Origin of the sequence: Comamonas sp. B21-038, assembly GCF_022387135.1 — a bacterium.
Lineage (GTDB): Bacteria > Pseudomonadota > Gammaproteobacteria > Burkholderiales > Burkholderiaceae_C > Comamonas > Comamonas sediminis.
In genome coordinates this window covers 1-230,686 of record NZ_CP092462.1, presented here as the reverse complement: position 1 = coordinate 230,686, position 230,686 = coordinate 1, and the positions used below count along the sequence as shown (strand labels likewise).

Sequence of the window (230,686 nt, the reverse complement as noted above, 5' to 3'; positions counted from 1 at the left end):
GAAAAAAACGGGCGATGAACCAGTCAAAGCCCGTTGTGGTGAAGCGATCCGGTAATTACGCGAGTTTACCGTGGCAGAGCTTGTATTTCTTGCCGCTGCCGCAGGGGCATGGATCATTGCGGGCCACGCGCACGCCTTCGGGCAGGGCCAGTGGCTCGCTGGCCTCGGCATCCCCCGATTCATCGGGGCCGCTGTAGGTCACGTGGGCCGTGCGGTCATTGCTTTGTTCCAGCTGCTCGGTGGCTTCGTCGAGCTGTTCGGGCGAGCGGATCTGCACCGACATCATCACCCGGGTGACCTGGGTCTTGACCTGGTCGATCAGCTGGCTGAACAGCTCGAATGCCTCGCGCTTGTATTCCTGCTTGGGCTGCTTTTGCGCGTAGCCACGCAGGTGGATGCCCTGGCGCAGATAGTCCAGCGCGGCCAGGTGGTCGCGCCAGCTGGAGTCGAGCGTCTGCAGCAGCACCGCACGCATGAACTGCATGAAGTTTTCCTTGCCTGCCTGCTCCAGCTTGTCATTGAACAGGCGTGCACCTTCGGCCACCACCTTCTCTTCGATTTCCTCGTCGGTGATCGATTCCGCGCCTTCGAGCAGTTGCTGCAGCGGCAGGTCGATATGCCATTCCTCACGCAACACCTTCTCCAGGCCGGGCAGGTCCCACTGCTCTTCCATCGACTGCTCAGGCACATACTGGCGCACGATGTCAGCCAGTGCACTGTCGCGCATGCCATCGATCATCGGTGCCAGATCGGCCGCATCGAGAATCTCGTTGCGCTGCTGGTAGATCACCTTGCGCTGGTCATTGGCGACATCGTCGTATTCGAGCAGCTGCTTGCGCATGTCGAAGTTGCGCGCCTCCACCTTGCGCTGGGCGCTCTCGATGGAGCGGGTCACGATGCCCGCTTCGATGGCTTCGCCATCGGGCATCTTCAGGCGTTCCATGATGGCCTTGACACGGTCGCCCGCGAAGATGCGCATCAGCTGGTCGTCCAGCGACAGGTAAAAACGCGAGGAGCCCCGGTCACCCTGGCGGCCGGCACGGCCACGCAGCTGGTTGTCGATACGGCGCGATTCATGGCGCTCAGTCGCGATGATGCGCAGACCGCCCAGCTCGGTCACCTTGTCATGCTCGACCTTCCACTCGGCGCGCAGGGCATCGATCTTGTTGCGGCGCTCGGTCTCGGACAGCGACTCGTCAGCCTCGATCGCAGCGACCTGCTTTTCGATATTGCCACCCAGCACGATGTCGGTACCACGACCGGCCATATTGGTCGCGATGGTGATGACGCCGGGGCGCCCTGCCTGGGCGATGATGTCGGCCTCGCGCTCGTGCTGCTTGGCGTTGAGCACCTGGTGAGGCAGGTTCTCCTTCTTCAGCATCTCGTCGATGATTTCGGAGTTCTCGATCGAGGTCGTGCCCACCAGCACCGGCTGGCCGCGCTCGTAGCACTCACGGATGTCCTGGATCGCCGCCGCATACTTCTCGGGCGTGGTCTTGTAGACGCGGTCGAGCTGGTCATCGCGCTTGCTGGGGCGGTTGGGCGGAATCACCACGGTCTCCAGACCGTAGATTTCCTGGAACTCATAGGCCTCGGTGTCTGCGGTACCCGTCATGCCACCGAGCTTGTTGTACAGGCGGAAGTAGTTCTGGAAGGTGATCGATGCCAGGGTCTGGTTCTCGGCCTGGATTTCCACGCCTTCCTTGGCTTCCACGGCCTGGTGCAGGCCTTCGCTCCAGCGGCGGCCCGACATCAGGCGGCCGGTGAACTCGTCGACAATCACGACCTCGCCGCCCTGCACCACATAGTGCTGGTCGCGGTGGTAGAGGTGCTGTGCGCGCAGTGCGGCGTACAGCTGGTGCACCAGGGTGATGTTGGCCGGGTCGTACAGCGATGCGCCTTCGGCCAGCATGCCCTTTTCGGCCAGAATGCGCTCTGCCGCTTCATAGCCTTGCTCGGTCAGGTGGATCTGGTGGCCCTTTTCGTCGACCGTGAAGTCGCCGGGCTTGGTCACGCCTTCACCGGTGCGGGGGTCGGCTTCGCCTTCCTGGCGGGTCAGCAGCGGCACCACTTCGCGCATCGCCAGGTAGGCGGCGGTATGGTCTTCGGCCTGGCCGGAGATGATCAGCGGCGTACGCGCCTCGTCGATCAGGATGGAGTCCACCTCGTCGACAATCGCGTAATTGAGCCGGCGCTGCACGCGCTCGCTCGCATCCTGCACCATGTTGTCGCGCAGGTAGTCAAAGCCGTATTCATTGTTCGTACCGTAGGTGATGTCGGAGTTGTAGGCTGCCTGCTTCTCATGCTTGGGCAGTTGCGACAGGTTGATGCCCACCGACAGACCCAGGAAGTTGTACAGGCGCCCCATCCAGGTCGCATCACGCGTGGCCAGGTAGTCATTGACCGTCACGACGTGCACACCATTGCCGCTCAGCGCGTTCAGGTACACCGGCAAGGTACCCGTCAAGGTCTTGCCTTCACCGGTGCGCATTTCGGCAATCTTGCCGTAATGCAGGGCCATGCCGCCCAGCATCTGCACGTCGAAGTGGCGCATCTTCATCACACGCTTGGAGCCCTCGCGCACCACGGCAAATGCCTCGGGCAGGATGTTGTCCAGCGACTCGCCGCCAGCAATGCGGTTCTTGAATTCCTGCGTCTTCTCGCGCAATTGTTCGTCGCTGAGCTTTTCGTACTCCGGCTCCATCGCATTGATGCGAGCGACGACCTTGCGGTATTGCTTGAGCAGGCGATCATTGCGACTGCCAAAAATTTTGGTGAAGAAATTGGTTGCCATGCGAACAGAACCACACAACCAGGGAGTGCACTCTTGTCCACCCCTGCCATGCGACCGGAATTCCTAGTGATTAGTGTTGTGTCAGATGGAGGCAATGACCCCGGCTTCAATACCGGGAACGAGGCCTGCCGAATAAAACATTCTACAACCCTGAATAGAATGCGTTGTGGCAGGTGCATTGCAATGTATGGCTATCGCCCCTGGCCCGCCCCTGACACCCCTTCCCAGCCATGATCCAGCCCCAACGCCGGCATTTCGCCGTCACCGTAGAACAAGCCGCGAGCGAAGCGCCCACGTTGGCCAGCCTCGTGGCATTGACGCGCGAGTCCGCCACCCGCTTCAAGCTGGTGGAGCCGCTGATTCCGCCGATGCTGCGCGCCTCGATCAAGCCCGGCCCCATCGACGGCGACCAGTGGTGCCTGCTGGTGGCCAACAATGCCTGCGCGGCCAAGATGAAGCAATTGCTGCCGGCCATGGCTGCCCATCTGCGCGTCAAAGGCTACCCAACGGCTGACATTCGCCTCAAAGTACTGCGCTGACTGACCCCATCCAGGCCAGGCCAGGCCAGGCGGCCAGTCTGGACGCAAAAAAGCCGTTCGCAGCACGGGGCTGAGAACGGCTCTGGAATCTGGTGCCGGTTATCGGAATCGAACTGATGACCTACCGCTTACAAGGCGGTTGCTCTACCAACTGAGCTAAACCGGCAACACTCGGCATTCTATACGGGATTGCCCGCAGCAAAGCCAAATGGGTCCTATTTGACCAGTTTGAGGGACGGCTTGCCGCCTTTGCCGCTGCGGCTGGGGGCATTGCCGTCGGGCGCGGGCGGTTCGTCACTGGAGGTCACAACCTGCATGACCGGCGGCGCAGCGTCCGCGGCGGTCTCCTCGCCCTTGTCGCTGCTTGCCTCCAACGCTGCCATCGCAATGTCGGCATCGTCATCGAGCAGGTCCTCGGGTGGCGGAAAGCCCATACCCTGCCCCGTTTCACGGGCAAAGATCGCGACCACACGGCTGACAGGCACCATGATGTCGCGCGGCACGCCGCCAAAACGGGCGGTGAACTCGATGTAGTCATTGCCCAGCTTGAGCGCACTGGTCGCGTCGTAGCTGATATTGAGCACGATTTCGCCGTCTTTGACGAATTCGCGCGGAACCAGCACCGTCTTGTCCACACGCACACTGAGGTACGGGGTCAGGCCATTGTCATTGCACCACTCCACCCAGGCGCGGATCAGGTACGGCTGGGTGGATGTTGTCTGGATTTCACTCATTGGACACTTTCTGCGCGCTCCCGCGCCACGGAGCAGGGCTCCGCAGACGCTGCCCGCGCTGCGGCAGGCACGGGGCCTTTTACTTGCGCATGACCTTTTCGGAAGGCGTCAGCGCCTCGATGTATGCAGGACGCGAGAAGATGCGCTCTGCATACTTGAGCAGCGGAGCGGCGTTCTTGGACAGCTCGATGCCGTAGTAATCCAGGCGCCAGAGCAGCGGCGCAATGGCCACGTCCAGCATCGAGAAGTTCTCGCCCAGGATGAACTTGTTCTTCAGGAACACCGGTGCCATCTGGGTCAGGCGGTCGCGGATCTGAGCACGGGCCTTTTCCAGCGCCTTCTCGTTGCCCTTGACGGCACGCTCTTCCAGGGTGTGCACGTGGGTGAACAGCTCTTTTTCGAAGTTCAGCAGGAACAGGCGCACGCGGGCGCGCTCGACCGGATCGCCGGGCATCAGCTGTGGATGGGGGAAGCGCTCGTCGATGTACTCGTTGATGATGTTCGATTCGTACAGGATCAAATCACGTTCGACCAGGATAGGCACTTGGCCGTAGGGATTCATCACACTGATGTCTTCGGGCTTGTTGAACAGGTCCACATCGCGGATCTCGAAATCCATCCCTTTTTCAAACAGCACAAAGCGGCAGCGGTGGGAGAAAGGGCAGGTCGTTCCCGAATAAAGCACCATCATGGTGAGAGGCTCCTCAAAATCAAAAAAGAGTGGACTGCAGTCAATGCCGCCCACTCTACACAAATCGGCTACCCAAATTCAAGCCCTGCTCACAGGGCCTGGACCGGCTGCACGCAAAATACGTTTACTTCACATCTTTCCAGAACGCCGCATTCAGACGCCAGGTGATGAGGATCAGGCCCAGCAAAAATATCAACACCCCGACGCCGACGCGCATGCGGGTGTTCTGGCTGGGATCACCCATCCATTGTAGATAGTTCACCAAATCACCCACACTCTTATCGAATTCGGTGGAACTCAGCTTGCCCGGCGTGACCTGTTGCCAGCCGCTGAACACCTGCGTCTTGTGCCCATGCTCCTCCACCTCTTTGTAGACCGGCACGCGCACACCTTGCAGTTCCCAGAGCACATGGGGCATGCCCACCGAGGGGAAGGCCATGTTGTTCCAGCCGGTGGCCTTGGTGTCATCCTTGTAGAAGCCACGCAGGAAGGTATAGAGGTAGTCCGCACCGCTGCCCTGGTGGCCGGCACGTGAGCGTGCCACCAAGGTCAGGTCCGGCGGATTGGCGCCAAACCACTCCTTGGCCTGCTTGGGATCGATGGCCGCCTTCATCGTCTCGCCCACCTTGTCGGTGGTGAACAGCAGGTTGTCCTTGATCTGCTGCTCGGTCAGGCCAATGTCCTGCAGCCGGTTGTAGCGCATGAAAGCGGCCGAATGGCAGCTGAGGCAGTAGTTCACAAACAGCTTGGCGCCGTTTTGCAAGGAGGTGGTGTTGGTGGTGTCGGGCTTGAACTTGTCCCAAGCGACACCGCCTTCGGCCGCCTGCACCGCGCCGGCCCCCAAAAGCACGCCCAGACCCAGGCATGCGGAGAGAATGATTTTTTTCATCGTGGGATGCTTTCTGGTTCAGTGCGCATGGAAGGTGACACGCTCAGGCACCGGCTTGGGGGTGCCCTTGCGGCTCCACCACGGCATCAGCAGAAAAAAGCCAAAGTAGAACAAGGTACCCACTTGCGAGACCTTTTCGCCAATCGGCGATGGCGGCTGCACCCCCAGATAGGCGAGCACCACGAAGTTCACGACAAACACCGCATACACATACTTGTGCCAGTGCGGGCGGTAGCGGATGGAGCGCACGGGGCTGTGGTCCAGCCAGGGCAGGAAGAACAGGATGATCACCGCCAGGCCCATCACCACCACACCCCAGAACTTGGCGTCGATACCGCCCAGCGCCGCAATGCCGGTGAACGCAAAAGCGCCAAACATGGCCAGCACCACCAGGCCTGCCAGCACCAGCAGCCCTTTGAGGATGGTCGCCAAGCGGGTCTTGATGCAGACATAGGCAACCGCCGCGACCAGGATCACCGACAGGGCCACCATCATCTCGCCGGTGATCGCACGCAGCATCGAGTAGAACGGCGTGAAGTACCAGACCGGCGCGATGTGGTTGGGCGTCTTGAGCGGGTCGGCCGGGATGAAGTTGTTGTACTCGAGGAAGTAGCCGCCCATCTCCGGCGCAAAGAACACGATGGCCGAGAAGATGAACAGGAACACCGCCACGCCAAACAGGTCATGCACCGTATAGTACGGGTGGAAGGGCACGCCATCGAGCGGCCGGCCCTGCGCATCCTTGGGCGCATTAGGCCCCTTGATCTCGATGCCATCGGGGTTGTTCGAGCCCACGTCATGCAAGGCCAGCAAGTGCGCCGCAACCAGGCCCAGCAGCACCAGCGGCACGGCAATCACGTGGAAGCTGAAGAAGCGGTTCAAGGTGGCATCGCCCACCACATAGTCGCCACGAATCAGCAGGGCCAGGTCAGGGCCGATGAAGGGAATGGCCGAGAACAGGTTGACGATCACCTGGGCGCCCCAGTACGACATCTGGCCCCAGGGCAGCAGGTAGCCCATGAAGGCCTCGGCCATCAGGCACAGGAAGATGGCGCAGCCAAACACCCAGACCAGCTCACGCGGCTTGCGGTAGCTGCCGTACAACAGGCCCCGGAACATGTGCAAATAGACCACGACAAAGAACGCCGACGCACCGGTGGAATGCATGGTCCGGATCAGCCAGCCCCAGGGCACATCACGCATGATGTACTCGACCGAGGCAAAGGCCTTCTCGGCATCGGGCTTGTAGTGCATCACCAAGAAGATGCCGGTGACGATCTGGATCACCAGCACCAGCAGCGCCAGCGAGCCAAAGATGTACCAGAAGTTGAAGTTCTTCGGTGCGTAGTACTCCGACATATGGACCCGGTAGGCCTCAAATGCCGTGGGAAAGCGGTTCTCCAGCCAGTTGCCGGCCTTGGCGCCCAAGGTGGCGTTCGGCGATATCTCCTTGAATTCGTGTGCCATCGCGCCTCCTTATGCTTTTTTGTCTTCGCCAATCAGCAGCTTGGTATCGCTCAGATACTGGTGCGCTGGCACTTCGAGGTTGTCGGGCGCGGGCTTGTTCTTGAATACGCGGCCGGCCAGGTCAAAGGTCGAGCCGTGGCAGGGGCAGAGAAAGCCGCCTTTCCAGTCGTCGGGCAGCGAAGGCTGGGGGCCGGGCTGCAGCTTGTCGGTGGGGGAGCAGCCCAGGTGGGTGCAGATGCCGATCACGACCAGCACCTCGGGCTTGATGGAGCGGGTTTCGTTTTTGGCGTAGGCCGGTGTCGGATAGGCGGTGCGCTCCGACTTGGGGTCGGCGAGCTGGCCATCGAGCTGGGGCAGCTCGGCGATCTGCTCAGGCGTGCGGCGCAGGATCCAGATCGGCTTGCCGCGCCATTCGGCGGTGATTTTCTCGCCAGGCTTGAGGTCCGAGATATCCACTTCAACGGCAGCGCCGGCGGCCTTGGCCTTTTCTGAAGGATTGAAGGAGCTGACAAACGGAACCGCAGTGGCGACTCCTCCGACAGCACCTGCGCATCCCGACGCTATCAGCCACGTCCTTTTACTGGAGTCGATGGAAGAATCACTCATGGGGCTCCTTGGTCAACGCTTATATCTCGGTTTTTGCGGATTGTATGAAGTGTCTTGCCCATCATGCAATGCGCCGAAACCCTTGAAGCTGAGCGATACTAGGCGTCATGTTTATTTGACAGGAGCAGCGCATGAGCTTCATGAAGGAATTCCGCGAGTTCGCGGTCAAGGGCAATGTGATGGATCTGGCCGTTGGTGTGATCATCGGCGCCGCTTTTGGCAAGATCGTCGATTCGGTCGTCAATGACCTGATCATGCCTATCGTCGGTTTGGTCTTTGGCAAGCTGGACTTCTCCAATCTCTTCGTGGTGCTGGGCACTATCCCTGATGGCGTACCGCGCACACTGGACGCACTGAAAAAAGCGGGCATTCCGGTGTTTGCTTATGGCAACTTCATCACCGTCGCGGTGAACTTCGCGATCCTGGCTTTCATTATTTTCATGATGGTCAAGCAGATCAACCGCCTCAAGCGCGACACGCCACCACCTGCGCCCGCCGCCACCCCGGAAGACGTGGTGCTGCTGCGCGAAATCCGCGACAGCCTGCAGCAAAAGCGTTGATTTTTTGCAACAAGGAAGCAAAAATTCTGCTTCTTTTGCACCTACACCACAGCAGCCTTTGGAGGCTGCTTTTTTATGCCTGCTGCTGCCCTGCGGCCAAGCGGCGTGCCATCTGCACTGCCGCAATCAGGCTGGCCGCATCGGCCAGGCCCTGGCCGGCAATGTCAAAGGCTGTGCCATGGTCTGGGCTGGTGCGCACCAGCGGCAGGCCCAGGGTCACGTTGACGCCCTCGTCCAGCCCCAGGTACTTCACGGGGATCAGGCCCTGGTCGTGGTACATGGCCACCACCACATCAAAGGCGCCGGGATGCTCGGCGCTGTGGCGGGCGCGCATGAAGACGGTATCGGGCGGCTCGGGGCCGACCACCTGCATGCCCAGCGCCTGCGCAGCGGCCACGGCGGGCGCTATGTGCTCCAGCTCCTCACGGCCCATCAGCCCTGCTTCACCGGCATGGGGATTGAGCCCCGCCACCGCTATCCGCGGGGGCCGCCCCAGCGCACGCAGCAAGGCCTCGTGCGTGATGCGGATGGTCTCCAGCACCTGCTCTTTGGTCACTGCGTCAATGGCATCGCGCAGCGATACATGGATGCTCACCAGCACGGTGCGCAGCGCTTCATTGGCCAGCATCATGCGCACCGGCATTTGTGCCAGTGCCACCCCGGCATGCTGGGCCGCTTCGGCCTGCAGCAATTCGGTATGGCCGGGGAACGGGAGCCCGGCCAGGTGCAGCGCCTCCTTGTTCAAGGGCGCCGTCACCAACCCGGCAATCCGGCCTTGCAAGGCCTGGCGCGCTGCCCAGCGCACGCACTCGGCAGCAGAGCGCCCGGCCTCGGCCTGCACCTGGCCAAAAGGCAAAGGCCCGGGCAAGCCTGGCAGTGACAGCACCGGCATGCAACGCGGCGGCACGCCCCAGGCCTCTTGCGGATCCGCAATCTCGGCCACCGGCAGCGCGCAGCGGCCCGGGCCCTGCAGCATCTGCGCTGCGCGGCGCAGGGTCTGCAGCTCGCCGACGACAAAGCAGCCCAGCATCTGCTCGGGCGTATCACGAAAGGCCTTGGCCACGATTTCCGGGCCAATGCCGGCGGGGTCGCCCTGGGTGATGGCGAGCAAGGGAGCGGAGTGCACGGGGATGTCCTTCGGAGAAACGTCAGGCGGGATTGTCGATGTCGATAAAGTGATGCGCCACGCCCAACTGCTGGGCCACGGCGGCCGCAGCGGCGGGCGCGCCGTAGCGCTCGGTCGCATGGTGGCCGGCCGCAAAAAAGCTCACGCCGGTCTCGCGCGCCAGGTGGGCCTGGGGCTCGGATATCTCGCCGGTCAGAAAACCATCAGCACCGGCAGCCATTGCGGCCTCGAAGAAGCCCTGCGCGCCCCCGGTGCACCAGGCCATGCGGCGGATGGGGCGTGGCGTCTCGCCCGTCACCACGGTGACGGAGCGGCCCAGGGTCTGTTGTATGTGCGCAGCCACTTGCGCAGGTGGCAGCGCATCCAGGCTGCCGATAAAGCCCAGTTCCTGGTCGCCAAAACGGGCGTCGGCCTGCCAGCCCAGCTGCACGCCCAGTTGGGCATTGTTGCCCAGCTCCGGGTGCGCATCCAGCGGCAGGTGGTAGGCGAACAGATTGATGTCGTGCTTGATCAGCAGTTCGATGCGCTGCTTCATCCAGCCGGTGATGCGGCCGTCGTAGCCGCGCCAGAACAAGCCATGGTGTACAAAGATCGCATCGGCCTGGGCGGCAATGGCCGCCTCGATCAGCGCCCGCGATGCCGTCACACCGCTGACCAGCTTGCAGATCTCCGCCTTGCCCTCCACCTGCAAACCATTGGGGCCATAGTCTTTGAAGCGGGCGGGCTGCAGCAGCGCATCAAAGGCCTGCAGCATGTCTTGGCGGGTCGTAGTCATGCCCGATTGTCTCAGACCTGTGCGGCACGCCACCCCGGAATCAAAAAACCCGCTGATGCCAGGCATGCAGCGGGTTCGAGGGGCGATTAGCCAGAAGCAGCTCTACTTCTTGGCGACCCAGCCCTTGACGGCCAGCGGCCAGAAGCCCATGGCCACGCCCAGCACGCCCATCGCGGCCACATAGTGGGCAGGCGCCATCACATCGGCCTGTTGCCAGACGGACACCAGCATCGGCGTCAAACCACCGAACACGGCATAGGCCATGTTGTACGAGAAGGACAGTCCCGTGAAGCGCACCTCGGGCGGGAAGGCGCGCACACCAACGACGGGCAGCAGCGAGATCGCACCCACAAAAAAGCCCACCAGCGCATAGGTCCAAACCAGCGAGACCTCGGTGCCAGGCAGGTTCAGGTAGAACAGATAGGCGGTAACGGCCATGCCGCCCCAGCCCAGCACCATCGCAGCACGCGTGCCCCATTGGTCCGACAGCCAGCCCCAGAACACGCAGCCGAGGGTCAAGGTCACAGTCGCTACGGCATTGGCCTTGAGGGCCACCGCTGGGGCGATATGGAACACCTTTTGCAGATAGGAAGGTGTGAACAGGATCACCACCACCACGGCGGTGGACAGGATCCAGGTCATCAGCGCCACGACCACGCTGGCTTCGCGGTGGTCGCGCAGAATGGTCTTCAGCGGCAGTTCGCGGTCCACCTGCTTGCGGGCCTGCATCTCCTGGAAGATGGGGGTCTCATGCAGGAACTTGCGCAGGTACACGGACACCAGGCCAAACACGCCGCCCAGGATGAACGGAATGCGCCAGGCCCAGTCGTGGATCTCGGCCGCGCTGTAGACGCTGTTGAGCCAGACGCCAATGATCGAGCCCAGGAAAATGCCGCCGGTGATGCCGGAGGTCAGCGAGCCAATCGCGAAGCCATAGCGTTTGGCCGGTGCGTGCTCGGCGACAAACACCCAGGCACCGGGCATCTCGCCGCCAATCGCAGCGCCTTGCAGCACGCGCATCGCCAGCAGCAGGATGGGCGCGGCCAAGCCAATGGTTTCATAGGTCGGCAGCAGGCCGATCACCAAGGTGGGCACGGCCATCAGGAACACCGACAAGGTGAACATCTGCTTGCGGCCCAGAATGTCGCCAAAGTGGGCGATCAAGATCCCGCCAATGGGGCGGGCCAGGTAGCCAGCCGCGAAGATGCCCAGCGTCTGCAGCTGGCGCATCCAGTCCGGCATCGAGGCCGGGAAGAACAGCGATCCCAGTACGTTGGCAAAGAATACAAACACCACAAAGTCATAAAACTCCAGGGTGCCGCCCAGGGCCGACAGGCCCAAGGTCTTGTAGTCGTCCCGGTTCAAGGGGCGGTTGGCAGGCGAAGCAGCGGAAGCCCCACCTTGGTCAGCAGTCAGCGAAGTCATGTGTCCTCTACATATCAGAGCAGGACAGCGCAAAACGCAGCGCATTGTGGGCGCGTATCAAGGGGTTCGGCGAGCCCCGGGATGGCGGGAGTCAGCGCAAGCGAGAGGAGAGATGGACCCCTTCGCAGGGAACCACGATGAGCGCAGGAGCGCAGTCAAAAGGTTGGGAGGCCATTCTAGGTACTTACCCTTTGGCCTCAGTCAGTGTCACGAAAAGTATCCCTCTCTGCTGGGGCTTGCAACGGCGCCATCCTATCTGTGCCGCAATGACATCGTTCCGCCAGCAACGGTTTTTAGAGGCATTCTTCGAGAATCTCTGGGATTGGTCCGATTTGGAGAACAATGTCGCGGCCATGACATCGTCAAATACGATGGATTGCATCGCAGATGGCCGCGAGATGCGCCAGAATACCCGTGGCCCTGCTGCGCCCGTCAACCGCCGGGCGGCGCCTGCGCCGCAGCGCATCAGACGGCACCGCAGCGGCTTGCTGCCAGGCCCGGTGCCATAATCAATAGCAATGCCCAACGCCGTTGCTGGCTGTCAGCCAGGCGCGGCCACCTTCACCCTATCCCAGGTTCTATGAAACGCCTCTGGCTTTTTTTCGCACAATCGGTCACCGTCTTGCTGGCCTTGTACTTTATCGTCGCCACCTTGCAGCCCGGCTGGCTGCAGCGCAACAACGCGGTACGCAGCAATGCCGGCATCGCGTTGATCGAGGCGCCGCAAAGCGAAGCCAACCGGGCCAGCGTCGCGACCAGCAGCTTCAGCCCCGCTGCTAAAAAAGCGTCGCCGGCGGTGGTCAGCATCAACACCAGCACGGCAGTGCGCCACCCGCGCGCCAATGACCCCTGGTTCCAGTTCTTCTTTGGCGACCAGGGCGTGCAGAACCAGGCGGGCCTGGGCAGCGGCGTGATCGTCAGCCCTGACGGCTATGTGCTCACCAACAACCATGTGGTCGAGGCCGCCGACGATATCGAAGTGACCTTGACCGATGGCCGCAAAGCCAAGGGCACGATCATCGGCACCGATCCGGAGACGGACCTCGCCATTCTCAAGATCAGCCTCGACAAATTGCCGGTCATCGTGCTGGGCAATTCGGATTCGGCCGAGGTCGGCGACCAGGTACTGGCGATTGGCAACCCCTTTGGCGTGGGCCAAACGGTGACCAGCGGCATCATCAGCGCGCTGGGCCGCAGTGAGCTGGGCATCAACACCTTCGAGAACTTCATCCAGACCGATGCGGCCATCAACCCCGGCAACTCGGGCGGCGCGCTGGTCGATGTCAACGGCAACCTGGTCGGCATCAACACGGCCATCTATTCGCGCTCGGGAGGCAGCATGGGCATTGGCTTTGCCATCCCCATCGCGCTGGCCAAGAACGTGCTCGACAGCATCGTGCGCGATGGCAAGGTCACCCGCGGCTGGATCGGCGTCGAGCCCAATGACCTGACACCCGAGCTGGCCGAAACCTTTGGCGTCAAGGCCGACACCGGTGTGATCATCACCGGCGTGCTGCAAAGCGGCCCTGCCGCCAATGCTGGCATCCGCCCCGGTGATGTGATTACCCAGATCGGCGCGATGCCGGTGCACCATGTGCAAAGCCTGCTGACGGCCGTGGCCGCGCTGGTGCCCGGCACCACGTCCGAAGTGCAGTTGCGCCGGGGGGACCAGAGCCTGACCCTGCCGATCACTCCCGGCACCCGCCCGGTCAACAACCGCGCGATGCCCCAAGGCCGGCGTTAAGCGCTGGCGGGGTGCGCTGGCTGCGCCTTCGCCAGGGTCATGCATCCCACCGATGTGGAACCAGGCCGCCGAGCACTACCGCTGCGGCCAAGCCGCTCCAGCCCCCGTACCCCACAAATACCAAAGCCCCGGCTGAACCCAGGTCAGCATGGGGCTTTGGTGTATCTGGCGGGCTGGCAGTAATCAGGCTGCTGCGTCAGCGTCGCTCTCTTCTTCCTTCTTGGGCTGGTTGCGCGAGAACCAGGTGGCGCCCAGGATGCCGACCTCGTACAGAATGCACATGGGCACGGCCAGCGAAATCTGCGACAGCACATCCGGCGGGGTCACCACCGCCGCGATGACAAACGACAGCACGATGAAGTAGCCGCGGAACGACTTGAGCTTGGCAATCTCCACCAGGCCCAGGCGCACCAGCAGAATCACCACAATCGGGACCTGGAAGGCCAGGCCAAAGGCCAGGTAGAGCGACAAGATGGCCTCGACATACGAGGCGATATCGGGCGTGGCAGCCACGCTTGACGGCGTGAAGTGCTGGATGAAGCCAAACATGCGGTCGAGCACGAACAGCTGCACAAAGGCAATGCCGGCGTATGCCAGCAGGCTGCCAAAGAAGATCAGCGGCAGCGCAAACTTGCGCTCATGCATGTACAGGCCCGGTGCCACAAAGGCCCACAGCTGGTACATGATCCAGGGCAGTGCCAGCAAGATCGCTGCCATGCCCAGCACTTTGAGCGGGACGATGAAAGGCGAGAACACGCCAACCGCGATCAGCTTGGCGTCGGGCGGCATGTGCATCTTGATCGGATGGGCAATGAAATTCATCAAGCCATCAGGCCCCGGCCAGATGGCCAGCAGCACCACGGCGACGAGCACACCGCCAATGCTGTAGAGCAGCCTATCGCGCAGCTCCATCAGGTGCTGCACAAAGGGCTGCTCGGTGCCGGCCAGCTCGTCTTCTTTGGAAGGGGTTTCGGACATGGGGATATCAGTTGCGGATCAAGGCATCACCGGCGTGCAGCACCTGGAGGCAGGCTGCACCATCGCGGACCGGTGGAATGCCAGGGAGAAAACATGCCAACGCCCTGCCCCTGGAGCCTGATGCGTTGCGTGCGCCATCACAGGCCGGACGATGGCTTTTTGGGCCGGAAACGTGCCACGCGTGCCGCGCCCGACTGCACATGGGTGCGCACACCCGCTTGGTGCTTGTACCACTGGGGCGTCGCGCCGCGCTTTACGCGCCAGTTCTTGCGCGGGTGGTGGTAGACCGGCGCCACCGCCGATGCCGAGCCACTGTCATAGCTCTCGGCATAGGGATCTGCGGTGTAGAAGCTGTCGTCGCTGGCCGATGAAGCCAGGCCATTGGCCTGGTCGTTGAGGTTTTTCTCGAAGTCTGCCGAATTGGTGCGGATGGTGTTTTCCACATCCCGCGCGGCCGACTCGACGTTCTCTTTCATCTTGCGCAGCTCGTCAAGCTCCATCGAGCGGTTGACCTCGGACTTGACGTCGTTGACATAGCGCTGCGCCTTGCCCAGCAAGGTGCCCACCGTGCGCGCAACGCGCGGCAGTTTTTCAGGGCCGATGACGATCAGTGCCACCGCACCGATCAAGGCCATTTTGGAGATACCGAGATCAAACATTCCAGTCCCATCGAATGCACAGCAACGGTTGCTGCGGCTGGCCCGCAGCCCCAGCGGCGCGCATATCAGCCCTTGTTCTTGGCTTCTACGTCGATGGTGGAGTTCTTGTCAGCGACGGGCGACTGGCCCACCTGCTGTGCCGTGGTCGTCGTGGGGGCAGCGGGCGAGGCCGAGTCACTGCCGTCCTTGATGCCATCCTTGAAGCCCTTGACCGCACCACCCAGATCGGTGCCGATGTTCTTGAGCTTCTTGGTGCCGAACACCAGCACCACGATGAGCAGAACAATCAGCCAATGCCAAACAGAAAAGGAACCCATGAAATTCTCCTAGCGAATATGCACATTTTAGACGCCTTGGGCATCTACCAGTTTCGTAATACTGTCACAGGGCGAGGTCATCGCCGTTGGGCGGAGCCAGCGCTCAGCCCTTTTTCCAGGGCCGGGGGCCGCCCAGCAGGTGGATGTGCAGGTGGTGCACTTCCTGGCCGCCCTCCTCGCCGGTGTTGACCATCAGCCGGAAACCCCCTTGCGGATAGGGGTTGCAGCCGTTGTCCAGCGCCAGTTGCGGTGCCTTGGCCAGCATGCGGCCCAGCAACGGAGCATCTTCGGCACCGACCTGCGCCATCGACGGGATGTGCCGCTTGGGCACCATCAGCAAATGCACGGGAGCGGCCGGGTGGATGTCCTTGAACACCAGCATGTCCTCGTCCTCATGAACCTTGCTCGACGGGATTTGGCCGGCGATGATTTTGCAAAAAAGGCAGTCGGGATCGTGCATAAAATTCTTATCTCTCAAAACAACGGCGGCGCCGCAGCGGGCAGCCACCAGCACTGGGCACGGTACAAGCAGCAACCGTGCCAACCATCAGTAAATTACACCTTGAAGCCAGAACGCACACCGACATCGGCGCGGTGCTGGGTCAGCCAGTTCTCGCCGGACACACGGCCCCGCTCAAACAGTTCGCGCACAAAGGGCGCATCGGAGCGGTTCTTGCTGGACGCGCCATAGCTCTTGAGCACGGCACCCCCATCCACATGGTGCATCAGCATGTACTTGTAGCGTTCACGGTCCAGCTTGCCTTCATCGAGCAGGCGGCGCACAAAGCCCATCGCCCGCAACTCGGCCAGCAAGCTGGCGTTGAAGGTGATTTCATTGATACGGTCCATGATTTCCTGGACGTTGGTGGGCACCTCGTTGTACTCAATCGGGTTGAGCTGCACCAGCAGCACATCGCTGTTGCCGGTCTGGTAGATCAGCGGGTAGAGCAAGGGATTGCCGGAGTAGCCGCCGTCCCAGTAGTGCTGGTCCTTGATCTCGACCGCCTTGTACATCATCGGCAGGCAGGCGGAGGCCATCACCGCATCGGCGGACAAGCGCTTGCCACTGAACACCTCGCCCTTGCCGGTACGCACATTGGTCGCGCAGACAAACACCCGGGGGGCATTGCGGCCTTGCTCGTGCTGCAAAAAGTCGAAATCCACCACTTTCTCAAGCAGACGGCGCAGCGGGTTGATATCGAGGGGATTGGTCTGGTAGGGCGAGAGCCACTGGCTCATCATGTCCCAGATGGCCTTGCCAGCCATCGGCACGCCCGCCATCAGGCTGCCCATGGTACCCACGCCTTCCCAGAACTGGGTCAGGCTCTCCCGGGCCGATTCGCAGCCGGCCTCATGGGCCTTGCGCCGGTCTGTCTGGGTCGCTGCCGCCTTGCCATAGCCATAGGCCATCACGACGGCATTCATCGCGCCGGCACTGGTGCCGCTGATGCCCTCGGCCCAGAGGCTGCGGTCAGCCAGCAAGGCATCGAGCACCCCCCAGGTGAAGGCACCATGCGAGCCGCCGCCTTGCAAGGCCAGGCTGATCGGGGGGGTGTTTTCGTCCACCCCCTTGGAGCGCGGCAGGCGTTTGGGCGCTTCGGCTTCGACGGGCACCGGCTCTCCCGGCAGCGCTGGCGCTTCGGGCTGCGGCTCGGCGCTAGCCATGGATGGCCTGGTCTTTGTTCATTGCCAGCATGCCGCGCACGATGCGATAGAGGAACCACAGCGAAATCAGCGTCCAGGCAATCCAGCCAGGGACGAGGAACAGGATCCACAGCGGCGCGGTGACCACATACAGGATGCCGGCCCAGATGACGCTGCGAATGCGCCAGGAGAAGTGGCTTTGCTGCCAGGTGCCTTGCGCATCGCTGCGCTTGACGAGGTCGATCACCAGTGCAATCAGCAGCAGCACGATGCTGGCCTGCGCGCTGGGCACCACCGCCGCCACTGCCACGATCAGGTGCAGCAGGTAGCTCACCCAGCCCCAGGTCTTGAGACTTTCCATTGCGGCCGAATCCACAGTCTTCACGTCAACGACATCATTCATGCGGAACTCCCTTCTTCAGCTTCACGGTTTTTTACCTTGCGCATCGCCTTCTCTTCCAGGCCACTGAGGCCTTCGCGGCGTACCAGTTCATTCACCACATCAGCGGGGCTCAGGCCATAGTGGGCCAGCGCGACCATCGTATGAAACCACAGATCGGCGACTTCGTACACCAGTTTGGAGGCGGGCGCCCCGTGGTCCACATCCTTGGCAGCCATCACCACCTCGGTCGCCTCCTCTCCCACCTTCTTCAAAAAGGCGTCGGGCCCCTTGTGCAGCAAACGGGCCACATAGCTGGCCTCGGGATCACCGCCATTGGCAGGTTTGCGCGACTCCAGCACTTCGGCCAGACGCATCAAGGCATCCGTCGAGGACATGGCAGCAGAGGGGGAGGTATCGGTCATATCGGAAATATAGCGAAGCAGCCGCAAAGGGCTGCAAAGGAAGGCGGATGCTGGACAGGGATTATTTGTAGATCGATTCCGGGTCTTTCAAGACCGGATCGACCGCTTGCCACTGGCCATCACGCAACACGCTGTAAAAACAGCTGTGGCGGCCTGTGTGGCAGGCAATGCCCGGCTCATGCCCCGTCTGGGTCACGCTCAGCAGCACCACATCATTGTCACAGTCAATGCGGATCTCGTGCACGGTCTGCACATGGCCGGACTCTTCGCCCTTGAACCACAGCTTGCCGCGCGAACGGCTGAAGTACACCGCCCGGCCCAGCTCGGCCGTGTGGGCCAGCGCCTCGCGGTTCATCCAGGCAAACATCAGCACATCCTTGGTGTGCTGCTCCTGCGCAATCACGGGCACCAGGCCCTGCGCATCCCATTTCACTTGATCGAGCCAGTTCATGCGGGGAATTGTCTCGCATTCAATGCAGTTGTGCGCACTGCAGGGAGAAAACAGCCCCCAATGCAACCGGCCCGGTGCAGCGAATGCAGCCGGGCCGGTGGGGTTGAGGGTCAAAAATGGTCAGTCCTGCCGACCACGGCCCTGGCGATGCGGCAGGGCCCTGCCTGCCAACAGCATCAGCAACAAGGCCACCAGACCCGTCGCCCATGCAGCATTCACAGGCACTGCCTTGACGGCAGCTGGCGGTGTGCTGGTGAACACGGCGGACGCGGAGGCCTCGCTATTGGCCGCGACAGGGTCGTACACATCGCTGCTGGCGCGCGTGTTGATCGTGATGGCAGCCGTCGAGCTCGGCGTGAACTTGGTGGTACAGGTGACCGACTCACCCACCGCCAGCGAAGCGATCGGCGGGGTCGGCGTACACACGGTGACCGCACCGGCCGGTGCGCCGCTCACATCGCAGCGGGCATTGCTTGCCGTGGCGGGGCCTGCGTTGCGGCAGACCGAGGTCAGCGTGAACTCCACGCCCACCTTGGCATCGATGGTCGCAGGCATGCTCACCTGCATATCGGCCGCTTGCGTCGGCGTGCTCACCGAGCAGGCTGCACTGCAACTGCCTGGTGCACTGCTGTCCACAATATTGACCACATTCGGGCTGCTGACCGTGTCCTCCACGCGCACCGTGTACTCGAAAGCCACCGTGCCCGGTGCCTGAGCGCTACCGCCGGGCACCGTCACGGAACGGTTGCAGGTGCTGCGCGATGCGCCGCAACCCGCCGTCCACCCTTCGTCGGTACCGGCATAGCGGGTGCCCACAGGCACCGTCTCCGTCAGCACCGTCGAGCCCGGCGTACCGCCCGTGTTGCTGACCAGGACCTGGTAGGTCAGCTTGTCACCGGGCTTGATCACATAGCCGGCAGGCACGGGCGCATCGTTGACCTTCACCAGCACATTGCGCACCGTCACTGCCGAAGGCGTATTGCCGTTGACAGCCTGGGTGGCCGTGTTGTTTGCGGTGTTGCTCTCATAACTATCGGTTGCCGCCGTCATGCTGGCGCTGATGGATCCTTCAGCGGCCGTGAAGGTCGCTGTGCAGCTGATGCTTTCGCCCACTGCAAGCTGGGTGTTGGCACCGCAAGTCGCTGCAATGCTGTTGCCGCCGTTGTTCACGGTCATCACGCAGCTGGCATTCACCGCCTCCACCGGGCCGTTGTTGGTGCATTGGCCGGTGATGGTCACGCTGTCGCCAACCACCACGGCGCCAGATGGAATCGTCGTGATCTGCGCTTGCATGTCCGCGACCGCATTGGCCGTTTCCGCCGTGCAGCCACCGGCCGCGCAAGCGGCTGGCACATCGCTGGTCACCGTATTGATGATCTTGCCGCTGCTGGTCGCTGGCGCCAGCACTTCCACCGTGAACTGCACGGTCTGCTCGCCCGGTGCGCCTGCGCTCTGCGCGGGAACGGTCACACTTTGCGTGCACGTGCTGGCTGCTGCGTCGCAGGCATGGGGTGCCAGGCTCCAACCCTGGTCAGGGTTAGCGGCAGCGCCACCGACAAACCTGGTACCTTCCGGCACGGTTTCGGTCAGCTCCAGGGTGCTGGCGGTACCGCCCGCATTGGTCACCCGCAGGTGGTAGGTCAGCGTGTCACCGATCTTGGCTGCATAGTTGTCAGGGACTGCAGCACCGTTGACTTGCGCCAGGGTCTTGGCGATGTTCAGCTCGGCCGGCGTATTGACCTTGACGGTCTTCGTTGCCGTGTTGTTACCTGCAGCCGGGTCGTACAAGGTGTTGCTGGTCGCAACGCTGACTGCGTAGTCACCCGCATCACTTGGCGTGAACTTGGTGGTGCAGGTGATGCTCTCACCAGACTCCAAAGTGGCGGCTGGGCTCACAGGCGCGCAAGTGGTAACCGCATTGGCTGGCGCAGTCACGATGCAAGATGCGTTGAGCGCGCTTTGTGGGCCCTGGTTCTTGCACACGCTGGTGTAGACCAGTTCCACACCGGTGGTGCTGGTCGGTCCTGGCGTCACAGCCACGGTGGCCTGCATGTCTGCACGTTGCGTGCCGGTCGTTACCTGGCAAGCGCTGCAGCTGCCAACGCTGCTGGTGGCCGTGTTGACAATGGTGGCAGTGCTGCCAGGGCCCGCCACGGTGACGGTGTAGGTCACCGAGCTCGTTTGGCCCGCGCCCACTGCTACCGTCTGGTTGCAGGTGCTCGATGCTGCTGCACAACCGCCGCCCCAGCCCTCGCCCGTTCCCGTGTAGCTCGTGCCTGCTGGCACCGTCTGGCCCACATCAGTGCTGCCTACGGTGCCGCCGGTATTCGCAACCGTCACCGTGTAGGTCAGCACATCGCCGGGCTTGGCCAGATAACCAGCAGGGACAGGGTTACCGTTCACTGCGGTCAACACATTGGTGGTTACCAGGCTAGCCGCAGTGTTTCCCACCGTGGACTTGGTGTCGGTGTTGTTCGCCGTGTTGCTCTCGTAGCTTTGCGTAGTCGTATGGATGGTGGCGCTGATCGCACCTTCTACAGCCGTGAAGCTGGCCGTGCAGCTGATGCTTTCGTTCAATGCCAGATTCACATTGACACCGCAGCTTGCCGGGATGCTGTTGCCGCCGTTGTTCACGGTCATCTCGCAGCTGGCATTTACAGCGTCGGCGGGGCCCTTGTTGGTACAGACGCCAGTGATGGTCACGCTTTGACCCACCACCACCGCCGTAGCTGGGATGTCGGTGATCTGCGCTTGCATGTCTGCCACTGCTTTGTTGGTCTCCACCGAGCAGCTGGTGCCGGTACAAGCAGCCGCCACATCGCTCAGCACGGTATTGGTGATCTTGCCGTTGCTGGTAGCTGGCGCAATCACTTCCACGGTGAACTCGACGGTCTTCTCACCAGCGGCACCTTCGGCGCTTTGCGCTGGCACCGTCACGCTTTGCGTGCAGGTGCTACCTGCTGCCTCACAAACCGGTGCTTGGCTCCAGCCCTGGCTTGGGTCGGCTGTAGTACCCACAAACTGGGTGCCCTCTGGCACGGTCTCGGTCAAGACCGTCGTGCCAGCAGTACCACCCGTGTTGGTCACCAGCATCGCATAGGTGAGCTTGTCCCCGATCTTGGCTGCATAGTTCGCTGGCACAGCCGCGCCATTGACTTGCGCCAAGGTCTTGGTGATGTGCAGGTCTGCTGGCGTTCTGACCTTGACAGTGGCATTGGCCGTGTTGTTGCCTGGTGCCGCGTCGTAAAGATCATTGCTGGTAGCCACGCTCACGGCATAGTCACCAGCCACGCTTGGCGTGAACTTGGTGGTGCAGGTGATGCTGGTGCCAGAAGCCAAGGTAGCCGCTGGGCTGGTTGGCGTGCAGGTGGTTTGAGCGCCAGCTGGAGCGGTCACTGCGCAAGCTGAGTTCAAAGCCGTTTGCGGACCATTGTTCTTACACACGCTGGTGTAGATCAGTTCCACACCGGTGGTGCTGATAGCGCCTGGCGTCACGGTCACAGTTGCCGCCATATCTGCCTGCTGCGTGCCGGTAGTCACCTGGCAAGCCGTGCAGGTGCCCACCGAGCTGCTAACCGTGTCCACGATAGTCGCAGTCGAGCCTGGGCTTGCTACCGTCACCGTGTACTGCAGCATGCTGGTCTGGCCTGCGGCAACAGTGACTGGCTGCGCACACTGCGTGCCCGCTGCCGTGCAACCTGCACCCCAACCTTGGCCGGTGCCCGTGTAGGTCGTGCCTGCTGGTACCGTCTGACCCACTTCGGTGGAGCCAGCGGTACCGCCGCTGTTGGTAACGCTGACGGTGTAGGTCAGCACATCACCGGGCTTGGCCAGGTAGCCAGCCGGCACTGGACTGCCATTGACCAAGGTCAGCACATTGGTGGTCGCCAGGCTCGCAGGCGTATTGCCCACCGTGGACTTGGTGTCCGTGTTATTGGCCGTGTTGCTCTCGTAGCTTTGCGTAGTCGTATGGATGGTGGCGCTGATCGCACCTTCGGCTGCGACAAAGGTCGCAGAGCAGCTCAGGTTCGCACCCATTGCCAGGTCGGCATTGGCAGCGCAGGTGCCGGCAATGCTGGTGCCGGCATTGTTCACGGCCATGGCGCAACTGGCGTTTACCGCATCGGCGGGGCCGTTGTTGGTACAGGTGCCGGTGATGGTGACGCTTTGACCCACGACCACCGCCGTAGCGGGGATGGAGCTGATCTGCGCTTGCATATCAGCCACTGCATTGGCCGTCTCGACCGCGCAAGTACCGGAAGCACAGGCGGCAGCCACGTCGCTCGCCACCGTGTTCGTGATCTTGCCGTTGCTGGTCGCTGGGGCCAGGACCTTCACGGTGAACTGCACCGTTTGCTGACCGGGAACACCGTCCGTGCTCTGTGCAGGGACCGACACGGTTTGCGTGCAGATGCTGGCTGCCGCGTCGCAAGCTTGCGGAGCCTGGCTCCAGCCTTGGCCCAGGTCTGGCGCGTTGCCGCCGACGAACTGGGTGCCCTCCGGCACGGTCTCGGTCAAGACCGTGGTGCCAGCGGTGCCGCCGGTGTTGGTCACCACCATCGCATAGGCCAGCGTATCGCCGATCTTGGCTGCGTAATTGGCAGGCACAGCCGCGCCGTTGACTTGCGCCAGGCTCTTGACGATGCGCAGGGCTGCTGGCGTGTTGACCTTGACGGTCGCCGTTGCGCTGTTGTTGCCGGTTGCGGGGTCGAACAAGGTGTTGCTGGTGGCAACGCTCACGGCGTAGTCACCCACCACACCCGGTGTGAGCTTGGTGGTGCAGGTGATGCTGGAGCCGGAAGCGAGCGTTGCAGCCGGACTGGCAGGTGTACAGCTCGTCGCGGCGCCAGCAGGAGCGCTCACCGTGCATGCGGCGTTCAGGGCCGTTTGCGGGCCATTGTTCTTGCAGATGCTGGTGTAGGTCAGCTCCACACCCGTCGCACTGGTGGTGCCTGGACTGACCGAGATGCTCGCCTGCATGTCTGCCCGCTGTGTATCGGTGCTGACCTGGCAAGCGGTGCAGGTGCCTACCGAGCTGGTGGCGGTATCAACAATCGTTGCCGTGCTGCCTGGGCTGGCGACGGTGACGGTGTACTGCACGGTGCTGGTTTGGTTTGCTCCGACTGGCACGGTTTGCGTGCACTGCGTGCCCGCATCCGTGCAGCCTGCGCTCCAGCCTTGGCCGCTGCCCGTATAGGTGGTACCGGCAGGTACGGTCTGGCCCACGTCGGTGGAGCCTGCCGTGCCACCGCTGTTGACGACGGTCACCGTGTAGGTCAGCACATCGCCGGGCTTGGCCAGGTAGCCGGCTGGCACCGGGCTGCCATTGACCGATGTCAGCACATTGGTGGTTGCCAGACTTGCCGGCGTGTTGACCGCGAGGCTATGGCTTGCGCAGAAGGTGGTGGCGCTGTTCACACAGGTGGCACCGGGATCCACGCCAGGGGCGCCTGAGCCCGTGGGGTTGGTCGCCGCGTTGTTGACCAAGGTTCCGCCGGCATTTGGCAAAGTGACGGTCAGTTGCACAGTGGCAGATGCACCAGCGGCTACCGGACCCGCCACGGTACAGGTCAGCAGGGCTGCGGCGCTGCTGGGCAGCGTGCCGCAGCTGGCACCGATGACCGAGGTAGCTACCACGCCTGCGGGCAGCTGGTCCTTGATGATCGGGTTGCTGCCGGTAGCGAGCTGGCCGCTGTTGCTCAGGGTCAGCGTGTAGACGTAGCTCGAGCCGGTCAGCGCGGTGGCCGCACCGGTCTTGCTCAGGCTGACATTGGCAGGGGTGCTGGATGCGGTGGTCGCACTGGCACACACCACATTGGCGGCATTGGTACAGGCCGGGCCAGGATCCACACCGGGGTTGCCGCTACCCGATGGATGGGTGGCCGCATAGTTGACGACATTGCCGCCGCCGCTGGGCATGGTCACCGTCAGCTGGATGCTGGCAGTTCCGCCATCGGCCGCAACCGGATCGGCCACGGTGCAGCTCAGCAACGCGCCAGCAGCGCTGGGCAAGGTGCCGCAGTTGGCACCGGTGACGGCGGTAGCCACCATGCCAGGGGCCAACTGGTCGCGCACCACCAGGTTGGAGGCGGTGGCGGTCTGGCCGCTGTTGCTCAGCGCCAGCGTGTAGACATAGCTGTTGCCAGCCACGGCGGTAGCAGCGCCGGATTTGACCAGGCCGACATTGGCGGGCGTCTTCACAGCCACCGCCCCTGTGGTCGGATCGCATGCGTCCGTCGTAGCGGCCGCAGTACAGCTGGGGTCACCACCACCGCCCAGGTTGGCGGTGTTGGCAGCGCCCGTGCTGGTGGCCGACGGTGCGACAGAGACGGGAATGGTCACGACATAGCTGCCGTTGGCCAAGCCGCTGGCCAGTTGGCACGCGCCAATGGTGCTGCCGCTGGTGCTGCAACCGCTCAATGTGGCACCGCCACTGACGGTGGGCACGCCGGACAGGGTCACACCGGTGGGCAGGCTGTCGGCAATGCTGATGGCTGCGGTGGTGGGGCCATTGGCCACACCGATGGTGATGCGGTAGCTTTGGCCGCTGGCACCGGCGACAAAGTTGCCCGGCAATGCGGCCTTGGTCACGCTGAGCTTGGGATAGACCGGCGTGTTGGTGAATGTGCAGCTGATGTCATCGCCGGCTTGGGGCACCACGGTGATGGAGGTACCGGTGCCCGATCCGACGCTGGTGCCACCCGCAGTGGCATTGGTGCAGCTGTAGGTCGTGGTGTAGCGGGCCAGATTGGTGGCAGGCGTGCCGGCAGCGGTTTCGGTCAGCAGGTAGCTGGTGCCTGCCGTCGCAGTGGTCGGGCCTGCCGAGGCCGTGGTTTGCGTACCGGTGGTCGTCGCACTGGGGCCACCGTTGCTGATGCCGACCGTGAACTGGTCGGTGCTGAGAAGGCGGCCGGCGACCACCGTATTGACCGTCAGTCTGGGCGCAATGGCGGTGTTGCTGAAGGTGCAGCTGATGTTGTCGCCCGCCTGGGGCGCCAGGCTGAAGCTGGTGCCCGTGCCCGACGGCATCACGGTACCTGCGACGCCGGAATTGCTACAGCTGTAGCTGCTGGTATAGCGCGACAGATTGGCACCCGCCAGCACGGATTCGCTCAGCGTGTAGCTGGTGCCGGCGGTCGCTGTGAACACCGTGGTGCTGGCCGTCGTGCTGGTGCCGGTGGTGGACGCCGAGGGGCCACCATTGCTGATGGCCACCGTGAATTGGTCGGACGCCAAGGCCCGCGAAACAATCGATTTGGCCAGCGTCAGACGGGGCGCAATCGGCGTGTTCGTGAACGTACAGGTAATGGCATCGCCCGCCTGCGGCGTCAGCGTCAGTGTCGTGCCAGTGCCTGGCGCTACCGCAGTGCCGCCGGCCGTGGCATTGGTACAGGCGTAGCTGGTGGTGTAGCGCGCCAGATTGGTCGTGCCCGCAGCGGTCTCGCTCAGGGCGTAGCTGGTGCCCGGCGTCACCGCAAAGCCGGCAGTGCTCACACTGGTGGCGGTGCCCGCCGTCGTCGCACTGGGGCCTCCATTGCTGATGCCTACGGTGAACTGGTCGGTGCTGGCAGCGCGGGCATTGACACTGGAGACCACCGTCAACGTGGCCGATGGCACCACCGGAACGGAGTCGGTGGCACAGCCTGCGGTAGGCGTGTTGAGCGCCGTACAGGCGGCGGCGGTGGTGCTGGTGGGGTAGCTGCTGGTGCTGGGGTCGGTATTGTCGGTACCCACCTGCGCCTTGTTGACCAAGGTGGTGCTGGTCGTAGCCGAGACCGTCGCCGTCACCGCGATGCTGGCCGACGCATTGGCGGCCAAGGCACCTGCCGTGTTGTTGCAGGTCAGCACATTGCTGTCGGCGCCGGAGCCCATTGCACAGCTAAAAATACCCTGCGTCGCAGCGACCGTGACATTGCTGAGCCCGGCAGGGAACACATCCACCACCCGCACGGTATTGGCCAGGGCTTCCGCGCCCGTGTTGGCAACCGTCAGCGTGAAGGCGACCGCCGCCCCCGGCGCCTTGGATTGCGGATCGGCATGGGTCTTGGTCAGCCGCAGCGTCGGCGGTGTCTGCGCCGTGTTCAGATCAATCGCGCAACCCGCCGGAATGCTGTTGTTGGTACAGGCATTGACCTGGTCCGCAGTGGGCGCAGCGGTGGCCAGCGTGGCATCACCACCGCCCCCGACGCGCGCCTTGTTCATGTACTGGGTGCCACTGGTCATCGCGCCCGCATTGGCGAGCAGGCTGAACTGGCTCACACCACCGGCCGCAATCGGCGCGGCAGATGTACAGCTCACTTCGGTGGCGCTCAGGCGCGTGCAGGTCCAGTCCGCCGCATTGGCGCCCGTCTTGGTCAACGTTGCGGGCCAGTTCATCGGGCCCGGCAGCACATCGCGGAAGTTGATCGTGCCCACCGAGGCGGTATCGCCGGTGTTGCTGACGCGGAATGCATACGTGGTCGTGCCTCCGACGTAGATGCCGAAACGGCCATCGTCCTTGGTCAAGGACAGCTGCACGCGCTTGACCGCATCGGTGTCGGCAGCGCAGCCCGTCGCGATTTCCGATGCGATCGCAGGAGAGCAGCTTTGCGTGGACGCGACCGTCGGCGCGTTGGGCTTGCTCGAATCGCTGCCACCGCCAACGCTGGCGAGATTGACCAAAGCGCTGGGCGCCGTGCTCGCAATCGACACCGGCAGCGATATGGCGGCACTGGCACCTGCGGCGATCACCGAACTGGTCGTGCAGCTGACACTGTTGCTCGACGAGGTATAGCTGCAGCTGAACACCCCGCTGGTAAAGCTCGCCGCGCCGGTGTAGGCCATGCCGGTGGGCAGTGCATTCACCACGGTGACGGTGCCGGCCGTGGGCGCATTGCCCACGTTGTTGACCGTCAGCGTATAGGTTGTGGTGCCGCCTGCCAGCACCACGTCGGTGTTGTCAGTGTTGGTCAGGCTCAGCAGCGGCGAATTCACCGCATCCACATCCAGCGCGCAGCCTGCGGGGGACTGGTTGCCGGTACAGGCATCCACGGCAGCTTCGGTGGGCGCCGTGCTGTTGAGGGGATCGCCTCCGCCGCCGATCTTGGCTTTGTTGGTAGCCGTGGGGCCCGTCGCCGAGAGCAGTCCGATATTGACGGTCACCCCGAACACGCTGCTGCCTGCAGCGGGAATCGCGGTAGCGCTGGTACAGGTGATCAGGCGCGATCCTGCAGCGCCAGAGCAGCTCCAGTTGGCGGCATTGGCGCCCGTCAACGGCAGGGAGCCAGCGGGAATGGTCACGCCTTGGGGCAGTTTGTCCACGATGGTGACCGTGCCTGTGGTGGGGGACGCGCCCACATTGCTGGCCGTCAGCGTGTACGTGGTTTGCCCGCCCGCATTGACGATGTTGACGCCATTGCTCTTGGTCAGGCGCAGGTCAACCGCACAGGAGGCACCCGGCAAGGTGCCAGGAACGTTCGGCGACTGGAACGAAGCGATGCCCCCTTGGTTGCCAAAGGCGCCGTAGTTGTCGGTGGTGCCATTGGTGGTGTAGCCGGGTGTACCGCCATTGATCGTGGTAGTGACCGACATGCTGGACGGAGAGAAGGCGATGAAGCCGCCACCGCCGCCGCCGCCAGGGCCATGGCGGTTGGCAGCATTGGTCTGGTTGCCCGCCCATGCGTTGCCGCCATCCCCGCCACTGGCATCGATCACCGCAGATCCGCCTTCGACCGAGTGGATGATGACCGAGCCACCCGCACCGCCGCCGCCGGCGGCATCGTTTTGCACGTTGTAGCCATTGGCACCACGCACGTCGATCACACCAGTGCCGGTAACGCTCTGCGCACGCAATATGACGATGCCGCCGCCCGAAGCACCGGAAGAGCAGCGCCCGCCCGTGTCCGCGCAAGCAATGCCGTTGTTGCCATAGGCATTGTTATCGGCAGTGCCGTCATTGGTGCCACCAGCGCCGCCGCCGCCGCCGAGGAAAATGCGGTTGAAAGCGGTGGTGCCCACATAGCCACCGCCGCCTCGGCCCCCGCTGTCGACCAGCGGGTAGTTCCAGGGCCGGCCGCCCACGCCACCGGCGGCATAGTTACCGCCGCCTCCGCCGCCGGAGTTGTACTGGTTGTTGTTGGTGCCAGCCGGAGCACCATCGGCTCCGCCACCACCGGCATTGCCGGGGGCGCCTCGTGCACGTGAACCGCCGGGATAGCCTTCGGCAGTGTTATCCACCGACCCAATCCCCCCGAAGCCACTGCGTTGACCAGCTTGGAGCCATAAGCCGTGACCTTGTTGGCCAGATACCGCGGAGTGCCGGCAATACCTTCCCCTTTGCCTCCACCACCGCCTGCGCTGCTGTAGTCACCCATCCAGTCATCGCGCGAGCCACGGCTGGCGCCATTGCTGCCTACGGCGCCGCGAAAGCCTTTGCCTGCAAGGAAGATCGCCCGGTTGGCCTGGTTCTCCACCGTTGCGCCGTTGAGCGTCAGCACATCACGGGCATCGATGGCCACGACCCCGCCGGTAGCGCCGTTCCATGGCGGCGCAGTCACCCCGCTGACGGACGCGCTGGTGTACTGCGGCACGCGCACGATCTGGTAGGTCTTCTGACCGGAGGTGGCGGTCGCCGCCGCATTGCGGTAGGTGTTAGTCAGTGCGGGCGAGAAGCTCACCACCCCGGACGACACCGAGACGACACGGACAAATTCATACAGGCCGGTGCTGCCGACACTGGTCGAGCCCTGGCCGCCGCTGCCACCACTGCCATAGGCACTGGAGTTGACCGCATTGATGCTCGCATCCTGCATCTGGATGACCAGCAACAAATCATTGGCGGCCAGGGTTTTGTTGGCGGCACCGGTTCGCTGGGTGCCCAAGGTCAGGCTGGTGCTGCCAGCAGCCAGTGTCGAAGCGCCCGCGCCCGGGAAGTAATCATTCACCACCCCGGTGGCCGCCCCTGCCCCATCGTTGCCAGGTGCTGCGCACATCTGCGCCCAGACGCCGAATGGCAGAAGCAGCGATGCCACCAGCAGCACCGCACGTGCGTGCAACCAACGAAAGTGAGACAGGCAGGACAATCCCTGCGCAACGCATATCCCAAACACCGACATAGCCGACAACTCCCCAACCCTTAGACAGCGCCGCTAGATACAGTTAGCGACACCTTTCATAGTTCCATTGCAATTGCCGACGGTCTTGATATACGAATCTTCCCAGACAACCGAAACAAACTGTGACCAAAATTAGATAGATCGGGTTTATAGCATCTTGCGTTTAATGAGTGTGTGTCAACTTTAGAAACATTGTCAAACATTGCAAATCAAGGTTTGTGATCGAGAAAATCAATCATTTTTATAGAATTGCAGATCATTAATGACGAACGGCCCTGCGCTGCGGGCAAGGGGCAATCACGGCGCAGGACCGGAAAAATGCAGGCATGGATCCGGCGTGCGGAGATGCCGGGCCCTGGCCCGACACTGCCGTCCCAGCACGCAGGAAAAAGCCGGGAGGATCTGATGGCGCAGCTGTCAGCCGCGCTTGACTGGTGAGCGTGGACGGGCGTGGAAAGGCGAAGCGCGGCCGATGGGCGCTCCGCTGCTACTGGGCTGCTGGCGAGTGCGTCTGCCGAAAAAGAGCCCGCTCTCAAGCATGGCTAGCGGGCCGGTGTACGCCAGGGATGCGGGCCGAAGAGCCTGGCGAGCACCCGAATCCGAGGCGGTGTGGCCCCGAGGCCGGTGCTGGCCGGCTGGACTTCCCCGGCCGGACCTTCCCGGCCGGACCTTCCCGGCCGGACCTTCCCGGCCAGATCTAACTACCTACCCTGGGGAACGCCATTCCCCAAGCGCGCCGAGGGCATTGCAACGCTGCGGGGACCGGCGTTGAAAGCAGAAAGGGCTTGTCAGCCTTACAGGCGCACGGGAATACCGCGCTCGCGCATGCGCTCCTTGGCCTGCCGCACGGTGAATTCGCCGTAGTGAAAGATGCTGGCCGCGAGGACGGCATCGGCGCCGCCTTGCTGCACGCCATCGGCCAGGTGGTCGAGATTGCCAACGCCGCCGGAAGCAATCACCGGCACACCGACGGCATCGGCGACTGCACGGGTCAAGGCCAGGTCAAAACCGGATTTGGTGCCATCACGGTCCATGCTGGTGAGCAAAATCTCCCCGGCACCGCGCGCGGCCATGTCACTGGCCCAGCGGATGGCGTCCAGACCCGTATTCTTGCGTCCGCCATGGCTGTAGACATCCCAGCCCTCGCCGCGTTCGATGACATCCTGGCCTTGGCGGCGCTTGGCATCGATGGCCACGACGATGCACTGCGAGCCGTAGCGGTCGCTGGCGGCATTGATGACGGCCGGGTCCGCAATGGCCGCCGAGTTGAAGCTGGTCTTGTCGGCGCCAGCGTTGAGCAGGCGCCGCACATCGGCCACGGTGCGCACACCACCGCCGACGGTCAGCGGAATGAAGACCTGGCTGGCCACCGCTTCGATGATCGGCAAGATCAGGTCACGCCCATCGCTGGTCGCGGTGATGTCGAGAAAGGTCAGCTCATCGGCGCCCTGCGTGTTGTAGCGCGCTGCGATCTCCACCGGGTCGCCGGCGTCGCGCAGTTCGACGAAATTGACACCTTTGACGACGCGGCCGCCAGTGACGTCCAGGCAGGGAATGATGCGTTTGGCAAGCATGGAGGATCTCGTTGCAGATGGAAGCGGTGGCGATGGCGCCAGACGGGCAAAACAATAACACGCCCAGCGCCGGGACGCAGCCTGCGGGCAAGAAAAAAGCCTGGCGCTGGGTGCGGCCAGGCTGGTCCTGCAGCGCCTGTCAATGCACGCTGCGGCCTACACCAATCTGCCAGCGCCAGACGTCTTCCATCATGCGGTCCAGCCCCAGCTGGGGCTGCCAGCCCAGCTCGGCGCGAGCGCGCGAAATATCGGCCCAGCAGTGGGCCGCATCGCCTGCCCGGCGTGCACCAATGCGGAAAGGTACCGCGCGGCCATTGGCATGCTCGAAAGCGCGCACCAGACCCAGCACCGACGTAGGCTGGCCCGATCCAATGTTGAAGCGCGACAGGCCCGGATGGCTGCGCAGGTACGGCAAGGTCGCCACATAGGCCCGGGCCAGGTCCATCACATGCAGATAGTCGCGTATGGGCGTGCCATCCGGTGTGGGGTAATCGCCGCCGTAGATGCGCAGACCATCGCGCTTGCCGGCAGCGACCTGGGCCAGGTAAGGCGCAACATGGGAGGACATGCGCGGCGGGTCTTCGGCGATCAGGCCGCTGTCATGGCAGCCCACTGCATTGAAACTGCGCAGCAAAGCCATGCGCCAGCGCTTGGGCGAGGCCTCATCGAGGCTGCTGAGCACCTGCTCGACCATCAATGCGGTCTGGCCATAGGCGGTGCTGACCGACAGCGGTGCATCCTCTCGCACAGCCACCGGCGCTGGATCGCCGTAGACCACCGACGACGACGAGACGATCAGGTTTCGCAGCCCTGCGGTCTGCATCGCGCGCAACAGACCGATCGTGCCCGAGACATTGTTGTCGTAGTAGCGCAGCGGCTCACGCGCGGCATCCGCTGATGCAGTGAGAAAGGCGCTGTGGATGACGGCATCGAAATGCTGCTCGTCGAACAGCTGCTCGAGCACGGTCACATCACGCACATCGGCATCGATGCACGGCGGTGTGAACCCCAGGATTTTGGCCAGCCGCGTAATGACCGAACGCCTGGCATTGCTGAAGTTATCCAGAATCAAGAACGGCATGCCGGCTTCGGCCAGCGCAATGCAGATATGAGAGCCAACATAGCCGGCTCCGCCAGTCACGAGTATCACAGGGGGCTTTCAAAGAGGTCTCGCAGAATGCGCTATCCAAGGCTCCTATAGCTGCAGGCATCCTGACCAAGCGTACATTGTCCAATAAGCCAAACTTATGTAAATCGCTTACCGGTCAACATAAGCTGCTGCCGGTAACAACTAGCATTTGTTGACATTCTTCAAATTTGTAGTCAACACATCGACTTAAAAGCGGGGTGTAGTCCAGGTCCCACAGCCCCAACACCAGCAAACCACTGAGGCAGTATACAAACTGTTTCAATTGACACAGCCATAAAAAAGGCCACCTGTCGGTGGCCTCGCAAAACAGCGCCGCTGACGCGGGGCCCGCCCCTGGTCAGAGGCTGTCGCTGAGCTCGTCAGCCCGCTCCTGTGCTGTTGCAAAGTCCAGATCGCCGGTATAGATCGCGCGGCCGCAAATGACGCCTTCCACCCCTTCGGGTTCGGCCTTGCACAGCGCTTCGATATCCGCCATGCCCGACAGACCTCCGGAGGCAATGACCGGAATCTTGATCGACTGGGCGAGCTTGATGGTGGCTTCCATGTTGATGCCGCTGAGCATGCCGTCACGGCCGATGTCGGTGTAGATGATGGATTCCACCCCCCAGTCCTCAAAGCGCTTGGCGGTCTCGATGACCGAATGCTGGGTGATCTTGCTCCAGCCGTCGGTCGCGACCATGCCGTCCTTGGCATCGAGGCCGACGATGATGTGGCCGGCGAAAGCCGTACAGGCGTTCTGCAGGAAGCCCGGGTCCTTCACGGCAGCGGTGCCGATGATCACGTACTGCATGCCGGCATCGATGTACTTCTCGATGGTGTCCAGATCGCGGATACCGCCGCCGAGCTGCACGGGCAGCTCGTCACCGAACTCCTTGAGGATGGCCTTGATGACCGGCAGGTTCTTCGGTTGACCGGCAAAGGCGCCATTGAGATCCACCAGATGCAGGCGGCGCGCGCCGGCATCGTACCAGCGGCGCGCGACCGCAACCGGGTCTTCACCAAAGGTGGTGGATTGGTCCATATCGCCTTGCTTGAGGCGCACGCAGTGACCGTCCTTGAGGTCAATCGCAGGAATGAGCAGCATGGTAGTGAGGCTGGCGGTTGTCGGTGAAAGGATTAAGGGTTCCAGTGCAGAAAGTTGCGGTAGAGCGCCAGGCCCTGGTCCGCACTTTTTTCCGGATGAAACTGGGTCGCGAAGAGGTTGTCGCGGCCGATGGCGCAGGCAAAGCGCTCGCCGTATTCAGCCCAGCCGTGGCACTGGGCATCACTGGCGGGGGCCGCATAAAAGCTGTGGACAAAATAGAAATAGGACTGGTCGGGCACGCCCTGCCAGACCGGATGCGGCTGGCCGCCATGGGCTTGTTGCTGCACCTGGTTCCAGCCCATCTGCGGCACCTTGTAACGGCTGCCATCGGCCTGGGTACGGCCCGCCAGCTGGAACTTGCGCACCTGGCCGGCAATCAGGCCCAGGCCCGGGGTGTCGCCCTCTTCACTGTGGTCCAGCAGCATCTGCATGCCCACGCAGACGCCGAACATCGGCTTGTTGCGGGCCGCTTCCAGCACGCTGTCCTGCAGGCCGGAGGCCTTGAGCTCGGCCATGCAGTCGCGCATGGCGCCCTGTCCTGGCAACACGATGCGAGTGGCAGCACGCACGACGTCGGGGTCGGCCGTCACCACCACGGCCACGGACGAGCCCGCAGCCGCCGCCTGCACGGCCTGTGACACCGAGCGCAGATTGCCCATGCCGTAGTCCACCACGGCAACGGTATTGGATGAAGTTGTCATAGCAAGAATGGAGTGTAGCAACTGCCGCCAACGGCAGCTTACAGCGAGCCCTTGGTCGACGGTATCACGCCGGCCATGCGGGGATCATGCTCCAATGCGAAACGCAGTGCGCGCGCAAAGGCCTTGAAGATGGTCTCGCACTGGTGGTGGGCGTTGAAACCCTTGAGGTTGTCGATGTGCAAGGTCACACCGGCATGGTTCACAAAACCCTGGAAGAACTCGTACACCAGCTGCGTGTCGAGCTGGCCAATGCTGCCGGCGGTGAATGTCACATCCATGTGCAGACCGGGGCGGCCGGAGAAATCGATCACCACGCGGCTCAGCGCCTCATCGAGCGGCACATAGGCATGGCCATAGCGGCGGATGCCTTTTTTATCACCGATCGCCTTGGCAAAGGCCTGGCCCAGCGTAATGCCGATGTCCTCGACGGTGTGGTGGCCGTCGATGTGCAGGTCCCCTGCGCATTCGATGTCCAGATCGATCAGGCCATGGCGCGCGATCTGGTCGAGCATATGGTCCAGAAAGCCGATGCCCGAGTTCAGACGGGCCTGGCCCGTGCCGTCGAGGTCGACACGCACCTGGATGCGGGTCTCGGCGGTGTTGCGCGCCACCTCGGCCGTGCGGTGCAGCGGCGTGGCGGACGATGGGGTGGGCACCAGATGGTTCATAGAGACTCCTTGAGCGCCGCCAGCATGCGGGCATTTTCTTCACGGGTACCGACGGTCAGCCGCAGGCACTGGGCCAGCAGCGGGTGCATGGCCGAGACATTCTTGACGAGTACGCCACGCGCCTTCATCGCCGCCTGGGTCTTGCCCGCATCGTCCACGCGCATCAGAACCATGTTCGCTTCCGACGGCCAGACCTTGCGCACGCCGCTGAGCGCCTGCAGCGCGTCGATCAGCGGCTGGCGTTCTGCCCGGATGGCGCGCGCCTGCTCGGCATAGAGCGCCTCGTTTTCCAGCGCAAAAATCGCCGTCTCGCAGTTGAGCACACTGATGTTGTAGGGCGGGCGCACCTTGTCGATCTCGTTGACGATGACCGCCGGCCCCACCAGGTAGCCCAGGCGCGCACCGGCCAGGCCGAACTTGGACAGGGTTCGCATCAGCAGCACATGGGCGTTGCGCACAGGATCGGCGCGCATCTGGTCGATCCAGCTGCGGCTGGCAAAGGGCTGGTAAGCCTCGTCCATCACCACCAGGCCGCCCACGTCAGCCACCGCATCGATGACAGCCTGCACCTTGTCGTCATCCCACAAGGTGGCAGTCGGGTTGTTGGGGTAGGCGATATAGGTGATGGCGGGCTGGTGCGCAGCAATGGCGGCCTGCATCGCAGGCACATCGAGGTCAAAGTCTGCCGTCAGGTTGACGCCGACAAAGTCCAGCCCCTGCAGTTGGGCCGACATCGGGTACATGACAAAACCTGGCATCGGCGCGAGCATCTTGGCGCGTCCGCCGGCATGGGGCTGGGCCGTGGCCAGCGCCAGCAACGTGATGATCTCGTCGGAGCCATTGCCGAGCAGCACGGCCATGCCCGTGGGCGCGCCCACATAGTCGGCCAGCATTTTCTTGAGCGTCTCCAGGCGCTCGCCCGGGTAGCGGTTGATCTCCAGCGCGCCCAGCCGCTCGCCCAGCTTGCGCTGCAGTGCATCTGGCAGACGGTAGGGGTTCTCCATGGTGTCCATCTTCAGCAGACCCTTGGAATCTTGCACATGGTAGGCCTGCATGGCGCGCACATCGGCGCGGATGCGTTGCAAGGCCTGCAGAGAATTGTCTTGAGACGTCATCGGATCACTCTTTCACATCAAGAATATTCAGGCTTTGGCCTGGGCCGGTGCAGCCTGCCGCAACGGGTGCACGATGGTGACCCCGCCAAACTCGGCGCCATGGGGCAGGTAGAGGCTGAGCATCTGCTGGCAGCCACTGTGCTGGGCGCAGGCCACCGCCAGACAATCGCCAAAGTCCAACGCATGGCGCGCCTGCACCGCCCACGCGGTCTCCAACGTGGCGGCATCGGTCTTCCACGGCGTCCAGCTTTGGTAGCGGCGGATGGCAGCACGTGCATCGCCTTGGGGCATGGGGCTGGCCGCCGTCGTGACCTGGTCGTAGAACTCGCTCAGCGCCTGGTTGCCGGTGCGGCCGGTACGGGTGCTCCACAGCACATCCAGCCAGTCCAAGGTGGCCTGGTAGAGCGCCGCGTCCGAGACATTCTCTGCGGCGACCAGCACCGAGGTATCGACAAACACAGTGCTCATGCGCCCTCCTGCCCAGTCTTGCGGCGGCCGCCGATGGTGCGTGCCGCTGCTGCGCCGGCCGGGGGCATGGCGCCGCCTTGCCAGCTGCGCTCGTCCGTGCGCCAGGCGAGATAGGCGCGTTCATAGGCGTCCTCGCGCTGCTGGAGCTCAGCCATAAAATCCCCTACCATGCGCGAGACGCTGGTGCCGCGCCGCGCGGCCTCGACCCGGGCCCATTCCAGCACGCTGTCTTCCACAGTGATGGTGAGATTTTTCATGGCGCCGATTTTACACGAAATTCGTGCAACACGAATTTCGTGTCGCTAATCCAGACTGCAGCAATCGGGCGCTGCGGCCACTATCATCAAGGTCTGAGCCATGCCACTTCTCACCGACCTCCTCCCGCAAGCCGCCGCATCGACCGATCTGGCGGCTTTGACGCAGTTGCTGCAGCAGCACCGCCCCTGGACCGTGCTGACCGGCGCTGGCGTCAGCACCGGCAGCGGCATCCCCGACTACCGCGATGCGCAGGGCGCCTGGAAGCGCCCCGCCCCGGTGCGCTTTCAGGATTTCATGGCCGATACGCTCACGCGCCAGCGCTACTGGGCGCGCAGCCTGATCGGCTGGCCGGTGTTCTCGCAGGCCCAGCCCAATGCCGCGCACCAGGCACTGGCCCAGCTGGAGCAAGCCGGTTATGTCCAGGCGCTCATCGCCCAGAATGTCGATGGGCTGCACCAGCGCGCGGGCAGCCAGCGGGTGGTGGACCTGCATGGCCGGCTGGACCAGGTGGTCTGCATGGGCTGCGGCCAGCACCTGGCGCGCGCGGACTTCCAGCACCAGCTGATCGCCGCCAACCCCGATTGGCAGCACCTGAGCGCCAGCGCCGCCCCCGATGGCGATGCCGATCTGGCCGGCGTGGACTTTGCCGCTTTCCAGGTGCCGGCTTGCCCCGCCTGCGGCGGCATTCTCAAGCCGGATGTCGTCTTCTATGGCGAAAATGTTCCGGCCGCGCGCAGGCAGGAGGCCATGGAGCATCTGGCCGCCAGCGGCGCGCTGCTGGTGGTGGGCAGCTCGTTGATGGTGTATTCCGGCCTGCGCTTTGTGCATGCCGCCAAACAGGCCGGCATGCCGGTGGCGGCCATCAACCTGGGCCAGATGCGCGATGACGCGCTGCTGGACCTGAAGCTGGCACAGCCCTGCGCGCCCGCGCTGCGCAGTCTGGCCGAATGGCTCGTGCCGGCCCGCAGCGGCTGATATTTTCAGTAACCAATACCTGCGGCGATGCACCCCCCACGGGAGATGCGGCCGATAGCCTGCAGCTACACTAGCGGGCTTTACATAGCTCTCGACCAGCCTCCGCGCTGTGAAGCCTTCTCTCGCTCCACTGCATGTCCCCTGCCGTTTCGCCCCCATCCCAGCCGCACGACCACCAGAAAACGCTGCGTCTCGTGCTGGCCTGTGCCTGCCTGTACGCCTTGGCCTGGACCCTCTTTCCACCGCTGCTGGCCCCCAGCTTTCCGCTCGATGTGGTCGAGAGCCTGGGCTGGGGCCGTGAATGGCAATGGGGCTACTACAAGCACCCGCCGCTGCCGCCCATTGCGCTGCATGTGTCCTTTCTGGCACTGGGCCGCTGGGGCCCGTTTGCACTGAGCCAACTCTGCGTGGCGCTGACCTTGTGGCTGGTCTGGCTCACGGCCTGCCGCCTCGTCGGGCGCGAGCGCGCCTTTATCGGCACCGTGCTGACGATGGGCGTGGTCTTCTACACCCGGCCCGCGCTGGAGTTCAACCACAACATTGCGCAAATGCCCTTTTGGGCCGGCATCTGCTACTTCTACCTGGCCGCCTGGCAGGACGACAAGCGCTGGCAGTGGCTGATGCTGGGCCTGATGGCGGGACTGGGGCTGCTGAGCAAGTATTCCATTGGCCTGCTGCTGCTCTGCCTGGGGCTGTTTACCGTGCTGAGCCCCGCACGCAGCCTGCTGCGCCGCCCAGGCCCCTGGCTGGCGCTGGCCGTGATGGGGCTGGTATTTGCACCGCATCTGCTTTGGCTGCACAACAACGACTGGCTGCCCTTCTCCTATGCCAAGGACCGCTCCTCCAACCACTATGGCGAATCCGCCCGCGCAGGCGCGCTGGGCTTTTTGCTGACCCAGTTGCTCAACCACCTGCCGCTGCTGCTGGTGCTGCTGTTTGGCTTTTTGCGGCTGCGCTGGTCCAGGCTGCGGCCTGCGGTGCGCGCCCCTTGGCAATGGCACAGCGCCAAGCCGGCTTACCTCTGCCTGATCGCGCTGGCCCCGGGTTTGCTGCTGGCCACCTTGGGCATGGCGCTGGGCTTGCGTTTGCGTGATATGTGGGGCGTGCCGATGTGGCCTTTCAGCGGCGTGCTGGCTGCAGCGCTGATTCCCAGCGCCTGGCTGGCGCCCATGCGCCCTTATCTGCTGCGCGGCATCATCGTGTGGCTCACGGTGATTTCCATGCTCTGTGGGTTGTACCTGTGGAAGATTTCGGACTTCCGCAGGAGCCCCGTGCGCAGCGACTGGCCCTCGGCTGCGCTGGCGCAACAGGCCGAAGCCACCTGGAACGCGCTGTCCAGCTGCCCGCTCGATACCGTGGCCAGCGATGCCTGGACGGGCGGCCTGGTCGCCATCGGCGCCAAGAGCCAACCGTCGGTGCTGATACCCGGTGATCCGCGCCACTCGCCCTGGGCCACGGCCAAGCGCCTGCAGCAGCATGGCGCGCTGCGGATCTGGCAATTGGAAGAGGATGCGGATCGGGATGCGCCTACCGGGCCGTATCCAGTGCTGGACGGTCTGCAAGGCATGCGCGTGCATGAGGGCGCGTGGAGCATTCCCTGGCCCCGGGGCCAAAGCCGTACCCAGCTGGTGGTGCAGTGGCGCGCCTACGTACCTGCCGCCTGCGAGCGCCGCTGATCAGCCCGTGCCCCGGCCATTGTGAGCCGGGGCAGCAGGCGTGCGGTACTCAGCGCTTGATGCGCATCTCGGCTGCGCGCGCGTGGCCTTGCAGGCCTTCGCCGTAGGCCAGTACCGCGGCGGTCCTGCCCAGCACCTGGGCACCGGCCTCGCTCACCTCGATCAGGCTGGAGCGCTTCTGGAAATCGTAGACACCCAGTGGCGACGAGAAACGGGCGGTGCCGCTGGTGGGCAGCACATGGTTGGGGCCGGCGCAGTAGTCGCCCAGGCTCTCGCTGGTGTAGGCGCCCAGGAAGATCGCGCCCGCGTGCTTGAGCAGCGGCTCCCACTGGTGCGGATCGCGGCTGGAGACCTCCAGATGCTCGGGCGCAATGCGGTTGCTCAGCGCGCAGGCCTCTTCCATGTCACGCGTGAGGATCAGCGCGCCCCGGTCCGACAGACTCTTGGCGATGATGGCCTTGCGCGGCATCTCGGGCAGCAGACGGTCGATCTCGCGCTGCACGGCATCCAGGTAGGCGGCATCCGGGCACAGCAGAATCGACTGCGCCAGCTCGTCGTGCTCGGCCTGCGAGAACAGGTCCATCGCGACCCAGTCGGGTGGCGTTGTGCCGTCGGCCAGCACCAGGATTTCGCTGGGGCCGGCAATCATGTCGATGCCGACCAGGCCGAACACCCGCTTTTTGGCGCTGGCCACATAGGCATTGCCCGGGCCGGTGATCTTGTCGACCTTGGGGATGGTCGCAGTGCCGTAGGCCAGCGCGGCCACGGCCTGCGCACCGCCAATGGTAAAGGCGCGGTGTACGCCAGCCACATAGGCAGCGGCCAGCACCAGCGGGTTCTTCACGCCCTGGGGCGTGGGCACCACCATGATGATGTCCTCCACACCGGCCACATGGGCCGGGATGGCATTCATCAGCACGCTGCTGGGATAGGCAGCCTTGCCACCGGGCACATAGATGCCCACGCGGTCCAGCGGCGTGACCTTCTGGCCCAGCAAGGTGCCGTCCTCGTCGCGGTAGCTCCAGCTCTCGCCATTGGCCTTTTTCTGGGCCTCGTGGTAGCTGCGCACGCGGCGCGCGGCGGATTCGAGTGCCTCGCGCTGGTCGGCGGGCAAGCCGTCGAATGCAGCCCGCAGCTCTTGCTTGCTCAGCTCCAGCGCCTGCATGCTGTCCGCTTGCAGGCCATCAAAGCGCGCGGTGTAGTCCAGCACGGCGGCATCGCCGCGCTTTTGTACATCCGCCAGGATGTCGGCCACCCGCTGCTCAATGGCAGCATCCGTGTCTGCCGACCAATGCAGGCGCTGCGCAAAGTCATGCGCAAACTGGGCATCGGTGGTTGACAGACGGGCGGGAGCGGCGACGAATTCCATAGTGATTACCTTCTGACTCAGACACTTTTCAAACAGGCAGGTGCCCGCCTGGGGATGGTGGGCGTGGCTCAGCTGTTCTGGCCCACACCGGCTGCAAACACATCGATGATATGGCGCAGGCGCTTTTGCTTGAGCTTGAGCGCCGCCTGGTTCACCACGAGGTGCGAGCTGATGTCGATAATGTGCTCGACTTCCTGCAGGTGGTTGGCGCGCAGCGTATTGCCGGTGCTCACCAGGTCAACGATGGCATCGGCCAGCCCGGTCAGCGGCGCCAGTTCCATGCTGCCGTAGAGTTTGATCAGGTCCACGTGCACGCCCTTGCGCGCAAAGAACTCGCGGGCAATCTGCGGGTACTTGGTGGCCACGCGCAGGCGCGCGCCGCGCTTGACGGCCTGGGCATAGTCAAAATCATTGCGCACCGCCACGCTCACGCGGCACTTGGCAATCTGCAGGTCCAGCGGCTGGAACAGGCCGTCACCGCCATGCTCCAGCAAGGTGTCCTTGCCGGTCACGCCCAGGTCGGCACCGCCGTATTGCACATAGGTGGGCACATCGGAGGCGCGCACCAGCACCACCTGCACATCGGGCTGGGTGGTGGCAAAAATCAGCTTGCGCGATTTTTCGGGGTCTTCCAGCACCTCGATGCCTGCGGCTGCCAGCAGTGGCAGGGTTTCGTCAAAAATGCGGCCTTTGGAGAGGGCCAAGGTGATCATGGTGGTGTTGTCCATGGGGCACTTTCGCCAGCGGCAGCCTGTGCATCCGCGCCGGATGGGGCTGGGCCAGCCTGGGTTGAAACAAGAAAAATCAGGCCTGCTGGGCAGCCCACTCGGCAGGGGTGTGCGTCTTCATCGACAGCGCATGCACTTCATCGGTATGCATCTTCTGGCCCAGCGTGGCATAGACCAGCTGGTGGCGCTGGATCAGGCGCTTGCCCTCGAAGGCAGGCGACACGATCGTCGCAAACCAGTGGCGGCCATCGCCTTCGAGCGCGATATGCTCGCAGGCCAGGCCGGCGGTGATGATGTCTTTGAGGTCCTCAGCAGTCATTGCATGCTCTCACTTGTTCGGTTCTAAATGCCTGCCAGCCGCGCCGTGGGGCGGGACGCTGGCCAGGCGGCTGCAGCCACGCGGGCTGCAGCAGGTAGTCATCAGTTGCGGATCTTGTAGCCGGTGCGCAGCAGCTGCACGGCCAGCGCACTCACCAGCAGCCAGGCGACGGCCACAATACCCAGACTCAGCCAGGGGGAGGTATCGCTCTGGCCAAAAAAGCCGTAGCGGAAGCCGTCGATCATGTAGAAGAACGGGTTCAGGTGGCTGACCTTTTGCCAGAACGGGGGCAGCGACTGGATCGAATAGAACACGCCCGACAGAAAGGTCATCGGCACGATCACGAAATTCTGGAATGCCGCCATCTGGTCAAACTTGTCCGCCCACAGGCCGGCGAGCAGGCCCAGGGTGCCCATCAGCCCGGCACCCAGCACCGCAAACATCAGCACCCAGGGCAGCGACGCAAAATGCGGCGGCGCAAAGAACAAGGTGATCACATAGACGCCCAGGCCCACGGCCAGACCGCGCACGATGGAGGCACCGACAAACGCGAAGAACCAGCCCCAGTGCGACAGCGGCGTCAGCAGCACAAACACCAGGCTGCCCATGATCTTGCTTTGCACCAGGCTCGACGAGCTGTTGGCAAAGGCGTTCTGCAGCAGGCTCATCATCACCAGGCCCGGCACCAGGAAGGCGGTGTAGCTGACATCGCCGAACACCGTCACCCGGCCTTGCAGCACATGGCCAAAAATCAGCAGATAGAGCACGGCGGTCAGCACCGGCGCGGCTACGGTCTGGAAGCTCACCTTCCAAAAACGCAGCACTTCTTTGTAAAACAGGGTTTGCCAGCCGCTCATCGTGCCACTCCCGCACCCAGCTGCGTCGTGGCATGGTCCACCACGGCATCGCGCGCCATCACTTGCAAGAACACATCCTCCAGATCCGCGCGGCGGATCTCCAGGTCTTCCACCACCACGCCGGCAGTGCGCAGTTGCGCAAGGATGCGCTCCACGTCCGCGGCGCTGCTGGCGGGCAGTTGCACAATGCGGCCGGTGATGCGCGCCTGGGTTGCCAGGTCCGCCGGCAGCAGGCCATCGGTCTTGAACTGCAGCACGTTCGAGGAGCTGCCCTGCAGCAGCTCGGCCATCGTCGACAGTGCCACCACATGGCCCGAGCGCAGCATCGCAATGCGGTTGCACAGCGCCTCGGCCTCTTCCAGGTAGTGGGTGGTGAGCAGCACCGTGTGGCCCTGCTTGTTGAGCTTGCTGACGAACTGCCACAAGGTCTGGCGCAGTTCCACATCGACGCCAGCCGTGGGTTCATCGAGCACGATGATCGGCGGCTTGTGCACCAGCGCCTGGGCCACCAGCACGCGGCGCTTCATGCCACCCGAGAGCTGGCGCATATTGGCGGTGGCCTTGTCGGCCAGCCCCAGGCTTTCGAGCAGCTCGTCGATCCAGGCATCGTTGTTCTTCACACCGAAATAGCCCGATTGGATGCGCAGCGACTCGCGCACATTGAAAAAGGGATCGAAGACCAGCTCCTGCGGCACGATACCGAGCTTGCGCCGCGCATTCGCATAGTCCTCGCGCACGTCGCTGCCCAGCACCTTGACCGAGCCACTGCTGGCGCGGGCCAGGCCGGCCAGAATACTGATCATGGTGGTCTTGCCCGCGCCGTTGGGGCCGAGCAGGCCAAAGAACTCCCCTTCCTCGATATCGAGGCTGACGTTGTTCAATGCCTGGAAGGGCCCCTTGGCGGTCTGGTAGACCTTGGAGACGGATTGGAATGCGATGGCGGACATGAGTCGGCCATTGTAGGCGCAGCGGCCAGATGGCGCTGTCCTGGGGATTCAGTGATCAGCCGGCGGTTTGCAGCAGGCCATCGACGCCATAGAGGCGCGCGAGCGACAGTACCGGCGCGGACAGACCGAGCATCTGCAAGGGCCGGCCCGCCGCCATTGCCGCGCGGCGGCAGCCCAGCAGCACGGCCAGCGCCGATGAGTCGAACACCGCCAACCCACTGGCGTCGATCTGCACCGCAGCGCCTGCGGGCAGCTGTGCCAGGCTTGCCTGCAACTGCTGCAGGCAGGCCTGGGCCTGGTCATGGGTCAGGGTCGACGGGAGGCTGAGCACGGCCATCGCTTATTTTTTGCCCGCATTGGCCTTGTTGCGGGCGGCGATGGAGTCGATCAAGGTCTGAGGACTGCCTCCGGGCTTGTTGAGCTCTTCCTGGAACTGGTTGCGGTAGGTTTCCACCATCCAGATACCCATCACGTTCAGGTTGTAGATCTTCCAGCCCATGCCCTGGCCAGGGGTTTTCTGCAGGCGGTAGTCCAGCTGGATCGGGTCGCCACGGCCCAGGATCTCCGAGCGCACCACCACCTCCTTGTCACCGGCCTGCATGCGCACGGGTTTGACGCTGATGGTCTGGTCGCTCACCTGGTGCAGCGCACCGGCATAGGTGTTGACCATCAGCTTCTTGAATTCATCCTGCAGTTGCTGCTGCTGCGCGGCCGTCGCGGTACGCCACTTGGGGCCCACGGCCGACGCCATCATGCGGCGAAAGTCCACATTCGGCATCACGACGCTGTCGACATACGAGGTGATCTTCGAGACATCGCCACTGCGGATCGCCTGGTCGGTCTTCAAGGTGTTGAGCACCTCGTCCGAGAGCTGCTTGATCATTGCGTCCGGTGCCATGTCTGCGGCGCTTGCCACCAAAGGGGCCGAAGCCATGCCGGCTACCAGCGCCCAGGCAGCGCAATACTGCCCCCATGCTCGACGATTCATCATAATGTGTCCTTTTCTACCCGCGTCTGCGCTGCAGACCTGAGCGTTTTTAGATACTGGGGACGGCACGCAGTTGCATGCACCATCCTGTTTGTTGTAAGGCTTTATAACGTTTCGCTTACTTCCCGTTGCCTTGAGCAGCAGGTTCAGCAGCCGATTCGTTCATCCACTGGGTTTCGTCCTCCTCGTCACCCGAACGGGTCGCGTTTTCACGCAACTGCAGATAGGCATCACGGGTAAAGCTGTACTTGTCCAGCGCAGCGGACTGCACCAGCGAGGTCGTGCCCAGCAGATTGGCGCGGGTATTGACGATGCGCAGACCGGTCAGCGAGTTGCGCACCGGCACATCGTTGATCGAGCTGACCACGTTGCCCTGCCAGTCCACCACCATGCCCGCTGAATCGCGGATGGTCGAGGGGCCGAGCAATGGCCAGACGATATAAGCGCCTGCAGGCATGCCATAGCGGGCCATCGTCAGGCCAAAGTCCTGCTTGTGGCGTTCGATGTCCATCTCGCTGGCGATATCGATCAGACCGCCCAGACCGAACACGGTGTTGGTCGTAAAGCGCACCACGCTGTTGTAGGTACCTTCACCCTTGAGCTGCAATGCATTGTTCACCGCCGACCACAGATCACCCAGGTTGGCGAAGAAGTTCGTCACGGCGGTACGCACGACGGTCGGCGTCACATCGCGGTAGCCGGTGGCCACGGGCTCGAGCACCGCACTGTCGACCGCATCGTTGAAGCTGAACATCGCGCGGTTGTAGGGCTCCAGCGGGTCGCGCGGGTTGGCGCCGGGCCCGCTGGCACAGCCGCTCAGCACCGCCGCCAGACCCAGGGAGGAGGCCAGCAGCCAGCTGCGGGCACGTGCATGGGGTTGCTTGGTTGGATAACGCATCATCGTTCTCTTTTTTGCTTGTGTTATTCGGTAGGTTTGGGAGCGGAACTCTCCGATGCCTTGCCATAGAGGAACTGGCCGATCAGATTTTCCAGCACGATAGCCGATTGTGTATTGGTGACGGTATCACCACTGACCAAGGGCTTTTCGTCGAAGCCGGCCTCCACCCCCACATACTGATCGCCCAGCAGTCCACTGGTCAGGATCTTGAAGGAGCTGTCCTTGGGGAAGGCATAGCCATTGGTCAGCTCGATATGGACATCGGCCTGAAAGGTCTGGTCGTTGAAGCCAATGCTCTTGACGCGTCCCACCTTGACCCCGGCGCTGCGCACTGCGGCCTGGGGTTTGAGACCGCCAATATTGTCAAAGCGGGCGGTCACTTCATAGCCTTTGTTGAAATCCAAGGTCAGCAGGTTGCCTGCGCGCAGCGCCAGGAACACCAGCGCGGCAGCGCCCAGCATGACAAACAGGCCAACCCAGATATCGGTTTTGGAGGGCTGCATATGCGAATCCGTTTCTCTTTTCTATCGATAGGTAGGCGTCAGATGCTGAACATCATCGCGGTGAGCATGAAATCCAGCGCCAGCACCGACAACGAGGCCATCACCACGGTGCGCGTGGTGGCACGCGAGACACCTTCAGGGGTGGGCTTGGCGACAAAGCCCTGGAGCAAGGCGACAAAGGTCACCGTGATGCCGAACACCACGCTCTTGATCACGCCATTGCCCAGATCCTTGAATACATCGACGCCGCTTTGCATCTGGCCCCAGAAGGCGCCACCATCAATGCCGAGCAGCAGCACGCCGACGATCCAGCCCCCCATGATGCCGATGGCGCTGAACACCGCAGCCAGCAATGGCATCGCAATCAGGCCCGCCCAAAAGCGGGGTGCCAGAATGCGTTCGACCGGATCGACGGCCATCATCTCCATCGCAGACAGCTGCTCGCCCGCCTTCATCAGGCCGATCTCGGCTGTCAATGCGGTGCCGGCCCGCCCGGCAAACAGCAGCGCCGTCACCACCGGGCCCAGCTCGCGCAGCAGGGTCAGGGCCACCATCATGCCCACCGCCTCGGCTGAGCCGTAGCGCTGCAGGATGTAGTAGCCCTGCAGACCCAGCACAAAGCCGACAAACAAGCCCGACACGCCAATGATGGCCAGCGAGTAGTTGCCCAGAAAATGGATCTGGTCGCGCAGCAGACCGGGGCGCTTGAGCACATAGCCCAGCCCGGCCAGCAGGCGCAGCAGCAAGCGTGTGGCCTGGCCCACTGCGGCCGCCTTGGAACGCAGCGCAAAACCAATATCAGCAGGGTGCCACCAACGCATCAGCGGCCTCCTTTCAGTGCATCCACGCCAAAATCCGCATCCAGACTGGGGCCCTGCACATGGAAAGGCACGGGGCCCTGCGGCAGCGCATGGACAAACTGGTGCACCAGCGGATCGCTGCTGGCACGCACCTCATCGGGCGTGCCCTGCGCCGCCACCACGCCGGGGCCGAGAATAATGACTTGGTCGGCCAGCTTGAACGTCTCTTCCAGATCGTGCGAGACGATGATGCTGGTGAGGCCCAATGCATCGTTGAGTTCGCGGATCAGCTGGGCCGATGTACCCAGCGAAATCGGGTCCAGACCGGCGAAAGGCTCGTCGTACATGATGAATTCGGGGTCCAGCGCCATCGCGCGGGCCAGTGCCACGCGCCGCGCCATGCCCCCGGAAATCTGCGAAGGCATCAGATCACGTGCACCGCGCAGGCCCACGGCCTGCAGCTTCATCAGCACGATGTCGCGCACCAGCCCGTCGGACAGATCGGTGTGCTCGCGCAGCGGAAAGGCCACGTTCTCGAACACCGTCATATCGGTGAACAGCGCGCCAAACTGGAACAGCATGCCCATGCGGCGCCGCGCGGCGTACAGCTGCGCCTGGCTCATCGCGCCCACATCCTGGCCATCGAGCAGCACCTGACCGGCCTGCGCACGGGCCTGGCCGCCGATCAGCCGCAGCACCGTGGTCTTGCCACCGCCGGACGCCCCCATCAGCGCCGTCACCTTGCCACGCGGGATGGTCAGCGACACATCGCGCAGGATGGTGCGGTCACCATAGCCAAAGGTGACATTGCGCAGTTCGACAAGAGGTGGTGAGGCAGAAGATTGCATAGAAAAGCCGGCAACATCCGGCATCGTCATCATAAGAGGGGGCAGGGCTCTTTTCTGTAGTCAGTTGCCGCAGCGCAGGAGAGCAGCTTACGGCTTGTAACAAACATTCATGAATGTATTTAAATCGTCCGATCGTAACCCGGACTGCCTAAGCCCCGCAAGGCCGCAGGCTATTGTTGCGGCCTGTGCCATCAAGCCAGCCTTCAGCATCGCACAGAAGGCGTTGACGCGGCTTGCCTGCAGCGTCAACAACGGTGAGAAGCGCCCGTAATTAGAGCATATTGTCCAGAAAGGAACGAATGCGCGGATGGCTGCAGTCTTCGAAAAATGCCCGCGCCGGCTTGGCCTCGATCAGCGCGCCCTGGTCCATGAAAACAACGGTTTGGGCCACCTCACGGGCAAAGCCCATTTCGTGCGTGACGACCAGCATGGTCATGTGCTCCTCGGCCAGCTGGCGCATCGTGCGCAGCACTTCGCCCGTCAGCTCCGGATCGAGCGCCGAGGTGGGCTCGTCAAACAGCATGATGTCGGGCTCCATCGCCAGCGCCCGGGCAATGGCCACGCGCTGCTTTTGGCCGCCCGACAGGCGCGCCGGATACGCATCGGCCTTCTCCAGCAGGCCCACCTTGCGCAGCAGCTCCTGGGCCTTGGGCATGATCTGCTCGCGCGTCAGGCCCTTGACGACCATCGGTGCCTCGGTGATGTTGTCAATCACCGACAGATGCGGGAACAGGTTGAAGCCCTGGAACACCATGCCCATGCGGCGCAGAATCGCCCGCATCTGGGCCTCCGGTGCGTACTGGGCATGGCCTTGCGCATCGGTGCTGACGAGGGTCTGGCCCTCGACCACCACCGCGCCCGAATCGATCACTTCAAGGTGGTTCAAGCAGCGCAAAAAGGTGCTCTTGCCCGAGCCCGATGGCCCGATCACCGCCATCACCTCACCCTTGTGGATATCCAGCGAGACACCCTTGAGCACCTCATTGCCATTGAAGGCCTTGCGGATGTCGCGCGCCTGCACCATTACCGGGGTGCCCATGTCATTGCCTGTCATTGCCATTCTCCTGCGCTGTTCGCTGCTACTGCTTCGTGCCGATTCATCGTTACGCACTGTTTAGGCGTCATATCTGGCATAGCGCTTTTCCAGGCGGTTGAAGCCCCAGGTCAACACCAGCGTCATCAGCAGGTAGAAGGCGGCCGCCACCACAAAGGGCGTGGTGGTGAAGTCGCGCTGCACAATGCCGCGCGCGGCGCGCAGCAGGTCGTTGAGAGCGAGCACATAGATCAGCGACGTGTCCTTGACCAGCGTGATGGTCTCGTTGCTGACCGGCGGCAGGATGGTGCGCACCATCTGGGGCAGCACAATGCGGCGCATGGTCTGGCTGTAGGACAGGCCCAGCACCTTGGCGCCTTCATACTGGCCCCGGTCCACGCTCTGGATACCGGCGCGGAAAATCTCCGCAAAATAGGCTGCGTAGTTGAGCGCGAATGCCACGACGGCCGACGGGAAGTCCGGCAGGCGCACGCCGATCACCGGCACAAAGGGCAGCGCGAAGTAGATGAACAGCAGCTGCAGCATCAGCGGTGTGCCGCGCATCAGCCAGATATAGGCCTCGACAAAGCGCGCCAGCGCCTTGAAGCGCGAGATGCGCGCCAACGCCAAGGCCAGACCCAGCGGCACCGACAGCGCCAGGGTGATGAAGAACAGCTTGAGAGTCACCAGGGCGCCGTTTGACAGCGGCCCCAGCATTGAAATTACATAATCCATCGATGGCCTTCAGGGTGGCACCGGCTCCGCGGGCCTGGTTGCCACAGGCACGAGTGCCTTGGAACGCGTTGGCGCTCCCGGTCTGGCACTCCTGTCATAAAAATCCGTTCTGGCCGCCGGGCAGCGCCCAGCGCTGCGGCGGCCATGGGCCGTGCCCAAAAGCACAAGACCGGCACGCTGTGCCGGCCCGGTGCGAAGTCACCTGCAGATCAGTGCTTGATCACGTCGGCGCCAAACCACTTCTTGGCGATTTCTTCGGCCTTGCCGTCCTTCTTCATCTCAGCCAGCACGTCGTTGATCTTGTTGCGCGTGGCTTCGTCGTCCTTGCGGAAGCCCACACCATAGTCCTCGGTGCCAAAGTCGTCGGCCAGCACCACGTAGTTGTCAGGCTTCTTGGAGACCAGGTAGCGGCCGACCACTTCGTCCACCACCACGACATCCAGGCGGCCGGCTTCCACATCCATCAGTGCAGCGATGTTGTCGCCAAACAGCTTGGTTTCCTTGAATTGGGAGGACAGTTCCTTGTCCTTTTCCATCGCGGTCACGGCGCTGGAGCCTTCCTGGGCGCCCACGATCTTGCCAGCCATGTCGGCCTTGGTCTTGATCGGCGAGCCCGCCTTCACGATGATGATCTGCTTGTTGACCATGTAGGGGTCGGTGAAGAGGATCTTTTCCTTGCGCTCTTCCAGAATGGTCAGGCCATTCCACAGGGCGTCGACGCGCTTGCCCAGCAGCTCGGCTTCCTTGGCGTTCCAGTCGATTGGCTTGAATTCCACTTCGATGCCAGCGCGCTTGGCCGCTTCGCGGGCCATGTCGATGTCAAAACCCACGATTTCGTTCTTCTCGTCACGGAAACCCATCGGCGGGAAGTTGTCGTCCAGACCGACCACCAGCTTGGTCACCGCTGCAGCAACAGGCGCAGGCGCGGGTGCTTCAGCCGCAGGCTTGGGCGCATCATTCTTGCCGCAAGCGGTGAGCAAGGCAGTCAGCGCCAGGGTGGCAACGAAAGAACGTTTTTTCATGTGTCTCAACCAAAGAGAAAGACAAAGTAAGAGCACTTGACTTGATTTTTACAAGCATCAGAGTGCGGGCGAATCGCGTATTGTCTCCGATCACACGAATTTCGTGTCGCTTATGGGGAAAACTCCGCCGGCCTAGTCGGACGTCAGCAAGCCGCTACGATGGCTGCCCTGGTCGCCATACAGAGACCAGGGCATCTACATTTCACGGCCTTCTATACCGCGAGTGAATGATTTACAACACTGGCGTCCCCTCATTTATGACCACCCTCTCGCCCGAACTGCGCAAGGCCTTTGAAGAAACCCGGTACCACGTGCTGATCCAGGCTCCGTTCCTGCTGCAGGTGGGCCAGGCCCAGGCGGCGCTCGGCGCACTGTACCGGCAGCACCAGACCGATTGCAGCTGCTTCATCACCGCCTTCAACCCCATGGGTGAGCTGCTGGACAAGGACGAAAATATCGAACGCCATGCCCAGTTGGGCCGCGCGCTGGGCGCCGCCGGCTTGGCCGCGCTGCCTGCGGTCGCCCAGCACCCCGCCAATGGCTGGCCGGCTGAACCGGGCTTTCTGGTCATTGGCCTGGGCCGCGACGATGCCCAGCGCTGGGCGGCGCAGTGGGAGCAGCTGGCGGTGGTGTGGACCAGCGCCGACATGGTGCCCCAGCTGCTGGAAACCAAGGTGCCTGGCTGGATGCGCTGACCCTAAAATGGCCCGCTGATAGGAGAAGCCATGCTGTTGATCGTTGGTACCGTTCGCCTGCCCGCCGCCAACCTGGAACGCGCGCTGCCCGCCATGCGGGCGATGGTGGAAGCCTCACGCGCCGAGGCAGGCTGCCTGGAATATGGCTATGCCCAGGATGTACTGGAGCCCGGGCTGATCCACGTCAAAGAGCTGTGGAGCGACCAGGCTGCGCTGGATGCGCATTTTGCGTCCAGCCATATCCAGGCCTGGCGCGCTGCATGGCCTGCGCTGGAGATAGGCGACCGCGCTCTGCGCGTCTATGATGTGGGAGCGCCACGCAGCACTTGATGCGCAGTCGGCGCCTCCTCTCCCGCCACCCTCTTGCACTGCGATTTGCGCCCGCCCCATGCCTGAACTCCACAACTGGCTCGCCTTTGGCCTCATTTCCCTGGGCATGGTCCTGACCCCCGGGCCCAACATGGTCTATCTGATCTCCCGCTCGATATGCCAGGGGCGCAGCGCAGGCTTGATCTCGCTGGGCGGTGTGGCGTTGGGCTTTGTCTTCTACATGCTGTGCGCGTCGCTGGGCATCACCGCGCTGGTGATGGCCATTCCCTACGCCTACGATGCACTGCGCATTGGCGGCGCGTTGTACCTGCTGTACCTGGCCTGGCAGGCGGTCAAGCCCGGCGGACGCGCGCCCTTCGAGCTGCGCCAGTTGCCGCAGGACAGCCCGCGCAAGCTGTTTGCGATGGGTTTTCTGACCAACCTGCTCAACCCCAAGATCGCGGTGATGTACCTGTCGCTGCTGCCGCAGTTCATCGATCCGGCGCATGGCAGCGTTTTTTCCCAGTCGATGGTGCTGGGTTTCACGCAGATCGTGGTCAGCATCAGCGTGAATGCCGCCATCGCGATGCTGGCCGGCTCGATCGCCGGGTTTCTGGCCAGCCGCCCCCGCTGGGTGCAGGTGCAGCGCTGGTTGATGGGCACCGTGCTCGCGGGCCTGGCACTGCGCATGCTGACCGAGGCGCGCAAATAAAACAGGCGCCCCAGCCCGGGGTGGGCGGCAGCGCCTGGCAGAAATCCGCGTATCGGCTTCTGTCTACAGCTGGCTCACATGAAAGCGCAGGTGCTCGTCGATAAAGCTCTGGATGAAGTAATAGCCGTGGTCATAACCGCCATGGCGGCGCAACGTCAAAGGCTGGCCGATCTGCGCACAGGCAGCTTCAAAGGCTTCGGGCAGCAGCTGCTTTTCGAGCAGGAACTTGTCGGCCAGGCCCTGGTCGATGAGGATGCCGGCCGGGTAAGGCGGCTGCTTTTGCGCGGCCATCAAGGCGGTGGCATCGTGCTGCGCCCATTCGGCCTGGTTGGCGCCCAGATAGCCAGCAAAGGCTTTCTGGCCCCAAGGGCAGTTAATGGGGTTGGCAATCGGCGCAAAGGCCGAGACCGACTTGAACACGCCGGGATGGCGCAGCGCCAGGGTCAGCGCGCCATGGCCGCCCATGCTGTGGCCAAAGATGCCCAGGCGCTGCAGGTCGATTGGCAGTTTGGCACCCAGCAGTGGCAGCAGGTCGTCGACGATGTAGCTTTCCATGCGCCAGTGCAGTGCCCAGGGCTTGGCCGTGGCATCCAGGTAGAAACCGGCACCCACGCCAAAATCCCAGCTCTGCGCTTCGCCAGGCAGGCCCGCGCCGCGCGGGCTGGTGTCGCAGGTGACCAGGGCCACGTTCAGCGAAGCCGCCAGGCGCTGCGCGCCGGCCTTGGTCATGAAAGTCTCTTCGGTACAGGTCAGGCCCGCCAGGTACAGCAGCGCCGGCACTTTCTCGCCCTCCACCGCCTTGGGCGGCAGAAACACCGAGAACTTCATCGCCAGGCCGATCTGGCTGGAGAAATGCTCATAAAAACGCTGGGCGCCGCCAAAGCAGGCATGGGCCGCCTGCAGCTTGAGGCTGGCTTGGGCATCAGACATCGGAATTTCCTTCGGTAGGGGCTTGCGGGGATGCGGCCTGGGCGGCCGCTGCACGCAGCTTGTCTTTCTTGCTCATGCGCTTGCCCTTGATGCCGCCATTGCCGGCATCTTCAGAGGGCGCATGCGCGGGCACGGCTTCGGTGACCGGGTACTGGTCCAGGGTCTGCAGCGCCACATCGAGCCCATTGCGCTTGGCAATCAGCTTCCAGTGCGCCAGGCTGGCGGGGGTCACCAGGCTGATGGCCAGGCCCGAGATACCGGCCCGGCCGGTACGGCCGATGCGGTGGGTGTAATCAGTGGGCGAGCGCGGCAGGTCGTAGTTGATGACCAGGGGCAGTGCCTCGACATGGATGCCGCGCGCGGCCAGATCGGTGGTCACCAGCACCTGCCACTGGCTGCTGCGGAACTCCTGCAGCACCTGCTGGCGTGCGCCCTGGCTCAGCTCGCCATGGAAGGCGGTGGCGCTGATGCCCTTGTCATAGAGCTTGTTGGCCACATGCTCGGCACTGTAGCGGCTGGCCACAAACACCAGCATGCGCTGGCCGGCGTACTGGGTCACCAGCTCGCGCAGCCAGGCGGTGCGCTTGGCGGCATCGAGGTAGTAGGCCTCCTGCACGATGGTGGCATCCTGCAGGTGGGTTGAGGCGATCTCCACCTTCTCATGCGTGGCACGCAGCAAGGTGGGCACCAGCGCCTGCACCGCTGGGGCAAAGGTGGCCGACAGCAGCAGGGTCTGGCGCTGCTCGCGCGGCGGCACCAGGGCCAGCACGCTTTGCAGTTCTTCGGCAAAGCCCAGGTCCATCAGCCGGTCGGCCTCGTCCAGCACCAGGGTGCTGATGGTGTCCAGCCGCAGCTTGCTATGCGCCACCACATCGAGCAAGCGCCCGGGCGTGGCAATCACCAGATCCACACCGCCGCGCAAGGCCAGCAGCTGGGGGTTGATGGACACGCCGCCGGTGAGCACGGCCACCTTGGGGCGGCGGCCCAGCGCCTCGCCGACAAAGTAGACCAACTCGGCCACCTGGGTGGCCAGCTCGCGGGTAGGCACCAGGATCAAGGCCTTCGTCTCATGGCGGCCCGCCTGGCCTGCTGCATCGCTGAGCATCCAGGCCTGCATCAAGGGCAGCACATAGGCCGCCGTCTTGCCAGAGCCGGTCGGCGCGCAGCCCAGCAGGTCACGCCCGTCCAGAATGGCCGGAATGGCTTGGGTCTGGATGGCCGTGGGTGCAATCAGGCCATGGGCCTGGGCAGCGTGGGCCAGCGACGGGGCAAGGCCGAGAGAGGTAAAAGACATGGATTTCAATGGTGCGGGCCGGCCCGCAGGGACAACAAGCCTCGCATTGTCGCCCCTGGCACCGCTGCCAGTGGCGTGCAGGACTATTGCGTCCCGTGCTGGCAGCCGACGCTGGCCATCACGGACCAGCGGCCTTCAGCGATGCTTAGCTGGCGTAATTGACCACCGAGCGGATCGACTTGCCTTCATGCATCAGGTCGAAAGCCTCGTTGATCTTGGCCAGACCCATGGTGTGGGTGACAAACGGTTCGAGCTGGATCTTGCCGGCCATCGCGTCTTCCACCATGCCGGGCAGCTCGCTGCGGCCCTTGACGCCGCCAAAGGCGGTGCCCAGCCATTTGCGGCCGGTCACCAGCTGGAAAGGACGGGTGGAGATCTCCTGGCCCGCGCCTGCGACGCCGATGATCACGCTCTGGCCCCAGCCACGGTGCGCGCATTCCAGCGCTGCACGCATCACCTGGGTGCTGCCGATGCATTCAAAGCTGTGGTCCACGCCCCAGCCGGTCATCTCGACGATCACCTGCTGGATCGGCTTGTCGAAGTCCTTGGGGTTGATGCAGTCGGTCGCGCCAAAGGTCTTGGCCAGCTCGAACTTGCCGGGGTTGGTATCGACGGCAATGATGCGGCCGGCCTTGGCCAGCTGCGCGCCCTGGATCACCGCCAGGCCGATGCCGCCCAGACCGAACACGGCCACGGTATCGCCCTCTTGCACCTTGGCGGTGTTCTTGACGGCACCCAGGCCGGTGGTCACGCCGCAGCCCAGCAGGCAGACCTGTTCGGGGTTGGCATCGGGGTTGACCTTGGCCAGCGACACGGCGGCCACCACGGTGTATTCGGAGAAGGTGGAGCAGCCCATGTAGTGGTAGATCGGCTCGCCGTTGTAGCTGAAGCGCGTGGTGCCGTCGGGCATCACACCCTTGCCCTGGGTGGCACGCACCGCCACGCAGAGGTTGGTTTTGCCGCTCTTGCAGAACAGGCATTCGCCGCACTCGGCCGTGTACAGCGGGATCACATGGTCGCCCGGCTGGACGCTGGTGACGCCCTCGCCCACTTCCACCACAATGCCGGCGCCTTCATGGCCCAGCACCGCCGGGAAGATGCCTTCCGGGTCATCACCGCTCAAGGTGAAGGCATCCGTGTGGCACACGCCCGTGTGGGTGATCTTGACCAGCACTTCGCCCTTCTGGGGTGGCGCGACGTCGATCTCGACAATCTGCAAAGGCTCTCCGGCTTTGAAGGCAACAGCGGCGCGGGATTTCATGGGGGACTCCTTGGGTCAAAAACGGGGGAAACAGTCAGGCGCGGATATGACCACACGCCTATTTGAGGTACGAGCGCAGCAGCGACAGCATTTCGTCAATGTCCGCCTGCGACGGCGCGGGCTGCCGGGCCATGGTCTCGCGCATATGGCCATCGAGCAAGTCGGCCATCAGCCCATGCACGGCACCGCGCATCGCTGCCAGCTGCTGCAGGATCGGCGCGCAATCACTGCCCGCCTCCACCGCCCGCTCCAAGGCCTCCGCCTGGCCTTTGATGCGGCGCAGGCGGGTGATGGCGCGGTGCTTGTCTTCGGCGTTATGGGGCATGGCAGGCGGTGTTCGCAACGGCGCAAAAGCACGCCAAATACAGGTACTGGGCCACAGTATAAATGCAATTGATAAAAATTACATATGAAAAATAGATGAAAACCCGAGGTACCCCCAGGGGGTATGCTGGGTATCTCGGATGCTCTCAGGCCGAGCGGGCACAAAAAAAGACCGCAGCCTCGGCTGCGGTCTTGGGTCGGTGAGTGGCTACCGGTTTTAGCGCGGCAGATCGCTCCAGCCCATCAGGTACTCGTCGACGGCGCGCGCGGCCTGGCGGCCTTCGCGGATGGCCCAGACCACCAGCGACTGGCCACGGCGCATGTCGCCAGCGGCAAACACCTTGTCCACATTGGTGGCGTAGCCGCCGGTGAAGTCGGTGGTCGCACGGGCGTTGCCACGGGCATCCTTGTCGACGCCAAAGGCTTCCAGCACCGGCGAGACGGGGTTCACAAAACCCATGGCCAGCAGCACCAGGTCGGCAGGCCATTCCTTTTCGGTGCCCTTGACTTCGCTCAGCTTGCCGTCCTTGAACTCGACCTGCACGGTGGTCAGGCTCTTGACCTTGCCCTTGTCGCCATTGAACGTCTTGGTCGAGATCGCGAACTCACGCACGGCGCCTTCTTCGTGGCTGGAGCTGGTGCGCAGCTTGATCGGCCAGTAAGGCCAGACCAGCGGCTTGTTTTCCTCTTCGGGCGGCATGGGCATCACCTCGAACTGGGTGACGCTTTTGGCGCCGTGGCGGTTGCTGGTGCCCACGCAGTCGCTGCCGGTGTCGCCACCGCCGATGACGATGACGTCCTTGCCATCCGCACGGATCTGGCCCTTGAGCTTGTCGCCGGCATTGATCTTGTTTTGCTGGGGCAGGAACTCCATCGCGTAGTGCACGCCGTCCAGGTCGCGGCCGGGCACCGGCAGATCGCGCGACTGCTCGGAGCCGCCGGTCAGCAGCACCGCGTCGAACTCCGCCTTGAGCTGCTCGGGCGAGACGGTTTCCTTGGCCCAGTTGGTGACCTTGCTGTCCTTGCCCAGGCCGTCCTTGCCAGCCACCAGCACGCCGGTGCGGATGGTCACGCCTTCGGCTTCCAGCTGAGCGGCACGGCGGTCGATGTGGACCTTGTCGAGCTTGAAGTCAGGGATGCCGTAGCGCAGCAGACCGCCGATGCGGTCGTTCTTTTCGAACAAGGTCACCGCATGGCCCGCACGGGCCAATTGCTGGGCTGCCGCCATGCCAGCAGGGCCGGAGCCGACCACCGCTACCTTCTTGCCCGTCTGGTGCTTGGGAGGACGCGCCTGCACCCAGCCCTCTTCCCAGGCACGGTCGATGATGGCATGTTCGATGGACTTGATGCCCACCGGATCGCTGTTGATGTTCAGCACGCAGGCTGCTTCGCAAGGCGCGGGGCAGATGCGGCCCGTGAACTCGGGGAAGTTGTTGGTCGAATCCAGCACATGAAAGGCTGCCGCCCAATCGGCGCGGTACACCAGATCGTTGAAATCCGGAATGATGTTGTTGACCGGGCAACCGCTGTTGCAGAACGGCGTGCCGCAATCCATGCAGCGGGCGCCTTGCTGCTTGGCCTGCTGCGAGTTCAGGCCAACAACAAATTCCTTGTAATGCTTGAGGCGGTCCTCAACGGGGGCATAGCCCTCGTCGATACGCGCATATTCCATAAAGCCTGTGACTTTTCCCATGATCGGATCTCTTGCTTGGCTGCTGCCCGCGCCGCGTTGGCGGGGACAGCAATCGTGGTCATTAATAAGGGTCGGGGTGCTTGGCGGCAGGGCCGCCAGCGGCCTCACTTCGCGGCGGCGTCCACACTCTTCTTGGCCGAGGTCTTGGCCTTGGCGACTTGCGCCTTGGCTTCGGCGCGGGCGTGGATCTCACCCAGCGCGCGCTTGTACTCGGTCGGGAAGACCTTGACGAACTTGCTGCGCACCTCCGCCCAGTTGTCCAGCAGGTCACGGGCACGCTTGCTGCCCGTCCAGCGCAGGTGGTCGGCAAGCAGGCGCTTGAGCTGTGCTTCGTCCGTCTGGCCGTTGTGCCAGATGCCCTTGTCGATGCTGGCCTCTTGCTCGGACTGGCTCAGCACCTTGTCCAACGTGACCATCGTGGTGTTGCAGCGGCTGGCGAACTGGCCGTCCTCGTCATAGACGTAGGCCACACCGCCACTCATGCCGGCTGCAAAGTTGCGCCCGGTCTTGCCCAGCACCAGCACGGTACCGCCAGTCATGTATTCGCAACCATGGTCACCGGTGCCCTCGACCACCGCCGTGGCGCCCGACAGGCGCACTGCAAAGCGCTCGCCGGCCACGCCGCTCAAGAAGGCCTCACCGGTGGTCGCGCCGTACATCACGGTGTTGCCCACGATGATGTTCTTGTGCGCTTCGCCACGGAAATCCAGGCTCGGGCGCACCACCACGCGGCCGCCGGACAGGCCCTTGCCGGTGTAGTCGTTCGCGTCACCGACCAGGTACAGGGTGATGCCGTTGCACAGGAAGGCGCCAAACGACTGGCCACCGGTGCCCTCGACACGGATGTGGATGGTGTCGTCAGGCAGGCCTTCGGGATGCACCTTGGTCACTGCGCCCGAGAGCATCGCGCCCACGGTGCGGTTCACATTGCGCACGGTCTCCAGGATCTTGACCCGCTCGCCCTTGTCGATGGCGGGGCGCGACTTCTCGATCAGGATGTTGTCGAAGGCCTTTTCCAGACCATGGTCCTGGTTCTGCGTGTGGTACAGCGGCACATCGCCCGCCACTTCGGCACGGGCCAGCAGGCGGCCAAAGTCCAGGCCCTTGGCCTTCCAGTGGGTGATACCGGCCTTCATGTCCAGCAGGTCGGCACGGCCCACCAGGTCGTCGAACTTGGCGATACCCAGCTGGGCCATGATCTGGCGCGCTTCTTCGGCGATGAAGAAGAAGAAGTTCACCACATGCTCGGGCTTGCCGCTGAATTTCTTGCGCAGCTCGGGGTCTTGCGTGGCCACACCCACCGGACAGGTGTTGAGGTGGCACTTGCGCATCATGATGCAGCCCTCGACCACCAGCGGTGCGGTGGCAAAGCCGAACTCATCGGCACCCAACAGCGCACCGATCACCACGTCGCGGCCGGTCTTCATCTGGCCGTCTGCCTGCACACGGATACGGCTGCGCAGGCCGTTGAGCACCAGGGTCTGCTGGGTTTCGGCCAGGCCGATCTCCCATGGCGAGCCCGCATGCTTGATCGACGACCACGGCGATGCGCCCGTGCCGCCATCATGGCCGGCGATCACCACGTGGTCGGCCTTGCACTTGGCCACGCCGGCGGCAATCGTGCCGACACCGACTTCGGACACCAGCTTGACGCTGATCGACGAATGCGTGGCGACGTTCTTCAGGTCGTGGATCAGCTGGGCCAGGTCCTCGATCGAGTAGATGTCGTGGTGCGGCGGGGGCGAGATCAGGCCCACACCGGGCACCGAGTAGCGCTGCTTGCCGATGTACTCGGTCACCTTGCCGCCTGGCAGCTGGCCGCCTTCACCGGGCTTGGCGCCCTGCGCCATCTTGATCTGGATCTGGTCCGCAGAGGCCAGGTACTCGGCCGTCACACCAAAGCGGCCCGATGCCACTTGCTTGATGCGCGAGCGCAGGCTGTCGCCGTCTTGCAGCACGTAGTCCGATTCGATCTGGTCCTTGCCGATGATCGACGCCAGCGATTCGCCCTGCTTGATCGGGATGCCCTTGAGCTCGTTGCGGTAACGGGCGGGGTCTTCACCGCCCTCACCGGTGTTGCTCTTGCCGCCGATGCGGTTCATCGCCACGGCCAGGGTCACATGGGCTTCGGTGCTGATCGAGCCCAGCGACATGGCGCCGGTGGCAAAGCGCTTGACGATCTCGGCCGCCGATTCGACCTGCTCGACCGGGATGGCCTTGGCAGGATCGATCTTGAACTCGAACAGGCCGCGCAAGGTCATGTGGCGCTTGCTCTGGTCGTTGATCAGCTGCGCATATTCCTTGTAGGTGTTGAAGCTGTTGGCGCGGGTCGAGTGCTGCAGCTTGGCAATCGCATCAGGGCTCCACATGTGCTCTTCACCACGGGCACGCCAGGCGTATTCGCCACCGGTGTCCAGCATGGTGGCCAGCACCGGGTCGTTGCCAAAGGCAGCCTTGTGGCGGCGGATGGCTTCTTCGCCAATTTCGAACACGCCCAGGCCTTCAACACGGCTGGACGTGCCGGTGAAGTACTTGTCGATGGTTTCGCTGTTGATGCCGACCGCTTCGAACAGCTGCGCACCGCAGTAGGACATATAGGTGGACACACCCATCTTCGACATGATCTTGGACAGACCCTTGCCGATGGCCTTGATGTAGTTGTAGATCGCCTTGTCTGCCGACAGATCGCCGGGCAGGTGCTTGTGGATCGAGGTGATCGTCTCCAGCGCCAGGTAGGGGTGCACGGCTTCGGCACCGTAGCCGGCCAGCACGCCAAAGTGGTGCACTTCGCGGGCGGTTCCGGTCTCCACCACCAGACCGCAGGCCGTACGCAGGCCTTCACGGATCAGGTGCTGGTGGATGGCAGAAAGCGCCAGCAGTGCCTGGATGGCCACGCGGTCCTTGCTGACACCCTTGTCGCTGATGATCAGGATGTTGTTGCCGGTCTTGATCGCATCAACCGCTTGTGCGCACAGCGATGCCAGGCGCGCTTCCACGCCTTCACTGCCCCATTCCAGCGGGTAGGTGATGTCGAGCACGGCCGAGCTGAACTTGCCAGCGGTGTGCGAGCGGATATTGCGCAGCTTCACCATGTCGCTGAAGTCCAGCACCGGCTGGGTCACTTCCAGACGCAGCGGCGGGTTGACCTGGTTGATATCCAGCAGGTTGGGCTTGGGGCCGATGAAGGACACCAGGCTCATCACAATCGCTTCACGGATCGGATCGATCGGCGGGTTGGTCACCTGCGCGAACATCTGGCGGAAGTAGTTGTACAGCGGCTTGTTCTTGTCGGACAGCACGGCCAGCGGGCTGTCATTGCCCATCGAGCCAATGCCCTCTTCGCCGTTCGCGGCCATCGGGCTCATCAGGAACTTGATGTCTTCCTGGGTGTAGCCAAAGGCCTGCTGCAGGTCCAGCAGCTCAGGGGACTTCTGCTCCTCGGCAATCGCACCGAACTCTTGCGAGGCCTTGGCCTGCTGGTCGATCTGCGACTCGCCGGCCACGGGCTTGACCACGTCATCCAGGCGGATGCGCAGGTCTTCAATCCAGCGCATGTAAGGCTTGGCATTGGTCAGCGAGGACTTGACTTCTTCGTCGTCGATCAGACGGCCCTGGTCCAGATCGATCAGGAACATCTTGCCGGGCTGCAGGCGCCACTTGCGCACGATCTTGTGCTCGGGCACGGGCAGCACGCCCGATTCGGAGCCCATGATGACGAAGTCATCGTCGGTCACGCAGTAACGGGCCGGACGCAGGCCATTGCGGTCCAGGGTAGCGCCGATCTGGCGGCCATCGGTGAACACGATCGACGCGGGGCCATCCCAGGGCTCGATCATCGCGGCATGGTATTCGTAGAAAGCGCGGCGGCGCGAATCCATCGTCGCGTGCTGCTCCCAAGGCTCGGGAATCATCATCATCACCGCCTGGGCCAGCGGGTAGCCCGCCATGGTCAGCAGCTCCAGGCAGTTGTCGAAAGTGGCCGTGTCGGACTGGTGCGCAAAGCTGATCGGGTAGAGCTTCTGCAGATCGTTGCCCAGAACGGGCGAGCTCATCACGCCTTCGCGGGCGCGCATCCAGTTGTAGTTGCCCTTGACGGTGTTGATTTCACCGTTGTGCGCCACATAGCGGTAAGGGTGGGCCAGTGGCCACTCGGGGAAGGTGTTGGTCGAGAAGCGCTGGTGCACCAGGCCCAGCGCCGAGACGCAGCGCTCATCTTCCAAATCGCGGAAGTAGGTACCTACTTGATCAGCCAGCAGCAGACCCTTGTAGATCACGGTGCGGCTGCTCATGCTGGGCACGTAGTACTCTTTGCTGTACTTGAGCTGCAGGTTCTGGATCGCCGCGCTGGCGGTCTTGCGGATAACATACAGCTTGCGCTCCAGCGCATCCTGCACGATCACATCGGCGCCACGGCCGATGAACACCTGGCGGATGACCGGCTCTTTCTCGCGCACCGTAGGCGACATCGGCATCTCGCGGTTGACCGGCACATCGCGCCAGCCCAGCAGCACCTGGCCTTCGGCCTTGATGGCGCGCTCCAACTCTTCCTCGCAAGCCAGACGCGATGCATGTTCCTTGGGCAGGAACACCATGCCCACGCCGTATTCACCAAACGGCGGCAGCTTGACGCCCTGGGCGGCCATCTCGTCGCGGTAGAGCGCGTCAGGCAGCTGGATCAGGATACCGGCGCCATCACCCATCAGCTTGTCGGCACCCACCGCACCCCGGTGGTCCAGGTTCTCCAGAATCTTCAGAGCCTGGGTCACGATGGCATGGCTCTTCTGGCCCTTGATGTGGGCCACAAAACCGACGCCGCAGGCATCGTGTTCCAGAGTCGGGTCATACAGACCCTGAGCTTGCATCTGCTCGCGTGCGGTAGCCGACATGGCGCAATCCTTCAAATAATCTATCGCGGGAAGGTCAATGTAGAGCAGCTGTCCATACCCGAGCAAGTATTTTATTTAGGGTCAGATACCAATTATTTTCAAATGATTTTTCTCAACAATTAATTGGGGTCATATTAAAAATAGCCAAATAATCGTTGATATATAAGAAATTTTTGCCTCACTCGCCGGAGGGAGTGGCTAAACGGGGACGGCCCGCACTCTTTTTGTGCAGCCTGCGCACCGTTTTGGACTGCAGGGATTGCACAAAGTCCTCGCTGCCCATCGCCCAGCCGCCCTGTACCGCAGCGGTCAGCGCACCTGACTCACGCTGCGACAGGCCATAGGCCAGCATCTGGGCATAGCGGGCCTCCCGCGCAAAGGGGGTGTTGCCCAAGGCCCAGAACGCCGCCGGATCGCGCAACCACGCCATTGGTTTTGCACCTAAATGGTGCGAACAGCTGGACCAGGGATAGTCTTCCGCCTTGGCGACGAGGCCTGCGCGCTGCGGGTTGGAATCGATATAGATGATGCATTGCAGCAACGGCTCGGCCGGCTCGACCACCGTCGAGCGGTAGCGCCCTTCCCACAAAGTACCGCTGCGCCCGTGGCGGGCATTGAAATAGCGCACATAGGCCCGGCCCAGCGCCTGCATCAACAGCGGCAGGCCCTGCTCGGTCTGGGGTGTGATCAACAGATGGAAGTGATTGGGCATCAGCACAAAGGCATGCACTGCCACCAGGTGGGTCTGCGCCAGCTGGCGCAGCAAATCGCTGAAGTGCTGGAAATCCTCATCATCGACAAAGACCGTCTGCCGGTTGTTGCCCCGGTGCAGCACATGGTGCGGCATGTCGGGAAGACTGAGTCGGGGAAGGCGGGCCATGGACGTACGGGGCGAGGACAGCGGGTGGAGAGGCGGCACCATTATCAACGCTTCCCTGACAGCTAGCTTGCACGCCTCTTCGCTATGATCTAACAGGCAACTATGACAATAACCCGGGAGATTGAATCACTATGCGCTTATCTTCTTTGATCGTGGCAAGCCTTCTGGCCTGCAGCGCCAACAGCTGGGCCGCACGCAATTTCACACCCCAAGCGGGCACCTGGATCGTCAGCAGCGAGCTGGATGGCAAACCTGGCCGTGGCCTGGCCATCGATGTGCAAGGCAACACTTTTTTCATGCAGGTGTTTGGCTACGAGAAAAATGGCGATGCCACTTTCTACACGGCCACCGGGCAACTGGACGGCAACAGCGTCACTGCCCCACTCGTCCGCTATACCGGCGGGCGCAGCTTTGGCAGCGCAGCGCGGGATGCCGTAGAAGACAGCTCACCCGGTGATGTGACGGTGTCCTTCAGCAATGGTTTGAAGGGTACGGTGCAGTTTCCCGGCGAAGCATCCGCGGCGATAGAGCGCTTTGCGATCAAAGAATTCACGCCGAGCATCAGCAATCCTCTCGCACAGCTGGGCCAACGCGTGCTGCGTCTGATGATATTGGACAAGAATTTGCAGTTCAAGCAATACCGCAGCGCGACACTTCAGCGCAATAGCAAGGACCAGCTTGAGCTTGCTGAGTATGTGGACGGGAACGTACCCAGCTACATTTCGCCCTGTTCCGTGGATGCCGAGAAAGCGCAGATCCTGTGCAACTCTGCCACCAGCGGAAGCAATATCAAAAGCCTGCGCTTTCAAATCTCGGGGGGCCAGATTGCAGGCCATGCCACGATGAAAGAGGCACCTGGGCAGGTGCTCCCCTTAATCGGGCAGAGTGATTCTGCAATGAACTTCGCCAACCAGCAGCTACAGCAGCAAAACTATTGGTCCATCGCGCTTCCCGGCTCAACCGTTACCGGCATTCCAACACGGCACACACATCAACTGATGCCCATCAACGGCACCTGGATTGTGCAAGATGAGCTCACCGGCAAGCCCGGTCGCGGACTGGCGCTGGACGTGCAGAACTCCACCATGGTGCTGCAGGTCTTCAACTACGGCGCCAATAGCCAACCCACCTTCCATATGGGCAGCGGCACCTACGGCAGCACTGGCCCAGATACCCAGGCATCGCGGGCCGAATTTGCGCTGAACCAGTATGCGGGTGGACGCAGCCTGGGCGGTGCGGCCCAGTCAGCACACCAGATTGCGGAAGCGGGCCCAGTGCGTATCGATTTGGCAGTCAACCGCGAGCAGCCCACGCCCCACTTTTCACAGCGAGGTACCGTGACTTTCCCGGGAGAAGCGCCCAAGACCATCGTACGCATGCGACTGGACGATCCGGCTTCGCTGGCCGACAAGCTGTTTGGCGAATGGTACTCACTGCCCATGCAAACGCATCTGGTATTCAACAAAGAGAAGGATGGCGCAGTGTTGTCATCTGATGGCGCCATCAGTTGCGAACAGAAATACCCAGACAACCCTGACCGCATCACCTGCACCAAGACTGCTGGCGAGACCGTTGCCGGCACAGCTACTTTTGACTTGCCCCTTCTGAACCAGGGCAGCACCTGGATCCAGATCCGCGACCGCTTCGGCAACCTGCAAGGCCTGGGCAATATTGACTAAGCCTCTCACCGCAGCACCCACAACGACAAAAGCCATCCGCCCCAGCAGATGGCCTTTCTCTATCCCCGCCTTGCAGCTTAGAAGCGGTAGCGCGCCACCAACTGCACCGAGCGCGGCGCACCCGGCAGGTTCAGGTTGGGCGAGGAGCCGTGGCCGGCCACGATGTAGCGCTTGTCCAGAAGGTTGTTGAGCTTGAGCTGCAGGTCCACCTGGTTCAGGCGGTAGTAGGCCATGGCATCCAAGGTGGCGTAGCCCGGCAGTACGACGGTGTTGCCAGGGTTGGCAAAACGCGCGCCGACATAGCTGATGCCGCCCCCGGCGCCAAAGCCATGGCCCAGGGCCTTGGTCACCCAGACATTGGCACTGTGCTTGGGCGTCAAGGTGGCGCGCTTGCCTTCCACGGGCTGGCCCGCATCGACAGCGGGCGACGAGGTCATCTCGCTCAACAGGTAGGCATAGCCTGACCAGATCTGCCAGCCCTGCGACAGGTCGCCGGCAAAGCTCAGCTCCAGGCCCCGGGTGCGCTGCACGCCCAGCGGCACCAAGGTGTTGCTGACGGGGTCCACGCTCTTGATGTTAGTGCGTTCGATCTCGAACAGCGCCGCATTGGCGCTGGCCTTGCCGTCGAGCAGATCCCACTTCACACCAACCTCACGGCTGGTGGTTTTCTCAGGCGCCAGCTGGGCATTGTTGGCTGCCAGCGCAAAGGTCTCGCCCGAGGGCTGGAAAGACTTGCTGAACGACACGTAGTACGACAGCGCGTTGCTGGGCTGGTAGACCAGGCCGACGCGCGGACTCCATGCCACATCGGTGCGGCCCAGGTTGACGCTGCCTGGCGTGTAGTTGTCGGTTTCCTGGCGGAAGCGGTCATAGCGCACGCCAGCCAGCAGCTTCCATTCGGGGGCCAGGGTGACCATGTCCTGCACATAGGCGCTGGCCACGCTGAAGACGCTGTCGTTGTTGGCCGAAGGTGCAGCCGTCAGCATCGGCGAGACGACCGGCAGCACCGGGTTGAACAGCGACACCGTCCCCACATTGCTCTGGCTGATGCTCAGCAAGCCCTTGTTCTGGCGGCCCAGCTCCAGCCCGTACAGCACCTGGTGCTGCATGCCCGCCAGCTCCAGCTTCTGCGTCAGCTCCAGCTGGTTGAAAAAGCCGTGCTCGTCGCGCTCCAGATGGCCGCGGTTGAGGGTCGCCGTCTGCGCCTTCTCGTTGACCGCGCCGACCAGGGTGTTGCTGCGGTCCAGGCTGTAGTCGTAGTAGCGCAGCACATTGCGCAGGCTCAGGCTGTCGTTGAAGCGGTGGCTCAGGGTGGCAGAGGCCGAGTACACCTCCGAGGTGCTCACATCGGTATCACGCGCATTGGCCGCACCATAGTAGGTGCGGGGCGGCACATTCACCGGGCGGCCCTGGAAGGCGGGAATACCAAAATCGGTGAGGCGGCTGTCCTTGAGGTAGTCGGCCTGCAGCAGCAGCTGCGTGTCCGCGCTGAACTTGAACTGTACCGACCCGGCCAGCGCCTTGCGGTCCAGAAACTGCTGGTCGCGGTAGCTGTCGGCGCGCTCGATGGCGCCGGTCAGGCGGTAGGAGACGATGCTGTCCTGCGGCGCACGCGCCAGGTCAAACTCGCCCCGGCGCTGGTTCCAGCTGCCCAGGGTCAGGCCCACTTCGCTGCGGTCGATGCCGGGCTTCTTGGTGATGCGGTTGATCAGACCGCCCGAAGACCCCCGGCCATACAGCACCGATGCCGGGCCCTTGAGCACTTCGACCTGCTCGACATTGGACAGGTCGCGGAAGTACAGCGCGTCATCGCGCACGCCATCGACGAACTGGTCCGCAATCGCCGTGAAGCCCCGGATCGTCACCTGGTCGCGCTGGCCATCGCCATGCGACAGGCCAATGCCGGGAACGGCCTTGAGCACGTCCTGCATCGACTGCACGGCCTGGTCGCGCATCAGCTGCTGGGGCACCACGTTGACGGTTTGCGGAATGTCGCGCAAAGGCGCTTCAATCTTGGTGGCGCTCTTGGCCGTGGGCGCTGCATAGCCCACGTCCGCCGCGGTATCTGCCTGCACGCGCACTTCCTGCAAGGTCGTCTCGGCCGGCGCTTGCTGCGCCGCTGCATAGCCCGCGCACAGCAGCGCCACTGCTGCCACCACAGGTTGGGTTTTGAAAGCCATTCCAGTTCCTTTTATTGCCTTGGTATGTGTTCGGTCTGGCTATACCGGATGGGAAATCCGCACTCTGGTTGGCTACCACCGTGAAAAAGCTCGCACATCTTAAAGAGGAAAATGGTTCTCATTTACATATCTTTAAGAATGGGATCCACAGAGGCGACAAAGCTACAGCAGGCGGTTTCTTAAGACTTCTTCAGGTTTTCTTAAGAAATGGCTGAAACACAGTACGCAGGCAGGCTGCGCGCTATCGAAACCCTAGAACGGCGCGGCGCAAAGCCATCGAATCCCGCCCTCAGGCGAGGGCTACCCGGACTGCAACAGGACGTACCCAAGCCGGCACCCGGCGGCGCCATGGAAGTCATGAAATGGAAATGCCGAGCCGCGTCTGCGGCTTAACGTGGCGCCAGCTTGCCGCCGATACCCCGGCCCGCCTGGTAGCCCAACAGGCCCGAAACGCGCCCCGCCGCCTGCAACAGCTGGGGCAGCAGCTCGCCCTGCATGATCTCGGGCGTGGTGCGGTTCGCCTGGCCGCTGATATTCATGGCCGCCACCACCTGGCCGCTGGCATTGCGGATGGGGGCAGCGACCGAGGTGAGCCCCTCTTCGAGCTCCTGGTTGAGCAGGCACCAGCCCTGTGCACGCACCTGGGCCAGCTCGGCCAGCAGCTGCGCATCGTCCTGGAGGGTGAAGCGGGTGAACATCGTGCGGTCACGGCCCTCGAGCAAGGGCTGCAGCTCCTGGGGAGGAAGCTCGGCCAGCAGCACCCGGCCCAGCGAAGTCCAGAAACTGGGCAGGCGCGAGCCCATGCCCAGGTTGGTGCTCATGATCTTGTGCGTGTGCACGCGCAAAACGTAGACGACATCCTGGCCATCGAGCACGGCGATGGAGCAGGACTCATGCGTCTGCTCGACCAGCGCATCCATCACCGGCTGGGCCAGGTTCCAGACCGGCATCGACGACAGATAGGCAAAGCCCAGATCCAGGATGCGCGGCGTGAGCGCAAACAAACGGCCCTCCACCCGCACATAGCCCAGGGTCTGCAAGGTCAGCAGGATGCGGCGCGCGCCGGCACGCGTCATGCCGGTGGCCTCGGCCACTTCCGTCAAGGTCTGGCGCGGCGCGGCAGCGCCAAAGCTGCGGATGACCTCCAGCCCGCGCGCGAAGGACTGCACATAGCTGTCACTGGGGCGGAGGGTCGGGTCTTCTTCTTTCATAGGCCGCAATCGTGGTCGTTGGCGTGGAGCGGATCCCTGGCAATACAAAAGCAAATCGCAGGGACATCGGGTAGCGGATTATCCGGCAGTCTATAATTCTTTTAGCGAACTAATGTTCTATATACGAACATTTTTACCAAGAGCCTCTGGGAGGTTCTGCAAAACCCTCGCCAAGCGGGATGGACGCGGATCGGGATGAGATGCAATGCGTCTTTTGCAGTCAATAGCCAGCTATTGACAAGAAAGACAACGCAGCAGATCGCCCGAGCCCCGCGTGAAGACCACGGCAGGGAGTTTTGCAGAAACTCCCTAAGGGCCGCCGATCCTCTCAAATGCATTCCCAAGTCTCGCGCAGGCAGCCTCGGCATTGCATTTGTCGCACGCGGTACAGGCACTGCCCCAGCGCAGCGCGACCATGCCGCAGCAGGATCAGCAGCCTGTTGCGACCCGTGTTCAGAACCAGGAGACAAGATGATCAACAAGATTTCGGACTCGATTGCCGAGTCCCTCAGCCGCGTCCAGGATGGCTCGACCGTGCTCATCGGCGGCTTTGGCACCGCCGGCATTCCAGCGGCCCTGATTGACGGCCTGATCGCACAGGGTGCACGCGATCTCACGGTGGTCAACAACAACGCCGGCAATGGCGACACCGGTCTGGCGGCCCTGCTCAAGACCGGTGCCGTGCGCAAGATCATTTGCAGCTTCCCGCGCCAGGTCGACAGCTATGTGTTTGACGAGCTCTACCGCAGCGGCAAGATCGATCTCGAAGTGGTGCCCCAGGGCAACCTGGCCGAGCGCATGCGCGCTGCCGGTGCCGGCATCGGCGCCTTCTTCTGCCCCACCGCCTACGGCACCGAGCTGGCCGCCGGCAAGGAAACGCGCGAGATCAATGGCAAGCACTATGTGCTGGAGTACCCCATCTATGGCGATGTGGCGCTGATCAAGGCCGAGCAAGGCGACCGCTGGGGCAACCTCACCTACCGCAAATCGGCACGCAACTTTGGCCCGGTAATGGCCACCGCTGCGAAGTACACCATTGCCACCGTGCATGAGATCGTGGAGCTGGGCCAGCTCGACCCCGAGGCCGTGGTCACCCCTGGCATCTATGTCAACCAGGTCATCAAGATCGAGCGCGTTGCCACGCAAGCCGGTGGCTTCAAAAAAACAGCCTGAAGCAGGAGACAAGACCATGAGCAGCTACCAAAAACGCACGAAAGACGAACTGGCCGCCCGCGTGGCGCAGGACATCCATGACGGCGCCTACGTGAACCTGGGCATTGGCCAGCCGACGGCTGTGGCCAACCACATCCCCCAGGACCGCGAAGTCATCCTGCAGTCGGAAAACGGCATCCTGGGCATGGGCCCGGCACCCGCCGCTGGCGAGGAAGACTATGACCTCACCAACGCCGGCAAGCAGCCCGTCACCTTGCTGGCAGGCGGCAGCTTTTTCCACCATGCCGACAGCTTTGCGATGATGCGCGGCGGTCACCTCGACATCTGTGTGCTCGGCGCATTCCAGGTGGCAGAGAACGGCGACCTGGCCAACTGGAGCACCGGCGAGGCCGGCGCCATTCCCGCCGTGGGCGGCGCGATGGACCTGGCCATCGGCGCCAAGCAGACCTGGGTGATGATGGACCTGCTGACCAAGAAGGGCGAGAGCAAGATCGTCAAGCAATGCAGCTATCCGCTGACCGGCATTGGCTGCGTCAAGCGCATCTACACCGATGTGGCCACCATCGAGGTCACCGACCAGGGCCTCAAGCTCATCGACACCGTTGACGGTCTGGACAAGGCCGAACTCGAAAAAATGATTGGCCTGCGCCTGCTGTAAGCGCAACGCCGATCGGTATTCATCCCAGGAGACCAACATGACCCATGCCTATATTTGCGACGCCGTGCGCACCCCCTTTGGCCGCTACGGCGGCGCGCTGGCCGGTGTGCGCACCGATGACCTGGGCGCCGTGCCCATCAAGGCGCTGATGGAGCGCAACCCCGGTGTGGACTGGACGGCCGTCACCGATGTGATCTACGGCTGTGCCAACCAGGCCGGCGAAGACAACCGCAATGTGGCCCGCATGTCCAGCCTGCTCGCGGGCCTGCCCATCGAGGTGCCTGGCGCCACGGTCAACCGCCTCTGCGGCTCGGGTCTGGATGCCGTGGGCTCCGCTGCCCGCGCCATCAAGTCCGGCGAAGCGCGCCTCATGATCGCCGGTGGTGTGGAATCGATGAGCCGCGCACCCTTTGTGATGCCCAAGGCCGAATCCGCCTTCAGCCGCAACAATGCCGTCTACGACACCACCATTGGCTGGCGCTTTGTCAACAAGCAGATGAAGGCGCTGTACGGCGTGGACTCCATGCCCGAGACGGCCGAGAACGTGGCCGACGACTTCAAGATCGAGCGTGACGCCCAGGACCGCATGGCCCTGGCCTCGCAGCAAAAGGCTGCAGCGGCCATCGCTGCCGGCCACCTGGCCCGCGAGATCGTGGCCGTGACCATTCCGCAGAAAAAGGGCGATGCGCTGGTGATCAGCCAGGACGAGCACCCCCGCGCCACCACGATCGAAGCGCTGGCCAAGCTCAAGGGCGTGGTGCGCGAAGGCGGTACCGTGACGGCCGGCAATGCCTCGGGTGTGAACGACGGTGCCTGCGCCTTGCTGCTGGCCAATGAAGAAGCTGCCCAGCAATACGGCCTGACCCCGCGCGCCCGTGTGGTGGCCATGGCGACTGCCGGTGTGGCACCGCGCATCATGGGCTTTGGCCCGGCACCTGCCGTGCGCAAGGTACTGGCACTGGCCGGCCTGACCTTGGCCGACATCGATGTCATCGAGCTGAACGAAGCCTTTGCCGCCCAAGGCCTGGCCGTGCTGCGCGACCTGGGCATTGCGGACGACGACCAGCGCGTCAACCAATGGGGCGGCGCGATTGCGCTGGGTCACCCGCTGGGCGCATCGGGCGCACGCCTCGCTACCACCGCCGTCAACCAGCTGCATGCACTGGGCGGCCGCTACGCGCTGTGCACCATGTGCATCGGCGTGGGCCAGGGCATTGCCGTGGTGCTCGAAAAAGTCTGACGTCTCACTGCGGCGGCAAGCGCAGGCCTGCTAGGGCCGCGCCTTGCCCCGCATCCCCCGACACCCTCCCCCCCAAACACCAGCGCTGCTGCCTCGGCCACCTTGGCGCAGCCTTGCCCGCGCAGCGATGCAGAGGCACTTTTTGAAGGACAGAACGCCATGGCAACACAACAAATCACCACTGCGACCGGCATGTTCAACATCGATCTGCAAGGCCCCGAGGGCGCGCCGGTGCTGGTTTTCTCCAACTCGCTGGGCACCACCCTGGATATGTGGGACGCCCAGGCCCGCACTTTCAGCAGCCAGTACCGCGTGCTGCGCTACGACATCCGTGGCCACGGCGCCAGCGTCGTGAGCCCTGGCCCCTACCAGTTCGCGCAACTGGGCGGCGATGTGCTGGCCATTCTGGACAGCCTGGGCATCGACCAGGCCCATTTCTGCGGCATCTCGATGGGCGGCCTCACCGGACTGTGGCTGGGCGTGCATGCTGGCGCGCGCATGCGCAGCATCACCGTGGCCAACAGCGCCGCCAAGATTGGCGCCGAAGCAGGCTGGCGTGACCGCGCGGCCCTGGTGCGTGCCAATGGCGCAGCAGCCATGCAGACCCTGGCCGATTCATCGCCCAGCCGCTGGTTCACCGAAGGCTTCATCGCCAGCCAGCCCCAGGTGGTGCAGACCGCCCAGGCCTGGATTGCCGGCATTGCCCCCGAAGGCTATGCCAGCTGCTGCGAGGCCCTGGCCGTGGAAGACCTGCGCGCCGATATCGCCCGCATCCAGACCCCCACCTTGCTGATTGGCGGCAGCGCCGACCCGGTGACCACGGTGGCCGATGCCGAAGCGATGCATGCCGCCATTGCCGGCTCGGAACTGGCGACGGTGCCGGCCTCGCACCTGTCCAACCTCGAAGTGCCCCAGGCCTTTGACCTGGCACTGGGCAGCTTTTTGCAGAAACACTGAGGCAGCCGCCTTGAACCAGGCAGACGGGCACCAAGAACAACAACCGCCCGCTGCAGCCCTTCCTCAACCAAGGAGACAAGCATGTCCGATGCCAATCCACGCTGGAAGCAGCGCCCTGCAGGATCGACCTGGGGCGACTTCGGCCCCGATGACCAACTCGGCCGCCTCAACCTGCTGACGGCCGCCAAGGTGCGCCAGGGTGTTGCCGAGGTGCAGGAAGGCCTGCGCTTTTCGCTCAGCCTGCCGCTGGACTACCCCGGCGGCAGCGCCCTCAACCCCAACCGCAAGCCGCCCGTGCTGCGCCCCTTGCAGCGCAAGGGCCTGGTCAACTTCAACTGCCTGCTCGGTGATCTGGAGCCCGGCCGCACCGATGTGCTGTCCGACGACATGGCCGTGCTGTCGCTGCAGTACTCCACCCAGTGGGATGGCCTGGCCCATGCCGGCCAGCTGTTCGACGCCAATGGCGATGGTGTACCCGAGCCGCTGTACTACAACGGTTTTGCCGCAGGCCGCGATGTACTGGGGCCGCTGCTGGTCAGCGACACCGGTATGCCCACGCCCGAGAGCAGCGGCAGCACCAGCTGCGCCAAGGCCTTGGGCATTGAGGGCATGGCCCAGAACGGCGTGCAAGGCCGGGGCGTGATGATGGACCTGCATGCGCACTACGGCGATGCCCGCAGCCTGATTGGCTACGACGAATGGATGCGCGTGATCGAGGCCGACCGGCTGGAGATCGAGCCCGGCGACATGCTGTGTCTGCACACCGGCTTTGCCCAGGCCGTGCTGGCAATGCAGAAGAACCCCGACCCGGTGGTGCTGAACAACCGCTGCGCGGTGCTCAATGGCCGTGACGAGAAGCTGCTGCAATGGATCAGCGACAGCCAGATCGCCGTGATCGCGGCCGACAACTATGCCGTCGAGGCGCACCCGGCCCAGCCTGGTGCTGACTGCTGCGCGGCGCTGCCCCTGCATGAGCACTGCCTGTTCAAGCTGGGCCTGCACCTGGGCGAGCTGTGGCATCTGACGCCGCTGGCGCAGTGGCTGCGTGCCCATGGGCGCAGCCGCTTTCTGCTGACCGCCCCACCGCTGAACCTGCCCGGCGCCATTGCCTCGCCGGTGACCCCGATTGCCACGGTCTGAGACCGGCCTTCAAAGAAATGCTTTACGGCGGCAGCAGCGCTAGCCTGGCCTGCCGCACCCTACCCCGGAGCCACCATGCCCTACATCATTGAGACTTTCGACAAGCCCGAACACCAGGCCGTACGCCAAGCCCACCGCCCGGCGCACCTGGACTTTCTGGCGCGCAACGCGGAGCTGCTGCTGGCCTGCGGCGCCAAGCTGCAGGACGACGGCAGCGACATGGGCGGTGGCCTCTATGTGGTGGACCTGGACACGCGCGAGGCGGCCCAGGCCTTTATCGAATCCGATCCCTTCTACCAGGCCGATCTGTTTGCCCAGGTGCGCATCACGCGCTGGCGCAAGGCCTATGTCGCCGGCCAGTGTTGCCTGTGACGCCATTCTTGGAAACCGCTATGTCCACTCCATCGACTCCATCGACCTCTGCACGCCCCCGCGTGCTCATCACCGGCGGCGGCGCCGGCATTGGTGCAGCCGCTGCGCTGCGCTGCCATGCCGATGGCTATGACCCGGTCATCATCGACCGCCAGATCGACCAGGTGCCCGCCGGTTTTGTCGCGATCCAGGCCGACCTCAGCAGTGCCGAAGACACGGCCCGCGCGCTGAACGAAGCGCTCGCTGGCGGCCCCATCACCCGCCTGGTGAACAACGTCGGCATCGTGGTGCCCAACGACGCTGCCAGCCAGACGCTGGCCGAGTTCGACCTCGCCGTATCGCTGAACCTGCGCTGCGCATTCCAGTGCATGCAGGCCTTGCTGCCCGGCATGCAAGCGGCGCAGTTTGGCCGCATCGTCAACATGTCCTCGCGCGCGGCGCTGGGCAAGGACTTGCGCACGGCTTACGCCGCCACCAAGGCAGGGCTGATCGGCATGACCCGTGTCTGGGCGCTGGAGCTGGGCCAATGGGGCATCACCGCCAATGCAATCGGCCCCGGCCCCATCCGCACCGAGCTGTTCGACAAGGCCAACCCACCGGGCGCCGAGCGCACGCAAAAGATCATCCAGTCCGTGCCCGTCAAGCGCGTGGGCACGCCCGACGACGTGGCCCATGCCGTGGCCTACATGCTCGACGAGCGCAGCGGTTTTGTCACCGGCCAGGCGCTCTATGTCTGCGGCGGCATGACCGTGGGCGTGGCACCGGTCTAGCCCTTTTTTCGTGGGCCTGTCCGCTGCAGGCCCCGCTTTGCTCCTTCCATTGATAACAAGAGACATCGATGTCAAAAATCACCGCTTTTTTCACCGAGCTGATGCGCAAGTATCTGCCCGACCCCTTCGTTTTCGCGATCCTGCTGACCTTGCTGACCATGGTGCTGGCCTTTGCTGTGGAGAGCCGGCCCATCAACCTGGTGGTGCAGGACTGGGGCAAGGGCTTTTGGAGCCTGCTGGCCTTCACCACCCAGATGGCGGTGATTCTGGTGATGGGCTATGTGCTGGCGGCCGCACCGGTGGTGGACCGCTTCCTCAACCGCATTGCCGGTATGGTGCATACGCCGCGTGGCGCCATCATCATGGCCACCGTCGTGGGCTGCGTGGGCAGCTACCTGAACTGGGGTTTTGGTCTGGTGATCGGCGGCATCATGGCCAAGAAGCTGGCGCTGCGCGTCAAGGGCGTGCACTACCCGCTGATCATCGCCTCGGCCTACACCGGCTTCACGATGTACAGCCTGGGGCTGTCGGCCACCATTCCGGTGCTGATCTCCACCAAGGGCCACAGCTTTGAAAAGCAGATGGGCATCATCCCGCTGAGCGAAACCATTTTCTCCCCCCACATCCTGCTGACCGCGCTGGCCGTGCTGATCGTGCTGCCGCTGATCAATGCGGCGATGCATCCGAAAGCCGGTGAAAAAGTCACCGAGATCAGTGCCGAGCTGGCCAGCAACGAAGAGTCCAAGGGCCCATCGGCCGCGAACCTGCTGGGCGACGAAAAGACCTTTGCCGGCCGCCTGAACAACAGCCGCATCCTGAGCTGGCTGATCGGCCTGACCGGCATGGCTTTTGTGGCCATGCACTTCATGCAGAACGGAAGCCTCGATCTGAACATGATCAACTTCTTCATCCTGTTCCTGGGCATCTTGCTGCTGGGCACGCCGATGAAGTATGTGGAAAAGGTCAATGAGGGCGTCAAGACCATTGGCGGCATCATTCTGCAGTTCCCGTTCTACGCCGGCATCATGGCCATCATGCATGCCTCGGGCCTGGTCGAATCGATCGCCCATGTGTTCGTCAGCTTCTCGACCGCCTATACCCTGCCGCTGTGGGGCCTGGTGAGCTCCTTCTTCATCAACTTCTTTGCGCCTTCGGGCGGCGGCCACTGGGTGCTGCAAGGCCCGTTCATGATCGAAGCGGCCAAGACCCTGGGCGCATCGCAGGCCCACACCGCCATGTCGGTGATGCTGGGCAATGGCTGGAATGACCTGGTGCAGCCTTTCTGGATCCTGCCTGCGCTGGCGCTGTCCAAGCTCAAGCTCAAGGACATCATGGGCTACACGGTGGTCTCGATGTTCGTCGTGGGGGCCATCTACATCGGCTCCTCCCTGTTCTGGCCATAAACCGGACCAGACCTTCCCTTCCTCCGGCTGTCACGCGAGACCCAACAAGCACTGACAAAACAAGTGGCAGCCTTTTTCACTTTGCTTTGGAGATACCCATGAACACCACCCGTTTCAACGCCCGCCGCACCGTGCTGCAAGCCATCGCCGCTGTCAGCCTGGGCGCCGCCCTGGTGCCTGCCGCTTTTGCGGCAGAGGCCTTCCCGAACAAGCCCATCACGATGGTCGTGCCCTTCGTGGCTGGTGGCACCACCGACATCCTGGCCCGCATCGTCGGCCAGTCGCTGGGCGAGGAGCTGGGCCAGCCGGTGATCATCGACAACCGCGCCGGTGCTGGTGGCAATATCGGCGGCCAGTTCGCCGCACGTGCGCCGGCCGACGGCTACACCATCTTCATGGGCACCGTGGGCACCCACGCGATCAATGAATGGCTCTACAAGAAGATGCCCTTCAGCCCCAACAAGGACTTTGCACCGCTGACCCGCGTGGCCAATGTGCCCAACCTGCTGGTGGCCAACCCGGCGCAGCCTTTCAAGAACGTCAAGGAACTGATCAGCTACGCCCAGGCCCATCCCGGCCAGGTGAACTTTGGCTCCTCGGGCAGCGGCAGCTCCATCCACCTGTCGGGTGAGCTGTTCAAGATGATGACCAAGGTCGACATGATCCACATCCCCTACAAGGGCAGCGCACCGGCCGTGACCGACCTGCTGGGCAACCAGATTGCGATCATGTTCGACAACATGCCCTCTGCGATCCAGCATGTGCGCTCGGGCAAGCTGCGCCCGCTGGCGGTGACCACCGCCAAGCGCTCGCCCGAGCTGCCCGATGTGCCAACCGTTGCCGAAGCAGGCGTGCCCGGCTACGAGGCCACCTCCTGGTTTGGCCTGTTCGCCCCCACGAAGACGCCCGCCGATGTGCAGGCCAAGTTGCATGCTGCGATCATCAAGGTGTTGCAAAAGCCTGACGTGATCAAAAAGATCGGCGACCAGGGCGGCGAAGTGGTGACTGAGTCCCAAGCGGAGTTTGGCAAGTTCATCGCCGCTGAAAACGAGAAGTGGAAGCAAGTGGTGAAGACCTCGGGCGCGACCGCAGGCTAATCCGTCCAAGCGCACAGAGCAAAGCCGCCGATCCTGGAAGTCCAGGACCGGCGGCTTTTTCTATGCAGCGCAGCTAGAGGATCAGACGCCGATCGGGCCGCCGTCCGCCTTCTGGATCACCACCGTCGACGAGCGTGGGCGCACCTTGCCATCGGGCGCGCGGGTGGCATCGGCCGTGCCATAGGCAGGCCAGTTCACTGGGTGCTGGATGTTGAGGAAGATGCTGGTGTGGTCCGGGGTATAGGCGAAGCCGGTGATCTCGGCCTCGTTCGGGCCGACAAAGAAGCGGCGCAGCTCGGCCTGGTTGCTGGCATTGATGACCGGGCCCGTGCCCTTGGCATCCTTCAGCGCGCCGGGCACGACGGCGAGCATCTGGTCGTTCGTGGCCTTAGCGACGGCGTTGTTGCGGCCGCCGTCGATGCCGTTGTCGGTCTGGATCCACAGAATGCCACGGTCATCAAACGCAATGCCATCGGGGCTGGCCAGCTGGTTGAGCTCGGTGAGGCCCGAGCGGTTGGTGTCGGCGTTGGAGGCGGCATCCGAGCCAAAAACAAAGATGTCCCAGCGGAAGGTGTTGGCACCGGCATCGTCGTGCCAGCGCACGATATGGCCGTTGACATTGTTCAGGCGCGGGTTGGCGGGGTTGGTGCCGCGTTCGGCATTGCGGCTGGTGTTGTTGGTCAAGGTCAGGTAGACATCGCCATTGCTGGGGTGCACGGCGGTCCACTCGGGGCGGTCCATCGGCGTGGCGCCCACAAAATCTGCCGCACCGCGCGTATTGATCAGGATGGCATCGATGGTGCCAAAGGCCTCACCGAGGCTGCGGCCGTCCTTGCCCTTGGTGGCGGGGGTCAGCGCCAGCCACTCGCCCTTGCCGTCGGCATCGAAGCGCGCGACGTACAGGGTGCCCTTGTCCAGGTACTTGTGGCCCACGGCAATGCGGTCGCTGCGCGCAGCATCCTTGGGGTCCCACAGCGCTTCGGACACAAAGCGGTAGATGTACTCAAAGCGCGAATCATCGCCGCTGTAGAAAGCCAGCGGCTTGCCCGCCACCGGGATGCCGTAGGCGGCGCCTTCGTGCGCAAAGCGGCCCATCGCCGTGCGCTTGGTGGCCGTGCTGCCGGGGTCATACGGATCGATCTCGACCAGGTAGCCAAAACCGTTGACCTCGTTGCGCCAGTCCTGCAGGCCATCGGCGCCGCTGGCGGTGATGTTGAAGCGGGCAAATTCGCCTTGCTGCTCGGTCGCATCGCCAGCAGCCGTCTCCCACTGGTAGCGGCCGGCCTTGGTCTGCACGCCGACACGCTTTTGGGCGGCCGTCACCTCACCGGTGTTGACAAAGCAGGCGGCCCAGTTTTCTTCGGCGGTGATGTAGGTGCCCCACGGGGTGGTGCCGTTGCCGCAGTTGTTGTTGGTGCCGCGCACCTGGGTGCCGGCCGTGGAGAACGGCGTCTTGACCCAGTCCGTGCCCGCCACAGGGCCGGACAGGTTCATCGGCGTGGCCGAGGTGAAGCGACGGTTGTAGCGCGAGTTCTGGATGATCTCCCACTGGCTGCCCTGCTTGCGCACATGCATGACGGCCACGCCATGGGCATTGACCTCTTTGCGCACCTCTTCTGCCGGGCGCTTGCCGTCCACCGAGGTGGGGCCGTTCGGGTGCAAGGCCTTCTCGTCGATGTATTCGTGATTGACCACCAGCAGGCCTTCGCTGGAACTGCCGGCGAGCGGGAAGTAATGCATGCCGTCATGGTGCATGCCGGTGGAGTGCAACAGGTCCTGCGAGCTGTTGCGGCCTTCATTGCTCCAGGGCGCTGCCTGGTCGTTGAGCGGCGTGCCCCAGGCTCCGATGACCGAGGCCACATAGCCGGCGGGCACCACGCAGGCATCCGTCATCGAGTTGGGCAGCGACGCAAAACCCAGCTTGACGGCCTGGTCGTCATCGCCATCGCTGCCGCCCCCGCAGGCGGAAATGCTGGCCCCGGCAAACAGCGCCAGCGCCGAGCCCAGGCTGCCGCGCATCACCAGGCGACGCGACATATGCGTCTCCAGGATGGTGCTGAATGGGGTGTTGCCTTCCGTGTTGCGGACGACTTTGTCGGAAATGGATTTGCTCATCGCTTCGACTCTCCTGATTGTGGGACCACCGTTGGGAAGTGCCCAGTCTAGGAAGCGGAAATGACGGCTCCATGAATATCCGATGACGTCACCGCATCGTCACGAATGCGATACCTTGGTGCGCTATAGGCGCATGCAAGGCCTTTTCAGGCAGCGACTGGGTCCAACCGGTAGCGGTGCTGCAGCGACTGCTCCAGACCGAACTCCGCCAACAGTTGCTGCAGCCGCTCGGCCGCCGCGCGCTTTTTGTGGCCGGTGTACCTGGCGAGGATCAGCTCGTTCTTCATGCTGTGTTCCCAGCCGACCAGCTCGGTCACGGTGACCTGGTAGCCCTGGCTTTCCAGGTAGAGGCAGCGCAGCACATTGGTGATCTGGCTGCCCATCTCACGGGTGTGGATGGGGTGGCGCCACAGCTCTGCCAGGGGGGTGCGCGCAAGGTTCATGGCCTTGTTCTGGCGCAGGCATGCCGCCACTTCGGCCTGGCAGCAAGGCACCAGCACCATCGCACGGGCCCGCTTTTCCAGACCAAAGGCGATGGCGTCATCGGTGGCGGTATCGCAGGCATGCAGCGCCGTGACCACATCAAAGCGCTCGGGCACCGCATCAGTGCGGGTGGAATCGGCGACCGACATGTTCAGGAACGACATGCGCTCAAAACCCAGATCGGCCGCCAGCTGCTGCGAGGCCTCGACCAGCGGCGCACGGGTTTCGATACCGTAGATATGGCCACGGCCCAGGTTCTTGAAGAACAGGTCGTAGAGGATGAAGCCCAGGTAGGACTTGCCGGCGCCATGGTCGGCGAGGCTGACCGGGTGATCCTGCGCCGAGAGCTCGGTCAGCAACGGCTCGATGAACTGGTAGAGGTGGTAGACCTGCTTGAGCTTGCGGCGCGAATCCTGGTTCAGCTTGCCATCGCGCGTGAGGATGTGCAGCGCCTTGAGCAGCTCGATCGACTGCCCGGGCTTGAGCTCCAGCTGCTGGGCAACGTCGGGGGCGGCGGGCTTGGTGGTGCTACGGCCTGCGGCGCGCGGTGCTTTCATCGTTTTCATTCCTTGGCCTTGTCGCTGGCAGCATCTTGGTGCGGGAAGGGGCAGCGCGGGCCCACGCCCAGGTCCAGCCAGCCTTCCAGGCCCAGCGCATCGAGCGTCTCCATGTTCTTTTCGTAAATCGCATCCGCCTCGGGGAAGGCCTCGACCGCCTTGTCAATGCTCTCTTCGCGCAGCAGGTGCAAGATGGGGTATGGCGAGCGATTCGTGCAGTTGGTCACGTCATCGACCGTCGTGCCCTCGAACTGGAACAAGGGGTGGAACGAGGCCACCTGCAGGATGCCGCCCAGATCCAGCTCTTCGATCATGTCGTCGGCGATCTCGAGGAAATCATTGAAATCCAGAAAATCATGCAGCGCATAAGGGAGGATCAGCAAGGTGGTATCGCGCTTGTCCGGATTGGCTTCGGCCAGCGCTTCGAGCTCGCGGTGCAGATCATGTGCCACCGCTTCGGCATCCTGCGCATCGCTCACCACATAGTGGATCTGGTCCTTGACATGCACACCCTTGGCAAACGGGCACAGGTTCAGACCGATGACGGCTTTTTCCAGCCAGTTCACGGTGTCGGCCATCACCACCTGGTGCAAGGCCTCATCTGCAGGCGCAGGTGCAGCATGGGTATCGGTCATCGTGGGGCTTTCTGGTGGAGTTATAGGTGGCCAGCGGGGGCTGTCTGCGGGCCATCACCCAGCAGAGGGGTGGGCGCTGGGCGCCATGGCGGCGCGGGGCCGAGGGCGGGCAGAGGCTGACGCTGGGGCTTCCATTGTAGCGAGGGTGGCTTGGCCAGTGCCTGCGCTAAGCCATGGCACCCCTGCAGAAGCCCGGTATTCAGGGAACGAGGACGCGTTGGCCCGTCAGGCGCTCATGCTCGCGCAGTGCATAGCGGTCCGTCATGCCGGCGATGAAATCGGCCACCACGCGGGCGCATGCGACCCGATCCAGACCGGCGGCACGGGCGGCGAAGCGCGGCTTCATCTGCGCGGGGTCGCCCAGGTAAATGTCAAACAGCTCGCGCACGACGGCCTTGGCCTGGCCGGTGGTCTGCACCACCTGCGGATGGCGGTACAGGTTTTTGAACAAAAACCGCTTGAGCTCGGCCGACTCGGCCGCCATCGTGCGGCTGAAACCGACCAGCGCGGGCAGCTGGCGCACGGCATCCACGTCGGCTGGCTGCGCGGCTTGCAGGCCGGCGCTGGTGTGGCGGATCACGTCGTAGATCTGCTCGCTGAGCATGCGGCGCGTGGCCTCGTACAGCCATTTGCGCTGCCAGCGCGGCTCCTGCAGCTGCGGGTACTCGGCCAGCGCCTCGTGGGCATAGCGGGCAAACAGCGGCACGCCCATCAGCTGCTCCAGACTGATCAGGCCGGAGCGTACGCCGTCGTCGGCATCATGGGCGTTGTAGGCGATCTCATCGGCCAGATTGGCCAGCTGGGCTTCCAGACCCGGCCGCTGGCCAAGCAGGAAGCGCTGGCCCACGCCGCCGGGCTCGCGGGCCTCCAGCTGCCGCGCATGCTTGGCGGAGCAGTGTTTCAGAATCCCTTCCCGGGTTTCAAAGCACAGGTTCAGCCCGCTGTAGTCGGGGTAACGCTCTTCGAGCGTATCGACCACGCGCAGGCTCTGCATATTGTGCTCAAAGCCGCCAAAGTCCTGCATGCAGTCATTGAGCACATCCTGGCCCGCATGGCCAAAAGGCGTGTGGCCGAGGTCATGGGCCAGGCAGATCGCCTCGGTCAGGTCTTCGTTGATGCGCAGTGCCCGCGCCACCGAGCGGCCCAGCTGCGCCACCTCGATCGAGTGCGTGAGGCGGGTGCGGAACAGGTCGCCCTCGTGGTTCAAAAAAACCTGGGTCTTGTAGACCAGACGGCGGAAAGCGGTGGAGTGCACGATCCGGTCGCGGTCACGCTGAAAAGCGCTGCGCGTGGGCGCCGCCTCTTGTGCATGCAGGCGGCCCTGGCTGCGGTGGGATAAGCAGGCATAAGGCGCCAGGCCCAGCTCGGTCCAGACTTGCTGGGGCTCGGCTGGGTGCATCAGCGGCGCGGGGCGGTCCATCCGGTCAGGCCTGCACTGCCTCGGCGCAGCACAGGTCAATGACTTCGCGCACCAGCGCGTCGGGCGCCTCGCGCACTACCGCCTTGCCAGGCCCATCGATCAGCACAAAGCGGATCGCGCCGGCCTGGGATTTCTTGTCGTGGCGCATCAGTTCCAGATAGCGGCCTGCATTGTCCTGGCTATCCAACATGGCACCGCGCACCGGCAAACCGGCACGGGCCACCAGCGCACGCAGGCGCTGCACAAAGGCAGCATCGACCAGGCCCAGACGCTGGGACAGCTCGGCGGCCATCACCATGCCGGCCCCCACGCCTTCGCCATGCAGCCAGACGCCATAGCCCATGCCGGCTTCCATCGCATGGCCAAAGGTGTGGCCAAAGTTCAGGATGGCGCGCAGGTCCGCCTCGCGCTCGTCCTTGGAGACCACATCGGCCTTGATCTCACAGCTGCGGCGCACGGCATGGGCCAGCGCCCGCTTGTCGCCGGCCATCAGCGCTGGCATTTCGGCCTCCAACCAATCCATAAAGGCCATGTCTGCAATCGGGCCGTACTTGATGACTTCGGCCAGGCCAGCGCTCAGCTCGCGCGCGGGCAAGGTGTCAAAGGTGTCCAGGTCGCAGACCACCAGCTGGGGCTGGTAGAAGGCGCCAATCATGTTCTTGCCCAGCGGATGGTTGATGCCGGTCTTGCCGCCGACAGACGAATCCACCTGCGACAGCAAGGTGGTGGGCACCTGCACAAAAGGCACGCCGCGCATGAAGCTGGCAGCGGCAAAGCCGGTCATATCACCCACCACACCGCCACCCAGTGCAAACAGCACCGTCTTGCGGTCGGCGCCGTTGTCCATCAGTGCATCAAAAATGCCTTGCAGGGTCGTCCAGTTCTTGTGCGCTTCGCCATCGGGCAGCACCACCAGCTCCACCTTGGGGTAGTGCGGCGCCAGTGCGGCCTGCAACTGGCGGGCGTAAAGCGGCGCGACTGTGTCGTTGCTGACGATCAGCGCCTGCGACGCCTTGGGGCAGTGTGCAAAGGTGTCCGCCTGGGCAAGCAAGCCCGAAGCAATCAGGATGGGGTAGGAGCGGTCGCCCAGGTCAATATGAACAGTATCGGTCACAGCGTTTGCGTCGGAAAGTTGTATGGATATCGCTCGTCCATTATCGGGGAGTTGCCAAAGTGGCGCCCGGCTGAGGCACCAGGCCCGCCAACTCGGCCTGCATGCTGACCTTGCGCATGACCTGGCCCGTGCCGCAGCGCAAGGTGTCGATCGTGTAGTGCGCTGTCTCTTCGTACAGCGGCGCGCGCTCGGCCAGCAGGTCCTTGAGGCGTTTGAGCGTGTCATCACCTTGCAGCAAGGGGCGCCCGGTATCGTTGCGCAGGCGCCGGGCAATGTCTTCGGGGCTGGAATGCAGGTAGAACACCGTTGTGTGGGCATGCAGCACGGTGCGGTTCTCGGGCCGCAGCACCGCACCGCCACCGGTGGACAGGATGCAGGCCCGCTCCCGTGTCGCCAATGCGGCAATCACCTGGGCCTCGACATCGCGGAAAGCCTGCTCGCCCTGGGCCGAGAAGTACTCCTTGATCGTGCAGCCCAGCTGCGCCTCGATCACATGGTCGGAATCGACAAAATCCACACCCCATAGGCGTGCCAGCTGCCGGCCAATGGTGGATTTCCCACTGCCGGGCAGCCCAATCAAACACACGGAAGGTGCCATTGCGCTACATCCTGAAAACGGACTGCACATGATAGCGGCAATGGCGGGCATAAAAAAACCTCCGGCGTGCCGGAGGTTTTTGGGCTAGACCTGAGAAATAGGTCTGTGCAGTTCAGTTACTACTCTTCTTTGACACACACGCCAGCCGTGTCGGTCACGCGGAAGGTGACTTCGCGGCTCACCGCGTTGGCCGAATTCTTCGCAGTCACGTACATGCGATAGGTTCCCACTTCGTCGCAGGTCAGCAGGGCACCGGAAGCAATGCGACCCGTCGTGCCTTGGCCAAACACTTGCATCCAGCTAGGTGCGCCTTCCAAAGTCCAAGTCACGTTATCACCCGTGGCAGAGAAGGTGTAGGTGTAGGAGCTTCCAACTTCCACCGAAGAAATCACGCATGGCGAAGCAGTGGAGCCAGTGCATCCGTTGATGGTAAAGGCCACAGGGCTGTCTGGCAGGTTGCCAGCCACTGTCAGTACCAGCGTATTGCGTGCAGTCGCGCCATTGGCATCACGCACGTTGAGCACCACGTTGTAATCACCAGGGGTTTTTACGTTAGGGGTACCAGAAATCAAACCGTCGGAGCTCAGGCTCAAACCGGCTGGCAAAGCTGAATTGGTGGACCAAATAAAAGGCGCCACACCACCGTCGGCCATCAATGCATGAACAAATGGCGCCGCGTTCTGTGCCGTCAATGCCAGTTCAGACTCAGGGATAGTCAACGCAGTGGAAGCCAGAGCATTGATCACTGGAATCACCGCATACTGGGTGATCGGCTCCTGAATACCATTGGTCAGATCGTTGTCAGCACGATCCACAGTCAAACGCAGCAGCAGCGGACCGGAAGCAGGGCCGCTGGCTACTGAGAATTGGCCAATGCCGTTGACAGTACTGATCTGCATGGAACCACTATTGGTTTTGCCGCCTGCTAACAACTTAGCACCGTCGGATGCTGCATTCGGCATGATGCTGACCTGCAGATTAGCGTTGCCTGAATTGCTAATAGGCTGGTTGTTGTCATTGAGGACAGTTGCCTGCACCACCACGCTGTTAGGAATGTTGTTCAGATTGTCACGCGAGCCCAGGTATTGGGTCTGGTTGGTAAAGGTGACCGTTGCAGGAGTAGCGGTACTGCCGCCGCCTACCTTCACCGTTGCACGATCAGAGTACACCTTGTTATCGCGTGGATCGGTCACACTGCACTGAACCGTCACATCACCCGCGATGCCATGAGAAATGATATGGAACGACGCACCACCGGCATTGGAGCCCAGCGTAATGTTACGGTAAGCACCTGGAACCTTGATGGTTTCGCCCTTGTAGTTAACTTCGACCGTATGGTCGTCATTACCGTCGAGGTAATAGAGTGCGCCAGAGTCCAGCCCAGAAGTGATATTGCAGGAGAACGCGCCATCCTCTTGGTTCGGAATGGGGTTACCGCCCGCGTTGGCTTGGATGTAGAGGGTGGACATATAGGGGTAATAGTCCCCTACATCTGGATAGCCCGGCAAGGTGGATGTCAGGTTGACCGGCACTGCAGCCTTGGACGCCGTCAGCTTGATGCTGTACTGCTGCTGCGATTCACCACCGCTGCCACCACCGCCACCACAAGCTGCCAACAACAGCGGCGCCACCAGCGCCAAGGGCTTCAACAAATTTCTCATAACTCTCCCTGTCTATCTTAATTAACGCATTTCACCGCGGTCTGAAATCATCTTTGGCGTAATGAACACCAGCATTTCACGCTTTTCCGATTCGCGAACATTGCTCTTGAACAGATTGCCCAGCACTGGCACATCTCCCAACAAAGGAATCTTGTTGGTGGTGGATGTCTCTGAGAGCTCAAAAATACCGCCAATCACCACAGTGCCGCCATTTTCCACCAATACTTGGGTCTTGATGTGCTTGGTGTCGATCGCCGGGCCCGCCGTGGTATTCGCTCCTTGAGAATCCTTGGACACGTCCAAGTCAAGAATGATGCTGCCTTCTGGCGTGATCTGTGGCACAACTTCCAGCTTCAGCACTGCTTTTTTGAATTCCACCGTGGTTGCACCATTCTGGGCCGAGTTCTGGTAGGGGATTTCGGTACCTTGCTCAATCAATGCCTTGGTCTGGTCAGCCGTGATCAACCGCGGGCTCGAGACGATCTTGCCTTTGCCATCGGCCTCCATGGCCGACAGCTCCAACGCCAGAAATCGGTTTGCAGCCGAGTTGAAAATGGACAGTGCAAAAGAGCCACTGCCGCCACCTGTCGACAGGACTGCTGGCAGATTGACAAAGCTGCCGTTGGAGGTATTGGTACCACCCATGCCCGTGGTTCCCACCGCATTGTCATAGCTGGTACCAAAGCCCACGCGGTTGCCACCACCAATGCTGTAGCCGCCATCACCACCGTTAGCGGCACGCATATCGCCGCCACCCAGGCGCACACCCAGCGCACGGCCAAAAGTGTCGCGTGCCTCAACAATGCGCGCCTCGATCAGCACCTGGCGCACGGGAATGTCCAGGGTCACCAGCAGGCGGCGCAGCTCTTCCAGCTTGGCGGGCACGTCGGTCACGAACAACTGGTTGGTACGAGGCTCAGCGATGGCCGAACCGCGTGCCGTCAGAAAGCGGCTTTGGGTGCCGCCTGTACCACCGCCGCTGCCTGAATTGGTGGTGATTTGCTTGAGCAGTTCGGTCGCCTTGGCGTAGTTGAGCTGGAAAGCCTGGGTCTGCAGCGGGACCTTCTCCTCCAGCTTGGCAACGGCATCGAAGTCTTTCTGGATGCGCTCATCAATCTCATCCTTGGGCGCGATCCACAGCACCGTGCCGGACTTGCGCATGCCCAGACCCTTGGCATCGAGAATGATCTGCAGCGCCTGGTCCCAGGGGACATCCTTCAGACGCAGGGTCAGCGCGCCGTTGACGGTGTCCGAAGTCACGATATTGAAGTTGGTGAAATCGGCGATCACTTGCAGCAGCGACCGCACTTCAATATTCTGGAAGCTCAGCGAGAGCTTCTCGCCCGTGAACGTGCCCGAGGAGCCCAGCTTGTTCGGATCGCTCTTGCGCTGGCGCACTTCGACGACAAACTGGTTGTCGCTCTGGTAGGCGCTGTGCTCCCATTCACCCGCGTTTTTCAGCTGCACAAACACGGTGCTGCCTGCCTGGCGTGCAGAGATCATGCCGACGGGCGTACCAAAGTCGGCGACATCCAGCCGGCGACGCAGGGCCTCGGGCAACAAGGTGTGCTGCAGCTCCAACGTCAGTCCATCGCCTTGCTTTGAGATATTCACGCCCACCTTGTTGTTGGGCAACGTGATCACCAGCCGACCCGCACCATCGCTCCCCCGGCGGAAATCCAGATCTGACAGTGGCTGTGAATAATTGTTGCCGTCTTCGGCAAACTGCGTGTTTTGCGCCGCGGCGGTGGGCACAGCCTTCGCCGCAGGCTCCAGTGACACCAGCAAATCGCTGCCGCTGATCTCGGTCTTGTAGCTGGTGCTTTCCTTGAGATTCAGCACCACGCGGGCCTTGGTGTCCGTTTCCACAACATTCAACGAGCGCAGGTTGCCCTGGTTGAGTTCCACCCGGTTACTGGGCATGGCGCTTTTGAAACCCGGCAGGTCCAGCACCACGCGCGCAGGCGACTGGATGCTGAAGGTCTCGGGCAATACCAGAGGCGCACCTTCGGTCTCGATCTTGACCAGCTCGACGCCATCCCGCACCAGCGTCGACACCTTGTTGATACGCCCCTGCGCCAGCGCCCAGGATGGCAGCAGCATGGCCATCAGAGGGATTAATACGCTGAATTTCTTCATTTTTTGGCCTCCTGCAGCTCAAGCACTGCATCTCTCTCTATCCATTCACCCACACCATCTTGCACAATCTCCCGCAGGGTGACCGCGCTTTCGCTGATGCTTTTAATCTTCCCGTAGTTCTGGCCCAGGTACATGCCCTTGCTGACCTGGTAGATCAAGCCATCAGCCTTGACCAAGGCGACATCCAGTCCGCCCTTCTTCAAAAAACCCACCATGGAGATGGTGTCCAGCGGGAATGATTCGAGCTGCTCCTTGCGCCGCGCACGTTCAGGCGCGACCAGGGCGTCAGAGATGGTCGCAGGCGCATTGGCACTGCCACCCAGCAACGCGGCAAGACGTTCCTTGCTGAAAGGGTCGAGCGTCGTACTGGCCACATAGCCCTGAGGCACAAACTCCTTGGGCGCCGTGATGGGCTTGACCGAAGGCCGGGTGTTCGCCTGCTCCTGCTGCATCCACTGCTGCAGGTCATCGCCTTCGTCAGTACAGGCTGCCAACAGCGACACCGCCAACGCAGCGCCTATCCATTTAGACAAAGTATGCATATCCACCTTACTTCTTCGCGTTCTGCTTGGATTTCGCCGCTTGCTGCTCTTGGAGCTCTTGCGGATCCAGATAGCGGAAGGTTCTTGCGGTAGCGTTCAGCACCAACGTCGCACTTTCCTTGTTGGCGGGCGCCAGCGCAATGTTGTTCAAGGTCACGATGCGCGAGAGATTGGCGACGTCCGCCGCAAAAAAGCCAATATCGTGGTACCTGCCATTGACCTGCAAGGTGATTGGCAACTCGGCGTAATAGTCCCGCACCACCGTCTGACCCGGTTTGAACAGGTCAAACTGCAGGCTGCGGCCAATACCGGCCTGGTTGATATCGGACAACAACGCAGCCATTTCCGCCTTGCTGGGCAATTGTTTTTCCAGTTGGGTCACGTACTGCAACACCTGCTCGCGCTGTTTGCGCAGCGCATCCAGATTGACCGCCTTGCGCAGACGTGTCTTGTAGTCTTCCTTGAGCTTGAGCTCTTCGGCCTGCGCCACAGACAGCTCGTCCTCAAAGCTGCTCAAATAGGCATACCAGCCCAAACCGATCACCAGTGCCGCAATAAACACCAACAAGACCGCGCGAGGAGCAGCCGGCCAGACAGAGGGGTCCTTGGGGTCGAGGTTTTGAAACTGGCGCTGAAAGCCTTGCAGCGCCTCTCCCACTTGCATATTTTTTTTCGTTGCCATGGTCGCCTTTACTTTTTCAGCGCCTGCGCGTTGTGGGCCTGCTCCACATCACTGGAGCGCACCAAGCCGAAACGCAGGTTGAAGCCAGCGACCCGCTTTCTCTCACGGGTATTGATCTGTGTGGTCGTACCCACCACTTCGACCAGCTCAGGCTTGGACAGCCACGGCGTCTTGGTGGCCAGGCTGTTGAGCAATTCGGACACCCGCTCGTTGGATTGGGCGATGCCCTGGATCTGCACGGTCTGCTCTTGTTGCTTGAGGCTCTCGATGTAGACGCCGTCTGGCAATTGGAGCACCAGCTCATTGAGCAAATGGACAGGCAGGTTGCGATCGGACTGCAGATCTTCAACGGCCTTTTGCCGGGCCTTCAATGCAGCGATCTCCGCGTCGATCTTGGCAACGTCGGCAATCTTGACATCCAGCGCCTTGATCTCGCGCGTCAACAGCGCGTTGCGCTGGCCTTGCAGGTCGATCTTGTACTGGTAGAACATGTAGACGGCGCCGCAGACCAGCGCGCCGACCAGCGCAGCGGCCAGCATCGATGCCTGGAAACTTTCCTTGCGCTTCTTGCGCGCAGCTTCGCGGTGCGGAAGCAGATTGATCAAGATCATGCCGCATACCTCCGCAACGCCAGTCCACAGGCGGTGAGATAGGTCGTGAAGTCCTTGCTCTTGCTGCGCGTGCGCACTGCCGCGTCCATCACCATGTCTTCAAACGGATTGGCAGCAGAGGCTGCAAAGCCGGTCGCATCGATCACTGCATCCGTCAGACCACTGAGCACCGCCGAGCCACCAGCCAGCAAGATATGGTCAATGCGGTTGTGGGGGGTGCTGGTGAAGAAAAACTGCAGGGCGCGGTTGATCTCCTGCCCGATGCTCTCGACAAAAGGCCGCAGCACCACCTGCTTGTAATCCGCAGGCAGGTCATTGCCGCGCTTCTTTTGCTCCGCTTCTTCTTGCGAGAAGCCATATTGGCGCATGATCATCTGCGTGAGCTGGCCGCCGTTGAAAGACTGGTCGCGCTCATAGATCACCTGGTTGTTGTGGATGATCTGCAGGAACGACGCACTGCCCCCAATCTCGAAAATGGCAATGAATGCATCCTTGCCCTTGCTGGGCATGTTGCCGATCAAGCGCCGGGCAGCCAGCGCGGTGGCATTGGATTCGATCTCCAGCACCACGGGCTTGAGGCCTGCCGCTTCGGCCAGGCCTTGCCGGTCCTGCACCGTCTCTTTGCGTGCGGCCGCGATGAGAACATCGACATCGCCTACCGAATTGGAGGACGGACCGATCACATAGAAGTCCAGGTTCACCTCGTCGAGGGAAAATGGTATGTATTGGTTAGCTTCTGATTCAACTTGAAACTCCATCTCGAGCTCTGAAAGCCCCGATGGCAGCACGATTTTTTTTCTGAATGACGGCAGAAAGCGGCAACGCCAGTGCCGCTTGCTTGGTGCGGGTGCCGCTTTTCTTGACCAAGCGGCGCAAGGAATCGGCCACTTCGTCAAAGCGCTCGATACCCGACTCGGTCACCCAGCCTGGCTCCAGCAGCTCTTGCGCACAGCGTTCAACAATGAATTGACCGCTACCACTCCTCCCCAATTCAACCAACTTGATGCTCGACGCGCTCACATCTATCCCCAAGAGGCTAGGCGGCTGGCGTCGGAACAAAGATCCCATTGAGACCAAGATGGGCTCCTCCCTAATTTGCTCTATATTGAGCTACAAAACTTAACACCCCTTATGAATGCTATCAGCAAGATAGTCGCCCAGCAAAGAACCACCTGCTCGCCGCGCCGATTCGTTGTCAAAACAATACGATACAAGGGAAACATTGGACGCCGCATGACATTTGTCACAAGCTAAATCAAAACCGGCGCCAACGCCACGCGAAGCAGGCGCGTGATAGCATCCCCTGCTTATGCAAGCTCCCCTCGACGGTCTGACCCCATGAATCCAGACGCTCCGATCTCGCGCAGAACGCCTGAGAAACCTCCCAAGTCCCCCAAGCAGTCCAAGCCCTCGAGCTTTGCCACCAAAACGCTGAAGTTTTTTGGCTGGCTGCTGGCCTTGCTGGTCGCAGGTGCCATTGCCGGTGCTGCGGTCGTCGCCGTGGGCCTGGCCATGGCCTACCCCAACCTTCCTGATGTCTCGGAACTGGCCGACTACCGCCCCAAGCTGCCGATGCGGGTCTACTCCTCAGAAGGCGCCTTGTTGGGCGAGTTCGGTGAAGAACGCCGCAATTTGACGCCCATCAGCGAAATTCCGAAGGTGATGGTGGATGCTGTGCTGGCTATTGAGGACACGCGCTTCTTCGAGCACAGCGGTGTGGACTACAAGGGCATGGCGCGTGCCTTGCTCGCCAACCTGGGGCGTGAAAAGGCCCAGGGTGCATCGACGATCACGATGCAGGTAGCCCGCAATGTCTATCTATCGTCTGAAAAAACCTATACCCGCAAGATATATGAGATCCTGCTGACCCTGAAGCTTGAGCACACCTTGAGCAAGAATCAGATTCTGGAAATCTATATGAACCAGATTTATCTGGGCAACCGCGCCTATGGCTTCTCCGCCGCATCGGAGACCTACTTCGGCAAGCCGCTCAAGGATGTGACCGTGGCCGAAGCAGCGATGCTGGCAGGCCTGCCCAAGGCGCCGTCAGCCTACAACCCGATCAGCAACCCCAAGCGCGCCCGCATTCGCCAGCTCTACATCATCGACCGGATGGAAGAAAACCGGTTCATCACGCCGGCCCAGGCCAGCCAGGCACGCGAGGAGCCGCTCAAGATCCGCTCCAGTTATGCAGACAACCGGGTGCATGCGGAGTATGTGGCCGAGATGGCGCGCCAGCTGATCTTTGCGCAGTATGGCAACGAAGCCTACACCCGTGGCCTCAATGTCTACACCACGCTGATCGCCAGCGACCAGGAAACTGCCTATGACGCGCTGCGCAAGGGCATCATGGACTATGAAAAGCGCCAGCACTATCGCGGTCCGGAGAAATTCATCACCTTGCCCGCAGCAGGCCAGGAGCGCGACGAGGCGATCGACGAGGTGCTCGCCCAGCACCCGGACAATGGCAACATTCTCTCTGCCGTCGTGCTGGAAGCCGCACCGCGCAAGGTCGTGGTGATCCGCGCCGATGGTGATCCGATCGAGATCACCGGTGAGGGCCTCAAGCCGGTGCAATCGGGTCTGAGCGACAAGGCGCCACCCAACACCAAGCTGCGCCCCGGCGCTGTGGTGCGCATCATGGAAACCGCCAAGAAAACCTGGGAGCTGACCCAGCTGCCCGAGGTCGAAGGGGCGTTTGTCTCTCTCGATCCGCGCAGCGGTGCCATCAAGGCACTGGTTGGTGGCTTCGATTTCGACAAGAACAAGTTCAACCACGTGACCCAAGCATGGCGCCAGCCGGGCTCCAGCTTCAAGCCCTTTATCTATTCGGCAGCGCTGGAAAAAGGTTTTTCGCCCACCACCGTGATCAATGACGCTCCTTTGAGCTTCCCCGGATCGGCAGGGCAACAGCCCTGGGAGCCCAAAAATTCTGATGGGCGCTTCGATGGCCCCATGACGATGCGCCAGGCGTTGGCCCGTTCCAAAAACCTGGTGACCATCCGCGTGATGCAGTCGGTGGGCCCGAAAAAAGCCCAGGAATGGGTCACGAAGTTCGGCTTTGATGCCGACAAGCAGCCCCCCTACCTGCCCATGGCGCTGGGCGCCGGCTCGGTCACACCGATGCAGATGGTGGCTGCCTATTCGGTATTTGCCAATGGCGGGCACCGGGTCAATCCTTATCTGATTGCCAAAATCACCGACCACCGGGGCAATGTGCTGTCCGAATTCACGCCGCCCGCTACCGATGACCTGCCCCGCGCCATTGATGCCCGCAATGCGTTCGTGATGGACTCGCTGCTGCAGGACGTTGCCCGCTACGGAACGGCTGCCAAGGCCCAGGCCCAACTCAAGCGTCCCGACATCTATGGCAAGACCGGTACCACGAATGATTCGGTGGACGCGTGGTTTGCGGGCTTCCAGCCCACCAATGCGGCCGTTGTCTGGATGGGATATGACAACCCCCGCAGTCTGGGTGCGCGCGAATATGGTGGGGGCCTCAGTCTGCCCATCTGGATCAACTACATGCAGCACGCGCTCAAGGATGTGCCGGTGGCCAAGATGACGCCTCCCAGCGGACTGGTCAACGTCGGCGGTGACTGGCTCTACGAAGAGTACGCCCGCAGCGCGCCTAATCTGGGACTGGACTCGCCGGCGCCCACCGCCGACACCATGGTGCCGCCACCGAACGCTGACGAGCGCAACAAGATTCTGGACCTGTTCCGCAACTGACGCCGCAACACCCAGCCACCAGGCCAGTCCGTATCGCTACGAACTGGCCTTTTTTGCGGGCGATCCGCTTCAGGCCTTGAAGACCAGCGGCAGACCTGACTGGACTGCGGCATCGCGCGTCAGGTCGGCGAAGAAGTCGTTACCGGTCTTGGTATCGCGCCACACGCTGCCATCCCATTTGTAGTGGTAGCCGCCGGACTTGGCCGCCAGCCATACCTCATGCAGCGGAGGCTGCAGGTTGATGATGATCTGGCTGCGGTTGGCAAAGACCAGGGTCAGCAGACCGCCCACGCGCTGGGCGTCGATATCGGCATCGGTCTCATCATTGATGCGGTCGCAGGTCTGCTCAACCGCCAGCAAGAGTTTTTCCGCGGCATCCAGGTATTCGAGTTCGTTCATTACAATGCTTCAATGTGGAGTATTTACCAAATTGTATGCAGGACCTTTGTCCTTGCCACCGGTGCGGCACTATTGGCAGCTTGTGGCCAGCGTGGGCCTCTGTACCTGCCGACCGAGCCTGCAGCAGCCAACCGGGCGACCTTGCCGCAGACGCTGGACCCCAGTGCACCGGACCGGCCTGAGCCCCAGTTGCAGCCGTCCCCGGTGATGCAGGCCCCTGCCAGGCCCTGATGAAAGCGGCGGCGGCAATCCAGCCCACCCCGCCTGCATCCTTGATCCACCTCAAGGTCCAATCCACTACACCCCGTTACAGTCACGCCCGTTGCAATTGATATGTGGGCGGAAGAGATGGCGTTGGAACCTGTGGAACTGTACCGTGACGAGCAGCATGCTTGTCTGATGTTCACCGATCTGGTGGAAGAGGATGCGCAGGCCGTGCAGGCCAACCAGTTCCTGATTGTCGACCATGGCACCGGCGCCATCATCGACCCGGGCGGCAACCTCGCCTTCAATGAACTGTATATGGGCATGGTGCGCTATTTCTCGCCGCACAAGCTGTCCTACCTGATCGCATCGCATGCCGACCCGGACATCATCGCCTCACTGGACCGCTGGCTCACCTCCACCCGTGCGTCCTTGGTGATCTCCCGCGTCTGGGAGCGCTTTGTGCCGCATTTCACCAAGGTCGGCAAGACGGAAAACCGGGTCATTCCCGTGCAGGACCCCGGTGGCATTCTGCCGCTGGGCCAGAGCCAGTTGCACATCCTGCCCGCGCATTTTCTGCACGCGGAAGGCAATTTCCACTTCTACGACCCGATCAGCCGCATCCTGTTCACCGGCGATCTGGGGGTCTCGATGACCGATGGCTATATCGCCCGCACGCCCGTGACGGACCTGGCCCCCCATATTCCCCGCATGGAGGGCTTTCACCGGCGCTACATGGTGTCCAACAAGGTGCTGCGCCTGTGGGTAGCCATGGCGCGCCAGCTGGATATTTCATTGATCGTGCCCCAGCACGGCGCACCCATCATGGGCCCGGCCATCGCCCAGTTCTTTGACTGGCTCGACCACCTGATGTGCGGGGTCGATCTGATGGACAACCAGAACTACACCCTGCCCCAGCAGGCGATCTCGCCGCAGCCGCAACGCCCGCAGTAAGCCTGGTCCGTACCGCTTACAGCGTACCGTAGCTGTGCAAGCCGGACAGGAACATGTTCACCCCCAGGAAGGCAAAGGTCGTCACCACCAGGCCCACCAGCGCCCACCAGGCCGAGACTGCACCGCGCAGGCCCTTGACCAGGCGCATGTGGAGCCAGGCAGCATAGTTCAGCCAGACGATCAGCGCCCAGGTCTCCTTGGGGTCCCAGCTCCAGTAACCGCCCCAGGCCTCGGCCGCCCACAGCGCCCCCAGCACGGTGGCAATCGTGAAGAACGCAAAGCCCACGGCGATCGCCTTGTACATCAGGTCATCCATGATCTGCAGGCGCGGCGTGCCCCGGTTGATCCAGTGGCGCAACCCGATCATCAGCGCAAAGAACAGCTCCAGCGGCAAGGCCATGCGCAAGGTCTTGTCGAGCGAGGGGTAGAGGCTTTCATCACCCCAGACACGGAAGGCCGCCAACGGCAGCACCAGCACCAGCATGGGTACGAGCACCAGGCCGATCCACAGCGCCCGCTGCGTGGCCGCCTTCAGCAGATAGGCCAGTGCCACCATCGCAGCCAGCGCAAAGGTGCCGTAGCCGACAAAATTGGCCGGCACATGCAGCTTCATCCACCAGCTTTGCAGCGCGGGCACCAGTGGCTGGATCTCATGGGCCTGGCGGGCCACCGTGTACCACAGCAGAAATCCGACCGAGGCACTGACCACCAGCATCACAAAGCCGCCCAGCGCCCGGGTCTGGTAATGCGCTTCGAAGTAGAGGTAGAAAAGTGCCGTCATCCAGGCAAACAGCACAAACACCTCATAGAGATTGCTGACAGGGATATGGCCGATGTCCGGCCCCATCAGGTAGCTCTCATACCAGCGCGCCATCGTGCCCACCAAGGCCATCACGATGGCCAGCCAAGTCAGGCGGCTGCCCACCGTCGTCAGTGTCGATCCTTCGCCCTTGGAGAGCAGTCCGATCCAGTAAAACACCGTGCTCATGAAGAACAGCACGCTCATCCATAGAATGGCCGACTGGCTGGACAGGAAGTACTTGAGCCCAAACACCGTTTCCGAGCGCGCGATCTGCCCTGCGCCATCGACCCGGTACAGGCCAATAGCCAGCAGTGACAGCGCAGCCACCACCACCATCAACAGCTGCAAGGGCCGCCAGAACCAGCCCAGCCAGATGAAAAACGGCACCGATGCGATCAGGATGCCTTTTTCATAGCCATCCATATGGTGGCCATACAAAAACAGCGCAAAACCGCCGCCCACTGCCAGGGCCAACGCAAACAGCCAGTCCCACACCGACCGGCTGCTGAAGTAGCCGGGGCTCAGTTGCACCGTTTGGACCACAGTGCCCGCCTGGGCAGGCGGCAGATGGGTGGAAGCAGTATTCATCGTTGTTCTCCGCTGGGGCTGGTGCCCAGAAGCTTGTGGCTCAGGCCTTCAAAATCACGGTCCACATCCAGGGTCCGGCGGTTGGTCGACAACGCCATGCGCGCGTCCGAACTGCCATCGGCACGCGGCGCCAGCCAGACCCACAGGCGCCGGTCGCGCACATAGAGCATCGCAAACACCCCCAGAATCAGAAACAGGCATCCCAGGTACACGACCAGCTTACCCGGGGCCTTGGCCACCTGAAAGACGCTCGCCTGCACCTGGTCAAACTGGGTCAGCTCAAACACCAGCGGCTCCGGGTACAGCAGTGCGTCGCTGAGCGACAGCACCGACTGGGTCATGAAGCGCTGCGTCTGCGCATTGGGCTCCAGCGGTGCCAGGCCTTCGTCAGTCCGCGCCACCTGCATCAGCTCAAACAGCACACCATTCAAGATGCGCACCAGCACCTCGCCGGCCTTGGCGCGTTCGCCTTCGGGCACATTTTGCTCCATGAAGGCCGAAATCGCCTGCAAGCCGGTGACGCTGCTCGCGCCTGTCTGTCCATCGCCAGCAAAAATCACCAGCGCTTTCAGGGCCGAGGCATACAGTTGCTCGCGCAACGCCGGGCGGCCTGCTTCGACGGCGCCCTCCACATACTGCTGCACGGCCCGCTCGCGCATCGCCGGCGTTTGCAGTGCCGCCTTCAGGCGCAAAAATCCCCGGTAGCTCGATTGCTCATCGGCGGGAATACGCAGATAGCGGAACTGGTCGGCCAAGGTTTCACGCACACCCCACAGGTACACCGGCTGGCCATCCCCCATGTCAACGGGCAGCATGTAGTTGTTGAACTCGCGCGCCTGGCCGGCGGCGTCGCGCAGCTTGTAGCTGACGCTGGGACCCACATTGCGCAGGTCGCGCGGCGTGGTCACCTTGTTGCCGGCGCCCAGGTGGTTGTCCAGGCTGGATCTCAAATCCACCTTGCGCACATCGGTGCCGCCTTGCACTGCATCGCCCGGGTTGGCGCCCATGTTCTCCACATTGATGGTGCGCAGGCCGGTGAACTCCATCTCCAGCGGCGCCTGCCCCTCTCCCATCGTGATCTGCGTGGACGCCCCCACCTCACCCTTGACCTCAAAGCTCTTCATGCCGGGCACCAGCGGCACTGCGCGCAGTTGCAGGCGCGATCCGCCGTCTTCAAAGCTCGATTGGTAGATCTCGATGCCCTGGTAGCTGGCGGGATGGTTCACCTCGATGCGCTTTTCGACCAAGGCCCCCGTTTCCTTGTCATGCAGCACCACTTCGCTGGCGAACAGCCGGGGCATACCGGTCGAGTAGTACTCGACAATGAACTTCTTCAGCTCCACCGAAAACGGCAGATCCTGCAGCAGGATGCCATCCGACTGGTTGAGGATGGCCGTGCCCGATTGTGCGCCTTCGGCCACGATCAGATTGCCCCGGAACGTCGGGTTGCGGACGGACAGCCGGTGCTGCTCGGGCACATCGGCAATCATGCCGCTGCCGCTGAAGGTGGTCTTGCCCCCCAGCAACATTTGCGCGCGCACCATCAAATCACCATCGAGCAGGCCGCCCAGGCAAATCAGCACGATGGCGCTGTGCGCGGCCAGGTAGCCGATCTTGTGGGCAGCACCGGCCTTGGCCGCCACCATCCAGCCATCGCTGCGCTCTTGCAAGCGCACCTTCCAGCCACTGCCGGCCAGTTGCGCCCCCACCCGCTGCGCTGCTTGCGCCGGGGTCTCTGCCAAATGGGCGCTGGCCTGGTGGTGGAAGGCCTGCAGGCTTTGCACCCGCAGATTCTCTTTGTAGTGGCGCAAATCAGCCAGGTATTTAGGCGCATGCTTGGCAATGCACAGGCTGGTGCTGGTCACCAAGAACGCCAGAATCAGCAGGAACCACCAGGCGCTGTAGACGGCATTGAGCTTGAGCACGAGAAACAGCTGCGCCCAGAAAGGACCGAACTGGTTGACATAGTTGACGGCCGGCTCATGCTGGCGCAGTACCGTGCCAATGACCGAGGCAATGCAGATGATCGACAGCAGCGCAATCGCAAAGCGCATCGACGACAGCATCTCATAGACAGCCCGAGGGGCCAATTGGGGCTGCAGTTGCGCTGGCGGGGGAGAAGATTCAGACATGGTACGACGCTATCGGTGAAAAGCAGGGGCAGGACCGCTGCTGCGCTGCCAGTCCGCAGACCATGGAGTCACCACCCGGGTACAAGTTCGCAGAACGCGTAAGTTTAGTAGGCCCACCTAGGGATAGCCCGAAGGTCCGGAAAATGCCCCGCAGCGCCATCAATGTGTTGGCGCGGACACAAGCCCCCAGAAAAAGCCTAACGCAAGCCCGCAATATAGTCTGACACTGCCTTGATTTCCTTGTCGTTCATCTTGGCGGTGACCCCCGTCATCTGCAAGCTGTTGCCACGCTTGCCATCGCGGAAATCATGCAAGGTCTTGCTGACGTAATCGGCGTTCTGGCCTGCCAGCCGCGGGTACTGGGCCGGAATGCCGGCGCCATTGGGGCTGTGGCAGCCCGCGCAGGCAGCAATCTGGCGGTCAGGCACACCGCCGCGGTAGATGCGCTCACCCAACGCAACAGCGTCCTTGTCCTTGGCAAAACCCAGCTTGCCGGGTTTGCTGGCCAGCCAGGCGGAGATGTTGAGCATGTCCGCATCCGACAGACCTGCGACCATGCCCTGCATCACCGGGTCCTTGCGCTTGCCGGATTTGAACTCCTGCAGCTGCTTGAGCAGGTACTCGGGATGCTGCTGCGACAGTTTGGGGTTGATGGCAATGGAGGCGTTGCCATCGGCATTGTGGCAGGCCACGCAGACGGCGGTGTAGCTGGCCTCCCCTTTGACCAGGTCTGGCTTGGGCGACCGGTTGGGCGTCTCGGACGCCGCATACACAGAAACGGAACAGAAAGCCAGTACAGCCGTTGTCAGCAAAGGGGCGAGCAACTTCATATCGTGGGTCTTTGTCTGGTTTATGGGTATAAGGCCAAAGCGGCCAGATTCTACAATGATGCCTTAGATAGACTCGAACGCACATGACGACAACACCTAGTACCCCCCAAGCCGTTGCAGACACGCCAAGCCCAGGCATCGATGGCAAGGCGGCTATGGGCTGGATGCACACCGCCCGCTTCTTCACCACCGCTGCGCAACTGCACCAATTGCCTGTCGTCGATGTGCCCGAGTTCGCCTTTGTGGGCCGCTCCAATGCCGGCAAGTCCACGTCGATCAACACGCTGACCCAGCAGAACCAGCTGGCCTTTGCGTCGAAAAAGCCCGGGCGCACCCAGCACATCAACCTGTTTTCGCTGGGCAAGAAAGGCGTCATGGATGCCGTGCTGGCCGACCTGCCCGGTTACGGCTATGCGGCCGTCTCACGCGAGGACAAGAAACGCTGGCAGCAGGTCATGGTGAACTACCTGGTCAGCCGCCCCAGCCTGACCGGCATTGTGCTGCTCTGCGACCCGCGCCTGGGCCTGACCGAGCTCGACGAAGCGCTGCTCGACATCATCCGCCCTCGGGTGGAGCAAGGCCTCAAGTTCTTGATTTTGCTCACCAAGGCCGACAAGCTGACCCGTGTCGAGCAGGCCAAGATCCTGTCCATCACCAAGCTCAATGCCGGTGGTGGCGAGGTGATGCTGTTCAGCGCGCTGAAAAAGCAGAATGTGGACAAGGTGGCCCAGCTGCTGTGGCAGTGGTCGCACCCGGAAGGGCTGGCCAGCCCCGAGGCCGCTGCTGCGGCGCCAGAGGCCCCTGCGGACGAGCAATAAACGGCACGAACGCCAAACAACAAAGGCCCCTTCGGGCCTTTGTTGTTTATGAATAGAGCGAAGGCTCGCCTTCCGGCCGGGTCTTGAAGCGCTTGTGCACCCAGTAGTACTGGGGCACCATGGTGCGGATCTGGGCTTCGAGCTCGCGGTTCTGGCGCGTGGTGTCAGCCACCACATCGTCGCTGGGAAAGTCCTGCCAGGCCGGCGAGATGGTGACCTCGTAGCCCTGGGGCGTCAGCCGGGTGTACATGCCGATCACCTTGGCCTTGCCCAGCCGCGCAAAGCGCGACAGCGACGGAATGGTCGCGGCCACCTGGCCGAAATAGGGCACGAACAGCGAGTCATTTGGGCCGAAGTCCATGTCCGGCAGCAGGTACAACAACCCATGGTCCTTGCGCAGGCTGGCAATGATGGGCTTGATGCCATCGTCGCGGTTGAGCATGCGCACATCGCCAAAGCGCTGGCGGCCCTTGCGGATCCAGGCATCGACATCGGCATTGGGCTGGGTCGAGAAGATGCTGGTGAAGGGCCGGTTGCAGTGGATGGTGAGTGCCGTCCCCCCGGCATCCATGCTGTAGAAGTGCGGCGCAAAGATGATAGTTGGCGTATCGCCTTCCAGCTCCTGCAGCGCGCCCGTCATGCGGGTGCGTTTCTCCAAGGTCTTTTGCGGCGCGAACCACAGCCAGCTGCGGTCCAGCCAGGTTTGGCAGAACACCACAAAGCTTTCCTTGGCCCAGGCCCGGCGCTGCGCCTCACTCGCTTCGGGAAAGCACAGCTCCAGGTTGCGCAGCGCAATGCGGCGGCGCGATGGCACCAGGTAGAACAGCACGCGGCCCATCAACCAGCCCAGGCCGCGCAACACCGACAAAGGCAGGTGCGACATCAGCCACATCCAACCGATAAACAACTTACCCATGCTTTTGACCTTCCGAGGGAGCGGCAGCCAGACTGCGCGGCTGCTTGTAGCGCGCATAGCCCCACAGGTACTGCTCGGGGCTCTCGCGGATCAGACGCTCCATTTCCTGGTTGATCTGCAGCACGGCGGCTTCGGCCTCCTGGGCCAGCGGGGCCTGCAGGCCGCGCACATACAGATCAAAGCCCCGGCCCAGAGGCCGGCGCACACAGCGCGCCAATATAACAGCCGCACCGGTCTGCTGGGCCAACTTGGCGGCCAAGGTCATCGAGTAAGCCGGCTTGCCAAAAAACGGCACCCACATGCCCTGGCCGTCGGGCGGTACCTGGTCAGGCAGCAGACCCACGCTATGGCCTTGGCGCAAGGCCTTGATCATCTGCCGCACCCCCGCCATCGTCGTCGGTGCCGAGGCCAGGCCAGGACGCGCGCGCGCCGTCTCCATCAGCTTGGCCAACCAGGTCTGGCGCGCCGGGCGGTAGAGCACGGTGATGGGGCCATGCACCACGCCCCAGCGCCGTGCCATGTACTGGGCCGAGAGCTCAAAACACCCCATGTGCGGGGTCAAGAACACAATGCCCTTGCCATCGGCCAGTGCCTGCTCGATCACTTCGGCGCCATGGATGTCACAGGGCAGCGGGGCACCAAACCACAGGCGCGGCACCTCGGCCACCATGCGGCCGGCATGGGCCACCGCTTTTTTCACATCGGCAAAGCGGTAGCCTGCCTGCCGGGCATTGGCCACAAAGCGCCGGCGGTAGGTGGGGGAGGCGGCAAAGGTGAGCCAGCCCAGGACAGCGCCCAGGCCATGCAATAGCCACAACGGCAGCGCAGCAAACAGTCGAAACAAGAATGGCATTAGAATATGTCGGTCGCTGAGTTAAAGAGCAACTTGCAGGGCGACGTTAAAAACAAACTGCTAAAGCGTTCGCCAGGCTCCCTCAAGGCTCGGGCAACGCAATTGCCAAAGCTTTGAAGGAGTTTTTTGTTTATGGCAAACAGCGATTTTCTGTTCACCTCGGAATCGGTATCCGAAGGCCACCCCGATAAAGTAGCCGACCAGATCTCTGATGCGATTTTGGACGCTATTTTCACCCAAGATCCGCACAGCCGCGTGGCTGCCGAGACACTGACCAACACCGGTTTGGTGGTATTGGCAGGCGAGATCACCACCGGCGCCAACGTGGACTACATCCAGGTGGCCCGCGACACCATCAAGCGCATCGGCTACGACAACACCGACTACGGCATCGACTACAAGGGTTGCGCCGTGCTGGTGGCCTATGACAAGCAGAGCCAGGACATCGCCCAGGGCGTGGACAAGGCCAGCGATGATGAACTGAACACCGGTGCTGGCGACCAGGGCCTGATGTTCGGCTATGCCTGCGACGAAACGCCCGAGCTGATGCCCGCGCCGATCTACTACGCACACCGTCTGGTCGAGCGCCAGGCCCAGCTGCGCAAGGATGGCCGTCTGCCTTTCCTGCGCCCTGACGCCAAGAGCCAGGTCACCATGCGCTATGTGGATGGCAAGCCCCACAGCATCGACACCGTGGTGCTGTCCACCCAGCACAGCCCCGACCAGTCGGAAACCGCTACCAAGATGAAGGCCAGCTTCACCGAAGCCATCATCGAAGAGATCATCAAGCCCGTGCTGCCATCCGAATGGCTGCAGGACACCAAGTACCTGATCAACCCCACCGGCCGTTTCGTCGTGGGCGGCCCCCAGGGCGACTGTGGCCTCACCGGCCGCAAGATCATTGTGGACACCTACGGCGGTGCCTGCCCCCACGGCGGCGGCGCCTTCTCCGGCAAGGATCCCACGAAGGTGGACCGCTCTGCCGCCTACGCTGCCCGCTACGTCGCCAAGAACGTCGTCGCTGCCGGTCTGGCGCGCCAGTGCCAGGTGCAGGTGGCCTACGCGATCGGCGTGGCCCGCCCGATGAACATCACCGTCTACACCGAAGGCACCGGCGTGATCCCCGATGCCGACATCGCCAAGCTGGTGGCCGCGCACTTCGACCTGCGTCCCAAAGGCATCATCCAGATGCTGGACCTGCTGCGCCCGATCTACAGCAAGACGGCGGCGTATGGCCACTTTGGCCGTGAGGAGCCGGAGTTTACGTGGGAGCGTACGGACAAGGCTGCGCTGCTGCGTGCTGCTGCCGGTCTGAAGTAATTCAGGTCTGTCTTCACAAGAAATCCGCTCGGAATGATCCAGCGGATTTTTTTATGGGTACTCGTCAGCCAAGGCAACGCACTCACAGTCCTCTAGCACTCAGCGCCAGCTGCTGCCTGAACTCCGGCCGCACCCGGTACAGCTGTGCAGGCCGGTGCGCGCCACCAGCCTGCATTTCGCCGGGCACGGGCTCGAGCATGCCCAGCTCGTCCATCTTGCGCCGAAAACTCACCTTGTTCAGCGGCTCGCCCAAAATGCTTTCATAGACCTGCTGCAACTGCGGCAAGGTAAAGGTCTCGCCGAAGAAATGCACCGGCAGCGAGGAGTACTGGCTCTTGCTGCGCACCCGCGCCACTGCGGCCTGCAGGATTTGTGCATGGTCAAACGGCAACTGGCCGGTGGCAGTGACCGGCACCAGCTTCAGCCCGGGCCGATGGGTCGGCAGCTTCTGCTGCGGGATCAGTGCGCAATAGCTGATGGCGACCGACCAGCCGCGCGGGTCCCGTGCCGGGCCGGTAAACGTGGCCAGTTGCTCCAGATAAGCGTCTTCAATCCCCGCCTTGCTGCGCAGCACACGGGCGGCACTGGCATGGGCATCGGCGTCTTCTTGCGCATGGATGTAGCCGCCCGGCAAAGCCCACACCCCGGCAAACGGCGCGCGCTCGCGCTGCACCAGCACGACGCTCAATACCCTGTCCACCAAGGTCAGCACCACCACATCCACGGTGGTCAGCACCTGGCCCAAGGCGGTTTCACTTTGATTCATTTTTGTACCAAGTCTTTCTCATAAAGGGCAGTATGCCGCCGCAGCTACCCGGAATCAATACAAACATAGGCTTCAAGCCAAGGATTTTCTGCCGCCCCCCACAATCAGTTAGTTGCAAAATTATTCTAACAGGCGTAGACTGGCATTCATTGAAGGAGAAAGACATGCGCCAACGCACACAGCTGCTCATCATCGACCCGCAAAACGACTTTTGCGACCTGCCGCCAGATTGGCGCCCCAGCAGTGCGGCAAACCCCTCGCCATTTGCCCCCAGCCTGCCGGTGGCGGGCGCCCATGCAGACATGCAACGCCTGGCGCAATGGCTGCTGCAGCATGCCTCTCAGCTCGATGGCATCACCGTCACGCTCGACTCCCACCAGGCCTACGACATTGCGCATCCCGCCTTCTGGCAGCAAGGCGATGGCAGCCCGGTGCAGCCCTTTACCGCCATCACGGCCGCGCAGCTGCGCGACAGCAGCTTCAGGCCCCGCAACCTGGACGAGCAGGACCGCAGCCTCGCTTATTTGGATGCACTGGAAGCCCAGGGCCGCTACACCTTGATGGTCTGGCCGCTGCACTGCGAAATCGGCAGCATCGGCCACGGCGTGCACGCCAGCATCCTGAATGCCTGCCGCCGATGGCAGAGCCAGCGCCAACGCGCCGTCAAGCATGTGTTCAAGGGCATGAACCCCTACACCGAACACTACAGCGCCATCTGCGCCGAGGTGCCCGATCCGCAGGATGCGGACACCGGCCTCAACACCGCCCTGCTGCAGCAGCTGGCGCAGGCCGATACGCTGGTGATTGCCGGTGAGGCGGGCAGCCACTGCGTGCGCGCCACCACCGAGCACATCGTGCAGCATATGGGGCCGCTTTGGGGTGCCGAGGATTTCTCGCGCATCGTCCTGCTGACCGACTGCATGAGCCCCGTCGCTGGCTTTGAAGCGGCCCAAGAAACCTTTTTGCAGCAGATGCGCGCCATCGGTGTACGCTGCTGCACCAGCACTGCTTTCCATTTATAAATACTTCAGCGCCAGCACGGACTGAACTGGCGCTGGCAGCTCTCCTTTTTGACAGAGAAAGACGCGGTATGCAGCCCATCATCACCAGCCTGCTCGACACCGATTTGTACAAGTTCACGATGTGGCAGGCCATGCTCCATCGCCATCCGCAGACCCAGTCCACCTACCGCTTTGTCTGCCGCTCGCAGACCGAGTTTCCGCTGGTCGATCTGCTGGCCGAGGTGCGCGCCGAGATCGACGCGCTGTGCGCGCTGAAGTTCAAGAAGGATGAGCTCGACTACCTGGCCAGCCTGCGCTTCATGAAGAGCGACTTCATCGACTTTCTGCGCATCTTCCAGTTCCAGCGTGATTTCATCGAGGTCGAGCCCGATGGCGATGGCCTGCATATCGTCGCCCATGGTCCCCAGGTGCATGTGATGGGCTTCGAGATCTTTGTGCTCTCCATCGTCAACGAGCTGTACTTCCGCCGCTTTGACCAGGCCAGCGCGCTGGCCGAAGGGCGCAAGCGCCTGGGCGCCAAGATCGTGCGGCTGCAGGAGCTGGCGCAAGAGGCCAAGCACCGCCACCCTTTTGAGCTGTTTGACTTTGGCGTGCGCCGGCGCTTTTCGGCCCCCTGGCAGCGCGAGGTGGTACAAGCTTTTGCCACGCAGACGGCGCAGTGGTTCAAGGGCACCTCCAATGTGCTGCTGGCCCGTGATCTGAACCTGGTGCCGATCGGCACCATGGCCCATGAATACCTGCAAAGCTACCAGGCCCACGGCGTGCGGCTGCGCGATTTCCAGATCGCCGCGCTCGAAGACTGGGTGCAAGAGTACCGGGGCGACCTGGGAATCGCACTGACCGACACGGTGGGCATGGATGCCTTCCTCGCCGATTTCGACATGTACTTTGCCAAGCTGTTCGACGGCTTGCGCCATGACTCCGGTGACCCCTATGAATGGGGCGAAAAAGCGCTGGCCCACTACGCCAAGCTGCGCATCAATGCGCATTCCAAGCGCCTGGTGTTCTCCGATGGACTGACCCTGGACAGCGCGCTGGCACTCTACCAGCACTTCGCCGATCGCATCCAGTGCGGTTTTGGCATAGGTACGCAACTTGCCAATGACATGGGTCTCAAGCAGCTCAACATCGTGATGAAGCTCACCCACGCCAATGGCCAACCGGTGGCCAAGCTCAGTGACAGCCCAGGCAAGACCCTGTGCGACGACGAGACCTACCTCGCCTACCTCAAGCAAGTGTTCCATGTGACGCATTAAGGAGCCGCCATGCTCAAGATCACCCTGGCCCAACTGAACCCCACTGTCGGCGACATGGATGGCAATATCGACCAGATGGTCGCCGCCGCCCGCCAGGCGCAGGCCGAAGGCGCGCAGCTGGTCGTCTTTGCCGAGCTGTCACTGACCGCCTACTACCCCGGCGATCTGCTCGACGAGCCCGATTTTCTGGCCCGCGTGGATGCCGGCATTGCGCGCCTGTTGCAAGAGAGCCAACAGCTGCCCGATCTGCACTGGGTATTGGGCGCGCCTACCCGCGCCGCCGGCCCGGGCAAGCATCTGCACAACAGCCTGCTGGTGCTGCACAACGGCGCCATCCGCCTGCAGTACGACAAGCAGCTGCTGCCCACCTACAACATCTTTGACGAGCGCCGCCACTTCGAGCCGGGCCGCGATGTGGCCAAGGTGCTGCGCATCGGCCAGATGCAGGTCGGCTTTCTGATCTGTGAGGACGGCTGGAACGACAGCGGTGCCGACTACGCGACCAACCCCTTCGAGCGCATGGCCGATGCGGCCCCCGATGTGGTCGTCAGCATCAACGCCAGCCCCAGCCACCTGGGCAAGCGCGAGGAGCGCCACCAGATCTTCAGCCAGGCCGCGCGCCGCCACGGCCTGCCGATCCTGTATGTCAACCAGATCGGGGGCCAGGATCAGATCGTGTTCGATGGTGCATCGTTTGCGGTGCAGCCCGAGCGCGGCATCGTCTGGGAAGCGCCGCGCTTTGTGCAAACCGTCTGCACCCTGGGCTTTGACAACGGCGGCTTCTGCCTGCCCGATGGCACGCCACCTGCCCGCCCACCGGCAGAAGGCCTGCCGACGATGGAGTTCTACCGCCAGCAGATCATTCTGGGTCTGCGCGACTATGCGCGCCGCTGCGGCTTTCGCCAGGTCGTCGTGGGCAGCTCGGGCGGCATCGATTCCGCGCTCACCCTGGCGCTGGCAGCAGAGGCACTCGGCCCCGAGAACGTGGTCGGCATCACCATGCCCTCGCACTACTCCTCCAGCGGCTCGGTGGACGACTCGGTGGCACTGTGCCGCAACCTGGGCATTGCGCTGCACACCCACCCGATTGCCGACCTGGTACAGGGCTATGCCCGGCAGTTTGAGACCAGCTTTGGCGCGCCACTGCAGGGCCTGCCGCTGGAGAACGTTCAGGCCCGCATTCGCGGCACCATCCTGATGGAGTACAGCAATGCCTTCGGCCATCTGCTGCTGACCACGGGCAACAAGTCCGAAATCTCCGTAGGCTATTGCACCCTGTATGGTGACACCAATGGCGGCCTGGGGCTGCTGGGCGACCTCTACAAGACGGAGGTCTTCGCGCTCTCGCGCCACCTCAACGCCAGCGCCGGGCGCGAGTTGATCCCCGAGGCCATCATCGACAAGCCGCCATCGGCCGAGCTGGCCCCCGACCAGAAGGACGAGGACAGCCTGCCACCCTATGCGGTGCTCGACGAGATCCTCAAGATCCTGATTGAAGGCCAGCGCCTGTCGACCCTGGAATACAACGCCGCCCAGCAGTTCGTCGAGCGGCTGGCGCAGACGGACGCGGGCCGCCAGACCGTCGCCAAGGTGCAGCGCATGGTCCACCGCAGCGAATACAAGCGCCGCCAGGCGCCGCCCATTCTGCGCCTGCGCCCCCGCGCCTTTGGCACCGGCCGGCAGATGCCTATTGCGGCCTACTACCCCTGAAGCGAGCCGGCGCATGCCCAGCGCATAATCCCCAACAAACACACCAGCAGGCACCAAGACAACGAGATATGAGCGCAGCTAACGAGCACTATGACCTGGCGGTATTGATTGGCCGCTTCCAGCCGCCGCACCTGGGCCACCTGGCCTTGCTGCAGCACGCGCTTGCCCGCGCCAGCAAGGTGGTGGTGGTATTGGGATCGGCACTGCAGGCCCGCAGCCCGAAAAACCCCTTCACCTGGCAAGAGCGTGCGCAGATGTTTGCCGCAGCACTGAGCCCGGCCGATGCGGCGCGCCTGGTGTTTGTGCCCATCCGCGATTACTACGACGAGCCTCGCTGGGTCACGGCCGTGCGCGAAGCCGTCACCAGCCACAGCCAACCTGGCGCCCGCATTGGCCTGGTGGGCCACTTCAAGGACGAGAGCAGCAGCTACCTGGCCCACTTCCCTGGCTGGGAGCTGGTCAGCCTGCCGCGCCAAAACAGCATTGACGCCACCCCCATCCGCAACGCCTACTTTGGCTTGCAAGGCAATGATTCCGCAGCAGGCCTGTCCGCCTTGGCCGGCATGCTGCCGGCCAGCTCGCTGCAGTTTCTGCAGCAGTTCCGCGCCACCCCCGAATACGCCGCACTGCAAACCGAATGGCAGATGCTGCGCCGCTACCAGGCCTCCTGGGCGGCAGCACCCTACCCGCCGGTCTTCGTGACCGTCGATGCGCTGCTGCGCTGCGGCAATGATGTGCTGGTGATTCGCCGAGGCCATGCGCCGGGCAAGGGTCTGCTGGCCTTGCCTGGCGGCTTTGTCGAGCCGCGCGACAGCCTCTGGCAATCGTGCCTGCGCGAGCTGCAGGAGGAGACGCATTGCGCGTTGAATGAGGCCCAGTTGCAGGCCAGCTTGCAGTCGGTCACCGTGTTCGACCACCCGGACCGCAGCCAGCGTGGCCGCACTATCACCCATGTGCACTATTTCGACCTGCAGCGCAGCCCCAAGCCTGCGGTGCGTGCCGACGATGATGCAGCCGAGGCCTTCTGGCTCAGCATCGATGCGATACGCGCCCGCGAGGCCGAGTTTTTTGAGGACCATTTCCAGATCGTGCAGAAAGTGCTGGCGGGCAACGGACAATAGCGCCCATGCAAGCCTTTGTCTCCAACCGCCCAGGTGCCCGCGGGCCCTGGCTGCTCATTGCCGTGCTGGTGCTGCTGGGTACAGTTCGTTTTCTGGTGTTCAGCGCGCACTCGCCTGTGCTCGGCTACCCCAACAATTTCGATTTCCTGCGCACCTCCGGCTGCGTAGGCATCTGGAACTTTGACGCCCAGTCCGAAGCCTTCCACAGCCCTGCGCCTGACCGGGTGGTCGCGCAGCTGCACTACAACGGCGAAAGGCTGTGGCAGTTTTGCAATCCGACGGCTGAAACCATTTACCTCAGCGCACTCAAGCTGGGCCACAGCGTGGGCGACACCTTCCCCATCCAGCACCTGGCCTATGCCAAATGGGTCATCGTGCTGCTGGCCTATACCGCGCTGATGTGGGCCTTGCGCAGCATGCGCCTGCGCGTGTTTCTCAGTGCCTGTTTTGTGCTGCTGTGGTGGGACATGAGCACCTTGCTGTATTTCCAGTCGCTCTACCCGGTCTTCAGCAGCCTGTTCTTTTCTTTGTTCGTGGTGACGGTGCTGCTGGCCTGCCGCCTGGATGCGTTCTCGCGCAGTCCCTGGGCCTCGCTGCTGCTCGCGTTGCTGACTTTCATGCTCGGGTTTTCCAACCAGCAGTACTTTTACCTGGCCATCGTGCTGACGGCCGTCTTCCTGCTCCTCAATGGCCGGCAGTACCGCCTGCACAGCACCGCGATGCTTTGCGCTGTACTGGTGGCCAGCCTGTGCCATAGCTATCTGCGCCCCGCACAAAGCCAGGAGTTCTATGCTGGCATCGACCGCGTCAACCGCACCGACACCATCTTTTATGGCGTGCTGATGCACTCCCGCAACCCTGAAGAAGCTGCAGTCAGCCTGGGTCTGCGCCCTGAATGCGCCCAGATGGCCGGCATTGGTGCGCATGCCTTCAACCATGGCCTCAAACAGAATATCTGCCCGGAGGTTGCCAGCATCAGCCGCTTAAAGCTGCTGAACCTGGCAGTCAAGCAACCAGCGACTATTGCCAAGACGCTGCTCGCGGGCGTGGAGGCCTACAAACCGGTCTATGGCTTTTTCCCGCAACTCTATCCTTACCATGCCAGTGAGCTGTCTCCGGGCATGTATGCCAGTTCGCCCTCATCGCTGATCGTCAGTGCCCCACGAGGTCTGTACCTGGCAATGGTTGCTGTCATGGCCATGCTGGCAGCAGCGGCATTTGTCTATGCGCTCCTGCCTCGTGGTCGCCAATCCCTGTGGGCACATGCCATCTGGATCGGCGGCTTGCTGTGCTTCTACAGCATCTTCAGCTCGGTATTTGGCGACGGTATGGTCGAGGTAGAGCGCCATGCAGCCGTCTTCCTGCCGGGCTTTATCCTGCTCTGGTTAGGTGCCATTTTTGGCGTACTAGACCGTCTGCGTGCTGCAAGATAGCGCCATGCCCGCGACCACTGCTTCGCCCTCTCAACGCCTGCTCGGCTTGCTGCGCCTGATGCGGCCACGCCAGTGGATCAAGAACGGTTTTGTGCTGGCACCGCTGGTATTCACCGGCTCGTTCACCGACCGGCATGCCGTAGTCCAGGCGCTGCTGGCCATGCTGCTGTTTTGTGTGGCCTCCTCGGCCACCTACATCGTCAACGACCTGCGTGATATCGAGCAGGACCGCAAGCACCCCCGCAAATCCCGGACCCGCCCCCTCGCCGCGGGCCTGGTCACGGTGCGCCAGGCGCTGCTGCTGCTGCTGGTGCTGTATGCACTGCTGCTGGCCGCCTGGCCATGGGCCCCGCAGGTGCTGCCGGTGATTGCCGCCTACCTGGTGCTGAATCTGGCCTACAGCTACTACCTCAAGCACCAGCCGGTCCTGGATATTTTCACGATCGCCATCGGCTTTGTACTGCGCGTATGGGGCGGCGCGCAGGCGCTGCAGGTGCCAATCAGCTCCTGGATGTTTGTCACCACCTTGTGTCTGGCGCTGTATCTTGCGGCGCTCAAGCGGCGCCAGGAATTGCTGCAAACGGGTACCGAAGCCCGGGCAGTCTTGCAGAAATATTCGGTGTCGCTGGTGGAGCGCTATGCCGAGATCGCTGCGACCGGTGCCCTGCTGTTCTACAGCATGTTTGTGATGTCGGTCCGCCCGCAACTCGTGGTGTCGATTCCGCTGGTCCTGTTCGGGCTGTTTCGCTACTGGTATGTGGTGGAAAAGCTCGACGGCGGTGAGTCGCCCACCGATGCCTTGCTCAGCGATCTGCCGCTGCTGCTGACGGTACTGGCATGGGTGCTGGTGTGCCTGTGGGCGCTGGCGGGACTGAAAGGATAAGCATGGATCTGTCCTATCTGCTGACCCCGCTGCTGGCCTGGCTGGTGGCCGGCTCACTGAAGTTTCTGATCAACAGCTGGCGCGCGGGCAAGCCCGCCTTTGGCTTGATTGGCTATGGCGGCATGCCCAGCAACCACAGCGCGATCGTCAGCAGCATGGCTGCGCTGGTTGCTTTCAAGCATGGCATTGACCACCCGGCTTTTGGCGTTGCCCTGACCCTGGCATTCATCGTCGTGTTGGATGCCAGCAGCCTGCGCCGGCAGGTAGGCAAGCATGCGCAGGCCATCAACCGTCTGCAGCAGCAGGCCCCGGCGGCGACCACCACTGCACTGCGCGAACGCATGGGCCACAGCCTTGCCGAGATTCTGGGTGGCGTGGTTTGCGGCATTGTGCTGGCCTGGGCCGTGCACGCTTGGCTGCCGTTGTACGATTGAGCTTTTGCTTGCCAGCGCCCCACGCGGCTTTTCCGTATGCCATTGACCATTCGCCCCGCCACCATCGACGACACCGATACCATCCTGCGCTTTGTGCGCGATCTGGCGGTCTATGAAAACGCCGAGCACGAGGTGCTCTCCACACCCGCCCATGTGCACAAGACCATGTTCAGTGCAGGTGCCACCGCGCACGGCCTGATCTGCGAGGAGGATGGCCTGGCCATCGGCTTTGCGGTGTATTTCTTCAATTACTCCACCTGGCAGGGGCGCAATGGCCTGTACCTGGAAGACCTGTACGTGAACCCCAGCCACCGCGGCAGCGGCGCGGGCAAGGCCTTGCTGCGCCATCTGGCGCGCATTGCGCTGGACAAGGACTGCGGGCGCTTCGAATGGAGCGTGCTGGACTGGAACACCCCATCGATCCAGTTCTACGACAGCCTGGGCGCCAAGCCGCAGAGCGAGTGGATCAAATACCGGATGACCGGCGAGGCGCTGGAGGCCTTTGCGAAGGGTTGATGCCCGGGGCCCGCTCAGAGGAGCGCTTGCCCCGCCTCAGCCCATCGGGCGCATTTCCCGCGTTGGGCCCCGTTGAACCAGCGTGACGGCAAGGCCCAACCCAGGGGGTTTGCGCCGCCGCCTCAGACCGCTGCAGGGTCAAAATCCAGCTGGTAGTTTTGCGGCCCGCGTGCTGCGATCTTCAGCGAGCCCATGCGGTTGCCCAGTTCCACGCATTGGCGCAGCGGGCGGCCATGCTCCAGGCCCCAGAGCAAACCACCGCGCCAGGCGTCGCCACAGCCGGTCGGATCGACGACCGCAGCGGCCTGGATGCCAGGCACATGGGTGCGCTCGCCGTTTTCCCACAGATCGCAGCCCTCGGCGCCCAGGGTCACCATCAGGCCCTGCACCTGGGTCGAGATATCGGCAAACGACAGGCCAGTGCGCTCGCTCAGCATCTTGCCTTCGTAGTCGTTCACGGTCACCCAGGTGGCCAGGCTGATGAAGTGGCGCAGGTCATTGCCATCGAACATCGGCAGGCCCTGGCCGGGGTCAAACACAAAGGGAATACCGGCGGCATGCAGCTGCTCGGCGTGCTGGAGCATGGCGTCACGGCCATCGGGCGCCACGATGCCAATGGCTGCGCCGCAGTCCTTGGTGATGGTGTTTTGATGGGCCTGCATCATCGCGCCGGGGTGGAAGGCGGTGATCTGGTTGTTGTCCATGTCGGTGGTGATCATGCACTGGGCCGTGTAATGGTCGTCGAGCTTCTTGATGAAGCGCGTGTCGATGCCCAGCTGCTTGAAATGCGCTACGTAGCCATCACCGTCATGACCGACGACGGCCATCGGCAGGGCTTTGCCGCCCAGCAGGTTCAGCGCGTAGGCGATATTGCCGGCGCAGCCGCCAAAATCCCGCCGCAGGGTCGGCACCAGAAAGGACACGTTCAGGATATGAATCTGATCGGGCATGATCTGGTCGGCAAAGCGGCCAGAGAAGGTCATGATGTTGTCAAACGCGAGCGAGCCGCAAATCAGCGAAGCCATGAAGCTATTCTTTCTGTTATCAAAATTTCAAGGGTAGAACGCGAGTACGCGGTAGCCCACCACATCGCCGGCAGCCTCTGCCACCTGGATGACCATCTCCGCCGTCCACTCGCCATGCGCTTGTAGCTCGGCAGGTGCCTGCAGCTCCTGCGGGCGCAGCACGCGGCGCAGCACCAGCTTTTCTGCCGCGTCGTTGAGGCTCAACTCCAGCGCAGGGACTGCCACCGGATAGTCCGCCCCATTGCGCAACACCACCCGCAGCCGGAACTGGCGTGGCCCCACGGCGTTGAAACTGGTGCTGTCGATAGAGACGGACTGCAGTTGCCGAAGCGGCGCTATCTCGCAACCCGCCAGGCGGCAGGCCGCTTGCAGTGCTGGCCGCCACTGGGGCTGGGCCAGCGCCAAGCGGTCCCGCTGGGTCAGCGCCATCTGCAGCAGCAAGGCCGCCAACAGCAGCAGACCGAGCAGCAGCGACAGCACCACCACCCAGGGCTTGCGCCAGAACGCCTTGCGTTTGGCAGCGCGTACAAAGCCGGGCTCGGCGGCCCTATCCATGCCAACGGCAGCCGCGGCATCGGCCGCCGCAACGGCCTCATCCATCTGCGCCACATAGTTGGTCGGCCCGGACAGCGAGGGCTCTACCTTGCCCGCATGCAGGCTTCTGCTCGCCATCTCGGGCGCCAGCAGCAGTTCATCCTCTTGCCGCGCTACCGGGGCGGGGTCGGACAGACCATGGGCGCTGCTCTGCCGCAAATACGGCGGAGGTGAAGCAGGTTCCTGAACATGCCGGTCGTTTGCAACAGGGTCAACAGGGGCAACAGGTGCCACCACCTCCGCAGCGACGGGCAGCGGAGCATCATCCACAGCAGCGGGCTGCACGGACGCTGGCGGCGCAGCCACAGTTGCGGGCTTTTGGCGCTCGGCAATGGCCTCCAGCAAGCGGCCCTCGCGGGCTTGCAGCTCTGCCAGATCGTCGGTCGCCGAAAAATCCACCCGGCTGCTGCGCAGCGATTCCGGGCGCTGGTCGGCCATCGGCTGCCATTCGCTTTCCAGACCGCTGCGGTCCTGCGCTGCAGGTGGCGCGGCGGGGGTCTGCGCTTCGGCCTCGTCCCCATAAGCCTGCATCCAGGACGAGTCCACATAGCCCGAATCCCCGCTGGCATTGGCACGGCGAGGAAACACCAGCACCGACAGCTCGGGCACCTGAGCATGGGGGTCGACCTGCAGCGAGTTCTCGGTCCGCAGCACCGCCGCCCCGTCCTGCGTGGGCTCGGGGTTGAGCGCCGCCTCCATGGACGGAGCCGCCACCGGGGCCTGCGCTGCAACAGCGGCCTGTTCCACAGACGGCGCCTGCGGGCCGGCAGGCGCTGCCGCCGGCGCGCTGGCTACCAGGTGCGTGAGCGCATCAAATACCGCCTTGCATTTGCCGCAGCGCACCCAGCCATCGGAGATGCGCAACTGGTCATCCACCACCTTGAAGCGGGTCTGGCACTGGGGGCAACGCGTTATCTGGCTCATCGCAGTGGATTGTAGGGTCAGAAACTCAGCGGCCTGTCCCGGTGGCGGAATCTGCTGCGCGCCGTGCCGTCATCAGCACCCAACCGTCTTCGCTATCGGCCACGTCCAGCTGCAGATAAGGCGCATACGCGGCCTTCAGCTCATCGGTCTGGCGCTCCAGAATACCGGCCAGCACCAGGTGGCCGCCTTCAGCCACATGGGCGCACAGCAAGGGGGCCAGCACCTTCAGTGGCGTTGCCAGGATGTTGGCCAGCACCGTCTGGTATACGCCCTGTGCGGCATCGGGCAAGCCGGCGCGCAACTGCACGTGGTTGGCCTGGGCGTTGTACTCGGTCGATTCCACGGCAGCGGTGTCGATGTCCACCGCGTCGATGTCCAGCGCGCCAAACTTGGCGGCGCCAATGGCCAGAATGCCGGAGCCGCAGCCGTAATCCAGCACGCGGCCCAGATCCTGCCCCTCGGCGCCGCGCTGCGCAATCCAGCGCAGGCACATGCGGGTGGTGGGGTGGGTGCCGGTGCCAAAGGCCAGGCCCGGGTCCAGGCGGATGCTGCGGGTGGCAGCTGCTGGCAATTCGTGCCAGGTGGGCACAATCCAGAAATCCGGCGTGATGTCCACCGGCGCGAACTGCGATTGGGTCAGGCGCACCCAGTCCTGCTCGGCCACTTCACGGATGCCCAGCAGGTTGCAGCCTGCAAAGAAATCCTGCAGCTGCAGCAGGCTCTGCGCCTCTTCGGCTGCAGCGCGCTGCGGGAACAGCGCCACGATGCGGCTGCGCTGCCAGCCATCCTTGGGCGGCGGCATGCCGGGTTCGCCAAACAGCGCCTGCTCGGCATCGGTCTGGGCATCGGCATCTTCGACCGAGACGCTGAGCGCATCGAGCGCATCCAGCGCTTCGCTCACGCTCTCGACCCGGTCTTCCGGGCACATCAGGCACAGTTCGTACATGACAGGGTTTCCTTAATGCAAAAAGCTGGCATTCCCTTGGAAATGCCAGCATCTATCACGATGAAAGGGGGCGCATCAACGCTTGCGCGCAGCCAGCCACTCTTCCAGATAGTGGATATTGGTGCCGCCGGCATTGAACTTGGCATCCACCATCAGTTCCGAGTGCAGCGGAATATTCGTCGAAATACCCTCGACCGCCGTCTCCAGCAGCGCGGTGCGCATGCGGGCAATGGCTTGTTCGCGGGTGTCGCCATAGACGATCAGCTTGCCAATCATCGAGTCGTAGTTCGGCGGAACAAAGTAGTTCGCATAGACATGCGAATCGACCCGCACACCGGGGCCGCCGGGCATGTGCCAGGTGGTGACACGGCCAGGCGACGGCGTGAACTTGTAGGCATCTTCGGCGTTGATCCGGCATTCGATCGCATGACCGCGCATCTGTGCGTTGATCTGGCGCTGCGTGAACGGCAGCTTTTCGCCAGCGGCGACCATGATCTGGGTGCCGACGATGTCGACGCCAGTGATCCATTCGGTCACCGGGTGCTCAACCTGCACGCGGGTGTTCATCTCGATGAAGTAGAACTCGCCGTTTTCGTACAGAAATTCGAACGTGCCCGCACCGCGGTAGCCGATCTTCTTGCAGGCAGCCACGCAGCGGTCGCCAATCTTTTCGATCAGACGGCGTGGAATGCCTGGGGCCGGCGCCTCTTCGATCACCTTCTGGTGGCGGCGCTGCATCGAGCAATCGCGCTCGCCCAGATACACGGCGTTCTTGAACTTGTCGGCCATTACCTGGATTTCGATGTGGCGCGGGTTCTGCAGGTACTTTTCCATGTACACCGCAGGATTGCCGAATGCAGCACCGGCTTCCGCCTTGGTCATCTGCACCGCATTGACCAGCGCTGCCTCGGTATGCACCACACGCATGCCCCGGCCACCACCGCCGCCAGCGGCCTTGATGATCACCGGGTAGCCGATGGCCTTGGCAATGCGGCGGATCAGCGCCGGGTCGTCGGGCAGTTCGCCGTCCGAACCAGGCACGCAAGGCACACCAGCCTTGATCATTGCCTGCTTGGCAGACACCTTGTCACCCATGATGCGGATGGACTCGGGCGTCGGGCCAATGAACTGGAAACCGCTCTTTTCCACCCGTTCGGCAAAATCGGCGTTCTCGGACAGAAAGCCATAACCAGGGTGGATCGCCTCGGCGTCGGTCACCTCGGCAGCCGAGATGATCGCAGGCATGTTCAGGTAGCTTTGGGCCGACGGCGCCGGGCCAATGCAAACCGCTTCATCGGCCAGCTTCACATACTTGGCGTCGCGGTCCGCCTCTGAATAGACCATCACGGCCTTGATGCCCAGCTCGCGGCACGCGCGCTGCACACGCAGTGCGATCTCTCCGCGGTTGGCAACCAGAATTTTCTTGAACATGGGCGAGGCCTTATTCAATGATGAACAGAGGCTGACCAAATTCCACGGCCTGGCCGTTCTCACCCAGGATCTGCTTGATCGTGCCGGACTTGTCGGCTTCGATCTCATTGAGGATCTTCATCGCTTCAATGATGCACACGGTATCGCCTTCCTTGACCTGGCTGCCCACTTCGACAAAGGCCTTGGCGCCCGGTGCCGACGAGCGGTAGAACGTACCCACCATCGGCGACTTCACCGTATGGCCTTGCGCTGCAGCCGGAGCTGCCTCGGCCGGCGCAGCGGCTGCAGCAGGCGCTGCCGCTGCCGGGGCCGCAGCGGGCAGCACGGGCGCAGCCATCACTTGCTGCACCACAGCACCGCCGCCCTTCACAATGCGAACCTTGCCTTCTGCTTCGGTGATTTCCAACTCCGATACATTCGACTCGGACACGAGATCGATCAGGGTTTTCAGCTTGCGTAAATCCATGGGAGCTCCAACGGCTAAAAATCAAACAGGGCGCAAATTTACTCCAATTTCGCCCTATTTGACTCAATATCTTCGATTTTTGATCAACGGCAACACTGCCGTCCCGGCTTGCATGCCTTATAGACTTGCCCAATTTTGCAAGTCAGATGCAAGAAGTTGCCCCATTTTACGATGCTGTACGTTACCTTGCCTACCAAATACCACAGTGAACGGTAGGCCGCCGGCAGAATTGCCCAGGTCGCGTGTCAGTTGTGTGCCGCTCAGGCCCGCGATGCCGACGGGGAACGCGAGGGGCAGACGCTGCAAAAAGCGCTGCACTGCAGCATCCTGGTCCACGGCCAGACCCAGAACCTGCCAGCCCTTGCTTTGTTGCGCTGCATAGAATGCGTTGAGCATCGGCAACTCTTCCACACAAGGCGGGCACCAGGTCGCCCAAAAATTGAGCAGCAGCGGCTTGCCCTGGAACGCCTGCATGCGCACCTCGGTCTGGCCACCCGGTGCGGCAAAGGTCTGGTTCCACAGCCCGTCCAGCGCCGGGCTGCTGGGCTCGGACAGACGGTGGCGCCACCAGGCCCAGCCCGCTCCCGCGGCCAAGGCCGCTGCGGCCACGCCTCCGGTCAGCAGCCGCCTGCGGCCGGCGCTGGCAGGCGGTAATGGCAAGGTTTGCGGGGTATCGACAGGTGGGCGTTCAGGTGTCGGCATCAGGCATCACTCCGTGGCGGGGATCAACAGGCGGCGCACCGCCTCCAGCGAGCCACGCGGGGTGCGCCCCTGCGCATCAGGCTTCAAGGCACCACGCAAGTCATCAAGGTCATAGACCAGGTAGTGCACGCCAATGCTTTCATTCAGCGGCTTGCAAAAACTGCTGATCGACAAGGCGTCGACGGTCTCGCCGTGGAAACCGTTGATCGACGATACCTCATAGCGCACGCCATGGTCAATCAGCGCAATCTCAGCGGATTTGGAGTCATCACAGAACAACTGTATATATATGTCTGACAGCCGCGTGGCGGTGCCATTCCAGACCGCCCCCGCCAGATAGGGCCGGAAGGCCTCCATGCGCTCCATCCACAGTACGGCCAGCTCGCGCAACGCACGCAGTTCGGTGGGCTGGGTGTCACCACAGAACAGCTCCAGGTAGTCGCGCACTGCTGCTTCGAGCAGGTCGTTGTCGGGTAGCGCGGTGCGGCCTGGCAGCCCCAGTTGCTTGACGGCGCGCTTCTTGGCCGGCCCCCATTCCAGGCCTTCTTCCACCACCATGCGTGCGGCGGTATTGGCGATTTCCCAGCTTGCATCAGTCTTCATGCATTCCATTGTGTCGGATTTGCGCGGGCTGCGCGGCACTTGCTTGCAATTACGGCCGCCATCAGCGCGGGTTCTGCCTGGGCGCGCCGTAGAATCGATCACCATGCACATTCATATTCTGGGTATTTGTGGCACCTTCATGGGTGGCGTGGCCGCCTTGGCACGTGAGGCCGGGCACAAGGTAACGGGCTGCGACAGCGGCGTCTACCCGCCGATGAGCGACCAGTTGCGCGCGCTGGGCATTGAGCTGATCGAAGGCTTTGGCGCCGACCAGCTCGCACTGCAGCCTGACATGTATGTGGTGGGCAATGTGGTCAGCCGGGCCCGCCTGGATGATGGCTCGCCCAAGTTTCCGCTGATGGAAGCCATTCTGGATACTGGCGCCCCCTACACCAGCGGCCCCCAATGGCTGGCCGAGCATGTGCTGCAGGGCCGCCATGTGCTGGCCGTGGCCGGCACCCATGGCAAGACCACGACGACCTCGATGCTCACCTGGATTCTGGAGGCTGCCGGCCTGCAGCCAGGCTTTCTGGTCGGCGGCGTGCCACTGGATTTTGGCGTCTCCGCACGCCTGGGTGCACCCACCCGGCCCGGCGATGGCGACTCGCGCCCCGTGTTTGTGATCGAGGCCGACGAGTACGACACCGCATTTTTCGACAAGCGCAGCAAGTTTGTGCATTACCGCCCCCGCACGGCCGTGCTGAACAACCTGGAGTTCGACCACGCCGACATCTTTGATGACCTGGCTGCCATTGAGCGCCAGTTCCACCACCTGGTACGCACCGTGCCCGCCAGCGGCCGGGTGGTGGCCAATGGCGTCGAGGAGAGCCTGACCCGCGTGCTGCACCAAGGCTGCTGGAGCGAGGTCGTGCGTTTTGGCGCGGCCATCGACGATATGCGCGCCGAGGGTGACCCGTCGAACTTCGAGGTGTTCTACAAAGATGCGCCCGCCGGCAAGGTGCAGTGGAGCCTGAGCGGTGTGCACAACCAGATGAATGCGCTCGCCGCCATGGCAGCCGCCCAGCATGTGGGCGTGGCGCCCGCAGAGGCAGCCCAAGCCTTGTCGCGCTTTCAGAATGTCAAGCGGCGCATGGAACTGCGCGGCAGTGCCGCCGGCATCCAGGTCTATGATGATTTCGCCCACCACCCGACGGCCATCCGCACCACCTTGGATGGCCTGCGCCAGCAGGTGGGTGCGCAAACCCGCATTCTTGCGGTGTTCGAGCCACGCAGCAACACGATGAAGCTCGGCACGATGAAGTCGCAGCTGCCCTGGTCGCTGGAATCGGCCGATCTGGCCTTTTGCCACACCGCCGGCCTGGACTGGGACGCTGCGCAGGCGCTGGCCCCGATGGGCGCACGCGCGCAGACTGCAGGGGACATCGACAGCCTGATCGCCCAGGTGCTGCAGGCAGCCCAGCCGGGCGATGTGATCGTTGGCATGAGCAATGGCGGCTTTGGCGGTATCCACGACAAACTGCTGAAGGCGCTCGCCGCCCGCCACTGATCGGCCAGCGCGACCGCACTCCCCAAGAAAAAGGCGAGCCTCCGGTGCTCGCCTTGGTCTGGATAGCGGTGTCGCACCAGGCCCGCTGCCCCGCCTCAGGCAGCGGCCTCCTGCGCTCGATGGCGTTTTACCAGCCACCGGTAGCCCATGGGCCCCAGCACCACGGCCGCAGCCAGCACCCAGAGGACCATGCAGACCGTGCTGGCCCAAAGAATGGACACATCGCCATTGGTGATGGACAGCGCGCGCCGCAGGTTTTGCTCCATCATCGTGCCCAGAACGACACCCAACACCATCGGCGCCATCGGAACGTGGAGCTTGCGCAGCAGGTAACCGACCACGCCGATCGCGACCACCGCCATCAGGTCGAAGGTCGTGGCACTGATGGCGTAGACACCAATGAAGCTGATCGCCAGGATGCCCGGCACCAGCAGCCAGCCGGGGATGGACAGCATCGCGGCAAACACCCGCACCATCGGGATGTTCATCACCAGCAGCATCACATTGGCAATCAGCAGTGAGGCAATCAGACCCCAGACCAGCGCGGGCTGCTGCTCAAACAGCACCGGCCCGGGCGTGATGTTGTAGAGCGTCAGCGCGCCCATCATCACCGCCGTCGTACCCGAGCCGGGCACGCCCAGGGTGAGCATCGGAATGAAGGAGCCGGTCGCTGCACTGTTGTTGGCCGCCTCGGGTGCAGCCAGGCCGCGCATATCCCCCTGGCCGAATTTGGCGTCCGGGTCCTTGTCTTCTATATAGCGCTTCTCGTTGGCGTAGGCCACGGCCGATGCGACGCTGGCGCCAGCGCCCGGCAGCACGCCGAGCACAAAACCGAGCAGGCTGCCCCGTGCAGTGCTGCCCGAGGTCAAACGCAGCTCACGCAGATTGAAAAGTTTGCGTTGGCTCGGCGGCACTTCAACGCTTTGGCCCGACAGCTTGTTCTCCAGCATCTGCAGCATTTCAGCGACGGCAAACAAGCCAATGACGACCACGACAAAATCCAGGCCATCGGTCAGGTGCGGAATTCCGAAGGTGTAGCGGTAGACGCCCGAGTTGGCATCCACGCCGATCGTCGCGATCGACAGGCCGATGGCAGCCGCCAAAACGCCTTTGACAGGCTGCTCACCCAGCAGGCTGGTCAGCGCACAAAAGGCAAACACCATCAGGACAAAATACTCTGCCGGACCAAAGGCCAACGCCCACTGCGCCAGAAAGGGCGCAAACGCCGCGATGCCGACGATCGCGATGAGCGAGCCGACAAAGGAGGACCAGGCCGACAGCGACAAGGCCACGCTTCCCAGACCCTGCCGCGCCAGCGGGTAGCCATCCAAAGTCGTCATCACCGCTGCGGCCTCGCCCGGCACATTGATCAGAATCGACGTGATCCGGCCCCCATATTCAGCACCCACATAGACTGCGGCGAGCAAGATCAACGCGGTATCTGCCGGCAGGCCCATGGCAAAGGCGATCGGCACCAGCATCGCCACACCATTGGTGGGACCCAGGCCGGGCAGCACCCCGACGATGGTGCCAAAAAAGGAGCCGATCAGTGCGACCAGCAGGTTGGTACCTGAAAAGGCAACGCCAAAACCCAGCGACAGGTTGTCCAGCATCGAACTCATAACAGGCCCTCCAACCAGCCCAGCGGCAGCACGACGTCCAGCACGCGGTCAAAAAGAAAATAGAAAAGCAGGCTCAGGCTGGCGCCGCCGATGCCGCACTGCATCCAACTGCCGCCGAAGAGCCGGCCCACGCAAGCGGCCGTGACAGCCGTTGCCACGACAAAGCCGACGACCTGGAACAACCCGGCATACACCACCACAAGCACCACCATCCAGGCGATGCGCATGTTGGCGCCCATCGGGTTAGGCGCTGCCGGGTTGCCGCACTTGAGGACCAGGCGCAGACCGCACAGCGCAATCACGGCCGCCAGCAACAGCGGAAATGCCCGTGGGCCCACGGGCTCGTAGGCAAAAGGCGCCTCTAGTCCATGCCCAAACCATGCCAAGAAAGCAGATAGCAGCAGTGCTGCCACGCCAAGAACGCGATCATTGAGAACCATCGGTATATCTCCGGATGAGTGGCGGCCGCGAACACCTGTCGCTGCGCCGCGAGGGGCAAGAGCCCCTGCCTGCGGCCCCGTGCCGAAGCAAGACCATTGCGCCGCCCTATAGAACAAGGCCTTACTTGAGCAGATCGAACGAGCGGGCCAATTCGCTGTAATGCCGTGTGCGGTCTTTCACATAAGCCTCCAGCTCGGCGCCGGTTTTATTGAAAGGCATGAGCCCCAGCTGTGCCTGGGCTTTGCCGAACTCCGGGGAGGCCATGGCCTTGTCAAACGCTTGCTGCCACCAGCGGTAATCTGCATCCGACACTTTGGGGCCCACATAGAAGCCACGGATGATGGGCCATTCAATGTTGAAGCCCTGCTCTGCCGCGGTGGGTACCTGGGCAAGCGCACCGGGCAAACGTTCCGAGTGGTAGACCGCGAGCACCCGAATCGGAGCGCCCCCTTCCAGCATCGTGACGGCCTCTGCCGCATCGCCCATGAAGGCCTGGATATGGCCACCCCGCAATGCGGTCACCGCTTCGCCGCCGCCTTCGAAGGCGACAAAGCGCATCTTCTTGTAATCGACGCCGGCGGCACGGGCGGTCAGCGCCGCCTTCATCCAGTCCTGGCTGCCGATGGAGCCACCGGCGCCCAGCACGATCTTCGCAGGGTCCGCCTTGAAGGCCGCCATCAGGCTCGGGAGGTCCTGGTAAGGTGAATCCGCGCGCACCATCGCTACGCCATAATCGGCGCCGACGGTGGCCAGCCAGCGCACATCCTCGACGCTGTACTTGCCAAATTTTCCCTGTGCCAGGTTGAGCAGTGAACCACTGGAGAACGCCGCGATGGCTCCACCATCGGCAGGACGCTGGGTGATGATGCTGTTGTAGGCCACCGCACCGATGCCGCCCGGCATGTAGACGATGCGCATGGGCCGCTGCAGCGCTTTGGACTCGCGCATGCCGGTCTGCGCCAGGCGGCAGGTCAGATCAAATCCACCGCCGGGCTGGGCCGGGGCAATGCACTCCGGACGGCGGGGCTCGGTCTGCGCCATCGCGGGCGCCACCGTGCCCGCTGCAAGGGCGGCGCTGGTGAAGAGGCGCAAGGCCTGGCCTGATAAACGGCTGGTAAACATATGCTTTGTCTCCTGAACTGGGATGAACGCTTGAGCGCCGTTGCTGCGGTACCGGTCACGACACGCAGAACGGACGGCACGCGAAACCTTGCCTGGCAAAGGAATCACCTTCAAGGTAGACAAAGACTAAATAGATATGGCTTTCAATAGCCTTTCATTTTGGGGTTATTCCTAGGTCTGATGCCGCCCGTGGCAATCGGAAGCGGCAATGCAAACCCAGCTTTCCCTGCGCATCGTGTCCATTGCTCAACGTCAACTCCGCGCCATGCATGCCTGCAATGGTCTGCACAATGGCGAGCCCCAGTCCTGCGCCTTGTTGGTGCTTTCCAGCCGCGCCACGCCGGAAGCGGCTGCCGGCCCGTTCCCTGTCGTGATCGCTCATCCCCCCGCCACTGTCGATGACGACCAGGCTGATCGATGTGGCATGGCCGATTACCTGCAACGTGACCTGGCCATGCCTGGGTGTGTAGCGAATCGCGTTATCCACCAGGTTGCTGATGGCTTCGCGCAGCAGCCATTCCACAGACAGCATCCGGCGCTCCTGGCCGTCTGCAAAACCGTTGAGCTCCAGCCCCAGGTCAATCTGCTTGGCGCGTGCCAGCGGCCACAGCGTCGCGACGACCTCCTCCGCCAGCACCACGACATCGACATGGGCAAACTGCGACCGGAGACTGTTGGCCGCCCCGGCATCCCGTGCGCGCGCCAGCGCCAGCATCTGCTGGGTCAGGCGTTCAGCATGTCCGAGACCGTCCTGCATCGCATGCAATGCAGCACGTATCTCGGCCGGGTCTCGCTCACGCAATGCATAGCCCATCTGTGTGCGCAGCAACGCCAGCGGTGTCCGCAGTTGGTGAGAGGCATCATCCAGAAACTGCCGCTGGGCGGCGGCGCTGTGCGCATAGCGCTCCACCAGGAGGTTCAGCGATTGCACCAGTGGCCGCACTTCTGCCGGCAAGCTGGCGGCGTCGATAGGCGACAGGTCATCCCAGGCACGCGCATCGAGACGCTGGCGCAGGTGTTTCAGAGGCCTGAGTGCGCGCACCACACCAGCGACCAGCAGCACCACACTGATGGCGACCAGCAGCATGTCGCGCAGGATGGCATTCGCCACCATGCGCCTCTCCACCAGCGCGCGCTGCTGAAGATTTTCTGCCACCTGCACGATGATGCGGCCCTGCGGGTTGCCAGACACCGGCGGGTTTGCGAGGCGCGCCCAGGCGGCCACGCGAATCGGCTCGCCCAGGTACATGGCGTCATAGAACTGGGGCACATCGGGTTCCAGTTCGCCATCAGGCAAAGGCAGTCCAGGATTGCCAATTTCGACCAGCCCGTCCTCGGTCGCGACCCGAAAGTAGACCCGGCCATTGACAGTCAACTCGAAGAATTCCAACAACAAATAGGGCTGCTCCACACTGAGGCCGCCGCTGGCCGTGGAGATGTTGTAGTTGATCGCGCGCAGTGCACCGGCCAGCGCGCGGTCATAGGCCTCATCGACCTGGGCGCGCTGGCTGTAGACAGACCACAGCAGACTGCCACCCATGCCCACCAGCAAGCCCGGCACCAGCCACATCAGCAGCGCAGCCTTGAGAGACTGCGTGCCCCACTGCGCCAGCTCAAGAAAATCCGCCTTCTGCCAGATCATGCTTGCGGCATGGCGGCGCTGGCCATCAAGCGGCTGTGCACTTCTTCAAGGCAGTAGCCCATTCCTCGCAATGTGACAATCTGAACGCCACGGCCAACGAGCTTCTTGCGCAGCCGAAACACCAGGACCTCAATGACCTGGAGATTCACATCGCGGTCTCCGTTGAACACGCGGTCCAAAATACTCTGCTTGCCCACCGGCTCCCCGCTGCGCTGTATCAGGGCCAGCAGCACCGCATGCTCTCGCGGCGTCAGCGGCAGGGTCTCCCCGCCCATCGAAAAGCGCTGCGCTGCCACATCGAACAGCAAAGGTCCACAGGACAGCCGGGGATGGGCCCGCCCCCGGCTGCGACGCACCAGCGCCTGCAGGCGCGCCTCCAATTCATCAAGCAGGAAGGGCTTGGCCAGAAAGTCGTCAGCGCCGTTTTTCAGCGTGCCTACGCGCTCGGTCAAGGAATCGCGCGCGGTCAGCACAATCACCGGCGTGCGGTCATCGCGCCCGCGCATGCGCTCCAACACAGTGCGGCCATCCATGCCGGGCAGACCCAGATCGAGTACCACGGCATCAAAATCCTCCTGCTGCAGGCGCAGATCGGCCATCCGCCCATCGCCTGCCCAGTCCACGAGGATGCCGGACTGCTGCGCCAAGCTCCTGGCCAGCCAATGCGCCAGGTCTTGTTCATCCTCCACCAACAGTATTCGCATCGGCTTTTCTCCCAGTGCCATTGACCAGATGACACTGCTGATGCGAATGACACCCTCCCCAGCCCCATAGATAGCGGCTGTTTAACGATGCATTCTCCACAATAGAAAAAACCTGCTGGAGACAAGCAGGTTTTTTGAACACACCAGCGGGCGTTGGCAGCCCCGCTTTTGCACGTCAGCGCATACCGGACACCCGAGGGCTCAGAACGAGGCCGTCATCGCCTTGGTGTTCACCACCACCGTGGGGCGGCCTACCGCACCCACGCTGGCACGGGCAAACTGGGCCAGCCACTGGGCATCGCCCAGCAACTGCGCGCCGGCCGCCTTGGCAACGACGACGACCTTGTCGACGATCAGCACCTTGCCACTGGCGCGCAATGGCTCGCAGTCCATGCGCAGAAACTCCTGGTCCAGCCAGCGGCGGCCCTCCTCGTTGGACATCGCCTCGTCACTGTCAAAGCCATGGACAAACTCTTGTCCATCCTCGAGCAGAACCCGTACCTCATTGCGCATGACAATCCCTTGTTGGTGGTGCTGAGGGGCAAGCAACGGCCCCCAAAGTCGCCAGCTTACACCGTTGCAGCGGCGGTCTCCTCGGTGTTTGCGCGCACCCGACGGGCCTGCACGGCGTCGGACAGCTCAGCCAGGGTGGCCAACGAATCTTCCCAGCCCAGGCAGGAGTCGGTGATGCTCTTGCCGTATTCCAGGCTGTCCGGGTCGTTCTTGCCCGGGGTGAACTTTTGCGCACCGGCCTGCAGGTGGCTCTCGATCATCACGCCAAACACACTGCGCGAGCCGCCTTCGATCTGCTGCGCGATATCACGCGCGACCTCTTTTTGCTTCTCGTGCTGCTTGCTGCTGTTGGCATGGCTGCAGTCGACCATCAAAGTCGCGGGCAGGTGTGCGGCCTCCAGGTCCTTGCAGGCCGCAGCGACGTGGGTGGCATCGTAATTGGGCGTCTTGCCGCCACGCAGAATCACGTGGCAGTTCGTATTGCCCTTGGTGTGCACGATGGCGACCTGGCCATTCTTGTGCACCGACAGGAAGTGGTGCGGGCGGCTGGCCGACTGGATCGCATCGGTGGCGATGCGGATATTGCCATCGGTTCCATTCTTGAAACCCACCGGTGCCGAGATGCCCGAGGCCAGCTCGCGGTGCACCTGGCTTTCGGTGGTGCGCGCGCCAATCGCACCCCAGCTGATCAGGTCACCAATGTACTGGGGCGAGATCATGTCCAGGAACTCGCTGCCGGCCGGGACGCCCTGGCGGTTGATCTCGATCAGCAGCTGGCGCGCAATGCGCAGGCCTTCGTCGATGCGGTAGCTCTCGTCGAGGTAGGGGTCGTTGATCAGGCCCTTCCAGCCGACCGTGGTGCGGGGCTTTTCGAAGTAGACCCGCATGACGATCTCCAACGTGCCTTCGTACTGCTTGCGCACGGCCTTGAGGCGGCGGGCGTATTCCAGCGCAGCCTGCGGATCATGGATCGAGCAAGGGCCGATGATGACCAGCAGGCGGTCATCGGTGCCGGACATGATGTTGTGGATGTTTTGGCGGGTGTTGTTGATCAGCGATTCAACGGGCGTTCCGTTGATGGGGAAGAAGCGGATCAGATGCTCGGGTGGCGGCAGCACAGTAATGTCCTTGATACGTTGGTCGTCGGTTTGGCTGGTTTTCTCGACACCGCGATACCAAGCATCGCTTGTGGGTTGGGCTTGCTGAGTCATCTGAGGATCCTGAATGTGTGGGTGGTTTATGCAACAAAAAACCGCCGGGCTTTGCAGCTTCGGCGGTTGTCTGGGAGGTTTAGGTGCTCGCGCGCTCTTAGACCTCTCGTCCGCCTGGGACAGAGAACCAAAAGTAAAAGGTAAAAGCGCTACGTGCTTGCATGTTTTTCAATGTACCACATCCGCAGGCGGCGTAATTCATCATTCTGTACAAAACGCACAAAAATTGCAAAAATCCCGATTTCTACATTGAAATCACATCAATATATTGCCGATTTGTCGTTATACGCAGTTTTATTGCAGCTCTCAGAAAGACACGCTGAAGAAAGATGTCTAAAAACAAACGCCTGCGCGGCAGAAGCCGCGCAGGCGCTGGGTTGCATCCGGCTATTAGCCGCAGACCATCAAGCGGCTGGCGTGGGCCATCAGGCCGTACCGCCGACTGTCAAACCGTCGATGCGCATGGTCGGCTGGCCCACACCGACTGGCACACTCTGGCCTTCCTTGCCGCAGGTACCCACGCCACTGTCCAGGCGCATGTCGTTGCCGATCATGCTGACATGCTTGAGGCACTCGGGGCCGCTGCCCACAATGGTGGCGCCCTTGACCGGGTACTGGATCTTGCCGTTTTCCACCCAGTAGGCTTCGCTGGCCGAGAACACAAACTTGCCGCTGGTGATGTCGACCTGGCCGCCACCAAAATTGGTCGCGTACAAGCCCTTTTTCATCGACGCGATGATCTCCTGCGGGTCTTTGTCGCCCCCAAGCATGTAGGTATTGGTCATGCGCGGCATGGGGATGTGCGCATAGCTCTCGCGCCGGCCGTTGCCTGTCGGCTTGACCTTCATCAGGCGTGCATTCATCGCATCCTGGATATAGCCCTTCAGAATGCCATCCTCGATCAGCACATTGCGCTGCGTGGGCTGGCCTTCGTCGTCCACATTGAGCGAGCCGCGGCGGTCGGCGATCGTGCCGTCGTCCAGCACCGTCACACCCTTGGCCGCCACGCGCTGGCCGATCATGCCGCTGAAGGCGCTCGAGCCCTTGCGGTTGAAGTCACCTTCAAGGCCATGGCCCACCGCCTCATGCAGCAGCACGCCGGGCCAGCCCGGGCCCAGTACCACGGTCATCACACCGGCAGGCGCGGGACGCGATTCGAGGTTGACCAGCGCCGCCTTGACGGCCTCGTCCACATACTGCTGCACCAGCGCATCGTCAAAATAGGCCAGACCGAAACGGCCACCGCCGCCGGCCGAGCCCACTTCACGGCGGCTCTTGCTCTCGGCAATCACCGTGACCGACAGGCGCACCAGCGGGCGCACATCGGCCGCCAGGGTGCCATCGGCACGGGCCACCAGCACCACATCGTGCTCGGCTGCCAGGCCGGCCATCACCTGCTTGACACGCGGGTCCTTGGCGCGGGCCAGCTTCTCGACCTTCTCCAGCAAGGCCACCTTGGCGTTGCTGTCGAGGCTGGCAATCGGGTCCAGATCCGGGTAGAGCGAGCGGCTCAGTGCAATCTTCCTGCCCGGCACACGCACTTGGCGCGACTGGCTTTGCGCGCCAATGCTGCGCACCGTATGGGCGGCGTCCAACAGCGACGCCAGCGAGATGTCATCCGAATAGGCAAAGGCCGTCTTCTCCCCGGCGACGGCACGCACGCCCACACCTTGGTCGATCGAGAACGAGCCCGTCTTGACAATGCCCTCTTCCAGGCTCCAGCCTTCGGCCCGGGTGTACTGGAAGTACAGGTCTGCATCGTCCACCTTGTGGGCGCGGATGTCCGCCAGCGCACGCGTGAGGTGGCTTTCATCGAGACCAAAGGGCGTCAGCAGCAGGCTGCGCGCCATCTCCAGTCGTTGTTCGGTGGAAGCCGCCAGCGGCTGGGCCACAGCAAGGTCAAAAGGTGCATTCATAACGGAGATTTTAGGGCTTGCGCAATGGCCGTGGGCCCATGCGTTGATTTGTGGCGGCCAGCAACGCAGCCGCTGCCTCCCCAGCATCTGCGGCTGACGGGGGTATTTTCAATGGCGGAGCCCCTGGCAACGCTGCCCAAAGGGTCTCACAGGCGCGGCGCCTGCTCCCGCGCCAACTGGCGCTGCGATCTGGCGACCGACATCAGGATGCCCAGCGCCAGCCCCAGGGTGACCATGGCCGTGCCCCCGTAGCTGACGAAGGGCAAGGGGACGCCCACCACCGGCAGGATGCCACTGACCATGCCCATGTTGACAAAGGCATAGGTGAAAAAGATCATCGCCACCGCACCGGCCATCAGGCGGCCAAACAAGGTCGGCGCGCGCATCGCAATGGCCAGCCCGCGCCAGACCAGCAGCAAAAAGAAAAAGATAAGCAGCAGGTTGCCGGCAAGACCGAACTCTTCGGAAAACGCAGCGAAGATGAAGTCGGTGGTGCGCTCGGGAATGAACTCCAGATGGGTCTGCGTGCCTGCCATGAAACCCTTGCCCATGAAGCCCCCCGAGCCAATCGCGATCATCCCCTGGATGATGTGAAAGCCCTTGCCCAGCGGATCCCGGGTCGGGTCCAGCAAGGTGCAGATGCGTTGCCGCTGGTATTCATGCAGCACCACCAGGTCCATGCCGTCTTCGCACAGGTGGTGGCCATAGATGGCGATCAGCAGCAGCCCGACCACGCCCACCAGCACCGGCGGGATGATCAGCTTCCACGACAGGCCGGCGAAATAGATCACCGCCAGGCCGGCGGCCATGACCAGCAAAGAGGTCCCCAAATCCGGCTGTTTCATGATCAGCCCAACGGGAATGATGAGAATCGCAAACGCGACGACAAAGTCGGCCGGGCGCAAGGCCCCTTCGCGGCGCTGGAACCACCAGGCCAGCATCAGCGGCATCGCAATCTTCAGCAGCTCACTGGGCTGGATGACAATGCCCAGGTTCACCCAGCGCTGCGCGCCTTTCTTGGTGATACCGAACAGGGCCACCGCAACCAGCAACGCAACGCCCAAGCCATACAACGGCAACGCAAAGCTGGCCAGCCGGTGCGGAGGGATCTGCGAGACCACCAGCAGGATGCCCAGCGCCAGCAGCATGTTGCGGCCATGGTCGGAAAAGCGGCTGCCATGGTCGAATCCGGCGGAATACATGGCCGTCAGTCCGATGGCGGCCAGCATGCCGATGATGAAGATCAGTGGCCAGTCATAACCGCGCAGCATCGGCAACAGACGCTGGAACAGATTCGGTTTATCAAGAACTTCGGACATGGCCGCCATTATCCCTGCTTGGCACAGAACGCCCGAAAGCGCTAGCGGTAAAGACCGGTTTTACATGTGTCACCCGAACCACATCAATTCAACAAAACCACTAAGGTTGTCAATGCCTTAGCGGTGGCGGTCTGCGCGCTATCATTTGTGCATGACGACCACCCACTTGCTCTATCTGCACGGCTTTCGCTCCTCCCCCCAATCGGCCAAGGCCCAGCGCCTGCAGCGCCATATAGAAGACACCCGCCCGCATGTCGTGTGGTGCGCACCACAGCTCCCCCCTTCGCCCCGGCAGGCAGCCGATCTGCTGCTGGAGACCACCCGCAGCTGGGCCGGCCTGCCTCCCGAGAGCCTGGCAGTCGTCGGCTCCTCGCTCGGCGGCTTCTATGCCAGCTGGGTGGCCCAGCAGTTGCGCTGCAAGAGCGTGATGATCAACCCGTCGACAACGCCCTGGGTCACGCTCGAGCAGCACCTGGGCGAGCAAACCGCCTGGCACAAGCCGGAGGAATCTTTCTTCTTCCGCCCGGAATACCTGGACGAGCTGCAGGCGCTGAATGTCGGCGGCCAGCCCCCCGCTGCTGCCCAGCTGCTGATCGCTGCGATGGGCGACGAGGTGCTGCACTGGCAGGACATGGTGGCGCGCTACCCTGCCGCACAGCTGCTGCTGGACGAGGGCAGCGACCACGCGCTGTCCAACTTTGAGAGCTACTTGCCGCAGATCGACAAGTTTCTGGGCTGGTAAAACCCGCGCCGGCTGGCCCGCCCGCAGGGGGCCGGCCAGAACCCCCACGCAAAAAAACCTGCGGCCGCGCCCCGGGACCATCCCGCATGGGAAAATGCGCGGCTATGTATGCACTGTTCGACGACGCTGGCAAATTTCTGGCCGGCCGTATCCTCTCCGAAGCTGAAAGCTCTGCACAAATTGAACTGGACTCCGGCAAACGGGTCAAGGTCAAGGCCGCGAACCTGCTTCTCAAATTTGACAAGCCCACGCCTGCCGAGCTGATCGCACAGGCGCAAACCCTGTCGGACGACATCGACCCCCAGCTTGCCTGGGAGTTTGCGCCCGAGCAGGAGTTTGGCTTTGCCGACCTGGCACGCGACTACTTCTCCGAGAACGCCTCGATCACCGAACAGGTGGCCGCGCTCTTCAAACTGTTCGAGGCACCGCACTACTTCCGCCGCGCGGGCAAGGGCCGCTTCAAGAAGGCGCCGGCCGAGATCGTGCAGCAAGCGCTGGCCGCGATCGAGAAAAAGGCCCAGCTCCAGGCGCAGATCGACGCCTGGGCGGTCGAGCTCGTCAATGGCCAGTGCCCGGCCCCGGTGCAGCAGCAGCTCTACAAGATTCTGTTCCGCCCCGACAAGAACGCGCCGGAGTACAAGGCGGTCGTCGAGGCCAGCCGCAAGGCGCAGCTGGCACCGCTGGCGCTGCTGCAAAAGGCCGGCGCCATCGATTCGTCCTACCAGTTCCACTGGCAGCGCTTCCTGTTTGACAACTTTCCCAAGGGCACGGGCTTTCCCGCGGTCACGGCGCCGCTGCCACCGGCCGATTTGCCGCTGGCCACAGTGGAGGCCTACTCCATCGACGATTCGGCCACGACCGAAATCGACGATGCGCTGTCGGTACAGGGCCTGGGCTCTGGCCAGGTGATCGTCGGCGTGCACATTGCCGCGCCTGGTCTGGCGATCGAGCCCGGCTCGGCGCTCGACCACCTGGGCCGCAGCCGCTACTCCACCGTCTACATGCCGGGCTACAAGGTTACGATGCTGCCCGACGAAGTGGTGCAGATCTACACGCTGGATGAAGGCCGCGCCAACCCGGCAGTGTCGCTCTACGTCACCTATGACGAAGCAACGCTGGAAGTGCTGAACAAGGAAACGCGCCTGGAGCGCGTGCCCGTCGTCACCAACTTCCGCTACGACAAGCTCGACCATATCGCCACCGAAGCCTGGCTGACCGATCCGGCGCTGCAGGTCGAAGACACGCCCCAGTCCCTGCTGGACAAGCGCGCCGAGCTGAGCTTTCTCTACCGCCTCTCGCGCCACCTCAAGGCCGGCCGCGAAGAGGTGCGCGGCAAGCCCGAGAACTTCAACCGCCCCGACTACAACTTCCGCCTGCAAGGCCATGGCGACCAGGTGCCCGACGGCACCGAGACCGTGCAGATCTCCGTGCGCAAGCGCGGCGCACCGCTCGATTTGATCGTGGCGGAAGCAGCCATCGTCGCCAACAGCAGCTGGGGCCAGTTGCTGGCCGACTATGGTGTGCCCGGTATCTACCGCAGCCAGGCCAGTCTGGCACCGGGCATCAAGGTGCGCATGTCCACCAAGGCGCTGCCGCACGCGGGCATTGGCGTCAAGAGCTATGTCTGGGCCACCTCGCCGCTGCGCCGCTACACCGACCTGGTCAACCAGTGGCAAATCATCGCCTGTGCCCGCCACGGCGCCACCGCTGCCCTGGTTGCACCGTTCAAGCCCAAGGATGCGGAGCTGTTCTCGATCATCAGCGGCTTTGACGCCGCCTACAGTGCCTACAACGGCTACCAGGCCGGCATGGAGCGCTACTGGACCCTGAAGTACCTGACCCAGAACCACATCAGTGACCTCACTGCAACAGTTATGAAGGAAGGCCCGGCGGGCAGCATGCTGGTGCGCGCAGATGAACTACCATTGGTGTTTCCGGTGCTGGGTGCGCAGAGTCTGCCGCGTGGTGCCCAGGTCCGGGTCAAGCTCGGCGAGATCGACGAGATCACGCTGGATGTGACAGGAACGGTGCTGGAGAGACTGGACGACGAACAGGCCAACCAGGCCGAGACAGAGTCGCCAGAAGACGAGGAGGAGGCTGTGGCTGGGCCCATCGCAATCGCGGTGGACATGAGCGACGGTGAGGACGCGGCGACCACAAAAACCGATTAACCCGGAACCGTGAAGTTTTTGCAATTTCTTCGATCGCTGTCCACGCTGCAACTGGCGCTGGCCGTGTCTGTGCTGGTGCACGCTGCCATCCTGAGCATCCGCTTTGTCGACCCCCAGGCCTTTGACCGGGTGTTCGAGGACACCCCGCTCGAAGTGATTCTGGTCAACGCCAAGTCCAACGACGCGCCTCCTGACAAGGCCCAGGCCGTCGCCCAGGCCAACCTGGCCGGCGGCGGCGAATCGGCCAACAGCCAGGAGCGCGCCACCAGCCCCATGCCCTACTCGGCCATCACCAACATGGGGGATGACTTTGAAGAGCGCCAGCGCCAGCTCGATGCGATGCAGGCGCAGCAGATGCAGCTGCTGGCCGACCTGCGCAACCAGCTGGCCCAGTACCAGCCGCCCGATACGCGCAAGGCCAGCGCAACGCAGGCCGACATCGAGCAGGAAGAAAAGCACAAGCAGCTGCTCAAGATGCTGGCCGAGATCGAAAAGCGCATCCACGAAGAAAACGCCCGCCCCAAGAAGCGCTACATCAGCCCCGCCACACGTGAAGAAGTGTTTGCCATCTACTACGACCAGCTGCGCCGCAAGGTCGAGGACCGGGGTACCAGCAATTTCCCCGAAGCCGGTGGCCGCAAGCTTTATGGCGAGCTGGTGATGATCATGACCGTCAACCATGACGGCCGCGTCCTGGGCACCGAGGTCTACAAAAGCTCGGGCAACCAGCAGCTGGACCGCCGGGCCGAGGCCATTGCTGTCAGCAGCGGGCCTTTTGGCCACTTCGGGCCCGCGCTGCGCGCCAAGGCCGACCAGATTGCCGTGGTCTCCAAATTCCGCTTCACCCGCGAGCAGACATTGGAAACGGCCAATTTGCAGTAAAGTGGCAGGCGCTTGAGCGGCATCCTGACAGGCGTCGACAGGTCGCCACCGTATCCCCAAGCGCATGCCCTTTTTATGCGATGCGCGGCCAGCGTCCTCAATGCGCAGCCGCCATGGCCCAGGCCCCTACCACCATGCCCCTTCCAGACCGCTATTGCGTGATGGGCAACCCGATTGCCCACAGCCGCTCCCCCCGCATCCACACGCTGTTTGCACAGCTGACCGACCAGGCGCTGGTCTATGAGGCCGAGCTGGTGGCGCTGGACGAATTTGACGCGGCGCTGCGCCAGCTGGTGCAAACAGGCACCCGCGGCATGAATGTGACCGTGCCCTTCAAGCTGGACGCCGCACGCCTGGCCGACAGCTGCAGCGACCGGGTGCGCCGCGCGGGCGCGGCCAACACCCTGGTGGTCGGCGCCGATGGCCGCGTCCATGCCGACAACACCGATGGCCTGGGCCTGGTGGCCGACATCGTGCGCAATGCGGGTGTGGCACTGGCCGGCCAGCGCGTGCTGCTGCTGGGTGCCGGCGGCGCCGCTGCCGGTGCGCTGGCACCGCTGATCGCCCAGGCACCGGCGCTGCTCGTGGTCTGCAACCGCACCCATGCCAAGGCCCAGGATCTGGTGGCCCAGCATGCCGACCTGGTCGAGGGCTCGGCCACCCAGTTGCTGGCGCTGGAAGCCGGCGCACTCGAAGGCCACTTCGATGTGGTGATCAACGCCACTGCCAGCAGCCTGCAGGGCGCGGCCATTCCGGTGGCTGGCCATGTGCTGCGCCCCGGCGCGCTGGCCTACGACATGATGTACGGCCCCGCTGCCCAGCCCTTTTTGCAATGGGCCGCGCAACACGGTGCCCAGGGCCGCGATGGCCTGGGCATGCTGGTCGAGCAGGCGGCCGAAGCCTTTGCGCTGTGGCGCGGCGTGCGCCCTCCGTCGCAGCCCGTGCTGGCGCAGCTGCGCAGCGAACTGGACGCCCACTGAGCGCAAGCGCCGATGCCCACCCGCTTTCTTCCCGGCAGGTCCCATCCATGAAAGCGATTGCACGCTGGATCGGATGGGCACTGCTGCTGGGCATCGCGCTGCAGCTGTTCTTCATCGCACGCATCGCGGTGATGGCCAGCGTGGATCCGGCCTCCACCGCCTTCGAGCGCAGCGAAGCCTGGCGGCAGCTGCGCCAGGACGGGCAGCTGCACTGGCGCCAGCAATGGCGGCCTTTGACGCAGATATCGCAAAACCTGCAGCGCGCCGTGATCGCTTCCGAAGACGACGACTTTGTCAACCACGACGGCGTGCTCTGGGATGCGATTGAAAAGGCCCGCGCGCGCAATGCCAAGGCCATGGAGCGCGCCGAGCAGCGCCAGGAAAAAGCGGTGGCGCGCGCCCAGGCCCAGGCTGAGCGGCGCGGTGAGGCTTTTGACCCGAGCTCGGTGCAAGCGGGCCCGCCGGTCAAGATCATGGGCGGCTCCACCATCACCCAGCAGCTGGCCAAGAACCTGCTGCTGTCGTCCGAGCGCAGCCTGCTGCGCAAAGGCCAGGAGCTGCTGCTGACCTACAGCCTGGAGTTCCTGCTGACCAAGCAGCGCATTCTGGAGCTGTACCTGAACCATGCCGAATGGGGCGATGGCATCTTTGGCGCCGAGGCCGCTGCGCAGCGCTACTTTGGCAAATCGGCCGCCCAGTTGAATGCTTACGAGGCAGCGCGCCTGGCCGTCATGCTGCCCAACCCCAAGGGCGCGGACAAGAACCCCAACTCCGCCTACCTGAACCGCCGCACCGCCACCATTGCTGCACGCATGCGCTATGCTGAGCTCCCCTGACCGGCGACACCTTCGCTACCCCTTTTGAACCGCATGAGAATCCTTGGTATCGATCCTGGCCTGCAGACCACCGGCTTTGGCGTCATCGACGTCGATGGCCAGCGCCTGTCCTATGTGGCCAGCGGCACCATCCGCACCACCACGCTGAACCTGGGCGACCTGCCCGGCCGCTTGAAGATGATCTTTGACGGTATCTGCGAAGTCAGCCAGCGCTACCAGCCGGACATGGCCTCGGTGGAAATCGTGTTCGTCAATGTCAATCCCCAATCGACCCTGCTGCTGGGCCAGGCCCGGGGCTGCGCGCTGACGGCGCTGGTGTCGCAAAACCTGCCGGTTGCCGAGTACACCGCGCTGCAGATGAAAAAGGCCGTGGTCGGCCATGGCCGTGCCGCCAAGAACCAGATCCAGGAGATGGTGCGCCGCCTGCTGCAGCTGCCGGGCCTGCCCGGCACCGATGCGGCCGATGCGCTGGGCCTGGCCATTACCCACGCCCATGCCGGCCTGGCAATGGCGCGCGTGGCCGAGGCCAGCCCCCTGCAGCGCCGCCAGCACGCGATGTACAAGGCCGGGCGCAGCTACTAGCGGACACGGCCCCAGCCAGAGCGGCCCGGCAACCCTCACCGCCCGCAGCGCGCAGGCAAAAAAAAACCTGTGCATCGCTAGCGTGCACAGGTCTGGCCGGCTACAGGCTCCTTATGCGTGGATCCGTGCGCTCCGTGAAGCAGCGCTCGGCATAAGGTGCAACCACCAAAGTAAGCTTTGGAGTAAGGCGCCCTCTAAAGGTTCGTTGATGGCGCCATGCAAACCCTCAATTATCGCGACTTCGCAGCGCCTCAATAACCATTGATGACAATATTGGCGATCAACCCGGTGCCAATGGCGATCAGCAGGTAGTCACCGCCATACTGGATCCATTGGTAGCCACGGGGTGGTGCACTGAGGCGGTGGCCGCGCCAGTCACCAACGACATAGCTGTAGCCTCTGTATGGAGCTGGCACATAGCCGCCGCGGTACCAGTCGTTGCGCGGACCTACGCCACGGCCACGGTCTGGAACGACCACGACGCGGGGAGGCGGACGGTGGTCATGGCGGTAGTCCCGGCGCTGCTCATGGTAGCGGCGGTCCCGCTCCCGTTCGCGCTCCCAGCGGCGGTGATCGCCGTGGCCACGGCGGTCATCGCGCTGGTAATGGCGGTCACTATGGCGGCCATCAGGCTGGGCCTGTACGGGCGCACTGAAGGCCAGCGCACCGGCCAATGCCAGGGCCAGGCTGCCCAGGCCCGCCAGGCGGCTGAAACGGCTTTGGTGGTTGATCATGACGGAATCCTTTCAGGTGAACCAGCAGTGGCTGGTGCGAGCGGCAAGGTGCCCCCATGGAGGTTTAACGCCCTTCAGCGCGCCACCGTTTACCCGCCGAGGGCGCACAGGCACGGCCGGCGCCCTTTGTAAAGTTGGGGAGGATGGGGAAAACCGCATGGGCAGACGGCTGGGGCGGGAATGCACGCGCCTGCTGCCGCCCGGGGTTTACCGCACTTTACCTGTCGCGCACCTGCAAAAAACGGCGTGCGGCCTCAGACCATGCGGCCCACAAAGAGCACAGCAAAGAAGGCCAGGCCCGCGACGACGGTCCATTTGATCAGCAGCAGCGACCACTGCCGGTAGCGGCGCTGGCCCGTGCCCAGGTAAAAGCAAAAGCTGAGGGCCGCCAGCAGCACCAGCAGCATGAAGACCCAGCGGAACAGCAGCATCGGTGCCAGCCGCCTTACCAGGCCAGCGCAGATTGCGCGAAGCCCTGCGGGGCTTCACGCACATGGTCGAAGGTGACGATGTCCCAGGCATCCTGGCGCTGCATCAGCTCGCGCAGCAGCAGGTTGTTGAGGCCATGGCCCGAGCGGAACGCGCTGTAGGCGGCCAGCAAGGGATAGCCCACGATGTACAGGTCACCAATGGCATCGAGGATCTTGTGTTTGACGAACTCGTCGTCATAGCGCAAGCCGTCGCTGTTGAGCACCTTGTAATCGTCCATCACGATGGCATTGTCCAGGCCACCGCCCAGCGCCAGACCGTTGGAGCGCAGCATCTCCACATCCTTGGTAAAACCAAAGGTGCGGGCCCGGGCGATATCGCGGCTGTAGTTGCCGATGCCCAGGTCGAACTCATAGGTCTGGCCGGTGGAATCCACTGCGGGGTGCGAGAAATCGATCTCGAAGCGCAGCTTGTAGCCATGGTAGGGGTCCAGGCGCGCCCACTTTTCGGCAGCGCCCTCGCCCTGGCGGATCTCGACCGGCTTGGTCAGCCGCAAAAAGCGCTTGGGCGCATTCTGCAGCTCAATGCCGGCGCTCTGCAGCAAAAACACAAAGGAGGCGGACGAGCCGTCGAGAATCGGGATCTCCTCGGCCGTCACGTCGATATAGAGGTTGTCGATGCCCAGGCCGGCGCAGGCCGACATCACATGCTCGACCGTATGGATGCGCACATCGCCCTTGCCCAGGGTCGAAGCCATACGGGTGTCCACCACCGCTTCGGCGTTGACCGGGATATCCACCGGCTCGGGCAGGTCGACCCGGCGAAACACAATGCCCGTATTGGGCTGGGCAGGGCGCAGGGTGAGCTCGACCCGCTGGCCGCTGTGCAGGCCCACGCCGACGGCACGGGTTAAAGACTTGATGGTTCGTTGCTGGAGCATAACTTGTTGATTTTACGCCGTACGTCCACTCGGGACGCGTAAATATGCCAATCACCCAGATAGCGCAAGCCTTGTAGGACAAACACTTGCCTTGTCGGCCAATCTGTGCACAAAGCCGCCAATGCAGTGACTGCCACCGCAGGCAGCGGACAGCGAACAACCACGCAGCGCTATAAGAACCTGTTCAGACACTGTCGCGGCGCGAGAAGACTTTAAACAACAACGCGCTGAACCCCCGAAAGGTTTCAGCGCGTTGTATTCAAAGCCGGGTCCATCTCACCATCTGGACCGGCTTTTGCGAAAGCCCTGCAAGACGATCAATCCGCCTGCTTGCGCAGGAACGCAGGGATCTCCAGGTCTTCCATGCCGCTCGACGACATCGCATCGACGCGGGCCGAAGCCGCATTGCGGCCCGTGCGCCAGACCGATGGGGTCTTCTTGTCGGCAAAGTCGTTGGCAAAGGCATTGCCCATCGGCACGGCATTTTGCGCACCCAGGCCCGAGACGGGGCTGTTGACCGACTGGGGCGTGTAGGCGATATCGTCGGTACCGGTACGCAGACCCGCGCTGCCCTGGATCACCGAGATAGGCTGGCGCTTGGCCACAGGACGCGACAGGCCAGTGGCCAGCACAGTCACGCGGATCTCGTCGCCCAGCGTCTCGTCGTAAGCCGCACCGAAGATCACGTGCGACTCTGGCGAGGCGTAGGCATTGATGGTGCTCATCGCCTGGCGCGATTCGGCCAGCTTCAGGCTGCCCTTGGTTGCGGTCACCAACACCAGGATGCCCTTGGCACCCGACAGATCGATGCCTTCCAGCAGTGGGCAGGCAACGGCTTGTTCCGCAGCAATGCGTGCACGGTCCGGGCCGCTGGCCGTTGCCGTACCCATCATCGCCTTGCCGGGCTCGCTCATCACGGTCTTCACGTCGGCAAAGTCGACGTTGATGTAGCCGTGGTCGTTGATGATCTCGGAGATGCCGCCCACGGCGTTCTTCAGCACATCGTTGGCATGGGCAAAGGCCTGGTCCTGGGTGATGTCATCGCCCAGCACATCGAGCAGCTTTTCGTTGAGCACCACGATCAGCGAGTCGACATTGGCCTCGAGCTCGCTCAGGCCGCCATCGGCATTGGACATGCGGCGCTTGCCTTCCCACTCGAAAGGCTTGGTCACCACGCCCACGGTCAGGATGCCCATCTCCTTGGCCACGCGAGCGATCACCGGCGCAGCGCCGGTGCCGGTGCCACCACCCATGCCGGCAGTGATGAACAGCATGTGCGAGCCCACGATCGCAGCGCGGATGTCTTCGATCGCGGATTCGGCAGCCTCGCGGCCGTTCTCAGGCTTGCTGCCCGCGCCCAGGCCGGTTTCACCCAGCTGGATCACGCGGTGGGCATGGCAACGCTCCAGCGCTTGCGCATCGGTGTTGGCCGAAATGAATTCGACACCTTGCACGCTGTTGGCGATCATGTGCTCGACCGCATTGCCGCCACCGCCACCGACGCCGATCACCTTGATCTGGGTGCCTTGGTTGAATGTGTTGCCTTCATACATTTCGATGGTCATTGCCTGCTCCTCTCGCTCTCGCGTCAACATGAGAAAAATGGGTTACGAATAATTCACTCTTTAATGAACATTGGTTGCTTGGTGGCCCTTTAGGTCTCCAAGGGTCATACCCTTTGAGCCTTGAAGGGCTGCTTTGCGCCAGCCAACAAGTGGTGTCATGCATGGTTAAAAGTTCCCCACAATAAAGTCCTTCAAACGCCCAAATGCCGACTTCACCGAACCGGACTTCTGGGCCACCTTGTAGCCACGCATGCGGGCCATGCGGGCCTCTTCCAGCAGGCCCATGACGGTGGCAGCACGGGGCTGCGCCACCATCTCGGCCAGGGTGCCGGAATACTTCGGAATGCCGCGCCGCACCGGCTTGAGGAAGATGTCCTCCCCCAGCTCGACCATGCCCGGCATCACCGCGCTGCCGCCGGTGAGCACAATGCCCGACGACAGCACCTCCTCATAACCAGACTCGCGGATGACTTGCTGCACCAGCGAGAAAATTTCTTCGACGCGCGGCTCGATCACGCCCGCCAGCGCCTGCTTGCTCAACAGGCGCGGGCCACGGTCACCCAGACCGGGCACATCCACCTGCGTATCGGGATCGGCCAGCAGCTGCTTGGCGCAGCCGCTCTCGACCTTGATGTCCTCGGCGTCCTTGGTCGGCGTGCGCAGCGCCATCGCGATGTCGCTGGTGATCAGGTCACCGGCAATCGGGATCACCGCCGTATGGCGGATCGCGCCACCGGTGAAGATCGACACATCGGTGGTGCCCGCGCCGATATCGACCACGGCCACACCCAGTTCGCGCTCGTCATCGGTCAGCACCGCCTGGCTGGAGGCCAGCGGGTTGAGCAGCAGCTGCTCCACCTCCAGGCCGCAGCGGCGCACGCATTTGATGATGTTCTCGGCTGCGCTCTGCGCGCCGGTCACGATGTGGATCTTGGACTCCAGGCGCAGCCCGCTCATGCCGATGGGCTCGCGCACATCCTGGCCGTCGATCGCGAACTCCTGCGGCTCCACCAGCAGCAGGCGCTGGTCCGAAGGGATGTTGATCGCCTTGGCGGTGTCCAGCACGCGTGCCACATCGGCGGCCGAGACTTCCTTGTCCTTGACGGCCACCATGCCGCTGGAATTGATGCCACGGATATGGCTGCCGGTGATGCCGGTGTAGACCCGCTGGATGTTCAGGTCGGCCATCAGCTCGGCCTCCTTGAGCGCCTGCTGGATGCTCTGCACCGTGGCATCGATGTTCACCACCACACCGCGCTTGAGCCCGTTGCTGGGCGCAACGCCCAGCCCGGCCAGCTTGAGCTCGCCATTGCCCAGCACCTCGGCGACGACCACCATGATCTTGGCGGTGCCGATGTCCAGGCCGACTACCACGTCTTTGCTATCTCGCGCCATAGTCAGTTGCCCTCGCTGATCAAGTGATTGGTATGGTTCATGTTTCGCATCTCTGTGTTCTATTTTTTGACTGGCGCCCGGCCCGATGTCGGGGTGCCCGTGGTCACCCCCTGCATGCGTACCGCATAGCCCCCGGCATGGCGCAGATCCGCCGACGTCAGCGATGCCACGCTGCGCCTGTAGGTACCGGTGACTTCAGGCAAAGATTCAACAAATTTACGTACCCGCTCGCTCAGGACCTCCTCCCGGCCCTGGCCCATCTCGATGACCGCGCCGGACTGCAAGGTGGCCTTCCAGCTGCCGCTGTTCGACTCCGCCAGCGCCACCAGCGCGTTGTCCAGCTTGGCGTAGATCGGCGCGAGCGCCCGGAACATGGCCAGCACCTCTTGCGAGCGGCCTGCCGGGCCCGACAAGTGCGGCAGATGCAGCAGATCCGGGTCGGTGGAATCGCCCTCGAACATCTGGCCTTCGCTGTTGAGCAGGCGGGACTCGCCTTCGGCGCCCCAGATCGCGGCCGCGTCCTGCTCGGTGATCGTCACCGCCAAGGTGCTCGGAAACTCGCGCTTGATCCGCGCCTGGCGCACCCAGGGCGCCTGCTCGAAGATGCGGCGTGTCTCATCCAGGTCCATCGTGAAGAAGTTGCCCTTGAGCGATGGCATCACATTGGCCTGCAGCGACACCGCGCTGTTGTGCTCCATCTCGCCCTGCACCACGATGCGTGCAATGCTCAGCGCCGGATGGTGGATGGCCCAGCGCACCCCTGCCAGCACCAGCAACGCGCCGCAGCCGAGGAACAATGCCGTGGCCAGCATGTTCATCAGCTTGACGTCGAAGGGGACTGGCATGGTCTGCTCCATGGATCGCATCTCCTTGTCTTACAGCTCCGCGCCTTGGGCCGCATCGGTCGATGCATGGGCCACCAGGTGCAAACACAGGTCTTCGTAGCTCATGCCGGTGGCACGCGCTGCCATGGGCACCAGCGAATGGCTGGTCATGCCCGGCGAGGTATTGATCTCCAGCAGGAACAGCTGCTGGTCCGAGGCACGCACCATCACATCGGCACGCGACCAGCCCCGGCAGCCCAGGGTGCGGAACGCCTTCTCCGCCAGGTCGCGGATCGCCGCCTCCATCTCTGCGGGCAGCTCGCTGGGGCAGAAGTACTGGGTGGTGTCGGTGAAGTACTTGTTCTGGTAGTCGTAATTGCCGTCCGGCGCGACGATCTTGATCACCGGCAGCGCCTTGGCGCTGCGGCCCTGGCCCAGCACCGCGCACGTCGTTTCCATGCCCTCGATGAACTGCTCGCACAGGACTTCGGGGTCATAGCGGGAGGCCAGCGCATAGGCCTGGGCGCATTCTTCAGGGCTGCTGACCTTGGACAGACCAATCGTCGAGCCCTCGCGTGCGGGCTTGACGATCATCGGCGCGCCGAGCGCGGCCAGCGCATCGCGCGTGTCCTGCTCGCTGGCGGCCATGCGCCACTCGGGGGTGGACAGGCCTTCAAAGCGCCAGATGCGCTTGGTCATGATCTTGTCCATCGCGATGCTCGAGGCCATCACGCCAGGGCCGGTGTAGGGAATGCCCAGCAGCTCCAGCGCGCCTTGCACCGTGCCGTCTTCGCCATGGCGGCCATGCAGCGCGATGAAGCAGCGCGCAAAGCCTTGCTTGCGCAGCTCGCCCAAATCCTGCTGCGACGGGTCAAACGCATGCGCGTCCACGCCCTTGAACTGCAGCGCAGCCAGCACGCCCTTGCCGGACATCAGCGACACCTCGCGCTCTGCCGAGCTCCCGCCCATCAGCACCGCGACCTTGCCCAAGGCCTTCACATCAATATTGTTCATGGTTTCACTCATACCGCGCTCCCTTGCGGCGCTACACGCTCTTGCCCATCGGCCAATGCCATCACCTTGGCAGCCACCGCACCAATCGATCCCGCGCCCATGCACAGCAGCACATCGCCGTCCTGCGCCTGGTCCAGAATCTGCTGGGGCAGGCTGCTGATCTGCTCGACAAACACCGGCTCCACCTTGCCAGCCACACGCACCGCGCGTGCCAGCGCACGGCTGTCGGCTGCCACGATCGGTGTTTCACCGGCGGCATAGACCTCGGCCAGCAGCACCGCATCGGCGCCGCCCAGCACCTGGACAAAGTCCTCAAAACAATCCCGCGTGCGGGTGTAGCGGTGGGGCTGGAAGGCCAGCACCAGCCGGCGACCCGGAAACGCGCCGCGCGCGGCCGCAATGGTGGCAGCCATTTCGACAGGGTGATGGCCGTAATCGTCAATAACCGTGAACTCGCCGCCATGGGGCAGCCGGGCCTGGCCATAACGCTGAAAACGGCGCCCCACGCCCTTGAAGCCTTGCAGCGCCCGCTGCAGGGCCGCGTCATCAATGCCGATGGCAGCGGCCACCCCGACCACCGACAGTGCATTGAGCACGTTGTGCTCGCCAGGCAGGTTCAGCACCACCTCCAGATCGGGCAAGGGCTGGGCCAGGCGGCGCTGCACGGTAAAGCGCATCTGGCCGTTGTCGGCCTGCAGGTTCACCGCGCGGATCTGGGCGTTTTCGCCCAGGCCATAGGTCGTGACCTTGCAGGCCACGCGCTCGATGATGTCGCCGACGGCCGGGCTGTCGATGCAGACCACGGCATTGCCATAAAAGGGCATGCGGTTCAGAAAGTCGACAAAGGCCGTCTTGAGCCGGCCAAAGTCATGGCCATAGGTGTCCATGTGGTCGGCATCGATGTTCGTGACCACGGCCATCACCGGCAGCAGGTTCAGGAACGAAGCATCCGATTCATCGGCCTCGACCACGATGTACTCGCCACTGCCCAGGCGCGCATTGGCGCCGGCGCTGTTGAGCTTGCCGCCAATGACAAAGGTCGGGTCCAGGCCGGCCTCGGCCAGCACGCTGGTCACCAGGCTGGTGGTCGTCGTCTTGCCATGGGTGCCGGCAATCGCGATGCCCTTGCGCAGGCGCATCAGCTCGGCCAGCATCAGCGCGCGCGGCACCACCGGAATGCCCATGGCCCGGGCGGCCACGACTTCGGGGTTGTCGGCCTGCACGGCCGTCGATGTCACCACCGCCTGGGCACCGGCGATATGCGCCGCATCGTGGCCCACAAAGGTGGTGATGCCCGCATCGCGCAGATGCGCCATGGTGCTGCTGTCCGACAGGTCCGAGCCCGAGACGGCATAGCCCAGGTTGTGCAGCACTTCGGCAATGCCGCTCATGCCTGCACCGCCAATACCTACAAAATGAATGCGCTGGATGGCGTGTTTCATCGTGCCACCTCCGCGCAGGCATCCGCCACCACCTGGGTAGCTTCCAATTTCTGCATTTTCTTCGCCTTTTGGGCCATGTCCACCAGGCCCGTCCGCTGCATATTCTCTAGCATCTGAGCCAGGTTTTCCGGGGTCAGAACGCTTTGTTGCACCAACCAGCCGGCGCCGGCATCTACCAAAAAGCGCGCATTGGCCGTCTGGTGGTCATCGACCGCTGCCGGAAACGGCACAAACACCGCCGCAGCTCCCACGGCGGCCAGCTCGGTCACCGTGCTGGCGCCTGCGCGGCAGACGATCACATCGGCATCCGCATAGGCCTTGGCCGCGTCGTCGATGAAAGGGGTCAGGCTGGCTTGCACGCCAGCGGCCGCATAGTTGGCCTGCAGCGCATCGATCTGCTTGGCGCCGCTTTGGTGGGTGACCACCGGGCGGGTCTCGGGCGCCATCAGCGCCAGCGCCTGGGGCACCACCTCGTTCAAGGCCTTGGCACCCAGGCTGCCGCCCACCACCAGCAGCTGCAGCGGGCCGCTGCGGCCGGCAAAGCGCTGTGCCGGTTCGGGCTGCTGCAGGAACTCGGCACGCAGCGGATTGCCCACCCACTGGCCGCCGGCAATCGCATTCGGGAAGGCGCTGAACACGCGCTGGGCCATGCGGGCCAGCAGCTTGTTGGCCATGCCGGGCACCGAGTTCTGCTCATGCAGCACGATCGGCACACCGGCCAGCCGGGCCGCCAGGCCGCCTGGCACGGTGATGTAGCCGCCCATGCCGACGACCACATCGGGACGGACCTTGCGCAGCACGGCGCGCGCCTGCTGCAATGCCTTCAACAGGCGCAGCGGCATGCCGGCGAGCGAGCGCAGGCCCTTGCCGCGCACGCCCGAGAACGCCACCCGCTCCAGTGCAAAGCCCTGGGGCGGCACGAGGCGCTCTTCCATGCTGTCGGGCGCGCCCAGCCAGTGGACGGTCCAGCCACGGCTGCGCAGCTCCTGGGCCACGGCCAGGCCGGGAAAGATATGGCCGCCGGTGCCGCCCGCCATGATCAGTGCCGTCTTGCCGCTCATGATCGCGCCCCCCCGGCACCCATGGCCTTGTTTTCGCAGTCGATGCGCAGCACGATGGCAATCGCCACCAGGTTCATCAGAATCGCCGACCCGCCGAAACTCATCAGCGGCAAGGTCAGTCCCTTGGTGGGCAAGGCGCCGAGGTTCACACCGGCATTGATGAAGGTCTGGAATCCCAGCCAGATCGCAATGCCTTGCGCCACCAGGCCGGAGAAAATGCGGTCCATGCGAATCGCCTGGCGGCCGATTTCCACGATGCGGCGTATCATGAAGAAGAACAGACCCAGCAGCGCAATGATGCCGACCAGGCCCAGCTCTTCGCCGATCACGGCCAGCAGGAAGTCGGTATGGGCTTCGGGCAGCCAATGCAGCTTCTCGACGCTGCCACCCAAGCCCACGCCAAAGATCTCGCCCCGGCCAATGGCAATCAGCGAATGCGAGAGCTGGTAGCCCTTGCCCAGCGCATGCTTTTCGCTCCAGGGGTCGAGGTAGGCAAAGATGCGTTCTCGCCGCCATTCCGAGGTCATCACGATCAGCGCAAAGGCGGCCACCAGCACCAGCGCAATCAGGAAGAACATGCGGGCGTTGACGCCACCCAGGAACAGGATGCCCATGGCGATCACGGCGATCACCATGAAGGCGCCCATGTCGGGCTCGGCCAGCAGCAGCGCGCCGACAATGCCCACGGCCAGCCCCATCGGCAGCACCGCGCGGAAGAAGCGCTCCTTGACCTCCATCTTGCGCACCATGTAATCGGCGGCATACATGATGACCGCGATCTTGGCCAGCTCGGACGGCTGGAAGTTCATGATGCCCAGCGAGAGCCAGCGGCGCGCGCCATTGACCACCGTGCCCACATGCGGAATCAGCACCGCAATCAGCAGCAGGATCGAGGCGATGAACAGCCAGGGCGCCCAGTGCTCCCAGACCTTCATCGGAATCTGGAAAGTGAGCACCGCTGCCACAAAGCCCAGGCCCACACTCATCAGGTGGCGCTGGAAGAAGTAGTAATGGGCAATCTTGCCAAAGCGCGGGTTGTCCGGCATCGCGATCGAGGCCGAGAACACCATGACGATGCCCCAGGACAGGATGGCCACCACCAGCCAGATCAGTACCTGGTCGGCGCCAAAGATATTGGTCGTGTTCGATGGGGTCTGGCGGTATTCATTGCCGCCGACACGCACCGGCAAAATATCGACGGGCTTTTCCCCGGCCGGTTTGAACCAGCCCGAAAACCTGCCGCGCAGTCCGGTCTCGGTGCTCATGGCTGCACCTCCAGACTGGTGCCGCGCTCTTCAGCCAGCGCCGCCACGGCCTGGCAAAACACCTCGGCGCGGTGGCCGTAGTTTTGGAACATGTCAAAGCTGGCGCAGGCGGGGGACATCAGCACCGCGTCGCCGGCGACGGCCTTCTGGCTGGCCAGCAGCACGGCTTCGTCCATGCTGGGCGCGTGCAGCAGGGGCACACCGGTGTCGGCCAGTGCAGCCTCGATCAGCGGCGCATCGCGGCCAATCAGCACCACGGCGCGCGCGTAGCGCAGCACAGGCGCGGCCAGCGGCGAGAAATCCTGGCCCTTGCCCTCGCCGCCCAGGATCAGCACGATGCGGCGCTCGGCACCCAGGCCCATCAACGCGGCCACGGTGGCACCCACATTGGTGCCCTTGCTGTCGTCAAAATATTCCACATCGCTGACGATGCCGATGGGCTCGACCCGGTGGCGCTCGCCCCGGTATTCGCGCAGGCCAAACAGCATCGGCGCAAAACCGGCGCCTGCGGCATGGCCCAGCGCCAGCGCAGCCAGCGCATTCATCGCGTTGTGGCGGCCCCGGATGCGCAACGCGTCAGCAGGCATCAGCCGCTGCAGGAACACATCGTCCGCTGCCGTCTGGTTGCGCTTGTTGCTGGCGCTGTTGCCATCGTCCTGTGCACGCACCAGCCAGGCCATGCCGTTGACCACTTCCAGGCCATAGTCGCCCGGCTGGGTGGGCAGATCCAGCCCAAAGCTGATGTGCGGGCGCAGTTGGGGGCGCTGCAGCTTGATGCGCACCGGTGGCGGCAGCATGGCCATCACGGCCGGGTCGTCGCGGTTGAGCACCATCAGCGCATCGCTGCCGAAAATCTTGGCCTTGGCACCAGCATAGGCCGCCATGCTGCCATGCCAGTCCAGGTGGTCCTGGCTGAGGTTGAGTACCGTCGCTGCCGTCGGGTTGAAGGCATGCGCATCTTCGAGCTGGAAGCTGGACAGCTCCAGCACCCAGGCCTGCGGCAGGCTTTGCGCATCGATGTGCTGTGACAGCGTGTCAAGCAGGCTGGGGCCGATATTGCCGGCCACAGCGGTGGACATGCCGGCATGGGCCAGCAGCTGCCCCGTCAACGAGGTCACCGTGGTCTTGCCATTGGTCCCCGTGATCGCCAGCACCTTGGGCACATAGCCGTGCGCCTGGGCCAGCGACTGCAGGGCCAGGCTGAACAGATCCAGCTCACCGCTGACCGGCAAGCCAATGGCGCGCGCTGCATCGACGACAGGCGCCACGGTCTCGGGGCTCAGGCCGGGCGAGCGGTAGACCACGCGCACCGGCTGGCCATCGACCAGCGCGGCGGTCAAAGCGCCCGCGACAAAGCGCACATCGGGCAGCTCGCTGCGCAGCTGTGCCAACTGGGGCGGAGCCTCGCGTGTATCGGCCACCGTCACCTGGGCGCCGCAGCGCGCACACCAGCGCGCCATCGCCAGACCGGAAGTACCCAGGCCCAGCACCAGCACATGCTGTCCTTGCAGCGCATGCTCCTGCCCCTGCGGCCACTGCGCAGGCACCGGGGCATAAACCACCTCGGCCTCCTGCGGCTGTATATCCACGGCGGTCACTTCACTGCTGGCCGCATCGGACACGCCAGGATCGGCGAAAATCTGCGCCACAAAGGCGGCCGCGTCCTTGGCGGCCGTCAGGGTCGACACATCGGGAACCGGCGCCATATCCACCGCCGGCGCTTCGGCAGCCGGCGCCGCTGCAGCATCTGCAGCATCGGTGGCGACAGCGGCTGCCTCTTCTGCAGCGGCCTCCACCGGCACGCCATCCGCCGGCAAAGGCGGGGCCGGCGGCGGTGCATCGGCGCCAGGTGCTGCCGCTTCAGGCTGCAGCCCGTCAGGCTGGGCCACGCCTGCCGCAGCCACCGGCGCCACTGCCGGCGTCAATGGCGCAGCCGCGGCCTCTGCCGAGGGATCAAGGGGGTGGAGGTGCTCGGTTGACATGGTGCTCACCGCAGCTTCAGGGTAGACAGACCGATCAGACACAGCAGCATCGTGATGATCCAGAAACGCACAACGACCTGGGTCTCGCGCCAGCCGCTCTTTTCGAAATGGTGGTGCAACGGGGCCATCTTCAACAAGCGGCGGCCTTCGCCATAGCGCTTCTTCGTGTACTTGAACCAGACCACCTGCATCATCACGGACACGGCCTCGGCCACAAAGATGCCGCCCATGATGGCCAGCACAATCTCTTGCCGGACGATCACCGCAATCGTGCCCAGCGCGCCGCCCAAGGCCAGCGCGCCCACATCGCCCATGAAGACCTGGGCCGGGTGGGTGTTGAACCACAGGAAGGCCAGGCCCGCGCCGGTCATCGCGCAGCAAAACACCAGCAACTCACCGGTGCCGCCAATGTGCGGGAACAACAGATAGCGCGAGAAATTAACGCTGCCGGTGACATAGGCGAACACGCCCAGGGCCGAGCCGACCATGACCACCGGCATGATGGCCAGACCGTCGAGCCCGTCGGTCAGGTTGACTGCATTGCTGGCACCGACGATGACCAGGTAGGTCAGGATCACAAAGCCCAGCACGCCCAGCGGGTAGTTCACCTGCTTGAAGAAGGGCACCATCAGGCCGGCATTGGGTGGCAGATCCAGCGAGAAGCCCGATTGCACCCAGCTGACGAACAGGCTCCAGACCTCGGCATTGGTGTTCTCCGAGATGCAGAAGACGAGGGCCAGCGCTGCAGCCAGACCCAGCACCGACTGCCAGAAATACTTTTCGCGCGAGCGCATGCCTTCGGGGTCCTTGTTGACCACCTTGCGCCAGTCATCCACCCAGCCAATCGCACCAAAGCCCCAGGTCACAATCAGCACGATCCAGACAAAGCGGTTGGACAGGTCAAACCACAGCACCGTCGAGATCGTGATCGCCAGCAGGATCAGCACGCCGCCCATCGTCGGGGTGCCGCTCTTGCTCAAATGGCTTTGCATCGCATAGCCCCGGATGGGCTGGCCGATCTTCAGCGCCGACAAGGTACGGATGACGCGGGGACCGGCCACCAGGCCGATCACCAGCGCCGTCATCGCCGCCATCACGGCGCGGAAGGTCAGGTACTGGAAGACGCGCAGAAAGCCGAATTCAGGCGACAGGCTTTGCAACCAGCTGGCGAGCACAATCAGCATGCGGCCTCCTCACGGGCGCTGGGCCCCTTGTCTGCGCACGACTGCATCGCCTGCACCACTTGCTCCATCTTCATGAACCGCGAACCTTTGACCAACACACTGCCCAATTGAGGCATCAATTTGCACACCGCATCCTGCAACGCAGGCATGCTCTCGAAATGCTGAGCGCCATCGCCAAAGGCCTCGGCGGCCGACTGGCTTTGGGCGCCCAGCGTAAACAACTGCGTAATGCCTTGCTCGCGGGCGAGCGCGCCGGCCTCGGCATGGAACTGGGGTCCTTGGTCGCCCACCTCACCCATGTCGCCCAGCACCAGCAGCCGGGCTGCGGGCAGCTCGGCCAGCACCTCGATCGCCGCCTTGACCGAATCCGGGTTGGCGTTGTAGCTGTCATCGACCACCGTCAGGCTGCGGCCCGCGACGGGCATCGCCAGCGCACGCGAGCGGCCCTTGACCGGCTCGAACGCCGACAGCCCCCGGGCAATGGCCGCCAGCGGCACACCGGCAGCATGGGCCGAGGCGGCCGCTGCCAGCGCATTGCGCACGTTGTGGCGGCCGGCAATCTGCAGCACCACCGGCGCTGCGCCATCGGGCAGGTGCAGCTGCAGCTGCCAGGCGCCATCACGCCACAGCACATCGCTGGCATAGGCCTGGGCACCATCGGCCTGCGCACCGAACAGGCAGGTCGCCCGGCCCGCTGCCAGTTCCTGCCACAGCGGGGTATAGACATCGCCGGCAGGGAACACGGCCACGCCATCGGCCGGCAGCGCGGCCAGCACGCTGCCGTTTTCACGGGCCACGGCTTGCACCGTGTGCATGAACTCCTGGTGCTCGCGCTGCGCGTTGTTGACCAGGGCCACCCGGGGCTGCGCCATCGCGGCGAGCACGGCGATTTCGCCAGGGTGGTTCATGCCCAGCTCCACCACCGCAGCGCGGTGCGCAGCCGTCAGGCCCAGCAGGGTCAGCGGCACGCCAATCTCGTTGTTCAGGTTGCCACGCGTGGCCCAGGCGGCATCGCCGGCATGGGCGCGCAGGATGGACGCCAGCATCTGGGTCACCGTGGTCTTGCCGTTGCTGCCGGTCACTGCGATCAGCGGCAGCGCAAACTGGGCACGCCAGCCGGTGGCCAACGCCCCCAGCGCGGCCAAGGTGTCGGGCACCACAATGCCGGGCAGGCCTGCGTCGGCAGGGTCGGCATGGCACAGCGCAGCCGCTGCGCCGGCCGCTTGGGCCTGGGCCAGAAACTGGTTGGCATCAAAGCGCTCGCCTTTGAGCGCCACAAACAAATCGCCCGCCTGCAGGCTGCGCGAGTCCGAGTGCACGCGCAGCAGCGGCACGGCACCATCGCCCACCAGGCGGGCCTGGGGAACAAGGGGCTCAATGAAGCCCAGCGCCTGCTGCAGGGTCATCATGCTCATAGGGGTTCTTTCCGCTTGGCCAACGCAGCACGGGCGTGCGCGGCATCGAGAAAGGGCAGCTTCACGCCGGCCACTTCCTGGTAATCCTCATGGCCCTTGCCGGCCAGCAAAACCACATCCTGGCTGGCCGCGCGCAGCACCACCTCGTCGATGGCGGCTGCCCGGTCGGCCTGGACATGCCAATGCGCATCGGGCGTCATGCCGCGCAAAATGTCGTCGATGATGGCCTGGGGCTGCTCGCCGCGCGGGTTGTCGCTGGTCACGACCACCTCGTCTGCACCTGCCTGGGCAATGCGGCCCATCAGCGGGCGCTTGCCGGCATCGCGGTTGCCACCACAGCCAAACACACACCACAGCCGGCCGCCGCGCTGCGCGGCCAGCGGGCGCAGCGCCTGCAAGGCCTTGTCCAGTGCATCGGGGGTGTGGGCATAGTCGATGGCCACCAGCGGCGCACCGGGCTGGCCGACCTGCTCCATACGGCCCGGCACTGCCGCCAGCACCGCGCAGGCCTGCGCAGCCTGCTCCAAGCTCGCTCCCAGCACCCGCAGGCTGGCCATCACCTGCAGCAGGTTGAGCACGTTGTACTGGCCAATCACCTGGCTGTGCAGGGTCACGGCAGCACCTTCGGCGCCGGCCTCTACGACGTCGAACACCAGGCCACGGTCGCCCGCGCGGATGGCCCGGGCTGACAGACGGGCCTGGGTGGAGTTATCCACCGAGACAGTCCACAGATCCAGCGCGCCACCGGCCAACGAGGCCGCCAGCGCCGCGCCCCGGGCGTCGTCCAGATTGACCACGGCCGATTGCAGGCCCGACCAGTGGAACAGCGCCTCCTTGGCGGCCCAATAGGCATCCATGCTGCCGTGGTAGTCCAGGTGGTCCTGCGTGAAATTGGTGAAGATGGCCAACCGGATACGGGCGCCCGCCAGGCGGTGCTCGGCAATGCCGATGGACGAGGCCTCGATCGCGCAAGCGCCGTAGCCGGCATCGGCAAAACCCCGGAAGGCGCGCTGCAGCAGCACCGGATCGGGGGTGGTCATGCCGGTCACATCCAGCTGGTGCGGCGGAATGCCGACACCCAGGGTGCCGACCATGGCGCAGCCCCGGTGCTGCAGCACGCCGGCTTCACAGAGCTGGCTGACCGCCTGGGCCAGCCACCAGCTGATGCTGGTCTTGCCATTGGTACCCGTCACGGCCAGCACATCCAGCTGCTCGCTGGGCTGGCCAAACCAGGCGCTGGCGATCGGGCCGGTGGCGGCCTTCAAACCCGGCATGGCCGCAACCGGCATGCCTTGCATATCAAATTGATCGAGGCCCGCCTGCTCCACCAGGCACGCGGCAGCGCCGCGCTGCACGGCCTGCGCCACATAGGCGCGGCCATCGTTGACGCCACCCGGCCAGGCGATGAAGGCATCGCCGGCCTGCACCTGCCGGCTGTCGGTTTGCAAGGTGCCGCTGGTCACACGCTCGCGCAGCCATTCAACGGCGGCGGCGGTGCTATGGACGGTGGTCACAGTCGTGGTGGCGCTCATAGCGGCTCCTCCACATCGTTGGCCACGATCTGCGGCTTGACCGACATATCGGGCTGCACCCCCATCAGGCGCAAGGTCTGTTGCACCACCTCGCTGAAGACCGGGCCGGCGACGGTACCACCGTAAAAGCTGCCCTGGCTGGGTTCGTCGACCATCACGGCGACGATGATGCGCGGGTTCTCAATCGGCGCAATGCCGGTGAACCAGGCGCGGTACTTGCCTGCGGCATAGCCCCGGCCCTGTTGCTTGCGGGCCGTGCCCGATTTGCCGCCGATGGAGTAGCCGACCGTCTGCGCCTTCTGGCCCGTGCCACCTGGGCCAGCGGCCAGCCACAGCATGTGGCGCACCAGCTCGGCCGTCTTCTTGGAGAACACCGGCGTGCCTGCGGGGCGGCCACTGCGCTTGAGCATGGTTGCCGGAATCACATTGCCGTCGTTCGAGAATACCGTGTACGAGCGCGCCATCTGGAACAGCGAGGCCGACAGGCCATAGCCATAGGAAATGGTGGCCTGCTCGACGGGCTTCCAACTCTTCCAGGGACGCAGACGCCCACTGGCCGCACCAGGGAAGGCAATCTGGGGCTTTTGCCCGTAGCCCAGCGCCGAGTGCACATTCCACATCTCCTGCGCCGACATCTTCTGCGCCACCTTCAACGCACCGACGTTGCTGGATTTCTGGATCACACCGTCCACCGTCAACGCCCCATAGTTGTGGGTGTCGCTGATCGTGAAACCGCCGATCGCATAGCGGCCGGGCGTGGTGTCAATGATGGTGTTGTTCTTGACGCGGCCCAGCTCCAGCGCTGTGCCCACGGTGATCGGCTTCATGGTCGAGCCAGGCTCGAAGGTATCGGTGATCGCGCGGTTGCGCAGCTGTTCACCGGTCAGGCGCGAGCGGTTGTTCGGGTCGTAGCTGGGGTAGTTGGCCAGCGCGAGCACTTCGCCGGTGTGCGCATCCATCACCACGACGCTGCCGGCCTTGGCCTTGAAGGCAGCAACCTGGTCGCGCAGCTTCTGGTAGGCAAAAAACTGCACCTTGCTGTCGATCGACAGCTGGATGTCCTGGCCCTCCTGGGGCGGCGTTTCCACACCGACGCCGTCGACGATGCGGCCCAGACGGTCCTTGATCACCCGGCGCGAACCGGCCTTGCCGCCCAGCTCGGTATTGAAGGCCAGCTCCATGCCTTCCTGACCCTGGTCTTCCACATTGGTGAAGCCCACCACGTGGGCGGCTGATTCCCCTTCGGGATACTGGCGCTTGTATTCCTTGCGCAGGTAGATGCCCTTGACATCGAGCGCCTTGATCTTCTGCCCGATGTCCCAGTCAAGCTGGCGCTTGATCCAGACAAAGGACTTGTCCTCGTCCGCCAGCTTCGCATCGAACTGCGCCTTGGGCATGCCCATCAGCTTCGCAATCTCGGCCAGCTTGCCCTTGATGGCCGGGTCGTCCTGGTCCACATCTTCCGGAATCGCCCAGATGCTGGCCGCAGGCACGCTGGAGGCCAGGATCAGGCCATTGCGGTCCAGAATGCGTCCCCGGTTGGCCGGCAGCTCGATCGTGCGAGCAAAGCGCACCTCGCCCTGGCGCAGGAAGAAATCATTGCCGATGACCTGGACATAGGCGGCGCGGCCGATCAGACCGGTAAAGGCCAATGCCAGACCGATCATGATGAAGCGGCTGCGCCACATCGGCGTGCGCTCGGCCAGCAAGGGACTGGTGGAGTAGCGCATGTCCTTGCTCATGGTGCCACCGCTCCAGCGCCCGGCTCAGACACGTAGACAGTGACCGCAGGGGTGGCCGTCTGCATGCCCCATTTCTCGCGGGCCAGTTGCTCCAGCCGCAGCGGCGTGGCCTGGGCCCGCTTTTCCACCTGCAGCCGCTGGTGGTCGGTCTCCAGCTGGCGCGACTCGGCCAGCGCACGGTCAAGCTCGGTGAACAGCTTGCGCGATTCATACTGCGACTGCACCAGCGCCATCGCGCTGACGATTGTCACGATGAGCAGCAGAATGTTCAGGCGCAGCAGCACGGCGCCTCCTTGTGGCATCGTCCGGGCAGGCGGCGCGTGGTCATGCAGCCACCTCGGTGCGTTCGGCCACGCGCATCACCGCACTGCGGGCGCGTGGATTGGCAGCCACTTCTGCGTCGCTCGGCTTGATGCGGTCCAGCGCCTTGAGCAGCATCGGCTTGGGCGCGGCAAAGGGTGCGCGGCGGTCGAACACCTCTTTGGAATGCTTGGCAATGAACTGCTTGACGATGCGGTCTTCCAGCGAGTGAAAGCTGATCACCACCAGACGGCCGCCGGGCGCCAGCACGCGCAGGCTGGCCTCTAGCGCCTGCTCGAGCTCTTCAAGCTCGGCATTAATGAAAATCCGAAGAGCCTGGAATGTCCGCGTGGCAGGGTTTTGCCCAGCCTCGCGGGTCTTGACTGTGCCAGCCACGAGCTCGGCCAGATCGGCAGTGGTGGCGACTGGCGAGCCAGCCTCCCGCCGCGCAACAATCGCCTTTGCAATGGGCCCAGCAAACCGTTCTTCACCGAAGTCACGTATCACCTCCGCTATTTGCTGTGTTTCCGCCTCTTGCAACCACTCGGCCACACTCTGGCCACGGGTGGTATCCATGCGCATGTCGAGCGGGCCATCGAAGCGGAAACTGAAGCCGCGCTCGGGACTGTCGATCTGCGGGGAGCTGACCCCCAGATCCAGCAGCACGCCTGCCACCGAAGCGGCGGGCAGCTGCGCCATGTGGCTGAAGCCCTCATGGCGAATGGAAAAACGGGCGTCCGCAATCTTGCCGGCCTCGGCAATCGCTTCGACGTCCTTGTCAAAAGCAATGAGCCGGCCCTCGGCCGGCAACTTGGACAGCACCAGGCGGGAGTGCCCGCCTCTGCCAAAAGTCCCATCGACAAAGACCGGGTCCATCGCAACCCTGGCCTCCAACAAGGCGTCCACGGCCTCGTTCAGCAGGACGGTCGTGTGCAGGTAGTTCTTGGTTTCCACATGCACCTCAGAATGCAAAGTTATCCAGGGCATCGGGCGGCAGATTCTGCAGGGCTTCCGCCTCCTGCTTCTCGTATGTCGCCTTGTCCCACAATTCAAAATGGCCGCCCATCCCCATCAGGATGGCGTCCTTGGTGATGTTGGCAGCAGCGCGCAGCTCGGGAGAGACCAGTACACGGCCAGTTCCATCCATCTCCACATCCATCGCACTGCCGAGAAAAATCCGCTTGAGCACCTGCTCACCCATCTTCACCTGCGCGATGCGCGCGCTGAAAACCGCCCATTCATCCTGGGGGAAAATCATCAGGCAACCATGGGGGTGGCGGGTAATCGTGAGGGTCGGTCCGGGCTTGGTCAGCGCGTCACGATGCCGGGTCGGTATCGACAACCGACCTTTCGCATCGAGACTGAGTGAAGAAGCTCCTTGAAACACGGCGTGGACTCTGGTTGGGGTTTCGGAGGACAAGCAAGTGCACGATTTCCCACAAAACTGCACTTTTCCCCACTGTATCAGGAATTCCTGATCGCGCCACACTCCACCACAATGATTTGCAATGAAAATACAAGTAAATCAATAACTTATAACGTACTTCACGCAAAATCCGCTATGAAATTCTCTTTATTTGATAGGCACTTACAATCGCCTCTATATCCAGACTCTTAGCAAAATTGGCAGAACCGGCGAGGAGCAGCTTCCGGCCTTTTGTTACAAAAGTAGAAGCTCTCCTACACGCCCACATGTGGCGCTTGGCCCAAAAGCAAGTGCCCGCCAACCAGGGCGGGCACTTGCAGCAAACGGCGCCACAAAGCGCAATCAGCGTTAGAGAATGTAACGAGACAAATCTTCGTTCTGGCTCAGGGAACCCAGGCGCTGGTCGACATAGGCAGCGTCGATCACCACGGTCTGCCCGCCCAGCTTGACGGCATCGAAGCTGATCTCTTCGAGCAGACGCTCCATCACCGTCGCCAGACGGCGAGCGCCGATGTTTTCAGTCCGCTCGTTGACATCAAAGGCAATGCGCGCCAGGCGCGTGATGCCCTCGGCCTCGAACTGCAGCTTCACGCCTTCGGTGGCCAGCAGCGCTTCGTACTGCTTGATCAGCGAAGCATGGGTCTGCGTCAGAATGGCCTCGAAATCCTGCACCGACAGCGAACCGAGCTCCACCCGGATCGGAAAACGCCCCTGCAGCTCAGGGATCAGGTCGCTGGGCTTGGCCAGGTGGAAAGCGCCGGAGGCAATGAACAGAATGTGGTCCGTCTTGACGATACCGTACTTGGTCGACACCGACGTGCCTTCGACCAGGGGCAGCAGATCGCGCTGAACCCCCTGGCGGGAAACATCGCTGCCGCTGGTTTCCTGGCGCGTCGCCACCTTGTCGATCTCGTCGATGAAGACGATGCCGTTCTGCTCCAGGTTCTCGATCGCGCGGGATTTGACATCGTCCTCGTTCACCAGCTTGGCCGCCTCCTCATCGGTGATCAGCTGCAGCGCTTCGCTGATCTTGAGCTTGCGGACCTTGCGCTTTTCCTGGCCCATCTGGCTGAACATGCCGCGCAGCTGCTCGGCCATCTCCTCCATGCCCTGGGGTCCCATGATCTCGAGCTGCGGCTTGGCCTCGGCCACTTCGATCTCGATCTCCTTGTCGTTGAGTTCGCCCTGGCGCAGTTTCTTGCGAAATACCTGGCGCGTGCCGGTATCGGATGCGGCCTCGCCGGTGCGCGCGGGCGGCAGCAGCGCATCCAGGATGCGCTCTTCGGCGGCATCCTCGGCACGCACGCGCAGCTTCTTCACATCCGATGCACGGGTTTGCTTGACCGCCACTTCAGCCAGGTCACGGATGATGGCATCCACATCCTTGCCCACATAGCCCACCTCGGTGAACTTGGTCGCCTCGACCTTGATGAAAGGCGCATCGGCGAGCTTGGCCAGGCGGCGGGCAATTTCGGTCTTGCCGACACCGGTGGGGCCGATCATCAGGATGTTTTTCGGGGTGATCTCCTGGCGCAGGCCATCGGCGACCTGCTGGCGGCGCCAGCGGTTGCGCAGCGCGATGGCGACTGCGCGTTTGGCATTGGCCTGGCCAACGATGTGGTTGTCGAGTTCGGAAACGATTTCCTGGGGTGTCATCGAGGACATAGTGCAAATTCCGGTTGGCACCCGCCGGGCAACGGGTGCAGCTGTCGATCAGTAGGAGCGGGTGGCAGGGGTGCAGCGGCCTGCAAGGCGCTTACAGGGTCTCGATGGTGTGGTGCATATTGGTGTAGATGCACAGCTCACCGGCGATGCCCAGCGATTTGCGCACCACCTCTTCGGCCGACAGCTCGGTGTTGTTCAGCAGCGCCTTGGCCGCCGAATGGGCATAGGCGCCTCCGGATCCAATGGCCACAATGCCTTGCTCGGGCTCCAGCACATCGCCATTGCCAGTGATGATCAGCGAGGCCGAGTGGTCAGCCACCGCCAGCATCGCTTCCAGACGGCGCAGCACCCGGTCGGTGCGCCAGTCCTTGGTCAGCTCGATCGCTGCACGGGTCAACTGGCCCTGGTGTTGGTCGAGCTTGGCCTCAAAACGCTCGAACAAGGTAAAGGCGTCGGCCGTGGCGCCGGCAAAGCCGGCCAGCACCTTGCCGCCATAGAGCTTGCGCACCTTGCGCGCGGTGCCCTTGACCACAATGTTGCCCAGGGTGACCTGGCCGTCGCCGCCGATAGCGACCTGGATGCCTTGCGGGGTTTCGCGCCGCACGCTGAGAATGGTTGTGCCGTGATACTGTTCCATAGTTCTGCCTATATAGAGCCATGCACCCGTTTTCCAAGGCGCCAGCGGCAGGGCGGGCGCAAATTAAAAAACGCACCCGAGGGTGCGTTCGTCGCGAGGCATCGCAGCCCCTTCAGTTCTCGCGCTGGTTGACGATGGAATGCTCGTTGATGCCAATCAGGTTGAAGAACACGGCATTCAGACGGTGCAGATTGCCAAAGCGCACAAGCACATTCTTCTGCTGGCATTCGGCCACCCAGTTCAGCACCGAGCCGGCAGCCACAAAATCGATGCGCATCAGGCGGTCGCAGCGCACGGTGAACGGCATGTCGGGCTGCACCATCGGGCTGAAGGTGTCCAACTGCCGGGAGACGTCCCCTTCGACAACGCCTTCAAGCACGGCCTGCGGGCTGTCGGCAACCGCTGGCTTTCTCTCCGGCAGATCCAGCACCATGGACAAATCGGGGGCAAACGGTGCGCCCGAGCGGGTGCTGTCACTGCTCATCTCTGCCCGAGGTGGCACCCAGGACGGTGGTGATACCTCATAGGTAATGCAGTAATCGAGCGCAGCGGCTTCAAAATCCTGCTCCAACCGCAGCAATCGCAGCAACGCCATGCGCAGCGACCACAGGTCCTGGCTCACCTGGTTGTCACCAACAGGTGTTTGCGCTTCGAGCACCGACAACAACTGGTCTGCCCCGGCAAACACCAGGCGCACATCAGGCTTGTCCGCCCAGGCGCGAAACTGTGCCAGCAACGGCACTACGGCCTCGTCGCGCACCTCGGTCACGCGGGACCAGTTCAAGGTCCAGGGTGGCGCAAAGCGCTTGAGGTTGCCCAACAGGCCATTGAGTGCAGCGACACTGAGCACCGGCGGAGCCTGCCAGTTGAGCAGCCGCACCTCTTCTGCCGGCGCATCCCCCCCTTGCAAGGCCTTGGCGCCCAGCTCCTGCGGCATCGAAAACCACACCGGTGCCGAGCGGCCGTATTTGCTGGCGAACTCGATCGCATGGAAATCAAACTTGGTCTGGTCGCCGGTCGCACGGTAGAGGTCGAACAGCGTCAACCAGATTGTCAGCTGGCCCATCAGGTCGCCTCGGCGCTGCTGCACCAGCGCCAGCAGCGATGCCTCGGCGCCCGCTGCATCACCGTTGGCAAACAGCACTGCCGCCTCTTCGAGATCGGTATCGTGGATGAAGCGGGCGGATTCAACCTGCGCATCGAAAGCGGCCGGAGGCAAGGTGGCCTGCGCAGGAGCCACCGCAGGCACTGCGGCAACCTCGGCGGGTTCTGCGGCCAGCGGCGCAGCAGCAGGCGCAACCGGCACAGGGGCACTGGCAGGTGCAGTATCAGTCGTAGCGCTGGGCGCGGCCGCCGGCGCACTGGCGCTGTCGCCCGACCACCACTGCTTGGACATCTGCCGCTCGATCTGGTTGATTTTCTCGATGGTGTGCGAAGGATGGGCAGGCTTGCCCGCGGCAATGGCAGCGCCATCGGGCGCGGCGCCGCCTTCGAGCATCGCTGCCGAGCTGGCAGCGCCCAGGCCATCGGCGCCTGCGCTGCTGGACTTGTTGGCCTCGCGACGGATCTTGCGCAGCTGGTCAAACTCCAGTTTGCGCACAAAGTCGTTGCGGCGCTTGCGCTCCATGATCTCCTTGAGCGCCTGTTTGGAAAACTGCGCCTCTGGATTCTCCGGCTCCGGCGTCTTGTCCAGCTCCGACCACTGTGTCGTGGGTTTGGTAACAAAGCGCACCACTTTGGACAACAAACCCTTGTTTGGCTTCTGAGCCTCACTCATGGTTACTCCCTCCCCTTATGTGTCCGGTGCGCTGCCTCAGCTTCAGTCACCAAACATTTTTTGCTTCAGTTCGCGGCGCTGCTGCGCCTCCAGTGACAACGTGGCTGTAGGACGCGCCAGCAGACGGCCCACACCAATGGGCTCACCCGTCTCGTCGCAATAGCCATAGTCACCCGCATCGATGCGGCTGATCGACTGGTCGATCTTCTTCAAGAGCTTACGCTCGCGGTCGCGCGTACGCAAGACAAGCGCATGCTCTTCCTCAATGGTAGCGCGGTCTGCCGGATCGGGCACGACGACGGTGTCTTCGCGCAGGTTTTCCGTCGTGGCATCGGCATTGAGGTGGATACCGGTCTTCAGTTCCACCAGCTTCTTGCGAAAGAACGCCAACTGGATGTCGTTCATGTATTCGCTCTCCGGCATGGACAGCACCTCATCGTCAGTGAGGGTGTCTACCGTCTTGGACTTCCAGGCATTGGCCAGCTTGGCGTCGCGTTTAGGGATGGTTTGCGTAGTGGTAGGCATAGTTCTCTCGACTGGCTAGCGCAGTTCTTACATGCGACGGATGTCCGTCTCGTTACAAAAGGTGCCAAGCCCGGCAGGCTCAGCCCCCTGATCAACTCGCCCGGATCCGGCAGGATCCTGGCACATCTATGAAGTCGGGCAGGTGCCCGCATCTCCGTCATCTTGCAGGCCGACGCCACTCGCTGGCAGCGTTCAGCTCGCTTGCACAAGCCTCCTTCTCCATCAACGCTGTGCACGGGCCCCTGCCCCTGCGCCACAGCGCCCTCTCATCGACATCTCTTGGGTCAAGCACGGCCCCGTGCCTTACCGCTTGCCTGCTTTGCTGCATTTCGGGCCGCGATTGTATATGGCATCGCGGCACGGCAACAAGTGATTGCAGCCCCGATGCAACGCGGGGTTTCCCCGAGGGCTAGCGCTGGCAAAGCCTGCGGCCGGGGATCAGCCCTCGACCACGCACTGGTCCAGACCTTGGCGCAGGATGTCCTGCGGCAGATCGATGCCAATGAAGACCATCTTGCTCTGGCGGCGCTCGTCGGCGGCCCACTCGGGGCCCAGATCGCTGCCCATCAGCTGGTGCACGCCCTGGAAAATGACCTTGCGGTCGGTTCCCTTCATCGCCAGCACGCCCTTGTAACGCAGCATGCGCGGGCCATAAATGTTCACAATGGCGCCCAGAAAGTCCTCGAGCTTGGCCGGGTCAAAGGCCTTGTCGGCACGGTACACAAAGCTCTTGACGTCGTCGTCATGGTGGTGGTGGTGCGGATGGTTGCAGTGTTCGCCATGCTCGTGGTCGTGGCCATGGTCGTGACCGCAGTTTTCGTCGTGCACATGGTCATGGTCGTGGCCGCAATGCTCGTCATGCACATGCGCGTGGTCATGGCCTTCTTCCTTGAGGAAGTCCGGGTCGATGTTGAGCGTGGCATTCAGGTTGAAGCCGCGCAGATCGAACACATCCTTCAGCGGCACATCGCCAAAATGCACCGCACGGATCGGTGCGCGCGGGTTCATGTGCTTGAGGCGGTGGACCAGCGCGTCCTTGTCCGCCTCGCTGACCAAGTCGGTCTTGGACAGGAAGATCTGGTCAGCAAAGCCCACCTGGCGGCGTGCTTCCTGACGGGTATCGAGCTGCTGGCCGGCATGCTTGGCATCCACCAGGGTGATGATGGAGTCGATCAAATAGGTTTCGGCGATCTCTTCATCCATGAAGAAGGTCTGCGCAACCGGGCCCGGGTCGGCCAGGCCCGTGGTCTCGATCACGATGCGCTCGAAATCCACCATGCCCTTGCGGCGCTTGGCGGCCAGCAGCTGCAGCGCTTCGCGCAGGTCTTCACGGATGGTGCAGCAGATGCAGCCGTTGCTCATCTGCAGAATCTGCTCTTTCGATTCCGTCTTGAGGATGTCGGTGTCGATGTTTTCTTCGCCGAACTCGTTCTCGATCACGGCAATCTTCATGCCGTGCGACTCATGCAGCACGCGCTTGAGCAGCGTGGTTTTGCCCGAGCCCAAAAAGCCCGTGAGGATGGTGACTGGAATGAGTGACATAGGACCCCTGATAGTTACACATAAGGTGGCCATCGCAAGCCGCGCCACGCGCCCGGCCTGTCCGCCCACCGGCCCATCGCGCAAGCACAGGCCTTTGTATCAAACACCGTTATGTGGGGCCATGCCAGGCAATATCAAGACCGCCGCGGTAAATTCTGTGGCCATGCCAGAAGCGGGCTATTGTGGCATGTTTTGCCTGCGGCCTGGCCGCAGGCATTGGCCTTCATCAAAGCCTTGTGAGATCGATGCAATTTGCTATCAAATTAATACCAACCTGCAGCCAGCTGCACACTGTGGGCATATTTCCGCTCTGGTCCCTTTAAAACCGCTCGTAACCCTGCAGATAGCGCCATTGCCCTGGGGGCAGCTTGCTCAGCGATATCCGGCCGATCCGCAAACGCTTGAGCGACACCAGCTCCAGTCCGAGCGCGGCACAGATGGCGGGCAGCCATTCGGGGGCTACGCGTTTGAGCGCAAATCGCAGATGGGTCTCGTTTTGCCAGCTGGCCTTGAGAGGAGGCAGGCGCTCGCCATCCACATACAGACCATTGGCCAGCAGGGCCAGTCCCTCCTCGATCATCTCGCCTTGTACCTCGGCCAGGCATTCCTGCTCCAGCAAGTCGGCCTCGTCGCTCAGGTGGCGGATGATGCGTGGATCCTGGCTGTAGACCACCAGGCCACTGGCAGCACGGGGAATGGGCAGCAAGAACTGCTGGTGGCGAAAATGGCGCGGCAAAGGCCGAACGGGCTGCGGCGTGTCTACCTCAGCCAGGTTCTCCGGCGTCAGCAGGTCCAGCGCACCGAGGCCGGGGCGGCCGGGCTCCAGCGCGCGCAGGCTGTAGCCCGCCGGCTTGTGCAGCAGCAAGGTCACCGGCTGGATCGGACGCAGATCGGCGCCTGGCTGCAACACGACGGTCTGGCTGGGCAACACACGGGCACCCGGGGTGTCCTGGATCTGGCCATCCACGGTCACAAAGCCGGCATCGATATAGTGCTCGGCCTCGGCGCGCGAGCAACCGATGTCGCTCGCCAGGCGCTTGGACAGGCGAATGGCTTGGGGGTCTTGGGCTTGCATGGGCGGCAACACTGCGGCGTGGCACGGTACCGCACCATCCGCTCCTTCAAAAATAGCAAAGCTCTGCAGCTGCAGAGCACATCGGCTATTTTAAGCGCCTGCCATCGCCAGCGCCCTGCGCGGGTACTGCGAGCCCGGGCCGGCTCAAGCGGGCGCAAAACGCAAACGGAAGCGTGCACCGCCTCGGGACGAGCTTTCGGCATGCGCCACGCCGCCCTGCAACTCGGTCAGCGCCTGCACAATGGACAGCCCCAGGCCCGAGCCCTCCCGCTTGCGCCGCCCCGGCGCCATCGCAAAGCGCCGGAAAGGGTGGGCCCGCAACTCCTGCGGCAGGCCAGGGCCGGCATCGCTGACCAGCAGCTCCACCCAGACATGCCCTTGCGCATCCCGCGTACTGCGCACCTCCACCTCCAGCCAGTGCCCGCTGGCCGCGTGGCGCAGCGCATTGCCGACCAGGTTGGCAATGATCTGGCGCATGCGCAAAGGGTCGGCGCGGATCACGCTGATGGCATCGTCCTCGGGCAGTACCTGCGACAGCGCCATTTCGGCCTGCTGCAGCTGAGGCTGGAGCTCCTGCAGGCTCTCGCGCACCAGCGCGCCCAGACTCAGACGCTCCTTGCGCAGCGACATCTCGCCCGCTTCGGCCATCGCCAGGGTATGCAGGTCGTCAATCAGCCGGCCCAGGTGCTCGGTCTGCGCCAGCAGCAGCCGAAACTCCAGCTCGCTGGGGACGATGACGCCATCGCACATCGCATGCAAATGGGTCTTGAGCACCGACAGCGGCGTGCGCAGTTCATGCGAGATGGACGCGGCCGAGGCCTGGCGCTCGGCATTGAGCTTTTGCAGCGCATCGATCATCGCGTTGAAGGTATGCACCACCTCCTTGAGCTCACCGTGCGCGCCCTCCTCGACCACCCGGGTCGAGCTGAAATCCCCGTGCGCCACACGCTGCGCCACCTCCACCATCGATGCCAGCGGCCGCGTGATGTAGCGCGATACAAAAAAGCCCATCGCCAGGCCAAACGGCAGGCAGACCAGCAGGCCGATGAACAGCGACACCTGCTCGCCAAAGAACACCTCGCCGCGCCAGTATTCACCATAGATCTGCATCGCGCGCGGGCTGTTGTCCAGGTCGCGCTCGATCAGGTCATCGAGCTCTACCCGCACCGATGTGGGCAGGCTTTGGTAGAACTGGTTGTACTGCACCGCGTTGAAGGCCCAGGCACAGGCGCTCAGCAGTGCAATCGTGCTGAGCAGAGTACCGGCGATCCAGAAGCCAAAGCGGACCCAGATGCGGTTCAGTCCCCGGGCCATAGACGGTATCCAATGCTGCGCACGGTCTCGATCAGCTCTTCCTGGCCGGCCAGCTGCAGTTTGCGCCGCAGCTTGGACAGGTGCGAGTCGATGACCCGCTCCAGCGCATCGCTCTCGGGCAGGCAATGCTCGATCAGCTGCGCACGGGAAAAGCAGCGCCGGGGCTGCGAGGCCAGCAACGCCAGCAGGCGGAACTCGGTCAGTGTCAGCGGCAACGGTATGGCCTGCCCGGCCAGGTCATAGACCCGGGCGCTGTGCTCGGCCGGGTTGATCTCCAGCGCGCCTACGCGGATCGGCGCCATCGGCACGGACGCAGCCTTGGGTTGGCTGCGGCGCAGCACCGCACGCACCCGCGCCACCACTTCGGCGGGGTTGAAAGGCTTGACCACGTAATCATCCGCGCCCAGGCGCAGGGCCACCAGCTTGTCCACATCGTCAGCCAGTGCCGTCACCATGATCACCGGGGTCTGGCCCTGGTCGCGGATAAAGCGCAGTACATCCACCCCATCCATGCCGGGCAGATGGATGTCCAGCAGCACCAGGTCGGGCTGGTGTTGGCGGAAAAGCTGCACGGCCTGCTCGCCATCGCGCGCAAACAAGGTGCGCAGGCCATCGCGCTCCAGGTAGGCCACCAAGATCGTGGCGATGCCGGGCTCGTCCTCCACGACGAGCACCAGCGGAGCCGCCACAGGTGGCGTAGGTAGTTTCATCGCGGACGCATTCACAAATAGGCTCCAGCGGCACCATCAAAAAGAGGCCCGCACGCTGTTGAAACAAGCCATTATGACCGTGCCGACCGCCTGCTGCACGCCTGGGCGGCCTCCATGTTTCCTCCATCAATTGTGCAAGCTTGCGCAAGCTTGGCAGGGTTGAATGGACCGCATATTTGTCCTGCCTGCGCGGCCAGGCCGCCACGGCCGCCACCGGCCAAGAACTGACTCCATTGCACGTGAAACCCTTGTTCTGCAAAACACTGCTGGCACTGGCACCCGCCGCTTTGCTGGCCGGTTGCATGACGCCGCCGCAGCCCTCGCTCCAGCCTGACACCCCGGCGCAGTGGCGCCAGGCTGGCACCAGCGCGGCCGATGCGCGCGCCATCCAGGCTGCCGATCTGGCCGCCTGGTGGAAACTCCTGGACGACCCGGCCCTGGACAAGCTGGTGGAGCAGGCGCTGGCCCAGAACCTGGACCTGGCCCAGGCCCAAGGCCGGCTGCAGGCCCAGCGCATTCTGCTGGGCACGGCCACCGCCGCCTACAAGCCAGAGCTCACTGCAGGTGTGCGCACGCTGCAGGACGTGGCCGCGCTCGACTCCTACTTCCATGCCAGCCTGGACATGAGCTGGAACCTCGGCCTGTTTGGCGCTGCTGAATCCACCGCGCTCGATGGCCAGGGCCAGCTGCTCGATGCCCAGGCGCAATTGCAAGCAGCCAAAATCCAGCTCGTCGCCAATGTGGTGCAACGCTATCTGGAGATCTGCGTAGCGCAGCAGCAACGCTTTGGGCTGGACCAGCAACTGCAGCTCGATACGCGCCGGCTGCAGCTGCAGCAGGTCCGGGTGCAGCAGCGCATGGGCAGCACCGAGCAGGTGCAGCAGGCCCACCTGGAACTCAACCGCAGCCGCGGCCAGGAGGCCGAACTGCTGCAGCACCAGGCGCGCGCCGCGCATGCGCTGGCGGCGCTGCTGGGCCGCAGCGAGCCTGACGCCACCTGGCTGGCCGCCTCCAGCACCCCCCACATTCCCAGCGCAGCAGCGCTCAAGCTGCAGGTGCTGCCGGCCGAGCTGCTGCGCAGCCGCCCGGCCATCCTCGCGGCCGAAGCCGCGGTGCAGCGCGCCGCTGCCGCTGCGGGCCTGTCGAACTCGGCGCTCTACCCCCGCTTTGCGCTCGGTGGCTCGCTGCTGTTCTCCTACAACCTGACGCAAAACCGCCGCTCCAGCTCCAACCACGAGCCCATGCTCGGCCCGGTCATCGACATTCCGCTGTTCGACTGGGGCCGCCGGCGTGCGCAGGCCGATGCCGACGCGCTGCAGATGGACAACGCCGTCAAGGCCTACCGGCAAAGCGTGCTGGACGGTGTGGCGGAGGTGGAAACCGCACTGGCAGGCCTGAGCGCACAACAGCTGCGCCAGCAGTCGCTGGATGCCCAGACGCCGCTGCTGCGCAGCCGCACCCAGCAGCTGCAGCGCCGCCAGCAGCTGGGACTGGCCAGTGAGCTCGACACCTTGGAGCCGCGCCGCCAGCTGCTGCTGCACCAAAGCCAGCAAAGCGTGGCCCAGGCCGCACAGGCACTGGCCTTTGTGGCCCTGTTCCAGGCGCTGGGCGGCGCCCCGCTGCCAGCGCAAGCCCCACCTGACACGCCGGGAGCCACACGATGATTGCCCTGGCGCGCAAAACCCTGGTCTACGAGTGGCGCCGGTTTGTCCCGGCGGTCTTCGCGGTGGGCTTTGCCGGTGTGCTGCTGGTCATGCAGGCTGCGCTGGTGCTGGGCATTTTCAGCTCGGCGGCGATCTACATCACCGCCAGCTCGGCCGATCTGTGGGTCGGCTACCCCGGCACCCAAAGCGTGAACTTTGGCCGCAACATCGGCCCGGATGTGGAAATGCGCCTGCGCATGGATCCGGACATCCGCGCGGTCGAACCGTATGTCTGGGTGGATGGCGACTGGCGCGCCGACCAGGGCACGGGCCAGGCCGCCGGTGCAGTATCGGTCTACCTCTCGGGCATCTCCACCTCCGGCACCGCCATGGTGTTCGACCGGGTCATTGCGCCGTGGCAGCGCAAGCTGCTGCGCGAGCCCGGCGCCGTCATCGTGGACCGTGCCGATCTGGCCAGTCTGGCCACCCATGAGGGCGGCACCGCCTGGATCAACAACCACCGCGTCCGGGTGGTGGCCGCCGTCGATGGCTTGCGTGGTCTGGGAGGCGTCAACGTGCTGGCCTCGCTGGAGAGCGCACACCAGATCGCGGGCAGTGCCCCCAACCAGGGCAGCACCTACCTGTTGGCGCGCGTGCGCAAAGGGGTGGACAACCACGCCGTGCAACAGCGCCTGAGCAGCGAGTCGCGCAGCTTCGGCCCGCACGAAGTCTGGACTGCCGACAGCTTTGCGCACCGCTCCCAGCGCTACTGGATGCTCGATACCGGCGCCGGTGCCGGCGTGCTGTTCATGGCCATCGTCGTCTGCCTGGTCGGCGCTGTCGTCACCAGCCAGTCACTCAAGAGCGTGATCGCGGGTTCGGTGCGCGAATATGCGGTGCTCAATGCGCTGGGCGTCAGCCGTGCAGCGCTGGGCCGGGTGGTCGTGGAGCAGGCATGCTGGATCGGCGCCGCCGGCCTGCTGCTGACCACCATCGCCAGCGTGGCGCTGGTCTCGCTGGCCCAAGTCTACCGGGTGCCTGTCGCGCTCAATCTGCAAGCGGTGCTGGCCTGCGCCGCACTGGTCGCTACGTTGGCGTTGCTGTCGGGCCTCGGCGCGATGCGTGTGCTTTTGCGCACCGATCCGGCCACCTTGCTGCGATGAGAGGTGGTGCGATGACCCATACCCCCCGTTCCACCCCCACGCTGCAGGCCGTCGGATTGCGCAAAAGCTATGTGTCCGGCGCCATCCGCATCCAGGTTCTGCAGGACCTTTCGGTGGATCTGTATTCCAGCGAGTTGACGCTGATCTCCGGCCCCTCGGGCTGCGGCAAAAGCACCTTGCTGTCGCTGATGTCGGGCCTGCTCACGCCCGATGAAGGCCAGACGTTTGCACTGGGCCAGAATCTGACGACCATGCCCGCCCGCGAGATGGAGCGCTTTCGGCTGCTGCACACCGGCTTTGTGTTCCAGGGCTTCAACCTGTTTCCGGCGCTGACGGCATTGGAGCAGGTCCAGCTGCCGCTGGGGTACCTCGGCATACGGCGCGCCGAGACCTTGAAACGGGCGCAGGACGCGCTCGAGGAAGTCGGCCTGTCCCACCGCGCGCACATGCGGCCGGCCGAGCTGTCCGGCGGCGAAAAGCAACGCGTCGCCATCGCCCGCGCGCTGGCCAAGGCCCCGCAGCTGTTGTTTGCCGATGAGCCCACCAGCGCGCTGGACGCCGAAAGCGGACAACGCGTGATCGACATCCTCCACCGCGTAGCCCGCAGCCACGGGACCACGGTGCTGTGCGTCAGCCACGATCCGCGCCTGGTGGGGCATGCCGATCGCGTACTGGATATGGAAGACGGCGCCGTGTACCGCGACCGGCGCCAAAACACCATGATGGAGAACCCAACTTGACCAAGACCCACACAACCTCTTGGCCCGTTCTGCATGCCTGGCATCTGCTGGGCCTGCTGTGCCTGGCAGGCGGCGGGCTCGCAGGCTGCACACCGGCAGCCGATAGCCCGGCCGTTGCCAACACCACCCAGCAGCACCAAAACCCGGTGGCCGTGGCCCGGGGCAAGATCGAGGTCGACGGCGGTCTGCTGGAGTTGGCCACCGCCGTCGACGGCACCGTGCAGCAGATTGCCGTCCGCGAAGGCCAGCAGGTCCAGGCCGGCCAGCTGCTGCTCAAGGTCCATGACGAGGACCTGCGTGCAGAGCTGTCCGTGGCCCAGTCCTCGTACCAATTGGCCCAGGCCAGGCACAAGGCGCTGGCCGCCAAGCTGCCGCTGCTGCAGACCCAGCTCAAACGCCTGCAGGCCGCCGCCCGCGATGACGCGGCCGATCTGCAGGAGGTGGACAACGCCCAGGCCGCGCTGCGCAATGCGCAATCCGAGGCCGAGGTGGCACAGGCCGAGGTGAAGCTGGCCCAAACCAAGACCCAGCAGTTGCGCGAGCGCCAGCGCCTGTATGCCCTGCATGCGCCAGAGGCCGCCACCGTGGTGCATCTGCGCGCCCAGGTCGGCAGCCAGGTACACACCAGCCAGGCGGCGATGCGGCTGCTGCCGCTGCGCCCGCTGCGCATCCGCGCAGAGCTCAACGAGAGCTTTGCCGGCACGGTGCAAAAAGGCATGCGCGCCAGCGTGGTGCTGGACAACGACAGCAGCACCGCGCTGCCCGAGGCCCGGGTGCTGCGCATCAACCCCATGTATGGGCCTTCCACCCTGCAGGACGACGCCCAGCGCGGACCGTTGCGCGTGGTCGAGTGCGTGCTCGAGTTCGAGACGGCTCCCGGCAATGTGCGTGTGGGCCAGAACGTGAGAGTGAGCTTCCATGAATAAACACTTGCTTGCGCAGGCGCCTGCCTGCCACAACGCCGCTGGCTGGATGATCCAGTCCGACTTTGACGGCACGATCAGCCTGGTCGATGTCACCGACAGCCTGTTGCAGCGCTTTGGCCTGCCTGGCTGGACCGGTCTGGAAGACGCCTGGGAGCGTGGCGACATCGGATCGCGTGACTGCATGCAAGGCCAGATCGCGCTGCTGGACATGGACCAGCAGGAGCTGGACGCCCACCTGGACGGCATCGCCATCGACCCCGGCTTCCCCGGCTTTGTGCAGGCAGCGCAAGTGCTGGGTCTGCGGGTACAGGTGGTCAGCGACGGAATCGACTATGCGATCCAGCGCGTGCTGGCACGCCATGGCCTGGGCCATCTGGAGGTCATTGCCAACCGCCTCGTGCAGAAAGACACCCGGCGCTGGGCACTGGAGGCCCCCTGGGCGAGCCCGCATTGCAAGCGTGCCAGCGGCAACTGCAAGTGCGAGCGCCTGGCGGCGCAGCAGGCGATCACCGGGCGCGTGCTCTATGTGGGTGACAGCACGTCGGACTTTTGCGTCTCCCACGAGGCCGACTATGTGCTGGCCAAGTACCGGCTGATCGGCCACTGCGAACGGCATGGCATTGCGCATGCACCGTTCCTCGGTTTCAGTGACGCCACCCCATGGCTGCAGCAGTTCATGCATCAGCAGGAGGCCCTCGCATGAATCCCCATGACGCACTGGCCCAGCATCTGGCGGGCCAACCGCAGGAAAGGGCCGCTGAAGCAGCCTTGCAAACCCTGTGCCTGACACCCCACGAATTCGCCCTGCCCGGCTCCGGCACGGCCGCACGCACCGGCGTGCTGCTGGTGCACGGCCTGACCGGCACCCCGGCCGAGATGCGCCTGCTGGCCAAGGGCCTCAACCGCGAAGGCTTTACCGTCTACGCGGTGCAGCTGGCAGGCCATTGCGGCAGCATGCAGGACCTGGTCCAGACGCGCTGGACCGACTGGCTCGCCAGCGTGCAATCGGCGCTGCTGCGCTTTGCCCCCCATGTGGACCGGGTCGTCGTCGGCGGTCTGTCGATGGGCGCCTTGCTGTCGCTGGCGGTGGCCACCTCGCACCCGCGCCAGGTCGCCGGGGTGGCGGCGCTGTCCACCACCTTCCGCTATGACGGCTGGAGCATTCCGCGCTACACCAGGCTGGCCTTTCTGCTGCCGCTGTTTCGGCTGCTGGGCATCGGCCGCGACCGCGTGTTCATGGAAGCCCCCCCTTACGGCATCAAGGACGAGGCCCTGCGCGCAAGGGTGGTGGCGCAGATGCACAGCGGCGACAGCGCTGCTGCCGGCCTGCCTGGCAATCCCTGGTGGTCCATCATCGAGCTGCGCAGGCTTTCGGCCCATGTTCGCAGCCACCTGCGGGATTTGCGCGCGCCCTGCCTGGCCATCCATGCCAGGGAGGACGACATCTCCCACCGCTCCAATGCCGAGGACATCGCCACCGGCGCGGTCCATGCGAGGGTCGAGGTCGTGCTGCTCGACAACTGCTACCACATGATCACGATCGACCGCGAGCGCCGCACGGTGATCGCCAAGGTGCATGACTTTGTCGCCCGTATCGGCGGCGCACGCACACAGGCAGTGGCACATGGGCGCTGACATCACGCCGCTGGTGGTCAGCCTGTGGCTGATCAATATCCTGGTCGACAGCGGCGGGCAACTGGCGTTCAAGGCCGCTGCCAGCCAGACCCCCAGCACGGCCACCGGCATGGCCCACTGGCGCTTCATGCTGGCACGCCCCTGGATCTGGATCGGCGGTGCCTGCTACGTGGTGGAATTCGTTGCCTGGCTGGCCTTTCTGTCGCTGGTCCCGCTGTCCGATGGCGTACTGCTGGGCAGCATCAACATTGTGGCCATCATGGTGGCCGGGCGCCTGTTCTTTCAGGAAAAGCTGGCACCGCTGCGGGTCGCAGGCATCGTGCTGGTCTCCATCGGCGTGGCCGTCGTCGGGCTCAAGGGGTAACGGCATGAAGCGCTTCTACCTGGTCGGCTTTCTGGTGCTGATGGCCTTCGACACGCTGGCCCAGCTGAGTTTCAAAAAGGCGGGCGATGCCGCACTGCCGCTGGAGTTCAGCCCCTCCTGGCTCTGGCGCGTGTTTGCCCAGCCCTGGATCTATGGCGCCTTGATCGGCTACATCGGCGCCTTTTTCACCTGGATGCATCTGCTGCGGCGCGCACCCGTCGGCCCCGCCTTTGCCGCCTCGCACCTGGAGATCATCTCGGTGCTGGTGCTGTCCCACTACCTGTTCCAGGAGACCATCGGCCTGCCCCAGATTCTGGGCTGCATGTTCATCGTGGCCGGCATTGCCTGCCTGGCCCTGAGCGAAGCCCGGGACCATGGTGCCGCCAAGCCGGGAGAGAACCTGGCGGACGGTACCGGCGCCAGCGCCGCTGCACGCTGATGGCGCGCCACAGCCCTGGCCACCGCCGATGACTGCGCGCCGCATCTCCGTGCCTCCCACCGCAGGCTTGGCGCTGCGCTGCGCCGATCTGCGCCCCTGGGGTGACAAGCGCCTGGACCGGGCGCTGGCCGCCTGGCTGGAAGTGGACGAGGTGCTGCTGGAGTGCTCGGGCACCTCCGCGCTGGTGCTGGCACTGCGCACGCTGCAGCAGCTGGCTCCCGATCGCTGCGAGGTGGTGGTGCCCGCCTACACCTGCCCGCTGGTGGCGCTGGCCGTTGCGCAGTGTGGCCTGCAGCTGCGGCTCTGCGACCTGTCACCTGACTGCCTGGACATGGATGGCGATGCGCTCGATGCGCTGCTCAGCCACCGTACCCTCGCACTGGTGCCCACCCACCTGGGCGGCCGTGTGGCCGATGTCGCCCGGCTGCTGCCCCGCGCCCAGGCCTGCGGCGCCTATGTGATCGAGGACGCCGCCCAGGCCCTGGGCGCCCGGGTGCACGGCCGCAGCGTGGGCCTGCAGGGCGACATCGCGCTGTTCAGCCTGGCAGTGGGCAAGGGCCTGAGCACCTACGAAGGCGGCGTGCTGCGCTGGCCCGCGACCCGGCGCTGATGGCGGCGCTGCGTGCACAGCACCAGGCATCGATACGCCCCCACCTGGCCTGGGAGCTGCGCCGCAGCCTGGAGCTGCTCGGCTATGCCGCAGCCTTCCGCCCGGCGCTGCTCGACCGGGTCTACGGCGCACCGCTGCGGCGCAGCCTGGCGCGGGGCGACTGGGTGACAGCCGCTGGCGATGACTTCGGCTGCCACATCCCGCAGCACAGCCTGGGCGCCTGGCGCCAGCGCGTTGGCCTGCGTGCGCTGGCCCGGCTGGATGCGCACTGGGCGCAGGCGCAGCAGCGTGCGCAGCAGCGCATCGCCCAGCTGCGCACGCTGCCCGGTCTGGAGGTGGTGGAGGACTCCCCGCCCCAGGCGCAAGGCATCTGGCCGGTGATTCTGCTGCGCATGTCCAGTGCCGCCCAGCGCGATGCGCTGATGCAGGCGCACTGGGCCAGCGGCTGGGGGCTGTCACTGCCCTTCAGCCGGGTGCTGCCCGACTACGAGCGCTATGCGCCCGTCCTGGGCGAGGCGATGGATGACCCGGTGCCGCAGGCCCGCGATTGGGCACAGCGCCTGCTGGCCATCAGCAACAGCGCCTGGCTCAGTGATGCGTTGTTTGGCCAGTTGCTGGATGCGTTGCGGCAGACAATGCCGCCATCAGCCGCTGGTTGAGCGCATGCTGGCCCGCCTGTGCCTGCGCCAGCGCCTGGGCATCGATGGCCGTGTCCTGGCCGTCACCCGCACTGAGCCAGCGCTTCCACCAGGTGCTGTATTGCCAGGACGAGACATCGCCGGTGATGTCGCTGCCCACCAGCTGGCCGCCCAAGGCCGCGATGATGCCCATCGCCTGCGCCTCGCGCATCTGGCCCTGGTCCCAGTTCGTGGTGACCACGTCCGTGGCAAACACATCCTTGTCAATGCTGAGGTAGGTGCTTTGGCGCTCGCTGGCCAGGGTGGCGGTCAGGGCATCGGCCAAGGCATCGATGCCGGAAAAAGCCCGAAAGGCGGCCGACATGCCCAGGCGCCGCGCCCAACCGGTGTCCACGCCGCAGCTCCAGTAGCTGAGCTTGCCGGCATGCAGCGGACGCAGGTAGTTCTCCCAGGCATGGCCGGCGCCAATATCGGGCGAGGTGATGCCCGCAACATGCACATGCGATACCGCCGGATGCATGGCGATGCGCCGCACCCAGGAGCCGCAATGCACACCCCAGGGAAAGCGCATATTGTCCGGATGGTTGTCCAGCACCACCACCCGCAACGGTCGCGCGGCGCTGAAGCGCTGGCGGGCGATGCAGTGCTCGATCAGCAGCCAGGACAGATGGTGAAAATCGCCACTGCCCATCCAGGCCGTGCCATGCTGCGGCGGCAGCTGGGCCTGCAGATGGCGGCGGAACTGCTGGTAGCGGCCCAGCGATGCGCCAAAGCGGATCGCCTCCTGCCAGTCGCCCAGCGCCAGGCGCAGCTCACCAGCCAACGGGCCGACGGAGCCATCGACATCCAGCACCAACGGGGTCATCGCTGTTCCTGCCATGCGCGGTCACTTTCAAAATGCCGGGAAAACCGCCGCCCCAAGGCCCGCAGAAGCGGGTTGCGGATGTAGACCGCATGCTGGGTAAAAGTGAAACTCGCGCCCAGTTGCGCCTTGACTTCGGGATCGGTCCAGCCGGCCACATAGTGTGACAGGCCGCATTCCAGCGCATATTCCAGGTTCACGATCCAGCTGACGAAGTACAGGTTGGTCTGGCGCGCACGCGGGTAGGACAGGCCGATGTATTTGTCGACCAGCCGCCCATCATGCGCAAAGCACAGGTTCCAGCCCAGCAACGCGCCATCCTGCGCATCGCGGTACTCAAACACCAGGCCCTGGTTGGCGGCATCGCGCAGCACTGCGGCAAAAAAGCTGCGGCTGAGCTTGTCAAAATGCAGCTCGCTTTGTGCATACACGGCCTCGAACAGCGCATAGTAGGCATCGACCAGGGCCTCGTCGGCAAAGGCCGGGCCGGTGGGAATGCGCCGGATCTGCAGCTGGCTGCGGCTCTTGAGCTTGCGGCGCAGGTCGGAGCGCCGGTTTTTGGACAGCCGCGCCAGGTAACCGTCAATGCTGTCGAAATCGATAGGCACATAGGCCAGCGCCTGGCCTTCCACCAGGATGAAGCCTTCGTGCTGCAGCGCCTGGGCCAAGCGATGGGCATCGGCATTGTCGGCCGGCGGCAACAGCGGCGATGCCTGCGGCAGGTCCTTGACGATGGTCAGCATGCAGCGGCCGGCGTAGCGGCACAGCTGGCTGGCCAGCTTGTCCATCGCCACATCCGGGGGCAGCACCAGGTACTCGCTCAAGGTGGAGCCGACAAAATCGGTGCGCAGCCGCAAGCGCTGCGCCAGCCAGGCCCCGCCGGGCAGTTGCAGCACCCAGCGCTTGACGGCCTCGTCAGCGGTGGTCAGCAGGTCAAAGGGCGCGCGAAAGGCCGGGAACGGCCGGTCCGAAAACACCGCGAAGCCCTCGGGCGGATGCGCGGCAAACTGCCGGATCAGCGCAGAGGGCTCCAACTGGTTGCGCGAGGGGCGCAAGGATTCACTCAAGTTCAGGACGCCTTGGCCAGGGTGATCAGCTGGTCGAGCAGCACCAGCGCTTCATCGATCTCGCTGCGGCTGATCATCAGCGACGGCGCGAAGGTGATCACGTTCTTGTAGTAGCCGCCCACGTCGAGCACCAGACCCCGTTTTTGGCCCTGGTAAGTGAGCTTGGCTTCCAGGCCCAGGTCGACCATCTTGTCCAGCAGCGCCTTGTTGGGGGTAAAGCCATCGGCCGTGCAGATCTCGGCGCGCAGCGCCAGGCCCATGCCATCGACATCGCCGATTTCCGGATGGCGCTTTTGCAGCTGTTGCAGACCATCGAGGAAATAGGCTCCCGACTCGCGCACCTGGCGGCCAAAGTCCATCTCGTGGGTCATCTTCATCACTTCCAGGCCCAGCGCCGTGCCCAGCGGGTTGGAAGCAAAGGTCGAGTGGGTTGAGCCTGGCGGGAACACCGTGGGGTTGATCAGCTCCTCACGCGCCCACAGACCGGACAGCGCGTTCAGGCCATTGGTCAGCGCCTTGGCGAACACCAGCACATCGGGTTTGACGCCGAAGTTCTCCACCGACCACAGGGTGCCGGTGCGCCAGAAGCCCATCTGGATTTCGTCGACCACCATCAGCACGCCATGGTCGTCGAGCACCTTCTTCAGGCCTTTGAAGAAATTGGGCGGTGGCACCACATAGCCGCCCGTGCCCTGGATCGGCTCGATGTAGAAGGCCGCGTACTCGCACTGCTGGGTCTTGGGGTCCCAGACGGCGTGGTACTCGTTCTCGAACTTGCGCGCAAACTCCTGCACGATGGAATCCGCATACTCTTCCGCAGTCATGCCCTTGGGGCGGCGGAAAGGATACGGGAAGGGAATGAACTGCGCGCGGTCACTGAAATGGCCGAAGCGGCGGCGGTAGCGGTAGCTGGAGGTGATGCTCGAGGCACCCAGGGTACGGCCGTGGTAGCCGCCTTCAAACGCGAACATCAGGCTTTTGCCATGGGTGGCATTGCGCACCACCTTGAGCGAGTCTTCAATCGCCTGGGCGCCGCCCACGTTGAAATGCACGCGGCCTGGCATGCCCCATTTCTTCTCGGCATCCTGCGCAATGAACTTGGCCAGCTCGATCTTCGTCGGGTGCAGGTACTGGCTGGCCACTTGGGGCAGCTCGCGCAGCTGCTCGATCATCTTGTCTTCCAGGCGCTTGTTCTTGTAGCCGAAGTTCACGGCCGAATACCACATCTGCAGATCCAGGTAAGGCGTGCCTTCCTGGTCATACATGTAGCTGCCCTCGCAGCCGCTGAAGATCTTGGGGGGATTGACGTAGTGAACGGTGTCGCCAAAAGAGCAGTATTGGGCTTCATCAGCCAGCAGTTGTTCGGTATTGAAAGTCACGGCGGAGGGCTCCAGTTTTGAGTGCCGCCAGTCTGGCCCTGCAATGTTGTGGCTCCGCCTACATTGTTTGTAGGATTGATGGAGATCTTGCCCGCTTGATGGAGCATGGCGGCTGCCTGGTTTGGCGCTGGCCCATACAGGGTGTACCATGGTCGGCAACCAGGGCACCCCCAGAGGCGGCCCGTGCATTTGAGCCGCAGACACCATCTTCCATGAATAGTCCACACAAACGCTTTTCGATGATTCGCGAGTTCCACCTCGCAGACTGGTTCACCCTGGGCAATGCCGTCTGCGGCGTCGGCGCGCTGTTCTCGGCGATGACCTTTCTGGAAACCTCGGACCGCCGGCATATCTACTTTGCCGCCGCCCTGGTGCTGGCCGCACTGATCTTCGATATCTTTGATGGCCGCATTGCACGCTGGCGGCAAAAATCATCGGCGATGGGCCGCGAGCTCGATTCGCTGGCCGATGTGATCTCCTTCGGTGTGGCACCTGCCATCATTGCCTATGCCTGCGGCATGCAAGGCATGTGGGACCGCATCGTGCTGGGCTACTTTGTGGCCTGCGGCGTCTCGCGCCTGGCGCGCTACAACGTCACCGCAGAGTCGCTGTCGGAGGGTCCCTCGGGCAAGGTGAAGTACTTTGAAGGCACCCCCATCCCCACGTCGATCGTGCTGGTCGCGCTGCTGGCGCTGGCCGCCGCCATGAATGCGGTGCGGGCCGATCTGTGGTTCGGCAAGGTACTGATCGGCGGCTTCACCCTGCACCCGCTGGTGCTGCTGTTTGCCGTGTCGGGCTCGCTGATGATCAGCCGCATCAAGATCCCCAAACTCTAAACGAGCTTGGGCGTAACGCCCAAGCCTTCCTCACATCCCGCGAATATGCTCCACATGCGCCAGCAGTGAGCGCTTGGCCACCGGCCACAGCCGCTCGGGTGTGTCGGCATAGGCGATCGCCACCCAGTCCTCCGGCGTGCCATCGGGCGCTTGCGCCATGGCCTGGCGCACCTTTTCTTCGCGCGCCATGCGGTGGGCATGCAGCTTGGCTATCACCTGCAGCGGCTGAGCCAGCACATAGCCGTGGGCCGGCAGGATGAAGTCGATCTGGTCTTGCTCGCAGACCTGGGCCAGCTTGGCCAGCGAGGCCAGGTACAGGCGCATATTGCCGTCTGGCGGGTCCACCACGGTGGTGCTGCCGTTGAGGATATGGTCGCCGCTGAACAGCAGGCCGTCTTCCTGCAGCACCAGACAGACATGGTTGGCAGCATGGCCGGGGGTGTGCAGCACCCGCAGGCTGTGGCTGCGCGCCGGGTCGCTGGGGTGGCCCAGCTGCAGCACCTGGCCGTCCTGCAGTTCCTGGTCCGGCGTGAACTGGCTGCCCGCGCGGGCGGTGCAGGCAGAGGCCAATCCCCAGATCAGCGGCTTGTTGCGGCCCGACTGCACTACCAGCGCCTGCAGTGGCGCCGCACCAGGGGAATGGTCGGCATGCGAATGGGTGCAGACGATGGCGCGGATATCGCCACCGGTGGCGGCCATGATGCGCGCCAGGTGCGGGTCGTCCTGCGGCTGCGGCCTGGGGCCGGGGTCGACCACGATGTAGCCGGTCTCGGCGTCACCGACCAGGTAGGTGTTGGTGCCCGGGCCGGTCATCGTGCCGCCATTGTCGGCCGTCAGGCGCTGCACGTTCTTCAGCAACGGCACCGGCTGTTCGCTCTGCCAGCCCACTGCATGGTGCAGCTGGCCATCGGGGCAGACCAGGGCCAGCTCGCCGTAGGCGGTTTCGTGTTCCATAAAGCGGCGCACCTCGCCATCGACCATCGCGCCACGCGGCATCGACTGCCAGAGCCATTGGCCGGGCTGCACCTGCTGCAGCGCCTGCAGCACATCGAGCAGGGCCTGCACCGTGGGATAGGCGGCCAGGCGCTCCAGGGTCACCCGGGTAGGGAACATTACCGTCATCTGCCCGTCGGCCGCGCGCTGCAAGGCCTGCGCCGGGTGCACCCACAGCGGCTCGAACTGTTCGGTGTCATCGGTCACCGCTTCCTGCCCCTGCGGCATGCGCGCCACCAAAAAAGGCACGTCGAAACGGATCGGTATTTCCTGCGCCGCCGTCCAGCGTGCCAACGGCCACAACACATCGGCGGCCAAGGTCAAGCCCAGCGCCGCGCACTGCGGCAGCAGAGGCTGGCTGCGGTCAATGCTGGCCACCTCGGCCTGGCTGGCCCAGCGGCCATCGGCGTGGCGGGCCAGCAGCACGCCCATCTCCTCCAGGCTCTCGCGGATGGCGGCCTGGGCGTAGGTCAGCTCCTCGGTGGTTTGCGCCGTGCGGCGCGCCAACAGGTCGTGGTGCTGGGCATCACTGGCATCCACAGCCCCTCCGGGGAAGACATAGTGCCCGGCGGCAAAGCGCGCCTGGTCGGAGCGGCGCGACATCAGCACCTCCAGCCGGGTGGCGCCGGGCCCCGCATCAGGATCGGGCGCATCGCGCAAGAACAGGGCCGTGGCGGCTGCGCGGGCCGGCGCGGGCTCGCGTTGCACATGGAGGAGCTGGCTGGTACGGGTCATGGGCCCATTATCAACACTTGCATGGCTGGCCCGTGTCACGCGCAGGGCCGGCAAGGACGGCATTGCCCCAGACTGTCCGCATCTGCAACCTCGGGGCGCGGTGCGGGTAATGGGGCCCTCTGTCCCGCAGTGCAGCCGGCCGGGCCCAAAAAGCGATAATACGCAGATGGACATCCGTTTTACCAAGATGCAAGGCGCCGGCAATGATTTTGTCGTGCTCGACGAGACCGCCGGCCCGCTGGGTTTGCGTGCCGACCAGTACCGCTTTCTGGCCGACCGCCATTTTGGCGTTGGTGCCGACCAGATCCTGACTGTGCGGCCCTCGCCCGCCCCTGGGGTGGATTTTGAATACATCATCCACAACGCCGATGGCGGCGAGGTGGAGCAATGTGGCAACGGCGCGCGCTGTTTTGCACGTTTTGTCTATGACAAGGGCCTGACCGACAAGCGCGCTATCCGGGTTCAGACCCAAAAAGGCGTGATCGCCCCCGAGCTGATGGCGGACGGCCGCGTCACCGTCAACATGGGCCAGCCCCGCCTGGTGCCCGAAGACGTGCCCTTCAACACCAGCGGCCTCACGCCGGTGGCCCAGCACCACACCCAGAAATGGCCGCTGGCGCTGCAAGTGCCGGCCGATCCCACCACCGTGTTCGTCGTACCCGTGTCCATGGGCAACCCGCATGCGGTGATGCTGGTCGACGATGTGGACACTGCGCCGGTCGCCTCCCAGGGCCCCGTGCTGGAGTCCCATCCCCGTTTTCCCGAACGCGTGAATGTCGGCTTTCTGCAGGTGCAGACGGCGCACCAGGTGCGGCTGCGGGTGTTTGAGCGCGGCACCGGCGAGACCCTGGCCTGCGGTACCGGCGCCTGCGCGGCGGTGGTGGCCGGCATCGAGCTGGGCCTGCTGCAAAGCCCGGTGGATGTGCAGACCCGGGGCGGACTGCTGACCATCGCCTGGAGCGGCCAGGCCGCCGACCCGGTGATGATGACCGGCCCGGCCACGACCGTGTTCGAAGGTGAGATCCGCATTCCGGACTAGGCACGGCGCTGCACCTTGCGGCTACCGATTGAGGAGACGGCGAGCAGCCGATACGAGAGAGACCGATGAGCGCAAACAACAACCAGGTTCCCCCCATTACCGAAGAAGACATTGCCGAGTTCCTGGTGCAGACACCGGATTTCTTCGAGCGCCAGGCCCAGGTGCTGACCGGCGTGCACATGGTCAGCCCCTACGGCAACCGCACCGTCAGCCTGCAGGAGCGCCAGGCCGAGATGCTGCGCGACAAGATCAAGGGCCTGGAGCACCGCATCATGGACATGATGCGCAACGGCAGCCAGAACCACCACACGATTGACCGCATCCACCACTGGACCTGCGATGTCGTCAAGACCCGCAACCCGCTGCAGCTGCCCGAGGTGATTGCCGACAGCCTGATGCAGCACTTCGAGGTGCCCCAGGTCGCGCTGCGGCTCTGGGATGTGGCCGAAACCTACCTGAACGAGCCCTTCGCCCAGGGCGTGAGCGCCGATGCGCGCAGCTTTGCGAGCTCGCTGTCCACCCCCTACTGCGGCCCCAATGTCGGCGTCGAGCCGGCCGGCTGGCTGCCCGACAGCGCGCAGGTGCAGTCGGTGGTGCTGCTGCCGCTGCGCGACGGCGCCATCCTGGGTGACACCCCCGCCTGGGGCCTGCTGGTGCTGGGCTCGCCCGACCCGGCCCGCTTCCAGGCCGACATGGACACCGATCTGCTCGAGCGCATTGGCGAGATTGCCGCCAGCGTGCTCTGCCGCCTGCGCTAGGCCCATGGACGCCGCCGCGCTCAGCGCCCCCATGCTCCAGTACCTGGAGCATGTGCGCGTGCAAAAGCGGCTGGCGCCACGCACACACACGCTCTACACGCTGGATTTGCAGCGCCTGTCGGCCATGGCGGCCGAGGCCCACACCGAGGTACTGCAACTGGGGCCCCAGCATATCCGCCGCTTTGTCGCGCAGATGCATGCCGCAGGCCGCAGTGGCCGTGGCATTGCGCTGATCCTGAGCGGCTGGCGCGGCTTTTTCAACTGGGCTGGCCGCGAAGGCCTGGTCGAGCGCAACCCGGTGCAGGATGTGCGCGCCCCTAAATCTCCGAAACCCTTGCCCAAGGCCTTGTCCGTTGACGATGCGGTGCGCTTTTCCGAAGCCAGCCATGCGCAGGGCGACCCCTGGGTGCAGACCCGCGACAGTGCCATGGTCGAGCTGATGTATGGCAGCGGCCTGCGCGTGGGCGAGCTCGTGGGCCTGGATACCGCTGCCAGCGTGCAGGCGCTGGGCTGGATCGATATGGAGGCAGCCGAGGCCCATGTGCTGGGCAAGGGCAGCAAGCGCCGTGTGGTGCCCGTGGGCAAGGCGGCGCTGGTGGCGCTGCAGGCCTGGCTGGCCGTGCGTGACCAGGTCGCGCCCTGCGATGCAGCCTTGTTCATCGGTGTGCGCGGCGCCCGCCTGTCGGCCGCCAGCGTCTGGCAGCGCCTGCGCGAGCGCAGCCTGGTCGCCGGCATGACCACGCCGGTGCACCCGCATATGCTGCGCCATTCCTTTGCCAGCCATGTGCTGCAGTCCAGCCAGGATTTGCGCGCGGTGCAGGAGTTGCTGGGCCACGCCAGCATTACCACCACCCAGGTCTACACCCGGCTCGATTTTCAGCACCTGGCCCAGGTCTACGACCAGGCCCATCCGCGCGCGCGCAAAAAAGATTGATCAGAATGACAAAACGGCCACCGATCTACATCGGTGGCCGCTGTCGTTATCAAAGTGTGAAGTCTGCCGATAAGCCGGATTCTGTGCACCCGGGTTGCCCCAGGCGTGACCGCCATTACTCTGGGCCGGGTGTCACCACCACGGCTCGACGCTACCTACCCGCCAACTCTGCGGAACCACATCAACGCTGGCCTACTTGGTATTGCTGCGCGTAGAGATTGCCCGTTTCACCCCGGGTGGTTTACCTTGCGGTACGCCCCCCGGACTCGTCTCTGTTGCTCTGATCCTCACCTCACGGTGGGCAGCCGTTAGCTGCTACGCTGTCCTGTGCAGTCCGGACGTTCCTCCAGTGCGGCCTTTCGGCACTAGCACCAGCGGCGGTCTGGCAGGCTTCACAGGCGTGATTATTCCACCGAATGGCAGCCGCCCGCGCCAGCCGGGCAAAAACTGCAGGCCGCTGCCAGGATAAACGGCCAACCGCCGCCCTATTCGGCCACCGCGTTGCCGAACTCGCGCCGGAACTGCTCGGGCGGCATGCCCGCAGCGCGCTGGAACATCGCGATAAAAGCCGAGGCCGTGCTGTAGCCCAGGTCAAAGGCGATCTCCTGCACCGTCCGGCCCTGGCCCAGCGCATCCACCGCGCAGAGGTGGCGCAGGCGCTGGCGCCATTCGGCCAGGCCCATGCCCAGCTCCTGGTGGCAGTGGCGCGCCAAGGTCCGCTCGGTCATATGCACCGAAGCCGCCCAATCGGCCATCGTGCGGCGGCTGCCAGGCTCGGCCTTGAGGGCATCGAGCACGGCCACCAGCGCCTTGGACTGGGCCGATGGCAGAAAGCTGTGCTCGGGCGGCGCCAGCCGCAGCTGGTCCACCATGACCTCGGCCAGGCGCAGGTCCTCGGCCGTTGATGGCCGGCGTATGTCGCGCTGTGCCAGATCGGCGAGGATGCTGCGCGCAATGGCGCTGATGCGGATGATGCAGGCCTGCTCGGGAAGGCCTGTGCACAGCGCCGGCTGCACATAAAACGAGCGGTAGACGGCCGCCTGCGGCACATAGCAGTTGTGCTCCACCGCCGGCGGAATCCAGATGCCGTACTGCGGCGGTGCCACCAGGCTCCGCCCCTGAGTGACGATGGTCATCGTGCCATGCGATGTGTAGTTCAGGTGGCCGGGCCGGTGGCTGTGCGCATCGGCAAAACTGCCGGCGGCAAACTCGTCGTAGCGCACCAGATAGGGCGCCGTCTCGGCATCCACGTCGTAAATTTTCAGTGCCTGGCCTGTCGCCATCGCGGCCTCCTTGCCTGCCGCACCGCGCAATATGTCTGGCTTGGTGCTTTAAATGTCTGATTGCAGCTATAGGCTTTAAACCCGCCACGGCGATGATAGCAGCCAGATGTTTTTGAATGCTTGAGATATGCAATACCTGTATCCGCTGCTGGCGGTCTTGATCTGGTCGGGCAACACCGTTGTCAGCAAACAGGCCGCTGGCGCCATTGCGCCGATTGAAATCGGCTTTCTGCGCTGGGTGCTGGCGGTGCTGCTGGTCACCCCCGTGCTGCTGCCGGCAGTCTGGCGCAACCGCGAGGCCATCCGGGGCCATGCCGGCCAGATCCTGGTGCTGGGCGTACTCGGCATGGTGGTCTACCAAAGCTGCGCGTACTTTGCCGCCGCCTACACCACCGCCACGCACATGGGCATCATCCTGACCCTGTCGCCCTTGGTGGTGCTGGGCATCTGCGTGGGCCTGCTCGGCCAGGTGCTGACGGCCGGTGGCGCCCTCGGCTCGGTGCTGGCCTTTGCCGGTGTGGTGCTGGTGATCAGCGAAGGCCACCCCGGGTCCTTGCTGGACCAGGGCATCAACCGGGGCGATCTGCTGATGCTGCTGGCCTGCCTGGCCTATGCGGCCTACAACATTCTGCTCAAGCGCTGGGCCATGCCGCGCGTGCCCAGCTGGCAGTTGCTCTACCTGCAGATGGTGGTGGCCATGGTCGCGCAGCTGCCGTTCTACCTGGCCTCGCCCAAGGTCGGCCTCCATGCCGATAACTGGTACCTGGTTGCCTATGCCGGCACGATGGCATCCATCGTTGCCACCTGGATGTGGATGACGGCCGTCGCCAAGCTCGGGCCCAGCCGCTCGATCATGTTCTTCAACCTGACCCCGTTGCTGACCGCGCTGATCGCCTCGGCCTGGGCCAAGGAGCAGTTGCACAGCTACCTGTGGATCGGCGGCGCGATGACCATCCTGGGTGTGCTGCTGGCCGAGCTGTGGAAGACGCCGCTGCGCCGCGCCAAACCGCGCGCCAGCACAGCGGCCTGACGCCAGGGAACCTGGTGGCGAACCAGGGCCTGCTCAGCCCATCGCCAGCAGGTCGTAGATGATCCTGGCCATCAGCGCCAGCAGGCCGCAGACCGATACCAGCATCAGCCACGGCGCCCAGCCTTTGTCGCGCCAGGAAAAACCCAGCAACAGGCTGACGCAGCAGATGGCCAGTAAGACCAGGGTGGTGTTGAAACTCAGCAAACCGCCTCCTTGCACAGCGATGACATGCAGAGGCATCTTCGCCCCGACGGCCGGAGGCGGTATTGATGCCCGTCAAGGAATGCAGCCGGCGACGCTAAGAACATCCTAGGCATATTGATATTCCAGATGGAATGATCAACTGCGTCACAATGGTTCGGCAATTTCCACCCCCTTGTTCATCCTGATCTGCTGGAGGCACCATGAAAGTTGAGAATATTCTGCACACCATCGGCAATACGCCGGTGGTCCGTATCAACCGTTTGTTCGGCGCTGGCGCCCAGGTCTGGATCAAGTCCGAACGCAGCAATCCGGGCGGCTCCATCAAGGACCGCATCGCGCTGGCGATGATCGAAGATGCCGAGAAGTCCGGCGCGCTCAAGCCCGGCGGCACCATCATCGAGCCCACCAGCGGCAACACCGGCGTGGGCCTGGCGCTGGTCGCTGCGGTCAAGGGCTACAAGCTCATCCTGGTGATGCCCGAGAGCATGTCCATCGAGCGCCGCCGCCTGATGCTGGCCTATGGCGCCAGCTTTGACCTGACCCCCAAGGAAAAGGGCATGAAGGGCGCCATCGCCCGCGCCGAGGAACTGGCCGCGCAGACCCCTGGCTCCTGGATCCCGCAGCAGTTCGAGAACCCCGCCAACACCGCCGTGCATGAGCGCACCACCGCGCAGGAAGTGCTGGCCGATTTCCCCGATGGCCTGGATGTGCTGATCACCGGCGTCGGCACAGGCGGCCACCTCTCGGGCGTGGCCCATGTGCTCAAGGCCAAGTTCCCCCAGCTCAAGGTCTACGCGGTCGAGCCCACCGCCTCGCCCGTCATCTCCGGCGGCCAGCCTGCTCCGCACCCGATCCAGGGCATTGGCGCCGGCTTTATCCCGCGCAACCTCGACACCAGCGTACTCGACGGCGTGATCCAGGTCGATGCCGAGCCCGCCCGTGAATACGCACGCCGCGCGGCGCGCGAAGAAGGCCTGCTGGTCGGCATCTCGTCGGGCGCCACCCTGGCTGCCATCGCGCAGAAACTGCCCGATCTGCCGCCCAACGCCAAGGTGCTGGGCTTCGCCTATGACACCGGCGAACGCTACCTGTCGGTGGACGGCTTCCTGCCGGCCTGATCTCCCACGGCGCCTGCTTCGCCGTCAGCCCCTGGCCTGCCAGCCAGGGGCTTTTTCTTACCTATCGTCACATCAAAATAGATAACCCGGCTTAATTTCACCGGGCAACCGTGCCATATTGCAGGCCGGGCGCGTTGTTCAGCCCAGGCCCATGGCGACTTTCTTTGACGGCCTCCGTCTGGGGAGCATTCCAAACCCATGGCACCGGCGGACCCGGCTTTTCGCCAAGAAACGCGCTCGCTCTTCAAACCCGAAATACCAAAACACCATGGAGGCTCAGTGATGCAATTTTCCTGGAACGATCCCACGGCGATCATGTTCGCCATCTACCTGGTGGCCATGCTCGCCATCGGCTGGCTCGGTTACCTGGGCACCAAGAACCTGTCCGACTACATCCTCGGCGGCCGCAGCCTGGGCAGTTTTGTCACGGCGCTGTCGGCGGGCGCGTCCGACATGAGCGGCTGGCTACTGATGGGCCTGCCCGGTGCCATCTATGCCACCGGGCTGTCCGAGTCCTGGATCGCCGTCGGCCTGATTTTCGGCGCCTACCTCAACTGGTTTTTTGTGGCGGGGCGCCTGCGCCTCTATACCGAGCGCGCCGGCAATGCATTGACCTTGCCGGACTACCTGGCCAACCGTTTCGAGGACCGCAGCAATGTGCTTCGCATCGTCACCGCGCTGGTGATCCTGGTGTTCTTCACCCTGTACTGCGCCTCCGGTGTCGTGGCAGGCGCGCGCCTGTTCGAGAACATGTTCGGCATGCCCTACACCACCGCGCTGTGGGTGGGTGCTGCCTGCACCATCGCCTATGTGCTGATTGGCGGCTTTCTGGCTGTGAGCTGGACCGACACCATCCAGGCCTCGCTGATGATCACCGCGCTGCTGCTGGCACCGGTGATCGCCTGGCTGGCGGTGCAGGGCCAGCTGCAACCGGGGCAGGATCTGCATGCCATCGTCAGCGCCGAGAAGTTCGACCTGCTGCGCGGTGCCAGTGTTGCGGGCATCGTATCGCTGCTGGCCTGGGGACTGGGCTACTTTGGCCAGCCGCACATCCTCGTGCGTTTCATGGCCGCCTCGTCGGTGCAGACCATTCCGGCGGCGCGCCGCATCAGCATGACCTGGATGGTGCTGTGCCTGGGCGGTGCGGTGGCCGTGGGCTTCATCGGCATTCCGTACTTCGCGGCCCACCCTGAAGGTGCAGCCGCCGTGAACGCCAATGCCGAGACCGTGTTCATGGAGATCACCAAGCAGCTGTTCAACCCCTGGATTGCGGGTGCGCTGCTGGCCGCCATTCTGGCTGCGGTGATGAGCACCCTGTCCTGCCAGTTGCTGGTCTGCTCCAGCGCGCTGACCGAAGACATCTACCGCGTGTTCCTGCGCAAGCAGGCCAGCCAGAGCGAGCTGGTCTGGGTGGGCCGCGCGATGGTGCTGCTCGTGGCGCTGATTGCCATTGCCATCGCCAGCAATCCCGAAGCCAAGGTGCTGGGCATGGTGAGCTATGCCTGGGCGGGGTTTGGTGCGGCCTTTGGTCCGGTCATCATCCTGTCGCTGTTCTGGGGCCGCATGACGCGAGGCGGCGCACTGGCCGGCATCATCGTTGGCGCTGTCACCGTGCTGGTCTGGAAGCAGCTTGGCTGGCTGGGTCTGTACGAGATCATCCCGGGCTTTGTGTTTGCATGGATCGCCGCCGTGGCCGTGAGCCGCATGGGGCCGCCACCGTCGGCCACGATGCAGCAGGCCCATGCCGATGTGGAGCGCGAATTCTCCCAGCTGCAGCGCTGATTTCCGCCAGCGTAAAAATGCAAAAACCGCTCCTGAGAGCGGTTTTTGCAGGGGCAGCAGACGCTTACTTGGCCGCCACGACGCCCGCCCCAGAGGTCTCTTGCGCGATGGCCTGCGCCACCTTGCCCACGCTGGAGCGCTTGCGCCAGGTCGACCAGGTCACGGCAGCCAGCAGGAAGACGCTGATGCAGACAAAGGTGGCGCTGATCGGGCGCTGCATGAATACCATCATGTCACCCCGGGACAGCAGCAGCGCGCGGCGGAAGTTCTCTTCCATCATCGGGCCGAGCACAAAGCCCAGCATGATCGGCGCCACCGAGAAGTCCAGCACCATCAACACCGCACCGATGATGCCAAAGGCCAGCACCTCCCAGATATGGAACAGGCTGTTCTGCGTGGTGAATACCCCGACCGCAATGAAGAACATTGCTGACGGGAACAGGTACTTGTAAGGCACGGCCAGCATCTTGACCCAGACACCGATCAGCGGCACGTTCAGAATCATCAGGATCACATTGCCAATCCAGAAGCTGGCGATCAGGCCCCAGAAAATGTCCGGATGCTCGGTGATCAGCTGCGGGCCGGGCTGGATGCCCTGGATCAGCAGCGCGCCCAGCAGCAGTGCCATCACGGCGTCGCCAGGGATGCCCAGACTCATCGTCGGGATGAAGTCCACCTGGGTCTTCGAGTGCGCCGAGGCCTCGGGGGCTGCGACGCCAGCGATCATGCCGGTACCAAAACGGCTCGGGTCCTTGGCCACCTTTTGCTCCAGCGCGTAGGCAATGAAGGTGGTGATCGTCGGCCCGGTGCCGGGCATGGCGCCAAACAGCGTGCCCACCGTGGTGCCGCGCACCATCGGCCAGAACGCTTCCTTGAGCTCGGCCATCGAGGGCCGCATGTCACGGATGCGCATCTTGGTATTGCTGGTGATCGCCTTCATCTTGTTGACGTTGAGCAGGAAGTCGGCAATACCGAACAAGCCCATCGCCACGGCCACCATCTCCAGGCCATCGCTCAGATCAGGCAGGTCGAACGCGAAGCGGAAGGTGCCGCTGTTCACGTCGGTACCGACCACGCCACAGAGCAGGCCGAACAAGGTCATCGCCACACCCTTGAGCGGCGAGCCGCGCGACATCGTCGAGCCCGCGAGCAGGCCCAGCAGCATGATGGAGAACAGCTCGGCGGGGCCGAACTTGAACGCGATCGTGGTCAGCAGCGGCGAGGCGAAGATCATCACGATGATGCCGACCGACGCGGCAAAGAACGAGCAGATCATCGTGATGCCGAGCGCGGTTCCGCCCTTGCCCTTCTTGGTCATCGGGTAGCCGTCCAGGCAGGTCACGGCATGGGGCGGGTGCGATGGCAGGTTCAGCAAGATCGCGCCAATCGCGCCACCGTACTGCGAACCATAGAAGATACCGGCCAGCATCAGGATTGCAGGCACCGGATGCATGGTGTAGGTCAGTGGCAGCAGAATCGAGATCGCCGACAGCGCGCCCATGCCCGGCAACACGCCGATCAGGTTGCCCACCAGCACGCCGAAGAACGACCACATCAGGTTATGGCCCTGGAAGGCGATGCCAAAGCCGTACCAAAGGTCTTGCAGTGCTTGTCCCATGGCTTACATCCCCCACCTGACCAGCGGCATCTGCACCTGCAGCGCCCACCAGAAAATCAACACGGCGACGATCATCATCGACATGGCCAGCACAAAGCAGGCCATCACGCTGTTGCTGCGGTCACCCAGGGCGCAGATGAACACGATGGCAAAGGTCGCCGGCAGCAGGCCCAGGTATTCGCCACAGAAGTAGAAGGCAATGGTGCCCAGAATGATGCAGGCCGCACCCCGGAAATCCGGAATCTCGTGCTTGTGTCCGACCAGTGCCGCATCGTCACCGGGGCCTTTTTTCTTGGCGTTCAGCGCGATCAGCACCCCCGTCAGGGCCAGCAGAACGCCGATCGCAAATGGGAAGTAGCCCGGACCCATGTGGGCCAGCGAGCCGATGTTGTAGCCTTGTGCCGCATAGGCAGCGCTGCCACCGATCAGGACCATCAGCGCGCCGCCGTAGTAATCCTTGTTGTAGCTCTTGCCGCCGGTGCTCATGGCCGCTCCTTGGCGGGCGCCCGGCGCCCCTGCACACCCGCAAGGGTGGACCTGTGTTGACCCATATTCGTCTCCTTTTCTTACAACTTGCGCGGAAAGTCTAGAAAACGAAGCTGCCAAACAGCTGCCAAACGCCGGGCAGCGCCTCAAAATACGTAAATCTACTTAGCCAAAACAGTCCCGCAAAGGACAGTGCGCTCAGGCCGGATCGGGAGCCAGCGGCAGGCGCACCAGCGCGGTGAGCCCCCGGCCAGCCGCGCCATCGCTGGCATCGCCGTCCTGCAGCAGCAAGTCGCCATGGAAGCGCTGCACATAGGCCCGGGCGATGGCCAGTCCCAGGCCCGATCCTTCCGGCGCCAACGCCGCATCGGCCTGCAAGCGGCTGAAGCGCGCAAAGGCGCGCTCGCGGTCCTCGGGCGCAATGCCGGGGCCGTTGTCCTGCACACGGATCTCCACCCAGGCACCCTCGCGCTGCACCGACACATTGATGCGGCCCCCGGCAGGTGTGTAGGCAATCGCGTTGTGCACCAGGTTGGCCAGCAGCTCATAGACAGCGGTGGCGGCCGCCTGCACCGGTGCAGCCATCGCCGCGCCCGGGTCGGTCTCGCCTTCGGCATCGCCCTCAAAATCCTGGCCGCGTACATCGGTCCATCCCAGGTCTTGCTGCTTGTCGAGCGCCAGTGGCAGGTAGGCCAGCACCACCTCGCGCGCGACCGCATTGGCGTCGCAGACCGCGCCGTCCAGCGCCTGGGGAGATGCCGGCTGGCTGGCATGGGCCAGCGCCAGCAACTGTTCAGACACGCGGCGGCCCCGCTGCAGCTGCTGCAGCATGCTGCGCAACGTGGCCTGCACGGCGTCGGGGTCGGTCTCACGCAGCGCATAGCCGGCCTGCGTGCTCAGAATGGCCAGCGGCGTGCGCAGCTGGTGCGAGGCATCGGCCAGAAACTGGCGCTGCTGGGCCAGTGCATCGCGCTGCTGCGCCAGGTGCAGGTTCATCGCATCGACCAGGGGCCGCACCTCGCCGGGCACAGCCTCGGTGGCCAGCGGCTGCAGGTCATCGCTGCGGCGCTGCTGCACCGCCCGGCGCAGCGCCTGGAGCGGCCGCAGGCCCCAGGCCACACCCAGCCACACCACCAGCACCAGGACGAGCAAGGTGCGGCCATCGCGCAGCAGGCTGTCCCACATCAGGCCGCGCACCGTGCGCTCGATGCCGGCGCTGGTCTGTGCGGTCTGGATCAGCACGCGCCACTCCTGGCCCGACTGGTCGTGCAGTACCCGCAGCAGCGCCAGCACCCGCACCGGCTGGTGGTCCACCTCGGCGGCATACGACACCCGCGTGCCATCGTCAGCAGCGCGAAAGGGGCGGCTGGGGTCGGCCGGGTCATGCGCGGGCTCGGGGAACTCGGCGGCACCCAGCAGCAGGCGCTGCTGCGTGCCGTCGGGCGTCTGCAGCTGCACGCGCAAGAACTTGCGCCGGCTGCTGAGCACCTCGAACATCGAGATGATGTGCAGCGGCTCGTCCAGGCTCAGCTGGCCGTCGTTGTCCCAGCGCAGGTTGTCCGACAGCGCCTGGGCGGGCTCCAGCAGGCTCTGGTCATAGGCCCGCTCCAGCTCGCGCGCCAGGCTGACGCTGTCGCGCCAGCTGTCGAGCACCAGCAGGCCCATCAGCACGGGCACCAGCACCCACAGCAGGCGCAGACGCAGGCCGTTGGAGGAGCGCAGGCGCGGGCGCATCGGATTCAGGAAGAAAGTGTGCTGCCCGGGCCCTTGGGCACCAGGGTTTCGAGCATATAGCCCAGGCCGCGCACCGTCACGATATGCACGTCACCGCCCGCCAGCTTGCGCCGCACCCGGTGCAGCACCTGCTCGATGGCATCGGGGCTCACGCTGCTGTCCTGCGGGAAGACCTTGGCTGTCAACTTGGACTTGCCCACCGGCGCGCCGGTGCGCGCCATCAGCGCCTCCAGCGCCGCATGCTCGCGCGGGGTCAGCGCCAGCATCTGCTCGGCCAGCCAGAAGGTGCGGTGGTTGCTGTCATAGCGCAGCGAGCCGCATTGCTGCATCGCCTGGGCCCGCCCCTGGCTGCGCCGGTGCAGCGCGGCCAGGCGCGCCTCCAGTTCGGCCACTTCAAATGGCTTGGTCAGGTAGTCATCGGCGCCCCGGTGCAGGCCTTCGACCCGGTCCTGCACCGCTCCTTGCGCGGTCAGCACCAGCACCGGCTCACGGTGGCCCTGCGCTCGCATCGCCGACAGCCAGTCAAAGCCATGCTGGTCGGGCAGCTGCAGATCGAGCACCACCACGTCAAAGCGGCCATCGGGCAGCAGGCGCGTGGCCATCGCAGCCTGTGAGGCATGCACTGCTTCGATATTCGATTGCTTGAGGGCGCGCACCAGCCAGGCGGCCATCTCCTGCTCGTCTTCAATCAGCAAAATGCGCATCGTTGTCGCCCGCCCGTAGACCCACAAAGAGCGCGATCATACGCCCAAGTGGCCGCTGCACGGGCACGCCATGCCCAGCGCTACTCCTGGATGGGTGATGGAATGCCAGGCGTGGGCACCGGTGGGGGTTGCACCGGGGCGGGGTCTTTCACAGGCGGGGCTTCCGGGTGCCGAGGGTCAATATGCATTCTGGGCTCCTTGCAGGTCAATGCTGCGATTGTGCCCAGGCCCGGCAGGGCGCGCTGTCAGCAAACGCCCTGCCCTGGCAGCCCGGCACCGGCTCAGCGCGCCAGCACAGGCGCCAGCGCCTTGCCGGTATGCGTGCCCGCCTGCACCAGGTCTTCAGGCGTTCCAGCGGCCACAATGCGGCCACCGGCATTGCCGCCTTCCGGTCCGAGGTCGATCACCCAGTCGGCTTCGGCAATCACATCCAGGTCATGCTCGATCACCACGACGCTGTGGCCGGCATCGACCAGGCGGTGCAGCACATGGATGAGCTTGTCCACATCGGCCATGTGCAGGCCAACGGTGGGCTCATCGAGCACATACAAGGTGTGGGGTGCCTTGTTGCCACGGCGCGTGATGTCATCGCGCACCTTGGTCAGCTCGGTCACCAGCTTGATGCGCTGCGCCTCGCCGCCCGACAAGGTGGGCGAAGGCTGGCCCAGGGTCAGGTAGCCCAGGCCCACATCCTGCAGCAGCTGCAGCGGATGGGCGATGCTCGGCATGCTGGCGAAAAAGGCCACGGCCTCATCCACCTCCATCTGCAGCACCTCGCCAATGCTCTTGCCACGCCAGGTCACCGCCAGGGTTTCGGCATTGAAGCGCGCACCATGGCAGACCTCGCAAGGCACTTTCACGTCGGGCAGAAAGCTCATCTCGATGGTCCGCATGCCCTGGCCCTCGCACGCAGGGCAGCGCCCTTCGCCGGTGTTGAAGGAGAAGCGCCCGGCCGCATAGCCGCGGGCCTTGGCCTCCAGGGTCTCGGCAAACAGCTTGCGGATCGTGTCCCAGAACCCGATATAGGTGGCAGGGCAGGAGCGCGGCGTCTTGCCAATCGGTGTCTGGTCCACTTCCAGCACCCGGTCGATGCCTTCAAAGCCCTGCAGGCCCTTGCAGCCCGTCAGCGCCGGGGCCTTGCCGGCATCCATGTCGTCACGCCCGGCCTTGGTCGCGCGCTGGGCGACCCAGGCCGCAACATTGGTCAGCAGCACATCCCGCGCCAGGGTCGATTTGCCCGAGCCAGACACCCCCGTCACTGCGACCAGGCGCTTGAGCGGCACGCGTGCGTCCACGTTCTGCAGGTTGTGCAGGTTGGCGCCCAGCACCGTCAGCCAGTGCAACGGCGCCATCGCATCAGCCCGGGCCGGTGCGGCCAGCGCGGCATTGGCCTCGGCGCTGTCGGCCGCCAGCGCGGCAGCAGCGTCGGCGGCGATCTGCTTCTTAGTGCGCTTCTTGGCGACCGGCTTGGCCTCCTCGGCGGTCACAGCCACCGCATCGGCCACACCATGCACCAGGCGGCGCGGCTGGAACGGATGGCGCATCGCATGCAGCAGGTAGCGGCCGGTCTGCGAATCGGCCGCGTCCATCACATCCTGGGTCGTGCCCTGGGCCACCAGGCGGCCACCGCGCTTGCCGGCGCTGGGGCCGATGTCGATCACATGGTCGGCACGTCGGATCGTGTCCTCGTCATGCTCCACCACCACCAGCGTATTGCCCTTGGCGCCCAGCTTGTGCAGCGCATTGAGCAGGATGTGGTTGTCGCGTGCATGCAGGCCAATGGTGGGCTCGTCGAGCACATAGCACACGCCCTGCAGGTTGCTGCCCAGTTGCGCGGCCAGGCGAATGCGCTGCGCCTCGCCGCCCGACAAGGTCGGCGCGCCCCGGTCCAGGGTCAGGTAACCCAGGCCCACTTCTTCCAGAAAGGCCAGGCGGCTGTGGATCTCGGGCACCAGGTCGCGGGCAATATCGCTTTCGCGGCCCGACAGTGCCAGCCCCTCGATCCAGAGCCGCACATCGGTGACCGACAGCCGCGCGATCGACGAGATCGACTGGCCATGGAACAGCACCGCCCGCGCGGTGGCATTGAGACGCGTGCCCTGGCAGGTCGGGCAAGTGGTTTCGCCCACGTCCTCGGCCTCGGGTTCTTCAAAACTCTGCTCGCGGCCCCGGTTGTCCTGGCTCATCACCGAGTCGTCATAGACCTTGCGCTGGTCCTTGGTGAGCTTGACGCCGGTGCCCACGCAATCGGGGCACCAGCCATGCTTGCTGTTGTACGAGAACAGGCGCGGGTCCAGCTCGGCATAGCTGGTCGCACACACGGGGCAGGCGCGCTTGGTGGAGAACACCTGCAGCCGGCCAATGGCTGCCGTGTCGCTGCCGGCCAGCATCGCCGCCTCCAGCGTGTCGATGGCCGACAGCACATGCAGCACGCCCTTGCCCAGCTCCAGCGCCGTGGCCAGCTTGTCGCGCAGCAGGGCCTCGTTCTCGGGCCTGATCTCGATGCTGGCCACCGGCAGCTCGACCGTGTGCTCCTTGAAGCGGTCCAGGCGCGGAAAGCCGGTGGTCGGCAGGAACTGGCCATCGACGCGCAGATGCGTATAGCCACGGGGCCGCGCCCAGTCCGCCAGCTCGGTGTAGACGCCCTTGCGGGCGACGACCAGCGGCGCCATCAGGCCAATCAGCTGGCCCCGGTACTGCGTCATCAGCTGCGCGGTAATGCTCTCGGGCGTTTGCGGTTGCACCGCCGCACCATCCTTGGTGCAGTGCTGCACACCCAGCTTCACATACAGCAGGCGCAGAAAATGCCAGACCTCGGTCGTGGTGCCCACCGTCGATTTGCGGCCACCGCGCGAGAGGCGCTGCTCGATCGCCACCGTGGGCGGAATGCCGTAGACCGCATCGACCTCGGGCCGGCCGGCCGGCTGCACGATCGAGCGCGCATAGGCGTTCAGCGATTCCAGGTAGCGGCGCTGGCCCTCATTGAACAGAATGTCAAACGCCAGCGTCGACTTGCCCGAGCCCGACACCCCGGTGACCACGTTGAACTTGCCGCGCGGAATGTCCACGCTCAGGTTCTTCAGGTTGTGTTCCTTGGCATTGATGATCTGGATGCTGTCGCTGGGCGCCACGGCTGCGGTAGCCGGCGCACTGCGCTCCAGCGCATAGCCGGCGCGCGGCTCGCGCACCTCATGGGGCTGGCCGTCGGTACGCCCGCCCAGCATCGCCACTTCGTAATCGCGCAGCGCCTGCGCGGTGTAGGAGCGGCCGGACTTGCGCACCTCTTCGGGCGTGCCCTCTTCCACCACCTTGCCGCCGTCTTCGCCGGCATCGGGCCCCAGGTCGATCAGCCAGTCACTGGCACGGATCACATCGAGGTTGTGCTCGATGACGATCAACGAATGGCCGGCCTCCAGCAGCTTGCGCAGCGCGCGCATCAGCTTGGCTATGTCCTCAAAATGCAGGCCGGTGGTGGGCTCGTCGAACAGGAACAGGCTGCCTTTGCGCGCCAGGGTCTGTTTGGATTTGGAGGCGCTCTTGGCAGCCTCGGCCAGGAAACCGGCCAGCTTCAGGCGCTGGGCCTCGCCGCCCGACAACGTGGGCACCGGCTGGCCGAGCTTCACATATTCCAGCCCCACATCGACGATGGGCTGCAGCGCACGGATCACCTCGCGGTCCTTGGCGAACAAGATGGCCGCTTCGCTGACGGTCAGCTCCAGCACATCGGCCACATTCATCAGGCGGCCGTCGCGCTCGATGCGCACCTCCAGAATCTCGGCGCGGTAGCGCTTGCCATCGCAATCGGGGCAGCGCAGGTAGACGTCCGAGAGGAACTGCATCTCCACATGCTCAAAGCCCGAACCGCCACAGGTGGGGCAGCGGCCATCGCCGCTGTTGAAGCTGAACTTGCCGGCGGTGTATCCGCGCTGCAGCGACAGCGGCGCCGTCGCAAACAGCTCGCGGATGGCATCCCAGGCGCCCACATAGCTGACCGGGTTGGAACGCGCGGTCTTGCCAATCGGCGATTGGTCGACAAAGACGACATCGGACAGGTGGTCGGCCCCCAGCAGGCGCTGGTGGGCGCCGGCCAGCTCGGTCGGCTTGCCAAAATGGCGCATCAGGGCCGGCGCCAGCACATCCTGGATCAGGGTGGACTTGCCCGAGCCCGACACGCCAGTCACCACCACCATGCGCTGCAGCGGGAAATCCACCGACACGTTCTGCAGGTTGTGCTCGGTCGCGCCTTCCAGAATCAGGCGTGGCGTGCTCTCGGTGACCATGCGCTTGGCGCCCATGCCCACCTGCTTGCGGCCGCCCAGGTAGGCGCCGGTCAGGGTGTCGGCATGGCGCAGCTCGGCCGTGGTGCCGTCGAACACGATCTGGCCGCCCTTCTCGCCCGGGCCGGGGCCCATGTCGATCATGCGGTCTGCGGCGAACATCACCGCCGGGTCGTGTTCGACCACCACCAAGGTGTTGCCGGCGTCGCGCAGCCGCTTCATCGCGACGGTGATGCGCTCCATGTCGCGCGGGTGCAGGCCGATCGAGGGCTCGTCGAGCACGAACAAGGTGTTGACGAGGGAGGTGCCCAGCGCCGTGGTCAGGTTGATGCGCTGCACCTCGCCGCCGCTCAAGGTGCGGCTCTGGCGGTCCAGGGTCAGGTAACCAATGCCAACATCGCAGAGGTACTGCAGCCGGTTGCTGATCTCTTCATGCAAGAGCCGCAGCGCCTGTGCGTCGCCATCGTTGCTGCGGCGGATGTCCATGCTGGCAAAGAACTGGCGCAGCCGCACGATCGGCAGCAGCATCAGGTCATGCAGGCTCAGGCCTGGCAGGGCCTCGAGCTGCTCGCGGCTCCAGGCCACCCCGCGCGGCATGAAGCGCTGCGCAGGCGGCAGGGCCGCATCGGCAGCGGCCTTGGAGCCCACGCGCCACAGCAGGCTCTCGGTCTTGAGGCGTGCACCGCCACAGACCGGGCAAGGCGTGTAGCTGCGGTACTTGGACAGCAAGACGCGGATATGCATCTTGTAGGACTTGGTTTCCAGGTACTCGAAATACCGGCGGATGCCATACCACTGGCGGCTCCAGTTGCCATCCTTGTAGCCCTCTTCGCCGTTGATGACCCAGTCCTTCTGCGCCTCGGTCAGCTTGGCCCAGGCGGTATCGCGGGGAATGCCCTGCGCCTCGGCATGGCGCATCAGATCGTCCTGGATCTCTTTCCAGGCCGGCGTCTGGATCGGCTTGATCACACCGGTGCGCAAGGTCAGCTTGTCGTTGGGGATCACCAGGCCCCAGTCCACACCGATGACCCGGCCAAAGCCCCGGCAGGCATCGCAGGCCCCAACGGCCGAGTTGAACGAGAACATCGACGGCGTCGGCTCGCGGTAGCGCAGGCCGCTTTCCGGGCAGTGCAGGCCGGACGAAAACTTCCACAGCGCGGGCTCGGCGGTGTTGCCGTCGGCATCCGCCTCGGCGATGGCATACACCGTCATATGGCCGCTGCCGCGCTTCAAAGCCACCTCGATGGCTTCAATCACACGCGCCTTCTCGGCCTTGCTGAGGCGGAAACGGTCGGCCACCACATCGAGCAGCTTGACCCGCTGGGGCGCCTCCGACGCGGCCTGCTTGCCGGCCTTGGGCTTTTTCTTGCTGCTGTCCACGGCAGCGGCGTGGCGCACGGCATCGACCTCACGCTCGGCCTGCACCTTGGTAAAGCCGCTGGCCGACAACCATTGCTCGAGCTGCTCGGCGCTGGTGTTGGCCGGCAACTCGACGGGGAAGGTCACGACGATGCGCGGATCGTCCGCCTGGGTGCGCTGCAGCAGCTGCTCGTAAATGCTCTCGGGCGTGTCGTGTTGCACCGGCAACGCGGTCTGCTGGTCAAACAAGTGGCCGGCGCGTGCCACCAGCAGCTTCAGGTGGTCGTTCAGCTCGGTCATCGTGCCCACGGTGGAGCGCGAGCTGCGCACCGGGTTGGTCTGGTCAATCGCAATGGCGGGCGGCACGCCTTCGACCTTGTCGACCGCAGGCTTGTCCATGCGGTCGAGAAACTGGCGCGCATAGGCGCTGAAGGTCTCGACATAGCGGCGCTGCCCTTCGGCATACAGCGTGTCGAACACCAGGCTGGACTTGCCCGAGCCGCTGGGCCCGGTCACCACCGTCAACTCCCCCGTGCGGATATCCAGATCCAGATTCTTGAGGTTGTGCTGACGCGCACCACGGATGCGAATGTTTTCCTGAGACATACCGATGAGCTATCCAGTAATTCGTTGGCGCAGTCCAGCAACCGGATAAGCAAGGCCCCGGCTCAGTAGCAGGGAAGCCCGGACTTGGAAGGCTGACACGACTGCGTGGGGGCAAAATGATCGTGAACAACCATTCTAGGGAGTTCATTCATCGGCTGAATCAGCTCGCGGCAAAGCCCTGCAAACCACTGTACAAATTTACAGATATTAGCAAGTCAACGATGTATCCGGACCACAGGCCCTGCCCCTACGAAAAAGCCCGCATCCTGTCGAATGCGGGGCTGGCAGCAGAAGGCGCGCGGGGCGCCTGAGGGTGCCCCCTCAGAAGTGGTGGCGTATGCCCAGCGCAAAGGTGCTGAAGTCGGCACCGTCGGTGCCGGTGGCATACCGGGCGTTGGCCTTGTTGTCCACCCTGGTGTAGCCGGCATACACCTTGGTGCGCAGGCTCAGGTGGTAGTTGTAGCCCAGGATCAGTTGGCGCGCGCTGCTGCTTCCCACCCCGCTCCAGTTGCCCGCCCAACCAAACCCGGCAATCAAATCCGATAAACCCAGGCTGTACAACGCAGTGACGCGGCCCGCATTGCGCTTGCCGCGCAGGTCTTCATCGGTGCGCTGGTAGTAGGCGCCTATTCGGAAGGCGTCAAAGGTGTACTGGGCATGCAGGCCCAACGTGGTGCTGTCGTGGACCTTGGTGACGCCTGTGGCCAGCGACAGCGGCCCTTTGGCCCACTTGGCCGTGAGGTCGTAGCCGTTCTTGTTGCCGCTGTTTTCTCCGTTTTCATGGAATGCGCTCGCGCCCTCCACCGTCAGGCCGCCCCACAACACGGGCGTGCGATAGGACACCTTGTTGGCATCCGGCATCGGGTAGTAGTAGAGCGCATCAGACAGCGAACCCAGGTCATGGTTGGGCTGGCCCATCACCCCTTGGGCGGCCATGGCAATATAGGATTCGGAAGGCATCGAGCCCAGGCGCAGGCTGCCAAAATGCCCCGACAGGTTCACTTCACTCTGGCGCCTGAAGTCGATGCCCGTGCCTCCACGGCCGCTCCCATCGTCCGAGTTGAAATCGGCCTCCAGCACGAAGCCTGCTCTCAGCCCGCCACCCAGGTCTTCGCTACCGCGAAAGCCGATGCTCGAGCGGTTGTTGAACAGCCCGGTGGTCGTTACATCTCCTGTTTTTTGCCGTTCCAGCGTGGTATTGATGCGGCCAAAAATCTCCACACTGCTTTGCGCCATTGCCCCAGACGAGCCGGCAGCGGCCAGGCCGGCCAAGGTCATACGGTTAATCAGTACACGCATGTTGTCTCCTCACGGAAAGTCTTTGAAATCGCCAGACAGGACCGCCGATTTCTACATGAGGACCAGTCTGGCTATTTATATTTAATACCCAAACATGGTTTTTAATAGTTATTTTCTATTTTAAAAAGTGCAGTTTGGTTAATGCAGGCAAGACCGTTTGGATAAACGTGGGAGGTAGGCAGAATCAGGCTAAACCCATTGATAGCGAAAAATAAAAAACCCGCGTTCTTGCGAATGCGGGTCAGTGCGCAACAGCGCGCGACAGGTAACACCTTCATCGAGAAGCCATTACCGCGATAAAAAAACCCGCGCTCTTTCGAACGCGGGTCGTGAAGCGGAAGGCGCGCTGGGCGCCCGGCTTGCTTAGAAGTTGTGGCGGATACCTGCAGCGAAGGTGCTGAAGTCGGCGCCGGAGATGCCGGTGGCGTAGCTGGCATTGGCCTTGTTGTCGACCTTGGTGTAACCCGCGTACAGCTTGGAGCGCTTGCTCAGGTTGTAGTTGTAGCCCAGGATCAGCTGGCGGGCGCCGCTGTTGCTGACGTCGTCCCACTTGCCAGCCCAGCCGAAGCCAGCGACAAATTCGGACGCGCCCACGGTGTACATACCGGTCACGCGGGCCGCGTTGCGCTTGCCGCGCAGCTCTTCGTCAGAGCGTTGGTAGTACGCACCCAGTTGGAAGGCATTGATGGTGTAGTGCGCGCGCAGGCCCAGTTGCTTGTCGCCACCGACCTTGCTGAAACCGGCACCCAGTGCCAGAGGGCCGCTTTCCCAGTTGGCCGCCAGGTCGTAACCATGCTTGTCGTTGGTGCCAGCGGCCTTTTCGTGGAACGATGCAGCGCCTTCGATGGTCAGGCCGCCCAGGAACACGGGGGTGCGGTAGGCGATCTTGTTGGAGTCACGCATCACGTAGGTGTAAAGCGCATCCGACAGCGAACCGGTGTCGTGGTTGGGCTGGTCCAGCACGCCGTAGTCGGCCACCGCATAGTAGGACTCGGAGGTGAAGGTGCCCAGACGCAGCATACCGAAGTTGCCAGCCAGGTTCACTTCGCTCTGGCGGCGGAAGGTCAGACCACCTGCGGAGCCGGTGCCCGAGCCGTCGTCCGAGTTGAAACCCGATTCCAGCACGAAGCCAGCCTTCAGGCCGCCACCCAGGTCTTCCGTGCCACGGAAGCCGATACGCGATGCGTTGTTGAACAGGCCGGTGGTGGAGACATCGCCCACCTTCTGGCGCTCCACCGAGGTATTCACACGGCCATAAACCTGCACGCTGCTTTGAGCCAGTGCAGCGGTAGAGCCAGCAACGGCCAAGGTGGCAATCATCAAACGATTCAGTGAGCGCATAGTGTCCTCGGGGATGTAGTCATTAAAAATGGTTGGACGGTGCTGATAGCGTTTGCACAGAGCAGTATTCGGCCCGTCACATATTGTTAATTCTAGGCGGCAGACCCCATTTATCGTGCTTTCCATCGCGCAGATTTTGAGAGAGTGACGCATCGCTACCACACTTTGATGACACACCCTGGTATTAACCATGAGAGCCGGAAAGGGGCAAAAAAAACAGCACCCGGAGGTGCTGTGGGGAGGTGAAGGCCTCGGGTATCACGCAGTGCAGATAACCGGGGCCTGCTCGCAGTTGCGCGGGTCAGTCGTCGGCGTAAATATCGACATCCTTGGTTTCGCGAACGAACAAGGTACCGATCACGAAGGTGATGCCGGCGATGATGATCGGGTACCACAGACCGTTGTACATGTTGCCGGTCTGGGCCACGATCGCGAAGGCCGTCGTGGGCAGCAAACCACCGAACCAGCCATTGCCGATGTGATAGGGCAGCGACATTGAGGTGTAGCGGATGCGGGTCGGGAACATTTCCACGAGCATCGCGGCGATCGGCCCGTACACCATGGTCACCAGCAGCACCAGGTAGGTCAGCAGTACCACCGTCAAGAGCTTGTTCATCTTGGAGGGATCGGCCTTGGTGGGGTAGCCATCCTTGGCCAGGGTTTCCGCCACAGCCTTCTTGAACGCGCCATCCTTGGCCTTCAGATCGTCGCCGCTCAGGCCTACCGCTGCATAGCTGGGGATGGTGTCGTTGCCGATCTTGATGACCGCCGTTGTGCCCGCTGGTGCCGCCTCGGTTTCATAGCTCACCGAATTGGCCGCCAGCAGTTGCTTGGCCACGTCGCAGGAGCTGGTGAACTTGGACGTCCCCGTCGGGTTGAACTGGAACGAGCACTCGGCCGGGTTGGCCACCACCACCACCTTGTTCCTCGCTTGCGCTGCTGCCAGATCGGGGTTGGCCGCTTCGGTCAGCATCTTGAACACGGGGAAGTAGGTCAGCACGGCCAGCAGGCAGCCCGCCATGATGATGGGCTTGCGGCCGATCTTGTCGGACAGCGAGCCAAAGATCACGAAGAAGGGTGTTGCAATCAGCAGGGCCACGGCGATCATCAGGTTGGCGGTCACGGCGTCGACCTTGAGCTGCTGGGTCAGGAAGAACAGCGAATAGAACTGGCCGGTGTACCAGACCACGGCCTGACCAGCGGTCAAACCCACCAGTGCCAGGATCACGATCTTCAGGTTCTTCCACTGGCCGAACGATTCCTTCAGCGGCGCCTTGGAAGTCTTGCCCTCGGCCTTCATGCGCTGGAACGCAGGGGATTCGGACAGGGTCATGCGGATCCACACCGACACGCCCAGCAGAATGATCGACACCAGGAACGGAATGCGCCAGCCCCAGTCATTGAACGCAGGCTCGCCCATCGCGGTGCGCGTGCCCAGAATCACCAGCAGCGACAGGAACAGACCCAGGGTGGCCGTGGTCTGGATCCACGAGGTGTAGGCACCGCGCTTGCCGTTGGGGGCATGCTCGGCCACATACGTCGCGGCACCACCGTATTCACCGCCCAGCGCCAGACCCTGCAGCATGCGCAACACGATCAGGATGATGGGCGCTGCCACGCCAATGCTGGCGTAGTTGGGCAGGATGCCGACGATGAAGGTGGAGGCGCCCATCAGCAAGATGGTGACCAGGAAGGTGTACTTGCGCCCGATCATGTCGCCCAGGCGGCCGAACACCAGCGCGCCAAAGGGGCGCACGATGAAGCCGGCAGCAAAGGCCAGCAACGCAAAGATGAAGGCGGAGGTGGGGTCCAGTCCGGAGAAGAACTGCTTGGCGATGATGGCCGCCAGCGAGCCGTAGAGATAGAAGTCGTACCACTCAAAAACGGTGCCGAGTGACGAGGCAAAGATGACCTTGCGCTCCTCCTTGGTCATCGGCCGTGCTGCTGCACTGGTTGCCATGCTGTTGTCTCCTTGTAGTGTTGCCGCACTTTTGTTTGGCGGACACTGCATTCTTCAAGCAAGCGCTGACCCAAGTCTGACGGTTTTCCAACACTAGCTTGCAAGCTGCTGACAATTCGCTGACAAAATCCAGCGCAACCCGCAGAAAAGGTTTTGCCATGTGGAAAATCGCTGCACTGCAGCAGCAACCAAGGGAAAGTCCCAGGGCTGGCAAATCCACTGGAAAGGTGTTTGCAGCGACTCAGAAGCCGGACATCAGCGTTTGGCCAATCCGGAAGGACGGTCGGCCGACGCATCCCACTGGCCATCGGCAAACCAGGCATCGCCGTTCAGGTAGGCACTCAGCATCGGCAAGCCATCGAAACCCCAGAACAGCTTGCCATCCAGCACCATGCTGGGCACGCCAAACACGCCGGCGGCCACTGCGGCGTCGGTATTGCTGCGCAAGGCCTGCTTGGCCTCCTGCTCGGCCGCATCGCCAGCGCGCAGCTGCTCGGCAAGCGTCTGCTCCAGCGCCTGCAGGCGTTGCGCATCCAGCGCGTCGGCGCCACCCAGCCAGACATGGCGGAAGATGGCATCGGCCGTGAAGCGGTTGATACAGCCGCCCTGGCCTGTGCGCAGCGCCAGGCGCAGCAACGGCAATGGGTTGAAAGGATGCTGGGCGGGCATCTGCAGACCGCAGCCCTGCCGGTGGCCCAGCCAGCTGGCATGGCGGTAGGTCCATTCGCGCTTGCCGGCGATGCCGGCCGGCCCGGGATTGGCATGCTGCTGCAGCAACGCACCCAGCAGCACAGGCCGGTAGCGCACATGCACGCTATGGCGTTGCAAGGCCTGGGGCAGCGCATCAAAGGCCAGCCAGGCATAGGGAGAGACAAAGTCCAGGTAGAAATCGATGGTTTTCATACCGGACCCCGGTCAAACCGCCGGCACCAAGGGCCGGCCATTGCTGCCCAGGCCCGCACGGCCCAGTGCCTGCAGCCAGATCTGCTGGCGCTCGGCGGTATCGGCCTTGGACCAGGCGCGGATCTCGTCAATCGAACGGTAGCAGCCGATGCAGTGGCTGCGGTCCGCGTTCATCTTGCACAGCGACACACAGGGCGATGGCACGACATCGGCGTAACCGGCCGCAAAGGCACCGGTCACCCGGACCTGCTTGGTGCGCGCTGCCAGCGGCGCGGGCGAGGCCACGGGCAACGCCACCGGCTTGTCCGCTTGCTCTGTCATGCCGCCTCCTTGACCACATCGGCCACCGGCGCGCCGGTCAGCGCTTGCAGATCGGCTGGCGCCAGCGCAAACACGCCATTCGGGTGGCCTGCTGCAGCCCAAATCTGTTCAAAGCGGAACAGCTCGCGGTCAATCAGAGTAACGGGCTTGCTCAGATGGCCGACCGGCGAGACACCGCCAATCGCAAAGCCGGTGCGGGCTTTGACAAAGTCCGCATCCGCACGGCCTACCGGGCCGACCAGCGCGGCCACCTTGGCCTCGTCCACGCGGCAATCGCCCGAGGTAATGACCAGCACGCAGGCGTCATCGCTCTTGCGGCGAAAAATAATGCTCTTGGCAATCTGGCCCAATGCAATGCCCAGCGCATCGGCGGCCTCCTGGGCTGTGCGCGCTGAGACCTCCAGCATCTGCGGCCCATGCGGATGGCCCTGGTCCTGCAGCACCCTGGCTACCCGCTGCACCCCTTCGGGCAGGCTCAGCAATTCCGCTCCACACATGGTTTGACTCCTGGTTAAGCCATGATTGTGCCGGCTTGCGCCCCCGGCTGCAGCGCCCCGGGCATTCGTGCCCCGGACATTCGCGTCCCGGACATTCGCGCCCCCGCCTCGGCCCTTCAGCCCGCGCGCTTGTTCATCAGTGCCACGGCCACGCGCGAGTTGGGCTTGCGCTGCAGGAAGTCACTGATGTAGATGCCTGCATCGACCAGCTTGTCCAGATCGATGCCGGTCTCGATGCCCATGCCCTGCAGCATGTAGACCAGGTCCTCGGTGGCGACATTGCCGGTTGCGCCCTTGGCATAGGGGCAGCCGCCCAGGCCGGCGATGGAAGACTGGAAGTTCCAGATGCCCAGCTCCAGCGAGGCCAAGGTGTTGGGCAGCGCCTGGCCATAGGTGTCGTGGAAATGCCCGCTGACATGGTCAACATCGAAATACTGCAACGTGGCCTCCAGCGCCTTTTGCACCTTGATCGGAGTGCCCACGCCAATGGTGTCGGCCACATCCACGCGCTCCACGCCAATGCCCTTCATCAGCTCGGCCAGGTAGGCCACGCGCGAAGGCGCAATCTCCCCTTCATAGGGGCAGCCGACGGTGCAGCTCATCGCGCCACGCACGGCAATGCCGGCAGCCTTGGCCGCGTCCACCACAGGGGCAAAGCGCTCGATGCTCTCGGCGATCGAGCAGTTGATGTTGCGCTGGCTGAAGGCCTCGCTGGCCGCGCCAAAGACCACGATCTCATCGGGCTGCGAGGCCACGGCCGCTTCATAGCCCTTCAGGTTCGGGGTCAGCACCGAATAGCGCACACCGGCCTTGCGCGCCAGCCCCGCCATCACCTCGGCGTTATCGCCCATCTGAGGCACCCACTTGGGACTGACAAAGCTGGTCACCTCGATCTCGGTCAGGCCTGCCTCCTGCAGCCGGTGGGTCAGCTCGATCTTCACGGCGGCCGGCACTGGCGATTTCTCGTTCTGCAGGCCGTCACGGGGGCCGACATCAATCAATTGGACACGTTGGGGGTAGCGGGCCATGGGGCGTCTCCTGGAGTATTTCTCAAAAACGGGGGGCGGAATCAGTATCCGCGATCGGCATAGACCATGCCGCCAGGCTTCTCTCCGGCGGCAAAGGCCTGGAGCTTGTGCAGGATCTGCTGCAAGGTCTCTTCGGGCAAGGTGCGGGCGGAGCTGTGGGGGGTGATGCGGATCCGCGGATGCTGCCAGAACGGGTGCCCGGCGGGCAGCGGCTCGGTGCGGAACACATCCAGTGTGGCGCCAGCGACCTGGCCGCTGTCCAGCGCCGCCAGCAGGTCGGCATCGACCAGGTGCGCGCCGCGCGCCACATTGATCACATAGGCGCCCGGCTGCAGCTGCGCCAGCAGGCTGGCGTCGATGATGTTCTCGGTCTGCGGGGTCAGCGGCAGCAGGTTGACGAGGATGCGTGTGGCGCGCAGAAAGGCCGGCAGTTGGGCACTGCCTGCATAGCAGTCCACACCAGCGATCTGCTTGGGCGAGCGGCTCCAGCCGCGCACCGGAAAATCAAACTGCGCCACCGCCCGGGCCACGCGCTCGCCCAGCACACCCAGGCCCATCACGCCGACGGGAAAATCGCTGCGCAAGCGCAAGGGCTGCTGTGCCCAGACGCCGGCGCTTTGCTGGGCGCGGTACGGCGCCAGGTCGCGGAAATGGTCGATGACCGCATGGCAGACATACTCGGCCATCTGCACGGCCATGCCGGCATCTTCGAGCCGCAGCACCGGCACGCCAGGCGGCAACTGGCGCGCAAACAGCGCATCGACGCCGGCACCCATGTTGAAAATGGCCTTGAGGCCCGCGCCTTGCTCGTCCAACAGTTGCTGCGGCGGCTTCCAGACCAGCGCGTAGTCGGCCTGGGCCATGCCCGGGGTCCAGCCGCTGGCGTCCGCCTGGGGCAGGTGCAGCCGAATCGCGTCCAGCCAGGGCTGGAGCGCATCGCTGTCGGTGTAGACGAGAATTTTCATGGCCGGCATTTCAGCACAGAAAGCAGCGCAGCGCCGTCACAGACAGCGCAGAGGCGCATACGTCAGGACGCAGCGACCTGCAGCTTGAGCAGCTCGGCGCCTTCGGTCACCTGGTCGCCGGGTGCAAACAGCAGCTCCAGCACCTCGCCATCGGCTGGGGCGGCAATCGTGTGCTCCATCTTCATGGCCTCCATCACCGCCAGCGGCTGGCCCTTGCTGACCTTGTCGCCCGCCTTGACCGCAAACGACACCACCTTGCCCGGCATCGGCGCCGTCAGGCGCCCCCCTTCGCTGCCGGCATCACCGGCATGGGCCAGCGCATCAATGGCGGTGATCTCGGCCGCACCACGCGGCGCAAACACATGCACCACCTCGCCCTGCTGCCAGGTCTGCACCTGGTCGCGCTGGCCGTTGAACTGCAGCTCCACCAGCTCGCCGTTGGGGCTGAACTGCAGCGGGCCGGTGGCATCGCCCACCGTCAGCACCAGGCCACCGGCCTCGTAGCGCAGCGCCGCCTGCAGCTTGTCGCCGCCAAACTCAAAGTCAAAACGGCGTTCGGTCACGCCATGCGATTGCCAGCCATCGCGGCGGCTGAAGGGGTCGTTGCTCTCGGTAGCGCGCTCCTGCAGCAGCTCGGCCACCACGGCAGCGGCCGCAGCGGTATCCAGGCCCAGGCCGCGCTGCTTGAAGAGCAGCGCTTCTTCGCGCTGGATCAGTGCCGTATCGAGCTTGGCCTGGCCAAACGAGGGCGTGGCCAGGATATGGCGCAGAAACTGCACATTGGTCTGCAGGCCGACGATGCGCACGGCCGCCAGCGCCGCATCCAGCCGTGCCAGCGCCTGGGCGCGGTCTGCGCCATGGACGATGAGCTTGGCGATCATGCTGTCGTAGAACGGGCTGATGGCATCGCCTTCGCGCACGCCATCGTCAATGCGCACATCGCTGATCGCAAAACTGCTGCAGTCGGGCTTGCGGTAGACATGCAAGGTGCCGGTGGCGGGCAGGAAGTTGTTGTCCGGGTTCTCGGCGCAGATACGCGCCTCGATCGCGTGGCCGCTGATCTTCAGCGCGGCCTGCTGCTTGGGCAACGGCTGGCCGTTGGCCACCAGCAGCTGCCACTGCACCAGGTCCTCGCCGGTGATGGCCTCGGTCACCGGGTGCTCGACCTGCAGGCGCGTGTTCATCTCCATGAAATAGAACTTCATCGCCTCGGGCTGGTCGTAGCCGCCGGGCTGCTCGACGATGAATTCCACCGTGCCCGCACCCACATAGCCCACGGCCTTGGCCGCTGCCACCGCCGCCTCGCCCATTTGCTGGCGCAGTGCGGCCGTCATTCCGGGCGCTGGTGCCTCTTCCAGCACCTTCTGGTGGCGGCGCTGCACTGAGCAGTCGCGCTCGAACAGGTAGACGCAGTTGCCTTGCGTATCGCCAAACACCTGGATCTCGATATGGCGCGGGCGCAGCACGTATTTCTCGATCAGCACCGCATCGTTGCTGAAGCTGTTGATGGCCTCGCGCTTGCAGGATTCCAGCGCGGCGGCGAAGTCCTCGCTTTTTTCCACCAGGCGCATGCCCTTGCCACCACCGCCGGCGCTGGCCTTGATCAGCACCGGGTAGCCGATGCGGTCGGCCTCCGCGTGCAGCAGGGCCGGGTCTTGCCCTGCGCCGTGGTAGCCCGGCACCAGGGGTACGCCGGCCTTTTCCATCAGCTGCTTGGATTCGGCCTTCAGGCCCATCGCCCGGATGGCGCTGGCAGGCGGGCCGATGAAGACCAGGCCCGCAGCGGCGCAAGCGGCGGCAAAGTCCTCGTTCTCGCTCAGAAAGCCGTAGCCGGGGTGGATGGCCTGGGCGCCGGTGGCCTGGGCGGCCTCGATGATGCGTTCCCAGCGCAGGTAGCTGTCCTTGGGGGCGCTGCCACCGATGTGCACGGACTCGTCGCAGGCGGCCACATGCTTGGCATGGGCGTCGGCATCAGAGTACACGGCCACGGTCTTGACGCCCATGCGGCGGGCTGTAGCGGCGACGCGGCAGGCGATCTCACCACGGTTGGCGATCAAAATTTTCGAGAACATACAACAATCTCCTCAGTCTTCTTCCCTGTCCCCGGCCCGCCTTCGCAAGCCCTGGGTCAATATCGTTGGTGATCCGCGCCGGTGGCGGCCAGGGCCACCGGCTCTTCATGGCCCAGCCACCGGCGAATCCGGCGCACCACAGCCCGCAAAAACTTCCACAGCACCCAGGTCATCACCCACATCAGCACCAGCACCACGGCCAGCGCCACCGCAAACACCAGCGGGTGGTTGATGGCCAGCCACACTGCGCCGACCGACACCCCGTCTTCCAGCAGGCTCGCCCCCCAATTGGAGAACGGCTCCGGGCTGGTGTTGATCGCTGCGCGCGTGGTGGTCTTGGCCACCTGGCTGCTCAGCGCCAGGGTGCCGCCCATCAAGGCGGCCGCCGTGGCCATCGTCGCGTTGTCGGTACCAAACACGCTGGCGGCCAAGGCCGCGCCAGCGGGCACACGCACGACGCTCTGCACCACATCCCAGACCGAATCCACGCCGGGAATCTTGTCGGCAAAGAACTCGACAAACAGCAGCGCGCCACTGATGACCAGGATCACCGGCTGCTGCAGCACCGTCAGCCCGCCGGGCAGGTGCAGCACGCCCGTCGCGCCCAGCATGCCCGTCACAAACACCACCGCGTAGAGCCGAAAGCCACTGGCCCAGCCCAGCGCGGCCGCCAGGGCCATCAGCTGGCCCCAGTCCCACTGCGCCATGGCCTGCCCCATCTGGCCGGCCACCTGGCCGACCTGGTCGGCCGCCTGCCCCACCGTTTGGGCGGTGTCCTTGTCCAGATGCAGGCCCATGCCGTGCAGCCAGTTGACGATGGTGTTCCAGGTATCCATGGTGGGGCTCCTCAGTGCCAGTCAGCAAACGCGCTGTTTATAGCGCCAACGCCTGCTTGCTGTCTGCCATCCAAGGCCGCGTTATGCGTACTTCAGCCTCCCAGCCAGCTGGGTTTGCGTTTGTTCAAGAATGCCTGCACGCCTTCCTTGCCTTCGGCGCTGGCGCGGATATCGGCAATGCCGGCCACCGTCTCGGCGATCAGCGCCTCGTCCACCTCGCGGCCGGCCACATCGAGCACCAGCTTTTTGCAGGCCTGCACCGCTGCCGGGCTGGCGCTCAGCAGGTGCTTGAGCAGGCCGTCCACAGCGCTGTCCAGCGCCTCGGCCTCCACCACCTGGTGCACGAAGCCGGTGCGCAGTGCTTCAGCGGCGTCAAAGCGCTCGCCGGTCAGAAAGTAGCGGTGCGCCGCACGCGGGCCCATCGCGCGGATCACATAGGGGCTGATCGTGGCCGGGATCAGACCGATCTTCACCTCGCTGAGGCAAAAACCGGCATGGCTGGCCGCCACCGCCATGTCGCAGCAAGCGACCAGACCCATGCCGCCGGCGTAGACATCGCCTTGCACCCGCGCGATCGTCGGCTTGGGGCAGGTGTAGATCACGCGCAGCATCTCGGCGAGCTTGCCGGCATCGACCAGGTTCTCCTCACGGGTGTAATCGGCCATCGCGCGCATCCAGTTCAGGTTGGCGCCGGCGCAAAAGGCCGGGCCTTCGGCGGCCAGCACCACGGCGCGGACCTGGGCCTGCGCCCCCACCCAGGTAAAGGCGCGGGTGATGTCGGCAATCACCTCGTCGCTGAAGGCATTGCGGACATCGGGCTGGGTCAGCGTGATGGTGGCCACCGGCCCAGCGGCTTCGACGGTCAGAAATGTGCTTTTCATGGTGTCCTCTCTGTCTCAGGGTATTACATGCGAAAGACGCCGAACTTGGTGTCTTCGATCGGTGCATTGCGGGTGGCTGCCAGGCCCAGCGCCAGCACGCGGCGGGTATCGGCCGGGTCGATGACGCCGTCATCCCACAGGCGTGCCGAGGCGTAGTAGGGGTGGCCCTGGTCCTCGTACTGCTGGCGGATGGGTGCCTTGAAGGCCTCCTCCTCCTCCGCCGTCCAGGCGCCGCCCCGGCCCTCGATGCCATCGCGCTTGACCGTGGCCAGCACGCTGGCCGCCTGCTCGCCGCCCATCACGCTGATGCGTGCGTTCGGCCACATCCACAGGAAGCGCGGGCTATAGGCCCGGCCGCACATGCCGTAGTTGCCGGCGCCAAAACTGCCACCGATGATGATCGTGAACTTGGGCACGCTGGCCGTGGCCACCGCCGTCACCAGCTTGGCGCCGTGGCGGGCAATGCCCTCGTTCTCGTACTTGCGGCCCACCATGAAGCCGGTGATGTTCTGCAGGAAGACCAGCGGAATCTTGCGCTGGCAGCACAGCTCGATGAAGTGTGCGCCCTTGACGGCCGACTCGCTGAACAGAATGCCGTTGTTGGCGATGATGCCGACCTCCATGCCCTCGACCCGGGCAAAGCCGCAAACCAGGGTTGCGCCAAAGCGGGCCTTGAACTCGTCGAAATCGCTGCCATCGACAATGCGAGCGATGATTTCGCGCACATCGAAAGGCTTGCGCGTATCGACGGGAATCACGCCATACAGCTCATCGGCCGGGTAGGCCGGTGCCTGCGGCGCCTTGTCCGCGGCATGGGGCTGCTTGGCCTTGTTCAAATGGCTCACGGCCTTGCGGGCCAGCGCCAGCGCATGGGTGTCGTTGTCGGCCAGGTGGTCGGCCACACCCGACAGGCGGGTGTGCACATCCCCGCCGCCCAGGTCTTCGGCGCTCACCACCTCGCCGGTCGCAGCCTTCACCAGCGGTGGGCCACCGAGGAAAATCGTGCCCTGGTTCTTCACGATGATGGACTCATCGCTCATCGCCGGCACATAGGCGCCGCCGGCGGTGCAGGAGCCCATGACCACGGCGATCTGCGCAATGCCCTGGGCCGACATATTGGCCTGGTTGTAGAAGATGCGGCCAAAGTGCTCGCGGTCGGGGAAGACCTCGTCCTGGTTGGGCAGGTTGGCGCCGCCCGAATCGACCAGGTAAATGCAGGGCAGGCGGTTTTGCGCCGCCACTTCCTGCGCGCGCAAATGTTTTTTAACCGTCATTGGGTAGTAGGTGCCGCCTTTGACCGTGGCATCATTGCACACGATCATGCAGTCCACCCCGCTGACCCGGCCCACGCCGGCAATCAGGCCCGCGCCGGGCGCATCGTTGTTGTACATGTTCAGTGCAGCCAGTGGTGCCAGCTCCAAAAAGGGCGTGCCGGGGTCCAGCAGCATCTGCACGCGGTCACGCGGCAGCAGCTTGCCCCGGCCCAGGTGCTTGGCCCGTGCGGCTTCACCACCGCCTTGCGCCACCTTGGCAGACTGGGCCCGCAGGTCCTCCACAATGCTGCGCATGGCTTGCGCATTGGTCTGAAAATCTGCCGACCGGGCATTCAGCTGGGTTGCGAGTTTGCTCATGCTTGTCCTCTTCAATGTTCTAGCGTTCCGTTCAGAAACGCGTTTTCTTTAAAAATAGTCTGCTGCCAAACGAATCCGCACCATGCACACCGTCGAAACCGTCCTGCTCGTCCTGATGATCGGTGCCGTCACCGGCATCATTGCGCGCTACATCCGGGCCATACCGCTGCCGCTGATCCAGATCATGCTGGGCGCTGCGCTGTCCTGGCCGCAACAAGGCCTGCATATCGATTTCGATCCCGGCCTGTTCATGCTGCTGTTCATTCCGCCGCTGCTGTTTGCCGACGGCTGGCGCATTCCCAAGCGCGAGTTCTTTGCGCTGTACCGCCCTATTTTGCGGCTGGCCTTTGGCCTGGTGCTGTTTACCGTGATTGGCCTGGGCTACCTGATCCACTGGATGATTCCGGAGATCCCGCTGACCGTGGCCTTTGCGCTGGCCGCCGTGATATCGCCCACCGATGCGGTGGCCGTCTCGGCCATCACGCGCAACCTGGGCATGCCGGCCCACACCATGCATGTGCTCGAAGGCGAGTCGCTGCTCAATGATGCCTCGGGCCTGGTGGCGCTGAAATTCGCCATCGCCGCCACGTTGACCGGCGTTTTCTCCTGGACCCAGGTCACGCAGGAATTTCTGTGGATCGCCCTGGGCGGCCTGGGCGTGGGTGCGGCGGTGGGCTGGGGCTTCAGCTACCTGCGCGATACCGTCACCCGCCGCCTGGGCGATGTGGCGGCCACCCAGATGGTGCTGCTGCTGGTGCTGCTGCCGTTTGCGGCCTACCTGCTGGGTGAAAAAATTGGCGTCTCCGGCATTCTGGCGGCCGTGGCCGCTGGCGTGGCCACCAATTTTGGCGATCTGAACCGCGCCGACTACATCTCCGAGCGCATGCAGACCGCCGGTACCTGGGCGATGGTCGAATCGGCCTTCAACGGAGCGATCTTCCTGCTGCTGGGCTTGCAGCTGCCGTCGATCATTGGCGTGACCTTGCGCGATGCCGGCCATGACTGGTGGATTCTGGTGGGCTATGTGGCCATCATCTCGATCGCGCTGCTGGCGCTGCGCTGGATCTGGCTGATGCTGGGCGTCAGCCGCAGCCTGCACAAGGCCCACCAGGCCGGCAAGCTGATCAAGAAACCCGATCTCTGGCTGAACCTGGCCACCACGTTGGCGGGCATTCGCGGAGCGGTCACGTTGGCCGGTGCGCTGTCCGTGCCGCTGCTGCTGAACAACGGCCAGCCGTTTCCGGCACGCGATATGCTGATCTTTCTGGCCACCGGCACGATCTTGTTCACCTTGGTGATCGGCAGCATCGGCCTGCCGCTGGTACTGCGCCGCGTGCAGGCGACGAGCGAGCCCGAATCGGTGCGCGAAGAGCGCCAGGCGCGCATTGCAGCCTGCCGCGCGGCGATCAACAGCCTGGCGATGAGCGACGACGATGCCGCCCGGCAGCCCACCGAATGGCAGGCCCAGCAGCATGAAATCGAAGGCCGCATTGCGCGCGAATACCGCAACCGTATCGACCTGCTCGACGAAGAGCGCACGCCCGAATCGGCCGAGGTGCAGGACCTGGCCACGCCTGACGCCGTGCAGGAGCGGCGCCTGCGCTATGTGGCCGAGCTGGAGATGCGGCTCAACTGCATCAAGGTCGAGCGCCACACGATCTACGCCGAGCGGCACAACAACCGCATCAATGACGAATCGCTGCGCAGCCTGGTCCAGGAGCTGGATTTGAGCGAGATCACCTTGCGCAAGCGCCTGGAAGTGGCCCGCCGCGCCGCTGCCAAGCAGGCAGCCAAGCTGGAAGGGCATTGATCGTACAGGCGGTTGCTGCATGGCGGCGCTCTGCGCGGTTCAGGCCGTCTTGCTCACATCCAGCTTCAGCGATTCGATCATCGCCTCGCGGATCTTGAACTTCTGGATCTTGCCGGTCACCGTCATCGGGAAGGCCTCGACAAACTCGATGTAGCGCGGCACCTTGTAATGGGCCACCCGGCCCTTGCAGTAGCTGCGCAGTGCCTCGGCATCCAGGCTTTGGCCAGCCTTGACGATGACCCAGGCGCAGAGCTCTTCGCCAAAGCGGCTGTCGGGCACGCCGACCACCTGCACATCCTGCACCTGCGGGTGGGTGTAGAGGAACTCCTCGATCTCGCGCGGGTAGATGTTCTCGCCGCCCCGGATCACCATGTCCTTGATGCGGCCGACGATGTTCACATAGCCTTCGGCATCCATCGTGGCCAGGTCGCCGGTGTGCATCCAGCCATCGCCATCGATGGCCTCGCGCGTCTTGGCCTCGTCGCCCCAGTAACCATGCATGACGGAGTAACCGCGCGTGCAGAGCTCACCCGATTGCCCGGGGGCCACGGTCTCGCCGGTCTCCGGGCTGACGATCTTGACCTCCAGGTGCGGATGCACCTTGCCGACGGTGGACACGCGCTTGTCCAGCGGCGTATCGGTCGAACTTTGGCAGCTGACCGGGCTGGTCTCGGTCATGCCGTAGGCGATGGTGATCTCGGACAGATGCATCTGGCTGACGACGCGCTTCATCACCTCGATCGGGCAGGGGGAGCCAGCCATGATGCCGGTGCGCAGGCTCGACAGGTCGAACTCGGCAAAACGCGGGTGGTCCAGCTCGGCGATGAACATCGTGGGCACGCCATGCAGGCCGGTACAGCGCTCGGCCTGCACCGTCTCCAGCACGGTCAGCGCATCAAAGCCATCATTGGGGTAGACCATGGCCGCACCATGCGTCATGCAGGCCATATTGCCCAGCACCATGCCAAAGCAGTGGTAGAGCGGCACGGGGATGCAGAGCCGGTCCTCTTCGGTCAGCCGCATCGCCTCGCCAATGAAATAGCCGTTGTTGACGATATTGCGGTGGGTCAGGGTGGCGCCCTTGGGAAAGCCGGTGGTGCCACTGGTGAACTGGATATTGATCGGGTCGTAGGGCGTCAAGGTGGCGCCGATCTGCGCGACCTGCGGGTCGGCTGCCTCACCGCTGGCGATAAAGCGCGAGAAGCGCTGCATGCCCGGCTGCTCCTGGCCCTGGCCTGCGACATCGATCCAGACCACCAGACGCAGATCGGGCAGCGCCGCGATCTGCAGTGCGGCGCTGCCTTGTGTCTCCAGCTCCGGCGCCAGCGCACGCACCATGCCCAGGTAGTCGCTGGTCTTGAAACGCTCCATCACGAACAGCGCCTTGCACTGCACCTTGTTCAGCGCATAGGCCAGCTCGGAGGTGCGGTAGGCCGGGTTGATGTTGACCAGGATGATGCCCACATGGGCGGTGGCCAGTTGCAGCAGCACCCATTCCACATTGTTGTGCGACCAGATGCCGACCCGGTCGCCTTTGGCGATGCCGGCACGCAGCAAGGCACTGGCCAGTTGCTGCGATTGCGCCAGCAGTTGCTGGTAGCTCAGGCGCAGGCCCTGGTGGCGGCTGATGAGCGCATCACGCGCGCCAAAACGGGCCGCCGTCTCGCTCAGTTGCTGGCCGATGGTCTTGTTCAGCAGGCGCGGCTCGCTGGCGCCCCGTGCATAGCTGCTGGTCAATCTGGTCTCGCTCATGGTGTCTCCTGTCCGCCGCCCAACCAGCCGGGCCGGCGGCCTTTTTCCTTGTCTTTCAGCATACGCGAGCGTGCCGCGCAAATGATGGCAGGATGGTTGCAAATGTCGCCAGTACAATGGCCCTGCTTGGCGCTATTTAAACCCCACCCTCCATGCCCAAACCCCTGCCCTCTTCTGCCGTCGTGCACCACCCCGCAGTCACGCCCATGGCCTTTGTCCGGGCAATCGCCCGTGCCTACCAGCACCGGGGGCTGAGTGCGGATCGTGCGCTGCAATTGGCGCAAATCGATCCCTTGGCGGTCGAAAAAGATGGCCCTGGCATCACCGCCTTGCAGTTCGAAACCCTCTCCGACGCCGCCATGCAGGAGCTGGACGACGAGGCCCTGGGCTGGTTCAGCCGCCGCCTGCCCTGGGGCAGCTATGGCATGCTGGCCCGCGCCTCGCTCACCAGCCCCAACCTGGGGGTGGCGCTCAAGCGCTGGTGCCGCCACCATGGCCTGCTCACCGATGACCTGGCGCTCAGCCTGCAGGTGCAGGGCGAGACGGCCACGGTCGAGATCATCGAACACACCGGCCTGGGCGAGCTGCGCGAGTTCTGCCTGGTCTCCATGCTGCGCAATATGCATGGGCTGTCGAGCTGGTTTGTCGATTCGTCGCTGCCGCTGTTCAAGGTGAGTTTTCCGTTCGACGCACCCGCCCATGCCGATGTGTATGCGCTGCTCTTCCCTGGCGATGTGCAGTTTGGCGCACCGGTCACCCGCATGCAGTTTGATGCGCGCTACCTGGCCTTGCCGATTGCCCGCGACGAAGCGGCGTTGCAGCGCATGCTGCAGCGCGCGCTGCCGCTGACCGTGCGTCCCTACCGCCGCGACCGGTTGATGGTGCAGCGCGTGCGCCAGTTGCTGGCGGCCGACCCCTCGGCGATGCACAGCGCCGACAGCCTCTCGGCCAAGCTGCACCTGTCGCTGCGCACCCTGCACCGCCAGCTCAAGGACGAGGGCGCATCGCTGCAGGCCCTGAAGGACGAGGTGCGGCGCGAACGCTCGCTGACCCTGCTCCACCGCAGCAACCGGCCGATCAAGCAGATCGCGCAGCTGGCCGGCTTCAGCAATGACAAAAGCTTTATCCGCGCCTTCCGCACCTGGATGGGCATGTCCCCGGCCGAGTATCGCAAGAGCACCCGGCCGCCGGCCTGAGGCTCCGCAGATACGGGCCTGACACCGGCCCGATTTGCAACCTGGCTGACACCTGCAGGGCAGCCACTGGCGTCCATTCGTGCCAAGATGGCGGCACAACATCGGATGGAGACTTGCTGTGATCGAGCTGTACCACTGTGTGAGCGCGCGCTCGTTCCGCGCGCTATGGATGCTGGAAGAGCTGGGCCTGCCCTACCGGCTGCAGATGCTGCCCTTTCCGCCCCGCGCACTGGCCAAGCACTATCTGGCGCTCAACCCGCTGGGCACCGTGCCGCTGCTGATCGACGGCGACACCCGCATGACCGAGTCCGCCGCCATCTGCCAGTACCTGGCCAGCCGCGACCCCGCGCAGCGCCTGGACGTGCAGCCCAGCGACCCCGCCTATGGCAGCTACCTGAACTGGCTGCACATGTCCGATGCGACCTTGACCTTTCCGCAGACCCTGGTGCTGCGCTACCAGTTCTTTGAGCCCGCCGTGCGGCGCCAGCCCCAGGTGGCCGAAGACTACGAGCGCTGGTTTCTGGGCCGGCTGCGCGCGCTGGAGACCGCTGCCCAGGCGATGCCGGACAACCAGCCCTACCTCTGCGCAGGCCGCTTCACGGCCGCCGATGTGGCCGTGGGCTATGCGCTGATGCTGTCGGATTACCTGGGCATGTCGTCCCAATGGGGGCCGGCCACCCAGCACTACTGGATGCAGCTGCAACAGCGTGCCGCCTTCCTGCGCAGCCTGGAGGCCGAAAAGCAGGCCGCGCTGGACCAGCAGATCGACCCCATTCCGTCGCCGTTGATCCGGCCCTGACCTTGCCTGGAAGCCCTCGACATGATCGCCATCACCGACCAGACCACCATTAGCCAGGCACTGCAGGCCGCCATCGCGCGCTACCCCCACCACAGCCTGCTGGCAGTGCCGGCCAACCCCAAGCGCAGCTACCTGTCCGAGGGCTGCGAGTTCAGCTACACGCAGGCCGGCGCCCATATTGCGCGGCTGCAGGCGAGCTACCAGGCGGCCGGCTATGGCGTGGGCCACCGCGTGGGCTTGTTTCTGGAAAGCCGGCCCGAGCACCTCTGGCACAAGCTGGCGATGAACAGCCTGGGCATCTGCTGTGTGCCCATCAATCCCGACTACAAGCGCCGCGAGCTGAACTACCTGATCGACCATGCGCAGCTGGACATGGTCGTCTGCCTGCCCGAGCGGCTGGAGGCGCTGCAGCAGTCCCTGCAGGACACGCGCAACCAGCCGGCGCTGGTCTGCACCGATCCGCAAGATGGCAGCGCCATCACACTGCCAGCAGCACGCTCGCAGCCGTCGGGCCGCTTGAGCGCCGATACGCCTGCGAGCATCCTCTACACCTCCGGCACCACCGGCCAGCCCAAGGGCTGCGTGCTGTCGCATGCCTATGAGCTGGCCGCTGGCAAGTGGTATGCATCCCACCCCGGCCATGTGTCGATCCAGGAAGGCCGCGAGCGCCTGTTCAACCCGCTGCCGCTGTTCCATGTCAACGCCTCCATCCTGTCGTTCTACTGCATGCTGCTGAGCGGTGGCTGCCAGATCCAGACCGACCGCTTTCAGCCCAGCCGCTGGTGGGAAGAGGTGGCCAGCAGCCGCGCCACCATCGTCCACTACCTGGGCGTGATCATTCCACTGCTGCTCAAGCAGCCGCCATCCGACTGGGAAGAACAGCACTGCGTGCGCTTTGGCTATGGCGCGGGGGTGGAGCCACAGCTGCATGCCGCTTTCGAGCAGCGCTTTGGCTTTCCGTTGATCGAGCTGTGGGGCATGACCGAGGTGGTGCGCACCCTCTCCGACCATGGCGACGACCGCCAGGTGGGCACACGCTCCTTTGGCCGGGGTGCGCCCGGGCTGGAGGTGCGGGTGGCCGATGAGAGCGGCCAGCCGGTGCCGCCCGGCACGCCTGGCGAGATGCTGGTGCGCCACTCGGCCGAGACGCCGCGCAAGCATTTTTTCAGCGAATACCTGGACAACCCCGAAGCCACCGCCAAGGCCTGGGAGGGCGGCTGGTTCCACACCGGGGATGTCGTGGTGCAGGACCCCGATGGCCTGCTGCACTTCATGGACCGGCGCAAGAACATCATCCGTCGCTCCGGCGAGAACATTGCGGCCGCCGAGGTGGAGGCCGTGCTGCTGTCCCACCCCAAGGTGCACCAGGTGGCCGTTCTGGCCGCGCCCGATGACATCCGCGAAGAGGAGGTGCTGGCCAGCATCGTGCTGAGCGAAGGTGTGGCGCCCGGCACTGCCATCTGCCAGGAGCTGTTCGCGTTCTGCCAGCAGGAGATGGCCTATTACAAGGTGCCAGGCTGGTGGTGGTTCACCGACGAGATCCCCACCACCGGCACGCAGAAGATCCAGAAGCACCGGATTCTGGCCGCAGGCCAGGATGTGCGCAGCCTGCCCCAGGTGCTGGACATGCGGGCGCACAAAAAACGCTGACGGCGCCGGGCCCGCTGCTGCAGGGCGAGGAGTGCCGGGAGTCTAGCCTGCGCGGCGCAGCAGGTCGGCGCCCTTTTCGCCAATCATCATCGTGGCCGCGCAGGTGTTGGCGGAGGTGATCTCGGGCATCACCGAGGCATCGATCACCCTCAGCCCCTGCAAGCCGTGCACGCGCAGCTGGGCATCGACAACGGCACCCGCCTCGGGCCTGGGCCCCATGCGCGCCGTGCCGTTGAGGTGGTAGGACGACACACCGTAGCGGTAGATGAAGTCCAGGATCTCGTCATCGGACTGCACCTGCGGCCCCGGCATGACCTCGTCCACCCGGTAACGCGCCAGCGCCTGGCTCTGCAGCAAGGCGCGGGCCAGCCGCACGCCACGGATCAAGGTCAGGCGGTCGCCCTCGTCCTCCAGATAGCGTGGCTGCACCACCGGATCGGCCAGTGGGTCGTTGGAGGCCAGCTGCACCGTGCCCATGCTCTGGGGCCGGTGCTGCCAGACGCCGCAGGTCATGCCCGGAAACACATCGAGCTGGCCCACATAGCCTTCACGGTAGCTGGCCGGTGAGAACACGCCTTGCAGATCGGGCCGCTCCCGCCCCGGCTGCGAGGCCGCGAACCAGTGCACGACCGAGGGGCTGAGCTGCAGGATATTGGGTTTGCCGCGCAGCCATTGCCAGGCCTGGCCCCAGAGGCGTGGCACACGTGCCAGCTCGTTGATGGTGGTGGCGTTCTTCACCGAGGCGACCAGCCGCACCGAGAAATGGTCCTTCAGGTGCTGGCCCACACCGGGCAGGTGCACCTGCGTGGCAATGCCCAGCGCGCGCAGCCGCTCGCCATCGCCAATGCCCGACAGCTGCAGCAGCTTCGGTGTATTGATGGCGCCGGCGCTGACGACCACCTCGCGCCGCGCCCTCACCTGGCGCCGCACACCGTCCTGCAGGTACTCCACACCGCAGGCGCGGCCGCCCTCGACCAGAATGCGCAGCGCCTGCGCGCCGGTCCGCACATCCAGGTTGCCGCGCCGCACGGCCGGGCGCAGAAAGCAGCCGGCCGTGCTCATGCGCCAGCCGTTGTGGATGCTGCGCTGGAAATAGCCCACGCCTTGCTGGTAGGCGCCGTTGTAGTCCGGGTTGCGCGCCAGGCCCTGCTCGGCGGCGCCTTCCAGAAAGGCCTCGCAAATCGGGTGCGGCCAGTGCGGCAGGCTGACCTTGAGCGGGCCGTTGTGGCCGCGCAGTGCCGGATCGCCGCCATCGACAAAATGCTCGCTGCGCTGGAAATACGGCAGCACCTCGTCATAGGACCAACCGGCATTGCCCTGCGCGGCCCAGCCGTCGAAATCCTCGTGCTGGCCCCGGTTGTAGACCAGGCCATTGATGGAGGTGGAGCCGCCCAGGGTCTTGCCCTGGGGCAGCGGAATGCGCCGGCCAGCGGTGCGCTCCGTCGGTTCGGAGCTGAACTGCCAGGCCACCGCCGGGTTGAAGATCACCTTGATGAAGCCGGCCGGCAGCTTGAGGTAGGGCCGGTGGTCAGGCGGGCCGGCTTCAAGCACGCAGATGCGCAGCGCCGGGTCTTCGCCCAAGCGGGCAGCGACGATGGCACCGGCCGCGCCGCTGCCGACCACCACATAGTCAAAACTGTCGGCGGCCGGCGCGCTCATGCATGGGCTCCCAGGTACGCCGCACGCACCTTGGGGTCGCGCCGCAGATCGGCAGCGGCGCCCTGCAACGTGAAGTGGCCGGTCTCCAGCACATAGGCGCGGTCGGCCACCGCCAGCGCCTGGTTGGCCATCTGCTCGACCAGCAAGATGGTCACCCCCTGCGCCTTGAGCTGGCGCACGATTGCAAAGATCTCCTTGACGATCAGTGGCGCCAGGCCCAGCGAGGGCTCATCGAGCAGCAGCAGCTTGGGCCGCGACATCAGCGCACGCGCAATCGCCAGCATCTGCTGCTCGCCGCCCGACATGGTGCCGGCCATCTGCGTGCGGCGTTCACGCAGCCGGGGGAAGGTGTTGAACTGCTGCTCCACATCGGCGGTAATCGCGGCGGCGCCATCCTTGCGGTGGTAGGCGCCCAGCAGCAGGTTGTCATGCACGCTCTGGTCGGCAAACACCTGCCGCCCCTCGGGCGACTGGGCGATGCCAAAGGGCACGCGCAGGTGGCCGGGCATGCGGGTGATGTCCTGGCCCAGGAACTCGATGCGGCCCGCCGCAGTGGGCTCCAGGCCGGAGATGGCCTTCATCAGGGTGCTCTTGCCCGCGCCATTGCCACCAATGATGGTGACCACCTCACCGGCATGCACCTGCAGGGACACCCCTTTGAGGGCCTGCACGGCGCCGTAGTGCAGCTCCAGCGCCTCGACACGCAGCAATGGTGTTTGCTCAGGCATGGTGGCCTCCGTTCATCGCGTCGTCCTCGGTTTCATCGTCACTGCCCAGGTAGGCGGCAATCACCCGCGGATTGCTTTGCACCTGCTGGGGCGTGCCTTCGGCAATCTTCTGGCCGTAGTCCAGCACGATCACGTGGTCGGACACGGCCATCACCAGGTCCATGTGGTGCTCGATGAGCAGCACGGTAATGCCCAGATCGCGGATGCGCGCAATCACCTGGATCAGCTCCTGCGTCTCCTGCGGGTTGAGGCCGGCGGCCGGCTCATCGAGCAATAACAAACGCGGGTGGGTGGCCAGCGCGCGCGCCAGCTCCAGCCGGCGCTGCAGGCCATAGGGCAGGCTGCCTGCGGTATGCAGCGCCTTGTCGCGCAGCTGCAGGCGGTCGAGTATCTGCAAGGCTTCATCCCGCGCAGCCAGTTCGGCGCGCCGGGCCTTGCCCACCCCGATCAGGCTGGCAAAGAAGCCCGCCTGGATATGCGCATGCAAGCCGACCTTGACGTTGTCGAGCACCGTCATGTCACTGAACAGCCGCAGGTTCTGGAAGGTGCGGCCCAGGCCCATGCGGGCAATCCGGTTGGGCGAGACACCGACAATGCTCTGCCCCGCGAACTGGATGGTGCCGCGCTCGGGCACCACAATGCCCGAGAGGATGTTGAGCAAGGTGGTCTTGCCCGCACCATTGGGCCCGATCAGCGAATGCACATGGCCGGGCTTGATGCACAGATCCACCTCATTGGTCGGCACCACGCCGCCATAGGCTTTGTAGATGCCGCGGCCGTCCAGCAAACCCTCGCTGCCGGTACTGGCCAGCGGCGCGGCCGATTTGAGCTGCCAGGCCGGCAGATCACGCGGCAGCTGCGGCGTGGGCAGCAGGCCCGGCGCATATTTGCGCGCCAGGCTGCGCAAGGTTCCGGCCAGGCCATTGGGCATGGCGTACAGCGCAAACAGCAGCAGCGCACCATAGGTGAAATGCTGCACACCTGGCCAGCGCGACAGCAGCGAATCGAGCAAGGTCAGCACCACCGCACCCAGCAGCGGGCCATAGACGGAATTGCCGCCAAACAGCACCACCAGCAGGAAGAACACCGACAGGTTGAAGGTGATGAAGTCGGAGTTGATGTACTGGTTCTGCTGCGTGATCAGCGCACCGGCAATGCCGCAGGTAAAGGCGCTGATGACAAAGGCCAGCACCTTGAACTTGTAGACGCTGACGCCGACGCTCTCGGCCGCCACCTCGGCGGTGTTGACGGCCATGAAGGCGCGGCCAAAGCGCCCGGCCAGCAGGTGGCGAAACATCAGATGCAGCACCACGCACAGCGCGAGCACAAACCAGACCCAGTGCGACGAGGCAAACATCTGATCGCCGAGCTTCAAGGGCACCACGCCATAGATGCCCTGCTGGCCGGCAAACACATCCTGCCATTCGGAGACCACCTTCTCGACCACGATGCCAAAGCCGATGGTCACCATGGCCAGCGCCGGGCCCTTGACCCGCAGCGCCGGCAGCGCAATCACCACGCCGAACAGGCCGGCCAGCACGCCGGCCATCGCAAACGCGGCCCAGGGGTTCCAGCCCCAGCGGGTGGTGAGCAGCGCCACCGCATAGGCGCCCACAGCAAACAGGCCGGCATGGCCGAGCGATTTCTGACCGGTGTAGTTCACCAGCACATTCAGCCCGGAGGCGGCGATGTAGTTCACCCCGATCAGAAAGACGATGCGCAGGTAGAAGTCGTTGCTGGTCATCAGCGGGATGGCGGCCACCAGCGCCGCCACCAGGGCCAGCCAGCCGTAGTGCTTGATCTCGCTGTTCATCAGACTTTCTCCACGATCTTCTGGCCCAGCAGGCCCTGGGGCCGCACCACCAGCACCACGATGATCAGCAAGAAGATGCTGATCTCGCGCATCTCCGCCTGCCACAGGCCCACCAGCGCTTCGATCAGCCCCAGCACAAAGCCGCCCAGCATGCAGCCGCGCGGGCTGGTCAGCCCGCCCAGAATGGCCGAGGAGAAAGCCTTGAGTGCCAGGCTCATGCCCATGAAGACCGATGCCGTGGTGATGGGCGCAATCAGCAAACCGGCCAGGCCCGCCAGGCTGGAGCTGATGACAAAGGCCAGCACGACGATGGCCGTCACATTGATGCCCATCAGGGTGGCGGCGCTGCCGCTTTGCGCCACCGCGCGCACGGCCTTGCCGATGCGGGTATGGCGCATCACATAGTCGAGCGCGAGCAACACGGTCACGCTGCAGACCAGCACCAGCACCTCCTGGGGCAGCACACCGGCATTGCCGATGCGCAGCACCTCGCTGCCCAGCGGCGAGGGCATGACCAGAGGGGCAGGACCCCAGATGGCCAGCGCCGTGTTCTGGATGATGATGCCAAAGCCGATGGTGCTCATCACCCAGGCCATGCCGCCACGCCCCACAAAGGGCCGCACGGCGGCGTAGTACAGCAGCAGGCCCAGCAGCGCCAGGACGGCCATCGTGCCCAGCAGGCTGAGCACATAGCGCCACAGGCTGACATCGGCGGGCAGCAGGCTGTCGGTGATGTTCTTGCCGGCGAGCAGCAGCAGTACCGAGACCGCGACAAACGCGCCCGCGACCAGGAACTCGCCCTGGCCAAAGTTCAAGGTCTTGGTGGTGTTGAAGGTGATGTTGAAGCCCACCGCCACCAAGGCATAAATACTTCCCAAGGCCAGCCCGCTAAAGACCGCCTGCAGTATCGAATCCAGCATACGTACCCCAGACACATTGCCGCTAAAAAAACCAGGCCTGCGTGCCGCATGGGGCGGGCGCAGGCCTGACGAGCCGATGCCTTACTTCTTCAGATCCGCTGGTGTCAGCGACTTGTAGACACTGTCTTCAAAGCGCACCACGTCGCTGCCCTTCCAGCGGGCGAGGTAGAAGTCGCTCACGCTCAGGCCTTCGTGGTTGGTCTTGCTGAAGGGCTTGTCGTAGGTCTTGATGACGCCGTCGGTGCTGTTCAGGTTTTCCAGCGCAGCGGCAACCTTCTCGCCATCGGTGCTGTTGGCCTGCTTCATCGCTGCGGCCAGCAGCATCACCGAGTCATAGGCCTGGGCGGCGCAGGGGAAGGTCGTCAGGGTGGGGAAGTTCACACGCACGCGCTGGCCCAGGGCCTTGGTCTTGGCGGAGGTGTCTTCGGTCGTCGAGGCCGCCATGATCAGGTGCTCGGCCAGCTTGGTGCCCGCCATCTTGGGCAGCAGCGAGCTCAGGTTGCCCCAGGTGCCCAGGGTCATGGGCATGTAGTTGATCTTCTCCATGCTGCGCAGCACCTGGGCGGCGCCATCGGCAATGCCGTAGATGATCACGGTGTCCGCACCTGCCGCCTTGATCTTGTTGAGCTGCGAGGTCATGTCCGTGTCCTTCGGACCGTACTTCTCGACCGCCACGGGCTTGACGCCATGCAGCGCCAGAATCTCGGTCGCATCCTTGATGCCGCCCTGGCCGTAGCCGGTGGAATCAGCGAGGATCGCGATCTTCTTGTCCTTCGAGGCCTTGACGGCATAGGCACCCAGCAAGGCGACCTGCTCGCGGTCCACCATCGAGATGCGGTAGAGGTAGTTCTGCGGTTCCTTGGCGTAGCGGGTGGTGATTTCGGTGGCCGTGCCAATCGGCACGATCACCGGCACCTTCTTTTGCTGCGGAATATGCAGCCAGGCCAGCGCATTGCCGGAGTTGGCCGGCCCCACAATGCCGCTGACCTTTTCGCTGTCGATCAGCTCCTGCACGGTCTGGATGGCCTTGGGCGGTGTGCCCTGGTCATCACGGATGACACCGACCAGCTTGCGGCCCATGATGCCGCCGGCCTTGTTGATGTCTTCGATAGCGGCTTCAAACCCCCAGCGGCCGGAAATGCCCAGCTCGGCCACGCCGCTGGCCGATTGATCGGCGGTGTAGCCGATCTTGATGTCCTGTGCCTGTGCCGAAAAGGCGAAAACGCTGGCTACCAACGCCGCAGCCTTCGTCAGACGATAGACGAGCTTGTACATGTTTGTCTCCTTGCTTTGTTGTCAAAATCTCTTTGTCAGCCTCGTCTGCACGCACGAGGCCCTTGTCTTCTTCAATATAGCGGCGGATGCCGCAATCGCTCTTCTGGCTTACTCCTAAGTAAGAGTTCGTAACTACAACCCCTTAGTCGCGGTGTGCCGCGAGCAGCAGGTCCGCCGCCTTCTCCGCAATCATCATCGTCGGCGCACCGGTGTTGCCGGAGGGCATGGCGGGCATCACCGAGGCATCGGCGACCCGCAATCCGGCCATGCCATGCACACGCAGCTGGGGGTCGACCACGGACTGGCCATCGCCCGCCGCGCCCATGCGGCAGGTGCCCATGAAATGCCAGGCGGTACTGCCCCGCTCACGGGCAAACTGCAGCAGTTCCTCGTCCGATTGCAGCTGGGCGGACGGCGCCTCGTCGCTGGCCACATAGGGTGCCAAGGCGGCGCTGTGCAGCAAGCGGCGGGCCTGGCGCAGGCCTTCGACCACCAGGCGCTGGTCGGCCTCATGGTGCAGGTAGTGCGGCTGGATCACCGGGCTGTCCCAGGCATGGGCCGAGGCCAGGCGCACATGGCCCTGGCTCTGGGGGCGCAGCTGGTAAAAGCCCAGGGTCATGCCGGGAAAGCCATCGAGCTGGCCGGCAATGCCGGAGGCATAGCTGCCGGGTGAGAAATGGAACTGAAAATCCGCCCGCGCGCCTGGCGCCTGTGCCGATGAGAAGGCATAGGCCACCGAAGGGCTGATGGCCAGAATGCTGGGCTTGCGCACCAGCCAACGCGCCACCTGGCCCCAGAGCCGCCAGCCCCGTGCGGTAGTGTTCAAGGTTGGCGCGTTCTGCACCCGCACGATGGAGCGCAGCATCATATGGTCTTGCAGGCCTTCGCCGACGCCGGGCAGGTGCTGCTGCACCGCAATGCCCAGGTCCTGGAGCCGCTGCGCGTCGCCCAGGCCCGACAGATTCAGCAGCTTGGGCGAATTGATGGCCCCGGCCGCCACCACCACCTCGCGGCTGGCCTGCAGGCGCCGCAGCGGGCCGCCAGGCTCGGCCGCGTACTCCACGCCGGTGACGCGTGTGCCTTCCATCACCAGGCGGCTGACCTGGGCGCGGCAGATGACCCGCAGGTTGGAGCGCCCCTTGGCAGGCCGCAAAAAAGCCTTCGCGGCGCTGACCCGCCAGCCCCGGTGGATCCAGCGCTGGTAATAGCCTGCGCCCTCTTGCTTGGCCGCGTTGTAGTCCTTGCCGGAGGGGATGCCCAGGCTGGCTGCGCCGGCGATAAAGGCATCGCACAGCGGATGGCGCCAGTCACAGTCGGTAATGGGCAGCTCGCCTTCGAGCCCGCGATAGTTCACGTCACAGAGGGCCAGGCGCCGCTCCGAGCGCTTGAAGTACGGCAGCACCTCGTCATAGGACCAGCCTGTGGCGCCCTGGGCTGCCCAGTCATCGTAGTCCTGGGCCTGGCCGCGCACATAGTTGAAGCCGTTGACGGCGCTGGAGCCGCCCAGGGTGCGGCCCAACTGAGCGACGACCCCGCGGCCCAGGGTGGCGGCATCGGGCTCGGTCTTGAATGGCCAGGTGTAGCGCGGGTTGTAGCCGACCTTGATAAAGCCGGCGGGGATGTGGATGTAGGGGTGGTGATCGGGTGGACCAGCCTCCAGCAGACACACCTGGAAGCGGCCCGATGCGCTCAGGCGGTTGGCAAGGATGCAGCCAGCCATGCCGGCACCGACAATGATGAAGTCAAACGCCGCATCCCACTCATGCACAGGCCCCATAACAACTCCAGGTGGCAACCAGACGAAAAGTCTAGGTGCAGCCTGGGATCAGGCCTGTCGCTTCAGTGTCCGCCTCTGCGCCTGGTGGGCAGCGTCATGCTCAGGCCGCGAGGGCCGAGGCGCGCGCCACGCGCTGCGGCAGATCGTCCATGTGTTCAAAGAACTGGCTGGCACCGGCTGCCGCCAGATCGGCCTGCGAGCAGACTGCATGCGCAGGCGGGTGGTAGGCCCATACGGTAGCGCCGGCCGCCACACCCGCCTGGGTGCCGGTCACGCTGTCTTCGATCACCAGACAGCGCTGCGGATCGGCACCCAGCGCAGCAGCTGCAGCCAGGTAGACATCGGGGAAAGGCTTGGTGCGCGGCATCTCATGGCCGCTGAAAATACGGCCTTCAAAATAGGGCAGCAGGCCGGCAATGCGCAACTGCATCACCACCTTCTTGCGGTCGGCACCCGATGCGCAGGCGATCTGCCCGTTGAACTGGGCATGCAGGGCCTTGATCGCTTCCACCGCACCGTCGATGGCTTTGACATCCTGCTCCAGCGCTGCATTGCGGCGCGCATAGAACTCCTCCATCCAGGCATCGGTCAACGGCTTGCGGGTGTGGGCCTCGATCAAGTCCTTCTGGCTGCGCACCATCTTGCCGATGAACAGCTGCAGGCAATCCTCGGACGACAGCACCCAGCCCGCCTCGTTGAGCATCGTGCACAACACCCGGTTGGTGATGACTTCGCTGTCCACCAACACACCATCGCAATCAAACAGCATGGCCTCAAAGCCTGCATTGGGGTTCATTTTGGGATCCTCGAAAAACAGGTGGTGATCAGAACTGGTCACCATCCAGATAAAACCAACGGCCTTGTTCCTGCACGAAGCGGCTGCGCTCATGCAGGCGCACCGCGCGGCCTTGCAGCTTGTAGCGGGCGACAAACTCCACCTCAGCATGGCTGCCATCCACCGGCTCGAAGGCCTTGACCTGCAAGCCCAGCCAGCGGCACTGCGGCTCAAAATCCAGCTGAGACGGGCGGGTAGAGGCATGCCAGGTCGCCAACAGGTAGGCGCGCTCCTCGAGCACAAAGGCGCTGTAACGCGACCGCATCAGGTGCTCGGCATCCGGTGCTGGCATGCCCTCGAAATCCGCTATGAAGCGGCCGCAACAGGCGCTGTAGGCGGCCCCGGATTCACAAGGGCAGGCGGGCTGCGCGGACAATGGGGGTTTCTTGGCCATGGCTTAGCGCAATGCTCCAAAGACCTCGCGCACGGCGGCATTGGCGCTGCCCAGCGGGTTCTGGCGAATCGCGCGCTCCTGCTCGCCAATCACAGCGTAAAGGCCATCGAGGGTCTTGCCGGTCACATACTGGTTCAGATCCAGTGCATCGCTGGAGACGCCAAAGCTCGCTGCCTTGCCCACCAGCTGGTTGTACTGCTGCACGACACCCACCTGACCCGTCGCCTGGGTCACCACCGGCAGAAACCGCTGGGTCAAAGGCTGGCGTGTTTTTTCCATAAAGAACGTGGTTACCGAGCCTTCACCGCCGCTCAGGATTCGCTTGGCATCGTCCAGCGTCATGCGCTGCACGGCATCCAGCAGCACATCCTTGCCCATCGGGACGGCCAGCTCCGCCGCCCGGTTGATGCCCTGCTCCACCTCATCTACATAGCGGCCCTGGCCAAAGCGCCGCATCATCTTGGCCGCCTCACCCATATAGCCAGGCAGCGGAATGCGCAGCTGGGAGTTGTTGAAAAAGCCCCCGTTCTGGCCTAACTGAGACACCGCCACCTGCGCACCCTCGGTCAGCGCAGCCTTGATGCCCTGGCTCGCATCGGTATGGGTCAGATCGGCGAGCGAGAGCGCGAAAGCCGGAGATACCGCACCGGCACCGCCCAGCAGCGCCAATAGATGCAGCAGACGGCGGCGCTGCGCTTGGCGCAGACAGCTTTGCTCTGTCATGGCAGTCCTTGAAATACAAACAGCTATTGTGCCAAACACCGCCATCCAGCCGTGCACCAAGGTGCTTGCCTGCCCGCGCTGAAGTGCAAAAGAGGGTCAGCCGGAAGCTGGGTCCGGCTGCCAGATAGCGCAGCGCAAAAGAAAAACCCCTCTACTCGGGA

201 protein-coding genes, 1 tRNA gene, 1 other RNA gene and 2 pseudogenes are annotated in these 230,686 nt (G+C 63.8%); 59 read left to right on the top strand and 146 right to left on the bottom strand.

Annotated elements, in window-relative coordinates; genetic code table 11:
- Positions 1-55: 55 nt before the first annotated feature.
- Positions 56-2,794 (bottom strand): preprotein translocase subunit SecA, encoded by a 2,739-nt coding sequence (secA, locus tag MJ205_RS01020; RefSeq protein ID WP_239810792.1) that lies wholly within the window; start codon positions 2,792-2,794, stop codon positions 56-58.
- A gap of 230 nt (positions 2,795-3,024) precedes the next feature.
- Between secA and MJ205_RS01015 the strand changes: the two genes are divergently transcribed.
- Positions 3,025-3,333: a hypothetical protein gene (locus MJ205_RS01015; protein WP_021027801.1), complete on the top strand. Its 309-nt coding sequence runs from the start codon at positions 3,025-3,027 to the stop codon at positions 3,331-3,333.
- A gap of 90 nt (positions 3,334-3,423) precedes the next feature.
- Here MJ205_RS01015 and MJ205_RS01010 read toward each other — a convergent pair.
- The 6 genes from MJ205_RS01010 to petA all read right to left on the bottom strand — a co-directional run bounded on the left by MJ205_RS01010 (position 3,424) and on the right by petA (position 7,720).
- Positions 3,424-3,499: transfer RNA gene (locus MJ205_RS01010), tRNA-Thr, on the bottom strand.
- Between the two features lie 49 nt (positions 3,500-3,548).
- The gene (locus tag MJ205_RS01005; protein WP_239810791.1) at positions 3,549-4,067 is read right to left on the bottom strand and encodes a ClpXP protease specificity-enhancing factor; all 519 of its coding nucleotides are present in this window, start codon (positions 4,065-4,067) and stop codon (positions 3,549-3,551) included.
- Positions 4,068-4,146: 79 nt separating this feature from the next.
- Positions 4,147-4,758: a glutathione S-transferase N-terminal domain-containing protein gene (locus MJ205_RS01000; RefSeq protein WP_116927111.1), complete on the bottom strand. Its 612-nt coding sequence runs from the start codon at positions 4,756-4,758 to the stop codon at positions 4,147-4,149.
- A gap of 124 nt (positions 4,759-4,882) precedes the next feature.
- Positions 4,883-5,647 carry a cytochrome c1 gene (locus MJ205_RS00995; protein ID WP_239810790.1) on the bottom strand — a complete coding sequence of 255 codons (765 nt, stop codon included), beginning with the start codon at positions 5,645-5,647 and terminating at the stop codon, positions 4,883-4,885.
- Positions 5,648-5,665: 18 nt separating this feature from the next.
- Complete coding sequence (locus tag MJ205_RS00990) at positions 5,666-7,114, bottom strand: cytochrome b (RefSeq protein WP_239810789.1); 1,449 nt, start codon at positions 7,112-7,114, stop codon at positions 5,666-5,668.
- Positions 7,115-7,123: 9 nt separating this feature from the next.
- Positions 7,124-7,720, bottom strand: a complete 597-nt coding sequence (gene petA, locus MJ205_RS00985) for a ubiquinol-cytochrome c reductase iron-sulfur subunit (protein ID WP_239810788.1) — start codon at positions 7,718-7,720, stop codon at positions 7,124-7,126.
- Positions 7,721-7,851: 131 nt separating this feature from the next.
- On the opposite strand from petA, the gene mscL reads away from it, so the two are divergent.
- Positions 7,852-8,280 carry a large conductance mechanosensitive channel protein MscL gene (gene mscL, locus MJ205_RS00980; protein WP_021027796.1) on the top strand — a complete coding sequence of 143 codons (429 nt, stop codon included), beginning with the start codon at positions 7,852-7,854 and terminating at the stop codon, positions 8,278-8,280.
- A gap of 73 nt (positions 8,281-8,353) precedes the next feature.
- Here mscL and pdxA read toward each other — a convergent pair whose 3' ends face one another.
- From pdxA to MJ205_RS00965, 3 genes are all read right to left on the bottom strand, one after another.
- Positions 8,354-9,406, bottom strand: a complete 1,053-nt coding sequence (gene pdxA / locus MJ205_RS00975; protein WP_239810787.1) for a 4-hydroxythreonine-4-phosphate dehydrogenase PdxA — start codon at positions 9,404-9,406, stop codon at positions 8,354-8,356.
- A 22-nt stretch (positions 9,407-9,428) separates the two neighbouring features.
- Positions 9,429-10,181, bottom strand: coding sequence for a Nif3-like dinuclear metal center hexameric protein (locus tag MJ205_RS00970; RefSeq protein WP_239810786.1), 753 nt, complete (start codon positions 10,179-10,181; stop codon positions 9,429-9,431).
- 102 nt (positions 10,182-10,283) lie between these two features.
- On the bottom strand, positions 10,284-11,606 hold the full coding sequence (locus MJ205_RS00965; protein ID WP_239810785.1) for an MFS transporter: 1,323 nt from the start codon (positions 11,604-11,606) through the stop codon (positions 10,284-10,286).
- A 266-nt stretch (positions 11,607-11,872) separates the two neighbouring features.
- Between MJ205_RS00965 and MJ205_RS00960 the strand changes: the two genes are divergently transcribed.
- Together MJ205_RS00960 and MJ205_RS00955 are read left to right on the top strand one after the other, a co-directional pair.
- The gene (locus MJ205_RS00960) at positions 11,873-12,115 is read left to right on the top strand and encodes a hypothetical protein (RefSeq protein ID WP_239810784.1); all 243 of its coding nucleotides are present in this window, start codon (positions 11,873-11,875) and stop codon (positions 12,113-12,115) included.
- A gap of 71 nt (positions 12,116-12,186) precedes the next feature.
- Complete coding sequence (locus MJ205_RS00955; protein WP_239810783.1) at positions 12,187-13,350, top strand: trypsin-like peptidase domain-containing protein; 1,164 nt, start codon at positions 12,187-12,189, stop codon at positions 13,348-13,350.
- Positions 13,351-13,533: 183 nt separating this feature from the next.
- On the opposite strand, the gene tatC is transcribed toward MJ205_RS00955, so the two are convergent.
- The 18 genes from tatC to MJ205_RS00870 form a co-directional block, all read right to left on the bottom strand.
- On the bottom strand, positions 13,534-14,328 hold the full coding sequence (gene tatC / locus MJ205_RS00950; protein WP_239810782.1) for a twin-arginine translocase subunit TatC: 795 nt from the start codon (positions 14,326-14,328) through the stop codon (positions 13,534-13,536).
- Positions 14,329-14,465: 137 nt separating this feature from the next.
- Positions 14,466-14,987, bottom strand: coding sequence for a Sec-independent protein translocase protein TatB (tatB, locus tag MJ205_RS00945; RefSeq protein ID WP_239810781.1), 522 nt, complete (start codon positions 14,985-14,987; stop codon positions 14,466-14,468).
- 65 nt (positions 14,988-15,052) lie between these two features.
- Positions 15,053-15,304 (bottom strand): Sec-independent protein translocase subunit TatA, encoded by a 252-nt coding sequence (gene tatA, locus MJ205_RS00940; protein ID WP_239810780.1) that lies wholly within the window; start codon positions 15,302-15,304, stop codon positions 15,053-15,055.
- 103 nt (positions 15,305-15,407) lie between these two features.
- Positions 15,408-15,764: a histidine triad nucleotide-binding protein gene (locus MJ205_RS00935; RefSeq protein ID WP_239810779.1), complete on the bottom strand. Its 357-nt coding sequence runs from the start codon at positions 15,762-15,764 to the stop codon at positions 15,408-15,410.
- A 95-nt stretch (positions 15,765-15,859) separates the two neighbouring features.
- Complete coding sequence (locus MJ205_RS00930) at positions 15,860-16,870, bottom strand: patatin-like phospholipase family protein (RefSeq protein ID WP_407064990.1); 1,011 nt, start codon at positions 16,868-16,870, stop codon at positions 15,860-15,862.
- 91 nt (positions 16,871-16,961) lie between these two features.
- A complete protein-coding gene (locus MJ205_RS00925; RefSeq protein WP_239810777.1) occupies positions 16,962-17,351 on the bottom strand; it encodes a DUF4870 family protein in 390 nt (129 codons plus the stop codon).
- Positions 17,348-17,725 carry a phosphoribosyl-ATP diphosphatase gene (locus tag MJ205_RS00920; protein ID WP_239812626.1) on the bottom strand — a complete coding sequence of 126 codons (378 nt, stop codon included), beginning with the start codon at positions 17,723-17,725 and terminating at the stop codon, positions 17,348-17,350. Before MJ205_RS00920 ends, MJ205_RS00925 begins: the two co-directional genes overlap by 4 nt.
- An 88-nt stretch (positions 17,726-17,813) precedes the next feature.
- Positions 17,814-18,212 carry a phosphoribosyl-AMP cyclohydrolase gene (hisI, locus tag MJ205_RS00915; RefSeq protein WP_182328367.1) on the bottom strand — a complete coding sequence of 133 codons (399 nt, stop codon included), beginning with the start codon at positions 18,210-18,212 and terminating at the stop codon, positions 17,814-17,816.
- A gap of 111 nt (positions 18,213-18,323) precedes the next feature.
- Positions 18,324-27,773: a DUF11 domain-containing protein gene (locus tag MJ205_RS00910; RefSeq protein WP_256460978.1), complete on the bottom strand. Its 9,450-nt coding sequence runs from the start codon at positions 27,771-27,773 to the stop codon at positions 18,324-18,326.
- 227 nt (positions 27,774-28,000) lie between these two features.
- Entirely contained in the window at positions 28,001-29,296 is a 1,296-nt protein-coding gene (locus tag MJ205_RS23635; protein ID WP_256460953.1) for a hypothetical protein, read from the bottom strand.
- Between the two features lie 794 nt (positions 29,297-30,090).
- Entirely contained in the window at positions 30,091-30,870 is a 780-nt protein-coding gene (gene hisF / locus MJ205_RS00905; protein ID WP_239810775.1) for an imidazole glycerol phosphate synthase subunit HisF, read from the bottom strand.
- A 139-nt stretch (positions 30,871-31,009) separates the two neighbouring features.
- Complete coding sequence (gene galE, locus MJ205_RS00900) at positions 31,010-32,020, bottom strand: UDP-glucose 4-epimerase GalE (protein ID WP_239810774.1); 1,011 nt, start codon at positions 32,018-32,020, stop codon at positions 31,010-31,012.
- A 337-nt stretch (positions 32,021-32,357) separates the two neighbouring features.
- The gene (hisA, locus tag MJ205_RS00895) at positions 32,358-33,104 is read right to left on the bottom strand and encodes a 1-(5-phosphoribosyl)-5-[(5-phosphoribosylamino)methylideneamino]imidazole-4-carboxamide isomerase (protein ID WP_239810773.1); all 747 of its coding nucleotides are present in this window, start codon (positions 33,102-33,104) and stop codon (positions 32,358-32,360) included.
- Positions 33,105-33,136: 32 nt separating this feature from the next.
- The gene (hisH, locus tag MJ205_RS00890) at positions 33,137-33,805 is read right to left on the bottom strand and encodes an imidazole glycerol phosphate synthase subunit HisH (RefSeq protein ID WP_239810772.1); all 669 of its coding nucleotides are present in this window, start codon (positions 33,803-33,805) and stop codon (positions 33,137-33,139) included.
- 38 nt (positions 33,806-33,843) lie between these two features.
- Positions 33,844-34,473: an imidazoleglycerol-phosphate dehydratase HisB gene (hisB, locus tag MJ205_RS00885; protein WP_239810771.1), complete on the bottom strand. Its 630-nt coding sequence runs from the start codon at positions 34,471-34,473 to the stop codon at positions 33,844-33,846.
- Positions 34,470-35,588, bottom strand: a complete 1,119-nt coding sequence (gene hisC / locus MJ205_RS00880; RefSeq protein ID WP_239810770.1) for a histidinol-phosphate transaminase — start codon at positions 35,586-35,588, stop codon at positions 34,470-34,472. The genes hisB and hisC overlap by 4 nt, the downstream gene beginning before the upstream one ends.
- A gap of 27 nt (positions 35,589-35,615) precedes the next feature.
- Positions 35,616-36,056, bottom strand: a complete 441-nt coding sequence (locus tag MJ205_RS00875; RefSeq protein WP_239810769.1) for a PIN domain-containing protein — start codon at positions 36,054-36,056, stop codon at positions 35,616-35,618.
- The gene (locus tag MJ205_RS00870; protein ID WP_239810768.1) at positions 36,053-36,313 is read right to left on the bottom strand and encodes a DUF6364 family protein; all 261 of its coding nucleotides are present in this window, start codon (positions 36,311-36,313) and stop codon (positions 36,053-36,055) included. The genes MJ205_RS00875 and MJ205_RS00870 overlap by 4 nt, the downstream gene beginning before the upstream one ends.
- A gap of 100 nt (positions 36,314-36,413) precedes the next feature.
- Here MJ205_RS00870 and MJ205_RS00865 point away from each other — a divergent pair, with 100 nt between their 5' ends.
- A complete protein-coding gene (locus MJ205_RS00865) occupies positions 36,414-37,289 on the top strand; it encodes an NAD-dependent protein deacetylase (protein WP_239810767.1) in 876 nt (291 codons plus the stop codon).
- Between the two features lie 134 nt (positions 37,290-37,423).
- Positions 37,424-38,965 carry a glycosyltransferase family 39 protein gene (locus MJ205_RS00860; RefSeq protein WP_239810766.1) on the top strand — a complete coding sequence of 514 codons (1,542 nt, stop codon included), beginning with the start codon at positions 37,424-37,426 and terminating at the stop codon, positions 38,963-38,965.
- 49 nt (positions 38,966-39,014) lie between these two features.
- Here the strand turns inward: MJ205_RS00860 and hisD are convergent, their stop codons facing one another.
- The 14 genes from hisD to MJ205_RS00790 form a co-directional block, all read right to left on the bottom strand.
- Positions 39,015-40,334: a histidinol dehydrogenase gene (gene hisD, locus MJ205_RS00855; protein ID WP_239810765.1), complete on the bottom strand. Its 1,320-nt coding sequence runs from the start codon at positions 40,332-40,334 to the stop codon at positions 39,015-39,017.
- 68 nt (positions 40,335-40,402) lie between these two features.
- On the bottom strand, positions 40,403-41,047 hold the full coding sequence (gene hisG, locus MJ205_RS00850) for an ATP phosphoribosyltransferase (protein WP_239812625.1): 645 nt from the start codon (positions 41,045-41,047) through the stop codon (positions 40,403-40,405).
- A gap of 91 nt (positions 41,048-41,138) precedes the next feature.
- A complete protein-coding gene (locus MJ205_RS00845; RefSeq protein ID WP_021026078.1) occupies positions 41,139-41,381 on the bottom strand; it encodes a BolA family protein in 243 nt (80 codons plus the stop codon).
- A 101-nt stretch (positions 41,382-41,482) separates the two neighbouring features.
- On the bottom strand, positions 41,483-42,238 hold the full coding sequence (locus MJ205_RS00840) for an ABC transporter permease (protein WP_239810764.1): 756 nt from the start codon (positions 42,236-42,238) through the stop codon (positions 41,483-41,485).
- Positions 42,235-43,185, bottom strand: coding sequence for an ABC transporter ATP-binding protein (locus MJ205_RS00835; RefSeq protein ID WP_239810763.1), 951 nt, complete (start codon positions 43,183-43,185; stop codon positions 42,235-42,237). The genes MJ205_RS00840 and MJ205_RS00835 overlap by 4 nt, the downstream gene beginning before the upstream one ends.
- A gap of 55 nt (positions 43,186-43,240) precedes the next feature.
- The gene (locus tag MJ205_RS00830) at positions 43,241-43,516 is read right to left on the bottom strand and encodes an STAS domain-containing protein (RefSeq protein WP_239810762.1); all 276 of its coding nucleotides are present in this window, start codon (positions 43,514-43,516) and stop codon (positions 43,241-43,243) included.
- Positions 43,517-43,525: 9 nt separating this feature from the next.
- The gene (locus MJ205_RS00825) at positions 43,526-44,176 is read right to left on the bottom strand and encodes an MlaC/ttg2D family ABC transporter substrate-binding protein (protein ID WP_239810761.1); all 651 of its coding nucleotides are present in this window, start codon (positions 44,174-44,176) and stop codon (positions 43,526-43,528) included.
- Between the two features lie 115 nt (positions 44,177-44,291).
- Positions 44,292-45,074, bottom strand: a complete 783-nt coding sequence (locus tag MJ205_RS00820; protein WP_312833738.1) for an MlaA family lipoprotein — start codon at positions 45,072-45,074, stop codon at positions 44,292-44,294.
- A gap of 20 nt (positions 45,075-45,094) precedes the next feature.
- Positions 45,095-45,574 (bottom strand): outer membrane lipid asymmetry maintenance protein MlaD, encoded by a 480-nt coding sequence (gene mlaD, locus MJ205_RS00815; RefSeq protein WP_239810760.1) that lies wholly within the window; start codon positions 45,572-45,574, stop codon positions 45,095-45,097.
- Between the two features lie 38 nt (positions 45,575-45,612).
- A complete protein-coding gene (gene mlaE / locus MJ205_RS00810) occupies positions 45,613-46,395 on the bottom strand; it encodes a lipid asymmetry maintenance ABC transporter permease subunit MlaE (protein WP_239810759.1) in 783 nt (260 codons plus the stop codon).
- Positions 46,395-47,222 (bottom strand): ABC transporter ATP-binding protein, encoded by an 828-nt coding sequence (locus MJ205_RS00805; protein ID WP_239810758.1) that lies wholly within the window; start codon positions 47,220-47,222, stop codon positions 46,395-46,397. Before MJ205_RS00805 ends, mlaE begins: the two co-directional genes overlap by 1 nt.
- Before the next feature lie 271 nt (positions 47,223-47,493).
- Positions 47,494-48,282, bottom strand: coding sequence for an amino acid ABC transporter ATP-binding protein (locus tag MJ205_RS00800; protein WP_305852709.1), 789 nt, complete (start codon positions 48,280-48,282; stop codon positions 47,494-47,496).
- Between the two features lie 54 nt (positions 48,283-48,336).
- The gene (locus MJ205_RS00795) at positions 48,337-48,990 is read right to left on the bottom strand and encodes an amino acid ABC transporter permease (protein WP_239810757.1); all 654 of its coding nucleotides are present in this window, start codon (positions 48,988-48,990) and stop codon (positions 48,337-48,339) included.
- 209 nt (positions 48,991-49,199) lie between these two features.
- Positions 49,200-50,012: an amino acid ABC transporter substrate-binding protein gene (locus MJ205_RS00790; protein ID WP_239810756.1), complete on the bottom strand. Its 813-nt coding sequence runs from the start codon at positions 50,010-50,012 to the stop codon at positions 49,200-49,202.
- Positions 50,013-50,269: 257 nt separating this feature from the next.
- On the opposite strand from MJ205_RS00790, the gene MJ205_RS00785 reads away from it, so the two are divergent.
- The 3 genes from MJ205_RS00785 to MJ205_RS00775 are packed head-to-tail and all read left to right on the top strand — an operon-like array spanning position 50,270 to position 51,728.
- Positions 50,270-50,707, top strand: a complete 438-nt coding sequence (locus MJ205_RS00785) for a DUF3293 domain-containing protein (protein WP_239810755.1) — start codon at positions 50,270-50,272, stop codon at positions 50,705-50,707.
- Between the two features lie 30 nt (positions 50,708-50,737).
- Positions 50,738-51,037: a putative quinol monooxygenase gene (locus MJ205_RS00780; protein WP_239810754.1), complete on the top strand. Its 300-nt coding sequence runs from the start codon at positions 50,738-50,740 to the stop codon at positions 51,035-51,037.
- A 58-nt stretch (positions 51,038-51,095) separates the two neighbouring features.
- Positions 51,096-51,728 (top strand): LysE family translocator, encoded by a 633-nt coding sequence (locus MJ205_RS00775; RefSeq protein ID WP_239810753.1) that lies wholly within the window; start codon positions 51,096-51,098, stop codon positions 51,726-51,728.
- A gap of 63 nt (positions 51,729-51,791) precedes the next feature.
- On the opposite strand, the gene fghA is transcribed toward MJ205_RS00775, so the two are convergent.
- The 7 genes from fghA to MJ205_RS00740 form a co-directional block, all read right to left on the bottom strand.
- Positions 51,792-52,658: an S-formylglutathione hydrolase gene (gene fghA / locus MJ205_RS00770; RefSeq protein WP_239810752.1), complete on the bottom strand. Its 867-nt coding sequence runs from the start codon at positions 52,656-52,658 to the stop codon at positions 51,792-51,794.
- Entirely contained in the window at positions 52,651-53,952 is a 1,302-nt protein-coding gene (locus tag MJ205_RS00765; protein ID WP_239810751.1) for a DEAD/DEAH box helicase, read from the bottom strand. The genes fghA and MJ205_RS00765 overlap by 8 nt, the downstream gene beginning before the upstream one ends.
- Before the next feature lie 145 nt (positions 53,953-54,097).
- The gene (locus tag MJ205_RS00760) at positions 54,098-55,213 is read right to left on the bottom strand and encodes an S-(hydroxymethyl)glutathione dehydrogenase/class III alcohol dehydrogenase (RefSeq protein ID WP_239810750.1); all 1,116 of its coding nucleotides are present in this window, start codon (positions 55,211-55,213) and stop codon (positions 54,098-54,100) included.
- A gap of 58 nt (positions 55,214-55,271) precedes the next feature.
- Positions 55,272-55,538 (bottom strand): metal/formaldehyde-sensitive transcriptional repressor, encoded by a 267-nt coding sequence (locus MJ205_RS00755; protein WP_182343504.1) that lies wholly within the window; start codon positions 55,536-55,538, stop codon positions 55,272-55,274.
- A gap of 216 nt (positions 55,539-55,754) precedes the next feature.
- Complete coding sequence (locus MJ205_RS00750) at positions 55,755-57,230, bottom strand: glutamate synthase subunit beta (RefSeq protein ID WP_239810749.1); 1,476 nt, start codon at positions 57,228-57,230, stop codon at positions 55,755-55,757.
- A gap of 104 nt (positions 57,231-57,334) precedes the next feature.
- Entirely contained in the window at positions 57,335-62,116 is a 4,782-nt protein-coding gene (locus tag MJ205_RS00745; RefSeq protein WP_239810748.1) for a glutamate synthase-related protein, read from the bottom strand.
- Between the two features lie 178 nt (positions 62,117-62,294).
- Entirely contained in the window at positions 62,295-62,996 is a 702-nt protein-coding gene (locus MJ205_RS00740; protein WP_239810747.1) for a transposase, read from the bottom strand.
- 131 nt (positions 62,997-63,127) lie between these two features.
- Here MJ205_RS00740 and MJ205_RS00735 point away from each other — a divergent pair, with 131 nt between their 5' ends.
- Positions 63,128-64,675, top strand: coding sequence for a hypothetical protein (locus tag MJ205_RS00735; RefSeq protein WP_239810746.1), 1,548 nt, complete (start codon positions 63,128-63,130; stop codon positions 64,673-64,675).
- A gap of 77 nt (positions 64,676-64,752) precedes the next feature.
- On the opposite strand, the gene MJ205_RS00730 is transcribed toward MJ205_RS00735, so the two are convergent.
- Together MJ205_RS00730 and MJ205_RS00725 are read right to left on the bottom strand one after the other, a co-directional pair.
- Positions 64,753-66,855 (bottom strand): TonB-dependent receptor, encoded by a 2,103-nt coding sequence (locus MJ205_RS00730; protein ID WP_239810745.1) that lies wholly within the window; start codon positions 66,853-66,855, stop codon positions 64,753-64,755.
- Between the two features lie 389 nt (positions 66,856-67,244).
- Complete coding sequence (locus MJ205_RS00725) at positions 67,245-68,066, bottom strand: IclR family transcriptional regulator domain-containing protein (RefSeq protein WP_239810744.1); 822 nt, start codon at positions 68,064-68,066, stop codon at positions 67,245-67,247.
- 471 nt (positions 68,067-68,537) lie between these two features.
- Between MJ205_RS00725 and MJ205_RS00720 the strand changes: the two genes are divergently transcribed.
- The 9 genes from MJ205_RS00720 (at position 68,538) to MJ205_RS00680 (ending at position 76,876) form a co-directional block, all read left to right on the top strand.
- Positions 68,538-69,239, top strand: coding sequence for a 3-oxoacid CoA-transferase subunit A (locus MJ205_RS00720; RefSeq protein WP_239810743.1), 702 nt, complete (start codon positions 68,538-68,540; stop codon positions 69,237-69,239).
- 16 nt (positions 69,240-69,255) lie between these two features.
- A complete protein-coding gene (locus MJ205_RS00715) occupies positions 69,256-69,897 on the top strand; it encodes a 3-oxoacid CoA-transferase subunit B (RefSeq protein ID WP_239810742.1) in 642 nt (213 codons plus the stop codon).
- 37 nt (positions 69,898-69,934) lie between these two features.
- Complete coding sequence (gene pcaF, locus MJ205_RS00710; RefSeq protein WP_239810741.1) at positions 69,935-71,137, top strand: 3-oxoadipyl-CoA thiolase; 1,203 nt, start codon at positions 69,935-69,937, stop codon at positions 71,135-71,137.
- A 159-nt stretch (positions 71,138-71,296) separates the two neighbouring features.
- A complete protein-coding gene (pcaD, locus tag MJ205_RS00705; protein ID WP_239810740.1) occupies positions 71,297-72,094 on the top strand; it encodes a 3-oxoadipate enol-lactonase in 798 nt (265 codons plus the stop codon).
- Positions 72,095-72,175: 81 nt separating this feature from the next.
- Positions 72,176-73,234 carry a cyclase family protein gene (locus MJ205_RS00700; protein ID WP_239810739.1) on the top strand — a complete coding sequence of 353 codons (1,059 nt, stop codon included), beginning with the start codon at positions 72,176-72,178 and terminating at the stop codon, positions 73,232-73,234.
- Between the two features lie 75 nt (positions 73,235-73,309).
- Positions 73,310-73,606, top strand: coding sequence for a YciI family protein (locus MJ205_RS00695; RefSeq protein ID WP_230770513.1), 297 nt, complete (start codon positions 73,310-73,312; stop codon positions 73,604-73,606).
- Positions 73,607-73,626: 20 nt separating this feature from the next.
- Entirely contained in the window at positions 73,627-74,376 is a 750-nt protein-coding gene (locus tag MJ205_RS00690) for an SDR family oxidoreductase (protein WP_239810738.1), read from the top strand.
- Positions 74,377-74,444: 68 nt separating this feature from the next.
- Positions 74,445-75,779, top strand: a complete 1,335-nt coding sequence (locus MJ205_RS00685; RefSeq protein WP_239810737.1) for a short-chain fatty acid transporter — start codon at positions 74,445-74,447, stop codon at positions 75,777-75,779.
- A gap of 98 nt (positions 75,780-75,877) precedes the next feature.
- Complete coding sequence (locus MJ205_RS00680; RefSeq protein ID WP_239810736.1) at positions 75,878-76,876, top strand: Bug family tripartite tricarboxylate transporter substrate binding protein; 999 nt, start codon at positions 75,878-75,880, stop codon at positions 76,874-76,876.
- 81 nt (positions 76,877-76,957) lie between these two features.
- Here MJ205_RS00680 and MJ205_RS00675 read toward each other — a convergent pair whose 3' ends face one another.
- The 12 genes and pseudogenes from MJ205_RS00675 to MJ205_RS00620 all read right to left on the bottom strand — a co-directional run bounded on the left by MJ205_RS00675 (position 76,958) and on the right by MJ205_RS00620 (position 90,510).
- Positions 76,958-78,991, bottom strand: a complete 2,034-nt coding sequence (locus MJ205_RS00675; protein WP_239810735.1) for a PhoX family protein — start codon at positions 78,989-78,991, stop codon at positions 76,958-76,960.
- 146 nt (positions 78,992-79,137) lie between these two features.
- A complete protein-coding gene (locus MJ205_RS00670) occupies positions 79,138-80,031 on the bottom strand; it encodes a class I SAM-dependent methyltransferase (protein WP_239812622.1) in 894 nt (297 codons plus the stop codon).
- Between the two features lie 5 nt (positions 80,032-80,036).
- Positions 80,037-80,666, bottom strand: coding sequence for a DUF1415 domain-containing protein (locus tag MJ205_RS00665; RefSeq protein WP_239810734.1), 630 nt, complete (start codon positions 80,664-80,666; stop codon positions 80,037-80,039).
- Positions 80,667-80,865: 199 nt separating this feature from the next.
- Positions 80,866-82,065 carry a deoxyguanosinetriphosphate triphosphohydrolase gene (locus tag MJ205_RS00660; RefSeq protein ID WP_239812621.1) on the bottom strand — a complete coding sequence of 400 codons (1,200 nt, stop codon included), beginning with the start codon at positions 82,063-82,065 and terminating at the stop codon, positions 80,866-80,868.
- A gap of 25 nt (positions 82,066-82,090) precedes the next feature.
- On the bottom strand, positions 82,091-83,200 hold the full coding sequence (gene aroB / locus MJ205_RS00655; RefSeq protein WP_239810733.1) for a 3-dehydroquinate synthase: 1,110 nt from the start codon (positions 83,198-83,200) through the stop codon (positions 82,091-82,093).
- A 40-nt stretch (positions 83,201-83,240) separates the two neighbouring features.
- Positions 83,241-83,798: a shikimate kinase gene (locus MJ205_RS00650; protein ID WP_239810732.1), complete on the bottom strand. Its 558-nt coding sequence runs from the start codon at positions 83,796-83,798 to the stop codon at positions 83,241-83,243.
- Positions 83,799-83,917: 119 nt separating this feature from the next.
- Complete coding sequence (locus MJ205_RS00645) at positions 83,918-85,459, bottom strand: Ig domain-containing protein (protein WP_239810731.1); 1,542 nt, start codon at positions 85,457-85,459, stop codon at positions 83,918-83,920.
- Positions 85,460-85,480: 21 nt separating this feature from the next.
- Positions 85,481-87,598 carry a type IV pilus secretin PilQ gene (pilQ, locus tag MJ205_RS00640; protein ID WP_239810730.1) on the bottom strand — a complete coding sequence of 706 codons (2,118 nt, stop codon included), beginning with the start codon at positions 87,596-87,598 and terminating at the stop codon, positions 85,481-85,483.
- The gene (locus tag MJ205_RS00635) at positions 87,595-88,140 is read right to left on the bottom strand and encodes a pilus assembly protein PilP (protein WP_239810729.1); all 546 of its coding nucleotides are present in this window, start codon (positions 88,138-88,140) and stop codon (positions 87,595-87,597) included. Before MJ205_RS00635 ends, pilQ begins: the two co-directional genes overlap by 4 nt.
- A gap of 7 nt (positions 88,141-88,147) precedes the next feature.
- A complete protein-coding gene (locus MJ205_RS00630; RefSeq protein ID WP_239810728.1) occupies positions 88,148-88,822 on the bottom strand; it encodes a type 4a pilus biogenesis protein PilO in 675 nt (224 codons plus the stop codon).
- 8 nt (positions 88,823-88,830) lie between these two features.
- Positions 88,831-89,433: a PilN domain-containing protein gene (locus MJ205_RS00625; RefSeq protein ID WP_239810727.1), complete on the bottom strand. Its 603-nt coding sequence runs from the start codon at positions 89,431-89,433 to the stop codon at positions 88,831-88,833.
- A pseudogene (locus MJ205_RS00620) lies at positions 89,430-90,510 on the bottom strand (pilus assembly protein PilM). Before MJ205_RS00620 ends, MJ205_RS00625 begins: the two are co-directional and overlap by 4 nt.
- 261 nt (positions 90,511-90,771) lie before the next feature.
- Here MJ205_RS00620 and MJ205_RS00615 point away from each other — a divergent pair.
- Entirely contained in the window at positions 90,772-93,165 is a 2,394-nt protein-coding gene (locus tag MJ205_RS00615; RefSeq protein WP_239810726.1) for a penicillin-binding protein 1A, read from the top strand.
- Between the two features lie 69 nt (positions 93,166-93,234).
- On the opposite strand, the gene cyaY is transcribed toward MJ205_RS00615, so the two are convergent.
- Positions 93,235-93,564: an iron donor protein CyaY gene (cyaY, locus tag MJ205_RS00610; RefSeq protein WP_239810725.1), complete on the bottom strand. Its 330-nt coding sequence runs from the start codon at positions 93,562-93,564 to the stop codon at positions 93,235-93,237.
- 12 nt (positions 93,565-93,576) lie between these two features.
- Here cyaY and lptM point away from each other — a divergent pair, with 12 nt between their 5' ends.
- Both lptM and MJ205_RS00600 read left to right on the top strand, forming a co-directional pair.
- Positions 93,577-93,795, top strand: a complete 219-nt coding sequence (gene lptM / locus MJ205_RS00605) for an LPS translocon maturation chaperone LptM (RefSeq protein WP_239810724.1) — start codon at positions 93,577-93,579, stop codon at positions 93,793-93,795.
- Positions 93,796-93,912: 117 nt separating this feature from the next.
- The gene (locus MJ205_RS00600; protein ID WP_239810723.1) at positions 93,913-94,722 is read left to right on the top strand and encodes an MBL fold metallo-hydrolase; all 810 of its coding nucleotides are present in this window, start codon (positions 93,913-93,915) and stop codon (positions 94,720-94,722) included.
- A gap of 16 nt (positions 94,723-94,738) precedes the next feature.
- On the opposite strand, the gene ccsB is transcribed toward MJ205_RS00600, so the two are convergent.
- The 3 genes from ccsB to MJ205_RS00585 all read right to left on the bottom strand — a co-directional run bounded on the left by ccsB (position 94,739) and on the right by MJ205_RS00585 (position 99,074).
- On the bottom strand, positions 94,739-96,112 hold the full coding sequence (gene ccsB / locus MJ205_RS00595; protein WP_239810722.1) for a c-type cytochrome biogenesis protein CcsB: 1,374 nt from the start codon (positions 96,110-96,112) through the stop codon (positions 94,739-94,741).
- Positions 96,109-98,244 carry a cytochrome c biogenesis protein ResB gene (locus MJ205_RS00590; protein WP_446715045.1) on the bottom strand — a complete coding sequence of 712 codons (2,136 nt, stop codon included), beginning with the start codon at positions 98,242-98,244 and terminating at the stop codon, positions 96,109-96,111. Before MJ205_RS00590 ends, ccsB begins: the two co-directional genes overlap by 4 nt.
- Before the next feature lie 197 nt (positions 98,245-98,441).
- Positions 98,442-99,074: a c-type cytochrome gene (locus MJ205_RS00585; RefSeq protein WP_239810721.1), complete on the bottom strand. Its 633-nt coding sequence runs from the start codon at positions 99,072-99,074 to the stop codon at positions 98,442-98,444.
- Between the two features lie 83 nt (positions 99,075-99,157).
- Here MJ205_RS00585 and yihA point away from each other — a divergent pair, with 83 nt between their 5' ends.
- Positions 99,158-99,892, top strand: coding sequence for a ribosome biogenesis GTP-binding protein YihA/YsxC (gene yihA, locus MJ205_RS00580; protein ID WP_239810720.1), 735 nt, complete (start codon positions 99,158-99,160; stop codon positions 99,890-99,892).
- Between the two features lie 46 nt (positions 99,893-99,938).
- Here the strand turns inward: yihA and MJ205_RS00575 are convergent, their stop codons facing one another.
- Together MJ205_RS00575 and MJ205_RS00570 are read right to left on the bottom strand one after the other, a co-directional pair.
- Positions 99,939-100,808: a lysophospholipid acyltransferase family protein gene (locus MJ205_RS00575; RefSeq protein WP_239810719.1), complete on the bottom strand. Its 870-nt coding sequence runs from the start codon at positions 100,806-100,808 to the stop codon at positions 99,939-99,941.
- A complete protein-coding gene (locus tag MJ205_RS00570) occupies positions 100,801-101,661 on the bottom strand; it encodes a lysophospholipid acyltransferase family protein (RefSeq protein ID WP_239810718.1) in 861 nt (286 codons plus the stop codon). Before MJ205_RS00570 ends, MJ205_RS00575 begins: the two co-directional genes overlap by 8 nt.
- Positions 101,662-101,793: 132 nt before the next feature.
- On the opposite strand from MJ205_RS00570, the gene metK reads away from it, so the two are divergent.
- On the top strand, positions 101,794-102,981 hold the full coding sequence (metK, locus tag MJ205_RS00565; protein WP_239810717.1) for a methionine adenosyltransferase: 1,188 nt from the start codon (positions 101,794-101,796) through the stop codon (positions 102,979-102,981).
- A gap of 82 nt (positions 102,982-103,063) precedes the next feature.
- On the opposite strand, the gene MJ205_RS00560 is transcribed toward metK, so the two are convergent.
- Positions 103,064-103,747, bottom strand: a complete 684-nt coding sequence (locus tag MJ205_RS00560) for an NUDIX hydrolase (RefSeq protein WP_239810716.1) — start codon at positions 103,745-103,747, stop codon at positions 103,064-103,066.
- A gap of 164 nt (positions 103,748-103,911) precedes the next feature.
- On the opposite strand from MJ205_RS00560, the gene MJ205_RS00555 reads away from it, so the two are divergent.
- The 8 genes from MJ205_RS00555 to MJ205_RS00520 all read left to right on the top strand — a co-directional run bounded on the left by MJ205_RS00555 (position 103,912) and on the right by MJ205_RS00520 (position 112,122).
- Positions 103,912-104,769, top strand: a complete 858-nt coding sequence (locus tag MJ205_RS00555) for a cysteine hydrolase (RefSeq protein WP_239810715.1) — start codon at positions 103,912-103,914, stop codon at positions 104,767-104,769.
- Between the two features lie 68 nt (positions 104,770-104,837).
- Positions 104,838-106,025, top strand: coding sequence for a nicotinate phosphoribosyltransferase (pncB, locus tag MJ205_RS00550; protein ID WP_239810714.1), 1,188 nt, complete (start codon positions 104,838-104,840; stop codon positions 106,023-106,025).
- A gap of 9 nt (positions 106,026-106,034) precedes the next feature.
- Entirely contained in the window at positions 106,035-107,735 is a 1,701-nt protein-coding gene (locus tag MJ205_RS00545; protein ID WP_239810713.1) for an NAD+ synthase, read from the top strand.
- 68 nt (positions 107,736-107,803) lie between these two features.
- Positions 107,804-108,856, top strand: a complete 1,053-nt coding sequence (locus MJ205_RS00540; protein WP_239810712.1) for a bifunctional nicotinamide-nucleotide adenylyltransferase/Nudix hydroxylase — start codon at positions 107,804-107,806, stop codon at positions 108,854-108,856.
- Positions 108,857-108,861: 5 nt separating this feature from the next.
- Positions 108,862-110,289: a glycan biosynthesis hexose transferase WsfD gene (gene wsfD / locus MJ205_RS00535; RefSeq protein ID WP_239810711.1), complete on the top strand. Its 1,428-nt coding sequence runs from the start codon at positions 108,862-108,864 to the stop codon at positions 110,287-110,289.
- Between the two features lie 4 nt (positions 110,290-110,293).
- On the top strand, positions 110,294-111,172 hold the full coding sequence (locus tag MJ205_RS00530; RefSeq protein ID WP_239810710.1) for a decaprenyl-phosphate phosphoribosyltransferase: 879 nt from the start codon (positions 110,294-110,296) through the stop codon (positions 111,170-111,172).
- A 2-nt stretch (positions 111,173-111,174) separates the two neighbouring features.
- On the top strand, positions 111,175-111,606 hold the full coding sequence (locus MJ205_RS00525; protein ID WP_239810709.1) for a divergent PAP2 family protein: 432 nt from the start codon (positions 111,175-111,177) through the stop codon (positions 111,604-111,606).
- Positions 111,607-111,642: 36 nt separating this feature from the next.
- Positions 111,643-112,122, top strand: a complete 480-nt coding sequence (locus MJ205_RS00520; protein ID WP_239810708.1) for a GNAT family N-acetyltransferase — start codon at positions 111,643-111,645, stop codon at positions 112,120-112,122.
- A 122-nt stretch (positions 112,123-112,244) separates the two neighbouring features.
- On the opposite strand, the gene MJ205_RS00515 is transcribed toward MJ205_RS00520, so the two are convergent.
- The 7 genes from MJ205_RS00515 to MJ205_RS00485 form a co-directional block, all read right to left on the bottom strand.
- A complete protein-coding gene (locus MJ205_RS00515) occupies positions 112,245-113,147 on the bottom strand; it encodes a carbohydrate kinase family protein (RefSeq protein WP_239810707.1) in 903 nt (300 codons plus the stop codon).
- Positions 113,148-113,174: 27 nt separating this feature from the next.
- Entirely contained in the window at positions 113,175-114,665 is a 1,491-nt protein-coding gene (locus tag MJ205_RS00510) for a zinc-ribbon and DUF3426 domain-containing protein (RefSeq protein ID WP_239810706.1), read from the bottom strand.
- A 25-nt stretch (positions 114,666-114,690) separates the two neighbouring features.
- Positions 114,691-115,611, bottom strand: a complete 921-nt coding sequence (prmA, locus tag MJ205_RS00505; RefSeq protein ID WP_239810705.1) for a 50S ribosomal protein L11 methyltransferase — start codon at positions 115,609-115,611, stop codon at positions 114,691-114,693.
- A 75-nt stretch (positions 115,612-115,686) separates the two neighbouring features.
- Positions 115,687-117,042, bottom strand: coding sequence for an acetyl-CoA carboxylase biotin carboxylase subunit (accC, locus tag MJ205_RS00500; RefSeq protein ID WP_021026145.1), 1,356 nt, complete (start codon positions 117,040-117,042; stop codon positions 115,687-115,689).
- Positions 117,043-117,052: 10 nt separating this feature from the next.
- Positions 117,053-117,508 carry an acetyl-CoA carboxylase biotin carboxyl carrier protein gene (gene accB / locus MJ205_RS00495; protein WP_239810704.1) on the bottom strand — a complete coding sequence of 152 codons (456 nt, stop codon included), beginning with the start codon at positions 117,506-117,508 and terminating at the stop codon, positions 117,053-117,055.
- Between the two features lie 117 nt (positions 117,509-117,625).
- A complete protein-coding gene (locus MJ205_RS00490) occupies positions 117,626-118,210 on the bottom strand; it encodes a TlpA disulfide reductase family protein (protein WP_239810703.1) in 585 nt (194 codons plus the stop codon).
- A gap of 6 nt (positions 118,211-118,216) precedes the next feature.
- Positions 118,217-118,813, bottom strand: coding sequence for a hypothetical protein (locus MJ205_RS00485; protein WP_239810702.1), 597 nt, complete (start codon positions 118,811-118,813; stop codon positions 118,217-118,219).
- Positions 118,814-118,916: 103 nt separating this feature from the next.
- On the opposite strand from MJ205_RS00485, the gene mpl reads away from it, so the two are divergent.
- Positions 118,917-120,320, top strand: a complete 1,404-nt coding sequence (mpl, locus tag MJ205_RS00480) for a UDP-N-acetylmuramate:L-alanyl-gamma-D-glutamyl-meso-diaminopimelate ligase (RefSeq protein ID WP_239810701.1) — start codon at positions 118,917-118,919, stop codon at positions 120,318-120,320.
- 95 nt (positions 120,321-120,415) lie between these two features.
- Here mpl and MJ205_RS00475 read toward each other — a convergent pair whose 3' ends face one another.
- The 9 genes from MJ205_RS00475 to rodA form a co-directional block, all read right to left on the bottom strand.
- On the bottom strand, positions 120,416-121,942 hold the full coding sequence (locus MJ205_RS00475; protein WP_239810700.1) for a tripartite tricarboxylate transporter permease: 1,527 nt from the start codon (positions 121,940-121,942) through the stop codon (positions 120,416-120,418).
- Positions 121,939-122,382 (bottom strand): tripartite tricarboxylate transporter TctB family protein, encoded by a 444-nt coding sequence (locus MJ205_RS00470; RefSeq protein ID WP_239810699.1) that lies wholly within the window; start codon positions 122,380-122,382, stop codon positions 121,939-121,941. Before MJ205_RS00470 ends, MJ205_RS00475 begins: the two co-directional genes overlap by 4 nt.
- Positions 122,383-122,503: 121 nt before the next feature.
- Positions 122,504-123,505: a Bug family tripartite tricarboxylate transporter substrate binding protein gene (locus MJ205_RS00465; RefSeq protein ID WP_409514718.1), complete on the bottom strand. Its 1,002-nt coding sequence runs from the start codon at positions 123,503-123,505 to the stop codon at positions 122,504-122,506.
- Positions 123,506-123,659: 154 nt separating this feature from the next.
- Positions 123,660-125,147, bottom strand: a complete 1,488-nt coding sequence (locus tag MJ205_RS00460) for a sensor histidine kinase (protein WP_239810698.1) — start codon at positions 125,145-125,147, stop codon at positions 123,660-123,662.
- On the bottom strand, positions 125,144-125,851 hold the full coding sequence (locus MJ205_RS00455; RefSeq protein WP_239810697.1) for a response regulator: 708 nt from the start codon (positions 125,849-125,851) through the stop codon (positions 125,144-125,146). The genes MJ205_RS00460 and MJ205_RS00455 overlap by 4 nt, the downstream gene beginning before the upstream one ends.
- A 201-nt stretch (positions 125,852-126,052) precedes the next feature.
- Positions 126,053-126,364: a hypothetical protein gene (locus MJ205_RS00450; RefSeq protein WP_239810696.1), complete on the bottom strand. Its 312-nt coding sequence runs from the start codon at positions 126,362-126,364 to the stop codon at positions 126,053-126,055.
- Between the two features lie 56 nt (positions 126,365-126,420).
- A complete protein-coding gene (locus MJ205_RS00445) occupies positions 126,421-127,575 on the bottom strand; it encodes a 3-deoxy-7-phosphoheptulonate synthase (RefSeq protein ID WP_239810695.1) in 1,155 nt (384 codons plus the stop codon).
- A 425-nt stretch (positions 127,576-128,000) separates the two neighbouring features.
- Positions 128,001-129,491: a metalloprotease TldD gene (gene tldD, locus MJ205_RS00440; RefSeq protein WP_239810694.1), complete on the bottom strand. Its 1,491-nt coding sequence runs from the start codon at positions 129,489-129,491 to the stop codon at positions 128,001-128,003.
- Between the two features lie 146 nt (positions 129,492-129,637).
- Positions 129,638-130,810 (bottom strand): rod shape-determining protein RodA, encoded by a 1,173-nt coding sequence (gene rodA / locus MJ205_RS00435; protein ID WP_239810693.1) that lies wholly within the window; start codon positions 130,808-130,810, stop codon positions 129,638-129,640.
- Between the two features lie 151 nt (positions 130,811-130,961).
- Here rodA and MJ205_RS00430 point away from each other — a divergent pair, with 151 nt between their 5' ends.
- From MJ205_RS00430 to ruvC, 6 genes are all read left to right on the top strand, one after another.
- Positions 130,962-131,552: a YqiA/YcfP family alpha/beta fold hydrolase gene (locus tag MJ205_RS00430; protein WP_239810692.1), complete on the top strand. Its 591-nt coding sequence runs from the start codon at positions 130,962-130,964 to the stop codon at positions 131,550-131,552.
- 104 nt (positions 131,553-131,656) lie between these two features.
- Positions 131,657-133,723 (top strand): ribonuclease catalytic domain-containing protein, encoded by a 2,067-nt coding sequence (locus tag MJ205_RS00425; protein WP_239810691.1) that lies wholly within the window; start codon positions 131,657-131,659, stop codon positions 133,721-133,723.
- A 9-nt stretch (positions 133,724-133,732) separates the two neighbouring features.
- Positions 133,733-134,605, top strand: a complete 873-nt coding sequence (locus tag MJ205_RS00420) for an energy transducer TonB (protein ID WP_239810690.1) — start codon at positions 133,733-133,735, stop codon at positions 134,603-134,605.
- A gap of 134 nt (positions 134,606-134,739) precedes the next feature.
- Positions 134,740-135,585, top strand: a complete 846-nt coding sequence (gene aroE, locus MJ205_RS00415; RefSeq protein ID WP_239810689.1) for a shikimate dehydrogenase — start codon at positions 134,740-134,742, stop codon at positions 135,583-135,585.
- A gap of 47 nt (positions 135,586-135,632) precedes the next feature.
- Positions 135,633-136,421 (top strand): transglycosylase domain-containing protein, encoded by a 789-nt coding sequence (locus MJ205_RS00410; protein WP_239810688.1) that lies wholly within the window; start codon positions 135,633-135,635, stop codon positions 136,419-136,421.
- A gap of 33 nt (positions 136,422-136,454) precedes the next feature.
- Entirely contained in the window at positions 136,455-137,003 is a 549-nt protein-coding gene (ruvC, locus tag MJ205_RS00405) for a crossover junction endodeoxyribonuclease RuvC (protein WP_230770451.1), read from the top strand.
- 251 nt (positions 137,004-137,254) lie between these two features.
- Here ruvC and MJ205_RS00400 read toward each other — a convergent pair whose 3' ends face one another.
- From MJ205_RS00400 to MJ205_RS00275, 26 genes are all read right to left on the bottom strand, one after another.
- Positions 137,255-137,737: an RcnB family protein gene (locus tag MJ205_RS00400; protein WP_239810687.1), complete on the bottom strand. Its 483-nt coding sequence runs from the start codon at positions 137,735-137,737 to the stop codon at positions 137,255-137,257.
- A 254-nt stretch (positions 137,738-137,991) separates the two neighbouring features.
- Positions 137,992-138,168 (bottom strand): hypothetical protein, encoded by a 177-nt coding sequence (locus MJ205_RS00395; protein ID WP_239810686.1) that lies wholly within the window; start codon positions 138,166-138,168, stop codon positions 137,992-137,994.
- A gap of 14 nt (positions 138,169-138,182) precedes the next feature.
- A complete protein-coding gene (gene lpxC, locus MJ205_RS00390; RefSeq protein WP_182325531.1) occupies positions 138,183-139,106 on the bottom strand; it encodes a UDP-3-O-acyl-N-acetylglucosamine deacetylase in 924 nt (307 codons plus the stop codon).
- Between the two features lie 317 nt (positions 139,107-139,423).
- A complete protein-coding gene (gene ftsZ / locus MJ205_RS00385) occupies positions 139,424-140,671 on the bottom strand; it encodes a cell division protein FtsZ (protein WP_239810685.1) in 1,248 nt (415 codons plus the stop codon).
- A gap of 165 nt (positions 140,672-140,836) precedes the next feature.
- Positions 140,837-142,066, bottom strand: coding sequence for a cell division protein FtsA (ftsA, locus tag MJ205_RS00380; RefSeq protein WP_230770449.1), 1,230 nt, complete (start codon positions 142,064-142,066; stop codon positions 140,837-140,839).
- Between the two features lie 59 nt (positions 142,067-142,125).
- Entirely contained in the window at positions 142,126-142,911 is a 786-nt protein-coding gene (locus tag MJ205_RS00375) for a cell division protein FtsQ/DivIB (RefSeq protein ID WP_239810684.1), read from the bottom strand.
- 30 nt (positions 142,912-142,941) lie between these two features.
- Positions 142,942-143,916: a D-alanine--D-alanine ligase gene (locus tag MJ205_RS00370; RefSeq protein ID WP_239810683.1), complete on the bottom strand. Its 975-nt coding sequence runs from the start codon at positions 143,914-143,916 to the stop codon at positions 142,942-142,944.
- Positions 143,913-145,346, bottom strand: a complete 1,434-nt coding sequence (murC, locus tag MJ205_RS00365; RefSeq protein WP_239810682.1) for a UDP-N-acetylmuramate--L-alanine ligase — start codon at positions 145,344-145,346, stop codon at positions 143,913-143,915. The genes MJ205_RS00370 and murC overlap by 4 nt, the downstream gene beginning before the upstream one ends.
- Positions 145,343-146,407: an undecaprenyldiphospho-muramoylpentapeptide beta-N-acetylglucosaminyltransferase gene (gene murG / locus MJ205_RS00360; protein ID WP_239810681.1), complete on the bottom strand. Its 1,065-nt coding sequence runs from the start codon at positions 146,405-146,407 to the stop codon at positions 145,343-145,345. Before murG ends, murC begins: the two co-directional genes overlap by 4 nt.
- The gene (ftsW, locus tag MJ205_RS00355) at positions 146,404-147,672 is read right to left on the bottom strand and encodes a putative lipid II flippase FtsW (protein ID WP_239810680.1); all 1,269 of its coding nucleotides are present in this window, start codon (positions 147,670-147,672) and stop codon (positions 146,404-146,406) included. The genes murG and ftsW overlap by 4 nt, the downstream gene beginning before the upstream one ends.
- On the bottom strand, positions 147,669-149,654 hold the full coding sequence (gene murD / locus MJ205_RS00350; protein WP_446715044.1) for a UDP-N-acetylmuramoyl-L-alanine--D-glutamate ligase: 1,986 nt from the start codon (positions 149,652-149,654) through the stop codon (positions 147,669-147,671). The genes ftsW and murD overlap by 4 nt, the downstream gene beginning before the upstream one ends.
- A 5-nt stretch (positions 149,655-149,659) precedes the next feature.
- Positions 149,660-150,838: a phospho-N-acetylmuramoyl-pentapeptide-transferase gene (mraY, locus tag MJ205_RS00345; protein WP_239810679.1), complete on the bottom strand. Its 1,179-nt coding sequence runs from the start codon at positions 150,836-150,838 to the stop codon at positions 149,660-149,662.
- Entirely contained in the window at positions 150,832-152,247 is a 1,416-nt protein-coding gene (locus tag MJ205_RS00340) for a UDP-N-acetylmuramoyl-tripeptide--D-alanyl-D-alanine ligase (RefSeq protein ID WP_239812617.1), read from the bottom strand. Before MJ205_RS00340 ends, mraY begins: the two co-directional genes overlap by 7 nt.
- A gap of 2 nt (positions 152,248-152,249) precedes the next feature.
- Positions 152,250-153,785: a UDP-N-acetylmuramoyl-L-alanyl-D-glutamate--2,6-diaminopimelate ligase gene (locus MJ205_RS00335; RefSeq protein ID WP_239810678.1), complete on the bottom strand. Its 1,536-nt coding sequence runs from the start codon at positions 153,783-153,785 to the stop codon at positions 152,250-152,252.
- On the bottom strand, positions 153,782-155,527 hold the full coding sequence (locus MJ205_RS00330) for a peptidoglycan D,D-transpeptidase FtsI family protein (RefSeq protein ID WP_239810677.1): 1,746 nt from the start codon (positions 155,525-155,527) through the stop codon (positions 153,782-153,784). Before MJ205_RS00330 ends, MJ205_RS00335 begins: the two co-directional genes overlap by 4 nt.
- Positions 155,524-155,808, bottom strand: coding sequence for a cell division protein FtsL (ftsL, locus tag MJ205_RS00325; RefSeq protein WP_239812616.1), 285 nt, complete (start codon positions 155,806-155,808; stop codon positions 155,524-155,526). The genes MJ205_RS00330 and ftsL overlap by 4 nt, the downstream gene beginning before the upstream one ends.
- Positions 155,809-155,851: 43 nt before the next feature.
- A complete protein-coding gene (gene rsmH / locus MJ205_RS00320) occupies positions 155,852-156,781 on the bottom strand; it encodes a 16S rRNA (cytosine(1402)-N(4))-methyltransferase RsmH (protein WP_373450525.1) in 930 nt (309 codons plus the stop codon).
- Between the two features lie 7 nt (positions 156,782-156,788).
- Positions 156,789-157,214 carry a division/cell wall cluster transcriptional repressor MraZ gene (mraZ, locus tag MJ205_RS00315; protein WP_239810676.1) on the bottom strand — a complete coding sequence of 142 codons (426 nt, stop codon included), beginning with the start codon at positions 157,212-157,214 and terminating at the stop codon, positions 156,789-156,791.
- Positions 157,215-157,601: 387 nt separating this feature from the next.
- The gene (gene hslU, locus MJ205_RS00310) at positions 157,602-158,918 is read right to left on the bottom strand and encodes an ATP-dependent protease ATPase subunit HslU (RefSeq protein ID WP_239810675.1); all 1,317 of its coding nucleotides are present in this window, start codon (positions 158,916-158,918) and stop codon (positions 157,602-157,604) included.
- Positions 158,919-159,009: 91 nt separating this feature from the next.
- Positions 159,010-159,555, bottom strand: a complete 546-nt coding sequence (gene hslV / locus MJ205_RS00305) for an ATP-dependent protease subunit HslV (RefSeq protein WP_239810674.1) — start codon at positions 159,553-159,555, stop codon at positions 159,010-159,012.
- Between the two features lie 112 nt (positions 159,556-159,667).
- On the bottom strand, positions 159,668-161,332 hold the full coding sequence (locus tag MJ205_RS00300; RefSeq protein WP_239810673.1) for a hypothetical protein: 1,665 nt from the start codon (positions 161,330-161,332) through the stop codon (positions 159,668-159,670).
- 42 nt (positions 161,333-161,374) lie between these two features.
- The gene (gene dksA, locus MJ205_RS00295) at positions 161,375-161,857 is read right to left on the bottom strand and encodes an RNA polymerase-binding protein DksA (RefSeq protein WP_027010726.1); all 483 of its coding nucleotides are present in this window, start codon (positions 161,855-161,857) and stop codon (positions 161,375-161,377) included.
- A gap of 438 nt (positions 161,858-162,295) precedes the next feature.
- Positions 162,296-163,399: a CobW family GTP-binding protein gene (locus tag MJ205_RS00290; RefSeq protein WP_239810672.1), complete on the bottom strand. Its 1,104-nt coding sequence runs from the start codon at positions 163,397-163,399 to the stop codon at positions 162,296-162,298.
- A 319-nt stretch (positions 163,400-163,718) separates the two neighbouring features.
- A complete protein-coding gene (locus MJ205_RS00285) occupies positions 163,719-164,474 on the bottom strand; it encodes an RNA pseudouridine synthase (RefSeq protein ID WP_239810671.1) in 756 nt (251 codons plus the stop codon).
- Positions 164,475-164,618: 144 nt separating this feature from the next.
- On the bottom strand, positions 164,619-165,788 hold the full coding sequence (locus MJ205_RS00280) for a HAMP domain-containing sensor histidine kinase (protein ID WP_239810670.1): 1,170 nt from the start codon (positions 165,786-165,788) through the stop codon (positions 164,619-164,621).
- Positions 165,773-166,498, bottom strand: a complete 726-nt coding sequence (locus MJ205_RS00275) for a response regulator (RefSeq protein WP_239810669.1) — start codon at positions 166,496-166,498, stop codon at positions 165,773-165,775. Before MJ205_RS00275 ends, MJ205_RS00280 begins: the two co-directional genes overlap by 16 nt.
- A gap of 239 nt (positions 166,499-166,737) precedes the next feature.
- On the opposite strand from MJ205_RS00275, the gene MJ205_RS00270 reads away from it, so the two are divergent.
- The 9 genes and pseudogenes from MJ205_RS00270 (at position 166,738) to MJ205_RS00230 (ending at position 174,677) form a co-directional block, all read left to right on the top strand.
- Positions 166,738-168,162: a TolC family protein gene (locus MJ205_RS00270; RefSeq protein WP_446715043.1), complete on the top strand. Its 1,425-nt coding sequence runs from the start codon at positions 166,738-166,740 to the stop codon at positions 168,160-168,162.
- Positions 168,159-169,304, top strand: coding sequence for an ABC transporter permease (locus tag MJ205_RS00265; RefSeq protein WP_239810667.1), 1,146 nt, complete (start codon positions 168,159-168,161; stop codon positions 169,302-169,304). The genes MJ205_RS00270 and MJ205_RS00265 overlap by 4 nt, the downstream gene beginning before the upstream one ends.
- An 11-nt stretch (positions 169,305-169,315) precedes the next feature.
- Positions 169,316-170,044: an ABC transporter ATP-binding protein gene (locus tag MJ205_RS00260; RefSeq protein ID WP_239810666.1), complete on the top strand. Its 729-nt coding sequence runs from the start codon at positions 169,316-169,318 to the stop codon at positions 170,042-170,044.
- Complete coding sequence (locus MJ205_RS00255) at positions 170,041-170,970, top strand: efflux RND transporter periplasmic adaptor subunit (protein WP_239810665.1); 930 nt, start codon at positions 170,041-170,043, stop codon at positions 170,968-170,970. The genes MJ205_RS00260 and MJ205_RS00255 overlap by 4 nt, the downstream gene beginning before the upstream one ends.
- Positions 170,963-171,673, top strand: a complete 711-nt coding sequence (locus MJ205_RS00250; RefSeq protein WP_239810664.1) for an MtnX-like HAD-IB family phosphatase — start codon at positions 170,963-170,965, stop codon at positions 171,671-171,673. The genes MJ205_RS00255 and MJ205_RS00250 overlap by 8 nt, the downstream gene beginning before the upstream one ends.
- On the top strand, positions 171,670-172,605 hold the full coding sequence (locus tag MJ205_RS00245; protein ID WP_239810663.1) for an alpha/beta hydrolase: 936 nt from the start codon (positions 171,670-171,672) through the stop codon (positions 172,603-172,605). The genes MJ205_RS00250 and MJ205_RS00245 overlap by 4 nt, the downstream gene beginning before the upstream one ends.
- Positions 172,595-172,969: a hypothetical protein gene (locus tag MJ205_RS00240; RefSeq protein ID WP_239810662.1), complete on the top strand. Its 375-nt coding sequence runs from the start codon at positions 172,595-172,597 to the stop codon at positions 172,967-172,969. The genes MJ205_RS00245 and MJ205_RS00240 overlap by 11 nt, the downstream gene beginning before the upstream one ends.
- Positions 172,970-172,973: 4 nt before the next feature.
- Positions 172,974-173,408 carry an EamA family transporter gene (locus tag MJ205_RS00235; RefSeq protein WP_239810661.1) on the top strand — a complete coding sequence of 145 codons (435 nt, stop codon included), beginning with the start codon at positions 172,974-172,976 and terminating at the stop codon, positions 173,406-173,408.
- Between the two features lie 28 nt (positions 173,409-173,436).
- Positions 173,437-174,677 (top strand): annotated as a pseudogene (locus tag MJ205_RS00230) (DegT/DnrJ/EryC1/StrS family aminotransferase).
- Here the strand turns inward: MJ205_RS00230 and MJ205_RS00225 are convergent.
- Genes MJ205_RS00225 through MJ205_RS00215 form a run of 3 tightly spaced genes read right to left on the bottom strand, consistent with a single transcriptional unit; the run spans position 174,607 to position 177,964 of the window.
- Positions 174,607-175,536 (bottom strand): hypothetical protein, encoded by a 930-nt coding sequence (locus MJ205_RS00225; RefSeq protein ID WP_239810660.1) that lies wholly within the window; start codon positions 175,534-175,536, stop codon positions 174,607-174,609. The pseudogene MJ205_RS00230 and the gene MJ205_RS00225 sit on opposite strands and share 71 nt — an antisense overlap.
- Positions 175,518-176,585 (bottom strand): GNAT family N-acetyltransferase, encoded by a 1,068-nt coding sequence (locus MJ205_RS00220; protein ID WP_239810659.1) that lies wholly within the window; start codon positions 176,583-176,585, stop codon positions 175,518-175,520. The genes MJ205_RS00225 and MJ205_RS00220 overlap by 19 nt, the downstream gene beginning before the upstream one ends.
- A 2-nt stretch (positions 176,586-176,587) precedes the next feature.
- Positions 176,588-177,964: an aspartate aminotransferase family protein gene (locus MJ205_RS00215; protein ID WP_239810658.1), complete on the bottom strand. Its 1,377-nt coding sequence runs from the start codon at positions 177,962-177,964 to the stop codon at positions 176,588-176,590.
- Positions 177,965-178,176: 212 nt separating this feature from the next.
- Here MJ205_RS00215 and pssA point away from each other — a divergent pair, with 212 nt between their 5' ends.
- A complete protein-coding gene (gene pssA / locus MJ205_RS00210; RefSeq protein WP_239810657.1) occupies positions 178,177-178,800 on the top strand; it encodes a CDP-diacylglycerol--serine O-phosphatidyltransferase in 624 nt (207 codons plus the stop codon).
- 30 nt (positions 178,801-178,830) lie between these two features.
- Here the strand turns inward: pssA and MJ205_RS00205 are convergent, their stop codons facing one another.
- Positions 178,831-180,528, bottom strand: a complete 1,698-nt coding sequence (locus tag MJ205_RS00205) for an MBL fold metallo-hydrolase (protein WP_239810656.1) — start codon at positions 180,526-180,528, stop codon at positions 178,831-178,833.
- A gap of 166 nt (positions 180,529-180,694) precedes the next feature.
- Here MJ205_RS00205 and dapF point away from each other — a divergent pair, with 166 nt between their 5' ends.
- The 3 genes from dapF to MJ205_RS00190 all read left to right on the top strand — a co-directional run bounded on the left by dapF (position 180,695) and on the right by MJ205_RS00190 (position 183,259).
- Complete coding sequence (gene dapF, locus MJ205_RS00200; protein ID WP_239810655.1) at positions 180,695-181,567, top strand: diaminopimelate epimerase; 873 nt, start codon at positions 180,695-180,697, stop codon at positions 181,565-181,567.
- A 65-nt stretch (positions 181,568-181,632) separates the two neighbouring features.
- Positions 181,633-182,325: a DUF484 family protein gene (locus MJ205_RS00195; RefSeq protein ID WP_239810654.1), complete on the top strand. Its 693-nt coding sequence runs from the start codon at positions 181,633-181,635 to the stop codon at positions 182,323-182,325.
- Between the two features lie 4 nt (positions 182,326-182,329).
- Entirely contained in the window at positions 182,330-183,259 is a 930-nt protein-coding gene (locus MJ205_RS00190) for a tyrosine recombinase XerC (RefSeq protein ID WP_239810653.1), read from the top strand.
- 54 nt (positions 183,260-183,313) lie between these two features.
- Here MJ205_RS00190 and rnpB read toward each other — a convergent pair.
- Together rnpB and MJ205_RS00180 are read right to left on the bottom strand one after the other, a co-directional pair.
- Positions 183,314-183,653, bottom strand: an RNA gene (gene rnpB, locus MJ205_RS00185) — RNase P RNA component class A.
- Positions 183,654-183,744: 91 nt separating this feature from the next.
- On the bottom strand, positions 183,745-184,542 hold the full coding sequence (locus MJ205_RS00180) for an AraC family transcriptional regulator (protein ID WP_239810652.1): 798 nt from the start codon (positions 184,540-184,542) through the stop codon (positions 183,745-183,747).
- Positions 184,543-184,669: 127 nt separating this feature from the next.
- On the opposite strand from MJ205_RS00180, the gene MJ205_RS00175 reads away from it, so the two are divergent.
- Positions 184,670-185,572, top strand: coding sequence for a DMT family transporter (locus MJ205_RS00175; RefSeq protein ID WP_239810651.1), 903 nt, complete (start codon positions 184,670-184,672; stop codon positions 185,570-185,572).
- Positions 185,573-185,605: 33 nt separating this feature from the next.
- Here MJ205_RS00175 and MJ205_RS00170 read toward each other — a convergent pair whose 3' ends face one another.
- The gene (locus tag MJ205_RS00170; RefSeq protein WP_239810650.1) at positions 185,606-185,776 is read right to left on the bottom strand and encodes a hypothetical protein; all 171 of its coding nucleotides are present in this window, start codon (positions 185,774-185,776) and stop codon (positions 185,606-185,608) included.
- A gap of 200 nt (positions 185,777-185,976) precedes the next feature.
- Here MJ205_RS00170 and cysK point away from each other — a divergent pair, with 200 nt between their 5' ends.
- Positions 185,977-186,894 (top strand): cysteine synthase A, encoded by a 918-nt coding sequence (gene cysK / locus MJ205_RS00165; protein WP_239810649.1) that lies wholly within the window; start codon positions 185,977-185,979, stop codon positions 186,892-186,894.
- A 282-nt stretch (positions 186,895-187,176) separates the two neighbouring features.
- The gene (gene putP, locus MJ205_RS00160; protein ID WP_239810648.1) at positions 187,177-188,676 is read left to right on the top strand and encodes a sodium/proline symporter PutP; all 1,500 of its coding nucleotides are present in this window, start codon (positions 187,177-187,179) and stop codon (positions 188,674-188,676) included.
- A 64-nt stretch (positions 188,677-188,740) separates the two neighbouring features.
- On the opposite strand, the gene MJ205_RS00155 is transcribed toward putP, so the two are convergent.
- The 17 genes from MJ205_RS00155 to MJ205_RS00075 all read right to left on the bottom strand — a co-directional run bounded on the left by MJ205_RS00155 (position 188,741) and on the right by MJ205_RS00075 (position 213,194).
- Positions 188,741-190,294, bottom strand: a complete 1,554-nt coding sequence (locus MJ205_RS00155; protein ID WP_239810647.1) for a tripartite tricarboxylate transporter permease — start codon at positions 190,292-190,294, stop codon at positions 188,741-188,743.
- A gap of 3 nt (positions 190,295-190,297) precedes the next feature.
- On the bottom strand, positions 190,298-190,780 hold the full coding sequence (locus MJ205_RS00150; RefSeq protein ID WP_239810646.1) for a tripartite tricarboxylate transporter TctB family protein: 483 nt from the start codon (positions 190,778-190,780) through the stop codon (positions 190,298-190,300).
- Positions 190,781-190,978: 198 nt separating this feature from the next.
- Positions 190,979-192,514: a sensor histidine kinase gene (locus MJ205_RS00145; RefSeq protein WP_239810645.1), complete on the bottom strand. Its 1,536-nt coding sequence runs from the start codon at positions 192,512-192,514 to the stop codon at positions 190,979-190,981.
- Positions 192,515-192,519: 5 nt separating this feature from the next.
- A complete protein-coding gene (locus MJ205_RS00140) occupies positions 192,520-193,218 on the bottom strand; it encodes a response regulator (RefSeq protein ID WP_239810644.1) in 699 nt (232 codons plus the stop codon).
- Positions 193,219-193,499: 281 nt separating this feature from the next.
- Entirely contained in the window at positions 193,500-199,460 is a 5,961-nt protein-coding gene (gene uvrA / locus MJ205_RS00135) for an excinuclease ABC subunit UvrA (RefSeq protein WP_239810643.1), read from the bottom strand.
- A gap of 321 nt (positions 199,461-199,781) precedes the next feature.
- Positions 199,782-200,759 carry a porin gene (locus MJ205_RS00130; protein WP_239810642.1) on the bottom strand — a complete coding sequence of 326 codons (978 nt, stop codon included), beginning with the start codon at positions 200,757-200,759 and terminating at the stop codon, positions 199,782-199,784.
- A 363-nt stretch (positions 200,760-201,122) separates the two neighbouring features.
- Positions 201,123-202,100, bottom strand: a complete 978-nt coding sequence (locus MJ205_RS00125; RefSeq protein WP_239810641.1) for a porin — start codon at positions 202,098-202,100, stop codon at positions 201,123-201,125.
- Between the two features lie 301 nt (positions 202,101-202,401).
- Complete coding sequence (locus MJ205_RS00120) at positions 202,402-204,060, bottom strand: MFS transporter (protein ID WP_239810640.1); 1,659 nt, start codon at positions 204,058-204,060, stop codon at positions 202,402-202,404.
- A 255-nt stretch (positions 204,061-204,315) separates the two neighbouring features.
- Positions 204,316-204,963: a 2-hydroxychromene-2-carboxylate isomerase gene (locus tag MJ205_RS00115; protein WP_239810639.1), complete on the bottom strand. Its 648-nt coding sequence runs from the start codon at positions 204,961-204,963 to the stop codon at positions 204,316-204,318.
- 12 nt (positions 204,964-204,975) lie between these two features.
- The gene (locus MJ205_RS00110; protein WP_239810638.1) at positions 204,976-205,284 is read right to left on the bottom strand and encodes a DUF1289 domain-containing protein; all 309 of its coding nucleotides are present in this window, start codon (positions 205,282-205,284) and stop codon (positions 204,976-204,978) included.
- Positions 205,281-205,781: a YbaK/EbsC family protein gene (locus tag MJ205_RS00105; protein ID WP_239810637.1), complete on the bottom strand. Its 501-nt coding sequence runs from the start codon at positions 205,779-205,781 to the stop codon at positions 205,281-205,283. Before MJ205_RS00105 ends, MJ205_RS00110 begins: the two co-directional genes overlap by 4 nt.
- Before the next feature lie 116 nt (positions 205,782-205,897).
- Positions 205,898-206,809: a hydroxymethylglutaryl-CoA lyase gene (locus MJ205_RS00100; RefSeq protein ID WP_239810636.1), complete on the bottom strand. Its 912-nt coding sequence runs from the start codon at positions 206,807-206,809 to the stop codon at positions 205,898-205,900.
- A 41-nt stretch (positions 206,810-206,850) separates the two neighbouring features.
- Positions 206,851-207,774: a 2-hydroxyacid dehydrogenase gene (locus MJ205_RS00095; protein ID WP_239810635.1), complete on the bottom strand. Its 924-nt coding sequence runs from the start codon at positions 207,772-207,774 to the stop codon at positions 206,851-206,853.
- Positions 207,775-207,836: 62 nt separating this feature from the next.
- Positions 207,837-209,846 carry an acetyl-CoA carboxylase biotin carboxylase subunit gene (locus MJ205_RS00090; protein ID WP_239810634.1) on the bottom strand — a complete coding sequence of 670 codons (2,010 nt, stop codon included), beginning with the start codon at positions 209,844-209,846 and terminating at the stop codon, positions 207,837-207,839.
- Positions 209,847-209,902: 56 nt separating this feature from the next.
- Complete coding sequence (locus tag MJ205_RS00085) at positions 209,903-210,682, bottom strand: DUF4126 domain-containing protein (RefSeq protein ID WP_239810633.1); 780 nt, start codon at positions 210,680-210,682, stop codon at positions 209,903-209,905.
- 92 nt (positions 210,683-210,774) lie between these two features.
- Positions 210,775-211,563: an enoyl-CoA hydratase/isomerase family protein gene (locus MJ205_RS00080; protein WP_239810632.1), complete on the bottom strand. Its 789-nt coding sequence runs from the start codon at positions 211,561-211,563 to the stop codon at positions 210,775-210,777.
- Positions 211,564-211,586: 23 nt separating this feature from the next.
- Positions 211,587-213,194, bottom strand: coding sequence for a carboxyl transferase domain-containing protein (locus tag MJ205_RS00075; RefSeq protein WP_239810631.1), 1,608 nt, complete (start codon positions 213,192-213,194; stop codon positions 211,587-211,589).
- Positions 213,195-213,276: 82 nt separating this feature from the next.
- Between MJ205_RS00075 and MJ205_RS00070 the strand changes: the two genes are divergently transcribed.
- The gene (locus MJ205_RS00070) at positions 213,277-215,004 is read left to right on the top strand and encodes a Na+/H+ antiporter (protein ID WP_239810630.1); all 1,728 of its coding nucleotides are present in this window, start codon (positions 213,277-213,279) and stop codon (positions 215,002-215,004) included.
- 39 nt (positions 215,005-215,043) lie between these two features.
- Here the strand turns inward: MJ205_RS00070 and MJ205_RS00065 are convergent, their stop codons facing one another.
- Positions 215,044-216,756, bottom strand: a complete 1,713-nt coding sequence (locus MJ205_RS00065) for an AMP-binding protein (RefSeq protein WP_239810629.1) — start codon at positions 216,754-216,756, stop codon at positions 215,044-215,046.
- Positions 216,757-216,908: 152 nt separating this feature from the next.
- Between MJ205_RS00065 and MJ205_RS00060 the strand changes: the two genes are divergently transcribed.
- The 3 genes from MJ205_RS00060 (at position 216,909) to MJ205_RS00050 (ending at position 220,401) form a co-directional block, all read left to right on the top strand.
- The gene (locus MJ205_RS00060; RefSeq protein WP_239810628.1) at positions 216,909-217,952 is read left to right on the top strand and encodes an AraC family transcriptional regulator; all 1,044 of its coding nucleotides are present in this window, start codon (positions 216,909-216,911) and stop codon (positions 217,950-217,952) included.
- 118 nt (positions 217,953-218,070) lie between these two features.
- Positions 218,071-218,751 (top strand): glutathione S-transferase family protein, encoded by a 681-nt coding sequence (locus MJ205_RS00055; RefSeq protein ID WP_239810627.1) that lies wholly within the window; start codon positions 218,071-218,073, stop codon positions 218,749-218,751.
- A 21-nt stretch (positions 218,752-218,772) separates the two neighbouring features.
- A complete protein-coding gene (locus MJ205_RS00050) occupies positions 218,773-220,401 on the top strand; it encodes an AMP-binding protein (RefSeq protein ID WP_239810626.1) in 1,629 nt (542 codons plus the stop codon).
- A gap of 42 nt (positions 220,402-220,443) precedes the next feature.
- On the opposite strand, the gene MJ205_RS00045 is transcribed toward MJ205_RS00050, so the two are convergent.
- The 9 genes from MJ205_RS00045 to MJ205_RS00005 all read right to left on the bottom strand — a co-directional run bounded on the left by MJ205_RS00045 (position 220,444) and on the right by MJ205_RS00005 (position 230,525).
- The gene (locus MJ205_RS00045; RefSeq protein WP_239810625.1) at positions 220,444-222,060 is read right to left on the bottom strand and encodes a GMC family oxidoreductase; all 1,617 of its coding nucleotides are present in this window, start codon (positions 222,058-222,060) and stop codon (positions 220,444-220,446) included.
- Complete coding sequence (locus MJ205_RS00040; RefSeq protein ID WP_239810624.1) at positions 222,057-222,788, bottom strand: ABC transporter ATP-binding protein; 732 nt, start codon at positions 222,786-222,788, stop codon at positions 222,057-222,059. The genes MJ205_RS00045 and MJ205_RS00040 overlap by 4 nt, the downstream gene beginning before the upstream one ends.
- Positions 222,781-224,601, bottom strand: a complete 1,821-nt coding sequence (locus MJ205_RS00035; RefSeq protein ID WP_239810623.1) for a branched-chain amino acid ABC transporter ATP-binding protein/permease — start codon at positions 224,599-224,601, stop codon at positions 222,781-222,783. The genes MJ205_RS00040 and MJ205_RS00035 overlap by 8 nt, the downstream gene beginning before the upstream one ends.
- Positions 224,601-225,521 (bottom strand): branched-chain amino acid ABC transporter permease, encoded by a 921-nt coding sequence (locus MJ205_RS00030; protein ID WP_239810622.1) that lies wholly within the window; start codon positions 225,519-225,521, stop codon positions 224,601-224,603. The genes MJ205_RS00035 and MJ205_RS00030 overlap by 1 nt, the downstream gene beginning before the upstream one ends.
- An 81-nt stretch (positions 225,522-225,602) precedes the next feature.
- A complete protein-coding gene (locus MJ205_RS00025) occupies positions 225,603-226,796 on the bottom strand; it encodes an ABC transporter substrate-binding protein (RefSeq protein WP_239810621.1) in 1,194 nt (397 codons plus the stop codon).
- A 142-nt stretch (positions 226,797-226,938) separates the two neighbouring features.
- Entirely contained in the window at positions 226,939-228,573 is a 1,635-nt protein-coding gene (locus MJ205_RS00020; protein ID WP_239810620.1) for a GMC family oxidoreductase, read from the bottom strand.
- 100 nt (positions 228,574-228,673) lie between these two features.
- Entirely contained in the window at positions 228,674-229,369 is a 696-nt protein-coding gene (locus MJ205_RS00015) for an HAD family hydrolase (protein WP_239810619.1), read from the bottom strand.
- Positions 229,370-229,397: 28 nt separating this feature from the next.
- The gene (locus MJ205_RS00010) at positions 229,398-229,802 is read right to left on the bottom strand and encodes a YchJ family protein (protein ID WP_239810618.1); all 405 of its coding nucleotides are present in this window, start codon (positions 229,800-229,802) and stop codon (positions 229,398-229,400) included.
- A gap of 3 nt (positions 229,803-229,805) precedes the next feature.
- Positions 229,806-230,525 (bottom strand): DUF4197 domain-containing protein, encoded by a 720-nt coding sequence (locus MJ205_RS00005; protein WP_239810617.1) that lies wholly within the window; start codon positions 230,523-230,525, stop codon positions 229,806-229,808.
- Positions 230,526-230,686: the final 161 nt, after the last annotated feature.

Coding starts and splice junctions, on each gene's coding strand:
- secA (WP_239810792.1), bottom strand. CDS start 2,794: ATGGCAACCAATTTCTTCACCAAAATTTTTGGCAGTCGCAATGATCGC.
- MJ205_RS01015 (WP_021027801.1), top strand. CDS start 3,025: ATGATCCAGCCCCAACGCCGGCATTTCGCCGTCACCGTAGAACAAGCC.
- MJ205_RS01005 (WP_239810791.1), bottom strand. CDS start 4,067: ATGAGTGAAATCCAGACAACATCCACCCAGCCGTACCTGATCCGCGCC.
- MJ205_RS01000 (WP_116927111.1), bottom strand. CDS start 4,758: ATGATGGTGCTTTATTCGGGAACGACCTGCCCTTTCTCCCACCGCTGC.
- MJ205_RS00995 (WP_239810790.1), bottom strand. CDS start 5,647: ATGAAAAAAATCATTCTCTCCGCATGCCTGGGTCTGGGCGTGCTTTTG.
- MJ205_RS00990 (WP_239810789.1), bottom strand. CDS start 7,114: ATGGCACACGAATTCAAGGAGATATCGCCGAACGCCACCTTGGGCGCC.
- petA (WP_239810788.1), bottom strand. CDS start 7,720: ATGAGTGATTCTTCCATCGACTCCAGTAAAAGGACGTGGCTGATAGCG.
- mscL (WP_021027796.1), top strand. CDS start 7,852: ATGAGCTTCATGAAGGAATTCCGCGAGTTCGCGGTCAAGGGCAATGTG.
- MJ205_RS00970 (WP_239810786.1), bottom strand. CDS start 10,181: ATGACTACGACCCGCCAAGACATGCTGCAGGCCTTTGATGCGCTGCTG.
- MJ205_RS00965 (WP_239810785.1), bottom strand. CDS start 11,606: ATGACTTCGCTGACTGCTGACCAAGGTGGGGCTTCCGCTGCTTCGCCT.
- MJ205_RS00960 (WP_239810784.1), top strand. CDS start 11,873: ATGACATCGTTCCGCCAGCAACGGTTTTTAGAGGCATTCTTCGAGAAT.
- MJ205_RS00955 (WP_239810783.1), top strand. CDS start 12,187: ATGAAACGCCTCTGGCTTTTTTTCGCACAATCGGTCACCGTCTTGCTG.
- tatC (WP_239810782.1), bottom strand. CDS start 14,328: ATGTCCGAAACCCCTTCCAAAGAAGACGAGCTGGCCGGCACCGAGCAG.
- tatB (WP_239810781.1), bottom strand. CDS start 14,987: ATGTTTGATCTCGGTATCTCCAAAATGGCCTTGATCGGTGCGGTGGCA.
- tatA (WP_239810780.1), bottom strand. CDS start 15,304: ATGGGTTCCTTTTCTGTTTGGCATTGGCTGATTGTTCTGCTCATCGTG.
- MJ205_RS00935 (WP_239810779.1), bottom strand. CDS start 15,764: ATGCACGATCCCGACTGCCTTTTTTGCAAAATCATCGCCGGCCAAATC.
- MJ205_RS00925 (WP_239810777.1), bottom strand. CDS start 17,351: ATGAATGATGTCGTTGACGTGAAGACTGTGGATTCGGCCGCAATGGAA.
- MJ205_RS00920 (WP_239812626.1), bottom strand. CDS start 17,725: ATGTCCTCGACGGATGCCTTGATGCGTCTGGCCGAAGTGCTGGAGTCG.
- MJ205_RS00910 (WP_256460978.1), bottom strand. CDS start 27,773: ATGTCGGTCACTACCACGATCAATGGCGGTACACCCGGCTACACCACC.
- MJ205_RS23635 (WP_256460953.1), bottom strand. CDS start 29,296: ATGTCGGTGTTTGGGATATGCGTTGCGCAGGGATTGTCCTGCCTGTCT.
- hisF (WP_239810775.1), bottom strand. CDS start 30,870: ATGCTTGCCAAACGCATCATTCCCTGCCTGGACGTCACTGGCGGCCGC.
- hisA (WP_239810773.1), bottom strand. CDS start 33,104: ATGCTGCTCATTCCTGCGATTGACCTCAAGGACGGTCACTGCGTGCGC.
- hisH (WP_239810772.1), bottom strand. CDS start 33,805: ATGACAACTTCATCCAATACCGTTGCCGTGGTGGACTACGGCATGGGC.
- hisB (WP_239810771.1), bottom strand. CDS start 34,473: ATGAACCATCTGGTGCCCACCCCATCGTCCGCCACGCCGCTGCACCGC.
- hisC (WP_239810770.1), bottom strand. CDS start 35,588: ATGACGTCTCAAGACAATTCTCTGCAGGCCTTGCAACGCATCCGCGCC.
- MJ205_RS00875 (WP_239810769.1), bottom strand. CDS start 36,056: ATGAGCACTGTGTTTGTCGATACCTCGGTGCTGGTCGCCGCAGAGAAT.
- MJ205_RS00870 (WP_239810768.1), bottom strand. CDS start 36,313: ATGAAAAATCTCACCATCACTGTGGAAGACAGCGTGCTGGAATGGGCC.
- MJ205_RS00865 (WP_239810767.1), top strand. CDS start 36,414: ATGCCACTTCTCACCGACCTCCTCCCGCAAGCCGCCGCATCGACCGAT.
- MJ205_RS00860 (WP_239810766.1), top strand. CDS start 37,424: ATGTCCCCTGCCGTTTCGCCCCCATCCCAGCCGCACGACCACCAGAAA.
- hisD (WP_239810765.1), bottom strand. CDS start 40,334: ATGGAATTCGTCGCCGCTCCCGCCCGTCTGTCAACCACCGATGCCCAG.
- hisG (WP_239812625.1), bottom strand. CDS start 41,047: ATGATCACCTTGGCCCTCTCCAAAGGCCGCATTTTTGACGAAACCCTG.
- MJ205_RS00845 (WP_021026078.1), bottom strand. CDS start 41,381: ATGACTGCTGAGGACCTCAAAGACATCATCACCGCCGGCCTGGCCTGC.
- MJ205_RS00840 (WP_239810764.1), bottom strand. CDS start 42,238: ATGAGCGGCTGGCAAACCCTGTTTTACAAAGAAGTGCTGCGTTTTTGG.
- MJ205_RS00835 (WP_239810763.1), bottom strand. CDS start 43,185: ATGTCCGCCATCGCATTCCAATCCGTCTCCAAGGTCTACCAGACCGCC.
- MJ205_RS00825 (WP_239810761.1), bottom strand. CDS start 44,176: ATGATGAATCGTCGAGCATGGGGGCAGTATTGCGCTGCCTGGGCGCTG.
- MJ205_RS00820 (WP_312833738.1), bottom strand. CDS start 45,074: ATGATGCGTTATCCAACCAAGCAACCCCATGCACGTGCCCGCAGCTGG.
- mlaD (WP_239810760.1), bottom strand. CDS start 45,574: ATGCAGCCCTCCAAAACCGATATCTGGGTTGGCCTGTTTGTCATGCTG.
- mlaE (WP_239810759.1), bottom strand. CDS start 46,395: ATGCGTTGGTGGCACCCTGCTGATATTGGTTTTGCGCTGCGTTCCAAG.
- MJ205_RS00805 (WP_239810758.1), bottom strand. CDS start 47,222: ATGCAATCTTCTGCCTCACCACCTCTTGTCGAACTGCGCAATGTCACC.
- MJ205_RS00800 (WP_305852709.1), bottom strand. CDS start 48,282: ATGGCAATGACAGGCAATGACATGGGCACCCCGGTAATGGTGCAGGCG.
- MJ205_RS00795 (WP_239810757.1), bottom strand. CDS start 48,990: ATGGATTATGTAATTTCAATGCTGGGGCCGCTGTCAAACGGCGCCCTG.
- MJ205_RS00790 (WP_239810756.1), bottom strand. CDS start 50,012: ATGAAAAAACGTTCTTTCGTTGCCACCCTGGCGCTGACTGCCTTGCTC.
- MJ205_RS00785 (WP_239810755.1), top strand. CDS start 50,270: ATGACCACCCTCTCGCCCGAACTGCGCAAGGCCTTTGAAGAAACCCGG.
- MJ205_RS00780 (WP_239810754.1), top strand. CDS start 50,738: ATGCTGTTGATCGTTGGTACCGTTCGCCTGCCCGCCGCCAACCTGGAA.
- MJ205_RS00775 (WP_239810753.1), top strand. CDS start 51,096: ATGCCTGAACTCCACAACTGGCTCGCCTTTGGCCTCATTTCCCTGGGC.
- fghA (WP_239810752.1), bottom strand. CDS start 52,658: ATGTCTGATGCCCAAGCCAGCCTCAAGCTGCAGGCGGCCCATGCCTGC.
- MJ205_RS00765 (WP_239810751.1), bottom strand. CDS start 53,952: ATGTCTTTTACCTCTCTCGGCCTTGCCCCGTCGCTGGCCCACGCTGCC.
- MJ205_RS00760 (WP_239810750.1), bottom strand. CDS start 55,213: ATGAAATCCCGCGCCGCTGTTGCCTTCAAAGCCGGAGAGCCTTTGCAG.
- MJ205_RS00755 (WP_182343504.1), bottom strand. CDS start 55,538: ATGCCCCATAACGCCGAAGACAAGCACCGCGCCATCACCCGCCTGCGC.
- MJ205_RS00750 (WP_239810749.1), bottom strand. CDS start 57,230: ATGGGAAAAGTCACAGGCTTTATGGAATATGCGCGTATCGACGAGGGC.
- MJ205_RS00745 (WP_239810748.1), bottom strand. CDS start 62,116: ATGTCGGCTACCGCACGCGAGCAGATGCAAGCTCAGGGTCTGTATGAC.
- MJ205_RS00740 (WP_239810747.1), bottom strand. CDS start 62,996: ATGGCCCGCCTTCCCCGACTCAGTCTTCCCGACATGCCGCACCATGTG.
- MJ205_RS00735 (WP_239810746.1), top strand. CDS start 63,128: ATGCGCTTATCTTCTTTGATCGTGGCAAGCCTTCTGGCCTGCAGCGCC.
- MJ205_RS00730 (WP_239810745.1), bottom strand. CDS start 66,855: ATGGCTTTCAAAACCCAACCTGTGGTGGCAGCAGTGGCGCTGCTGTGC.
- MJ205_RS00725 (WP_239810744.1), bottom strand. CDS start 68,066: ATGAAAGAAGAAGACCCGACCCTCCGCCCCAGTGACAGCTATGTGCAG.
- MJ205_RS00720 (WP_239810743.1), top strand. CDS start 68,538: ATGATCAACAAGATTTCGGACTCGATTGCCGAGTCCCTCAGCCGCGTC.
- MJ205_RS00715 (WP_239810742.1), top strand. CDS start 69,256: ATGAGCAGCTACCAAAAACGCACGAAAGACGAACTGGCCGCCCGCGTG.
- pcaF (WP_239810741.1), top strand. CDS start 69,935: ATGACCCATGCCTATATTTGCGACGCCGTGCGCACCCCCTTTGGCCGC.
- pcaD (WP_239810740.1), top strand. CDS start 71,297: ATGGCAACACAACAAATCACCACTGCGACCGGCATGTTCAACATCGAT.
- MJ205_RS00700 (WP_239810739.1), top strand. CDS start 72,176: ATGTCCGATGCCAATCCACGCTGGAAGCAGCGCCCTGCAGGATCGACC.
- MJ205_RS00695 (WP_230770513.1), top strand. CDS start 73,310: ATGCCCTACATCATTGAGACTTTCGACAAGCCCGAACACCAGGCCGTA.
- MJ205_RS00690 (WP_239810738.1), top strand. CDS start 73,627: ATGTCCACTCCATCGACTCCATCGACCTCTGCACGCCCCCGCGTGCTC.
- MJ205_RS00685 (WP_239810737.1), top strand. CDS start 74,445: ATGTCAAAAATCACCGCTTTTTTCACCGAGCTGATGCGCAAGTATCTG.
- MJ205_RS00680 (WP_239810736.1), top strand. CDS start 75,878: ATGAACACCACCCGTTTCAACGCCCGCCGCACCGTGCTGCAAGCCATC.
- MJ205_RS00675 (WP_239810735.1), bottom strand. CDS start 78,991: ATGAGCAAATCCATTTCCGACAAAGTCGTCCGCAACACGGAAGGCAAC.
- MJ205_RS00670 (WP_239812622.1), bottom strand. CDS start 80,031: ATGAAAGCACCGCGCGCCGCAGGCCGTAGCACCACCAAGCCCGCCGCC.
- MJ205_RS00665 (WP_239810734.1), bottom strand. CDS start 80,666: ATGACCGATACCCATGCTGCACCTGCGCCTGCAGATGAGGCCTTGCAC.
- MJ205_RS00660 (WP_239812621.1), bottom strand. CDS start 82,065: ATGCACCCAGCCGAGCCCCAGCAAGTCTGGACCGAGCTGGGCCTGGCG.
- MJ205_RS00650 (WP_239810732.1), bottom strand. CDS start 83,798: ATGGCACCTTCCGTGTGTTTGATTGGGCTGCCCGGCAGTGGGAAATCC.
- MJ205_RS00645 (WP_239810731.1), bottom strand. CDS start 85,459: ATGAGAAATTTGTTGAAGCCCTTGGCGCTGGTGGCGCCGCTGTTGTTG.
- pilQ (WP_239810730.1), bottom strand. CDS start 87,598: ATGAAGAAATTCAGCGTATTAATCCCTCTGATGGCCATGCTGCTGCCA.
- MJ205_RS00635 (WP_239810729.1), bottom strand. CDS start 88,140: ATGCATACTTTGTCTAAATGGATAGGCGCTGCGTTGGCGGTGTCGCTG.
- MJ205_RS00630 (WP_239810728.1), bottom strand. CDS start 88,822: ATGGCAACGAAAAAAAATATGCAAGTGGGAGAGGCGCTGCAAGGCTTT.
- MJ205_RS00625 (WP_239810727.1), bottom strand. CDS start 89,433: ATGATCTTGATCAATCTGCTTCCGCACCGCGAAGCTGCGCGCAAGAAG.
- MJ205_RS00615 (WP_239810726.1), top strand. CDS start 90,772: ATGAATCCAGACGCTCCGATCTCGCGCAGAACGCCTGAGAAACCTCCC.
- cyaY (WP_239810725.1), bottom strand. CDS start 93,564: ATGAACGAACTCGAATACCTGGATGCCGCGGAAAAACTCTTGCTGGCG.
- lptM (WP_239810724.1), top strand. CDS start 93,577: ATGTGGAGTATTTACCAAATTGTATGCAGGACCTTTGTCCTTGCCACC.
- MJ205_RS00600 (WP_239810723.1), top strand. CDS start 93,913: ATGGCGTTGGAACCTGTGGAACTGTACCGTGACGAGCAGCATGCTTGT.
- ccsB (WP_239810722.1), bottom strand. CDS start 96,112: ATGAATACTGCTTCCACCCATCTGCCGCCTGCCCAGGCGGGCACTGTG.
- MJ205_RS00590 (WP_446715045.1), bottom strand. CDS start 98,244: ATGTCTGAATCTTCTCCCCCGCCAGCGCAACTGCAGCCCCAATTGGCC.
- MJ205_RS00585 (WP_239810721.1), bottom strand. CDS start 99,074: ATGAAGTTGCTCGCCCCTTTGCTGACAACGGCTGTACTGGCTTTCTGT.
- yihA (WP_239810720.1), top strand. CDS start 99,158: ATGACGACAACACCTAGTACCCCCCAAGCCGTTGCAGACACGCCAAGC.
- MJ205_RS00575 (WP_239810719.1), bottom strand. CDS start 100,808: ATGGGTAAGTTGTTTATCGGTTGGATGTGGCTGATGTCGCACCTGCCT.
- MJ205_RS00570 (WP_239810718.1), bottom strand. CDS start 101,661: ATGCCATTCTTGTTTCGACTGTTTGCTGCGCTGCCGTTGTGGCTATTG.
- metK (WP_239810717.1), top strand. CDS start 101,794: ATGGCAAACAGCGATTTTCTGTTCACCTCGGAATCGGTATCCGAAGGC.
- MJ205_RS00560 (WP_239810716.1), bottom strand. CDS start 103,747: ATGAATCAAAGTGAAACCGCCTTGGGCCAGGTGCTGACCACCGTGGAT.
- MJ205_RS00555 (WP_239810715.1), top strand. CDS start 103,912: ATGCGCCAACGCACACAGCTGCTCATCATCGACCCGCAAAACGACTTT.
- pncB (WP_239810714.1), top strand. CDS start 104,838: ATGCAGCCCATCATCACCAGCCTGCTCGACACCGATTTGTACAAGTTC.
- MJ205_RS00545 (WP_239810713.1), top strand. CDS start 106,035: ATGCTCAAGATCACCCTGGCCCAACTGAACCCCACTGTCGGCGACATG.
- MJ205_RS00540 (WP_239810712.1), top strand. CDS start 107,804: ATGAGCGCAGCTAACGAGCACTATGACCTGGCGGTATTGATTGGCCGC.
- wsfD (WP_239810711.1), top strand. CDS start 108,862: ATGCAAGCCTTTGTCTCCAACCGCCCAGGTGCCCGCGGGCCCTGGCTG.
- MJ205_RS00530 (WP_239810710.1), top strand. CDS start 110,294: ATGCCCGCGACCACTGCTTCGCCCTCTCAACGCCTGCTCGGCTTGCTG.
- MJ205_RS00525 (WP_239810709.1), top strand. CDS start 111,175: ATGGATCTGTCCTATCTGCTGACCCCGCTGCTGGCCTGGCTGGTGGCC.
- MJ205_RS00520 (WP_239810708.1), top strand. CDS start 111,643: ATGCCATTGACCATTCGCCCCGCCACCATCGACGACACCGATACCATC.
- MJ205_RS00515 (WP_239810707.1), bottom strand. CDS start 113,147: ATGGCTTCGCTGATTTGCGGCTCGCTCGCGTTTGACAACATCATGACC.
- MJ205_RS00510 (WP_239810706.1), bottom strand. CDS start 114,665: ATGAGCCAGATAACGCGTTGCCCCCAGTGCCAGACCCGCTTCAAGGTG.
- prmA (WP_239810705.1), bottom strand. CDS start 115,611: ATGTACGAACTGTGCCTGATGTGCCCGGAAGACCGGGTCGAGAGCGTG.
- accC (WP_021026145.1), bottom strand. CDS start 117,042: ATGTTCAAGAAAATTCTGGTTGCCAACCGCGGAGAGATCGCACTGCGT.
- accB (WP_239810704.1), bottom strand. CDS start 117,508: ATGGATTTACGCAAGCTGAAAACCCTGATCGATCTCGTGTCCGAGTCG.
- MJ205_RS00490 (WP_239810703.1), bottom strand. CDS start 118,210: ATGCCGACACCTGAACGCCCACCTGTCGATACCCCGCAAACCTTGCCA.
- MJ205_RS00485 (WP_239810702.1), bottom strand. CDS start 118,813: ATGAAGACTGATGCAAGCTGGGAAATCGCCAATACCGCCGCACGCATG.
- mpl (WP_239810701.1), top strand. CDS start 118,917: ATGCACATTCATATTCTGGGTATTTGTGGCACCTTCATGGGTGGCGTG.
- MJ205_RS00475 (WP_239810700.1), bottom strand. CDS start 121,942: ATGAGTTCGATGCTGGACAACCTGTCGCTGGGTTTTGGCGTTGCCTTT.
- MJ205_RS00470 (WP_239810699.1), bottom strand. CDS start 122,382: ATGGTTCTCAATGATCGCGTTCTTGGCGTGGCAGCACTGCTGCTATCT.
- MJ205_RS00465 (WP_409514718.1), bottom strand. CDS start 123,505: ATGTTTACCAGCCGTTTATCAGGCCAGGCCTTGCGCCTCTTCACCAGC.
- MJ205_RS00460 (WP_239810698.1), bottom strand. CDS start 125,147: ATGATCTGGCAGAAGGCGGATTTTCTTGAGCTGGCGCAGTGGGGCACG.
- MJ205_RS00455 (WP_239810697.1), bottom strand. CDS start 125,851: ATGCGAATACTGTTGGTGGAGGATGAACAAGACCTGGCGCATTGGCTG.
- MJ205_RS00450 (WP_239810696.1), bottom strand. CDS start 126,364: ATGCGCAATGAGGTACGGGTTCTGCTCGAGGATGGACAAGAGTTTGTC.
- MJ205_RS00445 (WP_239810695.1), bottom strand. CDS start 127,575: ATGACTCAGCAAGCCCAACCCACAAGCGATGCTTGGTATCGCGGTGTC.
- tldD (WP_239810694.1), bottom strand. CDS start 129,491: ATGAATGCACCTTTTGACCTTGCTGTGGCCCAGCCGCTGGCGGCTTCC.
- rodA (WP_239810693.1), bottom strand. CDS start 130,810: ATGTCCGAAGTTCTTGATAAACCGAATCTGTTCCAGCGTCTGTTGCCG.
- MJ205_RS00430 (WP_239810692.1), top strand. CDS start 130,962: ATGACGACCACCCACTTGCTCTATCTGCACGGCTTTCGCTCCTCCCCC.
- MJ205_RS00425 (WP_239810691.1), top strand. CDS start 131,657: ATGTATGCACTGTTCGACGACGCTGGCAAATTTCTGGCCGGCCGTATC.
- aroE (WP_239810689.1), top strand. CDS start 134,740: ATGCCCCTTCCAGACCGCTATTGCGTGATGGGCAACCCGATTGCCCAC.
- MJ205_RS00410 (WP_239810688.1), top strand. CDS start 135,633: ATGAAAGCGATTGCACGCTGGATCGGATGGGCACTGCTGCTGGGCATC.
- ruvC (WP_230770451.1), top strand. CDS start 136,455: ATGAGAATCCTTGGTATCGATCCTGGCCTGCAGACCACCGGCTTTGGC.
- MJ205_RS00400 (WP_239810687.1), bottom strand. CDS start 137,737: ATGATCAACCACCAAAGCCGTTTCAGCCGCCTGGCGGGCCTGGGCAGC.
- MJ205_RS00395 (WP_239810686.1), bottom strand. CDS start 138,168: ATGCTGCTGTTCCGCTGGGTCTTCATGCTGCTGGTGCTGCTGGCGGCC.
- lpxC (WP_182325531.1), bottom strand. CDS start 139,106: ATGCTCCAGCAACGAACCATCAAGTCTTTAACCCGTGCCGTCGGCGTG.
- ftsZ (WP_239810685.1), bottom strand. CDS start 140,671: ATGACCATCGAAATGTATGAAGGCAACACATTCAACCAAGGCACCCAG.
- ftsA (WP_230770449.1), bottom strand. CDS start 142,066: ATGGCGCGAGATAGCAAAGACGTGGTAGTCGGCCTGGACATCGGCACC.
- MJ205_RS00375 (WP_239810684.1), bottom strand. CDS start 142,911: ATGCCAGTCCCCTTCGACGTCAAGCTGATGAACATGCTGGCCACGGCA.
- MJ205_RS00370 (WP_239810683.1), bottom strand. CDS start 143,916: ATGAGTGAAACCATGAACAATATTGATGTGAAGGCCTTGGGCAAGGTC.
- murC (WP_239810682.1), bottom strand. CDS start 145,346: ATGAAACACGCCATCCAGCGCATTCATTTTGTAGGTATTGGCGGTGCA.
- murG (WP_239810681.1), bottom strand. CDS start 146,407: ATGAGCGGCAAGACGGCACTGATCATGGCGGGCGGCACCGGCGGCCAT.
- ftsW (WP_239810680.1), bottom strand. CDS start 147,672: ATGAGCACCGAGACCGGACTGCGCGGCAGGTTTTCGGGCTGGTTCAAA.
- murD (WP_446715044.1), bottom strand. CDS start 149,654: ATGTCAACCGAGCACCTCCACCCCCTTGATCCCTCGGCAGAGGCCGCG.
- mraY (WP_239810679.1), bottom strand. CDS start 150,838: ATGCTGATTGTGCTCGCCAGCTGGTTGCAAAGCCTGTCGCCTGAATTC.
- MJ205_RS00340 (WP_239812617.1), bottom strand. CDS start 152,247: ATGATGACCCTGCAGCAGGCGCTGGGCTTCATTGAGCCCCTTGTTCCC.
- MJ205_RS00335 (WP_239810678.1), bottom strand. CDS start 153,785: ATGAGCGCCACCACGACTGTGACCACCGTCCATAGCACCGCCGCCGCC.
- MJ205_RS00330 (WP_239810677.1), bottom strand. CDS start 155,527: ATGAGCAAGGACATGCGCTACTCCACCAGTCCCTTGCTGGCCGAGCGC.
- hslU (WP_239810675.1), bottom strand. CDS start 158,918: ATGTCCTCGATGACACCCCAGGAAATCGTTTCCGAACTCGACAACCAC.
- hslV (WP_239810674.1), bottom strand. CDS start 159,555: ATGGAACAGTATCACGGCACAACCATTCTCAGCGTGCGGCGCGAAACC.
- MJ205_RS00300 (WP_239810673.1), bottom strand. CDS start 161,332: ATGAGTGAGGCTCAGAAGCCAAACAAGGGTTTGTTGTCCAAAGTGGTG.
- dksA (WP_027010726.1), bottom strand. CDS start 161,857: ATGCCTACCACTACGCAAACCATCCCTAAACGCGACGCCAAGCTGGCC.
- MJ205_RS00290 (WP_239810672.1), bottom strand. CDS start 163,399: ATGTCACTCATTCCAGTCACCATCCTCACGGGCTTTTTGGGCTCGGGC.
- MJ205_RS00285 (WP_239810671.1), bottom strand. CDS start 164,474: ATGCAAGCCCAAGACCCCCAAGCCATTCGCCTGTCCAAGCGCCTGGCG.
- MJ205_RS00280 (WP_239810670.1), bottom strand. CDS start 165,788: ATGGCCCGGGGACTGAACCGCATCTGGGTCCGCTTTGGCTTCTGGATC.
- MJ205_RS00275 (WP_239810669.1), bottom strand. CDS start 166,498: ATGAAACTACCTACGCCACCTGTGGCGGCTCCGCTGGTGCTCGTCGTG.
- MJ205_RS00265 (WP_239810667.1), top strand. CDS start 168,159: ATGATTGCCCTGGCGCGCAAAACCCTGGTCTACGAGTGGCGCCGGTTT.
- MJ205_RS00260 (WP_239810666.1), top strand. CDS start 169,316: ATGACCCATACCCCCCGTTCCACCCCCACGCTGCAGGCCGTCGGATTG.
- MJ205_RS00250 (WP_239810664.1), top strand. CDS start 170,963: ATGAATAAACACTTGCTTGCGCAGGCGCCTGCCTGCCACAACGCCGCT.
- MJ205_RS00245 (WP_239810663.1), top strand. CDS start 171,670: ATGAATCCCCATGACGCACTGGCCCAGCATCTGGCGGGCCAACCGCAG.
- MJ205_RS00240 (WP_239810662.1), top strand. CDS start 172,595: ATGGGCGCTGACATCACGCCGCTGGTGGTCAGCCTGTGGCTGATCAAT.
- MJ205_RS00235 (WP_239810661.1), top strand. CDS start 172,974: ATGAAGCGCTTCTACCTGGTCGGCTTTCTGGTGCTGATGGCCTTCGAC.
- MJ205_RS00225 (WP_239810660.1), bottom strand. CDS start 175,536: ATGGCAGGAACAGCGATGACCCCGTTGGTGCTGGATGTCGATGGCTCC.
- pssA (WP_239810657.1), top strand. CDS start 178,177: ATGAATAGTCCACACAAACGCTTTTCGATGATTCGCGAGTTCCACCTC.
- MJ205_RS00205 (WP_239810656.1), bottom strand. CDS start 180,528: ATGACCCGTACCAGCCAGCTCCTCCATGTGCAACGCGAGCCCGCGCCG.
- dapF (WP_239810655.1), top strand. CDS start 180,695: ATGGACATCCGTTTTACCAAGATGCAAGGCGCCGGCAATGATTTTGTC.
- MJ205_RS00195 (WP_239810654.1), top strand. CDS start 181,633: ATGAGCGCAAACAACAACCAGGTTCCCCCCATTACCGAAGAAGACATT.
- MJ205_RS00190 (WP_239810653.1), top strand. CDS start 182,330: ATGGACGCCGCCGCGCTCAGCGCCCCCATGCTCCAGTACCTGGAGCAT.
- MJ205_RS00180 (WP_239810652.1), bottom strand. CDS start 184,542: ATGGCGACAGGCCAGGCACTGAAAATTTACGACGTGGATGCCGAGACG.
- MJ205_RS00175 (WP_239810651.1), top strand. CDS start 184,670: ATGCAATACCTGTATCCGCTGCTGGCGGTCTTGATCTGGTCGGGCAAC.
- cysK (WP_239810649.1), top strand. CDS start 185,977: ATGAAAGTTGAGAATATTCTGCACACCATCGGCAATACGCCGGTGGTC.
- putP (WP_239810648.1), top strand. CDS start 187,177: ATGCAATTTTCCTGGAACGATCCCACGGCGATCATGTTCGCCATCTAC.
- MJ205_RS00155 (WP_239810647.1), bottom strand. CDS start 190,294: ATGGGACAAGCACTGCAAGACCTTTGGTACGGCTTTGGCATCGCCTTC.
- MJ205_RS00150 (WP_239810646.1), bottom strand. CDS start 190,780: ATGAGCACCGGCGGCAAGAGCTACAACAAGGATTACTACGGCGGCGCG.
- MJ205_RS00145 (WP_239810645.1), bottom strand. CDS start 192,514: ATGCGCCCGCGCCTGCGCTCCTCCAACGGCCTGCGTCTGCGCCTGCTG.
- MJ205_RS00140 (WP_239810644.1), bottom strand. CDS start 193,218: ATGCGCATTTTGCTGATTGAAGACGAGCAGGAGATGGCCGCCTGGCTG.
- uvrA (WP_239810643.1), bottom strand. CDS start 199,460: ATGTCTCAGGAAAACATTCGCATCCGTGGTGCGCGTCAGCACAACCTC.
- MJ205_RS00130 (WP_239810642.1), bottom strand. CDS start 200,759: ATGCGTGTACTGATTAACCGTATGACCTTGGCCGGCCTGGCCGCTGCC.
- MJ205_RS00125 (WP_239810641.1), bottom strand. CDS start 202,100: ATGCGCTCACTGAATCGTTTGATGATTGCCACCTTGGCCGTTGCTGGC.
- MJ205_RS00120 (WP_239810640.1), bottom strand. CDS start 204,060: ATGGCAACCAGTGCAGCAGCACGGCCGATGACCAAGGAGGAGCGCAAG.
- MJ205_RS00115 (WP_239810639.1), bottom strand. CDS start 204,963: ATGAAAACCATCGATTTCTACCTGGACTTTGTCTCTCCCTATGCCTGG.
- MJ205_RS00110 (WP_239810638.1), bottom strand. CDS start 205,284: ATGACAGAGCAAGCGGACAAGCCGGTGGCGTTGCCCGTGGCCTCGCCC.
- MJ205_RS00105 (WP_239810637.1), bottom strand. CDS start 205,781: ATGTGTGGAGCGGAATTGCTGAGCCTGCCCGAAGGGGTGCAGCGGGTA.
- MJ205_RS00100 (WP_239810636.1), bottom strand. CDS start 206,809: ATGGCCCGCTACCCCCAACGTGTCCAATTGATTGATGTCGGCCCCCGT.
- MJ205_RS00095 (WP_239810635.1), bottom strand. CDS start 207,774: ATGAAAATTCTCGTCTACACCGACAGCGATGCGCTCCAGCCCTGGCTG.
- MJ205_RS00090 (WP_239810634.1), bottom strand. CDS start 209,846: ATGTTCTCGAAAATTTTGATCGCCAACCGTGGTGAGATCGCCTGCCGC.
- MJ205_RS00085 (WP_239810633.1), bottom strand. CDS start 210,682: ATGGATACCTGGAACACCATCGTCAACTGGCTGCACGGCATGGGCCTG.
- MJ205_RS00080 (WP_239810632.1), bottom strand. CDS start 211,563: ATGAAAAGCACATTTCTGACCGTCGAAGCCGCTGGGCCGGTGGCCACC.
- MJ205_RS00075 (WP_239810631.1), bottom strand. CDS start 213,194: ATGAGCAAACTCGCAACCCAGCTGAATGCCCGGTCGGCAGATTTTCAG.
- MJ205_RS00070 (WP_239810630.1), top strand. CDS start 213,277: ATGCACACCGTCGAAACCGTCCTGCTCGTCCTGATGATCGGTGCCGTC.
- MJ205_RS00065 (WP_239810629.1), bottom strand. CDS start 216,756: ATGAGCGAGACCAGATTGACCAGCAGCTATGCACGGGGCGCCAGCGAG.
- MJ205_RS00060 (WP_239810628.1), top strand. CDS start 216,909: ATGCCCAAACCCCTGCCCTCTTCTGCCGTCGTGCACCACCCCGCAGTC.
- MJ205_RS00050 (WP_239810626.1), top strand. CDS start 218,773: ATGATCGCCATCACCGACCAGACCACCATTAGCCAGGCACTGCAGGCC.
- MJ205_RS00045 (WP_239810625.1), bottom strand. CDS start 222,060: ATGAGCGCGCCGGCCGCCGACAGTTTTGACTATGTGGTGGTCGGCAGC.
- MJ205_RS00040 (WP_239810624.1), bottom strand. CDS start 222,788: ATGCCTGAGCAAACACCATTGCTGCGTGTCGAGGCGCTGGAGCTGCAC.
- MJ205_RS00035 (WP_239810623.1), bottom strand. CDS start 224,601: ATGAACAGCGAGATCAAGCACTACGGCTGGCTGGCCCTGGTGGCGGCG.
- MJ205_RS00030 (WP_239810622.1), bottom strand. CDS start 225,521: ATGCTGGATTCGATACTGCAGGCGGTCTTTAGCGGGCTGGCCTTGGGA.
- MJ205_RS00025 (WP_239810621.1), bottom strand. CDS start 226,796: ATGTACAAGCTCGTCTATCGTCTGACGAAGGCTGCGGCGTTGGTAGCC.
- MJ205_RS00020 (WP_239810620.1), bottom strand. CDS start 228,573: ATGGGGCCTGTGCATGAGTGGGATGCGGCGTTTGACTTCATCATTGTC.
- MJ205_RS00015 (WP_239810619.1), bottom strand. CDS start 229,369: ATGAACCCCAATGCAGGCTTTGAGGCCATGCTGTTTGATTGCGATGGT.
- MJ205_RS00010 (WP_239810618.1), bottom strand. CDS start 229,802: ATGGCCAAGAAACCCCCATTGTCCGCGCAGCCCGCCTGCCCTTGTGAA.
- MJ205_RS00005 (WP_239810617.1), bottom strand. CDS start 230,525: ATGACAGAGCAAAGCTGTCTGCGCCAAGCGCAGCGCCGCCGTCTGCTG.